Source organism: Proteiniphilum sp. UBA5384 (assembly GCF_002410825.1).
Classification (GTDB): Bacteria; Bacteroidota; Bacteroidia; order Bacteroidales; family Dysgonomonadaceae; genus Proteiniphilum.
The window spans coordinates 169827-334032 of record NZ_DHOS01000010.1 but is presented as its reverse complement, the minus strand read 5'-3'; the positions used below and the strand labels follow the sequence as shown (position 1 = coordinate 334032).

Sequence of the window (164206 nt, the reverse complement as noted above, 5' to 3'; positions counted from 1 at the left end):
ATGAAAAACACGATGCAAATATAAGCGTTTTTGTGTTATAAAACATACTATTGTGGCATAAAAATCATATATTTTTTATTATTTAACTAAGATCATCCATTTACAGATGGTTTTAAACAGATTTAAACGAGTTTCTCTCACCGTCAAATCACACATTACCGAATCATCACTAGTTGTCCCGATTCATCGGGATCATCATTTATTCCACTCTAAGTACCAACCCTTTCAGATATTCCCCTTCGGGATGATAAATATTGATAGGATGATCGGCCGGCTGTGTGAGCTGATGCAAAATACGCACTTTCCTGCCTGAGATGGCCGCAGCACTGAAAACCGCCAAACGGAACTGCTCTGCAGAAATGACCTGCGAACAGGAAAAAGTAAATAAGAAACCGTCGGGAGCGATTTTTTCCATTGCCTGGAGATTCAACTTTTTATAACCTTGCAATGCATTATTGACAGCTCCCCGGTGTTTTGCAAAAGCAGGCGGATCAAGAATAATCAAATCCTTTTCCCCATATTGGAGTTGTTTGAGGAATTTAAAAGCATCTTCAGGGAGAGAAGTATGCCGGGGATCTTCCCCAAAATTGAGCGCTACATTTTGATCAGTAATTGAAACCGCTTTTGCAGAACTATCCACAGACACAACCGACGCAGCCCCTCCGCGAAGGGCGTATACCGAAAACCCACCGGTATAACAGAACATATTCAACACATGGCGGTTTCGGGCATACCGTTCGAGCAGTGCACGATTTTCCCGCTGATCAACAAAAAATCCCGTCTTCTGTCCCTTCAGCCAGTCAATCCGAAAACGCAAACCATTCTCCAGAGCAATTGCATCCACACCGTCACCGCCAAACAGATAACTGTTTTCCGGAAAAATACCGGCCTTATAAGGCAATGTTCCTTCTGACTTATAAAAGATGTGCTTCACAGTATCCGCAGGAATGGCCCGCTTCAACGCCTCCGTCACCGGCCCCATGTCGTTATGAATTCCTATAGAATGAGCTTGTATCACTGCCGTATCACCGTATATATCGATAATTAAACCCGGCAGGTTATCACCTTCACCATGTACTAACCTGAATATGGTGTTGTCAGGACGTATCAACCCCAGTTCCTGCCGCATCCTATAAGCATTCAACAGACTTTTTTCGTAGAACGCAGTATCTATAAGCTCATCAAGAAACGACATGATACGCACTGCAATACTTCCAATCTGGAAATGGCCGACTCCCAGAAAAGAACCATCGGCAGCCAGTATACGAACCGTTTCTCCCTCTTCCAATTCTTCGGGCTTACGGGCAATAGCCCCTGAAAAGACCCATGGGTGAAAGCGCCGTAATGAGGCCTCTTTACCGGGCCGCAACACGATCTCTTTATAAGAACTCATACTATTTTATTTTTCAGCATTTGCAACACTTAACCACCTAACTTCTTATCCACTTATCCACCTTATCACTTCTTCCCTATCAAATGATTATAAATACGAAGGCAAGCCCAGGCATCGATCGCCGCGTAAACCTGCTGCGCGGGAGAGAGTGTGTCAGCCTCCCAATTCGATACACGCTGATTCTTGGATATTTTCCGACCAAAGAGGATTGCATAAATCTTTTGCAGACTGTTATCCTCAATCCCGAACTGATCCACAAACCCCTGGAGGTCAATAAAATTCTCCGGATTTCTCAGCGAACGTTTTCGTATTGCTGCAAAATCATCACGCAATGAAAGACCTATCTTTTTTATTGCCGGATCAACCATAATTGACTCCAATTCAATTGGATATCCAATTTTATTTAACCGAAACAGGTAGCATTTCTCTTCCGTGGATAGTTGTATAAGTGCCACTTTATGTACCTGTCCACGCTTGAATGCCGGTTTGGTCTCGGTATCGAAACCAAGTGCACTGTATGAAGAAAGACAGCGACAAGCATCCTGTACCTCTTCCGGATGATCAATGACGATGATATCACCTTCAAATGTCTCTATAGGCAATTCGGCCAATTGTTCTTTTGTAATCGTCAATCCCACTGTGCACCCTCCGACAAGTCCGTTTCTTCATTTCCACTCTCCAGATAACCACACATCATCGTGTGAAGCGGACGTAATACATTCACCAATTTTTGCCCCCAATAGAGACGGAAGTTCTCTTTACACTGATATAGAGCATCATTCATTTGCCCGGCAAGGCCAAACTGATATACCGATACAAAATTCCTTATATCCTGATAAATATCTGCTAAATTTTCCGATACAAATGTAGAAACGGGGGTATCGCTGTATTTCATATCCTCGATAAACACATCCAGATAAACATCCTCTTCTCCCATTATTTCAGATACCTTATTCGCTACATGCGAGTAATCCTCTTCTGTGACAAATGTTGCAGGGAATTCCTCCTCCGCAGGAACAGTCTCCGGCAACAAAAGAGCCTTTACATACAAAAGAGGAAGCATCTTCAACAGCCGGTCGACCCACTCCCCACGGGAAAGGGCGGCGTCCTTCTCAAGAAACACACAAACTTCCACCGCAATAGTAACAAAGTCTATTACGCTTTTATCATATACAATTTTATTGAGATCTGCTTTCTTCATAATTCTATTTCATTCAAGGCATACATCTTCGATCGATTCCTTGCATATATCTTATTTGCCGACAAAATTACACATTATTTTTGTAGAATATAGGATGCGGTTCGGCAATCTTCGTATGCAAGCATTCGAGATTGCCCTCACCTTTCACCATATTTCGATAATATTCATATACGGTAATACCAAACAGGAGCCCGGAAAACACAAAAAAAGTGGCAAACATTTTGTGAATCCGTTTGAAAATAATATCTTTGTACTCGTAAAAGAGAAGGGAAGCAGGACATACCGCTTCCTTTTTTATTCATCAGGCTCAACAACCGGAAATCTGGATACAAGATATTCAAATGCTATCTTGTACACAGATTTGTATCTTTGAAGAGTCTCTTAGGGATAGAGATAACTATGATCCAAAAGAAACAGATTATCGATTTTGTAGCACAACACCTGGAAGGTTCGCCCAACTATTTGACGGATGTTTCAGTAAGTGCGGATAATACAATCACCATAGAAATCGATAACGATTATGGCGTGGATATTGACGATTGCGTTGCATTAAGCCGTCATTTGGAGTCAAAACTCGACCGGGATACCGAAGATTTCGAATTAACCGTTACTTCTGCAGGACTCTCATCTCCCTTTAAAATATTGCGCCAGTACAAAAAATACGAAGGCAAGGAAGTGGAGGTGCTTAGCAAAAACGGACAAAAATTCACCGGCATACTCAGGTCGTCTGATGATAACGGATTTACCATTTCGATCATAAAAAAGGTAAAACCGGAAGGAGCCAAGCGCAAAATAGAAGTGGAGGAAGATATCCGTTTTGCGTTTGATGAAGTAAAATACACAAAATATCTTATACGATTTAAATAATATATGGGTAAGAAGAAAGAAACCATCAGTCTCATCGATACATTTTCCGAATTCAACGAGCTGAAGAATATCGATAAAGCAACCCTCATCAGCGTACTTGAAGAATCATTTCGCAACGTTATTTCAAAAAGCAACGGAACAGATGAGAACTATGACATCATTATCAATCCTGACAAAGGTGACTTGGAGATATGGCGCAACAGAGTGGTTGTGGGGGACGATGAACTGGAGGATCCCAACCTGGAAATTACCCTCTCTGAAGCTCAAAAAATCGACCAGGATTTTGAAGTAGGTGAAGAAGTGACTGACGAAGTATCACTCGATCACTTCGGCCGGCGTACGATCCTTAACCTAAGACAAACGCTCGCATCCAAGATATTGGAATTGGAAAAGGACAACCTCTATAATAAATACAAGGAAAAAGTAGGGGAAATCGTATCTGGAGAGGTATACCAGATATGGAAAAAAGAGTTGTTGCTGCTCGACGATGAACATAACGAACTAATCCTTCCCAAGACGGAACAAATTCCCAGCGACTTCTTTCGCAAAGGGGAACATGCACGTGCAGTGGTAGCACGTGTTGAGAACAAAAACAATAATCCAAGAATTATTCTTTCCCGCACCTCACCGGTATTTCTTGAACGTCTATTCGAACAGGAAATTCCCGAAATAGCAGATGGGTTAATTACGATCAAAGGAATTGCCCGGATCCCCGGCGAGCGTGCTAAAGTAGCAGTAGAGGCCTATGACGACCGTATTGATCCGGTTGGGGCTTGTGTAGGGATGAAAGGGTTCCGTATTCACGGCATCGTGCGTGAACTGAGGAATGAAAATATCGACGTGATCAATTATACCAACAATACCAACCTCTATATCCAGCGGGCATTGAGTCCGGCAAGGATTAACTCCATTACCGTGAGGGAGGAAGAGCATCGCGCCGAAGTGTTCCTGAATCCGGAAGAAGTATCCCTTGCCATCGGTAAGGGGGGGGCTAACATCAAGTTGGCTTCCATGCTCACAGGTTATAATATCGAAGTATTCCGCGACATAGACGAAGTGGATGAAGAGGATATATACCTCGATGAATTCCGCGATGAGATTGATGGTTGGATAATCGACCAGCTGAAAAGGATCGGATGTTCCACTGCCAAGAATGTATTGGCTATGGGTCGTGACAGAATAATCAGGGAAGCCGATCTCGAAGAGAATACTGTAGATGAAGTATTGGCTATCTTAAGCTATGAGTTCGAAGATGAAAATGCACCGGAGGTAATGGCAAATAATGAAGATATGGACGCAGAGAGTGATGTAACCGATACGGGGGCAGATGCAGAGACGGACGAGGGGGGTGAAAACTAGCCCTGTCCCTGCTTTTCACTGATAGAAGAATAATACATACTGTTCACAACATAAAAAGAGAGTAAAGGTTAGAATATATATATGCCTGTAAGACTAATAAAAGTATCAAAAAATTTGAATGTAGGAATCAATACGCTGGTTGAATTTCTGCACAAGAAAGGTATTGAAATAGAAGCAAATCCCAATGCAAAAATTGAGGATGAACAGTATGATATACTGATTGCCGAATTCGGTAAAGACAAGAATATTCGTAATGAGGCGACCATTACCCGCGAGAAATTACATCGCCGTGATGATAAACGGGAAACTATAGCTATAGAGGGTTATGAACTTCCGGAAGAGCAGGCCCCCAAAAAAAAGGTGGAAAAAGAAGCCATCGAAACAGAAATCCCGAATGAACTGAAGCCCCATGTCAATGTGGTAGGGACTATCGACCTCGATAGCCTGAATAAAAAGAAAAGCGAGTCCAAAAGCGAAGAAACGGAGAAGGAAGAAAAAGAAGAAACTATTATGCAGCCCCCTTCGCCGGAAGAGGAAAAAGGACAACCGGAACCGGAGATAGAAAAATCTGTTCCCGTTAAAGAGCCTCCCGTAAAGGAAGAAGTGATGCAACCTCAGGCGGAAGAAATAATAGTAGAAGAAAAAAACCAAGAAAAAGCGGAAGAAAAAGAAGAAGTAGAAGAAGAAAGAGCGGAAGAAAAAACAGAAGTAGAAGAAGAAAGAGCGGAAGAAAAAACAGAAGAAAGAGTAGAAGAGAAAAGAAAGGAAATCCAGGAAAAAACGGAAGAGGAAGAAATTAAATATTCCTCAGAGGAAAAGGGTCAACCCACAGAAATAAAAACAACATTTTTCGATCAGAAGGAAGCACAAGTTGCTCCTGAAGAAACCACTCCGGAGCCCACTGCAGAGGAAGTAGAAGAAAAGGCGCCGGGAACAGAAGAAAAAACAGAAGAGGCACAGCCAGATAAAGTATTTCGCTTACACGAAAATAAACTGGAATCCAATATAGTCGTCAAAGGTTCTATAGACCTTAATTCGATCAACGACCGTACTCGGCCACCCAGGAAATCGAGGGCACAACGCAAGAAGGAACGCCTTGAACGCGAACAGAAAGCGCTCGACACCAAAAAGCTGAAAGAAGAAAAGGTAAAACAGCTTAAAAAAGAAGCTATCGATGAAAAGAAAAAACAACCCGGCATTTCTGACAATGATAGTGAAAGCGGAAAGAAAAAGAGAAAACGCATTCGTTCAGGCCAGGTGAACATCGACAAACCGACAACTTTCAATCAGGGTTCAAAGAACAGCAACAAAAAGTTATCACTCAGAAAACCACTGAAAGCCGAAGTCAGTGAAGAAGATGTACAAAAACAAATAAAAGAAACACTGGCACGTCTCACTGAAAAGAGGGGAAAAAAGGCAGGTGCCAAATACCGTCGTGAGAAGAGGGAAGCCAGTGCCCAAAGACAACAAGAGGAACTGAAACAACAGGAAAGGGCAAGTCATGTATTGCAATTGACGGAGTTTGTGACCGCAAACGACCTGGCCAATATGATGAATGTGCCTGTCACCAATGTAATCTCCACCTGTATGAGTCTGGGAGTTATGGTGGCTATCAACCAACGTCTCGATGCCGAAACCATCAACATTGTTGCCGAAGAATATGGATTCAAGACGCAATATGTAAGTGCTGATGTAATTGAGGCGATTGCCGACCAGGAGGATGCACCCGAGGATCTGATATCCCGTCCCCCTATTGTGACAGTGATGGGACATGTGGACCACGGAAAAACCTCACTCCTCGACAGGATTCGCAGTACCAATGTAATTGCGGGTGAAGCAGGAGGCATCACACAGCATATCGGAGCTTACAATGTGCAATTGTCCGACGGGCGTAAGATCACCTTTCTTGATACACCGGGACACGAAGCCTTTACAGCCATGCGTGCACGTGGTGCCAAGGTGACCGACGTAGCAATTATTATTGTGGCGGCAGATGACAACGTGATGCCACAGACCGTGGAAGCGATTAATCACGCAGGTGCGGCTGGTGTTCCTATTGTATTTGCCATTAACAAAATCGATAAACCGGGAGCAAATCCTGAGAAAATAAAAGAGAGACTGGCCGAAATGAATTATCTTGTTGAAGACTGGGGAGGAAAATACCAGTCACAGGATATCTCGGCAAAGAGTGGAACGGGCGTTCGTGAATTGCTCGAGAAAGTATTACTTGAAGCTGATCTTCTGGAACTTAAAGCAAATCCCAACCGGAGGGCTACCGGATCCATTATCGAATCATCACTCGACAAAGGAAGAGGATATATGGCTACGGTACTGGTGCAAAATGGAACGCTCAAACAAGGGGATATCGTACTGGCAGGTTCCTACTTCGGACGTATAAAAGCAATGTTCAATGAGCGCAATCAACGTATTGAGGAAGCCGGTCCTTCCGAACCGGCACTGATCCTCGGATTAAACGGTGCACCCCAGGCCGGCGACACATTCAATGTGATGGAAACCGAACAGGAAGCACGCGCTATAGCCAACCGACGCGAGCAATTACAACGCGAACAGTCGTTGCGTACCCAGAAAATGCTTACCCTCGACGATATCGGCCGACGTATTGCTATCGGCAGCTTCCAGCAACTGAATATTATCGTGAAGGGCGACGTGGATGGATCGGTAGAAGCTCTCTCCGACTCATTGATACGACTCTCCACAGAAGAAATACAGGTGAATGTGATCCATAAGGCAGCAGGCCAGATATCGGAATCCGACGTAAGCCTTGCCGCCGTATCCGACGCCATCATTATCGGCTTTCAGGTGCGACCTTCACTCGGGGCACGTAAAGAAGCGGAAAAAGAGGGAGTGGATATCCGTCTGTATTCTATCATTTATGACGCCATCGAAGAGGTAAAAGCAGCTATGGAAGGTATGCTTTCGCCCGATATCAAGGAAGAAATCATCGGTAATGTGGAAGTACTGGAGGTATTCAAGATATCGAAAGTGGGAACCGTAGCCGGCTGTATGGTACGTGACGGCAAGATAAAACGCTCGAGTCGTATCCGGCTTATCCGTGACGGGATTGTGATCTTCACCGGTGAGTTGGAATCATTAAAACGATTCAAAGAAGATGTAAAAGAAGTTACTTCAGGTTATGAATGTGGTGTCACCATACACAACTTCAATGACGTGAAAGTGGGTGATATTGTGGAAGCCTACGAAGAAACTGAAGTAAAGAAGAAATTATAAACAATCCCCTATAATAAATTCCCATTAATATGGAAATCAGGGGCTTATTTATGATAACCAGTTGACATTGTAATTTTAATTCTTACCTTGAGAGCGGCCGCACCTGCTTTACGAGGAGCAAGTGCGGCCACAACACACAAGGGACAGGAAAAGAAATTACAATAGCAACAAGGGTTTATCTACAAAATATTCACTTTTTAAAATAGTTGACAATGACAAAGAAAGTTTTTTTCACGCTTATCCTGCTTATTTCATTGGTAAGTGGAACTGCTTTTTCACAGGTGTCACCACAAGTTACCATTGCGTATGTAAATACAGCCGAACTGTTGGATCAAATGCCTGAAAAAGCGCAGGCCACACAGCAACTGCTTACATTAAGTGAGAATTATGAAAAAGAACTCAAATTGATGGAGAGCGAATACAATAAAAAGTATTCCGATTATATCACTTACCAGGCCTCTCTTTCTGAGAATATCAAACTGCGCCGGATGCAGGAGCTTACCGAATTGGAGAATAAGATGGGGGAATTCATGGAGCTGGCGCAAAAAGATATCGAAACACAAGAAAAAGGATTATTGGAACCGTTGAAAAAGAAAATAAACGAAGCCATCCATGCCGTCGGAACAGAACGGGGATACACCGTTGTCTACGATCTGGCTAATCCCGGAATCGCATTCGTATCACCCAATGCGGTGAACGCCAATCCTCTTGTAAAATTAAAATTAAGCATTCGCTAACCGTCCCCGACTACCGTGGAGGAAAAAACTGATTACTTGAGTCGCGAAACGGGACCTATCGGTATATTCGATTCCGGATACGGCGGGCTTACAGTACTCTCAGAAATAAGAGCACTGATGCCGGAGTATGATTACATCTATCTGGGAGATAATGCCCGTGCACCCTATGGCAGCCGTTCTTATGAACGAGTCTATCAGTTTACCCTTGAAGCAGTAAAATGGTTTTTCAGACAAGGATGCCGGCTGGTAATCCTGGCTTGTAATACAGCCTCTGCAAAGGCATTAAGGACTATCCAGCAGATTGATTTACCGACACTCGATCCGGACAGGCGAGTATTAGGTGTTATTCGTCCTACGGCAGAATCGGTTTCAACCCTCTCGCAAAGTGGTCATATTGGCGTTTTGGGAACTGAGGGAACTATCTACTCGGGATCATACGAGTTGGAAATAAGAAAACTTTTCCCCCATATAACTATCACCGGTGAAGCATGCCCTATGTGGGCTCCATTGGTGGAAAACAGGGAATACGATAAACCGGGTGCGAATTATTTTATACAACAACACCTTCAAAAGCTATTCGAAAAAGATCCGCTCATTGATACAGTTATTCTCGCGTGTACACACTATCCCCTACTAATGGACAAGATAGCCTTATACCTGCCGAAAGATACAAAAGTAATCTCGCAAGGAAGATATGTGGCCGAAAGCCTCAGGGATTATCTGTGGAGACACCCGGAAATGGACAAGAAATGTTCAAAACAGGGAAGTATATATTATTTCACTACCGATTCGCCGGAAAGATTCGAACAAGAAGCATCTATCTTTCTGAATGAACAAATCAGCGCACGGCGAACTGATATCGAACAAAAAGCATGAACTGGTTTGATCTCACTGTAGGTATATTACTGCTTATCGCCTTTATCAACGGATACCGTAAAGGCTTGGTTATACAGCTTGTGGGACTGGCAACCATCATATTGGCAGCAGTATTCGGAAGTAGATTTGCCAAAATCATACTACCTGAATTAAACAGGCTTATCGATCTCTCTCCGGAAGTAGCAAGGGTATTATCATTTATCCTTGCTTTCGTGGCTATTGCCGTGGGACTTTCGCTGATCGGACGATTATTACAACGATTTATCGAAGCTGTTTTTCTCAGTTTTATCAATCGCCTGTTTGGTGCCATAATCGCGGCAGGAACGATGATGGTTTTTCTAAGTATCATCCTTAACCTGGTGTTGATACTCGACAGCGATAAGCAAGTAATTAACAGGAAAATCAGGGAAGAAGCATTCTTTTTCGAACGGGTGGAAGCTGTGGTTCCCGCTATAATCCCTTATCTCAATCCACAACTTCGGGATGATATTGTTCCTGAAAAATATAGTATCGACTCGACATACCAGCAACAACATTTTTCAATTTGATGAGACTATTACGAATACATAAGGAAGGAAAATCGGCAGTAATAAGAATCGGTATTGTACTTATTCTTATCAATGTTTTTTTTATGTACATACTGCCAAATACCATCTTTACGGCTATCTTACTGGGAGCCTCAATCCTGTTGTATGCCATGTCCCTCAATTTCTATAGACACCCCAATCGTACCTATAAAGGAGATCTATATGGACTGGTCAATGCGCCTACGGACGGTAAAGTGGTGGTAATTGAAAAAGTATTTGAGAAAGAGTTTTTTAATGATGAACGGATTCAGATTTCCATCTTCATGTCGTTCTTTAATGCCCACTCAAACTGGATACCCGTTACCGGCAAAATCACTCATTTCTCTCATATGGACGGGAACTTCCATGCCGCCTACTTACCTAAATCGAGTCATGAAAATGAACATACCAACATTCTCATTGAGACGCCTGAACACGGGACAGTACTGGTCAAACAGATTGCAGGTGCAATGGCACGGAGAATCGTCACTTATATAAAAGAGGGAGATGAAGTGCATATAGGATCACCACTCGGATTTATTAAATTAGGCTCCAGAATGGATATTTTTTTACCCACAGACAGTGAGTTGCTGGTTGAACTTGGTGAGGAAGTTCATGCCAACGTCACATTTTTAGCAAGACTCACCCAACGAATATGACAGATTATGCGAAAACAGATACCCAACACCCTTACCCTATCGAACCTCTTTTCAGGATGTATAGCCACCGCAATGGCCTTTCAGGGTAATTTTAAGGCAGTAGTAATATGGGTTGCGGTAGCGGCATTGTTTGATTTTCTGGACGGACTGGCAGCCCGGATACTAAAAGTATATTCTCCTATAGGAAAAGAACTCGACTCTCTGGCGGATGTAGTCAGCTTCGGTGTTGCTCCCGCATCTGCAGTTTTCATCTTACTGCGCGAAAACTCATTATTGCCGGGCTATTTGGAACCTATCCATCTACTACTTCCTTACCTGGCTTTCCTTATCCCTGTTTTTTCTGCCTATCGACTGGCAAAATTCAATATCGATGAGCGTCAGACAACCTCATTTATGGGATTTCCCACCCCGGCAAACGGCCTCTTCTGGATCAGCTATTGTTATGGTATGTCGGGAGCCGTTGCCGAAAACGAAAACCTCTTCTACCTCACTATCGGTTTGATTATCTTACTATCATTACTGATGATATCCGAAATCCCGATGTTCTCACTAAAAATCAAAAAAATAGCATTCAAAGGAAATGAGAAGCCAATAATCCTAGTCCTTCTGATGATTTTACTTGTAGCACTTTTTGGACTCACCGGTATAGCATGGGGTATAATTGCCTATATCCTGCTTTCCCTGGCATGGCCCGACAAAGTTAAATAATACAAAGAAATGGGTGGGCTTTGCATGAATCATTGTATCTTTATTTTTTTAATTATATTGGATATTTCTTGATAGGGCTAGCCTGAATCAATTTATCCTCATCATTTAGTTTAACGAAATAGTTAATCAAATTATTACTTTACTATATATGGGATTCCTTATTAAATTTTTTCTGGGTTTTATGGTAGTTTATTTTTTACTGAAGGCATTCACGGCTTTCCTGATAGGAAAACGTGGAAGACAAAGATCAAACTACCAACAGAAACGACCTCAACAGCCTAAACAACCTGAGAGCCAAGAGGAACGAATCATTGAATACCAGAAAAAAAACTTCGAATCAAGTGATATTGAAGACGCCGATTATGTGGAAATAAAGGAAAAAGAAAAATAGAACTGAGAAAATTATTACAATCATACATATTCAATAATCATGACAGATATTTTTGACCGGCTGAAAAATGCCGAAGGTCCGCTAGAGCAGTATCGTAAAAAAGCAGAAGGATATTTTATGTTTCCCGAATTGGAAGGGGAAATAGGTCCCCGGATGAGATTTCTGGGTAAAGAAGTAATCACCTGGAGCCTGAACAATTACCTGGGACTGGCCAACCATCCGGAAGTGCGTGAGGCAGATGCTAAAGCTGCAGCCGACTGGGGTATGGCATATCCTATGGGAGCGCGTATGATGTCGGGCCAAACAAAATACCACAGAGAACTGGAAGAAAAACTCGCTGCCTTCGAGAAAAAAGAAGCAGCATACTTGCTCAATTACGGTTACCAGGGAATGGTATCGATTATTGATTCGCTGGTCTCAAGAAACGACGTTATTGTCTACGACTCCGAAGCCCATGCCTGTATTATGGATGGAATTTTCCTGCATAAAGCCAAAGGAGGGAAAAGTTTCGTTTATCCCCATAACGACATGGATCGGTGCGATAAGATGCTTGGCTTCGCCACTAAGAAAGCAGAAGAAACCGGTGGGGGAATCCTAGTGATTACCGAAGGGGTATTCGGCATGTCGGGTGATCTGGGCAACCTTCCGGGTATTGTCAAACTGCGGAAAAAATATAAATTCCGTCTGATGATCGACGATGCTCACGGCTTCGGCACGATGGGAAAGACCGGTGCAGGAGCAAGCGAGCATTTCGGACTGGTAGATGAGGTAGATATCTATTTTGGGACCTTTGCCAAATCAATGGCAGGCATAGGGGCTTTTGTAGCTTCCGAGAAAACCATCGTCAACTCACTCAAATACAATATGCGGTCGCAGATATTTGCGAAATCACTCCCTATGCCCATGGTGATCGGCGCACTGAAACGCCTCGAAATAATACAAACTCAACCGCAACATAGGGAAAACCTCTGGAAAATTGCTCAATCACTACAACAGGGATTGGTGGCAGAAGGATTCAATATTGGTAATACCCAATCGCCGGTGACACCGGTTTATTTCAGTGGGTCTGTTCCTGAGGGAACCAACATCGTGATTGATCTGCGTGAAAACCATAACATCTTCTGTTCCATCGTGCTATATCCCGTAGTACCCAAAGGAGTGTTGATGCTCAGGCTGATCCCCACCGCTTCTCATACTCAGAAAGATGTGGAAGAGACCATAGAAGTATTCAAAAAGGTAAAAGCAAACCTCGAAGCGGGAAAATATATCTCCAACGAGATAAAATCGATGTCCACTACAATATAAGAAAATAACATGCTTCGTATAAAGATTCAACATAAATATCATTTAACCTGCACTCAATGCCGACATGTGACACCCAATTTCTGGACCTGGTTCGAACAGGAACAGCAATGCCCCGAATGCGGAAGTAAGCATTCTGAAGTATGGTACAACCGACGTTATCAACGATTACCACGACTTATCAACCGCAGCCCAACCAGTTTCTGGCACTATTTCCCTTTTCTGCCGCTACTGCGACGAAGGCATATCATCTCAAAGGGGGAAGGTGCCGTTCCGGTGGAGCGGTGGCCATTTCTCGAGGAGTTTGCCAAAAAGAAATACGGCCTCGATATCCACGTACATGTCTACAGGAATGATCTGAACGGTGGTACCGGCACTTTCAAAGATACTGCCGCTTCATTGGCTGCCAGCCTTTTTAACGAAATCGGCATTGACCAGTACTGTATTGCTTCCACAGGCAATTCAGCTACGGCATACGCCAAATATCTTTCGCTGGCAAAGGTGAACTGCTCTGTCTTCATGCCGGAAGATGCCATAAAAACGTCGGAAGCCACGATCAGTTCTTATGGACAACAGGTCTTCCGGGTGATGGGTGACTATGCGAAAGCCAAGGAGATTGCGGCGGGATATGCCAGATTGCATAACATACCCATGTCAACCGGCAATATTGATCCCATACGGATAGAAGCAAAAAAGACGATGGTATTCGAGTGGCTCCGCCAAATGGATAAGTTCCCCGATGTATATATTCAAGCGGTGAGTGGAGGCACAGGCCCTATCGCCATTGACAAGGGAATTAGGGAAATTAAGCAGGTCTATCCTAAACTGAAAAATCCCCGCTTCCTGCTGGTACAAAGCGACGGCTGTGATCCAATGGTACAGGCATGGGAAAATGCCGAGGCAGAGGGATTTCCCGAAGGGTTCGAGAAGAAATACCCTACTATCGATAACCCCAAGACAGAAGTGCCCACCCTCGCAACCGGTAATCCCGCCACCTATCCAATCGTGGCCAAACTGGTAAAAGCATCCGGAGGAAGTTTCCTGAGAGCACATGAAAAAAAATTAGTGCCTGTAGGTAAACTGGCTGCATACGAACAGAAAGTAATCCCGGGACCGGCTTCGGCCGTCTCCATCGCCGGATTCTTTGTCGCACTCAGAAAAAATCTTATCAAAAACGAAGAGACGGTCTTACTCAATATTGGTGAAGGTCCTAACCGTGCACCCTATTTCCTTGAACAGATGATTTACACCTCCCATAATGTACATAATGTAGATGAATGCGCTCCCCACTCTATTGGGGATTATCGTATGCAACTGTGGAATGAGGTGATGAGAGACTAGGTTGAGATGATGATTTGATGAAGTAATTGGTATTTAGAAATTGTCAATCAAAAGAAAGAACATATGGATTACGGGGGCTTCATCGGGTATCGGTGAAGCATGCGCTTATCGCTATGCACGACAGGGAACCAATCTGGTACTGACGGCGACAAGGGCCGACAAGTTGGTAGAAGTCCGGGAAGAATGTATCCGGTTGGGAGCCCAATGTACGATTTTACCCTACGACCTGACCGATTTGGAGCATATCGACGAGTTGACTGATAAAGCCGTTGCCGCTTTTGGAAAGATCGATATCGTATTCCTGAATGCAGGTATCAGCCAACGATCAAAAATATTGGAAACGGATGGCTTGGTAGATGAAAAGATTATGACTGTCAACTTCTTTGCACCGGTCAAAATCGCTAAACGGCTACTTCCGGACATGATTGAACAACAAGGAGGCACAATTGCTGTTACATCCAGTATTTCCGGAAAATTTGGCTTTCCCCTCCGGTCGGCATATGCCTCATCCAAATTTGCCCTTTACGGTTTCTTCGAGACCCTTCATGCAGAATACTACGACCGGAATATCCGGGTGGTGATGGTCTGCCCCGGACGGATAAAAACAAATATTTCTTATAATGCACTGGAAGCCGACGGAAGGAAGCACGCCCGGATGGATGAGGGACAGGACAACGGTATCTCCGCAGATAAAGCGGCAAAGAAAATTGTCAATGCGATCGAAAAAAGGAAACCGGAAGTGCTGGTCGGCGGGAAAGAGTTGCTGATGGTACATATCAAGCGGTTTTTTCCCGGGCTGGCAAGAAAAATGGTCAGAAAAATCAAAACTACATGAAAGAAAAATATATTATCGCAGGCATTCAACAGGTAGGTATCGGGGTAGAACACCTCTACGAAGCATGGAAAGAGTATATCGACCTGTTTAACATGGATATTCGTATCCTCGAAGATGATAAAGTAGCAGAACTGATGCTTCCCTATACGGGAGGGAAACCACAGCAACGCCATGCTTTAATAGCTATCAATATACAAGGTGGCGGAGGTTTCGAAGTATGGCAGTATTCAGGACGAAAACCGCAACCACTTGGATTTACCCTGAATATGGGCGATCTGGGAATATTAGCCTGCAAAGTAAAGAGTAGAGATGTAGCCCGTACCTTTGAAGAATTCTCTAAAAATCCAAAAGCCAATATCCTTGGCGGCCTTCAACAAAATATTGATGGCCACCAGACTTTTTATGTGAGAGACAGCTACGGTAATCTGTTCCAATTGGTCCAGGACGACTATATCTTCAAAGATGAAGGGCACTCCAATGGAGGGACAGTTGGCGTGACCATCGGCGTGACAGACATCGACAAGGCAATGACCGTATATCATGATATTCTTGGTTACGACAAGATTATCGCCGACGAGGCAGGGGTTTTTCCCGATTTTGAGGCATTGCCTTCGGGCACCCAGCAATTCCGCCGCCGCCTGATCACCCATTCACAACCGCGCAAAGGAAGTCTCAGCGAACTCTTCGGCACATCTTATATCGAGCTGGTGCAGGCGTTGGAACGTACCCCGAAAAAGCTCTACGAAGGACGTTTCTGGGGTGATCCCGGCTTTATCCAGGTCTGCTTCGATATCCGTAATATGGATGCACTCCGGACGAAATGTGCAGAATCAGGATATCCTTTTACGGTAGATACCACCCAAAATATCAAGGAAGGAAACTCATTTGATATGGGGGATGCTGCCGGGCAGTTCGCCTATATCGAAGATCCGGACGGCACACTGATTGAATTTGTGGAAACGCATAAAATACCGGTCGCAAAAAAACTGGGATTAAGCCTTAACCTGAAAAACAGGAATCCGGAAAAACCACTTCCCAAATGGATGCTTGGTATGCTTCGTTTTATGCGGGTGAGACCGGAAAAAATCTGATACTCAAAATGTAGTATTATACAATAGTTTTTCACATCACTATACACAATTTTTTCGCCGTTTTTCAGTTATATGTATAATGGAAAAACGGCGTTTCTATTGGATATTACTCTTGCATTTCTGTTGCCTCTTGCATTTGCAGGCACAGTGGGACGATCCTCCCGGTCAATATTGGACGGTAAAGAGTTATTTCAACCCCTCTTTTGCCGGTGAAGCAGAGGCTATCAACGTTTCCGCCCTCTATCGCTATACATGGCACGGAATAAAAAATGCACCCCAACCAATTATCCTTACTGCCGGTATGCCTTTTGAGTTTTGGGGAAATCGCCATGGCGTCGGGATGGTGGTACATAACGAAAGTGCCGGAGACCACCACAATTCATTACTGGCTGCACAATACAGTTTCAAAAAATATTTCAGAAGAGGATTTCTGAATATCGGAGTACAAGCGGGAGTATACGATCTCAATTTCGATGCGGGGAACCAGTTTATTCTCAGCGATTCCCTCCAACAGAGCCGGGGCATAATAAAAGTGAATCCTACAGACAAGCAAGTAATCGACCTTAACGCCGGCATTTCATGGATAGGAAAGTCTTTTTTTGCCGGCCTGGCCGCCATGCATATCAGCCAACCCCGGTTTTATGCCCGGAATGATTCCCTTTCGGCAGATATACAAGGCGACTCCGTCATATCGGTCATTCCCCGCTCTTATAATTTGATGGCAGGATACAATATTACACTTCTTTATCCGTTAGAAATACAACCGATGGTCTGGTTGCAGGCCAATCACAACAAAACATTGATAATGGCCACCCTTCGCATGGAATACAACAAAAAATTCTCAGGAGGCGTGTCATGGAGAAAAGATGATGGGTATGCCCTTTTTGCAGGAACGGTTATCCGCAATATAGAGGTGGGATATGCTTATGGAATACATACCTCGGGGCTTGGGAAAAATAGCAAAGGGAGTTATGAATTTTATCTCCGTTATAATTTTCCGCTTGATCATTTTAAACCGAAGCGGCAACCGTACAAGAGTATCCGGCTGTTGTAATTCTGATGTGGTGATTCGATAATTCAATGATTCGATGATGATTGTAAATTATAATCGGTAAATTATCAAATCAGTAAAGCTGCAAATCAATTTTTTAGTTCTAAATAAAAAAATATGAAAAAATATATCTTACTCGGGCTGGTACTGATTGTCATTGCTTCCTGCGGGAGACCGGGGATCGGGAGCAGTATCAGTGGAGAGCTGACCGGCGTACCTACAGGTAAGGTATGGGGAGAACCTACACCCTATAATATGGTATTGGTATCGCGCGGAGCCTATACCATGGGACCGGGAGAGATCGATTCTCTCTGGGGATTTTCGATTCCTACCCGGGGAGTGTCTGTGGATAACTTCTGGATGGATGAGACGGAGATTACCAATTCACAGTACAAACAATTTGTTTATTGGGTACGCGATTCCATTATCCGTGAACGAATGGCTGACCCGGCATATGTCGGTGACGACTTTTTCAAAATCACCGAAGATGAATACGGCGATCCCATTACTCCTCATCTGAACTGGAAAATACCTATTCCATGGTCAAGGAATACCGAAGAGGAGGAGACCACCATTAACAGTGTTTATATAACCCATCCCATTACCGGAGAAAAAATGCTGGACGCCCGGCAGATGAACTTCCGGTACGAATGGTTCGACGCTGCAGAAGCAGCCCGAAGACAATACCGCCTGAATCCCGCGGAAAGGATATTGGACAGCGATGTTACCATCATCAATTCCAATGAAGTAATCATGATATCGAAAGACACTGCATATATTACCCCTGACGGACGGATCGTCAACGAAACCATCACCCGCCCATTGAGCAGCCTCTATGATTTTGTACATACCCGGATCGTCAATATCTATCCCGATACTACTTGCTGGGTAAATGATTTTCCGGAAGCCGACAACGAACGCTATTTGCGCAACTACTTTTCCCATCCTGCCTATGCACACCATCCGGTAGTGGGAGTTTCATGGGAACAAGCCACCGCTTTCTGCGAATGGCGGACAATGTTTCTGCGCAAAGGTATCAATAAGCAAGGAGTGACAATAGAGAGATACCGCCTCCCTACCGAAGCGGAGTGGGAAATGGCTGCACGTAATGCCAATTCCGACAATAAATATCCGTGGGAATCAGATGCCACAACAAATGAAAGTGGCTGTTTCCAGGCCAACTTCAAACCGGGTGACGGAGCCTATGGTGCAGACAACCACCTTATTCCCGCCAAAGTGAGGAGCTTCAAACCCAATAACTCAGGATTGTATGATATGGCAGGAAATGTAGCGGAATGGACTTCCACCGCTTATACCGAATCGGGGAATAAACTGATGGGCGACCTGAATCCCGAATACAGCTATAATGCTGCTATCGAAGATCCCTATGCATTGAAACGAAAAGTAGTAAAAGGAGGCTCTTGGAAAGACATTTCCACCTTTATCCGATCGGATATACGCGATAGTGAATATCAAAACCGGGGGCGCTCCTATATCGGGTTCCGTTGCGTAAGGACACAAGTCAGCTCGGGGAAATAAATTATTTGAGATGTATACTTTTGACTTCTAAAAATCTGAACTTTTTAAAGACAAAAAATGAACGCTTACAAGAAATATAAGAACAGGGTTGAACGCTTCCTGCAAACCGAACGGGGAAAACGGACCATCAATTTCGTATACAGCTTCGGAGCCGCCATAGTGATACTTGGCGCAATGTTCAAGCTGCTTCATTTTCCTTTCGGCAATGAAATGCTCTTTATCGGTATGATCACTGAATGTATCGTATTCATTATTTCCGCTTTTGACACGCCCATACGCGATTATAATTGGGAAGAGGTATTTCCTGCGCTTTCCGGAAATGCCGGACACACTGCACAAAATATCATATCTGCCAATAAGGAGGTAACCGTAGCCTCCCATTCCCACCTATCAACCCCTCCCGGTGAACCGGAGAATGAAGTTTCTCGCACCTTATCTACCCACACCGAAGAATACGGCAAACAGATGGAAAACCTTAACCGTACGCTATCAGGACTCAATTCAATCTATGAGGTACAGTTAAAAAGCATCAGCAGTCAAATTGGCACTATTGAACAGATCAATCAAGGTTTAACACGTCTTAGAAACATGTATGGTGATGCTCTTCCCGATGGCTCGGTTATCAAGACGGAAACCGAGAAAATGGCAGAACAGCTCAGGGAATTGAATGAAGTCTATGCCCGTATGCTAAATGCCATGACGGTCAATAGATATGACAATGCCGGCAATACCAACTTATAATCCATTCACATGGCAGTCAACAGTCCCAATTCCCCTCGACAGAAGATGATCAACCTGATGTATCTGGTGTTTATCTCGATGCTGGCGCTCAACGTCTCGGTAGAAGTGCTCGACGGGTTTAAAATGGTGGATAACAGCCTGGAAGATTCATCCGGCACGATGCTGGAACGCAATAAATTGATTATGGATGAATTGACAGCATATCACATCCAGAATCCCGACAAAGCCGAAGAATGGTACAGGAAAGGAATGCAAGTACGATCCATGAGTGATTCTTTGACACGTTACATAGACGAACTGAAACTGCGAATGGTACGTGAAGCAGATGGGAAAAAAGCAGATATTAACAATATCAAAAATAAGGATAACCTGGAAGCCGCCTCGGTGGTCATGCTTTCTCCGGTGAATGGTGAAGGGAAGAATTTCAAGAACGCCATAGGTGCTTACCGTGATTCGGTCACACAGCTTGTCACGGATTCCGCCCGCAGGATAATCATCGAGAAAAATCTCAGCACACAATCCTCGGGAGATAAAAGCTGGGAAGCATCTCTTTTTGAGCAGATGCCACTGGCCGCTGCCATTACGATGCTGACAAAGATAGAAAATGATATCCGCTCTTCCGAAGGTGAAGCGTTGACCAATATCCTGCATAACGTGGATGTGGGCGATTTCCGGGTAAACCGGTTGAACGCCTATATCATTCCCGAATCCGATATTGTCATCCAGGGTAGTTCCTATAATGCCCGTATTATCCTCTCCGCGGAAGATTCGACCTGTCAACCCCATATTGTAGTCAACGGACAGCATCTCGATGCGAGAGAAAATGGCTATTTCTCTGTTCCGACCAATCATACCGGCACCTTTCCGGTGGATGGATACCTGGAGATGGCCGGAAGCGATGGAACCATCACGCGCCACCAGTTCACCGGCAATTATACTGTGGTAGAACCGGCAGCCACCATCGCTCCTACCCTCATGAATGTATTGTATGCCGGCATCGATAACGAAATCGGTATCTCGGTGCCGGGTATCTCCCTGCAGGATATAAGCGCCACCATGACCGGTGGCACCCTCACCCGCCGTGGAAATATGTGGATTGCCCGGCCTGCCACCGTAGGGAAAAATGTTACCATATCAGTCTCAGCCAGTACAACCGGTGGAAATATCCGACATGTAGCTACGAAGGAATTCAGGGTACGTGCTCTCCCTGATCCTACCCCCTACATTGAAGATCATGATGCTAACGGAAATCCGGGAATGTTCAAGGGAGGAGGATTTCAGAAAGCTGCCCTGATGAAAGCCGTAGAAGTCAAGGCAGCCATCGACGATGGTATACTCTCGATTCCATTTCGTGTAGTCAGCTTCCGTACTGTTTTCTTTGATTCGATGGGAAATGCTATCCCGGAAGTTTCCGATGGGAACCATTTCTCTGAAAGGCAGAAAGAACAAATCAGGCGTCTTCCACGGGGAAGCTATTTCTATATCTCAGGTGTACGGGCTGCCGGGCCGGATGGTACGGAACGGGAAATCGCAGTAATGGAAATCAGGGTAATGTGACGATTTCCTGATGTGATGATGTGAATAATACACCAGTATGAATAATGTGACTGATTAAAAGGAATTTGAAAAATTGAGAATTCATTGTTCATTTTCAATTTTCCATTAATAAAAAAATATGCAAACAAAACGATTATTGATATTTATTCTTTTGATGACAGTATCCACGATCCTTTTTGCCCAGGAAACAGCAAGGGAAAGAATAGAACGACGCCGACAAAATACAGCACAACAACAGGCTGCCGGTACAAATATCCGTATGGGACAACGGAACCACTCAGGGGACGAAAGCATAGAAGATGCCAAATGGTCTCGTATCATCTATCGTTATCTCGACCTCAATAAAGAAGCCAATGCACCGCTCTACTATCCGGTTACACCTATAGAAGGGAAAATGAGTTTGTTTACGCTGTTATTCAATCTATTACAGGAAGGGAGCATTCCTGCTTACGAATATTTAGATGGACGGGAAGAGTTTACGGATGAATATAAGATTGATTTTAAAGAACTTATGGATCGTTTCGGCATCTACTATGAAACCGTGGACGACAAGGTAATCATAAATGAGGTGGACATACCCGGCAATGAAGTAGAAGGCTATTTCGTAAAAGAGGCCTATTATTTTGATACAGCCAATTCCACCTTTACAGTGAAACCTCTCGCCATTTGTCCGGTGTTGCAACGCCGTGATGATTATGGCACCGCTACACGCTACCCACTCTTCTGGATCTCTTATGAAGATGTGGCACCTTATGCACGGCGAGTACCGGTAATGAGTTCTTCCCTCAATAATAATATGAGCGGCACCATTGATGATTATTTCCAGATGCGGAAATACGACGGAGAGATTTATAAAGCGCAGAATCCACGGAACCTTGCTATCTCACAATATGCCTCCACGCCTGAGGAGATGAAAGCAGAACAGCAAAGAATTGAACAGGAACTGGTCGATTTTGAAAAAAATCTCTGGAAACAAGAAAGCTACCCGGCTGTCCCTCAGCAACGAAAAGTGACCCACAAAGGAAAAAAACGGTCACAATCAAACTCATCCGGGACTACTTCCATCTCCATGCGGGACAGGAGATATTGATTGACACATTAATCCCTGAGTTGTTTCTTTAAGTTATTGATTGGATAAAGCACTGTCAGCAGGCTGATCATGCTCACCACTCCAAAAGCAATTATTATATCTGTCATTTTTACGATTACCGGATAGGCATCAATAATATAGGCACCCGGGGTATCACTCAACCGGAGCAGTCCGAAATGTTGTTGTAACAAGCATAAGGTCAGTCCGGTAACAATTCCAGAAATGATGCCGATAAAAGAAATCAGCCACCCTTCATATAAAAAAATATGCGATATCAACCGATCGGAAGCACCCATATTCCGCAGGCTTTTAATATCATCTCTTTTTTCAACAATCAGCATTGAAAGTGACCCTACCAGATTAAATACAGCAATCAACAAGATAAATACCATGATAAGGAATGTCACCCATTTCTCAATTTGCATCATCCGGTACGATTCCTTTTGCTGTTCATACCTGTCTTTCACAAGATACCTATCTCCCAGGATGTGCTCTATTTCACGTTTCACCCTATTCACCGAAACAAATGGTTCCAACTTGATATCCAAAGAAGTAACTTCATTCCGATAATCAAAAAGGTCTCTTGCCAATTGGATAGGTATGATCGCCATCTGTTCATCATACTCGGGAGAATTGAGGCTGAATACCCCTCCTATTTGCACGTAACTTTTAGTAAATGCGGCAGCAGGATTGGCGAGGTTCACCCTTACATCACGCTTGGGGGCATAGATTTCTACAGGATTGATAAATCCGGGTCGGGCACCAAGTTTTATAGCCAGCCCCACACCAAGAGTAGTATAATCCACCACATCTTCCCTTAACCTGAATGACCCGTCTACCACTAATTTATCCATATCGGTCATTAACTTGAATTCCTCAGAGACCCCTTTCATCAATACCGGTACCTGGCTTTCATCAAACATAAAAAGCGCGTTTTCCTCCAGTGATTCGGAAATGGTCTGAATGCCATTTATACGTAAAGCCTTATTGAATTCGGGCGTATCATAATCAAAAACCTTACCTTCTTTCACTGTGATTTTCAGATCGGGGTCGAATGCATTGAACATATCCTCCACAATACCTCCAAAACCATTGAAGATGGAGAGTACACAAACAATGGCTGCAGTGGCGACAGCAATACCGCATACCGAAATAACAGAGATCACATTCACTACATTATGTGATTTCTTTGAAAAGAGATACCTGCGCGCTATAAAAAAAGAAACATTCATGTTTGTTTACCAGCCGGATATTACTGGTCTTTCAGTAATCTATCGATATTTTCGATGTAATCCAGAGAGTCGTCCACATGAAACGTCAGTTCCGGAATTACCCTCAATTGGGTCCTTAATCGCTTACCCAAATCATAACGGACGGTCTTCACATTCTCATTGATATTTTTCACCAGTTCATTCGCCTTTTCCGAAGGAAAAATACTCAGGTAAGCATGTGCGATACCGAGGTCGGGCGATACCCGTACATTGGTCACCGAGATCAATACACCCGGCATCTTCTTGGCATCCAGCAGAAAGATTTCACTAAGTTCTTTCTGTATCAACCGGTTTACTTTTTGTTGTCTGTTCGTGTCCATTGTTATTTCTTCCTTATCAGAGTTAATCCGTCGCGAAGAGGTAAAATCACCTTCTCCACCCTGTCATCATCCGCCAGTTTACTATTAAATTCCATGATACTGAGAGTTGCACGGTCGTTACTTTTGACCTCCTCCATTACTTTTCCATACCAAAGGGTATTGTCTACCAGTATATATCCACCTTTCACAGTTTTATGAAGAGTGGCCTCAAAATAATCCCAATAGGACTCTTTACCCGCATCGATAAATGCCAGGTCAAAGCTTTCATCCGCAAACTGCGGCAGAATGTCCAAAGCATCCCCTATATAGAGTGTGATCTTGTTTCCATATTCCGACAGGGAAAAATTATGCCTGATCCGGTCCTCCAGTTCGTCATTAATCTCAACAGTATACAGTTCGGCATCCTCTTCAAGCCCTTCCGCAAAACAGAGAGCCGAATATCCAACAAAAGTACCTATTTCCAGTACTCGTTTCGGGCGGATCATTTGGGTAAGCATTTTAAGAAACCGTCCCTGCAAATGCCCGGAAGTCATGATTCCCTGCAACAGATTCACATGCGCATCACGATCGATCTTTCTCAACACTTCCGGCTCCGGATCCATATGAGACAGTATATACTCTTCTATTTTACTCAACAGCCATTCTTGTTAATTATTATCACTTAGCCATTCAACCACTTAAGTACTCAATCACCTAACCATTTAGGCACTTAATCACTTATCCTCCTAAATCACATCGTATAATCGGGTAAGTTATATTTCTCTTTGGCTTCAAGAATTCTCCATGCATCTATAATCTCCAGGTAAGTGGTCCCGCCGGTTTCACCAAAACTACCACCCAGATAAGCTACCCTGTCCTGGGATTCGATCATTTTTTTACTGATCAACCGTTTGATGGCTTCCGTGAAATAGGCTCTCCGGCTCTCCTTGGTATTGCCATCTCCTTTCCCCTCCTGATATTCCGCCCATATACCATATGACATGGCCAGTTCACGGGCCAATCTTTTGGTAGTGGTAATGGCATAGACGGGGCTTTTTCCGCGGAATGCCGCCAGCACCCGCGCCGTACGCCCCGTATGGCTGTCGGTGATGATGGCCTTTACATTCAATTGTGCACACGATTTCACTGCTTGTTTGGCCAGGAATTCGGTTACTTCACGATTATCGGCCGGATCATAAGGAACACGGATGTCATTCTCAGAAAGTTTTGTCAACTCTGCCTCATAAGCGGTCTTAGCCATGGTACGCACCGCTTCCACCGGATATTTACCATAAGCTGTTTCCCCACTCAACATAACTGCGTCGGTACGATAATAAATTGCATTGGCAATATCGGTAATCTCGGCACGTGTAGGACGCGGATTATTGATCATGGAGTGCAACATTTGGGTAGCCACTATAACCGGTTTCTTATGGCGAATAGCTTTTCGGATCAGTATGCGCTGTATACCGGGTATTTTTTCCTGCGCCACCTCTATCCCCAGATCGCCACGGGCAATCATCATGCCATAAGCCGCTTCCAGAATCTCATCAGCATTATCCACACCTTCCTGATTCTCTATCTTGGCAATAATCTTGATAGGACTGCCTAACTCATCGAGTATCTCCTGTACGGCTTCCACATCCTCCCTGTTTCTGACAAATGAATGGGCTATAAAATCCACATCATGCTTTGCGGCAAGACCGAGAAAATTCTTATCACGATCGGTAATTGCCGGCAAGTTGATCCGTACACCGGGAATATTCACACTCTTACGGCTACCGATCACTCCATCATTTTTAACGCTACACATCAAATGACCGTTCGCAACCTCAATCACTTCCAGGTCTACTTCACCGTCATCAATCAGGATATCATCACCTACATGCATCTCGTCAGTGATATTCCGATAAGTAATATACAAAGTCTCCCTCGAAGATATCCCTTCAGGATTTCCTATAATTTTTATTTTGTCGCCTATTTTCAATTCAATAGGATTCTCCAGCACAGTAGTGCGAATTTCCGGACCTTTCGTATCTACCAATATCGCTATTTGGTCCGATACGGCCCGTACATTATTGATAATCTTAAGAAAACCTTCTTCGTCGAGGTGGGCAGAATTCAGTCTTACCACATTCATTCCTGCCTCATAGAGTTGCTCTAAAAAAGGCACATCACAACGTTTATCGGAAATAGTGGCAATAATTTTCGTATGTTTATACATATATATGTTGATTTGTAAATTTAATGATGAGATAATTTGTTGATTAATTATTTTGTCGCGCGAAGCGCATCAAGAGCCAACCGGTAAGAATCAGTACCGAAACCGGCAATCACACCAAGGCAAACAGCCGAAAGCATTGAGTGGTGACGGAACTCTTCCCGCGCATGTACATTGGAAATATGCACTTCCACTACCGGAGCCGTCACCGACTTGATAGCATCACGAATGGCTACCGAGGTATGGGTATATCCTCCGGCATTGAGAATGATACCGTCACTTTCAAATCCGGATTCCTGTATCTTATTGATAATCTCACCTTCTACATTCGACTGGAAATAGCCAATCTCAACATCGGGATTCTCCGCCCGCAACCGGCCCAGATAATCTCCGAAAGTCTGACCGCCATATATTTCAGGTTCCCTGACACCCAGCAGGTTGAGATTTGGTCCATTGATAATTTGAATTTTCATAACCTTGGATTTTCTTTAGATTGCAAAGATACAACGTTTTCGTTAAGCAAGTGCAGAACAAGTTTACTTGTTTTGCCGAGCGCAGAAAACGACTAATGCAATTGAACGTTTTCGTTAAGCAAGTGCAGAACAAGTCAAACAACCAGGGGTATCACAATAAAGTAATACCCCCGGCAATATAACAGTTATGGATACTTCTTAGTTCGCTTCGTCGATCTTCGCAGCCGGTTCCTCTGCCACAGGATCAGCAAACGATGCTTGAGCCATACGTTTATAAGAACGGTATCGCCATTGTGCATTTTCTTTCGCTGCCGCAAAGAGTTGGTCTGCTTCACGTGGAAACGACTTCATCAACTGGGTGTAACGCACCTCTCCGAGCAGGAAGCCCTTAAACTTATCCCAATCAGGCTCTTTGCTGTCGAGTTGGAAAGGATTTTTACCTTCTTCCTCAAGACGTGGGTCGTAACGCCATAAGTGCCAGTACCCGCATTCAACGGCTGCTTTTTGTTCCGATTGGGCGTGTCCCATTCCTTTTCTCAATCCGTGACTGATACAGGGAGAATAAGCAATTACAATAGAAGGGCCATTATATGATTCCGCCTCCCTGATTGCCTTGAGGGTTTGTGCCTGATTGGCTCCCATGGCCACCTGAGCAACATATACGTATCCATAGGTGGTAGCGATCATACCCAGATCTTTTTTGCGGACCCGTTTTCCTGCTGCGGCAAATTTGGCGACTGCAGCAATTGGCGTGGATTTAGACGATTGTCCGCCGGTGTTGGAATATACTTCCGTATCAAGCACCAGAACATTGATGTTCTGCCCGCTTGCCAGAACATGATCGAGTCCTCCAAAACCAATATCGTAGGCCCAGCCATCCCCTCCAAATACCCAGATCGATTTCCTGGAAAGGTATTTTTTCAAAGAAAGGATTTCAGTAGCGATATAGCTATCCACCCCTGCGAGTGAAGCTTCGATTTTGGGAGCCAACTCTTTCGACAAATCAGCATCTTCTCCATTCTCGATCCATTCACGGAACAGCCCTTGCTGCTCTTCATTGAATTCTCCGGAATTAAGTGCTTTTTGCATCAAATCCCGAAGTCGGTTACGCATACTCATATGCGCAATGGCAAAACCATATCCGTATTCGGCATTATCTTCAAAGAGTGAGTTTGCCCATGCTGGACCTTTTCCCTCTTCGTTTTTGGTATAAGGTGTAGACGGTGCAGAAGCACCATAGATAGATGAACATCCCGTCGCGTTGGCAATCATCATCCGGTCTCCATATAACTGTGTAACCAGTTTCACATAAGGAGTCTCACCACAGCCTGAGCAAGCGCCGGAGAATTCAAACAGAGGTGTGGCAAACTGGGAATTCTTCACATTCAGCTTCACATCTACCAGATGTCCCTTACTGCTCACGTGATTCATCATATAATCCCAGTTTTTCTGGTTATCATATTGTGTACCGATTGGTACCATTTCGAGTGCCTTCTCTCCTTTCTTTCCGGGGCATACATCCACACAATTCTCACATCCCAGACAATCGAGCACATCCACTTCAATACGATATCCCATATCGGCAAACTGCTTACCCTGTGCCTTCAGTAATTCCACACCTTCGTCCAACCCTGTTTGTTCTTGCTCTGTAAGCAGAAATGGACGGATAGTAGCATGGGGACATATATAAGCACATTGATTACACTGGATGCATGCATCGGGGTTCCATACAGGTACCATGGCTGCCACCCCACGTTTCTCGTAAGTGGTGGTACCCATCTCCCATGTACCGTCTTCACGGCCCGAGAAAACAGATACAGGCAGGTCATAACCACGTTGTGCATTAACCGGACGTACCACCTTACGGATAAATTCAGGTGCATCATCTGAAGTTTCTGCTTCTGTCCGGATATTGATCCATTCCTTCGGTATCTCCACCTGTTCCACATCACCGCCACGATCGACTGCCGCATAGTTCATTTTCACCACCTCTTCTCCTTTCCGACCATAAGACTTCACGATAAATTTCTTCATCTGTTCTACCGCCAGATCATAAGGGATTACGTTGGATATTTTAAAGAACGCCGATTGCAGGATAGTATTGGTACGGTTGCCCAATCCAATCTCATTGGCAATTTTCGTAGCGTTGATAATATAAAACCGGATATTGTTTTCGGCAAAATATTTTTTGATATGGTCAGGCAAATGATCGCCAACTTCCTCTTTCGGCCATACAGAATTGAGGAGGAATGTACCATTCTTTTTCAATCCGCGGGTCACATCATAAAGATGCAGATAAGCCGGCACATGGCATGCCACAAAATTGGGTGTATTTACCAGATAAGTAGAACGAATGGGATTATCACCAAAACGAAGATGTGAACAGGTAAATCCTCCTGATTTTTTTGAGTCGTAAGAGAAATAAGCCTGTACATATTTATCGGTATTATCACCGATGATTTTGATAGAGTTTTTATTGGCTCCCACGGTGCCATCCGAGCCCAGTCCATAGAATTTAGCTTCATAAGTAGCCTCATCTATGGTGATTTCTTCTTTCAAAGGAAGAGATTTGAATGTTACATCATCGACAATACCCACAGTAAAATCGTTCTTCGGAACGTTCATCGACAGATTCTCAAATACTGACATCATCTGTGCGGGAGTGGTATCTTTGGAGGAAAGACCATAAATGCCGCCCACGATCTCGGGAGCGTTTTCTTTTCCATAGAAACTATCCTTTACATCGAGGTAAAGCGGTTGTCCTGCCGCTCCGGGTTCTTTGGTACGATCGAGCACCGCAATCCGTTTCGCTGTTTCCGGAATTGCCGATAAAAATACCTCGGCTTTAAAAGGACGATAGAGATGAACGGCTACCATCCCCACTTTCTCTCCTTTCTCATTGAGGTAATCAACCGTTTCGCGAAGGGTTTCTGTTACCGATCCCATGGCAATCACCACTCTTTCTGCTTCAGGATCTCCATAATAATCGAACAAACCATATTTGCGGCCGGTCACTGCTGCCAGCTTTTCGAGGTATTTCTCTACTATCCCGGGCACTGCCTCATAGAAGGGATTGGATGCTTCGCGCGCCTGGAAATATATATCGTCATTCTGTGCCGTTCCTCTTGTGACAGGACTGTCAGGATTCAATGCGTGTTCACGAAACGCCTTCAAAGCATCCTGATTAATAAGCGGTGCCAGATCGTCGTTCGATAGAGCTTCTATTTTCTGTATCTCGTGGGATGTACGAAACCCGTCGAAAAAATGAAGAAATGGAATACGACTCTCTATCGCAGCCAAATGTGCTACGGCCGCCAGATCCATCACTTCCTGCACCGACCCGGTGGCAAAAAGTGCGAAACCGGTAGGCCTTGCTGCCATTACATCCTGATGATCGCCGAAAATGGAAAGGGCGTGTGAAGCCAACGCGCGTGCCGACACGTGAAATACGCCGGGAAGCAATTCACCCGCTATTTTGTACATATTAGGGAGCATCAATAACAAGCCTTGTGAAGCAGTGAAAGTAGATGTAAGCGCCCCCGCCTGCAAAGAGCCGTGTACAGCGCCGGCCGCACCGGCTTCTGATTGCATCTCCTGTACCAGTACCGGCTGTCCGAAAATATTTTTTCTTCCCGATGCAGCCCATTCATCCACATATTCGGCCATCGTGGAGGAAGGGGTTATCGGATAGATCGCAGCTACCTCGCTAAACATGTAGGCGATGTGAGCGGCAGCCTGATTACCGTCGCAGGTTAAATAAATTTTTTGTTTTGCCATAATTATATGATGATGTTACTGTAAAATTACAACCTTTTGTCAAGTTTCCTTTATAAATTGTTGCCCATACCTCAAACTACAGGATGGATTATTACTCATTGTAATTTGAACGACGAAATTACTACAAAAATGTGGAAGCAACAAACCATCATATTATTTGTTCACCCCGGATTGATATAAAAACAGCTAAAAACATAAAAATATGTTAAATAATAATCTTTCCCCAAGATTATGACGTTATATCAATAATATCAATGTGCCACCACGTCAATTCCTCGAAGATCAGGATAACTTTTTCCGATCATGACTATCGCCTCTTGATGCTAAAGTATTGAAAAATATGAAGATAATTATAATTGCAAACAGATTGCCCGTCAAAATTAAAAGGGAAGAGGAAGGGTTTTGCATCGTCCGCAGTGAGGGTGGTCTTGCCACAGGCCTCGGATCATTAGAAACCGATTCCGAAATATTTTGGGTAGGTTGGCCCGGAATACATACTGAAGATGAAAATGAAAAACAGGAGATTACCGTAAAACTACATGAGATGAATTTTCATCCCATTTTTTTGTCTGCCAACCAGATAGAAAATTATTACGAAGGCTATAGCAATAGTATTATCTGGCCTTTGTGCCATTATTTTTTCTCCTATATGGAATACAGGGCAGAATATTGGGAAGCCTACCAGGAAGTGAACAGGCTTTTCTGTCGGGAGGCAATCTCATTTATCGAGAAAGAGGATACGGTATGGGTACAGGACTACCAGCTGATGCTGTTGCCCAACATGATTCGTATGGAAAAACCGGATACAAACATCGGCTATTTTCACCATATACCGTTCCCTTCCTACGAACTTTTCAGGGTACTCCCGGAAAGGGAAGCTGTACTGGAAGGATTGCTCGGCGCCGATCTCATCGGGTTTCATACACATGACTATATGCGCCATTTTATCAGTGCCATCTACCGTGTCCTCAACCTGAACTGCACCCTCGACGAGATCAATCTGCAAGACCGGATAGTGCATGTGGATGCATTCCCTATGGGCATTAATTATGAACAATATCATAATGCACCCTCGTTGCCTGAGGTGAAAGAAAAATCGAAACAGCTTCGAGAAGAGTTAGGCGATACCACTATACTTCTCTCCGTCGACCGGTTAGATTACAGCAAAGGGATTCTACATCGCCTGCAGGGTTTTTCGCAATTCCTTCAGCATCACCCTGAATACCACGAGAAGGTATCGCTGGCAATGATTGTGGTTCCATCACGCGATACCGTGGATATCTATGCCGACCTGAAAACAAAAATAGATCAGACTATCAGTGAGATCAATGGGCAGTATTCCCATTTGGGGTGGACGCCGATTTATTATTTCTATCGCAGTTTTTCGTTCGAGGAACTGACGGCTATGTATAATATTGCTGAAATCGCCCTGGTAACCCCCCTGCGTGATGGGATGAATTTGGTTGCCAAGGAGTATTTGGCCTGTAAAGGAGAAAATAGCGGCGTTCTTATCCTCAGCGAGATGGCTGGTGCCTCCATAGAATTGCAAGATGCCATCATCATCAATCCCAATGATGCGGTAGAAATTGAACAGGCTATTGTAGAGGCACTAACCCTACCCGAAACAGAAAAAAAAGAACGGTTACAGGAAATGCAGCAACGCATTTCTACCCAGGATGTAAAGAAATGGGCGAAAGATTTTGTGAAAGAGCTACAATCAATAAAGGCCCAAAATAAGGAGATTCTACAAAAGGTAGTAGGAAAAAGACAACTCAACCAGATCAAGAGTGCTTATGACGATGCTACATCCCGACTGCTCATGCTTGATTACGACGGGACGCTTACCGCCTTCGTCAAAAGGCCGGAAGATGCTATCCCTTCATCTCAGTTGCTTGATCTTTTACAAAAGATGACTTCCGATAAAAAGAATAAAGTGGTGATCAATAGCGGACGAAACCGCCAAATGCTTGACCAATGGTTCCGGGAACTCGACATTGATTTTGCCGCCGAACACGGCATCTTTTACAAAGAGAACGGTCAATGGCATGAAAATATGCCGGAGAAAGTGGAATGGGATGATGAAATCCTCGACATACTTCAGCATACCATAGACAAAACGCCTCGCTCCCATCTGGAAAGAAAGGATGCCTCTTTAGTATGGCACTATCGCAACGTGGATGTATGGCTTGCCGAATTACGCACGCAACAGTTGGTGAATGCCCTTATAGGGCCCTGTTCCCGATTAAATCTTCAGATTGTACCGGGAAATAAGATCGTGGAGATCAAATCACCCGATTTCAATAAGGGAAGCGAAGTATTGCGGCGGTTGGCACAAAAGGATTACGCATTTGTCTTGGCGATAGGCGACGATACTACCGACGAAGATATGTTCAGGGCGCTGCCACCGCGAGGTGTGAGCATTAAGGTAGGGAACTTCTCTCCTGCAGCTAAATACCGTATCCCCTTACAGTCATCCGTCATCACATTCTTATCGAATCTCATTGAATAGATAAACTTGCCTATGGATTTTATAGACCATCTTATCCCGAATAATTCATTTCGATATCCATTTTCCGTTACTGGCAAAACAAGCTCGGCATCGACCGGAAGGAGGCTGCCGCTACGGACGAATAAACTGCGAGAGCCTTTTTTCCTCAGAAAAGAGAACAGCAGTATTGATAAAAGCAAGATGTGAATAGGCCTGGGGGAAGTTACCCAACTGACGTTTGGTCTTAAAATCGAGATCTTCACTATAAAGCCCCAGATGATTGGAATAGGAGATCATTTTCTCAAATATCTCACGGGCCTCCTCTGTCTCGCCGATTTTGAAAAGTGCTTCGATCAACCAGAAAGTACAAATAGTAAATGAAGAGGTGGGCACTCCAAAATCATCCTCCGCCTTATATCTATACATAAGTCCTTCATGATAGAGATTCTCCTTGATTGCCCTCACGGTTTTCACATACCGTTCATTGTCGGGTTCAATAAAATCATAAAATTGCATAAGCAGTAATGACGAGTCGTAATCATTATTTTCATAGGCCTGCGTAAAACATTGCAGCTCTTCATTCCAACCTTTTTCATGCACTTCTGCTTTTATAATATCGGCTTCACGACGCCATGTTGCGGCATAATACTCTCTCTGCAAAAGCTCTGCGATTAGTGATGCCCGGTCGATGGCTACCCAACTCATCACTTTAGAGAAAACAAAATGCATCTTTTTGGTCCGGTACTCCCAGATGCTTCTGTCCGGTTTGCGCCAGGAAGCCAATACCGAGCGTACCAGGTTTTTGATGATTTCCCATATCTCCTCTATCTCATCCTGAGTGCCCGGAAAATAAAGATAATATTTATAGATGACATCCAGTAGATACCCGATAGAGTCATTCTGTTCCTGGTAATAGGCGGCATTCCCGATCCTCACGGGACGGGAAATCTCATAGCCGCTCAAATGAGGCAGCTCCTCCTCCGTCAGATCACGCTCACCCCGTATGCCGTACATGATCTGGATCGGCTCGTTGCGTGACGACTTCAGGATACGTTTCACAAATTTGATAAAGCGTTCTGCGGATGACCTCTGCTTCATGAACAACAATGTATCTATCGACATGGAAGCATCACGCAGCCAACAGAAGCGGTAATCCCAGTTCCTGTTCTCCCCGAGGCTTTCGGGAAGGCTGGTAGTTACCGCTGCAAGCATGGCACCCGATTGTTGGTAAGAAAGCAGTTTCAGCACGAGCAAACTGCGCTTGATCATATCATTATATTGATAGTAATCCCTGGAACGATTCACAAAATTAAGCCAGTACACCTTCGTCCGTTCATACTCCAGCAAGATACGGTTGATATCCACCGTCATCAGCTTCTGGTTATAGGACAAAAGAAAGAAATGGTGACCGGTCAGTTCAACCTCTTCACGATTGATCACCGGCTCCGGATCCAGACTGGTATACAGATACACTTTATCCTCCGAATTTTCTACTGAATAAGATCTGATATAACCATCGATTATTTCATGGTGCACCTCTCCCCGGGCGTAATTCATCTTTGGATCATATATTACCTTGACAAGGGGGCGGCCTTTGAAGACACGTATATAACGGTGTATCTCCGGAGGCATGTAATAAAGGGTATCCTCTGTGCGGTAGCGGGGCATGTAATCGAATACGATAAATCCGCTCTCAGGCGACTCAAACCTGGTCAGCAGCATATTGGTATGTCCGTGGTAATTCTGGGTGATGGTATATTCATCCGACACTTCAAAATGAAAACTACCTCCTTTTTCTTCATCCAGCAGTTTGGCAAAGATGGAAGGAGAGTCGAAATCAGGCAGACAAAACCAGTCGATACTCCCGGTCTTCGATACCAACGCTGCAGTGCGGCAATTCCCTATTATTCCGTAATCCAAATTCTTCATCCTAATCAATTTTACAGGTTCCTAAAACTTCTCTCTGAAAACAAATGTACTTGAAAACCGAGGTTTTTCCAAACTCACAGAATGAAAAACTGTTATTTATGGTTATCCTATTTCTTTTTGATGAGGATGTGACTGCAATTCATGGCGACACAACTAAAAAAATCACTTTCTTTGGAGATTGAGAGGTATACTGCTCCCATAAAAAAGGATTTAGTTTTATGCTTTAATCGAACTGCAACCATCATTAGCATTGAATTTTATTTCACATTTTATCGTATCAATTCCGTAATTTTATCTGCGGCAACTTTGTACCCTTCACTTGTCAGATAGATATAATCACCCCCGTACAGCCCCTCTTTGGTGGTCCCCTTTTCATCGACATACCAACCGGTAGGGTTCACATATTCCATGTGATGAAACGGGTAGGCTGCTAATATATCATGTACTTTATCGCATTTGACACGGAGTGCCGCCTGTTTCTCCTTTCCTGCCGGAAAAAGCCCCAAGAAAATAATTATGTGCATCGGGAAATTGTGTGCGGGCTTCATCCACAACGGCGATAGTCCCTTCCGCCGTATCTCCTCCTCCCAGGTTATTGATGCCAATGGCGATAACTACATTCTCAGGCTTACAAACATTGTAATTGCCATTCTGTAGACGCCATAACAGATGCTGGGTACGATCGGAGATAAACACCGGCGACCCTGTACCAATCCGCGCCTTCAATCCAGCTTTGGTAAGTGTTAAGAATAAATTTTTCATCTTACCCTCTCACTGTCAATTCTCCACGACGGGGAACAGGCATAAGACGGTTTACTTCTGCCGGTGTTTTTCCTTCACCGAAAAGAATCATCAACTTGGTAAGAGCAGCTTCGGTAGTAATATCATGTCCGCTAACAACTCCCAGTTTTTCCAGACGCTGCCCGTTCTCATAGCGATGCATTTCTACCCCTCCATAAAGACACTGGGTAACGTTGACAATTACTATTTCCCGTTCTATCGCATCCCGCAACATGTCTGTAAACCATGGATAAATAGGAGAGTTTCCCGTGCCATATGTTTCCAATACTACACCTTTTATGCCGGGAATTGCAAGATGCGCCTGCACCACCTCTTTTGTGATACCAGGAAACAACTTCAAGATCACCACGTGAGGATCCATCGCATAATTGAAGTATACGGGTTTCGTATAATCCGGCTTAAGGATAAACTGGCCACTATATCGAATATTAAGGCCTGCCTCACCCAGATAAGGATAATTGGGACTGGTGAATGCGCTGAAGTTGTTGGCATTGATCTTCGCTGTACGGTTTCCGCGCATCAGCAGGTTTTGCATATACACACACAACTCCGGAACGATTGGCCGGCCGGCAGCATCTTTATCGGCCGCAATTTCAAGCGCCGTGATAAGATTTTCTTTCCCGTCCGTCCGGAGTTTGCCGATAGGCAGCTGCGATCCGGTCAGTATCACAGGTTTGGTAAGATTATCCAACATCAAACTTAGCGCCGAAGCAGTATAAGCCATCGTATCAGTACCATGGAGAATAACAAAACCGTCAAATTCATTGTAAAGGTCTTCAATTACATGTACTATATGCTGCCAGATAGAAGGCGACATATCAGAAGAATCGATGGGAGGATCAAACAGGTAAGTTTCCACATTGAATTTCAAACGCTTTATCTCCGGCATATTAGCATATAAATGACTAAAATTAAACGGTTCCAAAGCTCCTGTCTCCGCATTTTCTACCATTCCAATGGTTCCTCCTGTGTATATCAGGAGCACCTTCGCATTTCTATCGATCATACCTGCATAAATTTTATGCAAATATAGCAGTTTGAAAGGCATTACTTATCTTTTTGATAGAATTTAACCTCCAAACGGAAATAGTTGCGCTCAAAAACTTTACTTTTTCTTAATCCGATCCATTCCTATCATTCCGATTCCGGGACAAAAGCAACAGCATCTATTTCAATCAAAAAATCCGGGTGAGCCAATGTAGATAGTCTTTCCACTCCCCTGTGTAGTCACAATTTGTGTAAATACAGGATTTTTTGAAAGTCCATCAGGATTAATGTATTCTACTTTGTTACTCATTTTTTTTACTTGTTTAGTTGTTAGAGATCGGTTTACCTCTCGATCAAAAGTCTATTCTATGGTAATCCGTATTTTATCTTTATCCTTTTTCATAACATATAAACAGGCACGATTGCTGTCGCTTGTGTTATCGAACTAAACCGGTATTGAATTGTTTAGTTTATTACATAATTATCAACTAAAGATATGGCAACACATTCTATTCAAACGGTTTGGAGGGGAAATAATATTTTCGATACTGACATCGACGGGCATAAGATTACGATTGATCTGGCAGTAGAAGCAGGAGGAGACGATGAAGGCCCCAGACCCAAGAAGTTACTTATGATTGCAGCCACAGGATGTACCGGGTTAGATGTGGTGGAGATTGTCCGCAAGATGAGAATCGATCTCAAGGGTTTTGACATCCGCATGGAAGCCGAAATGAGTGAAGAACATCCCAAGCAATATACGTCCCTGAAAGTAATCTACGAATTTGAAGGTGATAACCTCCCGGAAGAGAAGCTGGAACGGGCATGTAAGCTATCGTTCGACAACTATTGCGGTGTATTGGCCATGTACAAAAAAGCAGTGCCGGTGACCTATGAAATAGTCATAAAGAATGCCTGAATTTTTCTTCTGACTATTACGGAAAATTTTCCATATTTTTAGTAACTTTGCACCTTATTCGGCTCCGCCAATTCTATTGCTATTCGGCTGCGCCGTTATTCGCACTTCGTGCGTTATTCGCTTCGCGTTATTTCCCGCTTTGCGGGATAATGCTCAAATTACAACCGAACAACAATCGAATAACAACTGAATTACAATTGAATTACAATCGAACAACAAATTAATATATTCTGGATTATGCAAACAATGGACACTTTTAATTTTGCCGGTAAAAAGGCATTCGTGCGTGTGGACTTCAATGTACCTCTCGATGAAAATTTCAACATCACCGACGACACACGTATCCGCGCAGCTATCCCTACACTGAAAAAAATACTGAAAGATGGGGGCAGCGCCATTATAGGATCACATTTAGGCAGACCGAAAGGCCCGACCGATAAATTTTCACTCAAGCATATCCTCCCTCGCGTATCTGAATTGTTGGGAGTGGATGTGCAGTTCGCCAACGACTGCGTAGGTGGAGAAGCAGAAGCCAAAGCTGCCGCATTGCGTCCCGGCGAAGCATTACTACTCGAGAACCTCCGCTTTTACGCTGAAGAAGAAGGCAAACCCCGTCCGGCTGCAGACGCCACCGAGGAAGAGATTGCCAAAGCAAAGAAAGAGGTGAAAGAGTCACAGAAAGCATTCACCAAGAAATTGGCTTCGTATGCCGATGTATATGTAAATGACGCTTTCGGTACTGCCCATCGTGCCCACGCTTCCACAGCGCTGATTGCGGACCATTTCGATACCGACCACAAACTGTTTGGATACCTGTTGCAAAACGAGATTACCGCCGTGGAGAAAGTGATGAATGAAACGCAACGTCCTTTCACAGCAATTATGGGTGGTTCAAAGGTATCTACCAAAATAGAAATCATCCAAAACCTGTTAGACAAAGTAGATAATCTGATCCTTGCAGGAGGTATGACCTACACCTTTGCCAAAGCATTCGGGGGAAAAATCGGAGATTCTATTGTAGAAGATGATAAACTCGACCTGGCGAAAGAACTGGTGGAACTGGCAAAACAGAAAGGTGTGAACTTAGTGCTGGCCACCGATGCAAAAATTGCAGACAGTTTCAGCAATGATGCCAAGACCGACTTTGCCTCTGTAAATGAAATTCCTGACGGATGGGAAGGACTCGATATAGGTCCGGATTCGGAAAAAGCTTTTGCCGATGTAATTAAAAACTCAAAGACCATTCTGTGGAACGGACCGGTCGGCGTATTTGAATTCGACAACTTCGATAAAGGATCCCGTGCTGTATCCGATGCCATTGTAGCTGCTACCAAAAAAGGTGCTTTCTCACTGGTAGGTGGTGGAGATTCAGTTGCTTGTGTCAATAAATTTGGCCAGGCCGATGAAGTATCGTATGTTTCTACCGGTGGCGGTGCCCTGCTTGAAATGATCGAAGGCAAAGTGCTTCCGGGAATCAAAGCAATCCGCGGATACTAATAAACAGATAAAGCTAAAACATAGCTTTCAGGTAAAGTAACCAGTCTTGGTTCTAAAAAGTCAATCTAACTCAGGGGTGGAACTTATTGATATGAGTCTCCACCCCTTTTATGTGCCACGATCATCATGATTTCGGTGTTTGAGAAATCAGCCTGCAACGTGTAGTACACCGGGTCATCGGGTGAAGCGGCCATAAGTTTCTCTTCGGCGAGACGCAGTCGCTCCCGCGGGATAAAATCGGTAATAATCAACTCACCCGTCTCCACATATTTTGCCAGGTGCGTGCCGATGGTCGATACCGCCAACCCCCGCTCGTCGGCTATCTCTTCGACCGTCTTTCCCGAGCGGAACATCTCTAAACTCAAACGCCGGCTGTCTCCCTTCTGCCTCTTCTCTTTTTTCTCTTTCTGTTCTTTCTTTTTTCTCTTCGATGCACTCCTTTCCGGCATACAGGATTGCAATCCTCTTCTTTCACAATACGCCTGAATAATCGATAAGAAAGTTTCTCCGTATTTTTCCACTTTGGCAGGGCCGAATCCAGTAATTTGAAGCAACTCCTTTTTATTTTGGGGTAGGTATTCCGCCATTTCATAAAGTGTTTTACTGCCGGCAACCAAATAAATCGGCAAGTCACGGGGACCACAGATATTGTTTCGCTCCTCCATCAACAACCGGTATAATCCCGGATGCGACAGGTCGGATTTCGTGGAGGAATCCGTTGCATAAGTATTGACGCTGAAGGATGGAACCCTGAAGCTGTTTTTCGCTTTGAAATAGGCTTCGACGGTAGCGTCATTTTTTAATTCACCAAGCAAATATTTTTTCAGGGTCAAGTCAGAAAAGACATCCTGAATATCTTCGTTATACTCAGCGGCATGTGCGCGGCTATCGGTCGAAGCGGGTGATTGTCGTAGCTCGTCCACCAACCGGTCTATCTTTTCCACGAAAAAAGTGGTCGCAGCATCTAAACGACAACCTAAACGCTCTTCATCTACCGGATCGCGGCAAATGATAGAATTCAGCTGTACTTGAAATTTGACTGCCACCCGCTCCAGCTCCTCCAGCTGTTGTTGAATTTTTTTTAAATAGGAGACTGTTTCGTCATTGAAGGACTTACCCCATTCCGTAATTTTCAACGACAAACGCCTTATTTTCGACAAGATACCTCCAAAATCAAAAATCGACAACAAAAGATACGAACGATAAGCTTTACGTGACCTTTCCAACTGACTTTCCAATGCCTCGATTGCCAGTTTGTTTTTCTCATGCTCAATAATCTGACGATCATTACGAATGCTATCCGGATGGATTTTACTCTGTAGCACGATCCCTTCCAACGAGCGGCAACGGCTCAATGCCACGTATACCTGTCCCGGCGCAAAAGCTTGTCCGGCATCAATCACCACTTTATCAAAAGTAAGACCCTGACTTTTATGGATAGTGATAGCCCATGCCAGTCGCAATGGATACTGCGTAAAACGCCCCAGTATATTCTCTTCTATCTGTTTTGTATCGGGATTCGCCGAATAACCGACATTCTCCCATACCACACGTTCCACCTCAATATATTCATCCCCTTCGCAGCGTACAATAATGTGCTCTCCATCAATCTTATCAACCACTCCCGTTTTACCGTTATAATAACGAGCTGCTTCGGTATCATTTCGCAGGAACATCACCTTTGCATCCGGTTTCAATGCCAAAACAGACTCAGTAGGATAATTCCTCTCGGGATAGTCACCCTCTATTTTGGCGACAAATACCTCGGCTTTGCCTTTCAGACGCTCCAACTCCCGAGAATTGACCTGATCGGCCTTGTAATTATGCGTGGTAAGGAGGATGAAATCATCCTCATCTCCAGGTGTAAACAACGGATCATAGCGTTTTTCAAGCATCCGGAAGCTTTCAGGTGAAAGAGAATCGCTCCTGATCTCATTCAATACCCTGATAAAATCGTCGTTCGTCTGGCGGTAGATTTTCTCAAATTCAATATATACCGGTGCATCCTGCATCACTGCCCGGCTATGGAAAAAATAGGGACTTTGATAATATTCCGACAGTAAACGCCACTCCTCCTCCTTCGCGACCGGTGAAAGTTGGAACATGTCGCCGATAAAAACCACCTGCACCCCGCCGAAAAGTTGATCTCCCCGATAGCGGAAATAACGCAGACTGGCGTCGATTGCATCCAGCAAATCGGCCCGCACCATACTTATTTCATCGATTACCAGCAACTCCAGCTCCTGCAATACACGTCGCCGGTGCCCCCGCATCCTTGTCTGGCTGATAAGTTGCTTCCTTCCCTCCGGGGTGGGAACGAATGGAGAAAGGGGCAGTTGAAAAAAAGAATGGATGGTAGTCCCTCCCGCGTTGATCGCCGCCACACCCGTAGGCGCCACCACCGCCACCTGCTTTCCGGAAATCTCTTTCAGACGGCGCAGGAAAGTGGTCTTCCCTGTTCCTGCCTTTCCGGTAATAAACAGGTTCCGATTGGTATGCAGTGCAAATTCAAACGCTAATTGATTGTTGTCCATCTTATCACAATATATGACATCCTCAAGGGCCAATTATTTGAGTGTAAGGCAAAATTAAGTAAAACAACGGAGACTCGGAAATATAAAGGAGCTCAATTTTTCATGCGGATGTATAAAGTCTGCGATTCATCCAATTATTCAGTAGTATCGCTTCATTTTGTCGGCGGTATCTATATATTTTTACCCACTTACCAGGCTACTCCAACAACTGCTTCATTTCCTCTACGAGGAGTTGCGGCTTGCCGTTATATTCACCCGGCTCCAAATGATATTTTCTATCTGAAAAATCTATATATTTACTGTTCAAGGAATTATATTTCATAATTTGGAAAAACACAAAAAAGAGGAGTTGAGAATGTTCTTTGAAGGGTTTTGCGTCAAGCGGCTCGAACGAGCTTCTGATTTTGTGTAGCAATATTTTAGCACAACGACAGTATGACAAATGATTTTAGTCTATCTTTGTTGTAATTAAACCAAGCCCCAAAACGTTTGCGAAAATATAAAGTAGAAACATTAAAACAAGAAATATATGATAATAATAGTTGGTGCAGGCGGACAAATCGGTTCAAATGTTGTGAGAGAATTAGAGCAAAAACAGCTTCCCATACGAGTACGAGCAATAGTGCATAAATCAGCACCTGTTTTCAGTAAATCCGTTGAAGTCATGAAAACGGAATTATTGAACAAGGAAGAAGTAATAGAAGCATTTAAAGGCGGATCGACAATTTTCTTATTAACCCCCGAGCGACCTGATTCAAATGAGATATTAGAAGAAACAAAAATAATCATAGAAAATTATAAAACCGCGATAAAAAATGCGGGCGCAAAGAAGATTGTTTGTTTATCTTGCGGAGGTGCTCAAATTGAAAAAAACACAGGAAATATTTTGATGTCACGGATGTTAGAACAATCTTTTAGCGATATGGAAATTGAAAAAATATTTGTTCGACCGTCATACTATTACAGCAATTGGCTTGGATATTTGGATTTGATGAAAAATGCAGGAATTTTGCCTACTTTTTTCCCGGCCGATTTGAAAGTAGAAATGCATTCCCCTCTTGATGTTGCAAAATTCATTACGAAGTGTATTCTAAACGACAAACAAAGCAATGAAACAACCATTTATGAGTTAGGTGGAGAAAAATATAGCACAAATGATATTGCAAACAGCTTTTCGAAAAAATTGAATAAAGAAATAACAGTACAAGTTGTTCCCATAGAAGACAGAATACAAACTCTAATGTCAGTCGGTTTTACTCATAATACAGCTCAGAATATGTCGGATATGACACAAGCAGTTATTGACAATGTATCTCATTTTGAATTTGAAGATAAGGTAATTAAACTTCCGACGACCTTTGATGATTATTTAGAAAGCGTGTTGAAAATGCTTTAAAAGATATCTCAGGAATAGTGGAATATTCAAAAGAGTTTTACGAATAAAGGTCGAACCGGCCGACAGAGAGCACGCCCTCTTCTTCCACCACCTCCGCCACCTTTTTGTAGGGCCTGTCGATGGCAAAGCGATGCGACCCGTAATGAAACAGGAGTGCCGGCCTACCGGATAAGAGCCGCCAATTCACGCTGCATCTTCCCGATAAAGGGGCGGATACAGGTTGAAGCATATAGCCGAAATTCGGGTGATTGACAAGCGTTATTATGAGTGTGTCCGTCATAGGGGCAAAATTAGCTAAAACCGTGGAAAAGCCGAAATACACAAGTACTAAATTTTTGAACATTGGAAGAGTTATCGCTTTTTTTTGTAATTTTGAACCTTATTTGAAAATTTCAGATTTCAGGATACAAGGATTCAAGTATTTGACTACGTTCTCTCTGACAAATGCATGGTCAAAATGTCTTGTATCTTGATTCTTTTGTCTAAATATTAATCGTATGAACATTTCGTACAACTGGCTCAAAGAGTACCTTCAATTTGATCTGTCGCCGCAGGAGACGGCCGATGCGCTCACCTCCATCGGACTGGAAACGGGAAGCGTGGAAGAGATACAAACCATCAAAGGGGGATTGGAAGGCCTGGTAATCGGTGAAGTGCTGACCTGTGTTCCGCATCCCAATTCCGACCATCTGCATCTGACCACCGTGGATATCGGCACCGGCAATGAGCCGCTTAAAATAGTCTGCGGCGCCCCCAATGTGGCAGCGGGTCAAAAAGTGGTCGTGGCCACTATCGGCACGAAATTATATTCGGGCGATGAGGTGTTCACCATAAAACGTTCCAAGATCCGTGGTGAAGAATCGCACGGCATGATTTGCGCCGAAGACGAGATCGGCATAGGCTCCTCACACGAAGGCATCATCGTACTGCCGGCAGAGGCCAAAACAGGCACACCCGCCAAGAAATACTACAATGTACAGAGCGACTATGTACTGGAAATAGATATCACTCCCAACCGCATAGATGCAGCCTCCCACTTTGGCGTGGCACGTGATTTGGCTGCATGGCTGGAACAGGCAGGCAAGCCATACAAACTCACTAAGCCATCAGTGGAAGGGTTCGCAGTGGATACCCGTGAAGGAGGTATCGAGGTAATTGTGGAGAACAAAGAAGCCTGCCCTCGTTATTCGGGTCTGACCATTCGCAATGTAACCATAAAAGAGAGCCCCGACTGGTTAAAGAACAGATTGTCGGTTATCGGGCTTCGTCCCATCAACAACATCGTGGATATCACCAACTTCGTACTGCATGAAACGGGGCACCCGATGCATGCATTTGATGCGGCAAAAATCACCGGAGGTGAGGTAATCATCCGTACCATGCCCGAGAAGACCAAATTCATCACATTGGATGAACAAGAACGTGAGCTAAGCGAAAACGACCTGATAATCTGTAACTCGGAAGAGGGAATGTGTATCGCCGGTGTGTTCGGGGGATTGGAATCGGGTGTGACCGAAAAAACAACTGATATATTCCTCGAATCAGCCTGTTTCAATCCCACATGGGTGCGAAAAACTGCCCGCCGGCATGGGCTGAATACCGACTCTTCATTCCGCTTCGAACGGGGTGCCGATCCGTCCAATACCATTTATGTATTGAAAAGGGCTGCTATGCTGGTGAAAGAACTGGCAGGCGGGACGATAGAAGGTGAAATAAGAGATATATATCCGGTTCCTGTCGAGAAAGCGCAAGTCAAACTGACTTATAACAAGACCAACAAGCTGATAGGAAAAGAGATAGCAAAAGAAACAATCAAACATATTCTTTACAGCCTTGAGATTGAGGTTGAAAACGAAACGGATGATCAACTCACACTTCGTATCCCCACCTATCGGGTAGATGTAACCCGTGATGTGGATGTGATTGAAGAAATCCTACGGATCTATGGTTATAATAATGTGGAGATAAGCGACGCATTGAAGGCGAACCTCTCTTCTCAAATGCCGGCGGACCGCAAGCAGAAAATGCAGACACTCATATCCGAACAACTTACGGCGAACGGTTTCTATGAGATATTGAACAACTCACTTACTAAGAAGGCATACTACGAGGATTTTCAAAACTATCCACCCTCAAACTGCGTGCCACTGGTCAATCCACTGAGTAACGACCTGAATGTAATGCGGCAGACATTACTATTTGGAGGATTGGAAAGTATTGCTTATAATCGCAATCGTAAACATGGAGATCTTCGGTTCTATGAATTTGGGAACTGCTACTTTTTCGATGCAACCAAAAAGAGCGAAGAAAAAATCCTGGCGCCCTATTCCGAAGAGTTCCATATCGGACTATGGATATGCGGAAAGCGTACCCATAAGAACTGGTCTGCGGCAGAGGAACAAAGTTCCGTATTCGAATTGAAAGCACATGTGGAAAATATCCTGAAAAGGATGGGAATCAATGGAAATAAAGTTTTGTTTGAGACAGAACCGAACGAATTTTTCTCCGTCGGGATGAGCGTCAAAACACACCGGTGCACCCTCGGCTTCTTCGGAATCGTTTCACCGGCAATATGTAAAAAGTTCGATATCGACACAGAGGTATTTTTCGCAGAGTTGAATTGGGATCTGCTGATGAAAGAGGTCGAAAAACAATCAGTTCATTTTACTGAGATACCCAGATTCCCTGCGGTAAGTCGTGATTTGGCACTCTTGATAGACAAACAGGTCACCTTCCGACAAATACGTCAGGTTGCCCTCCAATCAGAAAAGAAAATACTAAAGCAAGTATCTCTGTTCGACGTATATGAAGGGAAAAACCTGCCCGAAGGAAAAAAATCATACGCCGTTAATTTCCTACTTCAGGATGAAGAAAAAACGTTGAACGACAAACAAATCGACAATGTAATGCAACGAATCCGGAAAAATCTGGAGAACGAACTGGGAACACAGTTGAGGTAAGGCCGGGGAGACCCCGGGAACGAGGAAACCGGGAAACGAGAGAATTGAGATTGATGAAATTGGAATCCAAATAATCTTGGTTCTCAAACAATTATTAATTCAAAATTATACACAAGTATGGGAAGAGCATTTGAATATAGAAAAGCAACGAAACTGAAACGATGGGGCAATATGGCCCGCGTATTCACAAAATTAGGAAAACAGATCACGATTGCCGTCCGTGAGGGTGGTCCTGAAGCAGATACCAATCCGCGTCTGCGCGTATTGATACAACAGGCGAAGAAGGAGAACATGCCGAAAGAGAACGTGGAACGCGCCATCAAAAAAGCGACCGACAAGGATCATTCCGACTACAAAGAAGTGGTTTATGAGGGATACGGCCCTTATGGCATCGCCATCGTGGTGGAAACGGCGACCGACAATCCCACCCGTACCGTGGCAAACGTGCGGAGCTATTTCAACAAACATGGCGGTTCATTAGGCACTACCGGCAGCCTGGAATTTTTATTCGACCACAAATGCGTGTTCAAGATCGCTCCCAAAGAAGGTATCTCAATGGAAGACCTGGAGCTGGAACTGATCGACTATGGAGTGGATGAGGTGGAGGCCGACGAGGAGGATATACTTCTCTATGGTGATTTCAAATCTTATTCCGATATCCAAAGTTATCTCGAGGGAAACGGTTTTGAAATCCACTCGGCCGAATTTGAGCGCATCCCCAACGACACCAAGGAACTCAACGAAGAACAACGTGTCCAAATAGAAAAATTATTGGAGAAATTTGAAGAGGACGAAGACGTACAGAATGTCTTCCACAACATGGAGGAAGGGGAATAAACCAAGAGGGAAGTAGCGCACAGCGGAATCGAACCGCTATTCATTGCCTGAGAAACAATTTTCCTAACCGTTAGAAGAGTGCGCCATAACGATTCGAAGGGCAAAATTACAAAAAAATGGTATAATTATTCCAATAGGATGATTTTTTTTATTCTAATAAAGTGATTTTTTATTTTCATTGTCCATGGAAAATCCATAGTGTAATGACCCCACTCCCCGGTCGGCACTGATCCTCTCAGCCACTTTTTTATTGATCCTTTACGCCAAAATAAAAATGCCCCTGCCAGGTATAAATACTTGACAGGGGATTTTATGTAATTTCGGATTCCGTCCCGTCCGACGGTATAATACAAAAAAAAATGACAAAATTAAGGAAATGAGATACTATACGCTTGTTTTGATATTATTACTTCTCGCTATATCAGTGAATGCCCAACAGGTATTGCGTCTCTCAGGAGTTGTGAAGACGACGGCAGGCGGGGCGCTGCCTTATGCCAATATTCGATTAGTCAATGAGAGCGATACCACAAAATTCTATGGAGTTTCTACGGACAATGAGGGTAAGTTTTCAATGACCGCTTCTCCGGGTATTTACTCGCTGGAAATCTCATATATCGGATATATGAAGCAGACAGCTTCGGTACAGTTGGACAAGGATGTCACTCTCCCGGAAATTATATTGGCTGAGGATAACCAGATGATGGATGAAGTAGTGGTCACAGCAAAGAATATCACCTATCATGCTACCGGTTATGTAGCCGAAATATCCGCCAACCCTTTTTATAGGAATTATGACTTGGACCAGATACTGATACTTACTCCGGGTACCAACGTGGTGCGCGATGAGATCAGCCTGTATGGCAAGAGGGTATCCAAAGTGTACGTGGACGGGCGGGAGGTGCGGATGCAGGGCACGGATCTGATGCAGTACCTGCGCAATTTCAACGGGCGCAACGTAAGGCGGATGGAGGTGTTTGCCACCGGCGGACATAGCTCCAACCACAACAGTGATATCCATTATAACACAACCAATATCAATACTCGTTGGCGAACCGGCAAGTGGTCCACCTATCTGATCGGATCATTTGGCAAAGGAAAATCTTCTTCATCGAACAATGTAGAGAATATTTTTCACAATTCCGGGAATAAGCTGTTAACCGAAGATTCTTCCACGGGGAAAACCCCGGGAAATATTTCATCTACAGTCGGATTGGGATACGATATAGACGATTGTAACCTAATTACCGTGGAAGGCATTTTCCGCTCAAGACGAAACAGCTCCCGCATCTTTACAGACACCAGACAGTGGGAATCCGATGCCACCGGTTTCGAGCAAACCACTTCAGGGTTTTCCAATAACAATAACAATGCGAAAATTTATAACCTTTCACTGAACTATACCTACCTGTTCAACGAGAAGAGTTCACTGGTTTTCACGGCAGACCGGGTGCAGAATGATGGGGAGAAGAATTAGGAAAACGACTATGCATATATCAGCGGGGAGAGTATGCAGTATAGGAACCGGGACAAAGAGGCAAATCAAGCACCTTTTCCGTTATGGCAAGAGTCAACTACACGCTAAATTGGGGGAATCGGTCGGCAAAAGTACGGCGTACTTCTACCGGAAATACATCAGAACAAGGACATCTCAGCAATGAGTAATTACTAATAACCAAAGTCGGGAAGCCGAAAACGATAACACAAATAGAGTAGGCATAATTAAAAAATCAAATTGTATGGAAAACGATGCAACAAAAAAATGAGACAATTTACACATCTATAGGCAGATAGAATGAAAAAAATGTATATGCTGGAGCAGTAATAGAGGCAAATAAAAAAATAAAATATTGTCCGATGTGTGGACATGCTTTAACGGATGATAATATAAATCCCGCAAAGCCTCAATATACATATGTTTGCCCCAATTATGGATCAATTGGAACACTCTATTTTTGATCACCCCTTGCAAGGGAGATTCCCTGATCCATATTACATCAGCCGAAGGATACTCTGTCCTATTTCATCCTGCAATTCTTTTGGGGTTTGCTTATCTTTCCGGATAGCCCCCAGCACTTCCACTATTTGCTCTTTCTTCACGCTCCAGCGGAACCAACCCAATGCTTCGGCAAGGACAACCCTCACCTCCGTATCATCACTATTGTCTTTCAGCACCTCCAATAACCCGGCAACCTGTAGGTGGTTATTATAATTTCTCAGGAGGCGGATAGCGGAAATCCGGTCCGGTTGTTCCGCGGTCTTGTCCTGTATCACCATCAAAGATTTGTCGTACCTCACTTTTTGTCCCGAGAAATAAGATACAGCCTGTGCCGCTGTCTCCGAAGGATGCAACAGATGGGAACCGGTAGCCTGACGGTTTATCTCACGGTTTACTTTCTCCCAATCGAACATCGCCAACGAATTCTGGACCGCATACTGTACCCGCTGGCTCTCATTCGAAAAGAGGAGCGTATGTACTAACGGCTCAATCAGTCTTTCATCACCCGAATAACCGGCAAAACGCGCGCCATTCCTCCGTATCAACTCATACGGATCGTTCAGGGCAAGGAGCAGCGCTTCCGTCAGGTGCTTGCCGGAAGATGAATAGAGAATCCGTTGCAGGGCTTGCATCCTCACGCTGTAAAAAGGACTCTCCTTCAGGTATCGCAGCAGCATATCATCATACCCTTTCGGTTTCTTCACGGAGAGTTGCTTCAATGCTATCGCCTGTAAATTGGGATTATCACTCTCCAGATAGGCAAGCCAGACCTTGTTGTCCTTCTTGTGCAACGCAAGGTTTTTGTTCAGCGTAGCCGCATCACGACTACGGTCGGCAGCCGCCGTTCCGGGTGTAAGCCGGAAAGTGGGATCACCGAGGAGATGAGACTCCAGGTACTGGAATTCCTTTTGCCAGAATCCGATCCTGGCTCCTTCCGCGATCATGCCGACCAGTTCCATCGACCATTTGTCCTGCAACACATTGACCGTATTACCCTGGGTCACCACCGTATTCCCATCCGAAAAGACATGATAACCGGCCACATAACCGGGTTGATGGAATGAACCATTATAGCAGGCATCAAAAATAGTGATCCGCGGCCGGGGGGTTATACTTCGTAGGTCGGCGAGCACAATATTGATATCGGCAGCAAAAATAGAATCATTGCTGCGGGTACTCTCCATCAACTCCCGGCTAAAAAAACCGGAAGAGAGGTTATATTCTTTCATCGTACTTTGCGCAAAGGATTCCCTGCGCTCACCGCTATATCTCCGGTATCTGTTCCGCAAGGATATGGAAAGGGCTTCCATAGGGCCGTATCCATCTTCCTTGTGCATGCCAATGATAGGGGGTGCCGGGTACTCCCCGTTGATATACTGGGTGTCGAAAGCACCATGTTCATGGAAAACAAAGAGGTCGGTACCGGACGCTTGCAACCTTTCAAAAAGGTTGTACTTCATAAACGGATCCTGCCGAAAGTTATAAAATGCATTTCCACGGGAGGAACGGAACGCTTCGGGGAACTGTTCTCTAATCACAAACTGTTGGTTTTGCCATACGGTCAGACAATCAGAGTTATAACCATGCCCATTAAAGAATTTGATATTATCGGCATAATTCACCTCTTTATGGGCTTCTACTGCTTTACGAAGGTATTTCCTGAGCAACTCATACATGTCACTTCCCATATCTGAGGGAGGCAACATCCTGGCAGAGTAAAAATCACTTTCTATCACTTGAGGAGAATCCTCCCTGAGTTTATAATAAAAATGACGGGGATTTTTTTCGTCCACGCTGATAAACTCGAACTGCAGGTCGAGGTCATCATAAAAACGGTCGCTGGTAACGGAAGATTCCTCTATCGGGAAAGCTTTTTCATTCATCTTGAAAGCGGTGGTGGCATGTTGGAAATTCCGGACACGTACCACCGGGATATCACCGATAAAGACAGCACCTTCCATCACCGGTTTTTTCCTGTATATCTTTATAATCTCATTTTTCAGGTCATCCGGAGAATTCCAGTCGCCTATCATGACCACCACGCCAAGTCCCTCTTCTTCCAGCACATTTTTATATGCCATCACCTCTTGCGAGGCCTGTGCAAAACTCCCGGAATCAATCACGACCAGAAACCGGGTATCGAACTTTCCGTTCTCGGGAATAATACGCACTGCTGCCGGCAGTAAAAAAATACCGCACGAAAGCATCAACAATAAAAGAGTAGCTATCCTTTTCATCTCATCCATCTTATCTCATATAAACCTCAATCCGGGCAATGCTTTTGCGTAATTCATCCTTCAACGCCGGCGGCGTTTGTGATCCGGAGGCCACTTCTTCAAAAGTATTCACAATAATAACTCTGTTTTGGGAGAGTGTGAACCATCCTAATGCTTCAGCAAGGGTTATCCTCAAAGACTCTTCTTCGGTATCGTCGGCAATCACGTCCAGGTATTCCCCCACCCGGTGGTGATATGCATAGTTCCGTAACATTCTCGCCGCAGAAAGTCTTGCCTTCAACGGCTTCCCCTTGTTGATCACATCATCCGCCATCGCGGCAATTCTCCTACGGGAATCGAGGCTGGCTTTGAATTCTTTCCAGACACGCTCCTTGTCGGGAAAGGAGTTGTTCTCCCCGAGTTGTTTTTTCACCTCTGCTTCCAGCTTGTCCATATCCATCAGGTCGAAAGTAAAGATGGCATTAAAATAAACCCTCTCATCCAGATAATCGTTAAGATATACCGATGCCAGGAAAGGGATAAACCGGTCGGACCCGATCCGCCCCATGGAGAAGACCGACTTGCGCCGAATGAACTCGTATGGATCGTAGATGGAACTCTCTATCAATTCGCCAAAAGCATCCCCTTTATAATGTTGCAGCAAATGGTATACCTGTAACCTGACAGCGTACCATGGGGAATGATGATAGGTAGAAACCAGCAACTCGGGCATTCCTTCATATTGCAAATAAAACAGTTTACGCAGCGCCAATCCTTTCAGGTCGGGATGCTCTTCCCTTTCAAGCACGGAGAGCCAGTAGTCAGGCCCATCAGCATGGAGATCGATTTGCGCGGCTTTTCCTCCGGAGAATCGGAAGGTGGGATCACCGATAATATGCGACTCCAGGATATTGATCTCCCGTGCCCACTCACCTACACGAAAGCCCAGTCCCAACATCCCCATCAGGTCTGATGAACTCTTGTCCTGCAATACATTGACACTGTTTCCAAAGGTAACCAGCGTTTTTCCTCCTCCAAAAACATACTCTCCCGCGATATAACGCTCTTCACGGAAGTCCCCGTTATAGCAGGCGTCGAAGATCACCATCCGGGCATTGGGAGCGATCCGTGGAACATCATCCAGCACGATGCCGGTACGGAGGTCCAACAGTGAATCTTCCTCCATTTTCTCTTTGGAAAAGGCATCTGCAAACCATGCCGGGGCAATCCGATAATGCTCTATCCACTTTTCCATGGCCTCTTCCCTCTCTTCGGGACTCTTTATTCTTTGCAGCGACCGGCGAAAAACGCGCTTGGCCGCATCGTGATATGCTTCCGCGCCCTCACTGTAAGGAATCGCGGTAAGGTATTGCCTGTCGGGGGTTCCATGCTCATGGAAAAACATCAGGTCCATCTCCTCACGCCTCAACTCTTCCTCCAGCAACTCCTTCATAAAGGGATACATGGCGAAGAAGAGGAATTTCGCGGAATCCTTGTCCTTGAATGCCTGGGGGAATTGTTCTTTCATCAGGAGCGCCTGGTCTCTCCAGGCGGTCATACTGTTCGAGAAAGAGCCTTCACCGGTGTAGGAGGTGATCACATCCAACGGATTCTCTTTTTTTCTCTCTGCCAGCAACTTTACAAAATAATCCCTGACCTGCCGGTATCCCTCCTCCCCTTTCCGGGTCGGTTTCAGTCGTCCGGTATAAATATCGCTTTTGATATATTGCGGGGATGCCGCACTGAGGGAATAATAAAAAAACAAGGAATCATCCTCTTTTTGCCCCAAGTATTCGAATGCCAAGTCGAAATCGTCATAAAACCTGTCGGACGGTACCGAAGACTCTCTAAAAGGAAAACGCTCCTGGTCCATTTTAAAGGCAGAAGTAAGATGTTGGGCATCCCGAATCATCGGGACCGGGATATCACCGATGAAAAAGGCTCCTTCGAGCGAATGGTCACGATACATGCCATGCAGGATATTCCTCACCTCCTCCGGGTTCTTCCAATCACGGGAGAAGATCCCGGGAGAGAATCCTTCACTTTCCAGCATCGATGTGTACTGGTCTATCTCAGACTTGCAGGCATTATAAGTTGCCCGGTCGACCATGATGGCAAACCCTTTCCCTGTTGCCGACAGGGAAAGGGTGAGAAAAAACAGTCCGGTTACGATAAACAATCTCTTTTTACTTATCCTCATTCCATCCAACTTAAAATGTAACTCCCGCGCCCAAGTTGGCTATCACCCTATCCCCTCCGCCTTTGGAAGGTTTATAGTAATCGGCAGCCAGCTTCACGAATATGCCCGATTTCTGATTACCGATACCGGTAAAATAGCTGACAGCACCTCCTAGCTTGTAAAAATCCTGCGCCAGGTATACAAAGTCAGGTGTCATAAACTGGGTGATAACGATGGATTCTGGGTCAACGCCACCATAATGGTACTCACCATCGAGATTACTCTTATAGCTGAAATCGGCACCCAGTGTCCAGCTACCCGAAGCACCCGCTTTCATATTCACTTTCCCGTTCACTCCCATATAAAGATTCTTGATATTTCTCTTTGACTCAGGCATGATATAGAGATCGTCGTTGGCACGATAATTGGTGAACAGGCCTACCTTCCATTGATATGCATGGTCGGTTCCCTTATAGAAATCATAGGAGAGACGGATATCATCCTGCCTGTAAGTAGAACGGATACTGCTATATACATCCACCCACTGCTGTACTTCAAAACTGTTATCCAATACCTGCACATATTCGATGGCACTCATCCGGTCACTACTTACAGAGAAGTCAACACGGTGCAGATTCATTCCTTCATACACCATTGCCAGATTGCCATAGAGGGTCTTCTCTTTGATGGAACCTTCTTTTCTCGGCTTGGTGATATCCCTGATCACATCCTCCACCCGGTAGGTATATCCCCCGTGCGCTAAAAGACGGAGCGCCTGAAAATGGTGGACATATTGCAGTTCACCACCCACTTTATTGGCATCGTACTTAAAACCGCCCAACGACTGCAACCCGCCAATCACCGACGTATAGTGGTTTCCCAATCCCTTCATGACAAATACATCCTGATTCACCTCGGAGTCGCTGTTGGTATGCCTGGTCTCCTGCACCATATTCTCATATTCAAAGTTCACGCCCAATTCTTGGTTTTGCAAAAGGGCGACGATTCCCGGCTTCACATTGATGGTGTAATAGTAAATTTCCGATCGGGGATCCACCTGCTTGGCACCGGTATGCGTAGTATATACCGCTTGCAATCCAAATAGATATCTATCAAAAAAGGGTCTCGACGATACTTTCATCTCCAGATTGTAGTCTTGTTTTTTCCAGTCGCTGATATTGGGATCAACCGGAAAAAAGGGTACCCCCCTGTAAGGATCCAGCATAGCCGTGTTGAATTTTGAATCACGGGTAGTATTCCTATTATAGGAAAATCGTCCCCAGAGGTATGTTTCTCCAAGTTTCCGTCCACCTTCGGTATCGACTACCAATGTGCTTTCTTTGTCTCCCTGCTGTACTCTTTTGAAATCTCCGCTCTTCATCCGGTAACCCGCTTCAATTGAACCGAAATTCCCTAAATTATCCAATACCAATCCGGCACTATTGCCGGTATCAAACCATACCGACCGGGCTTTATGCAATTCAATGGAAGCTGGGGAATGAAGCGTTTCCTGCTCCTGTGCCTGAACATATTGTATAAATTGAAAAGCCAAGACAATAGCCAAGCCTCCTTTTACATATTTACTGTTTCCTTTCTTCATAATCATAACCTGTTAAACGCTATTTCCATGTATTCCAGGATGGGACTTTCACATCGTATCTCCTGATAACCGGTGGATCCATCACTTCAAAATCGTCGGTACTATTATTGGTGTCTTGCAGGATAACCCTCCCGTCGGGCAAGGTCTCCTTCACTTTCCGGGCCACACTCTTACTCAAATAAGTGCCATTTACCGTGGCCGCACCCGCATCGAGCATGGCAGGCACTCGTTTAAGCTGCATCTGATTGGGATTACCTACATTCTCCAACGCATCTATCACCACTTCTATGGGTATCCGGTAACTTTTGGCGGTAGAGCCTTCCGGACTTACAGTCTCAGTAGGGCTGTTAGGATCTATGGGCCCGGGAGGATAGAAGATAACAAATGCACCCCCAAAGACGGTAGTCAACCATTGAGGTAATGGTGAAGGCCAGAAAGCCATACTCATATTAATAGCGGGGTTATCCTGTATCAGCGCTGTGGTCTTTACCAATCCTTCAAACTCAGCACTCAACAAATTCACCGGCGAGCTGGGGTTTAAATTGCTTTTTTTGTGATCATCCGCCATCTGCGCTATAATAATCGATTCTCCCGGATTTAACGGGAAATCAGCGGTATCGGGTATCTGCCAGATATTGGAAGCATAGACATATTTATCTGCATCGGGACCGGGCCATACCGGCAGATTGGCTGTTGCTGTATTCGGATTAAGATACCCGATGGCAAGTCCTCTTACATTTTGTTCGATCTCACTGTTATTGTAGATCTCATAAAACTGGTCCCGGAAATAAGAACCTCCTGAAGGTGTCTTTGATCCACAGTAGAAAACCTCTTTAAAGACAAGCGCGCCTGCCCGTGAGGCTCCCACTTTTACATCGATTTGCTTATCATTGGTCACAATATTCACATTCACGGCATTACCATTGTAATTATAGGTAAAACCATCCTCATTCTTCTCGGCACTGACCGTAACGGTATAGATACCGGGAATAATATTATCCACCTTGATATCTCCTTCGGGTGATACGGCAACCCCTAGTTCATATCTTTCCGTAAAATTGGTCAGCCTGACTTTTACTTCATCCGGCATAGGAGCTCCTTGGAGGTCAAACGAAATATTGATCTTTGCACTTAATGACTCCACTTCCTTGATGTTCGAAACATCCCGAAACTGCTCACAGGAGACAGTTATAAACAGAAAGAGAAGAAATATGGCGTATATATATTTTATATGTCTCATATTGTTAAAATTTTTACCAACATATTCCAAATGGGAGGAATGCTTATTTTAGTTTTACCATAAGTTCAAACCCGAAATACATGGGAATATTAAGCCTGATAAAAGAACCGGGTGAACGCTTCGTTTCGTATAACGGTCTGCGATTAAACATATTATTCACATAAAACGAAGCTTTCAGATTCTCCCCGATCTCTTTAGTGAGATGGAAGTTAAGCAGTAGTACGGGAAAATAAGATTCTACCACTTCCCTGGTGGAACTTCGGCTCTCAAACAAATAGGCAAACTCGGGATCCTCTTTCAGTGAATTGTCGAAAGGCTTTACTTTTCCGTCCAACCTCGAGATATAAGCCACAAAAGTGGTGTCATTGCCATAATTGTTCCAGTATTTGTTTAACCAGCTCACCTGCGCAGTAGCAGTCAGTACAAATCCTATGGAAGGAATATTATGAGTAGCTCTCAGTGTAGTAGTCAAACGCTCCCTCTGCAGTTTCTCCACTCCTTTTTCATAAATACCCACATTTCTTTCCAGCTCATTGCGATTCTTCTGATTACTGAAGCTATACCCTTCATTCCAGTCGGTGGAACGCATATAGGCTCCATTCAATACAAAGGAGGTACGTATGGCATTGATACGGCCGAAATCAAAATCGAACTCCACTCCCCGGTTATGCGATCTGGCATCATTCAAAGGAGTAGCAAAAGAGATAAAAATATTATGTTTATCCTTCTCTCGTAACGTTGGGATTGCGCCCGGATTATGGGTCGCCTCCTCATATTCGATATACTCCAGCCATCTGTAGGAATCTATGGTTCTCGCCAACCTGTAACCATCTCTTAGCTGTTCATCATAGGCTGTGACGGAAAACCGCATTTTATTAATTCTCAGATCGACTCCTACCTCTTTCTTATGATTTGTAGCAATCTTGAGATCCTTGTTCTCTGTATTGAATACTCTCGTAGATGCCAAAAAAAGTTGCTCATTCTCAGGTATAAAAGAAGAATTGAGTGTATTGAAATGGACAAAATCGTAATAAGCATCTTCCGGATAGAGATACAAAACGGTAGGGGCTTTTGCTGTCACCCCAAGACCTCCCCGCAGCCACAATTTACCGGGAAGGATGTCAAAAGAAAAATTAGAACGGGGAGAAAAAACACTTTTGGCATTTATATGGTCATAACGCATACCGGCCTGTATAGTTAACTCCCGATCGGCAATGCTCCATAAGAAATTTTCTTCGCCATACAGCGAGAACTGGTTCACAAAAGGTATGGATGAGTATTTCCGGGGTCTGGGGGATGAATTCTCCGAAGTGTTACTTCGCAGAGGGGGATTGTTCAGGTCATACACCTTCCCATCGCCAAGATTTCCATCGGTCTTAAAGTTCACTCCCACGAGGATTCTGTTCATCACATTGTCCACTTTTTTCGAGAAGGAAGCATTCACATTGGCAAACAGATTGATTTCCTTTCCGTAAATATCATAGCTGCTTTTATATTCGTTCGGGAGATAGGTGGCAATCAGGTTGGCCTCGTTCGAAGGGATATGGGTCAACTCTTTTCCATCGGCATCATATACCTTTTGACCGGGTCTGTTGCTCAATATAGCCCCATCGGTATTGGACATAGAATAGGCTGCAAAAGCATTCCCGAGAAGTTCCCTGCTATAAGAATGTTTATCCCGGTAACTTCCCGAAAGGGTATATTTCACGTTTTTCATCCAACCTTTATTGAGATTCCATGTTCCATTTGTATTGAACCGCAGCCCCACATCCCGGGCACCTGTTTCAAGTTGGCTCCGCAGGTCATCGGGATTCTTATCCCGGGTATCCTTTCCAAGGGAAAAATCAAACGAAGTATTGCTGAAAATACTTCCGAACCGGTTGGAGTACATTGCCCGGGCGGTAGCCCGTTGATAATAGGCGTATGCTTTTGTAGCATCCGTGACACCATACGCATAATCACCGCTAAGATTCAAATTTCCTTTTCCTTCACCCAAGCTCACACCTTTGCTTACCGAAGCCTGATAAACATTCGGATCTGTTTTAAGCCGTATTGTCAGCGGCTCACGTCCTGCTTTCGATCGTATAATAACCGCTCCCGAAGTAAGATCCCCATGTTCTACCGAAGGAATACCGCGGATCACCTCCACCGACTCGATATTATCCGTCGAGAGTGAACGCACATCAAGCCCTGTATTGGGTGATGATCCACCACCAATCGTCCCCCCGCTGCCACTGATAGAGGGTGATAGGGTTTGCAGATTGGCATTATTCGATAAAGGGGCTCCATCAATAATAATGGCAGTACCCATGCTATTCATATTGGCAGCATCGGTAGGTGTGGGGATATTTACATTCAAACGATCTGCACCAAGACTTCTGATAGTAAACGTCTTGGCGGTAGCAAGCCCGCTTTCAGGAGATACGATTCCTCCCGGTAAAAGTTGCATAATATCCCTCAGCGAAGAGGTTTGAAGGTGGTCCATAGCCTGTCTCGAGATAGTAGATGAAGTTGCTTTTCCCGCCTTACTTTCCTGGGCTACTATCGTGACTTCCAGCAACCTAAAGGTGCTTTGTTTCATTTTAAAAATCATATCAGTAACTCCCGGAACAATCGTGAGGGTAGTATCAATTGTTTCCATTCCCATAAAATCGATTTTCACATTGATACGCCCCGGATATAGCTGGTTGAACTGAAATTCACCCTTGCTGTTAGTAGCTGTCCCCACCCCCAGGGGTAAGATCTGCACAGTAGCAAATTCAATCGCTATATTTTCATTTTCAGATTCTACTACTTTTCCTTTCAATGTGGCGGAACCGGTTTGTCCATAACTCTGAACAGATCCCGATGTCAGCACTATTATCAAAACCAATACATGCGATAGTGATTTCCATTCCACATATCTCGGGTTCACATTTCCGTTTTTATCCATAATTTATTACCATTAAAATAGAGTTTATATCGAATAAGATTTTAGATGTCAGATTACCAATTATCTTATTCCTTAATCAATATAATATCTAATAGAATTAACTGAAACAATCAATCTGTCAATCTACTTACTGTCCGCAACAGTTCATTCTTCACAGCCTCATCACTCTCTACGGCAGCCTGTGCAGTACAAAACGCCACGATCTCATCCCTTTTCCATGAGTGGGTAAACCATCCGAATGCCTCTGCCAACAGCACTCTCAAGTCATGATCATCCGAGTCTTTCATAAAAATGAACAACTGGTCGAGATAAGCCACATTATTAGAATTCCTCAGCCCGGTGATTGTAAATCGTTTGTTACGGGGTTCAACCGCAGGATCAAGTAGCTTCTTAAAAGCAGTCTCAGTTCCGGTGAGCGAATTTTCCAGTCTTTTTCTCTCTTCGGCTTTCTGTTCATACCATATCCCTTCTTTTCCTTTCAGTTCCGCATCGTATGCCGCAAGGACTGCCTCTTTGGGATATACGTCGGTTGCACCTTTCAGCTGGAAGTCCACTCTTTTGGTTACCCCCGGCGACAAGCGGAGTTTAATGATATCCTCCAAGAGAAGGGGGGACTGATTGTCGGATGCGTCGCGGGCAGCGAACCGGCGTATCAGTTCATAGCTGTCGTACAATCCGGCCTTGATGGATGGAACCATCATCTCGTTGTATTTTTTATGAGTCAGGTAATAAGCCATAAGGCGTACAGTAGGTTTGAGATTTTCCGTCTGAATACGGTAGAGTTCTTCGGTCGAAATATTTCCGCTATTAAAAAGCATCTTTATGGCCAATGCTTCCACTTCCGGATTATGATCCTTCAACAGTCCTTTCCAATATCTGACATCGTCTCTCCTGTATGCTATGGCATCATTCAATCCGTTCAAATCACTCCGGTTACTCACATACCGGTAGGTAGGATCACCGATAAGATGCGACTCGAGAGTAAAGAGTTCTTTTGCCCAATTCCCCACGCTCACGCCAAGATCCAGCAATCCAATCAACTGATAAGACCATACATCCTGCAAGGAATTCACAGAACTAGCCTTCACCACTACGGTATGGCCCGGGTTAAAAATATAATGTCCGCTGATATAATCATCAAGATGGAAAGAGCCGGTAAAACAGGCGTCCAACAGTACAAAACGGGCGCCGGATTTATAATTCTCCAAGTCTTCAATATGCAAATCCAACAAAGCGTCCTGCAAACTATCCTGTATTACGATCTCCGGATTGAAGACATTTGCCAACCATGATTCCGGTATATTATAATTATCAATATAATATTGTTTCGATGCGACCGAGTCTTTGGCATTACGGACTTTTCCCCTGAAAAATTTCCGGGCCATTTCCAGCCATTCACCGGCCATACTTTTCACCGGAGCGCCATTGAGAAGCTGTGTATCATCCGCACCATGATGATGCAGTATGGCCACATCCAGATCTTCCCTCCCCACCTCAGCCATCAGGCGATGTTTCACATAATCATCATAACTATGGTCGATATAATTCAGCATTCCCTTCCCATTGGCCAGATTGACAAACTGGGAGGTGAGTGCTATCCTTTCATCGGCCCTTGCAACCATGCAATTGGAATTATAACCATGGCCGGTAAAATAGGTAATGTTGGATATTTTTCTTGTATTTTGCTTCTCCCGCACTACCTTTTCCAGATAACTATCAATCAACTCGAATCTCGTCTTACCCTCATACTGGGGAGGTTTAATCCTTGCGCTGTAAATTTCACTGTTTACCGATTGTGCCCCTTCAGGAGACAAATTATAATAATGATAGAGAGTATTGACGCTATCTTTCCGGATATAATCGAATTTCAAACCAAAATCATCATAAAATCTGTCGGACGGAACGGAAGATTGATCCCATGGTCTTCGCTGATCCATTTTGAATGCGGTGGTAAGATGCTGCCCATTACGAATCATCGGGACAGGTATATCTCCTACAAATACGGCACCTTCCAGATTATCTGTTTTATATAAAGCGTATAACACCCCCCTGATGGAATCCGGAATATTCCATTTATCTACAATAATATGCGTTCTGAGACCATCCGCTTCGACAGAAGCTGCATATTTATGGATGGAAGCACCACAATTTTCCATCACCTCTTTATCAACAACAATTGCAAAACACCCTGTTCTTTTCCCTGCAAACAGGGATGCACAGGAGACAGTGGATAGTAATAAAACAATGAGAGTAGAACGAATTTTCATTTTAAAGTAATTTAATAAGAAGGACAAACTTTCATAATAAAGCAGACAGAAATAAATAAACAAACAAGAAATAGATGATAATCATTGAGCTCTTATTTGCTATTTAATAAAAAACCGTAAAGGGATTCCGATACAATAATATATTGTAATTATGTGATTTTAATCAACTTTACAAAATTAACCTGCAAAAAAAATATCAAAGCAACGCTCCATTTATAACCAAAAACAAACAAACACCGCAAATGTAATTAAATATTTCTATTTTTACTCCATTCTTGCTATCAATTTGAAATCACCCTGCTTATTTTCCGGTTTACAAAATTAATAATACCAATTGAGGTATACAATCCCAATAACTAATAATTATTCACATATATTATCCCCATTTATAGGGATTTTTTCATTCAGCCCAAAGAGTAAAGGGCAAACTTGTTCGAAAACTAACCATCGAAACTTTTATAATATATTTTTATTTAAGGCTAAAAGAATTCAAAAAACGGTGCTCTCTCATTTATCAAAGTGTACTGATACTGTCTTCAAATCTCACCTTTTCTTCAAGTAAAAGAGGTCCAGCGCCTCCCTGGCGGCAATAAAGGAACTTTTACGGTTACAGAGGACATCATCTTCCAGTTTCTCCAATAACCCGGCAATCTCCGGATCCCGGTAAAAACTGTTGCGTAATTGCTCATTAATGGTTTCATACATCCAATATTTAGCCTGCTCATTCCGCTTGCGATTGAAATAGCCGTTTTCCTTCACAAAATCGATATATTCATGAATCATCTCCCAAACTTCAGGAATGCCAAGGCTATAATATCCCGAATAGGTTAGCACCTTGGGCAACCATCCCGACTCGGGAAGCGGAAAAAGATGCAACGCATTGCTGAAATGACGCTGCGCCATCTTCGCCTTTTCAATGTTATCTCCGTCGGCTTTATTGATCACGATACCGTCAGCCATCTCCATAATCCCCCGCTTGATGCCCTGCAACTCATCACCCGTGCCGGCGAGTTGGATCAACAAAAAGAAATCGACCATTGAATGGACAGCGGTCTCCGACTGCCCTACTCCCACGGTCTCCACAAACAGATAATCAAATCCGGCTGCTTCACAAAGGACAATGGTCTCCCGGGTCTTACGGGCTACCCCACCCAATGATCCTGCGGCAGGAGAAGGCCGAATAAAAGCATCCTGTTCCAAAGAGAGTTTTTCCATCCTTGTTTTATCACCGAGGATACTGCCCTTCGATCGTTCACTCGACGGGTCGATAGCCAGCACTGCCAGCTTATGACCCTTTCGCAGCAGATGCATCCCGAACGCGTCGATAGAGGTGCTCTTACCTGCTCCGGGGACACCGGTAATCCCTACACGGATAGAATTACCGGCATGAGGAAGGCACTGTTCGATAATGGCCTGTGCTTTTTCCTGATGATCAGGACGTGAACTCTCTACCAAGGTCACGGCCTGGCTAAGTACCACCCTGTTACCCGCCAGGATACCTTCAACATAGTCTGTCACAGAACGCTCTTGTTCCCTGCTCTTTTTCTGCAAGTACGGATTCACACTTGGTGGTCGGGAGACTCCTTTATTGACAATAAGCCCTTTATACCTCGGATCGTTTTCGGGATGTTCCATCATATCTTTATTCTTGAAGTTTCGTAAATTGTGTAATTGCATCTAAAGACCTTGGTTTTAGTTACATATATTTCAAATACACATACGAACCTTGCGTATTTAATTAAAAAACCGAATGAACTTCTACAAAGATAGTTCATCCGGCCTTTATTTCCTATCGAAACGATATTTATTGTTTGGGTGTTACATTTCCTTTAATAGTGAGCACATATACCGTATCCGGGACATTCGTGTATACCCGGATCGTCTTGTTAAATGTGCCGGGACGCCGCACGGTGGAATAAGTGGCGGAGATAGTCCCCGATTTGCCCGGCAATACCGGTTCTTTGGTATAACTGGGAGTAGTGCAACCGCAAGATGCCGATACTCGTTGGATGATAAGCGGACTTTTACCTGTATTGGTAAATTCAAACTGTGTAGAAACCGAACCCATCTCTTCTTTGATAATACCGAAATTATGCTCCGTTCTCTTAAAATCCATTTCCGGATTATTCTGCTTCTGAGAAAAAGCCATACTGCCCACAAAAACAGTCAATAATACTACTAAACTCAATTTTTTCATCTTTCCATTATTTATTTTTCATCATTACCCTCTCATGCATTGGTAACATCTCTTTGTTTATACAGATACAAAAGTAACAAATTCGTTTAAAGCTTGTTTATTCTTTAACAATAATTCTCATTCCGGCGGTATGTGATGTAAACTCAGGAGCATACATACTTTGGATGGTGGTAATCCCGTTGGAATAGATGCCCGGCCGATTCACATATACCGCATACTCGAACAGGTAGGTACCCCGCGGCAAATTATCGAAATAGAATCCGGTAGAGGCATCTTTCGACGTTTGATAATAAGGGATTCCGTTCTGCCACCCCATGGCAGAAATCTGATTGACCGGCTCGAATGCGGCAGCACGCATATCCTTCAGATGGACAAACTCCATATCACGATCGCTCCTCACGGTCAGCCGCACCACTACTTTGTCTCCCACTTCCAGCGGACTATCCTCGGTAATGCGTACCAATTGCGTTTCCGATGCAGTGGTCTTCTCCACAAAGAGTTGTTTCCCGATATCGAGCGATGCGTCGGTTTTTTCAATCTTGTCCATATCCTCGAAATACTGCCGGTAAAGTGCGCCCCAGGCGGGACCGCCTCCCCGGTGTTCCACCGTTACTTTACCCATTTCGGGCGTTATCTCCGTCCGGCTCCATGATTCCTTAAAATAACCGCTGCCCAACTCCTTATTCTCCGGTTCTACCCGCAATTTACCCAGTGAGATAGTAGTTTCCCCCTCTACGGCAAACCAGTCACTGCCACTGCTCAGCAACGCATATACAGCATCAGCCGTGGCATGGGTGGTTTCCCATAACTGTGTCTGCTTTTGCTTCAGGAGCCACCGCTTCATCTCATCCATCTCCTCCACCTTGGCCCCCCCCGCACGGAAAGCATCCATGATAAAAGTATGCACCGATACGGCCGATTGCGACATAAAAACGTGTGCGCGGTTATTCGCCCAATACATACCCTGCTCTTCCGAACGGGTGGCATGTTCTCGGAATGATTTCAATATATCATCCATCACAGTTGTTTTCCCTTGTCGGCTCATCAGGATGGCAATCAGCGAGCGTTCATATAATCCATACTGCGTCCAGTTCTTTTCCACCACGGAAAGGTAAAAATCGGTCATCTCTTTCGTCTCTTTGTCCAACTTATACCCGGTATAACCGGAACGGACATAGAGATACTCAAGATCGGTAATGGAAATGGTCTTGGTCTTTTTCCACTCCTTATTATATTTTTTGAGCGATTCAAAACGGCGCTGGGCCTCTACATCGATATAGGAAATTGCATTTCCCTGCATCGAAAGAATATCGCCAGAAAACTCTATAACATCCAACTCCTTCAAGCGGTGAAAACCATAAAGGATATATTGGGTGATACTTATACTCGGATTAAAGCCCTTGAACCAGCTCCAGCCCCCCTGATTGGTTTGCAAGTCCTGCAATTTGCCAACTGCCGAAGAGGTAAGGTTACGGCTCCGGTTCAGATCAAACAGCAATGCCAGTTGCCTTTTCTGTTCCGACTCATTTTGGGCTTCCATTACCCATGGCGTCTCTTCCAGCAACACGTTTTTCAATTCCTGGTTCTTCTCCAGGTTAGAGAGGAAAGTCTCCTTACTTCCTCCCTGTTTTTTCCATGCTTCTATCATCGCCTTCACTTTGGGAAAAGATTTTCCAATGTGTGCTCCCAACGAATTGGCATAATAGGAGGCAAACCATGATACTGCATTGTCGCTATCCGGTTCACCCAGCACCGGCAGTGCCTGTACCGCATACCATGCAGGATTGGTAGTGAATTCAAGCGTCAGCCGATAATCCTGAATAGTGTTGGACGACCGGTCAATCAGCCCATTCATGGTAAACCCTTTCGTCTGATTGGCATTCAAATCCATCCGCATGCTTTCGGTCACCATCATCCGATTGGGGAGCACCGCCAACGCATGCTGCTCACCATCGCTGAATTGCTCGCTCTGCGCTACAATCCGCACTCCAAGTATATCGATATTGACCGGCACGTCAAATGTCCATGATGCTTCCGAAGAGGTGCCTTGTGCCAAAGAAAACAACTGATCCCGGTTATTAACCGTTATATTATCGATAGCTTCTTCCGTAACAGGATTAAAAAATTCCAGCTTCACGCTGCCATTGACCGCCTCCTCCGAGAGATTCGATATTTTGGTAGATATCGCCGTGCGATCACCATGACGGAGGAACCGTGGCATATTGGGCGTCACCATCAACTCTTTCTGCGACACGGTAAACGCTTCCGCCGCTCCGGTATTCAACTGCTTATCATGTGCCAGCACACGGAAACGCCATCGCGTATTGCTTTCAGGCACAGTAAAGGCTATTTGAGTCTCGCCTTTATCATTGGTTCTTAGCTGCGGAAAGAAGAAAGCGGTCTCATTGAAATTCCGTCGTATTTGGAGCCCCCCGTTTTCATCTCCATCCGCCATGAATGCCGGGGAGGACTCTTCATTACCTTCCCTTACCCCCTTACCCTGCGTCATCATAGGTGCCGCTGCCACATCTGTAACAGAGAACACCTTATTCTCGCTAAGTTCCTCGATATCTATAGCTTGCGACTCCTGCACGAACTGTTGTGAACTGCCATACTTGTACTTCTGTAACTGTACTCCGCCTGCTCCCATACCCCTTAGCATCATCCTGCCGGCGTAAAACATGGAATAGCCGAACCAGTTAAACCGGTCGAACTCAAACGAAGAAACCTGCTCCCATTGCGGCGACATATAGCCATATGCCGATTCATTGAGGAATGACCGGTCGTTCTCCAATCTCATTGCCGGCCTATACCGGACAAAATGCGAAGGAGAAAGGGTCCAATTGCCGGACGGGTAGATATTGTCGAGTGAAAAGTCATACATCGACGCCAGCACCTCTACCTCCCCCACCACAGGTATACTATCCGGACCGGCCACGGTGATCCGCCATTCCTCTGCCGCTCCGGGACGAATCTTGTCACGGAACACATCCAATTTCACATTCAGCTCTTTTTGATCTCGTTCCGGGAGGAAATCCACCCTGCGACTATAAAATTTCTCACTCTTCGCATAAGTAAGCATGAGAGTGGCACCTTCCTTATATTGTTCCTTGTAGGGAATTGAGAAGAGCCGGTTTTCATTGTCCAACCCAATCCATTTCCGTTCCACCAAGGTATTTTCCTGCCATAACTCATACAAAACATGTACTTTCTCCGAGACACCCAGAATCACTTCTCCATTTTTGTCCGGTGAGAAATTTTTGTTTTTTTCGATAAACCAATCATTGGTTTTTATTGGAGGACGTTTATCCGCATAAGAAAAGAGAATGATATCTTTCTCCGTCCCGATAGGATTTCCCCGGTCGTCTTTCGATTCCAACTTGATCCTATATTTTCCTGACTCTAAACCAACCAGTTGTTTTTTCAATGCCGGTTGCGCCCCCGTCTTAAACATGCCCTCCACCACCCGTTGACGTATAGAATCATTTTCCTGTAATGAGAATACCTGATAAGTTCCTTCAGCATTCACATCATTACCATCCAGATTTTTGGCAGTGATCACGATTTTTTCGTCTTTCTCCTTTACCCACCGGTCGACCATCTCCAAAGACAAAATCATGGAAACATCCCCCACCGTGACGGTATAAGTGCCCGATTGTGTCTCTCCGTTAATATCGGTCACAGTCGCTTCCACCACAAAGGTGTATATTTCTTTGGAAGAGCGCAGTTCATCCGGCTTCTCCGGGGTAAACAAGATCTCAAAACGACCCTCCTTATCGGTAGCGACACTGCCCGCCGCATAATGATCGGTACTGTTTCCGCCCCAAACGCGCCACCACATCTGCCGGCGTGTAATCGAATATTCCACATTTGCCTCTTGCAACTTTATACCTGAGAAACTCTCCGCTCTACCTTTCAGACTGATTTCTTCTCCAAATTGATAGGTTTTTTCTATCTTGTCGAAAGTCACTTCAAAGGTAGGACGTTTGTATTCTTCCACCCGGAAACTCGCCCCTCCCTTTCCGGTCTCAATCATAAATGAACCCGGCAATACACCCTGGGGCACTACAAATTCACCGGCAACAGAACCAAATTCGTTGGTGGTGATGGTTTGTTTTGAGATCTCCCGGCGATTGGCATCCCGCAATACCAACTCAATGGCCTTACCCGGGATAACAGATTGCTCCATCGCACTGCTACGGTAGTAAATCGCTTTGAAGTAGACCGTCTGCCCCGGCCGGTAAATACTCCGGTCGGTGAAAAGAGTTACTTCTTCCCGCACCGCATCATTTTCGGTTGAATATGCATAAAAAGTCGATGGCAACCTGTTCAGCACAGAACCCCTGTCCTCTCCTGAAACAGCGTGATAAAAAACATCATTGTTCGGGATTTTCTTTTCATATACGGCCAATCCCGACTCATTGGTGATAATCGACTGTACCAGGGCAAGTCGTGAATTGTTCCAGTTACCCGGCAGCTTATAGATATCGATTTGGGCGTTGGGAACCGGTACTCCGGTCGTTCTGTCCACAGCGAAAAAGTCATACTTCTTCTCGGACGAGCCCCGTGTAAAAACAGCAAAATCGGAAACCGAGAAATAATACTCCGGGTGTATGGTATTGTCCGATTCAGGCGAAGAGACGAAGGTGAGCAAATAAGCGCCATAATCAGTTACATCCACAGTAAACAACGTATTCCCCTGCCAATATTCGGGCATATCGGGCAACGGTATGGCTATTTCTTTCACAAGCATCCGTTTGCCCGCTATCTGACTTTTGACTTTCGACCGCTCTTCCAATCCCTCTACGGGTGAGTTGAGGCGATAAAGTTTGGCGGTAAGTGACCGGATATTCCTAAAATTCACTTTCAACTCTTTCCTGCCCTCTTTAGGGAATGTACTTGCCCCCGTAACGGTAAAATTCGGTTCGGTAAGTTGTGACAATCTATTCCGGAGGATGGAAATACGCTCATATTTCGGGAAATCATCAATGGTTTTCCGTAATAATTCATACACCTCGGCGGTCTTCTCTTTTCGCACTATTGTATCTTCCGGATTGACTAAATTGATCTTCTGAAGATAAAAATTACACAGTTTGTCGATGACCTCCACGCTAAACGGGTCGCCCTCCCATTTCGTCAGCAATGTCTCCAGAGAGGATAGAGCATATGCCTGGTAAGCATTATACAACCGTGATAAATAATCCAGTTTTTCAAGTTCTGTCAGTAGTACAGATTGTCGCAACCCCCTACCGAGCAATGAAGTCAAATGCAGCCGATAGTATTCAAGCACCCACAATTCCTTTTCCTCCGATTGGGGATCAATCGAAAGCCCGACAAACTCCTCTGCCGAGGCAAACAACGATTGTTGAGAAATATTTTTCCTTGCCAGCATGCGGCTCAAGTCCTCTCCCCCTTCTATTTCGCCGGACAATTCTATGGCACGGCGCATCAAAAAATCATACATGGTGGGATAAAACCGCCTCGAATCCTTACCCAACTCCACCACGTCGGTATATGCAGCCACTTCTACTTTCAACAAATCCTTCTCCCGTGCTATCGAGGCATTCAGATGCTCCACGGCTTTGCCGTAAAAAATGTTAGACGTCCATTCTTTCATGTCCGTCGGCACAAAATCTCCCAAATCTGTACGTTGATCGATATTCCACCGGTCTTTTCGGTAATATTGCAGGTATAACTCCCCCAACATGGAATGCAATACCGACTGCTCCACCGGATGATTACTCTTCTGCAGCATCTCACTCAGATTGTGAAAGATAAGCGTATCGTTTTGCGCGTCCATCGTCAGGTCATATTTCCCCTGATGGATCAACGCCTTAATGACTTGTGGACTGTTTTTATCTTTTACGGCTTGTTGTAGAATGGCGTTTACGGCATTTGAAGCCGATTGTGGCAGTGATTCTTTCTCAAATTCAGCCACTTTGGCCCACTCATTGGCATATTGGGTTCTGTTCATTTGTCTGTTATTCTGGGAAAACACTCCTGATGCAATGATCAGAAGGAGGAGCATAAATGAAATTTTATTCATAGTGGTGTTGTTTGCAATAAGTAAACCATTTTGATGCGTGAAAATCGAATTAGTTTAATATAACCAGATCAATCCTTTTAACAACTTCAGATACTTTTTGTTTTGAAGGAACAAAAGGCTTAAACAAAAGCAGGAACCTGTATATTTCCTCAATTCCAAAAACCCATTCCACTTAATTAAATACATTTACATTTAATTAAGTTAACAAAAATACTATTTAGCTATGAAAATTTTACCTTTATCGCTGAAATTATCAGTTCTCATACTATCATGCCTGGCGTTACGCCACAACAAGGCACCCGTGGGGATTTACTCCTCACCTTCATATAAGAACCATAACCTGCAAAAGAAAGGCTACTAATGCGAAAATATCATATTTTACTAAAACTCTACTCAAATGAAAACTCAAAAAAAAGAAAAATTGTTACTAATGGCATTGACGATGCTCATGGCCGTTGTCTGTCTGTCCTCATGCAGGCCAAAAACTGCGACAAGTGCTTTTAGTGAAGATGCGGCGGTGAAAACGTATGTCGCACCGGGAAATTATGACGAATTTTATAATTTTGTGTCAGGAGGTTTCAGCGGCCAATTAGCCGTATATGGTATTCCTTCAGGCAGGCTGCTCAAGGTTCTCCCCGTATTTTCAGTGAACGCCGAAAACGGATGGGGATTCAGTGAAGAAACAAAACCTATGCTGAACACTTCCTTTGGTGAAGTACCCTGGGACGATTCACATCACCCCAACCTCTCGATGACCAATGGTGAATACGACGGTCGATGGGTATTCCTCAATGCCAATAACACTCCCCGTATAGCAAGGATCGACCTGAAGACCTTTAAAACGATGGAAATGCTGGAATTACCCAACAGCGCCGGGAACCATTCTTCGGCATTTGTAACTGAGAATACCGAGTATATCGTGGCAGGGACACGGTTCAGCGTTCCACCCGATTACGTTGACGGCGATGTTCCCATCAACAGTTACAAGGAGAATTTCAAGGGACATATCAGCTTTGTCAGTATCGATCCGGTGAGCGGAGAGATGAAGCTATCTTTTCAATTGGCATTACCCGGCTTTAATTACGATCTTGCACACCCGGGGAAAGGCAAATCACACGGATGGTTTTTCTTCACCTGCTATAACTCGGAACAATCACATACCCACCTTGAAGTTAATGCCTCACAAAACGACAAGGATTTCGTGCTCGCAGTCAACTGGAAAAAAGTGGAAGAACTGCTGAAAGCAGGCAAAGGGGAGACCGTCAAAAGCCCATACGCACATAACATATACGATGAAAAAAAACATATGACCTCTTCTAAGATCATAGAGGAAGCCGTTGTGTTGAAAGCCGAAGACCTGACCGGCTGTATTTACTACATCCCGTGCCCGAAATCACCACACGGAATAGATGTAGATCCTACGGGAGAGTACATCATAGCCAGCGGGAAACTGGCCACAACCATTCCGGTCTTCAGTTTCGACAAAATCCAAAAGGCCATCGAAGAGAAAGCATTTGAGGGTGAAGTAGAAGGAATCAATGTCATCAACTATGAAGCCGCCCTGTACGGAGAAGTACAAAATCCGGGACTGGGAACCTTGCATACCGAGTTCGACGACAAGGGAAATGCCTACAGCAGCTTCTTCGTCTCATCCGAGATAGTGAAGTGGAACGTCAAGGATTTACAGGTATTGGACAGGATACCGGCCACATACTCAGTGGGGCATCTCTCGGTAATGGGCGGAGACACCAGAAAACCTTACGGGAAATACCTGGTTGCCTATAACAAAATCACCAAGGACCGCTTCCTGCCCACCGGTCCGGAGCTTGCACAATGTGCGCAGCTGATCGACATCAGTGGGGATAAGATGAAACTCCTCCTTGATTTTCCCACCATCGGTGAACCGCATTATGCCGTGGCAATTCCGGCCGCGATGATCAAAGACAACCAAAAACAATACTATCCACTCGATGAAAACAACCATCCCTACGTGGCCAAGACCGAAAAAGAGGCAAGAGTAGTCAGGGAAGGAAATGTAGTGCATGTATATATGACTGCCATCCGTTCCCATATGGCACCCGACAACATCGAAGGGATAATGGTGGGAGATACCGTCTACTTCCACTTGACCAATATCGAACAGGAGTGGGATATTCCTCATGGCTTTGCCATAAAAGGGAATACAAACGCCGAACTACTGGTAATGCCGGGTGAGACCCAAACTTTAAAATGGGTACCGGGCAGGACAGGCATCTACCCCTTCTACTGTACCGATTTCTGCAGCGCGCTCCATCAGGAAATGCAAGGTTATGCACGTGTTTCAGCCCGGGGAAGCAACGTTCCTCTATCTTACACATTAGACGATAAGACCACAGGCAAATAAACCTACAGACAAATAAAATCCCGGAGGAGGAGGGGAAGGAAACCCTTTCTCTCCTCTTCAATAAACACAACTGATTATGAGTAAAAATAAAATATCCACCCTATCGAGAGTTTTATTCATTCTATGCGCGATTATACTCGTCACATCCATTTTCGTTCCTTTATGGAGAATCGAATTAACCGCCCCCCAATATCCTGAGGGATTATTATTACAGCTCTATCCCAATAAAATAGGAGGAGATGTGGAAGCCATTAACGGCCTTAACCACTACATAGGCATGCAGACATTACATACAGAGAATTTTATCGAATTTACCGTTTTACCTTATATTTTAGCGGCCTTCGCCCTATTGTTCCTGGTCACTGCCATTATGAGAAGCAGGAAAATGTCGCTGATAAGTTTCATTTCATTTATTATTTTCGGCATCATTTCACTGATTGATTTCTACCGATGGAATTACAATTACGGTCATAACCTCGATCCGTCGGCAGCTATAAAAGTGCCGGGCATGTCTTATTCACCACCGGTTTTGGGATACAAACAACTCCTCAATTTCGGAGCCTATTCCATACCCGACATAGGTGGTATTTTGATCCTCGTGGTAGCTTTACTACTGATATTTATCATTATCAAGGAATATCGGATTGATAAGATTTTCAGAAAGAAACATGCCGCGCCCATGCTCCTCTTGTTCCCTCTCCTATCCTTCTTCTCTTGCGTAAGTGACAATGCACAGCCCGTCCGGATGAATCAGGACCAGTGTGAAGCATGCAGGATGACCATTGTAGACTCTAAATTCGACACACAGATCATCACCGGCCAGGGACGCTGTCTTAAATTCGACGATCTCTCCTGTCTTATCCGTTACACAAAAGAAAATAAAGATCTAAAAATAAGAAAGATTTATGTATCCGATTATTTGAATGAAGATCAATTCATTGAGGCTAAAAACGCATTTTACATCAGAGGGGGTGAGATCAAAAGTCCAATGGGCGCCAACATAGCCGCATTCGAAACCCGCCGGGAAGCCGAAGCGGCAGCAAAACAACTCACTGCGGAGGTCGTTTCATGGGAAGAGATCAATTTTTAAACGCAAAGCGACTCCTTTCTCTTATCGCCTGCAGCCTGATTTTCCCGCTCACTGCCGGCAACATCCATGTGGGGAAAGGACTCTCCATCAATACCATTACGGATGCTTTGCAAACAGCCGGGGCGGGTGACAGTATCATCGTCCATCCGGGAACATACCGGGAAGTGGTCGTAATTTCCCTCCCTGTCGTTTTAATGGGAATCGGCGACCCCGTGATCGACGGCAATCAGCAAGGCGATGTGGTCTCTGTCTTTGCGGACAGTGTGTTTATGGAAGGATTCGTCATCGTCAATTCGGGGAGATCGTCGCTGACCGACTATGCCGGATTGAAAATAAACAAAGGATACAGGGGTATCGTTGTCAATAACAATCAATTCACGGACAACTCCATCGGGATATTCGTCCAAGACGCGGAGGATTGCCGGATAACCAACAACCGGATAAAAACATCCATCGGTGAAAGCTCATTGATGGGAAATGCCATCCATTGCTGGAAGTGCAAAAATTTGGAGATAGGAAAAAATCATATCCGTAGCCACAGGGATGGTATCTACCTCGAATTTGTCTCCAATTCCCTTGTCCGGGACAATGATGTGGCTAAATGCCTACGATATGGCCTGCACTTCATGTTCTCTAATGAAGACGAATATTTATATAACCGCTTCAGTGAAAACGGGGCCGGGGTGGCAGTGATGTTTTCTTCCCGGATCAATATGCTGCACAATACCTTCGACAATAATAAGGGAGGCGCTTCTTACGGGCTCCTTCTCAAGGATATATCACACGGAAATATTGCAAGTAATCAATTCACCGGCAATACGGTGGGCATACTGATGGATGGAGGGCTGTCGCTTTCGCTGCAAGAGAATATTTTCAGCGGGAATGGATGGGCTATACGCCTGATGTCAAGCAGTACAGAGAATACATTCACCATGAATAATTTTTTGGGGAACACCTTCGATATTACTACCAACGGCACTTCCGAAAAAAATTTTTTCAGTGAGAACTACTGGGATAAATACAGGGGATATGATCTCGACCGGGACGGCATTGGGGACGTCCCCTACCATCCACTGAGCCTGTTTGCCGTTATTTCGGAATATACTCCCGCGGCAATGCTGTTCTTTCGCAGCTTCCTGGTCGACCTGTTGGAACAAGCCGAAAGGATCATCCCCACAGTCACACCCCGGAATTTCGTGGACGACAAGCCCTCAATGAAGCCATATACTCTATGATTACGATTAAGAACATACATAAATATTACCGCAAGCTGCATGCGCTGAAAGGTATCGATCTGACATTTGAAGCCGGAGATAGATGCATCGCGTTAATAGGTCCCAATGCATGTGGAAAAACCACCCTTATCAAGTGTATACTCAATCTGGTCACACCTACGAAAGGTGAAGTGATGATCTCCGGACGCAATGCAAATCACGATCCCCGCACTCGGGAATTGATCGGATTCATGCCGCAGTCGGCCAACTTCCCAAAAAATTTATCGGTGGAGAATACTTTCCGATTGATACGCTCCGTAAGACCGGAGATCAACGATACGGACGACGAATTATACCACTCGTTCCACCTCGATCGGATATCTACCAAAACAATGGGAACGCTCTCCGGGGGAACCGTACAGAAGGTGAGCGCCGCACTTGCGTTCATGTTTCACCCGCAAATAGTTATCCTCGACGAGCCTTTTGCCGGCCTCGATCCCCTGGCATCGGGGATACTGAAGGAAAAAATCCTGAAAGAGAAGGAAAAAGGCAAACTCATCCTGATCACTTCACACGTGATCAGTGAATTGGACCACCTCGCTTCACATGTCATATTTATGGAAGAAGGCCGGATTCTGTTTTATAAGTCGGTCGGTTTACTACTGGAAGATACTGGTGAACATACGATTACCGGCGCCATTATGAAAATTCTCACACAAACGGAGTATGAATAATATTGCCCGCATCATATTTTTCGATATCCTGAAAAGCAAAATAACATTTGTCTATTTCATAGTCCTTGCCTTGGTTTCGTGGATATCTTTTCTGCTCGAAGAGAGCCTTTCCAAGGGATTGCTGACCGTGACCTATATTGTCCTCTTCAGTGTACCCCTTATGGCGTTGCTATACTCCACCATATACATCTATAACAGTAAGGAATTTATCACCCTTTTGCTCAGTCAGCCCATCAAAAGGGGAAAGTTATGGAGCAGCCTCTATGCAGGAGTTTCCACCAGTCTCTGCATGGCATTTCTGTTAGGTGCCGGCATTCCAATCCTCATCTACTCCTTTAATGGCACCGGCTTCCTGATCATTGCCATGGGAGTGGGCATCACGCTTATATCCGCCTCCATTGCCTTTTTGATAGCGGTAATGACCGACGATAAATCGGTGGGGATAGGTCTCTCCATCCTCTGTTGGCTGTTCTTCACATTGCTGTATGACGCCATCATGATGTTTCTCCTGTTTCAATTCAGCGATTATCCCATCGACATATTGACCGTATTGTTACTGATGCTCAATCCGGTGGATCTGGCACGTCTTCAAATCATGATGCAATTGGATGTATCCGCCATGCTGGGTTATTCGGGAGCTGTATTTACCCATTTCCTCGGGAGTACTTTCAGCACAATCCTGTCATTTATTTTTTTAATTGCCTGGATAGTTATTCCCTACAGAATTTCTTTGAAAATATTCGGTAAAAAAGATATTGCGTAGAAAGGCAAAAAACCGGTATCTTCTTTCAATACACGCATTGAAATAAGATACCGGTAAAGTGAAAATAAAATCTACTTCTTATTTTTACTCGGTTTCCACCTTCAAGGGAGCTACAACAAGTCCTTCTTTGGTATTCGCATTAAAGGAAATCCAGTAAGTGTCCGGCGTTCCTTCCTCTTCATCAGCCGGTTGGGCTTGCAGAAGGCTCCATGCAGCGACATCATAATCAACGGGATCTTTTCCTTTTTCCGTTACGGTCAATTTTCCTACGGGAGTGGCCGGGCCTGTGGATTTCACGCCGCCGATCTTATCTTGGGGATCTTCCAATGTCAAAACCCACGATTCATCTTCCTCTTCGTTTATCCATGAAAAAATGACATCTTTTTCTGTAGACTTAATGAGAGTATAAGTTCCAGCATCGGTGCCCGATACTTTCTTATTTTCACCCCATTTGATACGTACAGTGGCATCCGCTTTATCTTCCGCATAAGGATCTTCCTTTACCGTAACAGCGATGGAAGCTTCCAGACCATCCTTATCGGTAACTTTCACGGTAGTATTCCCTACTTTCAGGGCCTTGAGAGTTATATCTCTCCCGTCCACAGTTGTTTCAACCACCGCTTTATCAGCCGCATCCGCTTTAAAGGGAGCTACCCCGCCGCTTACTTTCGCAACGGCTTCTTCACCAATAATTACTTCGACACTAGTCTTGTCGAATGTCAGTTTATCATCATCGTCATCATCACATGCGACGAATAACACACCTGACATTATCAAACCCAATAAATAAACAGAAATTCTTTTCATAATAACCTTTCTTTTTTTTAGTTAAAAAAACAGTGTAATTTGTGTTTGAGATCTCGTTTACACATTAAGATAGACGTGCAAAAAGACAAAACGCTGCACCATTATACAAACTTTAACCGGTATTAACACTGAAACACTGTCTGAGAAAGGTTTTTACGCAGTGGAAACTACAATATAAAAAACTTATAATAAAACAAATAACAACATTTATAAGAATAAAAAATATTTTTCTGAAAATTAAAAAAAGCAAATCAGTTGGCTTCCTCTAAAAGAAAGAGAGCACTTTCATACATTTTTTCCAGCTTGGGGTTGAGCCCTTCGTTAATCAGATACTCTCCGCTAACGACTTTGTTATTCCCCCAATAATTGGATTTATCCACGTTCAGCTCTGTCACTTTATATTCTTTTGCAGGATCAAGGCCAAACAGTTTAACTGATTGAGAATTATGCGTACGCCCCTGATACTCGAAACAGTAATCGAATACCACCGCACGTTTTTTGTCCTTGCTGACATACATCAATGCATACAACCCTTTACCTTCATACGGCGAGATGATCCTGTACAAGTCTCCCTGCATGACGATATCCCGGATTCTCTTATAATTTTCAATCGCAGACTTCGCAAATAATTTTTCTTCCTCCGACAAATTCTTAGGTTGCAATTCCATCCCGAAACGGCCACTCATCGCCATATCAAATCGAAACTTTAGAGGAGTAATATTTTTTGACTGATGATTAGGCACTACTGACACATGAGAACCTATAACAAGTGCCGGATAGATCATATTTGTTCCATATTGAATAAAGATTCTGCTCCGAGCATCGGTATTATCACTCGTCCATACCTCCTGATGGTATTTCAATATACCATATTCCACCCGTCCACCGCCCGACGAACAAGCCTGTATCAGCACGTCCGGATATTTCATCCTAATTCTTTCATATACATTGTAGAGGCCTTGCGTATATTTAATCCAGAAATGTGATTGTCTATCAGCAGGGAGAAACGCCGATCCTACAGATTCAACATGTCGATTCGCGTCCCATTTAATATAGGAGATCTTGTCTGATTGTTTCATTACATCATCAAACACACCAAATACAAAATCCTGCACCTCAGGGTTCGTTAAATCCAGCAACCACTGGTCACGAATAGTCGGGATAGGACGTCCTTCCGTCTTGACAACCCAGTCAGGATGATTTTCCGCCAGTTCACTTTTAGGATTCACCATTTCCGGTTCTATCCAGATACCAAATTGCAGTCCCTTTTCCTCTGCATAATTTGCCAGATAATCAATACCACGAGGCAGTTTATCTTTAATCACTTGCCAATCCCCCAAACCCTGCTTATCATTGTTTCGAGGATATTTACTACCAAACCAACCATCATCCAGTACAAACATTTCAAGTCCTATATCCGCTGCATCATCAATCATATCTGTGATCGTCTTTTCGTCAAACCGGAAATAGGCACCTTCCCAACTGTTCAATAGTGTAGGTCGAGTGGCATCAGCATCATATACCTGATAACGGCGTGCCCAGTCATGCAAATTACGGCTCACACCTCCCGCTCCATTCAGACTGTATGTATATATCATCTCGGGAGTGTGAAATGTCTCCCCTGAGTCAAGAAAATATTCCGAAGCATAAGGATTCATTCCTGCCGTAATATTCAATATATCAAAGTCATCCACTTGGAAATTGATTTTATAGTTGCCCGACCATGCCAAAGCCCCCCCGATTACATCACCGGCATGCTCATTCAAAGGCATATCAAGCGACAATACGAAAGAGGGATTTTCGGTATGGGTCGTACGCACGCCCATTTGATTTTCGATGGACTTGACACCATGATTTAGTAGTGACTCCTCCATGAACATTTCTTGTGTCCATGCACCATAAAAAGAATTCAGATAGTATTTCTTTGCTCGTACCGGAAGATAGGAGGAATAGAAGTTATGAAGAACGACCTCTTTTTTCTGAAGGTTAGTAATGTTTACTTTCTGTGTGAATACATTCTCCTCCCGGTAAGCTGTCACTACCAACTCCACTTTCAAAGGCTGCTTCCGGTCCTGCATAGTAATGGTCGTCATCACCACATTGCCTCCTGAAAGTTCCTGCTGCTCATGTTGCACATAGATCAATTCAGTATTCAAGTCGCCGTCAGAATGAGTCACGCGCAGTGCCGAATTCCGATAGTTACGCCCCCCCGCCGCGAGGTAAGCATGTGGATCGGTTCCATAGTCCAATCGCCGGTAGCTTATCTTATCAAGATAAGGTGTGGCATCCTCTATTTTCCGTCCGAAATGATGGAAATAGAGAGTACTATCTTTACCCACCGTCATGATCATTGACAAGTCTTTGGTCTGCAAGTTAATCACTCTATCTTCATTACTCACCGTTTTCGCTTTCATTGCTAAAGAAGAAATAAGCAGAGGAAAGAGAAAAACTACAGCTAAACTGATTTTTCTTTCGTTCATAATTATTGATTACTATTATCCATTATATTGATAAATATGGGGACCTTCGAAGGCATACCCAAGGATGTTGTCCTTTTATTTCTGATTATTAACCTCAAGATGCATGAACATAGGCAAATGCTCGGATCCTATTTTTGTATATGAGACATTTAGGATCTCCCGAGGCCTTCTATCTTGAGAAGACAGATGAGCAGCAAAAAGATTCAGACTTTTATACACAATGGGGTAAATTATTATCACATTTATTATTTTTAACTAGCTATTTAATAAAGCTTTCCATTCTTCCATGTAAGTTTCTCTCCCCAAAATGGAAGAATTGTATTCTCACATTTCACCGTAGGTAGATGCTCCAACGTTTTGGTTATCGATGCTTGCCCATATGGATACGGCTTATGTCTTAATTCTATGAGATGCGATAGTATGGCATAGTGAGTCTCTACTTGCCCTTCTCCCGTTCCCAATATATTATTTTCTCTTGTAGCTCCCCATCTAAGGACCACTATACTTACCGGCCCCTGCACATTCTTGAAATGCGACGGATTAAAACCTGAATCACCACAGTGAAGCATGGAAAAATCACCTGAATCCTCCCCACAATCTATACGGAAAGTAGTAACAAAGTCCGGAAATTTCGGATCCGCCAAATGATCTGACAAATCTGTCCTGATTGTGAAGTTTCCTATTTTATAATTTGCAGGTATGGTAGAAAGATACCTCTGATCCTTCTCGTAGAAATTCGACAATATGGGTTTACCTTTTTTATGCATGGCTTCCAACAACTTGGGGTCATAATGATCTCTATGATTATGGGAAATAAAGAGAAAATCCAGATAAGGTTCCAACTGTTCAGCCAACCGATGGTCAATATCAATTCCAAAACAACCCGATGGTGTCTTCACCACAAAACCCATATTATAAACCAGCCAAATTAAAGTACTTCCTTGCTTCACTTTTGTATGCTTCACTTCATGAAGAACCTTGTCAAAACCCTTACGGTAAAAAGACACAATAGGTATTGTATCTTCCATGACAACTGCCTTATCTTCAGGACTATTCAAATACTCTTTGAAGACAGCATTATCCAGGCTATTGGAATATGTCTCAATCTTATTCCACAGAGCCAGCCTCTCCTCGTTCAATAAGAATGGCGATGTCTTGCTAAACTGCTCCATCGTTTGGGCAGCTTTCTGCATTGTTTCACTGTCGTTGTGCTTATTTGTCTTATAAAAACGTTGCTGACAAGAAGAAACTGATATAAGCACACATATCAATAAACCGATTTTTTTCATACAATTCTATTCTTTTCTGCTACTTTAATCGCAATTTTCCACAAAAACACAGTTTTATAGTATATTAGAATCTTGCAAGATCGATCTTTTCTATTCTCTTTCCTGATTCACTAATATAACTTTTACTCTTTAATGAAGTATTGTCTGTAACGACCACTTTTATTTTTTTCTCGCCGATTCGCTCAATATCTATATCGAATGAAGTATCAAAGGCATGTATTTTTCTCAATGCCATTCTATTCCAATCAGACGGAATTTGAGGTGTAAGCGAAAAACTTTTAAACCCGACAGGTCTAATACCAAATAATCCTTCTGTTATTATCCTACAATAAAGTCCACTCTCAGCCGAGAGATGTCGCTGGTTTCCTTCCGGCCATGCTTCAATGGGGTATGGTACATGCTCTCCAAGCAACCTTTGTGCTGAATAGTGTTTCAATAATCTTGTCGCCACATCTCTTTCTCCTGCTTCATAGATACCTCTTACACCATATAAAGTAGACCGGTCCCAATAAGTGGTGCTACCTTCTTCGGTAATCAAACCGTTTTCGCTCCACAACTTCGGACTGAGTAAAGCGTCAATAGTTCCTTTTGCCCTTTCGGTTATTCCCACCGTCAATGGAATACAAATCCAAGAACGCAACAAATCATTTCCTTCATAGTATTGATATGTTTGATACCCACCGACGTCCGCCCCAAAATAATTTTCTATAGACTCCCTGAGAGCCTTGGCTTCTTTTTGATAAGAATGAATCCGGGATCCGCCCACTTTTAATTCCTTCCCCAAGTATGATGCCGAAATCAACGCATCATAGTAGAGAGAGGAAGTGGTAAGATTTGCTTTTCCGGCAGGGAAACGGCCTTCTAATTCATCCGAGTCAGATGTTACTACACCGTCACTGTTTCTTTTCCGTTTGCAATATTCAAGGCACCATTCTATTAAAGGCCATAAATATTCTGCTTCTTGCCTATTTCCTCGTGCCAAAGCATAACGTGCAGCACCGTAAGCTATCATCGCAGCATCTCCCCGGTCACCGGCACCCTGCCAAACATCCGATCCCTCTGCAATTATTGAACTCGGGATAGGTTTAAACTCAGGATTCATAAAACGGGCAAAATGCCTGAATGAATTCAAGGCCGATTCATTCCCCTTGTCATATCCAAGAAAAGGAAAGAATGGGTTGATATATTCAGCCTGATCATTGGCCCATATAGCAGCATAATACGACTCTCCACCCGGTCCGTGCATTAATCCTCCTTTTGTGCGAAAAATACTCTCTGATCCTCTTATTTTTGCGAAACGGAATTCTCTATCAATAACATCGTCGGGGGTATCTAAAACCAACAATCCATCTATATCATTATGAATATAACTCATCCGGGAGGATAATTCTTTCTCCATATCGACATTTACCGGCTTCTCGTGCTCTTTATGAGCTTCAAACCGCACATAAAATGTGACTTCTGATTGAGGTTTCATCTTGAATGTTCCGGAACCATCAAAATCACATCCAATCATATAACTTCCATCTGTTCCCTTTTCGGGCAGTGTCTTCTTAGTTTGTGAAAATTTGGGAATATACACTACAACTTCCCTATTGCTGACATTTCTCAATACATATTTCTCACCTACAAGAGGTTTATCTGTTGATGGAAAAAAAATTCGACGCATCACAATGGTCTGTTGCGGCGAAATATTCCTTGCAGCTCCGATATTTGGTCTTCCAACAAAAAAAGAGCTTATGACTTCTATTACTCCATTTATCACAACCTTTTCCACCACTTCATTTTGAAGAGAAAGCCCGTCCACACTCAATAACGATGGAATATCAGTAGCAAACCGGTGCATAAGACTGGCATGAGTATTATTGGGGACGGTACGCAGCATCGGGAAAATCAAAGAACGCTCCGTATATAAACTACCATTTTCGTCGATCCCCCAACGCAATACATACGACACCTGTTCCCCGCTCATTTCAATATGATCGTAGTGAGGAATATCATCTTTAACCACCCACTCAATACCTCCATTGTCCAACATTTCCCACCTACTTTGCGCAGATAGGTTTACAGTAAAGAGAAGGAAAATAATGGAATAAACTACACGATTATAAAAACTCATCTTATTGGTATCTTATTTATCTTATTGGCATCTTATTTTTTTATAAACTATCAGAGATAAACATACGCTCTCTTATTGGCAACTCATGGTACAACAGGCAATTTACCCATGTTAAACAAAAACGAAAAAAAGATTCCCTTACGATAATAAGGGAATCTTTTTTACAACCCTAATTATTCCAAAGATATAATTCTGCGATTGACACCGCATTCGATCTGTTACTCTTTGTCATATATAAGTTTACATAACGAGCCGTTACCTCCGGGAAGAAATTATACATAGCCCGTTGATCTCTTGTTGTTCCGTAATCAACGGTAGTTACATATCTCCAAGCCTGGTTGTCATCAGAAACATAAATTTCAAAGCCCCTTAAGTCGCTAACATAGGTTGCGTGACTACGTCTCCAAAGCTCTATGGCTGAAAATGTCTGAGGCCCACTTAAATCAATAATGACATTAAACGGCAATGAAGATTTAGGTCCCACCGATCCGGCAGTATCATTATAACGGTTCTCCCAGATAGTATTGGTTTTGCCATCCAAAACATTTTTATTTGTACTTCCATGATAAGACTCGGGAGAGAAGGTCCACCCCGTGAGAGGAAGAGCGTTATATCCATATTTTTCCAGATATTTGCCCAAGTAGTTAGAATCACTGTTTACATCTGTAATCGAAATAATTCCAGCCGTACTTACTTGCATTACGTTTTGCAAATGAATAATTAGATAAGGAACGCCTTCCACTGCGGTTTCCTGTCCTAATACAGTAGCGCCATCCAACCAAAGCACAATAGAGGAACATCCATCCGGCACTTTTGAAGCATCAATATCAACGGTCATCACTATCGTGGAAGTACCAGGTTTAGCCATATCTTCAAACTCCACTGAATAGGCGTCTGAAGGCGTTGCCATCAAAGCAGAATAGGCTTCCAGGGTTCCCCTCGACAATAACGTACTATTCAGCTTATTGACAGCCTCATCTCCCGTCAAAATTCTAAAAGTGGTTTCCCATTGATTCTCTATCATTGTCTTCACCGGAAACTCGAAAGTAAGCGTACCCGATATTTCGGATTTAGTAACTGTCACTTCACCGGGAGAAACTGCCGAGACAGCCATTTTCTTCATACTTGGATTAAGAAAGAGCATATTCAGTTCATTACTGGCCTTAATGCCTCCATCTGTACTCAACAACAACGGCACCACATATTCTTTCAAATCACTGTAATCGCTTTTTTGGGACAGTGCCTGCAATTTTTCGCAGATAAACTGAATGGTAAATTGAGTGGCATCTTCTTTTTCTGTGATCATTCCTTTATTTTTTGTTATGGAATAACAATCCGAAGGAAGTTCTTTTAAATTGGTCTCATTGTCTTTATTATATTTATCAAGACCCGAAACATCTTTATCGACAGACACTTCGGTTGTTCCTCGAAAATATCCTGCATTAACTGCATAAAAGTTATAATCAAATGTCCCTTCTATATCATAAAACAATACTTCCTGCAATCCACCTCGAGAAAAATAAACCGTAGACTCAAGCAAATTGTCTTCCAAGTGCCGCCTTTCACACCCCAATATCAAGGTAAAAGCCAATAATAGCAGAGCGATATATTTATTAATTTTCATCATGCTTATTTTTATATTACCATCCATAATTTTGTGTAACATCTACCCGGTCCAATTCTCCTTGATGTATTGGCAACAGATATTTTTTCTTATCCCAAATACGCACACCAGGATACCCGCCTTCTGCAGCTACGACAGTTCGCTTCCAAAACTCGCCTCCCGGATTATGGTCGGTATGGGATATATTCATACCATAGACAGGTCCATTATCATCGGTCTCCGAAGTCATCCATGTACGTGTATCAAAATAGCGTATATTCTCAAAGCATAATTCTATTTGTCGCTCACGATGGATATACTCTCGTTGCAAATCCCGGTCACCCTCTATTTCCGGATACACATCCTCTATATTAGGCACTCCTGCCCGTTGGCGAATTAAATTCCAATAAGTCAATATATCGGAATTTGTCGGGTCATATTCGTTTAGCGCTTCCACATAGTTCAGAATAACTTCTGCATACCTAAACAAAGGGTAAGATATGTTACCCCACTCACCATTCACAGTATTCTTGGTTATATCTGCAAATTTCAATGCCAAGTATCCCGTAGACGAATAGTTATGGCTGGTTAATGGTCCTGCATTTCCTCCCGAGTAAAATTGGATATCTGCTTTCGAAAATGACCCTCCCATCCAGGTTTGTCCGCTCCAAAAAACATTGGCATAAAACCGGGGTTCCCTGTTCTGGTACATCTTATACGTATTCACTGTTTTATTAAAAAAAGGATTAGTGTAATTAGAAAAACCATCTTCACTATATCCTGCTTCGGAATCGATAATAGGAGCCTCCCCATCATCTGTATATCCTACAATTGGATATCGTCCATTCTCCATGGCAAATGCATCCACCAATTTTTGAGTAGGCCCCACCCCTCCATAACTTGTGCCGCCAATATTTGCAGGCGTAACGGAAACTCTTGTAGCGTAAGCGCCTCTTTCCGATGTATATATTAATTCCGGATTGTTCCTCACAATAAACACATTGTGGATATTGGTAAGTGGTGTAGCTGCAGGATCGTTCACCAAAGCATACCGACCAAGATCGATAATATCTTTTGAAGCTTTGGCTGCAAGTTCCCACTTGGAAATATCTTTACTTTGACTAAAGAGTGGCTCTCCATCTTTATTTATTATGCCATTATATAGCAGATTACCATTGAATAAGGGTCGAGCAGAATACAATAACAATCTGGCTTTTACAGCCATAGCAGCACCTTTGGTTGCTCTTCCCCACCACTGGGTACTGGTTTGTTCATCCATCAAGTCTAATGCTGCCGCATCTAATTCGCTGACTACCCAATTTACACATTCATCCCATGGACTTCTATCCTTTTCGGAAAGAGTACTTGATGTGAAATCGACTATCTCATCGCCTAAAAGAATAACGGGACCATAAAAACGCATAATCATAAAATAATAATAGGCTCTTAAAAAGCGTGCCTCGGCATACCAGATTTTCTTTTCTTCATCGTTCAATTCTGTAGATGGTACGTCATTGATATGTTGCATGAAGTAAGTCGCCTCACGTATTCCTTTATAATAATTATCATAGGTGTTAGCCCTATGGGTTCCATAAGTATCCGCAGAAATCATATTCCGGTTGTACATTCCGAAGTAACGACCGGTATAAGCGACAGAACATTCATCCGAACTTCCTGCGACATGCAGTACCTGTCCGGACAAGTCAGACTCATTTGGTGTCCATGAATAGACATTGACCAGATACTTTAAAGTAGTTTCATATTTCAAAAAGATATTCTCCGCAGTCATGGGATCATCCGGCTGTCGGTCCAGATAAGCATCGCAACTCGCTAAGAGACCAATAAAAATCGAAATTATCAACAATCTTATTTTTTTCATATCATATAGGATAAGTATGTGTTTTAATTAAAAATTTACGGATAAGCCGATATTATAAACCTGAGTCAAAGGATAAGTAGTGGCTCCGGTCTGCAAATCGGGATCCCAGAGTTTGAATTTACTAAATGTCAACAAATTGACTCCTGAAAGATAAACTCTTAAATTATTGATATATAAACGCTTTGTAATAGTAGGGGGCAATGTATATCCAAATTCGACGTTTTTAAGACGTAAATAAGAACCATTTACAAGCCAAAAGGTAGATGCAACATTATTATTTGCATTTGGTGCTGTAGTCAGCCGGGGATATTTTGCATTAGTCCGTTCAGGTGTCCAATAATTATTATACACGTCAGAAAACACATTAGACTGGTTCATGTTAGCACTAATAAACGCCTGGGTCATATTAGAACGTGTAGTGAATTGCACATTGGCATTTCCTTGAAAAAAGACAGCTAAATCAAAGTTTTTCCAATTGACTGACGCTCCAAAACCATATACCGTTTCGGGTACATTGGTAAAACCTATTGCTTTTTGATCATAACTATCAATTACCCCATCTCCATTCAGGTCTAAGTATTTTATATCTCCCGGCTGAGCTCCCCCGATAGTGGATTGATCTGCCCAAGAATCAATATCTTGTTGGTCTTTAAATAGTCCGGCAGCTACATATCCAAATGACTGATACCTGGCCTGCCCTGTCCTGTTTTGATATAGATAAGCCCAATCGGGTTGATCCTGGTCGAGAATAACATTACGGGCATGGGTAAGGTTTCCTCTGGCTATAATATCGAAATCTCCAAATTTTTGCCGATATTCCACGGAAGCATCCATTCCACTATTTCTCATTTTACCAATATTCACCCATGGAGTATTGGTTAATCCCACATAACTAGGGATCGCTTTCCTTTCCAGGAATATACCTTTCCTCGACTCTCTGAAATAGTCTCCCTGTACTTTTAGTTTTTGGAATAGAGACAACTCAATTCCTACGTCCAATTTGCGGGAAGTCTCCCAGCCAACATTCTCATTTGGCCAATCTCCAAGACGTATGCTTGAATAAGAAGTAGCAGATTCACCGAATGAATAGCTACCACCTGCCTCAATGGTGGGAAGATAAATAAATCGGCGATTTGCTCCGAGTTGGTCATTCCCTACTAGACCATAGGATGTTCTAAATTTCAACAAATCAACTACATCTGTCAATGGCTGAAAGAACTTCTCGTTGGAAGCTACCCAACCGACTGCCACAGAAGGAAATAGCCCAAATCTTTTTCCCCTGGAAAAATTTTCAGAGCCATTGTATCCAAAATTTCCCTCTATAAAATATCGTTGATCATAGTCATACGTCAAACGTCCTGCGATTCCTTGATTACGATAAGGCAAAGCATCTACAGAAGAGCTGACACCCACATTGTTCCGTTGAGATTGTTGATACAAAAATAAAGCAGAAACACTATGGATCCCAAAAGTACGTGCATAACTTAAAGACCCTTCTAAATATACTAATCGTCTACCGCTTTTTCCTTCTGAATAAGTCAAAGATTCAGCTCCTTTTACCAATTGATTATATTCCAGTTCTCCTTCAGCATTACGATTGGCAATCCACTCTTCTGCTGTTTTCGTCCTGCTTAGACTACTATAGTTCAATGCATCGAATGAGAATTTCACATTTGCCTTAAGCCCTTTAGTTAGATAATCACTAAAATCGTGTGTGATGCCAAAAAGTGATTGTGCATTATTCCAAAACTTCTCTACATAGCCTGTCTGAGTAAGCAGTGCATAAGGATTATAACCTTGTTGTGCTCCCGGACCGGGTAAATATCCATTAGAGTAAACCATAGGAAAAGCATTTGAGGGAGTTTGCAGAGCATATTGCCAAATAGTGTCGGAGCCTGTTCCCGGCTCATTCTTTTTCTCAAAAGATGTAGCCAGATTGACATTTACCGTCGTATGTTTCGCTAAGTCTATATCTATATTAGACCGGAACCTATACTGTCGATAATTAACAGCCGTATTATATTCTTTCATGTTATCAGCAATAAAAAGACCATTTTCCCCATAATAGCTTCCGGAAACATAATACCTTACAGTCTTAGCACCTCCGGAAATATTTACATTCAAACGGGAGTTGGATGAGTTTTTCTTATAGAGTTCCGACACCCAATTTACATTCGGATAAAGGTCCGGATCAGAACCTGTCTTATAGTGTTCTATTACTTCAGGAGTATAATAAGGATAACCCGCCGCATCATTATACATCTCTGCATACTGCACTGAATTTAGCATTTTAGGAACACGGGTTGGGGAAACTATTCCTTGTTCAAACTTAAAGGATATTTTCGGTTTGCCTTCCGCTCCCGATCGTGTGGTTACAAGAACAACGCCATTCGCTCCCCTTACACCGTAAATAGCCGTAGCTGCCGCATCTTTTAAAATAGACAATTCCTTAATATCTTCCGGATCAACAAGATCCAATCCCCGTTCAATACCATCAACAAGCACCAAAGGCGTTCCACTTCCACTGAAAGTACTGATACCTCGGATCCAAAACGTTGAACTACTTCCCGGTTCTCCAGAGCGCTGAACCGCCAAAACTCCAGATAATTGTCCCGCCAACTGAGAAGAGATTTTTGCCACCGGAGCTTTGACATTTTGGGGAGACAAACTTGATATCGCTCCAATAACACTGGCTTTCTTTTGAACACCATATCCTACGACCACCACATCCTCCAATGATTTTGTATCTTCCTCCAAAACGATATCAATCGACACCTTACCTGTGGTCGAAATTTCTTTTGTAAAATATCCGATAAAAGATATCTGGATAGAGGCATTATTGGCAACCAATAATGAAAACTTCCCATCAAGATCAGTTACTGTACCATTCGTGGTTCCTTTTTCAATCACATTGGCACCAATCACCGGCTCACCCTCCATATCAACGACGGTACCCAGAATGGCTTTCTTCTGTTCTTGCTCAGGATTACGAAAAGCAAACTGCTTTTCCGCTCCTTCTTTACTTACTATCGTAATGTGACGGTTATTTATGGAGTATGTAAGATTGGTATCACGCAAAGCTTGTGCAAGCACATCTCTTATATCCCCATTTTTCACATTCACACTCACACTTATCCCCGCTACATCTGTATCGAGATAGTTAAATAAATAACCCGACTCCTTTTCAATCAGATTGAAAACCTCGGTCAGCGGTTGCGCCTTCACGTCCAAAGACAGTTTTGCATTTTGATTATAAGCACTTTCGGCGTGTAACTGCAACACACCGACAAGCATAATAATAAATGTAATTTTCACAGAACATGGAAATTTTTTAAGATTCCCCAATAGGAAACCGTTTTTCTTGTCGCTACTTTTCATGTATTTATATATAAAATTGATAAAATGTGTGTTTTATGCACAATAACTATAATAAAAAATTAAATATTCTTCAATAAATTATCATATAATCTTCATTCTCCTTTCTCCATTCAAAATTTATATTATTCTTCATCATATCCAATATTTGACTAATGCTCTGACCGGCATCAATGGTTCCTGTCAATTTCGAAATTTTGAGTTCTTCTGATGGAAGTACTATATTTACCTCATAATGCTTTTGAAGCAGAGAAATAAGCTCTGAGAAAGAAACAGATTTATATTTTATCAGATTATCTTTCCAGGCCACCTCAATTTCCGGATCAAATTTTTCAACGGTTACTTCCTTAAGATGTGTATTGTATAAGATTTGTTTATGGGGAGTCAGTAAGATCGTTTGATCCGGTGTTTCAAATCTCACACTGCCTTCAATCAACGATGTTTTAAGAATGTCTTCTCCTTTCTTGCTCTTCACGCTGAATACTGTTCCAAAAACAGTTATTTTCGCATCTCCCGCATTTACTACAAATTGTTGTTTCATATCATGTACAACATCGAAATATGCCTCTCCGTCAAGGGATACTATCCTGTTATTCCTGCCAAACGATTCGTTATAGGTAAGTTTACTATCTTTATTCAATGCGACCTGCGTACCGTCGGGTAAAACAAAATCAGAGATGCTACTGCCTGTAATGTAAGTAAATACTTCATCGTTATCCATTTTCAGCATAAGATGAGATATAATTATCACAGCTATAATTGATACGGCTGCAACGAGTGCGGGTCGGAGCCATAATACATTCCTGTTTTTCTGTACTTCAGACTGTTCTATTTTGTATCTCAAATTTTCAAAATCCGGAATAAACTCGAGATTATGCATAGAGATCTCCGCATTCCAATATGACTGTATCTTACGGAATTCTGTTTTGTTATCTTCATCGGCAGACAGCCACTCCATGAGAGTCATCATTTCCTCTCCGGCAGCTTCTCCCGATAAGTATCTTGCGATAATATGCTCTATGTCTTTTTTCTCCATACTTCAGTTCCTTACTTATTAAGTCGCAAAAAAAAGAAAATCCCCCTATTGGAAAATAAAATTATTTCAGATTGGAACGAATTTTTTTTACTGCTAAGGCTAAATGGTTTTCTAATGTCTTGACAGATATACCCAAGACTTCTGCAGCATCCCGATATTTCATCTTATCTTCCCTCACAAGTTTGAACGCCTGCTTACATTTGGAGGGAAGCGCTTCAATAGCGTTGTTGATATGGTTGACAGTTTCTTCCGATATCAAATCATCTTCAGGAGTAGTACAGGTATTGGCAAATATTTCAATTGGAATATTCTCCAGATCAACATTCATTATTTTTTGGCTTCTTAGCCAATTTAGTGCTTTGTATTTTGATATCTTATAAATATAGGAATTGAAATTATTAATCGCCGGAAGCTCTTTACGGTTTTCCCACACGACAAGAAAAACATCAGAAACCAACTCTTGCACATCAGCTTCCGATTTCACATAGAAACTTATATACCTCATTATCGGGCGACAATAGGCCATATAAATAGATCTTAAGGCGGGTTGAGAATCATCCATAGCAATAAGATCTAACAATAATCGTATTTCCGGATTCTTCCTATTCAATATTTCACAAATTCGGTCATGTAGCAGCTTTCATCATATATTACTATAGTAACAAAAAAGCAAGAATCCCCCTATCTATGGATGTGAATATTTGCAATATCCGTAATCCACAGTTAACGGGAACACTTAGGAGAGCATCTACTCTACTCCTTGCTTGGTATGGGTTTCATTACCACTCCCATCCTTTTTTTACCATTTATCTTGATGATAACAGGTTGTTCGAAATGCACCTGCCGGATAAATTCGGTCTCGTATACTGCTGACTGCGCATTCAAAAATTCCTCATCAAAAAAACCATCGTTTTCCGCAAAAGGATTCACTGTAAAATATCCTACACCAAAGGAGGTGAGGTTCTGAAAAAAATGGGTTCCCTGACTGGGTTCTATCCGATAATTCTCCATTCCCGATTCCACAATGACCCGCGCCTGACTGATATGCGGCCATTTCACCGGGACACCCAACCAAGGGTCGGAAGAACCCCAGCGTCCCGGTCCGACTAGCACATAATTGGTACCATCTGCCGCAAACCGGCTGTTCAACGACTCGATCTCACGGGCTATCAGCGAGTTCTTCGAAGCATTAAAAGCCGTCGTCTTTACATACACCACATCATGCACATCGTTAGATATTCCATTGCCGAGGGCATTTTTCGAAAACAGGATGGTATTGGCTTGCGCCACCTCATCGAGGTTCTCATGTACCACTTCCTTATTGTCCACAATGGGACGGATTTGTAATACATAAAAAGAGGCAAACTGCTGTTCTGTAATATCCACTGCAAATTCAATTTCCACCGGCCGGCCCATCTCTTTTTGTCCTGCCCGCAGGATTTTATCCAATATCTCCGACATGGGGAACATCCCATGCTGAAGGATATTGGCGAAAGAGATGATCTTACGCCCTCCCTCATAATAACCATCACGGATAAGCTGGTCCTGAGGGTCGTAAGTGGACGCCACATACCGGAGCGGGCCTTCCTTTTCCGCTTCTTTGAGACGAAGTTTCAGGAGGTTAAAGCCGTCATCCACCATAAAGTCCTTTATCTCCGAGTGGAGATCGAGTGCGTAGAAGCGGGTCTGGGTATCGCTCAACGCCAGATCAAGCGAACTCAGTTGCAGGATATTGGAAGCATGGAGCGGAGAAAAACGGAGCCCCGTATTACCGTCCACAATATATTTTCCCAAGCCGAAGGCCATATTCACTATACCATCTTCAGGTTTTTCATTACCGATGGGATAATAGTTAAGCGAGCGGGCTACCCCCGAAATGGCGGGATAGAAAAGGTTGCCATATTGTGAACCGACCACCTCCTGCAACACGATCGCCATCTTCTCCTGGTCGATCAGGTTCTGCGTGGCAGCCATATAAGCCTTGCTATCCTTATAAAACACCGAAGCATACACAGCCTTGATAGCATTGCTGAGCAGGCGCACCATTTCATATTTATCATTCACATAAGGAATCATATAAGTGGAATAGATTCCTGCGAACGGCTGGTACTGCGAATCTTCGAGCAAGCTGGAGGACCGGATGGCAATAGGTGTTTCTATGGCTTCAAAAAACACGAGAAAATCACTTACCAACCGCTTCGGAAGTTTGGCGGCAAGGAAATGCTTCAGTATCATCTCGTCCTCCAATTCCGAAAGGGCAACCGGATAAAGGTTATTGGCTTCCATGAATTCATCGAAGATATCAGTACAAAGCACTACTGTCTTGGGCGTAGTGACAGGAAAATTATGATTGTTGTTCAATTCCAAGTGTGTTTTTACCATATAACCGATAAAAGCCAGGCCTCTCCCCTTCCCCCCGAGCGATCCCTCTCCGATACGGGCAAAGTTGGAATACTGGTCGAACCGGTCTTTCTCGAAGACAGCCACCACACCGGTGTTCTTCATACGCCGGTACTGTACGATAGTGGCATAAATAAGCTCACGGGCATCGTGCATATTGGCGTATTCCGAGACATCAATTTTCTTGAGCATCTCCGCCACGGGAAACATGGCACGGGAATAAAAAAACCTTGAGAAATGATTCCGCGAAAGATGATAATATAAAGCGTCATCAGGAATATTGCGAATGTTCATCTGCAGTTCCTTCAGGTTTTTGATACGGAAGATCTCCTGTTTGGTATTGGGATCAGTAATGATGAAATCACCGAAGCCAAGATTCTCTTTGATTGCCCTACGTAGATCCTGTGGAAACGTTTTGGAATTCTTATCGATAAATACCGCATCTACCGCAGCAGCATACTGTCGGTTGTCCGATTCGGAAGAAGTATAAATAATCGGGATAGAACGATCTTTTTTCCTGATCCATTCCCCCAACCGCTTCCCGGCCACCTTATCCTTCTCTCCATCCACATTGAAGCTCATGTCGCTGATCACACCCAACATATTGTCTCCATATTTTTTATAATAGGTGACCGCCTCCTCATAATCACGGGCAAGTAAAATCTTGGGCCGACCACGCATGCGGAGCATCCGCAAATGGTCGTTGAGCGCCTCCTTCGAAAACTCCTTCGACTCACTCAACACAAACTTATAAAGCAATGGCAATGCCGACGAGTAGAAACGGACAGAATCTTCCACCAGCATAACCGTCTGTACACCCACGGTTTTAACATCATGCTCCACATTCATCCGGTCTTCAATGATCTTGATGATGGCCAACAGCAAGTCGGTATCGCCCAGCCAACTGAATACATAATCTATTCCGCTCAGATCCGATTTACCCAATGATTGTGTAACTGCTTTGGAGAAAGGCGTAAGCAATACCACCGGAATATCGGGATAACGTGCCTTCATCTGTTTTGCCAGATCGAAGGTATCGCTGTTATCCATGTTGGGCATACAAATAATCAGTTCGTAATGGTTTTGTTTGAGTTCCGCCAAAGCCTCCTTACTATTGCCTACCTGTGTAAACCGGGGAGGATAACGGAGATTGAGCGAGGTATACTCATTGAATATCTGTTCATCCACCCGGCCGTCATCCTCGAGGATAAACATGTCATACCGCGAGGCTACCATCAGGATATTGTAAATCCGTTTGTTCATCAATTTCACAAAGGGAGTATCACGGAACCTGAACCGGTTTATATCATGGGCCTTAACGACAGACCCGGGAGTTTTTAGTTTCATATTTATTATTTTCAATAGCTTGTGGAGATTCTAATTTTGGCAGACTTGTATATTCTTAAAAACAAATAAAGCACCCATACAAAAATAATAAATATATTTCATTCTTACGGATGTTTCACGGTTTTAGGGTTTACACATAAAGGCTAAGAGTTTGATTTTTTATCGTTTGTGAATAAAATACCGACTTTTTATTTAAATTTGCAATAATTTGAGTTGTACAGAACGGTATTGGATTCCGTTCATGATACACTTATGCGCTGACCTGCCGCGAAAACTGGAAATTTGCAAGGCAAGGGGAAACAGCAATTTCATACTATACGTTTAATTACATTAAACGTTTTTGCACTCGGCAAAACGGGTAAACTCGTTATGCGCTTGCTTAACGTACGTATAGCGTGGACTTACTCCTGTTTCCTCTTGGGTATTCCAGTACCTCGCGGCGGATAGTTGTAGGATCCACGCTTTTTATGTGACCCGCAACTTAAAATGAGAATTGGTCGTCCTGCCTCCTTCGCCAGAGTGATTACTAAAATTGACCTGAAAAGTTTAAGGAACACCCTCTAACGAAAGGCCGGACAAGGTATTTCGAACAATAGAGTATCTAATGAGTATCTACTTTTACCCAGTAATTCCTCTTAATTACTTCTATTTGTAACTTTTGATATTTTATCGCAATCACTACAGGTGTAATTATCCGTCTTAATCAAATCATTCGAATAAATGAAAGGAATCTTGCTGCTCACAATGTCGTTATTGTTAATTGCCGGCTGTTCCATGTCCCAAAAGCCGTCACTTGCCGAAATAGAAGAAATAGACAGCCTCCTCGATCTCGCTTATGATTATAATTCATCGATTGACCCGAATAATAGCCTCAAGTATTCTTTAGAGGCACTGGCGGCAGCTCAATCCAGTGGTTATAGTAAGGGGATAGCAGAATCTTGTTTTTACATTTCCCTGACTTTACATGACACGGGAAACTACTTCAAATCAATGGAATACATTTCATATGGAGAAAAATATGTACACGGAGATCCCAAACTGAAGTCCGAATTCATGCGAATAAAAGCCCGCATATATTCATATCTGGGATTGCAGGAAAAGGCAAAAGAGGAATTCCTGAACGGCCTCGCCTATGTAAAAAAGATAAAACAACGGGAGCAGCAACAATTTTTAACGGCACTCGCCTATGAAAATCTGGCACACCTATATAGAATTATAGAACGTCCTGATTCGTCACTCTTTTATACCCAAAAAAAAATAGCGTTATTAAACGTCATGGAAGAATCCCGCATTTATACTATCCTTGTCAATGCCTACACGTCGATGGCAAGATTCAAGGCGGATGACGAGCAATATGATTCGGCAAGGATATATTTCGACAAAGCTCTCGCCGTGGCAGGTAAATATAATTATCCTTACCTTTCCAGAACCTATACCTATAAAGGTGACATATTCTTACAGACAAACAATGTTGACTCAGCATTGTACTATTACGACAAGGCGCTGGATAACCTCGGGGAAACCGGCCTGAAAGCTGAATATCCTTTACTCTATGAAAAAATATCCGACATTTATTTGTCCCTCAACGACACAATCACCGCCCGTCAATATGAAAAAAAGAACCTGATCGTGGAAAAAGAGTTAGACAATGAAAAGCTCAACACCGCCCAAAACATACTTAGTACATTGATATCCAAAGAAAAAGAAATCAAACAGGCACAAAGAAAAAAATCACTACTACTGGGGACTGTTATGATTTTATTATTGACGGCAATCATATTTATCTTGTTCTTCATGAGACAAAAAAAGATAAATTATTATCAGGAACAGGAAAAAGCAAAGGAGCAGGAACAAAAAATACAAACGCTTACAATAAAGGTGAATGAATCATTGGCAGAAATCGTGCAGCTTGCCAGGAAGAATGATCCGTCGTTTATGGTCCGGTTCCAGGAGATCTATCCCGAATTTGCACCCACCATCTCGACTTATCACCCTCAACTTCAATTAACTGAACTACAACTACTGGCCCTTATATACCTTCAATTTACCACCAAAGAAATCGCCGATTGTACCTGCCGTTCCGTACGTACTGTCCAGAATAGGAAATACAGACTCCGGAAAAAATTGGGTATCGCCACTGATATTGATATAAATATCTGGCTCAACGAAATTTTTCAATAGGTTCCCGCAGGATAAACTCAATAAACAGAACAATCAAACACACATTATCACACACTTACACAGATATTTACAAAAATGAGTATCCGGTGAGTATGTGATTTTTTTTTTAGATTTTCATTTTGTAATAGTTTTGTGGCGTTAATTCAACCCTTAATATAAGGTTGCTATCCATATTGGATACAGAAATTACCTATACAGTGCGCGGATTAGAGTGTTTAGAGTGATTAAACACCTTCATTTTATAATTGTGTGTGATAGTGATACATTGTAAAATGAGAGCCCACCGTATAGGTTGTAAATATATATAGAGGTACGATAGTCGGTCTTGTGCAATAAAAGAGACTGTTTTTCGTGCGATAAACAGCGATTTTTAAAAATTACAGCGGTACAGAAGTACAAAATAAATTCCATCAAACGAAAAGTAAAAAGAATGATCAGGCATCTTTCAATTCTATTCGTTGCATTCGTAGCAATGAGTATTCCGGCAATCAGTCAGGACCAACTGGCAGTGAAGACCAACCTGCTATATGGTATTCCGGCATTGACGCCCAACCTGGCAGTAGAGTATGGAGTGGGTCCGAAAACGTCACTCGAATTATTCGGCTCCTACAACGGCTGGAAGGTCAACGGTTCGGAAACAAGCAACAAGAAATTGGCGCATTGGCTTGTCGAGCCGGCGTTCCGTTACTGGTTCTGCGAGCGCTTCAACGGTCATTTCACGGGTATTCACACCATGTATGGAGAATACAACATAAGCGGCCACGACATCCCTCTGTTTTTCAATGGGAAGATACACAAGGAATACCGTTATCAGGGCAATACAATTGGGGTAGGCATATCCTATGGCTACAACCTGATCCTGAACAGGCGTTTCAACCTCGAGTTCGAGGTGGGAGCCGGATACAACCACCTAAAATATGACAAGTTCGAGTGCAGGAAATGCGGAGAGAAGATGTCGAGCGAAACGAAGAATTATTATGGACCGACCAAGGCGGCCATCACGTTGGTTTACCTGATAAAATAGATGATAAAGATGAAAAGAATAATCACAATCATGGTGTTGCTGTCGGCAATCGGTAGCAATGTCCTTTTTGCGAAAGAAAAGGGTGCGGTCATCACCAATGCCACCCTCAGGAAAGAGCAGGGAAACATACGGGTTTCATTCGACATGCAAATCGATAAGCTGCGCTCCGATTACATGCTGGTCGTCACTCCCCGGTTGGTAGCCGGTACCCGTTCTGTGATCATGGAGCCCCGTGTAGTCGCCGGCCGGAGAAAACAAATCATGGAAGAAAGGGCCGGAAACGATAAGGATTCCTATATCCGCGCCTCCAAACGCCATGGCAGTTATCATTATTCGGCGGTCATTCCTTATGAGGAATGGATGCATGACGTCACGCTCAACATACGCCAGGAAATGGAAGGATGTTGCGACAGGGAGGAACTGGCTTCCACGGATGTCCTTACCCGCATGCTGATGCCGCATGCCATCACACCCCACTATGAAAGGGAGCCGGCACAGGTACCGCCTGTAGAAAACAGGGCGAAAGAACTGGAACAATTTCTTTTCGTACACCCGAAAAGTACTTATGCAAGCCGTTACGACATGCTTCACATGGAGAACCGCTCCGCCAACAATACCACAATTTTTTTCAAACAGAGCGGTACCGGCATCGACCCTTCCTTCCGCGACAACTACGCCGTATTGCAGCGGGTAGTCAAAGCGTTGGAGATTATCGAAAAAAACCCGGACCTCACTTTGGATAAAATAATGATTGCCGGTTTTTCATCCCCCGAAGGGACGCTGGAAATTAACACAAGAATATCGGAATCCCGCATGAATACACTCAGGGACTACCTGGTGAAACGCAAGAATTATGGCAGTGATATTTTCGAGCTCCACAACGGTAAAGAAGACTGGGACGGGCTGCGGTACTTTGTGGAAAAATCGGACATGAAATACCGCGAGGAAGTGCTCCGCATCATCCGCGACGTGCCGGTGCTCAACGGGCGTGAGAAACAGCTTATGGATTTGGCGGGCGGCGAACCCTACCGGTATATGCTCACACACTTCTTCCCCGAACTGCGCAATGCAGGATACATACAGGTTTATTACGATGAGACCGCGACAGCGAATGCAGCCGTGACAGAGGAAAACGCAAAACTGGACATCCTGAACAAGGCTGTCGATAAGATCAACTGCAAAGAGTACTTTGCGGCAATATCTCTGCTCGACCGGGTGGACAACGACCCAAGGGCATTGAACCTCAAGGGTGTATGCCTGATGATGCAGCAAAAGTACGACGAAGCGGAAGCCCTGTTCAAAAAGGCAATGGCCACCGGAGATCATTTCGCGGCGGAAAATATGAGGGAATTGGAGAAAGCAAGGCAAGCCAATTAAAGATTAAGAGTACAAAATAAAAAGGCAAATACAAACAAGAAAATTCAAGGGTGCAGCAACAGCACGATTCTATATATTAAGTCAAGTATTTTTAGCTATTAAATTAATTAATTTATCAACTTTTTTAATTATTTATGATTATGAAAATCAAATTTTTATTCGCAACTCTCCTGGCGGCAATCACTTTTGCCTCCTGTAGCAATGATGATGGTACGAATGTCGTACCCGCCGGGCAACCCGCCAAAATGTCCGTCACCATCAAGCAGCCCACCCGCGTAAGGGCTACCGGTGCAGCGGCTACAACCGATCAGACAATCACCACCTTTACAGTGTGGATATTTAATGCAGATGGAAGTCTTGCGGCTACGGCAACGGCAAGCGACGGCTCTGACAAAATCGAAAATATCGAAGTCACCACAAGTGCTACAGATGCCTATGTGATCGCCAACTGCGACCAGTCGACAGTTACCGGTATCACTACCAAGCAGGCATTGCTCGATTATGTTGGAAACCTGGCCAATACTGCTAACCAGACGGCCGCACGGTGGGCTACCGGTAAGAATGCTACGGCGCTCACCTTTACCCCTGCCGACGGCACTTATGAAGGCAGTGCCACTATTGCCCTCGATTTTATCGCAGCACGCATTACGGTGAAAATCGTAAACGGCATGACCGGATATGATGCCACCGCTGGGGATGGGTCACTTGTATTGGAAAAAGTAGCCGTATTGAACGCAGGCGGGACTTCCAAATTGTTCGGCACAAGCCTTATCCCGGCTACCAAGACATGGATTTCGGGAATCGCCGATAACAGCTTTGAGTATTGGCCTGCAGCCAATGTTACTGTCGATGGCACGCTGCTTTCAAACGATATCCCTGCGGATGATTTCACTACCACATACCACTATTATGCATTTGAAAACGATGCGACATCCCCGGAGAATTCACCGACAATCGTAACACTCGTAGGAGAGTACGACGGAGCCAAGACCTATTTCCCGGTACACCTCGCACCTTATGAAACATTCAAAACAGGCGATGTGGCAGACGGTGTGAAACGCGGTCACAGCTATGACATCACCATCACCCTCAAAACCGATCCTACTATTGGAGGAGGTGAAGGCGGAGGCGGTGAAACCGACCCGACCAAACCGGCCGTGGCAAAAGCCAAATTCGACGTGGAAATCAGTATCAATGACTGGATTCCCGTAACACTTGAAAAAGAATTCTAAATCACGGACTTTTACAAGCACCGCTGCTCTCAGGTGTGGCGGCGGCGCTTCCGATTTCGCAACACAAAACACCTGTCTGGTATGCGCCGTTTGGTTATGGCGCATATCCCTAAGAACATAACAAGAAAAGAGGTATGCAACACAGCTATATGAAGTCTTTTTCTGTCGCCGCGCTCCTGTTGGTAATCCTGACCACGGGGTGCATCAAGGAAGACCTGGACGATTGCCCACCCAAGGGGGTGACTTTCACCGTAAAGGCTTATGACAACGATGGCAAGGAACTCACACGGGAAGAGGCAGGCGACGTGGTAATGTTTATATTCGACGGGGAGAAACGCTTCCTGGAAAAGGTCGACACCAAGATCGGGGAAAACATTACCGTCATCCCGCCCACGGAGGGGGGTATCCACGTCGTGGCATGGAGTAACCTGGCGGGGGGTCATCAAAAAGTGCCGCAGCCGCTGCCCGGCACACCCATGGACGAGTGCGGCATCACCCTGTTGCCCGCCCCACAGGGCGGCGACTACCGCCTTTCGCCCGACGACCTGTTCCGGGGCGACATCCACCTCCCCGCCGGGGAAACCACGGGCACGCATACCCTCCCCATATACAGGGAGACCGGTCAGATGGACATCACCATCCGCAACCTGAAAGAATTTGCAGGCTACAACGACGACAACTATACGGTGGTCGTACGTGAGACTTCCTCGGGCATCGATTTCCGGGGCAACCTCTATGGCGACAAGGTGGCGTATCGCCCCGAGGGCACTTTCGTCACTAACGGTAGTGCGGAAGAATTCACCATCCCCCCGTTCAACCTGTTCCCGTCGCAGCAAATAACCATAGAGATCTATCACGGCGACGAGTTGATAGTCGCCGTCTCCAAAGACGCATCACAAACACCGGTATCGGTGCAAAAAGGGCTTGCGACCCATGTGTTGATTGAATTGAAAACGCTCCTTTCCGTCAGTGTATCCATATCTCCGTGGGGAGAAGATGCCGTCTGGAAAGAATTTTAAAGAATAACCAAGACAAAGAAACGATAGAATTATGATCAGTACATTTCGTAATACATTCCGGAAGCTCCTTGCAGGGATACTCCCCGTGCTGATACTTGCTTCCTGTTCGTCGGACGACCTCTATCCCCCGGTCGGGGGAAAGACAAAAGGAGAATCCGCCGTCACCTTTTCCATCCAGGTGCCGGGTACAAGTACCCCCTCCCCCCTAAGGGCGATATCACAGAGTAATGAGAACGACGTAAACGAGGTAGACATCCTGGTTTTCGACCCCACCACCGGAGATTATGTCTACAGGACCGGGTGCAGCGGGTCGGCCATTACGGGCAGCGGTACCAACAACCGCCTGAAGACCTTCACCGTGAACATGCGGCAGGGCAGTTTCAACGTGGTCATACTGACCAACGTACGCGACAAGATAGCGGGACTCACCCTCGATGGTCTCGACAAGGATGCGATCCTTGCCCAACTGGAAGCCGCCATGCCGGCAGGCGGGAAGTGGCCCACCAACCCATATACCCCTTTCCCCATGTGGGGCGACGCCGGCACGGTCACCATCAACGACAACACCAATCTCACCGGCATCAAGCTTACCCGTATGGTGGCGCGGGTGGACGTGAAGATAGCCGATGCGGTCACCAATTTCAAGCTGACCGGCGTGGATGTCTATAACTACAATACCCGGGGAAGCGTCGTGCCGAATACGGCCGACTGGGACACAACCACCGACCCCAACGCGCCGAGGGCCACCAAACCCAATGTGCCGACATCGTCCACGCTGACCAAAGGACCCCTCACTTATGGTGACGACATCATCACTCCCGACGGCTTGCTATGCGAAAGGGAAATATATATTTTCGAAGCCGAGAACCACAGCGACGGAGCCCACACCGAAGCGAAAGGGCTGACCAACCGCACCTGCCTGGTAATTAAAGGAGTGTGGGATGCCAATGGCGACGGTGACTTTACCAACGACGGCCCCGCCACCTATTACCGGGTGGATTTCTCACAAGGCAACGGCGCCTCACAACAATACCTCGACGTGCTCCGCAACCACCGCTACATATTCAGCATCAATAAGGTGTCAGGTCCGGGTCATGAAGACTCCCAAACCGCTTTTGAGTCGGGTCCCGTAAATATCGAGACCGAAGTGCTGGAGTGGAACGAAGTCAATATGGGCAACATCGCCTTCGACGGGCAATTCGTCCTGAGCGTGAGCCGGGACGAGTTCACCTTTTTCCGGGATGAATGTACCGAAGAAGGAGACGACAACGTACTGTATGTGTTCACCGATTACGATACCGACACTCAGTCGGGATGGCATATCGACAAGATAGAGAGTGCCACGGATGGCGTGGACAAGGACTGGCTCACGCTTACCCCCCAGACGGGAGATGCGGACGAGAAAACGAAAATTGTCATGACCTATGACGTCAACGACACGGGCGCCGACCGCACCGTGGTCGTATGGTTCGCCGCAGGCCGGCTGCGCTATCCGGTAACCGTAACCCAAACCATCATACCGCACATAAGCCTCGATATCGTCGATCCCGTGACCAATGAACCACTGACCGAACTGGTGTTCGACGCCGGTGTAGGCCAGATTCCCGCAACACAGTCATTCAAGGTCGTCTGGACCCCGCTGTCTGCCGATGTGACGGTGTCAAACACTCCGTTAGCCGCCAATCCGTTCCCGTCGGGTTCAGGCGCGCCCGAAAGCGGGGTGCTTTCGGGAGGAACAGGCCCGATAACCTATGATGTACAACCGGCGGCGGTTGACCCCGTGGAGGCGGCAAACACCCCGTTCCTGGACAAGACCTCCAAGGTAGATTTCACAGTCTCCAACGGCATCACATACGCCAGCGTGAGCATCATGCTGCGCCAGATCGTTTACAGCTTCATCGCCACTCCCGAATCCAGTTACCTGCTCAACGGGAGCACCTATACCCTGCCGGTACGTTGCAATACCTCGTGGCAGATAAAGGAAATCAACGAATACCCATCCGAAACGGGGAAAACATTCTTCGCCCTCAAACCCGGCGACAACCTGAGGGTGGGCGGTTCCGGAGGATATAACGTCTCCGGTGAGCCGGTCACGTTCACCGTTGTGAACGACCGCACCTTTAGCGGCCATGTGGATGTGGTCTTCGAGAATACCGAAAACAAGTTTGAAGAGGTTACCGTCACGTTGATATTCCCTATCCCTAAGATGAAAATTGTGGGAATTGCCCCTTATGAAACGTTTGGCTATAACGTGGCACTAACCCATCCTCTAAACGGCGGTATTTCTGCGAACACCTTCCTGAGTTCACCGAATAACTTCGGGATTACGTCTGAAAGCACAGTACAATCGGCAGGATTTGAATTCAAAGATTTTAGATATAATACTGCTGTAACAGAAGCACAACTCAATGAACTCCGGTCATATATTAATACAGATAAACCGGAAATAATTGTCTTGGGATATGATTTGTATATCAGTCCGGTACTGGCAGACCTATTTTTGGAATATTTGGAAAAGGGTGGCGTATTACTTGCACTCAATGAAGGAAATGCCAATAGTGTCCAGTCCCTGATGCAAAAGGTTTTTGGTGACTCCAATATCGGACAAACCCGTATCAATGTACCAGGTGCCGTGTACAAATTACCGACACCGGATAGTAACAATGCAGACGACCTTGTCCTTAACGGGCCCTTTGGAGACTTGAGGGGCAAGCAGTGGGGGGATGATACTTCGCAAAGCTGCATGGTTACCAACTTCTCCAATCATCTGGATAAGGTAATTGTCTATTCCAACGGGCAAGATATCTCAAGTACACCCTATCCCACTGCTACTGAACCAGTTGCGCTCAGGCACAAAGAGCTGGGCTTGATATGGATTGGCGACGGAGGTTTTGTTTCATCCTATAAGCAAAACACAAGTTCCATTTCGTGTCCGTTCTTGATTGATGATGAAAAAAGGCCGATACTCAGATCCGGATTCGGTAGTGGTACTAAATACGACGTATACAACTCCCAGATGTTCGGCAACATGATTTATTGGGCAATGCTCTATTCGCTCGAGCATAACAGCCAGTAAAGGCTACAATTGACATGAGTTTTATCATAGGGAATGACTACAGAGGATGAAGGTCCTCCGTAGTCTATAATCCCTCTCCGGCAGTGGAGATCTATTATGGAAGTAAATCATCGCGTATAGGAAACCTTCATAGAAATATTTATATGAACGCAAAAAAAAACGAAATCGGTAAATATTTGCTGTCAGATGTGAAATCGTTCACAGTTACTTTCTCGGATGGGTTGAAAAGTAAAATAAACACATCACCCGATAATGAGATTGTCCTTGTGAAGTTAATCCCCCGGATTTCAAAATCAAAGCATTTCGAAGATAGCGTGTTAAGTAATTACTCCATTGCGAAAGATATGCAAGAACTGGCAGACCTGTGTGGTTTTCATAGTTTAAAGACATTCACCCGCCATTTCAAAAAGTGTTTCGGACAAACTCCCTATCAGTGGGTACTCGACCGCAAGATGGAAGAAATCCATTCGCTGGTAATCCGTTCAAACATCAGTATTACAGAAATTTCCAGAATATACGGCTTCAAAGGTGTCTCACATTTGGTGAATGCCTACAGGAAAAAGTATGGAGTTGCTCCATGTAAGGACAGGGTCGCACGTCATCTCTGAATTGGCTTTGTATCATTAATTTTGTATGGAAATCAGTTCATAAAGATTCGTATGATTTTCAAAAATTGAATCTATGTTTCTGTTTATTTATCAAATCACAGCTTTTCCCTGAAAGGGGAGGGGGATATTATTTCCCCATTTTTACCGTGAATAGTTCAGAATAATACAAAATCTCAATTTATTGAAAGAAAATTATGCAAAAATATTTATTGTTGCTGGCTCTCATTGTCCTTCCCTTAAGCATGCATGGCCAGAAATCTCAAAATGATCTATCAAAATTCGATCCTGCAAGGTTAATCTACGGTGCCAATATAGGGTTTGGTATTTCCAATAACTATTGGACGGTGGGGGGAGCACCTCAAATTGGATATAGGATTACCGATAAACTGCATGTGGGAGGCGGACTGGGATACCGTTACGGTAAATCAGACCGGCTATATTCTTTCGTCCCCGGCCCGCAGGAAGATGAACCGGGATGGATCCTTAGTCCCTATCGTTATAGGGAAAATAGCGTCAGTATTAATCTTTGGGGACATTATTACCCGTGGAAAAAACTCATATTCAGCATCAAGCCCGAATTAATGCACACCTGGCACAAGGCGATATATGAAGACCATACATATTCAGTCAACAAATTCACTCCCTCATTCGTTGTGGGTGGAGGTGTGCATTTAAAACCGGTAATTTTACAATTGAATTACGAACTTATCCAGAATAAATATTCTTCATATAGTGACAATGTCTTTTTCAGTATAGGCTTTTTATTTTAGTAAAGAATACATTCATCATGCGGGGAATGAGCCCCGGCAGCCCCTTACAGGGTACTCTAACCTGCCCTATGCAGATTAGAGTACCCAATAAGTATTACGTTGTATCCCAAAATTCACCTAAAATATTTTCATTTACCATATTTATACATATTTGCTAAATGAAAGGGATTACACTGCTTACAATACTATTATTATTAATAGACGGCTGTTCGCAGCGCAGGGGGTACTCATCGGCTACCGAAAGACAAAAAACAGACAGCCTGATCGCTCTCGCCAATAATGATAATTTTTTGATTGATACGGAACACAGCCTCCGGCATTCATTGGAAGCACTGGAACTGGCACAATCGTCCGGTTACCGCAAGGGAATCGCCGAGTCATGTTTTTATATATCCCTGGCTTTATACAATATTGGGAATTACGACAAATCGATAGAATACGTGGAACTCGGGGAGAAATATGTAGACGGCGATCCAAAATTAACATCCGAATTCATCCGAGTCAAAGCCCGTATCTACTCCTACCTGGGATTGCAGGAAAAAGCAAAAGCCGAATTCCTGAAGGGACTCTCCTGTATACAAAAGATTAAACAGCCTGAACAGCGGCAATTCCTCACGGCGCTTGCCTATGAAAATCTGGGGCATCTATACGCCATTACCGAAAAGTCCGACTCGGCATTTTATTACATCCAAAAGAAAATAGCGTTGCTGGACTCCATGGACGAGGCGCGTGTCTATACCATCCGCATCAACGCATATACCTCGATGGGGAAATTCCATACCTATGAAATGAATTACGACTCCGCCGCTGTCTACTTCGACCGGTCCATCGCCATGGCGGATAAGTACGACTACCGCTACCGGTCAAGGGCCTATATGTCAAAAGGCGACATGTACCTCAAAATTAACAATGCCGATTCGGCGATGTATTACTACCGCCTGACCCTGGACAATCTTGCCGAGACCGGATTGAAAGCGGAGTATAGCCTGCTATATGAGAAAATGGCGGATACTTACCTCCTACTCGGCGATACTACCGCTGCCCGCCAATATAAGAGTATGGAATTGGAAGTTGAAAAAGAACTCAACGATGAAAAACTCAAAACAGCAAAAATCATACTCGATACGCTGTCCAATAAGGAAAAGGAACTGAAACAAGCACACAGGAAAGAATTTTACTTCCTTGGCACGGTTATTCTCCTGCTATTGGCCCTCATTGTCTCCATTTACCTGTTCATCAGGCAGAAAATAACCAAATATAAAGAGAAGGAACAGGAAATACAAGAATTAAAGCTAAAGGTAAATGAATCGTTCACCGAAATCGTGGAACTGGGCAGGAACGATGACCCCACCTTTATGGTCAGGTTCCAGGAGGTTTATCCCGAATTTACACATGCGCTCGGCACAAAATACCCTCATTTACAATTAAGCGAGTTGCATCTGCTGGCACTTATATACCTTCAATTCACTACCAAGGAGATAGCGGATTGCACCTGCCGTTCCGTGAGGACTGTCCAGAACAGGAAATACCAACTCCGGAAGAAATTGGGTATCGCCACCAATATGGACATGAATGTTTGGTTGCACGAAACCATCCAACAACCTCCGGAAGAATAACACTTCCGACAAAAGATGTTATTATTTGAATAGTTCTGAATGTGTGCCAATCCTAAGAAGTTCTATCGTATCAGTGTCATCATCTATCCATATAAGAAGAAAGTCTCCTTCAATATAACATTCTATGCATCCTTTCAGTCTTCCTTTGAGCATGTGGGGCTTTAATTCCGGAGGTAAAGGTGACTCATTTTCAAGGATCCTCACAACTTCTAACAATTTAATAATTTTATGGGGTTGATGACGATATTTTTTGAAGTCCTTTTTATATTGCGTACTATAAATGATCGTTTTCATTCCTCGCAGGATTTTATAAAAGCATCCAAACTACCGGTATCAATCCTTCCGCCAAATTTTCCCGAACGTGCCTCTTCCACTGCTGCTAAAGTAGTCTCGTTGGGTTCATAATAAACACTCTCCGCCAGGACACACTCCACAAAATTGCTCAAACTCCTATTTTCCATTCTTGCTTCTTTTTTCAATCTATCAAGCAAATTTGCATTTAGCCTGAAAGTCGCCTGTTTTTTTTCTACTTTCGGTTCCATTGTTGTATGTTTAATTACTTTGTCTTACAAACATACTATATATAGATAGTATGTACAAATTATTTTTTCAGTTTCTTGTGCCAACCCACCTTTGGGCATCGCCACCAAAGTAAAGATATTTATGTGTGGGCTTGAAGAAATTCAGAAATGGAAAACTGCGACAAGACAACCACAATAATTATCTCATAATAAATTCTTTACAAAACCAAGTAGCTGATAAGTATTCGAATATTTTTTGAAAAACACCTTTTGCTTTAGCTTTGTCGCTTTAATTCAAAACCTCCAAACTCAACGATTGCTCTTAACGGACTTTCGTGATAAGACCTATTCATAGGGGATATAAGATAAGTAGGGGGAAGAAACGATAAATTACCTGTACAGTGCGCGGAATATAGTGTGTTCACACACTATATAATCTTATTATTGTGAATTTTTCACAATGGTATTGAAAGCAGCTCTCTGTACAGGCATTTTGCATGGGAAGTTCCGAGTATTTACAACCAAAATTCACTCATAAACCGGTTAAAATACACATCACCGGTCACTATTGATAAAATTTCAATCAGGATGAAAATAACTATTTTTTCAAATCCCAAAAAACGGCTTTTCTCAGCCCTCTTACTGGCATTTTTCACCTCCGCTGTGTTTGCCCAGACAGTAAAAATTAGCAAGACGGACGCATTCTGTGGGGGAGACGGGAAGGTGGGAATCACCGTAACGGGAGCGAAACCGGGCTCCTCTCTGAGCTTTGAGCTCTTCAAACAACCCGATAATAACACCGCTTTCCGGTCGAACTTCGAGGCTGATATCACAACCTCCACAGTGACATATACCGAGGACAACCTGCCCGAAGCCACATACAAGCTAAAGGTGGTGGAGACGGTCGAAGGAATCCACAACGACCTGGGTGTCATCACCTTTACCATCGGCAGGGATTTTACACCCATCAATGCGGAGAAAGATATAAAGATATCAACCGAGACTGTTTGTGATAATAAAGCGGAACTTACAGTAAACGTCACCGGCAAAGGCAGACCTGTACGCTATGCCCTGTTCGACCTCAACGGCGCGGAAATCTTTCCCTACCAGGACTCCAACAAATTCCCCCCGGTTGCTTCGGGCAACTACCGGGTGGGGGTGGAAGATGTTTGCGGCAATAGAGTAACCAAGGACTTATTAAATGTTACCGTTACCACTTCAGAAATACGCCCCAACCCCACATTTGGTAGTAACCCTTATTGCGGTTCCGGCCGTTTGATCTCCTGCAATACGATAGATTTTAAGGCATCAATAATTGGTTATAGAGGTAGTACAACTTCATCTCTTGCATTTATTGAAAAATTCCAGTATCCTGTTCGGTTAACTGTCACGATTGCGAGAGTCGATCAAAATGACAACCTGCTTGAAGTACTGTTTCAAGAAGAAAAAGAGATAAATAATATCAGCGAAGCACAGACGGGCATGCAGGTACATGCAGAGGGGTTCAATCTCGGAGACCGGCTGATGTTTAAAGCAACCACCGTGGACGCTTGCGGTATAGCCTATACAAGCACGGGGTATACAACCTATACGCCGGAGTTCAAAATAAGTAAACAAGTCGCTAAATGTGGCGCAAATTATTTGGAGTTATACGATATGTACTATTTTCCCCCGGCATCCGCGACAAAAATAACATTCGACAAATACCCCGTAGGGTTTAAACCGTGGGAGTATAATAGCGATTTTTCCGATGGGGAATACAGCCATATCTACAATACGAATATAAATTTAAGTAGATTTGGTTCTTTAGACAATCCCGTTCCGCCCGGAGAGTATACAATAATTATCACCAACGATTGCGGGGCTTCCGTCACACAATCCATTACAGTGCAAGAACCGACACTTACTGCGATTTTAAACCAGTCACTCCTCCCTGATTGTGAAGAGGGATGGAACCATATCAACTACTATTATTATGGTGGTCAAACAGAAATCAGCAAAGTAGTCTTCACTCAAGCTCCCCCGGAATTTCTTGATCATTACGGATGCACATTGCCTTTCAATGCAGAAGAGCATGTCCGAATCTCTTCTAACCAGTATAAAGAATTTAGGATGAGGGTGCCTGAGGGAGACTATACGTTCGAGATAACCAACGATTGCGGACAGACAAAAACAATAAATTTATCCGCCACAGAAAAGTACAACGTGGATAAAGGGAGCCTCGAAGTTAGCCGCTATTGCGGGGGATATTTTACCGTAAATTCCTCTGCCAGGCTTACCAAGAAGAACAACCAGTCTCTCTCTGCATCATATTATAGCAAATTCCTCCAGAAATGGTATCCTGAAGCAAATGCATGGGGAGATCCCACAACAGGCTACACAGGCGATGAGCTTGATCCGAAGGCAAGAACTTCTTTTGGTAGCAGCTCTCAGTTTTATGTGGACGGCAAATTCCGGGTAATCCTCATCCCCCGCCTATTTTATGATTATGAGACTAATGAATTTGGTCGTTATGTTTTCGACGAATGTCCCACCTTTTATGAAGTGGGTGAGTTCACCATCCCCAAAGGTTCCGTAGCACTGAACGACTATTATGTCATGGGCTGTGACAACGGGACCTACAGCCTGTTGATCGATGCCACAGGCGTAGGCGACGAACTCAAATACGAAATCACCCACAAAGACGGGCAGCCGTTCCCGGTAAACAACGGTAACAATCCTGTGTTCGGGAATCTCCCCCCGGGAGAATATAAGGTGATGATTACCGACCCGAAATGTGGAGACGCAAGCACTTACACCGTGAAGCTGCTCGACAACAAGTTTCCCGCCATCAAGGCGCAGGAACTGTGTGAAGGAGAGAACGGGCGCCTCTATGTCAACGGTGCGTCGTACCTCACGGTGGAGTGGTTCAAGAACGGCACTCCCCTCAACATCAGCGGCCACGCCCTCGAATTCAGCCCCTACGATCCCACCGGCGACGAAGGACTCTATGAAGCCAAACTGAGCTACGACAACAATCCCAACTGGTGCGTCAGCGAGGAGAACCGCACCATCTCCTTCTACCTGAGCCCCCAAATCATGAACAACGCGCATGCCGGGGAAGGCACGGAGGTGACCGTTGTCAGAAACGAGATGGTCGACGGGTTTGTAAACCTCTTCGATTACCTGAAAGAGGGCGTGCCCTACGACAAGCACGGAGAATGGACGGAGATAACCACCGAGACCGGATACCTGATGGGCAGCAAGTGGTTCATCACTCACGTGCCGGGGGGAACCTACCAATTCAGATATGCGGTGGACGGCACCTGTGAGTCTCACGACGAGACTACGGTCACCATCCATCTCATCGGCACCAACTTCTGGCACGGCACCGTCGACAGCGACTGGAGCAACCCCGAAAACTGGACCGCCGGTTTGGTACCGGGCGACGGCGAGGACATTGAATTCGCGACCGACGCCAACAACGGCGCATTGGGCAGCGGCAACGGCAAGGGTGCTGCCCGGAACGACCTGCATCTCGATACCGACCGCACTATCGGCAACCTGGTCAATGCTTCAGGAAAGGACTTGTGGGTCACCACCGGCAATGAACTGGTGGTGGACGGAAAGGTGGACAACTCCTCAACCGGCACCATCGTGGTGAAAGCCGACCCCGACAACCAGAAGACCAACGGAACACTCCGCTTTGCCGATCCTTCCGAAAACAACAACGTGCAGGCTACCGTGGAGTTTTACAACAAGGCGTACGAGTGCGACAACTGCGGCTTCTACCGCAAGCAGTGGCAGTATTTCGGCATCCCGGTGCTGCAGGCGGAATTTCCCGCCACCGGCAACGAAACGGTGAACCAATGGTCGGAACCGACCAACGGCAACAAGTGGGTCACACCCGCCTCACCCATGTCGGCATTCAAGGGCTACCAGATTACCGCCAACAGCACCACGCTCCCCTCCCATATCTACGGGTTCAAAGGGCTGCTCGCGGCAGGAGAGGAATTTACCGTTCCCCTCTCAAAATCGACGGGGGTGAACTTCCCGGGGGCAAACCTCATCGGGAATTCCTTTACCGCCGCCATCCCCATTGCCGACGGGCTCACTCTCCCGCCGGAGGTCTCCGAAAAAACGATCTACCTGTTCAATACCGGCACCCGCGACCAGTGGCGCAAACTCAACGGTGAAGCGATCCAGAACGTGGCGGCGGGACAGTACCTCGCAGTACCCGTCAACCTTGCGGGACAAAACGACCTGCCCGACATGATCCCCTCCACCCACGCCTTTATGGTATTCGCCGACCGGACGGCACAACTCACCATCGACTACCATAAACTGGTAAAGAACAAGACAGTGAAAGACGGGGCGGGAAACGAAATCGCCACCCGCTCCGCTACGGTACCGGCCCGGAGAATGGTTCCGACAAAAAAACATCCGCCGGGAGCAGACCCGCCATCCAACCGTTGCCATCCGTACGCATGGACGTGATCGGCAAGGCTTCCGCCGACCGGCTGTGGGTATTCCACAAGCCGGGGACTTCGCACGGTTTCGACAGCGGCTGGGACGGCAGGAAAATGGAGGAAAGCGGAATCGCACAACTCTACGTGGCGGCATCCGACAGCAGCAGGCTGCAGGTGGCCACCGTGCCCGACATGCACAACGTGCGGATTGGCTTCGTGCCGGACGATAACGGCAGATACACGCTGGAATTCTCGCTCTCCGAACAGCTCAGGAACGCGGAAATATACCTCTACGACGAAGCAAGAAACGTGAAGGAACGCATACACCACGGCGGCTCTTACACCTTCGAGGCGGGGAAAGGCGAAAAAACCGCCCGGTTCCGGCTGACATCCACGGCTGCCTTCTCGCAGCTCTCGACCGAGGAGGAACTGATTGACGTCACTGCCTCCGCCGACGGAAGGATTACCATCTCCAACCGGAGCAAAAACGACTGTTCGGCATTTATCTCGGGCAGGGAGGCTCCGCGGGAACGGATCGAAGTGAGGGCAGGCGGCGAAAGGACCATCGAGGGCCTTCCCAAGGGCACCTATGTGGTACGCCTCCAAAATGCGGAGGTGACCGACGCAAGAAAGGTAACCATACAATGAGAAAATTGAATCAGCCATATCCATAAACAACTATATTATGCACAAAATCAGTCACAAGTTTTTTCTGGTCATCCTCGCGCTGGCGGTATCACTGCCGGCCCTACAGGCGCAAAGGGTGGCAGTCAAGAACAATCTCCTCTACGACGCTACCGCCTCTCCCAACCTCGGCCTGGAGATGGCATTGAGCCGAAAGATGACCCTGGAGCTGGGCGCGGGTTTCAACCCTTTCACCTTCTCCGACAACAAGAAAGCCAAGCATTGGCTGGTGCAGCCTGAACTGCGCTGGTGGACCTGCGACGTGTTCAACGGCCACTTCTTCGGCCTGCATGCCCACGGGGCGCAATTCAACATCGGCGGATGGGATATCCCCGTAGGGCGTCTCGACAAGTTCAAGGACAACCGCTATGAGGGCTACCTCTACGGGGGTGGCATCAGCTACGGCTACCACTGGATGCTCAGCCCCCGCTGGAACCTGGAGACCGGCATCGGCGGAGGATACGCCCGCATCCATTACGACAAGTTCCCCTGCGCCAAGTGCGGCACCCGGGAAGACAAGGGAAAATACAACTACTGGGGCGTGACCAAAGCGGCGGTATCATTAATTTATATCATCAAATAAACAACCGGAAATGAAGACAAAGAACAATATCCTATATCTTATCATCGCATTCTTCACGGTCGTGCCGGGGACGTATGCCCAGGAGGCACACCCCTCGGATGTAGTCATTGAAAACCGGAAGGCCGTCAAGCAAAACGACCGGGTCACCCTCTCTTTCGATATATTGCTCGACGCATTGCAGGTGAAAAGCAACAACATACTGGTGCTCACCCCACTGCTGAAATCAAAGGAGAACGGTAATATAAGCCTCCCGCTCGATCCCGTGGTGGTTGCCGGGAAGAAACGGGCAAAAATATTGCGACGCAAACATGTGCTGGGCGAAAACCTGCCGGTGAGCGAGCCGGCTGAGGTAGTGACACGCAAGAACAACACCGCACAGTCGGTGCATTACCATATAACCATACCCTACCGGGAATGGATGCGGAACGCCTCGCTCTCGCTGGTACACGAGCAATCGGGATGCGCGGAGTGCGGCATGCTGATCGGAGAACAACCGCTTATGCCTGAATTCCTGCCCGCTCCCTACCGGCCGGTCTATAAACTGACTTATATCATGCCCGAGGCGGAAGAGAAGATAAGGAGCGACCGCCATACCGCCTCCTTCAACTTCGTGGTGGGACGCTGGGAGCTGCGACCCGACTACGGTGGCAACGCCGCCAAACTCGCGGAGGTGGACCGTGTGGTGAACGAGATACGCCACAACCCCGACCTCACCATCACCGAATTCACCATCGACGGTTACGCCTCGCCCGAAGGGAACCAGCAAAATAACAGGACACTGGCCGGAAAACGCGCCGATGCCTTTGCCGATTACCTAGTGTCGAAATTCAACGTACCACGGAACCGGTTCAAGGTCACCGGTCATGGAGAGGACTGGGCAAGACTGCGTGATGCGGTGAATGCCTCGTCGCTGGCCGACCGCCGGGCAGTGCTCGACATCATCGACCGGATAGCCAATCCCGACGCGCGTGACGCCGAACTGATGAAACTCTCCGGAGGAGAGACATACCGTCAGCTGCTCAATCACTTCTACCCACCCCTGCGCCGTACCGAATACGTGGTGGCATACAACGTGCGCGGGTTCGACGTGGAAGAGGCACGTGAGATCATCAGAACCAATCCCAAGCTATTAAGCCTGAACGAGATGTACCTCCTGGCACAGACCTATCCGGTGGAAAGCACCGAGTTTAGCGAAGTGTTCGACATCGCCGCACGCCTCTACCCCGACAGCGATATCGCCATCCTCAACTCGGCGGCAGCCGACATCGAGGGGGGGAATATGGACGGCGCCATCACAAGGATGAACAAGGTGGCCGACAACCCCAAAGTATGGAACAACCTCGGCGTGGCGCACGCCCGCAAAGGGGATTTCGACAAGGCGAAGGAATATTTCGGGAAAGCCGTTTCGAACGGAGACGATGATGCCCGTGTCAACCTCGAAGAATTAAACAAGACACTGGTAACAAACTGATTAAAAGGGAAACTATTAAAAAAAGGGAAACTACAATATCTCTATTATCAAATTTTTATTATTAATTAATTTTTTAAAAATGAAAAAATTCAGTAGATTTTTATTGATGGCTGTCGTAGCTCTCGGAGCAGGCTTCACAGCTTGTAACAATGACGACGTGCCACAAAATGGCACCGACGACGGAGCAAAAGCCAACACCCATGTGGCGGTGACATTCTCCGTGGGAAGCAACACTGCCACACCACGTGCATTACCCCAGGACTATAATCCTGTAGGTACTTGGGCGGGTAAGGACAAGATTGAAAAAATCAACATCTATCTGGTAGACAATAAGTCGGTGACTTCATGGCAAAGCGCCGCCGACCTGAGTGACGATTACACCCAAAACGGTAACGTGCTCACACCCAAAGCTACCGGAAATGCCGCCATCGCCACATCAGCCGGCCTCAAAAAAGTATTTGTGGTGATCAACGGTACCAATGACTTGATCTCCGATTTAAGCACCGCTGCCAGCACTTCTGCCGGTAAATTCGAAGAGGTCTTCAAGACAAAAGCCTACGAACTGGAGAATAAATTAACAGGAAGCACTCCTAACCAGACGCTGGACTATTCATCCGCCCAAAACTTTGTAAATCAGGATGACACAAACAATGTAGAAACCATTGTGATGACCAATAACAACGATGTTACCATTAATGTGCAGGAAAATGTAAAAAAAGAAGAAACATTGGCCTCAGCAAATCCGAAAAACCGTGTCAGCGTGAATGTGGAAAGAACCGTCGCACGGGTAATGGTGACAAGGGCTGAAGGTGACGGAGCCTCTACCGACGAGTTTAAAGTGAAACTGGGTGGCGAAGTCCTCGGTACCGTAAAAGATATCACCTGGGTGGTAGCACAGGGCGAAAACTCCCTCTACCTGCAAAGGAAAAACGATTATCAAACTCCGAAATTCAGTTTTAAACCCACGGGCTGGACTTCTACCGACTGGACTGAAGCAGCAGCCGGTTATGACTATTCCGGTTTGTTTGAAAACCGCACAAATAAGTTGGGCGGAACCGACGTACCCACACTGGCCCAGTACAGTGATGCGGTTGACAACGGTGAAATCAAGGAAAACTTCCTTAATGACGGGTTGCTGGACGGAAGGTTCATCCTGCCCACCATCCATCCCGAAGGTACCAGCGCTGCTGCCTGCGGTTACCTGAGAACCAATACGGCTTATGTGATGGTACGTGCCCGATTTGTACCCGAAACTTTTGCGGATGCAGCGCATGCGGCCTCCTCTTACACTGAAGGTGACGATTTTTATATGGGTGAAAACGGTCTGTTCTATATCGAACTGGACAATGTGGTCGACCCCGACAAAGGGGGTGTAGCCGGCCAGTCTGCATATACTTATGTAAAAGGTAAAACTCTTTACTATGCCTGGGTGAACCCCTCCACAACCAGTCCCGCTACATGGTGGAACTCTCCCGTAATCCGCAACAACGTATACCATATCCATATCACCGGATTCAAAGGTATCGGAAGCAACTGGAACCCGTACTATCCGGAAGATCCCGACGAGCAGGATCCTACCAATCCCGATCCGAAACCTATCGGCACACCCACACCTCCGCCTCCGGGACCGCTTCCAGACTTGGAAACATGGATGAGTGTAGAAGCAAATATCTTACCCTGGAATGTACACTCTTATGAAATTGAAATGTAATAAATCAATGTAAATTGTAATATAGAAACGTTAGAGCAATCAGACTGTTGCCCGGGGGGGGGAGGCTCCCCGGGGAGTTCTCCTCCCCCGGGTTTTCACAACAACCAAACAAACTGTCCGGCTTGGCAAGGATAAAAGGAATGGTAAGCATGCCACCACTACGCATCCGGGCAGGAAACAACAATATTTTTTATACAAACTTTCAAAACGCAACGAATGATGAATTTACGAAACAAGATATGGATAATGCTGTTCGCGTTGGGAACAATTTTCTGGGGTTGCGACTCTCTGATCTATGATGATTTGTCCGATTGTCCCCAAGGTGTATATGTGGAATTCTACTCGATGACACCTTGTCAGTCAAATCCAACATTCATCGGGAGCGTCCCTTCGCTTACCCTCTTCGCGTTTGATGAAAATGACAGGCTGGTCACTTCTGTCACAAAAGAAAACGTGACGCTCAGCCGCGACTATGAGATATTGGTGCCGGTGTCCAACGGCAGTTTCTCCTTCGTGGCATGGGCCGGCATAGATAATCATTTTATCCCGGCTACTTTCACCAATGGAAAAACCAGTAAAAAAGATGTGATGCTCACCCTGAAAACGGCTTCCGGCAGGGCGGAAAATCTCGGAGATACGCAGGTGTGGCAGGGCGAAAGCCCCGTTGTCTATCTTCCCAACCCGGAAGAGTATGGCAGCCTCTACAAGTATACCGCCGTCAACTTGCGGGAAATCACCAACCGAGTGGAGCTGATTGTGGAATTCGACAAGAAGACCATGAAGGAATATGACCTCGAGGAATTGCATGCCCAAGTATCATCGGGCAACGGGACATTGCATATCGACGGCTCCATGCCGCTCAAGCAGGAGGTGATCACCTACCCCGCTACCACCGGTCCGCTCTATGACGACAACACCGCCACCTGGCACTATGACATGCTTGATTTGTGGACGGGATACGACAACAGATTGTATATCTCCTACACAGGCAACCAAGAAGAGGGCGAGACCGTATTCGACGGCGACCTTATCGCCATAATCCTGCTCGCCGCACAAAACGGACAGGCAAACCTCAGTTGCGACAATGATTTCACCATTAAGGTGACCATCAAGGATTACTGTGCAGAGTGCGACACCCACTTCAGTTGTGCCATCTATGTAAACGGATGGCAAGTACACAGCTTTGAAACTGAAATGTGAATCGCTCCCTTCGATATTGTAAAACCTCAGGAATAATAATGATGCAATTTAAAATGAAATACATACTAATTGCCGTACTGCTCCTCGCCTTCACGGCGTGCGACAACGTTATCCACAACGAGCCTCCGCAAGACGAAGGACCGACTGCATACCTCAATATCAGCACCCGGATGGCACATGCCGACGGTAAGGCGTCCGTAAATACCGACAAGACCGATTTTGAAGACCGCATGTACAATCTCGCCCTGTTGGTGTTCGACAGCAGTACCGGCAGCAGGATGGAGACTCCTTACTTCAAGGATAACCTCGGAAGCGGGGAGTCGGCCTATGCCTTTACTGCGAAGCTGAAAACGGGAAGCACCTGCGATTTCTATTTCGTAGGTAATCTGCCGGCAGGCACACAAAACAACTTGAAAAATATTGCTGACCGGACCGCGATGGATGCTTTCATGGGCGAACTCCGCAACCTGGATGAAGCCCTCTACCGGGGTGCGGCCGACGACAACGGATTTCCCGTGTCGCGTGTGTACCGCAACCAGCCCATCCCCGCGGGAGGAACGCTCTACCAGCCCGCTCCGTTCAAACCGAAATATACAGAGGGGGGTACGGTAGCCGTCCTAACGGAAAATGGCACCGTTACCGAAGAACCCTGTGTGATGCTCACACGTGCTGTAGCCAAACTGGAAGTGACCTTCACCGGAGCAGATTTAGGTATCGCCGAAGTGAAATTCCATAATGCTTTCCGACAATACAGTCCGGTAGAACAGGAGCCGCCTGTGGCTTCACCCTCGTATCAAACCGATGCCACGCTGACACCTATAACCGGAACCAACACCTACGTTTACTATATGCCGGAAGCATTGTTTCCCGTTTCCACCACATGGACGGCAGAGAGCCCCCATAAACCGGTGAATTATTTTTCGGTGAAGACCACGGACGGCACAACGTATGAAGTTCCGATCATTTCTTACGGGATTCCCGGTACGGACCCGAACGTGACACCGGTAAAACCTTACGCCAATTATCTGGATTTCGCTACAGGTAAACTGATGAACAAACCTGATTATAACATTTACCGGAACCACCACTACAAGTTCACCATCAAGAATCTGGAGACGATTGAAATCCTCTACGAGATAGACCCGTGGGAAAAAGAAAACAAGTCGCTCTATATGGGGTACGGCTACAACGTGGAGGTGGACGGGAAGACGGTTACCGTCAGCAACACCTTTGACGCCTGCACTCCACACAATATAGTGTTGAAAACTGTTTCGCCATATACTTTTACCGACGGTAGCGGCACAAAAACATTCATGAACGGGAATGAAACAGAGGCGTTGAAACTCACCGCCTCGGAGACATACACGCTAAACACCGAACCCACCACAGGAGCTGAATACCTGGAAGTGTGGTACAATGGCATAAAGGCATACATTTTTAAATTGTAATGAATCACAAAACATCGCCAGACGGATGCTTTAGTTATAATCATTAAACCATACGAAACTTGAATGAACATTAAAATTATACGTGATAAGTGATGAAGTATAAACTATACATATTCCTGGGAATTACCTTGTGGATGGGACTCTCTTTCGCCTCCTGTTCCGGCGAAGACGAAGTAGTAACCGGCAGCGACAAAGGGGTGGAAATTGCCTTTATATCAGACGGTTTTACAAAAATAACCGTCACTCCAAAAAGTGCGACCTCGACCATCTCACCCTTCACAACCACCTTTTCCAACCCACCCCCCACAACCCGTGCGACAGACACCGGAAGCATCGAAGAAAATCAAATCGACGACCTTTACCTCTTCCTCTTCAAGAGCGACGGTACCGACCCGGTAAAATATTACATCGGCACACCGGGCACTTTTACCCATAACGGCAAAAGTGGCAACTGGGACAAAACCAACGGCAGGATCACACTCAATATGACGCAGGCTGAAGCCGGCACACGACAGGTTTTTATCGTGGCTAACTGTGTCAACTTAAAAACTGCCCTGGACAATGTGACGACCATCACCGGCAACGGAATGACGGCACTCGAAAACGTACTATGCACAACCGCCACTCCCTGGACGCCCACGCTGTCCACCCCTATACTAATGTCGGGAAACGTTACCCACAATTTCATCGACAACCGGATATTGGGTACCGGCGGCTCAAATCCCAAGATAAAACTAGTGCGCGCCCTCGCCAAGGTAGAACTGAATATCAGGCTTACACAAGAGCACCAAAGCATACCGGTGGTGAAAGAAGGAGATATCAACGATCCCAATGCCACTTTGACCGAAAGACCACAGTACCATTATGCCTTCCTGAATTTCGATAAGAACTCTTATGCAGTAAGACCCGCCCCCACCAAACAATCAGATCTTACCGCTCCCAATGCGACGGTAGACCTCCGCTCGCTGGGAGAATCGGACTGGACGGTATGGCCTATTCCGGAAACGAGTGGTAACTCTATTGTTACAGACCTGCAACTGGTCACCTATATTAACGAAAGAGACAAAGAAGCAGACCGGCCGCTGTCATCGATAGGGATAAGCGTGCCGTACACCGGTCCTACTCCGCCACCCGAATTCGGGCCGGATATCTCTCAAATCTTTCTTCCGGAGAAAATAGAGCGAAATCATTGGTATGTGTATGATGTTGAATTATAAGTAAGAAAATGAAAATAAAGAAAATATTTACAGCAATAAGTTTACTTGCCCTAATTGTGTTTGGCTGTAGAGAAGACGATTTGGGGCTGCCCGGGGAAATTCTGCCTCCCGGAAAAGCAGGCAGTATGATTTCATTGACCACGGAACGTGCCGACGCCATGGTGAGCCTTGCCGTGGACGCTCTCCCGGCCGACCGGGCCGGTGTATGGATCGACCTTGACGGCGACGGGATCCGTGCCGAAGACGGATCGGAAGACATCTCCCTGTTCAATGCTTATCAGGACTACCCTCTGTCCGGCAGCAAGCATACGGTAGCGGTGCATGGGAACCTCACTTACTTCGCCGCCGCCGGCAATGAACTGACCGCCCTCAACATCGCCAAGTGCCCTTCGCTGGAAACACTGAATGTGAGGCTTAACCGGCTTACCTCGCTCGACCTGTCGAAAAACAACGCACTCGTCCGGCTGGACTGCTCGTCCAATGGTCTTTCTTCGCTCGACGTGTCGAAAAACGAATTGCTGGTCTCGCTTTGGGCATGCGACAATCAACTCACGGAATTGGACGTGTCCACCAATATCGCCCTTGCCTATCTGGACTGTTCCGCCAACAAACTCTCTACACTCGACGTGACCCAAAACGGTGAGCTGGCACGCCTTTTATGCCATAACAACCGAATCCCTTCTCTGGATTTATCGCAGAACGAGAAGATTAATCGCCTCTGGGCGTTCAACAACCCTTTTTCCCCCGAAGAGGAAGAAAGCCTCGCCACCTCGCTGCGGCAAGTGTCACAAGACGATTTGTGGATATCCGTCGCACCGGCCATTGCAAATGAACACGACCAATGACCGCAATAGAGTCATGCTATAACTATTATAATGATACTTTGTTTTTCAAACTGAACAGCAAGGGATATGTGACCGAAATAGTATCGAAAGGTCGCCCCACTGGATATTAACAGCTTTATCAACGAGATGTACGACGAGCCCGGAATGTTGCTTGCCCTGGCAGGCAAGACCTCCAAAAATCTTATCGCCACGGCAGGATTCACGGGACAGGCAAATCCACACAAGATACTCTATGATTTTGACGAGGATGGATATGTCACCAAGATATATGATGGCTCCAAAGACCGGCTATGGATTGAGGTGGAATACCTCGCCTCTCGAACTCCTTTCCAGTGAAACAGGAAATTGCTCCGTATCTTATAAATTTTCGAGTTACAAAAAAAACAATTATCTTTGCATAGTCCAAAAAAATTATTAAAGGAGACTAATCTCCAAAGGTGTAGTATCCGACCGGGTAACGTCAGGGAAAAGAATGAAGAAATATACGGTATTCATCTTATTATCAATAATTATAACAGGTGGGACGGTACTATTCATTATCCTCACCTCCGGAAATAATATTGAAAAAGCCGAAACGGAAAGACCTTTGGTGCTTTCCATGACTGCTTCGGTAGCCGTTCCGGAAAAGATGGAATTTGCCGGTGAGCAAATCACTTTCGACCGTTACGACAAACGGGAGCGGATGGACCGGGAACTGAACAGTTTCACTTATTTCCATTCTACCACCCTATTACTTTTTAAACGGGCCAACCGCTTTTTCCCGATCATCGAACCAGTTCTAAGACAACAGGGCGTTCCTGACGACTTGAAATATCTGGCGGTAATAGAAAGCAACCTCGATCCCAGGGCAGTGTCGCCCGCCCGTGCAGCCGGACTTTGGCAGTTCCTGCAAAGTACGGCCAAACAGTACGGATTAGAAACTACCTCCAGTGTGGATGAGCGTTATCACGTGGAAAAATCGACTGAAGCAGCCTGCCGATATTTGAAAGAAGCTTACCGGAAATACGGCTCATGGAGTGCTGCGACTTTATCGTACAATGGGGGACAGGCACGTATTACCAACGGTCTAAAAAACCAGGGGGTAGACGATTCACTCGATCTCTGGCTGGCAGAAGAAACCTCACGCTACTACTACCGGATGCTCGCCATCAAGGAAATTTTTGAAAATCCACAACAATATGGATTCATTATCAAACCGGAGCATCTCTATAAGCCAATGCAATTCAAAGAGGTGGAAGTATCTTTTTCCATACCCGATTTAGCGGAGTTTGCCAAACAACATAATATCACTTATGCCCAATTAAAGGATTTCAATTCATGGTTACGGGATACCGGCCTGAGTAATCCCTCCGGTAAAACATATACCTTGCTTATTCCTACGCAAGGTGATCTTTATTATAAAAAGGGGGAGAAACCAAAGATACATAATCCGGCATGGGTAGTGAAGTAAAAAGGGATATGGCTTCAGAAACAGAGCAAATTCAGGTGTATGGCGCACGCGTACACAACCTAAGAAATATCGACGTAACCATACCGCGCGATTCTCTCACGGTAATCACCGGATTGAGCGGCAGCGGTAAATCGTCACTTGCCTTCGACACTATTTTTGCCGAAGGTCAACGCCGTTATATAGAGACATTCTCCGCATATGCAAGGGGATTTCTTGGAAAGATGGAACGTCCTGATGTTGACAAGATCACAGGATTAAGTCCGGTCATCTCGATTGAACAGAAAACTACCAATAGAAACCCCCGTTCTACGGTCGGTACCACTACGGAAATATACGACTTCTTACGCCTCCTTTATGCCCGCGCGGGTGAAGCATATTCCTATATCACCGGTGAAAAAATGGTCAAGTACACCGACAGCCAGATACTGGAATTGATATTGGAAAAGTATGTCGGTAAAAAGATCTATATCCTTGCACCGATAGTAAGAAACCGGAAAGGACACTATAAGGAGTTATTCGAACAAATCCGGAAAAAAGGATATCTCAATGTAAGGGTAGATGGCGAAATCAGGGAGATCATCCCCGGTATGAGGGTAGACAGGTACAAAAACCACAACATCGAAATCCTGATTGACAAGTTGGTTGTATCCAATAAGTTTGCTGATAAACTACAAAGCAGTGTACGCACTGCCATGAAGCAGGGCTCCGGCTTAATCCTCATCCATGACGTGGATGCCAACGAAGTGCGCCACTACAGCCGCAGTCTTATGTGTCCTACCACCGGCTTGTCATACAATGAACCGGCACCCCATAATTTTTCTTTCAACTCGCCGCAAGGAGCTTGTCCGCGTTGCAAAGGCATCGGGTCGGTAGATCAGATAGATATAGAGAAAATTATTCCTGATCCCAATATAAGTATCGCTGCGGGCGGTATCACCCCGTTAGGAAAAGAACGTAGTAACCTGCTTTTCTGGCAAATTGCGGCCATCTGTGAAAAGTATGGTGTAACGCTAAAAACACCTATCAAAAATATCCCGCAGGAAGCGATTGATGAGATCATGTACGGCACCGATGAAAGGCTAAAAATCAAGAACGAGTCGTTGGGAAATTCCAATTATATGGTTTCCTACGAAGGGGTAGCCAAGTACATTGAGATGCAGCAGGAAGATGAGGCATCGGCTTCTGCACAAAAATGGGCCGGGCAGTTCATCACCACCTCCGTCTGCCCCGAATGTCACGGGCAAAGACTGAACAAGGAAGCACTCCATTTCAGAATCAACGGAAAAAATATCGCTGAACTGTCGGAAATGGACATACAATCCCTGTACGACTGGATTATTTCGTCTGAAGCTGCCGTGACGGAGAAACAAAGATTGATTGCAGGAGAAATCAGGAAAGAGATTCTTTCGCGCCTTCAATTTCTGCTGGACGTGGGATTGGGCTACCTTTCACTCTCACGGTCCTCTGCATCCCTCTCGGGCGGGGAAAGCCAACGTATACGCCTGGCCACCCAAATCGGATCGCAACTGGTAAATGTACTTTATATACTTGACGAACCCAGTATTGGTCTTCACCAACGTGACAACCACCGTTTGATCGACTCGCTGAAGAAATTACGTGATTCGGGGAATTCGGTGGTTGTGGTAGAACATGATAAGGACATGATGCTTGCATCCGATTATATCGTGGATATGGGACCGTTTGCCGGACAGAAAGGCGGTGATGTGGTATTTGAAGGCATTCCTTTGGAGATGCTGAAGAAAAACACACTCACTTCCAACTACCTGAACGGTAAGTTAGAGATTGCCCCCCCAAAAAAGAGACGGAAGGGGAACGGTAAGAGCCTCACTATTGAAGGAGCATCCGGCAACAACCTGAAAAATGTGACGGCCACCTTTCCCTTAGGGACACTTATCTGCGTGACAGGCGTTTCAGGCAGTGGAAAATCGACATTGATCAACGAGACGCTGCAACCTATCCTGAGCCAGAAATTTTACCGGTCGCTAAAAGATCCTCTCCCCTATCAATCTGCCAAAGGCATCGAGCACCTTGATAAAGTAGTGAGCGTAGACCAGTCCCCCATAGGACGCACACCCCGCTCCAACCCGGCGACTTATACCAATGTTTTCTCCGATATACGTATGCTGTTTGCAGGAATGCCGGAAGCAAAAATACGGGGTTATAAACCGGGCAGGTTTTCCTTTAACGTGAAGGGAGGGCGCTGTGAACAATGCGGTGGCAATGGCTACAAAACTGTAGAGATGAATTTCCTGCCCGACGTGATGGTCCCCTGCGAAGTGTGCCACGGAAAACGATACAACAGGGAAACCCTTGAAGTGCGGTTCAAAGGAAAATCGATCGCCGACGTATTGGATATGACGATCAATGAGGCGGTAGACTTTTTTGAGAATGTACCCAACATCTCACATAAGATAAAAGTGTTACAGGAGGTAGGACTCGGATATATCAAGCTGGGACAATCCTCCACTACCCTGTCGGGTGGAGAAAGCCAACGGGTAAAACTGGCTACAGAATTGGCCCGCATCGACACGGGAAACACACTCTATGTACTGGATGAGCCTACTACCGGTTTACATTTCGAAGATATCCGCGTACTGCTGGGGGTGCTCAACAAGTTAGTGGATAAAGGCAATACCGTCATTGTCATCGAGCACAATCTCGATATGATTAAGTGTGCCGATTATATCATCGACCTGGGTCCCGAGGGTGGAGAGAGGGGCGGTCAGATCCTGGCGACGGGAACACCTGAAGAAATTGTCAGCAAGAGTAAAAGTTACACGGCAGTTTATCTGAAGGAGGAACTCATTTAAAGTTAAAAATATAGTAATCATGAACATTTAAATCAACTCTTTGTTTAGTGATTACAGAAAAGGGACATTGGCAGTAAGCACAAAAGACCAAAGAATAGATTTGTGAGAGAATTAAATAAAAAGGATTAAAATCAATTTTAAATTAGAATATTATAATGGCAAGTATCACATTTAAAGGCAATCCCGTTCATACAATTGGAGAGGTACCCGTAAAAGGTGCGGTAGCCCCCGATTTTACTTTGGTAAAGAGCGATCTTTCCGAAGCCGGTTTATCGGACTTCAAGGGGAAATTTGTTGTACTTAACATTTTCCCGAGTATCGATACGGGTGTATGTGCAGCTTCTGTACGTCGCTTCAATAAGGAAGCCGCTTCGTTGAAGGATACGGTGGTACTTTGCATTTCTGCCGACTTACCTTTCGCAGCGGGAAGATTCTGCTCAGCGGAAGGTATTGAAAATGTTGTCACTCTTTCCTGTTTCCGACATAAGTCATTCGGTGAAGACTATGGTCTGCTGATGACAGACGGTCCGCTCAAAGGTCTTTTGGCCCGGGCTGTGGTAATAATAAACCCGGAAGGGAAAGTGATACATACGGAACTGGTTCCTGAGATTGCACAGGAGCCGGATTATCATTCTGCAATCAACTCGATAGTGTAGTTTGTTTCATGAAGATTGTGTTAACAAGGGAGGTTTGCGAAGTGATTCGCGGACCTTCCGCTTTTTAGACCGACAAAAGACACATACCCCTACCTCCTTTTAAACAGAAAAGACCCCAATTGATCGGAGAATAAAAAAACAGCCTTTCTAATTCAAGATTTAATATCTGCGAAATTTTTGTTACTTTTGCATTAAAGTTTTGTAAGTGTTTATGTTGTTCATCGCAACTATTACAAAAGTCAAGGAAACATATCCTCTATGGCCAAGAGAAAGAAAAGAAGACAAAAACCAAAACAGGGACAAGGACAGAAGAAAAGGATACTCTCCTTTTTGAAGAATGAACGTGTGCATTTCATTTCGGGGGTGATTGTCGCCTTCATCGGCATCTTCATGCTGCTGGCCATTATTTCATTTTTCTTTACCGGTGCTGCCGACCAGAGTAAAGTCCTGAACAAATCTTTCATGGAAGTGGTGCGTTCCAAATCACCCGAAGTGGACAACTGGACGGGTGCGGGTGGCGCTTATATCGCAGAGAGACTTGTCAATGACGGGTTTGGCCTGTTTTCCGCACTTATTCCCTTTTTCCTGATTTTCCTGGGGCTGCGTATAATGAAAGTTTCCGATTTCTCATTTATGAAGGCTCTCTTCATTGTTGCATTCGGACTTATTGGCGGCTCTGTTGCCAGTGCCTTTATCCTCGACCGGATAATTCCGGAGACGCATGTAAAGTGGGGCGGAGCTCACGGCATCCAGATTGAAGGGATACTGGAAAGCAGTGTGGGATGGCCCGGTATCATGTTACTGATCATATTATTCATCACAATTATTGTGGTAGTCTTCAGAAAGAGTTCGATGTACAAAATACAAAAGACACTGATCAATAGTACCGCTTCATTTGCGTCACAGGAGGAAGAGCCCACTACAGATGATTATTACCACGGAAGCGAAGAGGAGGACGAGAGAAAACCGGGTCTTATCAAGCGGTTCTTTGCATGGCTGAAGACATTGAGACCGGTAAAGGAAGAAAAGTATGACGAGGATGAGGAGATAAAAGCACCTTCGGAAGAAACAATGCAGACCAATGCTGGACAAAAACCGGCAGAACCGTTCACAACCGTTTCCAAACCAACCCTCACGAAACAACAAACACCTATTGGAGACGAATTTGAGGTGTTCGTTCCAAAAGATGATGAACCATCCCATACTCCCCTACAGGAGGCAGAGAGGAATCGTGATGAAAATAAAAGCCGCGAAGAAGAAACAATGCTTCCGGATACTTTCCCGGAAGAAGATTATGATCCGCGGAAAGACCTCTCCTCGTTCAGGTTCCCCACGATGAACCTGTTGAAAGTGTACAATACCGGCGAGCGGGCTGTGGATATGAACGAGCAGAATGAGAACAAGGAAAGGATTATCCACACCCTGCGAAATTATGGCATTGAAATCACTTCAATCAAAGCCACCGTAGGCCCCACCATCACCCTTTACGAAATCGTACCGCAGGCAGGTGTGCGTATCTCCAAAATCCGGAACCTCGAAGATGATATCGCACTCAGCCTCTCGGCATTGGGTATCCGAATTATCGCTCCAATGCCCGGCAAAGGGACTATCGGAATTGAGGTACCCAATAAAGATCCGCAGATTGTTTCAATGCAATCGGTGATCAGCTCGCGAAAATTCCAGGAATGTGACTACGAACTACCTGTGGCATTGGGAAAGACCATTACCAACGAGGTATTCATGTTCGACCTCACCAAGATGCCCCACTTATTGGTGGCGGGAGCTACCGGACAAGGAAAATCGGTTGGGTTGAATGCCATCATCACATCACTGCTCTATAAAAAGCATCCGTCGGAAATGAAGATGGTATTGGTCGACCCCAAAATGGTGGAATTCAATATTTATTCCGCGATAGAGAAACATTACTTGGCTAAATTGCCCGATGAAGAGAAGGCGATCATTACCGATATCACCAAAGTGACCCAGACACTGAATTCACTTACCAAGGAGATGGACGATCGTTATGAATTGCTGATGAGGGCACACGTACGTACCATCAAGGAATACAACGAAAAGTTCATCAAACGCAGGCTGAATCCCGAAAAAGGACACAGGTACATGCCTTATATCGTGGTAGTAATCGACGAGTTTGGGGACCTGATCATGACTGCCGGGAAAGAGATTGAAATGCCTATCGCCCGTATTGCGCAGAAAGCACGTGCCGTGGGTATCCATATGGTGATTGCCACGCAACGCCCCACCACCAATATCATCACCGGTACCATCAAAGCCAACTTCCCCGCCCGGATGGCTTTCAGGGTCACGTCGCAGATCGACTCCCGCACCATCCTCGATATGAGTGGCGCCAACCAGCTTATCGGGAGGGGAGACATGCTTTTCTCACAGGGCAGCACCCTTATCCGTATACAGTGTGCATTTGTGGATACACCTGAAGTGGAAGATATCTCCCAGTATATCGGGAAACAGCAGGGATATGACTTTGCCTTCCCGCTGCCCGAGGTGGTCTCCGATAGTGAACCGGGGAGCAGTGCGACCGACCTGGGCGACAAGGATCCGCTTTTTGAAGAAGCCGCCCGTCTTATCGTGGTACACCAACAGGGCTCTACATCGCTTATCCAGCGTAAGTTTTCCATTGGTTATAACCGCGCCGGGAGGTTGATGGATCAACTCGAGGCCGCAGGGATAGTAGGTGCCGTGCAGGGAAGTAAACCGCGGGAAGTATTCATCTCAGATGAATATTCATTGGAGAAATTACTGGATTCATTGAGGTAATTGGTATGGATGCAACTACAGACAAACGATTTAGTTGCAATCGCCACACTTACAAATATTGCATAGAGTAAACCAATCCCGGTTTTTATCGTCCAAACCACTCAAACAAAACCAAGCATTGCAAAAATGAGAACAATCACCTCCATATTACTGATTCTTTTCTTTTCCGGGTACACATCCGCTCAAAATTCAACCGACGCCCGGGCACTTCTGGACAAAGCGTATGCCAATTACGAAGTATCCAACGGCATCAAGCTGTCGTTCAAATCAACCATGACCGACAAGGACGGGGCAGACTACGCACCCCAGTCGGGGGGCGCCTATATAAAAGGCGATAAGTTCAAACTGGAAATGGAAGCGATGGACATCTGGTTCGACGGTAAAACCCAATGGGTATGGATGAAAGATGTGGACGAAGTGAATATCAGCGCGCCTACGGCAAGTGAGATCGCAACCATAAGCCCGTTGGCTCTCCTGGGAATATACAAGAACGGCTTTATACTAAAAGCGCCCGCATCAAAAACAATCAACGGAAGGGGCACATACCTGATCGACATGGTGCCCGTCAGCCAGAGTAAAGATTTCAAATCCATCACTGCAGCGCTGGACAAGGAAAGTGGTAATATCGTCCAGGTAATCCTCATGATGGCCGACGGGACGAAAAATAGAATTGATATCTCCGGTTATAATACCAATCATCAATTCAACGATGCCACTTTCAGATTCGAAGAGAAAGATCATCCCGGTGTGGAGATAGTGGATCTCAGATAATGTGAATATCCAATGGCGTATATGAAAGAAAAGTTGTAACTTTGACCGAGAAGGTTTTAATATTCAAAGAAAATATGAGAACAAAAACACGTTGCCTGATCATCGGGTCAGGACCGGCCGGTTATACGGCTGCTATTTATGCGTCGCGGGCAAACCTCGAACCAGTCCTTTATGAAGGGATGGAGCCGGGAGGCCAATTGACCAGCACCACTGAGGTAGAGAACTTTCCCGGATATCCCGAAGGGATCACCGGTCCGGAAATGATGGAAGACCTGAAGAAACAGGCGCAACGGTTCGGGACAGACATCCGTTCCGGAAGGGCTACCGCCGTCGACTTCTCAGTACGCCCCCTCAGAGTGACTATCGACAATGAACAGGAGATTGAAGCAGACACCGTCATTATTTCCACCGGGGCATCTGCAAAATACCTCGGCTTGCCGGATGAGACCAAGTATGCCGGTCAAGGTGTGTCGGCATGCGCTACCTGCGACGGGTTCTTTTACCGTAAAAAAGTGGTGGCTGTAGTAGGAGGTGGTGACACTGCCTGTGAAGAGGCTACTTATCTGGCGGGACTGGCAAACAAAGTATATATGATTGTGCGCAAGGACTACCTGCGTGCATCGAAGATCATGCAGGAGCGCGTGATGGACAATCCCAAGATTGAGGTGCTTTTCGAACACAACGCGGTAGGGTTATACGGTGAGAACGGCGTGGAAGGCGTTCATCTGGTAAAACGTTTAGGTGAACAGGATGAAGAGCGGTACGATCTTCCTGTCGACGGATTTTTCCTTGCCATCGGCCATACGCCCAACACAGGAATATTCAAGGATTTCATCCATATGGACAAGGTAGGGTATATCATTACCGAACAGCCTACGGCAAAAACCAATGTGGAAGGTGTTTTCGCCTGTGGCGACGCGGCCGATCCTATCTACCGACAAGCTATCACTGCTGCCGGCACCGGGTGCAGGGCAGCTATCGATGCAGAACGATACCTAGCGGAAAAAGGGTTGTAAAATTATTGAATTGATTCCCCCATTTTTTCACTACGAATATTAATCGTATTTTTGTTGTTCAAAGATACATGAAACGAACATGAAAAAAATTCTATTACTCGCAATCATACTCCTGTCGGGAATACCACTCTTTGCCCAGATGGAAGGAACTTATAAAAACGGGGCTGATTCCATTGCTTTCACGGGCGAAAACGTAATCTTCCGGATAACCGGCTTCGGAGGACTTTCCTCCGCGCATGTAGGGGAAGGGAAATACGAGATATCCGGTGAGTACCTTATTATCCACACATCCGATTATAGTGGGGATAAAACGACTTTCGAGGTATTGGACGGTACGAAAAAGGATACTTGCGTGATACATACCGTCAATTCTCAACATTATGCCGTCCAGGGTATCTTGGTGGAATCACGCACTAAATCAGGAAAATTAGTCAGCAACAAGGTGACAGGGAACGACGGCAAGGTGTTTTTCACCCCCTGCAGCAAAATAGCTTCCATATCAGCCAATTCGTTGGGATATAACGCTACCTCATTCGATTACACACCGGGAAAAGATTACCGTATTCAATTGGCACAAAATGATATAATAGAGAACAGTACCGTAGCCTTCAAGATCAATTTCATTGATCAGGAAACACTCTCCCTGCTGATGCTGACGGATAACCTGAACAACAACAAGGACAAAGACAAAGAACTGCAAAAATTAGAGAAAACAGTGCAGAAAAGCAATAAACTGGATAAACGCCTGAAAAAGGTATATGTACCTTATAACAGGAAAAATTAAATGGAGTTTTCAAAAAGAGAGGAGTCGCTTTACGGTTTCTGATATATCTTTTCCCTCTGCTTTACCGGCCAACTCCTTGGAGGCAACCCCCATCACCTTACCCATCTCTTTCATGGAAGTGGCGCCGGTTTCCTTAATAATACGTCCTACTGCAGCTTCCAGTTCTATCGGGGAAAGTTGTGCAGGAAGGAACTCACGGATTACTTCCATCTGTGCCAGTTCGGGTTCTGCCAAATCATCTCTTTTTTGCGCTGTATAGATATCGGCACTATCCCTGCGCTGCTTCACCATCTTTTGCAAGATGGCAGTCGTTGCCGCTTCAGTCAGTTCTTCTCCGGCACCTTTAGCGGTCTTGGCTTCCAGCAACTCTTTCTTGATGGCCCTCAATGCTTCCAAACGCACCTTGTCCTTGGCCAGCATAGCTTTCTTAATTTCGTCTGTAATTGTATCAATGAATGACATAAGTTTGATTTATTAATTTACTGATCTCCATGAATCGGGACAACTTGTTCCGACCTTCGGGAAGTAGTGGTGATTATAATTAAAATCAATCGAAAAGAGAGGATGATTGTTGTTGCTGCGTATCCGCAGCGAATATGCGGGGATTGAAATTAGATTCCCGCTTGAAGACGGGTGTTTTTTCCAATGCCTCCAGCACCTTATCATCATCCAGCTCATCGATAGTAAGCACGAAGGGCTCTAACCGATAGTTGACAGTAGTCAAAGTCTGCAAGCCGGTTTTCCCGTAATATTTCTCGATCAGGTCCTTGTCTTTCTTCTCCTGCTCCAGTTTTGCATCCCTCTCGATCTGCAATTGTATTTGCTCGGCCCTCGATTTTTCCTGTTCATGCTCTTCAATTCCGGGAACGCTGGAAATGGAGAAACCCGTAGCGAGTAATGTGACTTTGACCTCTTCGTCCAGCGAATTTTCCACTGCAGCACCCCAGATAACCTCTATCTCCCGGCTGAATTTCGACATAAAGTCGTGAAGGGCATTCATCTCCTCCATCATCAGAGGGAACTCCTCGCCAAAGGAGAGATTAATAAGTATCTTTTTGGCACTGAATACATCGTTATTATTGAGCAATGGTGAATGCAGCGCATTTTTTATCGCTTCATTGATCCTGTCTTCGCCTTTACCCAGTCCGCTACTCATAATGGCCACTCCCCCATCTTTCAATGTAGTGTTTACATCTGCAAAATCGAGGTTCACATGTCCATGGAGGGTAATGATTTCGGCAATGCTCCGGGCTGCTGTAGCCAAAGTATCATCTGCTTTGGCAAAAGCATTTAACATAGTGAGATCACTATAGATGTCGCGCAAGCGTTCGTTGTTGATTACCAACAGTGCATCCACATTCTTCGCCATCTCCTCCACACCTTTCAACGCCTGGACTATTTTCCTTGGTCCTTCAAACATAAAAGGGATAGTCACAATACCTACGGTAAGGATGCCCGCCTCCTTAGCCACCCGAGCGACCACGGGAGCGGCACCTGTCCCGGTTCCCCCGCCCATGCCGGCAGTAATAAAGACCATCCGGGTACCGTCATTCAGGAGATTTTCAATCAATTCTACACTCTCTTCAGCTGCGCGTTGCGCTATTTCAGGTTTGTTACCCGCTCCTAATCCACCGGTAGTACGCCCCCCAAGTTGCACTTTTACCGGTACCGGCGATTCCATCAGAGCCTGGTTATCTGTATTACACAATGCAAAAGAGACATCATGAATGCCCTCCTGAAACATATGGTTGACAGCATTTCCGCCACCACCACCTACCCCGATCACTTTAATAATAGCATCGGTACGGCTCTCTATCTGAAAATCCAATAATTCGTCCTCCATCTCTTGCAAATATTAATCTTCGTCATCTTCCTCCGCAAAAAGTCCCCCAAACATACCTTCTACTTTTGAAAAGAATCCACCACCTTCTTCTTTGTCTTGTTTCGGTTTTTTCCCTTCTTTATGTGGTTTATTTTTTTTCATGGGTTTCATATTTCGTCCGGAGAACCAACCGGAAGAACCGGATGATTTATCGGTTCTGCCATCATCATCCTCATGCGTCTCCGGTTTTATCATCTCACAATCGTCTTTTCCGAAAAGGAGCATCCCCAGCACTTGTGTAAATGCAGGATCATGGATCAGTTCCGGAGAATTATTGATAAAGGTCTTTTTAGCTGATGCCTTTCTCACCGGCATCTTCAGTTTTTGCGTAAGATAAAGGTCCAGATTTTTCAATTGTGAAGCACCGCCTGTGATAATCAAACCCGCACCTAACTGGTCTTCGTAACCCGACAGTACAATCTGCTCCCTGATATTGGCTGTGATCTCATCCAACCGCATACCGATCACTTTATTCAATTCAGTAAGATCGACATCCGGTTTTGAGGAAAAAGGAGATAAGAACATAGGTCCATCCTGACTTTCAAAGGCTTTTCCGAATTTTATCTTGAGTTGCTCGGCGTCATTCTCGGTAAAGTTCAACGCACAGATATCTTTTGTAAGATTTTTCCCTCCGAAGGGTATGACCACCATCCGACGAAGTATGCCTCCCTTGTAAACCGACAGCGTGGTAGTACCCGCACCGAAATCCAGAAAAGCACATCCTAATTCCTTCTCTTCATCGTTCAATGCAATTGCGGCAGATCCTATCGGCCCTACTATATAATCCGCAATCTGCAGATCTGTTTTGGCCGTAATACTTTTTTCTATATTCACCAGGAGATTAGGGCGTCCAACGATCAGATTGAAACCCGCTTCTATCTCCGAGCCTGTCACTCCTACCGGGTTGGGTTCCGGTTTGTCGTCAATATAATATTCCACATCAGCTATACTGTAATTTCGCTTCAGTTCGGGTTGGAATCTCTCGGCCGACTTGCGTAGCCGTCCTATCTCCCCTTCGGTAACCATTCCCGATGAGATATGCAACATCTGGTTAAACTCCAGCGTATGCAATGATTGTCCCGACAAGGAAACATATACTTTACAGATTCTCCGCTCCAGACTATTCTCAAGCATCATGATCAGTTTGTGTATATTCGCACCGGCTTGTTCGATATTATACACCATCCCCCGGCGGATGGAATTTCCGGAATCAATGGAATTACTTGCTAAAATGGAAAAAACCCCATTTTCATTCTTACGCCCCACGACTCCTTTTATTTTAGAAGTACCAATATCAATTACAGCTATAAATCCAGATTGAGTCATATTATTCAGTCAAAAGATGATATTCAATAATGTTTGGTTATATTGCTTTTTAACAAACATCGTGACGATACCTTTTGTTTGCTATTTAACATCATTTTTTTGTGCAAACCACCTGATTATCGTACTTTAAATTGATAACCGAGTATCGGTTCCATCCCACCACATTAAGTCCTTTATCCACAAATCGGGCAAACTTGGCCAGTTTAGCCTGATAATCATTGAGATCGCCCATAACAATCCTGAAATCTCCGGCCCGGGGAATCAGTATCACTTCATGGTTGTTTTGTACTACGATCTGTTCTATCCAGACATTCCAATCGGAATGGTTATTAAGGAAAAGCGCGAAATCATACAATTCGTTCCGAGCAAACTCCTCATCAATTATGCCGGTAGCTACCGGTACATAGACAGTGAAGTTGCCCGATACGGGCATAATACGCCGCTCATTATCCACATAGAAATTACCCTTTGTATCTGAAATAACCCTTAATACCGGTTTCCGCTGATAAATCGTCGCCACTACCGAGCCCCCGGGAGTAATGAATACCTCTGCCGACTCCACCAGCCTGTTGGTGAGAATAGTATCACGGATGGACAGGGTGTTGATCTCACTGAACTTCCTTCCGACAGGATCAAGATCATACCGTTTCACCAAGCCCATAATATCCTGCCGGGATACAAACTTATACTGGTTACTATCTGCAATGACAACGCCAAAACTCTCACATACCTTGTTCCTCGACATATTCCTGAAATAGGATGCCGAAAAGATCAGGTAGCCTATAACCACCGCCGCAACCAGTATGATGAGCATTTTTTTCACCGGCCTTACCACATTTATCACCTGCAAAGGTACATCAAGTTATTCATTAATGTCAATACTTCAAAGCGATTTATCCTCCGACAGGTATTTATTCCTCAATAATTCTTCTATCGCCGGAAGCAACCTATCTATATCTCCGGCACCGAAAGTAACCAGCACTTCCACCTCTTTCTGCCGGAGCAAGCCGGGTAATTCCTGCTTCGTGCAGAGCACCTTCTCCGCCGATGTTATCTTATCAAAAATGATGTGAGACGATACTCCCTCGATGGGTTCTTCCCTGGCCGGATAAATATCCAGCAATATGACATCGTCCAACAGCGACAAACTTTCGGCAAACGCCGATGCGAAATCACGGGTACGTGAATATAGATGCGGTTGGAAAATGGCCGTCACCTTCTTATCGGGATAAATCGCCCTGATCGATTGAATGGCGGCCGACAATTCACCCGGATGGTGAGCATAATCATCAATAAAAACAATCCGGTCGGTTTTGATATGGAAATCAAATCGCCGGCTCGCCCCCTGAAAAGTATGTATGCCCTCTCGTATCTCTTCGGGTGCCGCACCGCATAACAAAGCTGCCGCGGCGGCGGCCACACTGTTTTCAATATTGATTTTCACGGGAATACCCGGTGAAATATCCTTGATAACTTCCGAAGGAGTCACCAGGTCGAACAACACTTCTCCATTGCCTATACGGATATTCTCCGCATGGAAATCACCTTCCGATTCACCATAATTCCATATTTTCACCGTTTCACTGCTATGCGGAGTTATCGGTATCCCTTTCCTGATAACCAGGTACCCATCGGGCCGGACGAGCGAGGTAAACTTTTCGAAACTCTCCCTGTAGGCCGCCTCTGTACCATAAATGTCGAGGTGATCCGGATCGGCTGAAGTGATGACGGCGATCCAAGGTTTTAACCAGTGAAAAGAACGGTCATACTCATCCGCCTCAACTACTGTGATATTGCTTTTGTCAGAAAGCAGCAGGTTTGTACGGTAGTTCTTCAGTATTCCGCCGAGGAATGCGTTACAATCCACCTTAGACTGCCGCAACAGATGGGCAATCATGCTCGAGACGGTGGTTTTACCATGCGTTCCCGCCACGCATACCGCATCGCTTGCGGCAGTTATCTCACCAAGCAATTGCGCTCTCTTTATTACACGGTAGCCATGCTTCCTGAAAAAGAGAAGTTCGGCATGTGAAGCAGGTACGGCAGGAGTATACACCACCAATGTTTTTTCATTATCGAAAAACAGCGCCGGAATAGAATGAACATCATCGGCGTAATGAATAAATGCTCCCTCTTCCTGCAACAGCCGGGTAAGTGCCGATTCAGTACGGTCATACCCTCCCACCCTCTTTCCTTTGGAGAGGAAATAACGGGCCAGGTTGCTCATACCGATACCACCTATGCCTATAAAATATATCGAATCATAATTCATTTGTTCAATGTGACAAACAACGTTCAACGGAACGAAATGTAGTTAAATATGACAATGAGAATAATGTGACAATCCCGATGAATGGAACAGGTTGTACCTATTTATTCAATAATCTTCCGGATTTCGTCGACGATCCGTTTTGCGGAATCATGCTGCGCCAGTTTCGTAATATTTTCACTTAGACTTCGCAATTCCACATCGTTTCTCACTACCGCGATAGCCTTATCAAAGAGAATATCGGGTGCTTCGGCATCGGAAATCATCAGTGCGGCACCTTTATCGACCAATGCCCGCGCGTTACTGGTCTGATGGTCTTCCGCCACATTGGGCGAAGGGACCAATACAACCGGTTTTCCCAGTAAACTGAACTCCGAGATAGACCCGGCACCCGCACGGGAAATAATCAAATCAGCCACGGAATAAGCATAATCCATTCGCGATATAAAATCAAAAAGATGTACGTTGGGCGGAATCTCGCCATCTGCCTGTAATTGCTGCATCTCCTTATAATAATACTTTCCACATTGCCAGATTACTTGCAGGTCATCAGCTTCGGACAACTTCGGGAAAGCGCCTGTAATACTATAATTAAGTGTGCGGGCGCCAAGGCTGCCGCCCAACATCAATATTGTCTTCTTGTCCGGATCCAATCCGAAATGGACGTATCCTTCCTGCCGGTTTTTTTCCGAAACCACCAGATCCTGCCGACAGGGATTACCGGTCAGCACAATTTTCCCTTCCGGGAAAAATTTCTCCATCCCTTCATAAGCTACACAGATAGTGGCGGCTTTCTTCGCCAGCATCTTATTGGTCACACCGGCATAAGAATTCTGTTCCTGGAGTAACGTCGGCACTTTCTTTGCCGCTGCCGCCTTCAACGTAGGGCCACTGGCATACCCCCCTACACCCACAGCTACATCCGGTTTGAAGTCGGATATGATTTTTTTTGCTTTCCGCATACTTTTAAGCAGCTTCATCAGCACCGAAAAATTTTTCAGGAGATGTTGACGGTCGAAACCGGCCACCGGCAAACCGATAATGTTGTATCCTGCCGCCGGCACACGTTCCATCTCCATCCGGTCTTCTGCTCCCACGAAAAGGATATCGCTGTCGGGCCACCGCTCTTTCACGGCATTGGCAATACTGATAGCCGGGAAAATATGCCCTCCCGTACCACCACCGCTAATAATGATTCGCTTCATACCTGAATAATTTCGAATTCAACCTTATCTTCTAACTTGTCCACTGTCTTTATTTCTTTCAGCAGATTGCGGGAATTATTGTCGTTGTCATTTCCTTCATCTCCACCGGTCTCTGTTTCATCGTTTTCCTTTACTTTCTTTTTCCCGATGCCGAAGCGATCGGCGCTCAGAATTAATCCGAAATAAGCGCAGGTGATCAGGGTAGAAGTACCTCCCCGGCTTATCAGAGGAAGGGGTTGACCGGTTACAGGAATCAGGTTAACGGCCACTGCCATATTAACAAAAGCCTGTATGGACAACATCAATGCCGATCCCAGGACGAGGTACTTTGGAAACAGCTTCTCGGTTTTACGTGCAATCATCCCCGCCCGGATCAGGATAATCACATAGAGGAGCAGCACGAAAAGTCCTCCCAGAATCCCCATCTCCTCAATAATAATCGCATAGATGAAATCGGAATAAGCCTGCGGTAAAAAGTCGCGTTCGGTGCTGTTTCCCGGGAATACCCCCACCACACTGCCATTGGCAATCGCTATCTTGGCATGCGCCACCTGATAATTATCATCCGTAATAGTAAAATACTCTTCTTCTGACAATTCTTTATGGGTTGTGAAATTGGAAAGACGATTCTGCCAGGTACTCAAACGGTTCAACGGACCGCTGTCTGTCCAGTTCGCCGGAATCACATTCAGCATCAATACGAACAATAGTATGGCGGCGACCCCTATTCCCGCAACTTTCAACAACCGTAAAAACTTCACGTTACCTATAAACATCAGCAAAAAACAGATTCCGAACAGCATCATTGCCGTAGACAGGTTATCCAACGCGATAATTCCACATACTATAGCCATCAGTCCAATCATCCAGCGAAACATCAGCGCTTCATTTTCCTCGTTCTGTTTACTTAACAGGAAGGCGACAGTCCCCATCAATGATATTTTAGCTATTTCAGATGGCTGAATGGTGATACCCATAAATGATATCCACCGGTCTGCTCCATTGACACTCGTACCTATAAGCGGCGTAAGAACTAATAATATGACAGCAATAAACAATACAAATATCAATGACGAAAAGTAACGGTACGGGATATTATGGATAAGTAAAATCACACCTACACCCCCTATCAGGAATACGGCATGCCGCAGGATGGGACTCCACATATTCTGTTGCCGGTAAACAATGGTACTGGTAGCACTGAAGATCTCCACCAGTGAAATAACACATAGAGCGATAAAGACCGCCCAGATCACTTTATCTCCCTTGAATATCTTACGCCCGAAATCACCTAACGACGATTCGGTTTCGCCTCCCTCTTCATATAATTGGTCTGGATCGTCCATTTGATTATTATCGTTAAACATACCTCTTTTATTTCCTGATCGCGATGAATCGGGACAACTTGTCACGACCTTCGGCAAGTAGTGATGATTAAAGTCGTCTCACACATTCTCTGAACTGGTCACCGCGATCCTCGTAGTTTTTGAACAGGTCGAAGCTCGCGCAGCAGGGCGATAACAAAACAGTATCTCCCCTTTGGGTTAGTTGGTATGCGATATCTACAGCTTTCTTCATAGAATCGGCCTCCCGGATCACATCCACTTTCCCATCAAAGAATGCATGTAATTTACTGTTATCCTTCCCGAGGAAGATCAATGTACTTACTTTTTTCCGTACCAATTCCTCAATTTCGGTATAATCATTTCCTTTATCCGTTCCACCGAGAATCAATACTGTTCTTGTACGCATACTCTGTAAGGCATACCAGCAAGAATTCACATTTGTCGCTTTTGAATCGTTGATATATTGTACTCCACGTACGGAAGCTACCTTTTCGAGCCGGTGCGGAACCCCTTTAAAATCAGATAAAGATGCACGCAGTTGCTCATCACTGACATCCATCAGCTTAGCTACAATACCCGAAGCCATTGAGTTATAGACATTATGTATCCCTTCCAAAGCAAGTAACTCCAATTCCATATCGAATATATTTCCTTTTGTTTGAATATACAATTTTCCGTTTTCGGTATATGCAGCTGCATGATCTTTTTTCTTCTCTCCGAAAGGATAAGAAGTGGCTGCCGGCTTTAACTTTTCTATCTCTTTTGTGACCAGAGGGTCATCTATCCAATAGATAAATGCATCCTCCGTTTCCTGATTCCGGATAATCCGCATTTTGGCATCCACATAATATTGCAGGTTATGATCGTACCGATCCAGATGGTCGGGTGTAATATTCAGCAATACCGCTATATCTGCCTTAAAATCATAGACACCTTCCAATTGAAAACTACTCAGTTCCAACACATAGTAATCATAGGATTCTTCCGCAACCTGCCGTGCGAAACTTTTACCGATATTTCCACCTAGTCCCACATTCAATCCGGCCGATTGCAGGATATGATAGATCAGGCTGGCAGTAGTAGTTTTACCGTTGCTACCCGTAATACAAATCATCTTCGCATCGGTATACCTCCCGGCAAATTCAATTTCGGATATCACCGGAACACCTTTTGCCGATATCTTCTGCAAGATGGGCATACTGTCAGGAATCCCAGGACTTTTTATGATTTCGTCAGCCCGTAATATCCGAAGTTCGGTATGTCCGTTCTCTTCAAAATCGATCCGGTAACTTTGAAGCGTTTGCCGGTGCTCATCCGCCAGTGTACCATTGTCGGAAAGAAATACCTCAAAGCCCTTCTTTTGTGCGAGTATGGCAGCCCCCACACCGCTTTCGCCACCTCCCAGAATCACTATCAATTTCCCATCCATCATTCCATTCATTTAATTGACCAGCCTAATCATCATTCAAAACTCTCTTTCTCCATTACCTCATTTTGAGAGTCGCAAGGGCCAGCACCACCAGAATCATCCCTACCAACCAGAAGCGGCTTACAATCTTCGGTTCGGCCAATGGCGCGATAGGCTTTTGAATAAGCGCTTCGATACTTCCATCCCCCGGCTTCTGGTAATGATGATGCAGGGGTGTCATCTTGAAGATGCGTTTACCCGCTCCATATTTTTTCTTTGTAAATTTAAAATAAAACACTTGTGCGATTACCGATAATGCCTCGACAAAAAATACACCGCACAAAATCGGCAACAATAATTCTTTATGTATCAATACGGCAAAAACACCGATGATACCTCCCATTGTCAAACTACCGGTATCCCCCATGAATACCTGTGCCGGATAGGCATTGTACCAGAGAAAACCCACACAGGCTCCCACGAAGGCAGAAGCAAACACCATCAATTCATCTCCACCCGGGATATACATGATATTCAGGTAGGAAGCAAAGTCGACACGTCCGGAAACATAAGCCAGTACCCCTAAGGCCACCCCGATAATAGCCGAGGATCCGGATGCCAGGCCATCCAGCCCGTCCGTAAGGTTGGCACTATTGGAAACTGCGGTCACTATAAGAATCACTACCAATACAAAAACAATCCAAACCGCTATATCGGCAAAATCGCCCATCCAATTGACCAACCACCTATAGTCGAAATTATTGTTCTTTACAAAAGGGATAGTGGTACTGGTGGTTTTTACATCCTCATTCTGATAAGTAACCTCTTCTATCACATTATTTACACGGATTTCAGTATTCTCCCGGACTACAATTTCGGGACTGAAATAAATGGTCAATCCGACAATTAACCCCAATCCCACTTGCGCCACCACCTTGAATTTCCCTTTCAATCCTTCCTTGTCTTTTTTGAACACTTTGATATAATCATCGGCAAAACCCAGTATTCCCAACCAGACAGTGCTGACGAGCATCAGTATAATATAGATATTCTCCAATTTTCCAAAGAGCAGTGTAGATACCAGAATTGAGAGGATTACAATAACACCTCCCATTGTAGGGGTACCCCGTTTACTGTACTGTCCCTCCAAGTCGAGATTCCGGATAGTCTCCCCTATCTGCCGACGCTGCAATGCCCGGATAATTTTTTTACCTGCAAAGATACCGATCAGCAGTGAAAAGACAGCTGCCATGGCGGAACGGAACATTACGAATTGAAACATGCCCGCTCCGGGAAAATCAAGTTTGTCTAAATATTCGAATAGATAATATAACATTGTTTGATGTGATAATTTACTAATGTGATGATGTGATCCTCTCTACTTCTTCTTTATCATCAAAATGGTGCTTCACCCCTTTTATTTCCTGATAATCCTCATGTCCTTTTCCCGCAATGAGAATCACATCTCCTGCCTGCGCCAGCGCGCAGGCAGTCTTGATTGCTTCACGACGATCCACAATAGTCAGTGCGCTGCCTTTCTGCTCGTCGGTAAGTCCCTCCAGCATATCCCTGAGGATTTCATCCGGTTCCTCAAAACGGGGATTATCAGATGTAAACACTACTCTATCACTCAGTTGCACAGCCTCACGCGCCATAACCGGTCGTTTGGTTTTATCCCGGTTACCCCCACAACCTACTACAGTAATGATCTGACCTTTCTTGTTCAATACACCATCAATAGCTGTCAGTACATTTGAAAGAGCATCCGGTGTATGTGCATAGTCGACAATTACGGTGTATCCTTTCGGTGAGTGCAGCGTTTGAAATCTTCCGGCTACCGGTTTTAACAGAGAGAGTGTCCGCAGCAACTCCTCTCCTCCAAGTCCGAGCAATATGCCCGTTCCATACACAGCCAAAAGATTATATACGTTAAATGTACCCACGAATTGCACAGTAAGTTCTTTCCCATTGATCTCTATATCGGTACCATCGAAATGCTTTTCGAAAATACGGGCTTTGAAATCGGCCATTCCCCTTACTGAATAGGTATATTGTGATGCTTTCGTATTCTGTAGCATCAGCGAACCGTTTTTATCGTCGATATTGGTCAGGGCGAATGCTTCAGCCGGAAGGTCGTCAAAGAAGGACTTTTTGACGTTGCGGTATTCCAGCATATTCTTATGGTAATCGAGATGGTCCTGGGTAAGATTAGTAAAAATGCCACCTGCGAACCGAAGGCCATACACCCGCTTCTGGTGAATCGCATGTGAACTGACCTCCATAAAGGCGTATTCACAGCCGGCATCCACCATCTTACGCAGATAATCATTCAGTGTGATCGGATCAAGCGTGGTATGTGTAGTGGGGTACCTTTTTCCATCGACATAATTGGCTACAGTGGATAATAATCCGGAAGGATAACCCAAATGGCGGAACGTATCATATAATAATGTAGCGATAGTGGTCTTGCCATTCGTACCGGTCACACCTACGAGTTTCAACAATGACGACGGGTTTCCATACCATGCAGAAGCTATCTGCGCCAGAGCTAACGCGCTCTGTTTTACCTGCACATAAGTAACGCGGGAAAAATATTCTTCGATCATCGGTTTATCATACACCACCACAATCGCTCCCTGCTCTATCGCTTTACTGATATAGGCATGTCCATCGGTAAAAATTCCTTCTACCGCAATAAAAAGAGAACCCGGCGTCACCATACGCGAATCGGACGTGATGGATGTCACCTCCGCTTCGTCGTTGCCACGCACGACAACTACATCACAAGTTTCAATCAATTTATTTAAATTCATTTCTTCCAGGCTTTTTATCCTTTATTCCCATTGTCTCATTATTCTTATTGACACATTATACCGAATCATCTCTACTTCCGGAAGGCCGGGAGAAGTTGTCCCGATTCATCGGGATCAGTAAATCAGCCCTATCTCATCGTAATGGTGACGGTAGTTCCTTTCACCAATCTCTGACCGGGCGAAAGCGACTGCGACACCACCTTTCCGGCTCCGATCAGGTTAACCCGAAGTCCTGATTTTTCCAGCAAATAAACCGCATCGCGAGCACCCATCCCCCGCACATCGGGAATAAGGCCACTATGTAGCACAAGTGGATCAGACTGATAAGCAGTGCTGTCGTACTTCATCTTCACCCAATCGGCTGCTTCTGCCGGACCTTCAGCAGGAAAGTTCAACGAACGTAACAGCGAGCGGTTATGTTCCCAATTCCCATTTTTAAAGGTAGGGTATTTATGCTGTGTAGAATCTATTCTACACGCATCCACATTCAGCCGCACTTCTTTAAGATAGGTCTGTTCTGCTATGTTTTTAAAAACCATACCGGCCATTCCTCCTCCGGAAGGAACCCCCTTGGGTTTTCTCAGTCCGACGAAGATGGTGTACATAGGCTCCTCTGCCGGGAAATATCCACAAAAAGAGACGTAATAACTGGAATAACTACCTCCCGAAGCAATTTGTGCCGTACCGGTCTTTCCGGCAATCGTAAAATAGTCGGAAGCCACTACTTTGGCTGTCCCATCCTCTATTACTTTCAGCAGCATCTTTTGTATTTGTTCTAACGTGGAAGGCTTACACATTTTCGGGTTCACCACTTCTGCGTCCACTCTCTTTACCACCTTACCCTTATCAATAAACTGCTTGGCAATAAAGGGTTTTATCATTTTCCCACCGTTCGCAATTCCATTATAAAACATCAACATATAGATGGGTGGTACTTTTGTTTCATATCCGAACGACATCCAGGGGAGTGTTGTCTTCGACCAGTAATTGGTCTTATCATCCGGGAACCGGATGGAAGAAGTACCCTCTATCCCATTGAGTGGCACATCCCAAGTAAGAGGTTTTCTCAACCCGATACGGTCTATTCCCGCCACAAATTGTTTAGGATTACCTTCATATCCTTTCAGTACGACCTTACTCATTACCACGTTCGAAGAAATAGCGATCCCTTCCTCTACCGTCAGGTAACCCCTATCCTGTCCTCTGCGCCAGTAATGATCCCTTACCCACCTTTTATTATATTGGAAAAGACCGTTTCCCACATAAAACGAGTCGGTGGGCGTAATCACACCATCGTCGAGCGCTACCATCGCTGTCACAGTCTTAAAGGTAGAACCCGGTTCATTCATATAGGAAAATGCATTGGGATTACCCTCGGCATAATTCCCGTTACTCATGCGGTCAAGATTCACAATACCCTTTATCTCACCAGTTTTCACCTCCATGATAATGGCTGTACCCGACTCAGCCTCCGTTTCTATCAACTTCTCCCGAAGGGCACGTTCGGTAATATCCTGTATTCCTGCATCGATAGTAGTGACAATATCCCATCCCTCTTCAGCCGGTTTTTCCACTACATCCATCCATCGTCCCTGTATTTTCTGACGAAATTTCACACCGGGCACCCCCCTGAGGAGCGAATCATATTTTAACTCCAAACCGCTGGCACCTCCCTTGTCCAGATCCTTATATACGCTACCCACCGTGCGGTTGGCCAGATTCCCGAAAGGTTTTTTGCGTGCGTTCCGCTCTTCGGCAATCAACCCGCTACGATTGGAACGTTGATTCCAGAAAGGATAAGTGCGGATTTCCTTTAAATCGACATAAGAGATATCATTCCGTAATATCCTCACATAACGGGAACGCATCGGAACTTTTTTATCGATTCCTTTTGCCTGGTTCTCCCGCATCCGGCGTTCTTCATCTTCTCGCATTGACCAACCATTCATGATTACATTCTTGTATTGGGCAGCCGTTCTGTCGGGGAATTTTTTGGCTAAGGCAGCCGACAAATCACCCACATATTTTGTGAGCGTATCTTTTTGTATTCCACCCGCCCAGAAATCCATGTATATACTATATAAAGGCTCGGTTGTAGCCAACAACTTACCGTCATAGGTATAAATATTTCCTCTCTTGGGTAAAATCACACGGTCCTTGATAACGGTCTCCTTTTCGCCTACTTCACGCCATTTTTTTCCTTCGGAAGTAAACACAATCTTACCGGCAGAAAAAATGATCATCACGGCAAACAACATCAGCAGGGCAACGATAAATCCATATTTGCCCAAAATAGCCCGTTTGTTATTGCGACTTTGTTTTTTCATTTTATGTAAGACTTTTCAATAAATTGAGTCGTTTTCCCATTATGGCAAAGTTCACAAATTTGCCTTCTATTCATTTATTTATATAATAAACCGGTCCGTTTGTCACTTTAAGTTCCAAACCGGCTTCCTCAATACGCCGTTCTATCTCCCCCTGCCTACTCGCTTCGGTAAGGCTCGAAGAGATGGTCAGTGATTCATATTTTGCATCCCGGAGTTCCTGCTCCAGTTTCTCTATCTCCGCCATTTTTTGAATCACACTATAACGATGGCTGATAAAGAGAAATATAACCAACACAATAACAATAATAAATCTCATGTTTTTGAGGAAGAAGTCCTCGGTGAGGACACTCCCCCCAAAAACACGGACAAACGATTTGCGTATGTTATCGAACTTTAGTTTCATTTTATTTCTACAACCCTCAACTTGGCGCTTCTTGAACGGGGATTGCGCTGTTGCTCCTCATCGGTTGGCACAATCACCTTTCGGTTTATAAGCGTGAAGGGTGTCTCCACATTTCCATAGAAATCTTTGACCACCTCTCCTTCAAAATTGCCTGCCCTGAAAAAATTCTTCACCAACCGGTCTTCCAGAGAATGATAAGAAATCACAGACAAACGCCCCCCCGGCTTTAACACCTGTAAGGACTGAAGGAGCATTTCCTTCAGCGCCCCGATTTCACCGTTCACTTCAATACGAAGTGCCTGAAAAGCTTGGGCTAGGAGTTTTTTCTCCTTTTCCCTGGGGGTGAAAGGTTCCAAAATTGCCAGCAGGTCCCCGGTTTCCCGGATTTTTTTTGTCTCCCTGTATCGTACTACAGCCGAAGCGATCTGTCGTGCATTTTTTAATTCACCATATTGGAAGAAAATGTCAGACAATCTTTCTGCTTCATATTCGTTAAGAATATCGGCAGCACTCCTGTAGATATGCCGGTTCATCCGCATATCCAATTCCCCTTCAAAACGAAATGAAAATCCACGACCGGAAGCATCGAAATGGTGTGACGACACACCCAGATCGGCAAGAATACCATCTACCGCCTCCACACCGTGATAACGGAGAAAATTCTTCAGGAAGCGAAAATTACCATGTACAAAAGTGAAGCGGTGATCGGAGGGAATATTTTCGATTGCGTCTTCATCCTGATCGAAAGCGATAAGCCGCCCTTCGTTCCCTAACCTATGCAGTATTTCCCGAGAGTGCCCTCCTCCTCCAAAAGTAAGATCGACATATACCCCCCCGGGACAGATATTCAGCCCGCCAACGCTTTCTTCAAGCAACGCCGGCGTATGGTACACCATTTCGTCCTGCCCACCCTGTGAAATCATTTTTTCACGCCATTAATTGCTGTAATTTAGAGGAAAATTCGTCGGGATCCACCAACGGTTTTTCCAGTTTTTCTTTTGCCCAAATCTCAATGGTATCATCCACCCCAAGAAAACGGACATCTCCTTCAATGGAAACCATGCGAAGATAACGCTTCGGAATAAGCACCCGTCCATTGGCATCCATTTCAAGCCTTTCGGCATCCAGCACAAACTGACGGAAAACCTGCTGCTCTTCCCTGTTCCATTTATTCAATCTGCTGCGAAGCATCTCGACCTCCTTCTCCCATACACTGCCGGGATAAAGCACGAGACATTCCTGAAATACATCCTTCCGAAGCACAAGAAACTCCTCCCCTTCGCTCTGCAAACACTTGCGAAAGATAGCCGGCACAAAAATACGCCCTTTCGTGTCAGCCTTGGCTTCCATATTTCCCAGAAACTGTATCATTTAATGCAGTAAAAGTACAAAATAATCCACTTTTCCCCACAATTCCACACAAAAAATTATAAAAAAGTTATCAACAACTGGTTATTTAATTATAATAAGCTCATAATCAACATATTTATAATAAATAAAAAATGGGGAATTTTTACTACTGATTTATAAAAAAATATTTTCCACATGATTTCGGTTATGATTTCGATCTTTTATCCACTATTTTTGTACATTTGCCAGAAATTAGGGGAGAAAGAAAGCAATGGATCACGATGCATTTAGAATTGATATTGAGCGTATTCTAAGAGACAAATTGCCCGGACATTACAATAAAATTCCAAAATTCCTGATCAATTGGCTCAAACGGACCGTCCATCAAGATGATATCAACGGCATTTTGGAGCGGAATCAGGGATTGGAGGGGGTAGCTTTTATGCATGCCCTTGTGGATAAAGAATTCGCCCTCACCCTTGAAATTAAAGGAGAGGAGAATATACCTGATGAAGGAAAATTTATTTTTGCATCGAATCATCCGTTAGGCGGGCTCGACGGTATTTGTCTTTCGTCATTCTTAGGAGAAAAGTATCATGGAAAGATTCAATATCTTGTGAATGATGTACTTTATTATATTGATCCGTTAAAGCCTATTTTTGTGCCAATCAACAAATACGGGTCGCAAGCCAGGGGCTCGGCGAGGGCCATCAATGAAGCCTATGCATCCGATAACCAGATAATTACATTTCCCGCCGGATTATGTTCCAGAAAACAGAACGGGAAAATCAGAGATCCGGAATGGCTGAAAAGCTTCATAATTAAAGCTGTTGAAAATAAAAGAGATATTCTTCCCGTGCATTTTACAGGAAGAAACTCCAATTTCTTTTATAATTTTGCCAATATCCGCAAGGCATTGGGCTTTAAATTCAACATCGAATTGATTTATTTACCGGATGAGATGTTCAAGAATAGCGGCCATACATTCACCATCACTTTTGGCAAACCTATTCCCTGGCAAATATTCGACAAGTCTAAAACGCCGGACGAATGGGCACAATATGTAAAGGAGGAGGTCTATTCACTGGCATAGTGACGATCGCTTAAAATATAAAAGAGAAAACAGTATGGAGAAGATTATAGATCCCATCGATAAGGATCTGATAAAAAATGAACTGACCGTACAAAAGAGGGTCAGGGCGACGAATAAGGCCAACAACGAGATTTATGTGTTTACCGCACACGACTCGCCTAACCTGATGAAGGAGGTGGGGCGGTTGCGTGAGATTGCCTTCCGCTATTATGGAGGTGGGACGGGGCTAGAAGCCGATATCGATCAATATGACACGATGGAAGTTCCCTATCGTCAGTTGATTGTTTGGGATCCCGAAAATGAAGAAATATTGGGTGGCTATCGCTTTATCTATGGTTCGGATGTGGAGTTCAACGCGCAAAACAAACCCATGCTTGCCACAGCCCATCTTTACAATTTTTCGGACCAATTCATATCACACTACCTCCCATACACGGTAGAATTGGGGCGCTCGTTTGTCTCGCTCGAGTACCAATCGACGTTGCTCGGAAGAAAAGGAATTTTTGCGCTTGATAATCTTTGGGACGGATTGGGGGCACTCACCGTGATTGATCCGGAGATCAGGTATTTTTTTGGAAAAGTGACCATGTATGGCACCTACAATAAGCATGCAAGAAATATGATCCTTTACTTCCTGCATAAACATTTCCCTGACAGTGAAAATTTAGTGACCCCGATCGATCCGCTTAAAACAGGGGCAGACATCAACCAGATGAAGGAACTCTTCACCGGGAAAAAATTCAGTGAAGACTACAGGATACTTAACAAGGAGGTGCGCGCCCTCGGTTATAATATCCCCCCCTTGATCAATGCCTATATGAGCCTGTCGCCCACAATGCGTTTTTTCGGTACCGCCATCAATGATGAATTTGGTGATGTGGAAGAGTCGGGTATCCTTATTGAAATAGAGCAAATCCTCGAAGAAAAACGGGCCCGTCATATTGAATCATATTTAAAGAGCAATCCCAGTAAACGGTTTCTCATGATGCTCAGGAAAAGAATAGCCGGCAGCTCGGGCAAAAAAAGGTGAAACTTTCCGCGCTACAGCCCCATTGTCCGTAAGCTGTCCAGTTCAATCATCACCCTCTCCCGCACAACCATAAAGCTATCTACCAACTCGGGCTTCACAGGCAAACAGGGAGGCGACTCCATGGTGAGAGGATTGACAGGCTGGTTATTCTTGTGTACCCGGAAATCGAGATGAGGACCGGTAGACAAACCGGTAGAACCCACATAAGCAATCACTTCTCCCTGCTTCACTCGCTTCCCTTTCTCAATTCCTTTGGCAAAACGGCTCAGATGCATGTAAGAGGTAGTGTAGGTAGCATTATGTTTCACCTTGAGGAAATTTCCCGCTCCACCCCGCTGGAATCCTTTCTCAATCACCACCCCATCGCCTATTGTTTTTACGGGCGTACCCGCTGGTGCGGCATAATCTACGCCATGATGCGGCCGGTGCCGTTTCAGGATGGGATGAAAACGTGAATTGGAAAACTTCGACGTGATACGGAAGAAATCAAGCGGCGCCTTCAAAAACGCCCTCCGCAAACTATTTCCCTCCCTATCAAAAAACTCCTTGATGGAATCTTGCTGAAACGGGATGGCGTGGAACGGCTTGCCCAGATGGGTAAAAACAGCCCCTTCGATGGAGGAGATCCCCACCATGGTGCTGTCATCGATATAAGCCACGTCGTACATCAATTGGAACGAATCACCCTCCTTGACATCAAAGAAATCGATCTGCCAGGCATAGACGTCCGAGAGTTCAAGAGCAAGCATGGCGGGCGCTCCTGTCCCGATAATCGCATTCCACAGAGAGGAGGTAATAATCCCTTCGGCATATTCCCGCTTCAGTATAACCGGTTTTGTATAGTCATACACCCTGATTGTGTCATCGCATAAATCAACGATAGCGTAATCGGTCATTGACTTTTCAAAAACGACATATTTCACGGCCGAAGTGGAGTCGGTGATTGCCGTATAGGAATTTCCGACCTGCAGCCTCGAAGGAGGATAAATAGAAGAGACCGCCGCTATGATTTTTTCTCGCTCGTTGGGTTCAAAACCCAAATCAGACAGGATGGTCGCAAGATATTGCCCCTTCCCGATCTCGTAACGGGTCACATCGAGGGAATCCACGCATATTCCATATTCATACATGCAAGTCGGCTCTTCCTGTTCAATCTGCTGTTCTTCTTTTTTCAATCCACATGAAACAACAGCGACGATCAGCAAAAAATAGATCATCGACCGGATTGTTTTTCTTCTGTTTACTATATGCATAACTGGTTACTTCTGATGCAAAGATGCATAAAAATCCCGTACAGACAAAACAAACAACGGTTTTCCGTCACCTCGACCGCACCTCTTTCCGCATAAATGAGATATAGGCCAACATAAAAAAGAGGAGCGTGATGGAAATCAATCCCGTGAGTTGCGGCCATACCACCAGTATGCTTTGCCCCAACGACAGGGGACTGGGAATAGCACCATCCATCTGCTCAAAAGTCAGTGGGCCAAGGCTCCTCACCGAAGGCATCAGCATGGTCATCGTGATTTCCTGAAACAATTCCCCGGGTGAAAACCGCAGCAAATTCAACATAAACTTCTGATAATGGACAATCTGGTCGGGCATCGCCATGGGGGAAGGCCTCAACGCCTTACCCACCACATTCATGAGGATATTATAGAAGACGCTGAAAAAGAGCCATACCGATATTCCCGCCAATGCCGATGTGGCAGGCTGCTTACTTCTGATAGAAAAGAAGAGTGCCAAGTTGAGCCAAAATGCAATATAAACCATCGAAAGGAGCAGGAAGACCACAATACGGCAGAACTCCTCGGCGGTCGGTGGTATTCCGATGAATACCAACCCGAAACCCATCACCAGAAAGCCGAGGGCAAACAACATGATACCAATCACAAAAAGTGCCGCAATCCATTTCGCGTTCAGGATATAGTCCCGGTATATTGGTTGCGAAAGCAAGCGGCTTAAAGTCCCTTTATTCTGTTCGGTATTGATGGCGTCAAACCCCAGTGCGATCCCCAGTAGGGGACCCAGGAAACCGATGAAAACAGCAAACGAAGGTAAAGCACCATCGGATGCGGTGAACAATTTCAGAAACAGGAAATTATCATCGGCAGCTCCCTGTTTCACAGTTTCTCCAATGTTGCTCAGGGCTGTATAGAGCGAGCCCATACAGGTCAATGCAATAAGAATGATCAAAATAACCGCCTTGCGGCTTCTCATGTAATCGGATATCTCTTTCCGTACTATCACCCGGAAAGAGTTAAATATATTATTCATGTGCATTCCCTCCTAAATAACGGTTATACACCTCTTCCAATTCTCCCGGTTTATGCTGCAACTCATTGATATCGATCAGGGCCAGTAAACGCCCATTCCCGAATAACCCCACCCGGTCACACAGTTGCTGCACCTGATGCAGGTGATGCGAGGAAAAGAGTACAGTCAAGCCGTTTTCATGACTTAAATGGCGTATCAGATGGATAAAATCCTGCACGCCGGCCGGATCTATACCAGAAGTGGGTTCATCGAGAATGATAATTTCGGGATTTTTGATCAGCACATCAGCCAATCCGAGTCTTTGGCGCATCCCCTTTGAATATTTTCCGGTCCGTTTCTCCGTCTCGTCACCCAATCCCACACGATGCAGTAGGGACATGGCTCTTTCACGTGCCTCTTGGCTATGAATTCCGTTCAATTCCGCCGTATAAACGAGGTTCTCCAAACCGGTCATATCTTCATAAAACCCAACATCTTCAGGAAGATAACCAACCTTTCTTTTTACTTCCACCGGTGAGGTAATGGGATTGATTCCACAAACGGATACACTCCCGGCGGTAGGTTCCGTCAAGCCCAAGATCATCAGAATAGCAGTCGATTTCCCGGCACCATTGGGTCCGAGGAGGCCGAAAATCTCCCCCCTTCGTATGCACAGGTCGAGATTGTCCACGGCCGTGAAATTGCCGTACCGTTTTGTCAGGCCGGTCAACTCAATTACATGCTGATCCATCTTTACCTCCTTCCGTATTTCCGGAACAGATAAAAAATTGTTCCTGCCACCGCCAGAATAATGGACACTCCTATCCATCCCCATAGCAGAGGCGTTTTCACGGTCATCCTGAAACTCGCGCTTTTATTCACCTCGGGGGTATTGGCACTGATATTCAAGACATAATCACCGGGAATCGCTTTTTTAGAAGCCCTGACAACCGCTTGGATATTGGCGGTCTCACCGGCCTTTAACGTCTCCACAGAAGCCGGTTCAAAGCTCACTTCCCAATCGACGGGTTTGTTCGACGACAGTTTTATATCCTTCAACTCTGCCGATCCGGCATTGTTTACTACCAAATCAATACGTTTTGTATCTCCGGCCGTGATGTCCGAACTTAACAACCCCCTGGGAGTAGTAAGCTCCATATCGTAAGACCCGGTCACCACCACTTCGAGTTCCAATTCGTCGGAAGTGCTTCCGGTGGTCGCCTGCACAGGGATTTTATAGGTTCCCGCCTCCACGTTTCCCGGCGGTGTGATCTCAATACTGATATTCTCCGTGGTGTTCGGCTCCACCTGTGCCGACGTGGCCTGTTTTCCTCCTGCGCGGAAAACAACATTCCACCCCCGTGGCGCGGTCGCCATCAAGGCATAAAGCTGCGTTTCCGCAGTCTTGTTGTTCAGATTGGCATTGAAGTTGAAATTCGACTTGGCATTGCCCTGCATATTGGGTTGACCAGTGGTGAACTCGGTTTTAAAAGTCCCTTGCGAGGATACCGTCACCGAGAGAGGCAGTTCAGCTTCTCCCGCACGCACCATAAAACGATAGGTTCCCTTGTTCACCTGCAGGGGGACTGTCACCTGAAGGTTAAACGATTTTTTATCATTGGGCATGACGGCAAGCTGTGTGACGATATAACTGCCCGATTTCACTTCCCATTCCCATCCGCGGGGTATGCCGCTGACGGAAATATCGGGATTTTTGAGACGCTCCGTCTCATTCACAATGTCGATACTGTAATTGATGGTTTCTCCCGGCGGAACAGAAATCCTGGTGTAAGGTGTGTAGAGTAGCATCTGCTTTTCAATCTCTTCCGCATGCATGAGGGCCGTGAAGCCCATAAAAAGAATCATCCAAAATTTCAATCTACATTTCATCATAGCTCATTCACAATTACGATATATTATAATAGAATTTTATTGCCTATACCGCAAAAATATTAATGCAACGCCCCCAAGGGCATGCATCAAAAAATACTGATCAAAGAGAACCAGTCAAAAAATAAAACTGTTATTCAGAATGAAAGCTGCGAAAACAGCGATACAAAATTAAGAAGAAGAAAAAAGCGAAGCTGTTATTTTTTACAAAAAAGGTCCGTGATGACATTTAAATATTTCTAAAAAACAGAAAGATAAGGAGGGGAAGCGTCATGCCGCCTATCATGACAGGAGGGAATCGGATATATGGGTTTTGGCTGTTTTAAAACTTATATTAACTTTGCGTGATTAACTGGATAAAATCACATAAAAATATTCTCTTATGAAGTCTATCGCGATTATTTACGGTTCGAGCACCGAACACACCAAGAATGCGGCGGAAAAGATGGCCGAACTGTTGGCTGATTACTCTCCCACCCTTGTAGATATCTATGAAGGCGATGAAACGCCGTTCCTTACCCATGACGTATTGATCCTGGGTGTGTCCACCTGGGGCGTACAGGACTTACAGGACGATTGGAATGATTTCTATCCCAAGTTTGAAAAGCTGGATTTGTCAGAAAAGACCATCGCCATTTTTGGACTAGGTGACGCATCTATTTATCCCAGTTCATATGTGGATGCGATAGGCATATTGTATGAAATCGTCGTTCAGAAAGGGGCTACCGTCATAGGTGAGGTATCTCCCGAAGGATATGATTTTGAATACTCCAGAGCATTAAAAGACGGGAAATTTGTAGGACTGCCGTTGGATGATGATTATGAGCCTGAGTTGACCGAAGAGCGTATCGTCAACTGGCTGGAAACTCTGAAACCCTATTTCGAGTAGGAACCGTATTCCTATGGATTAATTGATTTTTATTATGTCCAAAGAAAAGAAGTGCACATTACAAATCCAGTCCGAGACGGGAAAACTGGAAGCCGTACTGGTTCATTATCCCGGCGCCGAGGTGGAAAACATGACCCCCCGGCATGCGCAAAGGGCTCTATATAGTGACATATTGAACCTTTCCATTGCCAGAAGAGAATATGACCAACTCCTGGCCGTACTGAAAAAAACATCCGATGTATACGAAGTCGCGGATTTGCTGATAAAGGTATTGGAACACGAAGACTTGAAGGATGATCTGGTGCGGAAGATCTGCACTTTGGAACAGGCAACAGGCTATATTGATTCTCTGATGGAACTATCGGCTTCGGCCCTTACCAAAGTGCTGATCGAGGGTCTTCCATTACAAGTCAATACCCTGGCCGATTTCCTGCGTGAAGAGTATTACGCCCTAAAACCTCTCTACAACTATTATTTTACACGGGATCCCTCGGCTGTCATCGGAAACAACGCCTTGGTATGTAAAATGGCCAATAGCGTTAGGGTACGGGAATCACTTATCATGGATGCCATCTTCAGAAGCGGTCTCTTTTTTAATGGAAATGTGGTGAACGGTTACGACTTGTCGCAAGACAACCCGCTCGTAATGATGGAGGGTGGTGACATACTTGTAGTGCGGGATGACATCTTATTGATCGGCAATGGCGTAAGGACCAGCGCACAAGGCATTGACTTGCTGGTGCAGGAGTTCTGCAAGACCGGCTCGGGTAAGAAACATGTGATCGTGCAGCAACTGCCCGGATCACCCGAATCATTCATCCATCTCGATATGGTCTTTACCTTGCTCGACCACGACAAGGCAATGATTTACAAACCGCTGATCATGAACAACACTCCCTACCAGACAGTGCATATGCAAATCGATAATGGCAAGGTTACCAAAATATCTTCGGTAAGCGGCATCCTAGGCATTTTGCGAAAACTGGGAGTCGACCTCACGCCGATCGTATGTGGCGGTAAGTCCGACGATTGGGACCAGGAGAGGGAACAGTGGCATAGTGGTGCCAACTTTTTGGCGCTTGCACCGGGCAAGGTAATTTCGTACGCAAGGAATATCCACACATTGGAAGAATTGCACAAAAACGGGTTTGAAGTGGTGAAAGCGGCCGATATAATCAACGGTCAACGGGATATTGCTTCGTCCGGAAATTGCGTGATCACCCTCGAAGGGTCTGAACTCCCCCGTGGAGGTGGAGGCCCAAGGTGTATGACCATGCCTTTGCGGCGGACTACTACAGAATTTCCTTGATCTCTCCCAGCGTTTGCACAGTATAAGTTGGTGCAAAACCTTCCGGCGCAATCTCTTCCGGGTTATACCATATCTGCGTAATACGGCTTTTCCATGCCCCCACGATATCAGCATCCCAACTATCACCGATCATTACCGTCTGGTCGCGCCGGGAGTTGGTGTTCTTTAATGCATAAGTAAACATATCAGGATGCGGCTTATTGATTCCCGCATCCTCCGATAGGATTATCTTATCGAAATAAGGCGCAAGGCCGGAGTTTTCTATCTTCTTGAATTGTACCTCCCTGAACCCGTTAGAGAGAATATGCATCCTGTATTTGGGTTTGAGATAATCCAGCAGGTCCATTGTCCCGTCAATCAACCTGGTCTTACGGGTAGTTCTCTCCAGAAAATCATCACTCAGCCGTTTTGCATATCCGGGATCATCAATTCCGAACTCCCTTACAGGGACCAGAAAACGCTCTATGATAAGTTTATCTTTTGTAATGTCTCCCTGCCTGTAGAGAGCCCATAAATGATGATTCGAAGGCATATATACATTATAATAGGCTTCGAAATCAGGATAGAACCTGTCATATCCATAGTCCCGGTAAATCTCCTCCAGGCATTCTTTCCCGTTTAAGTGGATATCCCAAAGGGTATCATCCAAATCAATAAAAAGATTTTTGTATTGCATCAATAAAAAAAGCCCCTATCAATTCACTTCAATAATCAGATATTTAGTGAGGCTCCAGAAACGTTGCGTGTCGGTGATCTGGAAAGTCAGCTTCCCGTCGCTGCCTTTTACAAACTCATATGTACCTTCAGGGTGCGTAGACCAGAGTTTGCCTCTTGAAGCATATAACGGTATCTCGGTTACTTCCCGGATATCTATTTTCAGGAAATAATCCTTATTGAAAGTGTCTTGCAGTACCCTTGTCTGCTGTAGAAATCCTCCCGAAAGTATTTTTTGGTCTTTCAGTTCATTGGCCGTACCAAAGACATAGTAAGCCGTATGCAATGACCTGTCTTGTTCCTGGATAGTAGCAGATTGGGTTTCGGATTCCCGCGCAAGTGAAGCGATATCCTGTGAGAGTTGCATGATCTGTTCATCTTTCTGTGCCAGTTGTTCCTGCAATTCCACAAGGCGGGCAGAACTTTCTTTCATCTCGTTATTCAACCGGTTAATAGTATTTTTTAACGAAGCAACTTCCTTGTTACTACTGCTGGATTTACGATTCAACTCATCCAACTGCTTCTTGTTACGTTGCAGTATTTCGTTGATCATCTCGAAATTATCCTTTACCTTATCACGGGTAGCCTGATTCATTTCTCCACTCTGTGCCGATTGTGTGGAGATATATTTTTCTGCCTCCCTTATTTTGGCAAAATTCTCCTCCACTTCACTGATTACAGCCATCATTTCCGCAGCCTCAGCTTCACTGCCGGCAGACTGCTGTAACAGAGAGTCACGTTGAGCCTGAAGCTCCTTATACTCTTTCGATTCTCTTACATTTGTACATGAGACAATAAGCCCCACAACAAAAAACAGTATTCCAATCTTTTTCATACGATTCAAATTTTTCTTCTTTAATTAACGATTAACTCTATAAAATAGTTTGTTCAATAGATTATTACTTCCCTGATACGACGATCACAAATTCTCCCCTTGGTTCGTTCCCGGTAAAGTGAATCACCAACTCCCCCAGCGTACCTCTCACGGTTTCTGCATATACCTTCGATATCTCCCTTGAGACTGAAGCAGCACGATCATTACCCATATTTTCTGCCAGTTGCGAAAGCGTCTTTACCACGCGGTAGGGTGATTCATAAAAAATCATGGTGCGTTCCTCTTCTGCCAATTGTTGCAATTTGGTCTGCCGTCCTTTCTTCTGTGGAAGAAACCCTTCGAAACAAAAACGATCAGCCGGCAATCCCGATTCCACCAGGGCCGGCACAAAAGCAGTTGCTCCCGGAAGACACTCCACTTCCACTCCATCCTGCACACATGATCGTATAAGTAAAAATCCGGGATCTGAAATAGCCGGAGTGCCGGCATCCGATATCAATGCGATTTTTTTACCGCCTTTTAGCTGCTCTACCAGAGGCGCTACCGTCCGGTGTTCATTAAATTTATGATGGGACTGTGCGCGTGTTTGTATTCCGAAATGTTTCAACAGCACACCACTTGTACGTGTATCTTCTGCAAGGATCAAATCACATTCCTTAAGAATCCTGATGGCCCGCAGTGTCATATCCTCCAGATTTCCTACCGGTGTAGGTACCACAAACAGTTTACCCATGCCTCTTTGCTTTTCGTGTTAATGAAAGCCTTTTTTGATGACAAAGAGAAAATCCTTTACCGTTTGGTCTTCGAAATTCCAGTCATGCTTGCTCCTCAGATAATTCTCTACTTCCTCGAAATTACCAAAAGTATTTAATTTATCTATTACCCGGTTCATCTCCTCCCGGTTATTATTGAATAATTCTCTCTGGAACAGGAAACGATCGTTAAGACTGATTCCTCTCTTCAAGTCTACCAATGCAGGGGTTGCCTGGATAATATCGTTCAGGGATCGGGGCTTTACAGAATTTTCGTCCCCGTTTCTTTCGGGTATTGCCTGCTCTGTGACTACCCGGGAAGAGGGAGTCGGCTCAGTTATTCGCGGATTGCGATACTCAGGAAAGATCACCTTTTCAGCGATATGGGTCTCTTGTTCCACTATAACTTCTTTCCGTTCTACCGAATCATTTTCTATCGGGGGGCTACTTTCTACCGGGTTATTTTCTACCGGCTCATTTGCCTGTTTTTCAAAAGCATTTTTTCTTTTTGAAAGAATGTCCTCCGTTTCCCGGGAAGAATTTTCAGACAGAAACAGGATTAACCGTTCCATTTGCTCTTTCATCTCTCCGATCTGCATCAGTTCCAATTCGTGGAGCGACCGTGATATCTTTTCTATCCGGTCGAAAGAGGCACTGAAGAAAGAGAAGGGCAAGGCATCATTTTCCTTGACAGAAAGGAGACGTTCTTCCAATAGCTTCAGTTCACCCAAAAGCTGGTCAATATATTCTTTTCTTTTTTCCGACATTCAACATCCTTTTACCGGAAACATTCCGGCATCTTACAAATTACAAAAGTAATCATTATTTGGGATGTGCCACAAAATCATCAGGTAAATTCACAAGAAATAACTTCCGAGAACTGCGGGTGATAGAGGTATAAAGCCAACGGTAAAAGTTCTCTCCCATATATGATTGCTGGATATATCCCAAATCGAGGAACACATTCTGCCATTCCCCTCCCTGTGCTTTATGGCAGGTAACCGCATATCCGTACTTGACTTGCAAAGCGTTGAACCATGGATTTAACTTCACCTGCTTATACCTCTCCCGCTTGCGGGAAATATCAGCATAATCCTCCATCACGTTAAAAAACAGTTGATCATTCTGTTCACGGGTCAATCCGGGTACCTCGGTATGCAACGCATCTAAGATAATTTTGGCTTCGAATTCAACTTCATAATCCCGATGATACAGTAACACATTGCAAAACCTGAATCCATACATCTCCTCTTCACCCCTTATCCGACGGACTTCCACAAATTCCCCGTTGGCCAGGAAATCAAGTTCTTCAAAATTCTCCACCCAGAAATAATTATTCCTGGTAATCATCAGTATATCTCCCGAAGAGATCTCTTCTTCACGGTATAGGACCCTATTTCTTATCCCATTATTATAGGCGTTCACCCGTTTATTGGATCGTGAAATAACGATAGTTTCGTCCATTCCGTCCTTTTGGTAGGCATTGGCTATCTCATCGATAAGATCCATTCCGGTAATACGTATCACATCTACAAAGCCCTTCACATGCAGCTTTGGATAGTCATTCGTATTTTGAAACCTCAATGCATTCCTGAGTGCAGTAGCATTATACAAGACACCCGATTCTTCTTCCTGACGCACGATTTGGGTTAGCATTGCATCGGCGACCTGCAACGAATAAGAACGCAGGATGTCCTTGTCGAGTGCAGGACTGTTCTTCTGTTTCACCGGAGGCAACTGCGCACTATCTCCTATAAGAAGCATCCTGCATCCCCGGGCAGAATAGACATACTCCACCAAATCATCCAGCAATCTACCCGTCCCAAAAACAGAAAAATCAGATGATTCATTACTAATCATCGATGCTTCATCCACAATAAAAAGTGTATGTGTGTGTAAGTTTTCAGAGAGGGAAAAGTGAGGTGATCCTTCACCAAATTTCTGCTGACGGTATATTTTTTTATGGATGGTCAGTGCCTGCTGGTCTGCATAACCCGAAAAAACTTTGGCTGCTCTTCCGGTGGGAGCCAACAAAATTGCCTTTTGCCTAAATTCAATCATTGTTCTGACAAGACTTCCGATAAGAGATGACTTTCCGGTACCGGCATACCCTGTAAGCAAAAATATCTGATCATCGATCCCTGAAAAAAGAAAACCGGCGATCTTTTCCAAGGCATTCATCTGGTCATTTGTAAAGTTGAATGGGAAATTCGCACTGATTCTCTCAATAAAAAACCGATTTACCATTTTTTTTGGTATTTTTTCCCGTAAAAGTAGCACAATTATCATTCTTTTTCTAAATTTGTAGTCTAAAATCAGAAAATCAAAATTTAAACAGTATAAATATTTAAAAAGGAAAAGTCCATGAAAGTTGTAATGAGAGTGCTTTTAGCAGTAGCCATTATTCTTTTGGCTTACATTTGCTGGAGAAGTATCCAAGGACCGATTGATTTTAATGCTGAAGTAGCAAAACGTGATAAGGCCGTTATCCAACGTTTGGTGGATATCCGTACGGCTCAAGCCGCTTTGCGGGCTCAGGGCGGTTCTTACACAGCTAGTTTCGACACGCTGATCCACTTTGTAAAGGATGGAAGAATTGCTACGGTAGTAAAAGCAGGAGATCTCACTGAAGCGCAATTGGAAGCCGGCATGACCGAAGCAAAAGCCATGCAGATTATCAGGTCGGGAAATGAAAAAGCCATCAAGGATGCAGGTCTCTGGGACGAAACGAAAAATGGCCCCCAGTTAGTGAGAGACTCCATATATTCTCCTGCTGTTGAGGTATTATATCCGAATCGTCGTAATTTCAGCCCCGATTCCCTGGCGTTTGTACCTTATGGGAATGGAGTAAAATTTGAAATGGGAGTCGATTCACTGATCACTGCCTCCGGATATCCGGTACAGGTATTCGAGGCAAAGACGCCCTTTACCAGCTATTTAAGTGATTTAAACGACAAACTGTTGGACCAGAAAATCCAGGAGGTACTTGACCGCCCGGGCAAGAGGTATCCCGGAATGCAGGTAGGTTCACTTGAAGTAGCTAACAATAACGCCGGTAACTGGGAATAATAGCTTCCCTTATTTATTGTATGTTTTTACCTGAAAATATCGACCTGGCTTATTCGGAAAGATACAATTTATCCATTCGGCTATCGCCGAATGGATTTTCTTTTTATATTTATTGTCCGGGAGATCCTACGATTTTTCATTTTCAGGAAACCGAACTAAGCGGCAAGCTCTCCTACATAGATAATATCAAAAAACTGATTTTCGATTTAGGTTTTCTCAGCCAGGCTTTCAACCGGGTAAAAGTAACCGTGGTCTCCCCTTTTTACACGCTTGTTCCCAAAATATATTTTGATAAGAAACGGATTGAAGAAATATTCCGGTTTAATTTCCATAATACGGAGGGTATTGTTCTCACTGATAGAGTTGCCGATAATGAACTGCAAATTATTTTCAATCTGGATGAAGAAGTCCATGCATTTCTTGCCCGGAGTTTATGCAACCCCACATTCCATCATCACAACTCCCTCCTTACTGCATTATTCAGATCCTATATAGGTGAAGAAAGCGGAAAATATTGCTTCACTGATTTTCATGACAGATATGTGACCATCGTTTGTTATGCCGGTCACAAATTAATTTCGACAAATACATTTCCGGCTACCGACCCACATGATGCCACTTATTTCATCGCCAGCATATGGGAGAAATCAGGATTTGACCAGTCAACCGACAAGCTCTATCTATCCGGTGATATCGATTCCCAACAAACCTCCGTCGAGTTATTACGAAAACTGATCCGGCATATAGGGCAACCGGAATTGAATCCGAAGGTGATGCTGACAGATGAGCAAAAGAAATCACTCCCCACTGATATATTGGCAGGCTTATGCGTATAATCGGAGGAAAATACAAATCCAGGAGAATTCAGGTTCCCTCGAATCTGAAAGCACGTCCTACTACCGATTTTGCGAAAGAGGGGCTTTTTAATGTGCTCAACAACCTCCTTGACTGGGAAGAAACAACGGCCTTGGATCTCTTTTCCGGCACAGGCAGTATCGCTTTTGAATTGATTTCGAGGGGATGTCCTTATGTGATGAGCGTGGAACAGAACCAAAATCACTTTAACTTTATCTGCATGGCTCAGGAAAAACTCGGGGCAAAGGAATTGTTTCCGGTAAAAGCGGATGTTTTGAAATTCCTGCAATCTCTAAAACAATCATTCGACTTTATTTTTGCTGACCCTCCTTATGATCTACCCGCCGCGGGAAAGATTCCCGAAATTATCATCAATAAACAATTGGTCAAAGAGGGGGGATTTTTTGTCATGGAACATTCCAAGAAATTCAATTTTTCACATCTGCCACATTTCAAAGAAGAACGCAAATATGGAAATGTACATTTTTCCTTCTTTGAGTTTTAAATCCTGCCCAGCCTTCTTTTTCTCTTCACTCTTTGTCGGTTTTTCCAAAAAAATAGCGTATATTTGTCACCCTTTAATAACAAATTGTCAAATGGACGAAGATTCCCGAAAATATAATCAATGTAAAATCTTTGACCTGTAAATGGATACCCTCCTTTCAGGCAAAGTAGAAAGGAGAGTGCGATGACAGATACCCAATTCAATTTTCAGAAACTCATAAAAGAGAGGGCATGGGCTACCCTGAAAACGGAACTCATTAAATTGGATGTTCCCGATATTACCTCCCTCATTGAGCATAGCAATCCATTTCAATCCATTATCTTTTTCCGCCTTCTTCCCGGGAAAGAGGCTACGGAAGTCTTCAGCGAACTCCATTCCGACAAACAGGTTGAAATCATTGACGGGTTGGCGCACCATGCATCACGCCTTACCGACCTGATGAATGACATGAATCCGGATGACCGTACCGCACTGTTTGAGGAGTTACCCGGCAAAGTGGCCCAGCAATTGATGCAGTTGCTGAGCACCGAAAACCTGAAAAAAACCACGCAGCTCCTTGGTTATCCCGAAGAGAGTATCGGGCGATTGATGACACCCCAGTATGTAGCGGTAAAATCCCACTTTACCGTCGCTGAGACATTGCAACATATCCGCCGCTTCGGGAAAGAGGCCGAGACCCTGGAGGTGGTTTATGTGGTAAACCAGCACTGGAGATTGATTGCCGACCTCCCTATCCGCGATATATTGCTCGCCGGCCAGGATGAAAAGATAGAGGACCTGATCGATCATAAAGTCGTGGTACTAAACGCTTTTGATGATCAGGAAACAGCCATACAGGTCTTTAAGGATTACAATCGTGTGGCTTTACCCGTTGTGGACACTACCAATACACTACTCGGTATTGTTACGATTGATGATATTTTTGATGTGGCAGAAGAAGAAGATACGGAAGACTTCCATAAGTTCAGCGCCATGCAGGATGCGGTGATCAATCCCTTGTTGGCAAGTGCTTCTTTTCTCTACAAGAAACGGATAGGTTGGCTAATGGTATTGGTGTTCGTGAATGTTTTCTCGGGATATGCCATGTCGAGATTTGAGAATGTGATTGAATCGGTCGTTGCTCTGGTATTTTTTCTACCGTTATTGATAAACAGTGGAGGGAATGCAGGCTCACAATCCGCCACACTGATGATTCGTACCCTGGCCCTGGGTGA

Annotated in this window: 125 protein-coding genes; 64 read left to right on the top strand and 61 right to left on the bottom strand. The window is 44.8% G+C overall.

Features of this window, described 5'->3' with window-relative positions; all coding sequences use genetic code 11:
- Positions 1 to 199 precede the first annotated feature (199 nt).
- The 3 genes from B4G81_RS04205 to B4G81_RS04195 all read right to left on the bottom strand — a co-directional run bounded on the left by B4G81_RS04205 (position 200) and on the right by B4G81_RS04195 (position 2594).
- Positions 200 to 1393 (bottom strand): class I SAM-dependent rRNA methyltransferase, encoded by a 1194-nt coding sequence (locus tag B4G81_RS04205; protein ID WP_294080411.1) that lies wholly within the window; start codon positions 1391 to 1393, stop codon positions 200 to 202.
- A gap of 65 nt (positions 1394 to 1458) precedes the next feature.
- A complete protein-coding gene (locus B4G81_RS04200) occupies positions 1459 to 2031 on the bottom strand; it encodes a 3'-5' exonuclease (protein ID WP_294080409.1) in 573 nt (190 codons plus the stop codon).
- Positions 2022 to 2594, bottom strand: a complete 573-nt coding sequence (locus B4G81_RS04195; RefSeq protein WP_294080407.1) for a DUF5063 domain-containing protein — start codon at positions 2592 to 2594, stop codon at positions 2022 to 2024. Before B4G81_RS04195 ends, B4G81_RS04200 begins: the two co-directional genes overlap by 10 nt.
- Before the next feature lie 399 nt (positions 2595 to 2993).
- On the opposite strand from B4G81_RS04195, the gene rimP reads away from it, so the two are divergent.
- The 18 genes from rimP to gldN all read left to right on the top strand — a co-directional run bounded on the left by rimP (position 2994) and on the right by gldN (position 22553).
- Positions 2994 to 3461, top strand: a complete 468-nt coding sequence (rimP, locus tag B4G81_RS04190) for a ribosome assembly cofactor RimP (RefSeq protein WP_294080405.1) — start codon at positions 2994 to 2996, stop codon at positions 3459 to 3461.
- 3 nt (positions 3462 to 3464) lie between these two features.
- Positions 3465 to 4820, top strand: coding sequence for a transcription termination factor NusA (gene nusA / locus B4G81_RS04185; RefSeq protein ID WP_294080403.1), 1356 nt, complete (start codon positions 3465 to 3467; stop codon positions 4818 to 4820).
- Between the two features lie 81 nt (positions 4821 to 4901).
- The gene (infB, locus tag B4G81_RS04180; RefSeq protein ID WP_294080401.1) at positions 4902 to 8069 is read left to right on the top strand and encodes a translation initiation factor IF-2; all 3168 of its coding nucleotides are present in this window, start codon (positions 4902 to 4904) and stop codon (positions 8067 to 8069) included.
- A 212-nt stretch (positions 8070 to 8281) separates the two neighbouring features.
- A complete protein-coding gene (locus tag B4G81_RS04175; RefSeq protein WP_294080399.1) occupies positions 8282 to 8806 on the top strand; it encodes an OmpH family outer membrane protein in 525 nt (174 codons plus the stop codon).
- 36 nt (positions 8807 to 8842) lie between these two features.
- A complete protein-coding gene (gene murI, locus B4G81_RS04170) occupies positions 8843 to 9682 on the top strand; it encodes a glutamate racemase (protein ID WP_294080397.1) in 840 nt (279 codons plus the stop codon).
- Positions 9679 to 10230, top strand: a complete 552-nt coding sequence (locus B4G81_RS04165) for a CvpA family protein (RefSeq protein WP_294080395.1) — start codon at positions 9679 to 9681, stop codon at positions 10228 to 10230. The genes murI and B4G81_RS04165 overlap by 4 nt, the downstream gene beginning before the upstream one ends.
- The gene (locus B4G81_RS04160) at positions 10230 to 10907 is read left to right on the top strand and encodes a phosphatidylserine decarboxylase family protein (RefSeq protein ID WP_294080393.1); all 678 of its coding nucleotides are present in this window, start codon (positions 10230 to 10232) and stop codon (positions 10905 to 10907) included. The genes B4G81_RS04165 and B4G81_RS04160 overlap by 1 nt, the downstream gene beginning before the upstream one ends.
- 6 nt (positions 10908 to 10913) lie before the next feature.
- Entirely contained in the window at positions 10914 to 11615 is a 702-nt protein-coding gene (locus B4G81_RS04155) for a CDP-alcohol phosphatidyltransferase family protein (RefSeq protein WP_294080391.1), read from the top strand.
- A gap of 181 nt (positions 11616 to 11796) precedes the next feature.
- Entirely contained in the window at positions 11797 to 12006 is a 210-nt protein-coding gene (locus tag B4G81_RS04150) for a hypothetical protein (RefSeq protein ID WP_294080389.1), read from the top strand.
- 39 nt (positions 12007 to 12045) lie between these two features.
- Positions 12046 to 13311, top strand: a complete 1266-nt coding sequence (locus B4G81_RS04145) for an aminotransferase class I/II-fold pyridoxal phosphate-dependent enzyme (protein ID WP_294080387.1) — start codon at positions 12046 to 12048, stop codon at positions 13309 to 13311.
- A gap of 9 nt (positions 13312 to 13320) precedes the next feature.
- Positions 13321 to 14649: a threonine synthase gene (locus tag B4G81_RS04140; RefSeq protein WP_294080385.1), complete on the top strand. Its 1329-nt coding sequence runs from the start codon at positions 13321 to 13323 to the stop codon at positions 14647 to 14649.
- A 40-nt stretch (positions 14650 to 14689) separates the two neighbouring features.
- On the top strand, positions 14690 to 15484 hold the full coding sequence (locus tag B4G81_RS04135; RefSeq protein ID WP_294080383.1) for an SDR family oxidoreductase: 795 nt from the start codon (positions 14690 to 14692) through the stop codon (positions 15482 to 15484).
- Positions 15481 to 16575, top strand: a complete 1095-nt coding sequence (locus tag B4G81_RS04130) for a VOC family protein (RefSeq protein ID WP_294080381.1) — start codon at positions 15481 to 15483, stop codon at positions 16573 to 16575. Before B4G81_RS04135 ends, B4G81_RS04130 begins: the two co-directional genes overlap by 4 nt.
- A 79-nt stretch (positions 16576 to 16654) precedes the next feature.
- Positions 16655 to 17629 carry a PorP/SprF family type IX secretion system membrane protein gene (locus tag B4G81_RS04125; protein WP_294080379.1) on the top strand — a complete coding sequence of 325 codons (975 nt, stop codon included), beginning with the start codon at positions 16655 to 16657 and terminating at the stop codon, positions 17627 to 17629.
- A 114-nt stretch (positions 17630 to 17743) separates the two neighbouring features.
- Positions 17744 to 19165, top strand: coding sequence for an SUMF1/EgtB/PvdO family nonheme iron enzyme (locus B4G81_RS04120; RefSeq protein ID WP_294080377.1), 1422 nt, complete (start codon positions 17744 to 17746; stop codon positions 19163 to 19165).
- Between the two features lie 57 nt (positions 19166 to 19222).
- On the top strand, positions 19223 to 19906 hold the full coding sequence (gene gldL / locus B4G81_RS04115) for a gliding motility protein GldL (protein ID WP_294080374.1): 684 nt from the start codon (positions 19223 to 19225) through the stop codon (positions 19904 to 19906).
- A 9-nt stretch (positions 19907 to 19915) separates the two neighbouring features.
- Complete coding sequence (gene gldM, locus B4G81_RS04110; protein ID WP_294080372.1) at positions 19916 to 21463, top strand: gliding motility protein GldM; 1548 nt, start codon at positions 19916 to 19918, stop codon at positions 21461 to 21463.
- A gap of 118 nt (positions 21464 to 21581) precedes the next feature.
- The gene (gene gldN / locus B4G81_RS04105) at positions 21582 to 22553 is read left to right on the top strand and encodes a gliding motility protein GldN (RefSeq protein ID WP_294080369.1); all 972 of its coding nucleotides are present in this window, start codon (positions 21582 to 21584) and stop codon (positions 22551 to 22553) included.
- Positions 22554 to 22561: 8 nt separating this feature from the next.
- Here the strand turns inward: gldN and B4G81_RS04100 are convergent, their stop codons facing one another.
- The 6 genes from B4G81_RS04100 to nifJ all read right to left on the bottom strand — a co-directional run bounded on the left by B4G81_RS04100 (position 22562) and on the right by nifJ (position 30594).
- A complete protein-coding gene (locus B4G81_RS04100; RefSeq protein ID WP_294080367.1) occupies positions 22562 to 23785 on the bottom strand; it encodes an FtsX-like permease family protein in 1224 nt (407 codons plus the stop codon).
- 20 nt (positions 23786 to 23805) lie between these two features.
- Positions 23806 to 24144, bottom strand: a complete 339-nt coding sequence (rbfA, locus tag B4G81_RS04095) for a 30S ribosome-binding factor RbfA (protein ID WP_294080366.1) — start codon at positions 24142 to 24144, stop codon at positions 23806 to 23808.
- Between the two features lie 2 nt (positions 24145 to 24146).
- Complete coding sequence (locus B4G81_RS04090) at positions 24147 to 24746, bottom strand: O-methyltransferase (protein WP_294080437.1); 600 nt, start codon at positions 24744 to 24746, stop codon at positions 24147 to 24149.
- A gap of 128 nt (positions 24747 to 24874) precedes the next feature.
- Positions 24875 to 26347, bottom strand: coding sequence for a pyruvate kinase (pyk, locus tag B4G81_RS04085; RefSeq protein WP_294080364.1), 1473 nt, complete (start codon positions 26345 to 26347; stop codon positions 24875 to 24877).
- Positions 26348 to 26394: 47 nt separating this feature from the next.
- Positions 26395 to 26817: a type II 3-dehydroquinate dehydratase gene (gene aroQ, locus B4G81_RS04080; RefSeq protein WP_294080363.1), complete on the bottom strand. Its 423-nt coding sequence runs from the start codon at positions 26815 to 26817 to the stop codon at positions 26395 to 26397.
- A gap of 198 nt (positions 26818 to 27015) precedes the next feature.
- Complete coding sequence (gene nifJ / locus B4G81_RS04075) at positions 27016 to 30594, bottom strand: pyruvate:ferredoxin (flavodoxin) oxidoreductase (protein ID WP_294080362.1); 3579 nt, start codon at positions 30592 to 30594, stop codon at positions 27016 to 27018.
- Between the two features lie 340 nt (positions 30595 to 30934).
- Here nifJ and B4G81_RS04070 point away from each other — a divergent pair, with 340 nt between their 5' ends.
- Positions 30935 to 33103 carry a bifunctional alpha,alpha-trehalose-phosphate synthase (UDP-forming)/trehalose-phosphatase gene (locus B4G81_RS04070; protein WP_294080360.1) on the top strand — a complete coding sequence of 723 codons (2169 nt, stop codon included), beginning with the start codon at positions 30935 to 30937 and terminating at the stop codon, positions 33101 to 33103.
- 111 nt (positions 33104 to 33214) lie between these two features.
- Here the strand turns inward: B4G81_RS04070 and B4G81_RS04065 are convergent, their stop codons facing one another.
- The 5 genes from B4G81_RS04065 to B4G81_RS04045 form a co-directional block, all read right to left on the bottom strand.
- A complete protein-coding gene (locus B4G81_RS04065; protein ID WP_294080358.1) occupies positions 33215 to 35011 on the bottom strand; it encodes a glycoside hydrolase family 15 protein in 1797 nt (598 codons plus the stop codon).
- A 269-nt stretch (positions 35012 to 35280) separates the two neighbouring features.
- A complete protein-coding gene (locus B4G81_RS04060) occupies positions 35281 to 35421 on the bottom strand; it encodes a hypothetical protein (protein ID WP_294080356.1) in 141 nt (46 codons plus the stop codon).
- 37 nt (positions 35422 to 35458) lie between these two features.
- Entirely contained in the window at positions 35459 to 35773 is a 315-nt protein-coding gene (locus B4G81_RS04055; protein WP_294080354.1) for a hypothetical protein, read from the bottom strand.
- A gap of 1 nt (position 35774) precedes the next feature.
- Complete coding sequence (locus tag B4G81_RS04050) at positions 35775 to 36818, bottom strand: asparaginase (RefSeq protein WP_294080352.1); 1044 nt, start codon at positions 36816 to 36818, stop codon at positions 35775 to 35777.
- Positions 36819 to 36983: 165 nt separating this feature from the next.
- A complete protein-coding gene (locus B4G81_RS04045; RefSeq protein WP_294080350.1) occupies positions 36984 to 37109 on the bottom strand; it encodes a hypothetical protein in 126 nt (41 codons plus the stop codon).
- 186 nt (positions 37110 to 37295) lie between these two features.
- Here B4G81_RS04045 and B4G81_RS04040 point away from each other — a divergent pair, with 186 nt between their 5' ends.
- Both B4G81_RS04040 and B4G81_RS04035 read left to right on the top strand, forming a co-directional pair.
- Positions 37296 to 37718: an OsmC family protein gene (locus B4G81_RS04040; RefSeq protein ID WP_294080348.1), complete on the top strand. Its 423-nt coding sequence runs from the start codon at positions 37296 to 37298 to the stop codon at positions 37716 to 37718.
- A 237-nt stretch (positions 37719 to 37955) separates the two neighbouring features.
- Positions 37956 to 39215 (top strand): phosphoglycerate kinase, encoded by a 1260-nt coding sequence (locus B4G81_RS04035; RefSeq protein WP_294080346.1) that lies wholly within the window; start codon positions 37956 to 37958, stop codon positions 39213 to 39215.
- Between the two features lie 83 nt (positions 39216 to 39298).
- Here B4G81_RS04035 and B4G81_RS04030 read toward each other — a convergent pair whose 3' ends face one another.
- On the bottom strand, positions 39299 to 41749 hold the full coding sequence (locus B4G81_RS04030; protein ID WP_294080343.1) for an HRDC domain-containing protein: 2451 nt from the start codon (positions 41747 to 41749) through the stop codon (positions 39299 to 39301).
- 196 nt (positions 41750 to 41945) lie between these two features.
- Positions 41946 to 42071, bottom strand: coding sequence for a hypothetical protein (locus B4G81_RS04025; protein ID WP_294080341.1), 126 nt, complete (start codon positions 42069 to 42071; stop codon positions 41946 to 41948).
- A 207-nt stretch (positions 42072 to 42278) separates the two neighbouring features.
- Between B4G81_RS04025 and B4G81_RS04020 the strand changes: the two genes are divergently transcribed.
- Positions 42279 to 43145: an NmrA family NAD(P)-binding protein gene (locus tag B4G81_RS04020; RefSeq protein ID WP_294080339.1), complete on the top strand. Its 867-nt coding sequence runs from the start codon at positions 42279 to 42281 to the stop codon at positions 43143 to 43145.
- 37 nt (positions 43146 to 43182) lie between these two features.
- On the opposite strand, the gene B4G81_RS04015 is transcribed toward B4G81_RS04020, so the two are convergent.
- Positions 43183 to 43488: a hypothetical protein gene (locus tag B4G81_RS04015; protein ID WP_294080337.1), complete on the bottom strand. Its 306-nt coding sequence runs from the start codon at positions 43486 to 43488 to the stop codon at positions 43183 to 43185.
- 154 nt (positions 43489 to 43642) lie between these two features.
- On the opposite strand from B4G81_RS04015, the gene pheT reads away from it, so the two are divergent.
- The 3 genes from pheT (at position 43643) to B4G81_RS04000 (ending at position 48416) form a co-directional block, all read left to right on the top strand.
- Entirely contained in the window at positions 43643 to 46105 is a 2463-nt protein-coding gene (gene pheT / locus B4G81_RS04010; RefSeq protein ID WP_294080336.1) for a phenylalanine--tRNA ligase subunit beta, read from the top strand.
- Between the two features lie 117 nt (positions 46106 to 46222).
- Complete coding sequence (locus tag B4G81_RS04005) at positions 46223 to 46942, top strand: YebC/PmpR family DNA-binding transcriptional regulator (protein ID WP_294080334.1); 720 nt, start codon at positions 46223 to 46225, stop codon at positions 46940 to 46942.
- A gap of 376 nt (positions 46943 to 47318) precedes the next feature.
- Positions 47319 to 48416 carry a carboxypeptidase-like regulatory domain-containing protein gene (locus tag B4G81_RS04000; protein WP_294080333.1) on the top strand — a complete coding sequence of 366 codons (1098 nt, stop codon included), beginning with the start codon at positions 47319 to 47321 and terminating at the stop codon, positions 48414 to 48416.
- Between the two features lie 515 nt (positions 48417 to 48931).
- On the opposite strand, the gene B4G81_RS03995 is transcribed toward B4G81_RS04000, so the two are convergent.
- The 9 genes from B4G81_RS03995 to B4G81_RS03955 all read right to left on the bottom strand — a co-directional run bounded on the left by B4G81_RS03995 (position 48932) and on the right by B4G81_RS03955 (position 69615).
- Positions 48932 to 51175 (bottom strand): HEAT repeat domain-containing protein, encoded by a 2244-nt coding sequence (locus B4G81_RS03995; RefSeq protein WP_294080331.1) that lies wholly within the window; start codon positions 51173 to 51175, stop codon positions 48932 to 48934.
- A gap of 10 nt (positions 51176 to 51185) precedes the next feature.
- Entirely contained in the window at positions 51186 to 53354 is a 2169-nt protein-coding gene (locus tag B4G81_RS03990) for a hypothetical protein (RefSeq protein ID WP_294080329.1), read from the bottom strand.
- Positions 53355 to 53364: 10 nt separating this feature from the next.
- Positions 53365 to 54933, bottom strand: a complete 1569-nt coding sequence (locus tag B4G81_RS03985; protein ID WP_294080328.1) for a DUF6850 family outer membrane beta-barrel protein — start codon at positions 54931 to 54933, stop codon at positions 53365 to 53367.
- Between the two features lie 19 nt (positions 54934 to 54952).
- Entirely contained in the window at positions 54953 to 56173 is a 1221-nt protein-coding gene (locus B4G81_RS03980; RefSeq protein ID WP_294080326.1) for a DUF4876 domain-containing protein, read from the bottom strand.
- A gap of 43 nt (positions 56174 to 56216) precedes the next feature.
- On the bottom strand, positions 56217 to 59105 hold the full coding sequence (locus B4G81_RS03975) for a TonB-dependent receptor (RefSeq protein ID WP_294080324.1): 2889 nt from the start codon (positions 59103 to 59105) through the stop codon (positions 56217 to 56219).
- 110 nt (positions 59106 to 59215) lie between these two features.
- A complete protein-coding gene (locus tag B4G81_RS03970; protein ID WP_294080322.1) occupies positions 59216 to 61372 on the bottom strand; it encodes a hypothetical protein in 2157 nt (718 codons plus the stop codon).
- Positions 61373 to 61915: 543 nt separating this feature from the next.
- The gene (gene meaB / locus B4G81_RS03965) at positions 61916 to 63007 is read right to left on the bottom strand and encodes a methylmalonyl Co-A mutase-associated GTPase MeaB (RefSeq protein WP_294080436.1); all 1092 of its coding nucleotides are present in this window, start codon (positions 63005 to 63007) and stop codon (positions 61916 to 61918) included.
- Positions 63008 to 63176: 169 nt separating this feature from the next.
- On the bottom strand, positions 63177 to 63569 hold the full coding sequence (locus B4G81_RS03960; RefSeq protein ID WP_294080321.1) for a DUF1573 domain-containing protein: 393 nt from the start codon (positions 63567 to 63569) through the stop codon (positions 63177 to 63179).
- A 97-nt stretch (positions 63570 to 63666) separates the two neighbouring features.
- Positions 63667 to 69615: an alpha-2-macroglobulin family protein gene (locus B4G81_RS03955; RefSeq protein WP_294080320.1), complete on the bottom strand. Its 5949-nt coding sequence runs from the start codon at positions 69613 to 69615 to the stop codon at positions 63667 to 63669.
- Positions 69616 to 70012: 397 nt separating this feature from the next.
- Between B4G81_RS03955 and nosZ the strand changes: the two genes are divergently transcribed.
- The 5 genes from nosZ to B4G81_RS03930 all read left to right on the top strand — a co-directional run bounded on the left by nosZ (position 70013) and on the right by B4G81_RS03930 (position 75799).
- Positions 70013 to 71998, top strand: a complete 1986-nt coding sequence (gene nosZ, locus B4G81_RS03950) for a Sec-dependent nitrous-oxide reductase (protein WP_294080318.1) — start codon at positions 70013 to 70015, stop codon at positions 71996 to 71998.
- A 76-nt stretch (positions 71999 to 72074) separates the two neighbouring features.
- The gene (locus tag B4G81_RS03945; protein WP_294080316.1) at positions 72075 to 73088 is read left to right on the top strand and encodes a nitrous oxide reductase accessory protein NosL; all 1014 of its coding nucleotides are present in this window, start codon (positions 72075 to 72077) and stop codon (positions 73086 to 73088) included.
- The gene (nosD, locus tag B4G81_RS03940) at positions 73067 to 74323 is read left to right on the top strand and encodes a nitrous oxide reductase family maturation protein NosD (protein ID WP_294080314.1); all 1257 of its coding nucleotides are present in this window, start codon (positions 73067 to 73069) and stop codon (positions 74321 to 74323) included. The genes B4G81_RS03945 and nosD overlap by 22 nt, the downstream gene beginning before the upstream one ends.
- On the top strand, positions 74320 to 75036 hold the full coding sequence (locus tag B4G81_RS03935) for an ABC transporter ATP-binding protein (protein WP_294080312.1): 717 nt from the start codon (positions 74320 to 74322) through the stop codon (positions 75034 to 75036). Before nosD ends, B4G81_RS03935 begins: the two co-directional genes overlap by 4 nt.
- Positions 75029 to 75799: an ABC transporter permease subunit gene (locus B4G81_RS03930; protein WP_294080310.1), complete on the top strand. Its 771-nt coding sequence runs from the start codon at positions 75029 to 75031 to the stop codon at positions 75797 to 75799. The genes B4G81_RS03935 and B4G81_RS03930 overlap by 8 nt, the downstream gene beginning before the upstream one ends.
- Positions 75800 to 75883: 84 nt before the next feature.
- On the opposite strand, the gene B4G81_RS03925 is transcribed toward B4G81_RS03930, so the two are convergent.
- The 10 genes from B4G81_RS03925 to B4G81_RS03880 all read right to left on the bottom strand — a co-directional run bounded on the left by B4G81_RS03925 (position 75884) and on the right by B4G81_RS03880 (position 94134).
- Positions 75884 to 76606 carry a hypothetical protein gene (locus B4G81_RS03925; RefSeq protein WP_294080308.1) on the bottom strand — a complete coding sequence of 241 codons (723 nt, stop codon included), beginning with the start codon at positions 76604 to 76606 and terminating at the stop codon, positions 75884 to 75886.
- A gap of 251 nt (positions 76607 to 76857) precedes the next feature.
- Positions 76858 to 79086, bottom strand: a complete 2229-nt coding sequence (locus tag B4G81_RS03920) for an alpha-galactosidase (protein WP_349678729.1) — start codon at positions 79084 to 79086, stop codon at positions 76858 to 76860.
- A 263-nt stretch (positions 79087 to 79349) separates the two neighbouring features.
- Positions 79350 to 80375: an MBL fold metallo-hydrolase gene (locus tag B4G81_RS03915; protein ID WP_294080306.1), complete on the bottom strand. Its 1026-nt coding sequence runs from the start codon at positions 80373 to 80375 to the stop codon at positions 79350 to 79352.
- Positions 80376 to 80439: 64 nt separating this feature from the next.
- On the bottom strand, positions 80440 to 82494 hold the full coding sequence (locus tag B4G81_RS03910) for a hypothetical protein (protein ID WP_294080303.1): 2055 nt from the start codon (positions 82492 to 82494) through the stop codon (positions 80440 to 80442).
- A gap of 169 nt (positions 82495 to 82663) precedes the next feature.
- Complete coding sequence (locus B4G81_RS03905) at positions 82664 to 84121, bottom strand: discoidin domain-containing protein (RefSeq protein ID WP_294080301.1); 1458 nt, start codon at positions 84119 to 84121, stop codon at positions 82664 to 82666.
- Positions 84122 to 84134: 13 nt separating this feature from the next.
- On the bottom strand, positions 84135 to 85976 hold the full coding sequence (locus B4G81_RS03900) for a RagB/SusD family nutrient uptake outer membrane protein (RefSeq protein WP_294080299.1): 1842 nt from the start codon (positions 85974 to 85976) through the stop codon (positions 84135 to 84137).
- A gap of 27 nt (positions 85977 to 86003) precedes the next feature.
- Positions 86004 to 89291: a TonB-dependent receptor gene (locus B4G81_RS03895; RefSeq protein ID WP_294080297.1), complete on the bottom strand. Its 3288-nt coding sequence runs from the start codon at positions 89289 to 89291 to the stop codon at positions 86004 to 86006.
- A gap of 133 nt (positions 89292 to 89424) precedes the next feature.
- Entirely contained in the window at positions 89425 to 90387 is a 963-nt protein-coding gene (locus B4G81_RS03890) for a FecR family protein (protein WP_294080295.1), read from the bottom strand.
- Between the two features lie 61 nt (positions 90388 to 90448).
- The gene (locus B4G81_RS03885) at positions 90449 to 90949 is read right to left on the bottom strand and encodes an RNA polymerase sigma-70 factor (protein ID WP_294080433.1); all 501 of its coding nucleotides are present in this window, start codon (positions 90947 to 90949) and stop codon (positions 90449 to 90451) included.
- A gap of 191 nt (positions 90950 to 91140) precedes the next feature.
- Positions 91141 to 94134, bottom strand: coding sequence for a PEP/pyruvate-binding domain-containing protein (locus B4G81_RS03880; protein WP_294080293.1), 2994 nt, complete (start codon positions 94132 to 94134; stop codon positions 91141 to 91143).
- 720 nt (positions 94135 to 94854) lie between these two features.
- Between B4G81_RS03880 and B4G81_RS03875 the strand changes: the two genes are divergently transcribed.
- From B4G81_RS03875 to B4G81_RS03835, 9 genes are all read left to right on the top strand, one after another.
- Positions 94855 to 96315, top strand: a complete 1461-nt coding sequence (locus B4G81_RS03875; RefSeq protein WP_294080291.1) for a tetratricopeptide repeat protein — start codon at positions 94855 to 94857, stop codon at positions 96313 to 96315.
- Positions 96316 to 96745: 430 nt separating this feature from the next.
- A complete protein-coding gene (locus B4G81_RS03870) occupies positions 96746 to 97339 on the top strand; it encodes a DUF3575 domain-containing protein (RefSeq protein WP_294080289.1) in 594 nt (197 codons plus the stop codon).
- Positions 97340 to 97348: 9 nt separating this feature from the next.
- Entirely contained in the window at positions 97349 to 98716 is a 1368-nt protein-coding gene (locus tag B4G81_RS03865) for a hypothetical protein (protein WP_294080287.1), read from the top strand.
- Positions 98717 to 98856: 140 nt separating this feature from the next.
- Positions 98857 to 99948, top strand: coding sequence for a fimbrial protein (locus B4G81_RS03860; RefSeq protein ID WP_294080285.1), 1092 nt, complete (start codon positions 98857 to 98859; stop codon positions 99946 to 99948).
- Positions 99949 to 100082: 134 nt separating this feature from the next.
- The gene (locus B4G81_RS03855; protein ID WP_349678728.1) at positions 100083 to 100967 is read left to right on the top strand and encodes a FimB/Mfa2 family fimbrial subunit; all 885 of its coding nucleotides are present in this window, start codon (positions 100083 to 100085) and stop codon (positions 100965 to 100967) included.
- 31 nt (positions 100968 to 100998) lie between these two features.
- Entirely contained in the window at positions 100999 to 104043 is a 3045-nt protein-coding gene (locus B4G81_RS03850) for a BACON domain-containing protein (protein ID WP_294080283.1), read from the top strand.
- 143 nt (positions 104044 to 104186) lie between these two features.
- Positions 104187 to 104651, top strand: coding sequence for a helix-turn-helix domain-containing protein (locus B4G81_RS03845; RefSeq protein WP_294080282.1), 465 nt, complete (start codon positions 104187 to 104189; stop codon positions 104649 to 104651).
- 194 nt (positions 104652 to 104845) lie between these two features.
- Positions 104846 to 105421 (top strand): hypothetical protein, encoded by a 576-nt coding sequence (locus B4G81_RS03840; RefSeq protein ID WP_294080280.1) that lies wholly within the window; start codon positions 104846 to 104848, stop codon positions 105419 to 105421.
- A gap of 158 nt (positions 105422 to 105579) precedes the next feature.
- Complete coding sequence (locus B4G81_RS03835; protein ID WP_294080278.1) at positions 105580 to 107037, top strand: tetratricopeptide repeat protein; 1458 nt, start codon at positions 105580 to 105582, stop codon at positions 107035 to 107037.
- A gap of 21 nt (positions 107038 to 107058) precedes the next feature.
- On the opposite strand, the gene B4G81_RS03830 is transcribed toward B4G81_RS03835, so the two are convergent.
- Both B4G81_RS03830 and B4G81_RS03825 read right to left on the bottom strand, forming a co-directional pair.
- Complete coding sequence (locus B4G81_RS03830; protein ID WP_294080276.1) at positions 107059 to 107331, bottom strand: type II toxin-antitoxin system YafQ family toxin; 273 nt, start codon at positions 107329 to 107331, stop codon at positions 107059 to 107061.
- Positions 107328 to 107579: a ribbon-helix-helix protein, CopG family gene (locus B4G81_RS03825; protein ID WP_294080274.1), complete on the bottom strand. Its 252-nt coding sequence runs from the start codon at positions 107577 to 107579 to the stop codon at positions 107328 to 107330. The genes B4G81_RS03830 and B4G81_RS03825 overlap by 4 nt, the downstream gene beginning before the upstream one ends.
- A gap of 567 nt (positions 107580 to 108146) precedes the next feature.
- Here B4G81_RS03825 and B4G81_RS03820 point away from each other — a divergent pair.
- From B4G81_RS03820 to B4G81_RS03740, 17 genes are all read left to right on the top strand, one after another.
- Positions 108147 to 112034, top strand: coding sequence for a hypothetical protein (locus B4G81_RS03820; protein ID WP_294080272.1), 3888 nt, complete (start codon positions 108147 to 108149; stop codon positions 112032 to 112034).
- Positions 112025 to 112654 carry a hypothetical protein gene (locus B4G81_RS03815; protein ID WP_294080269.1) on the top strand — a complete coding sequence of 210 codons (630 nt, stop codon included), beginning with the start codon at positions 112025 to 112027 and terminating at the stop codon, positions 112652 to 112654. The genes B4G81_RS03820 and B4G81_RS03815 overlap by 10 nt, the downstream gene beginning before the upstream one ends.
- A gap of 37 nt (positions 112655 to 112691) precedes the next feature.
- Positions 112692 to 113273: a DUF3575 domain-containing protein gene (locus B4G81_RS03810; RefSeq protein WP_294080267.1), complete on the top strand. Its 582-nt coding sequence runs from the start codon at positions 112692 to 112694 to the stop codon at positions 113271 to 113273.
- Between the two features lie 10 nt (positions 113274 to 113283).
- Positions 113284 to 114744 (top strand): OmpA family protein, encoded by a 1461-nt coding sequence (locus B4G81_RS03805; RefSeq protein WP_294080265.1) that lies wholly within the window; start codon positions 113284 to 113286, stop codon positions 114742 to 114744.
- 79 nt (positions 114745 to 114823) lie between these two features.
- The gene (locus B4G81_RS03800) at positions 114824 to 116455 is read left to right on the top strand and encodes an Mfa1 family fimbria major subunit (protein WP_294080260.1); all 1632 of its coding nucleotides are present in this window, start codon (positions 114824 to 114826) and stop codon (positions 116453 to 116455) included.
- Between the two features lie 216 nt (positions 116456 to 116671).
- Positions 116672 to 117655 carry a FimB/Mfa2 family fimbrial subunit gene (locus tag B4G81_RS03795; protein ID WP_294080259.1) on the top strand — a complete coding sequence of 328 codons (984 nt, stop codon included), beginning with the start codon at positions 116672 to 116674 and terminating at the stop codon, positions 117653 to 117655.
- Positions 117656 to 117708: 53 nt separating this feature from the next.
- Complete coding sequence (locus B4G81_RS03790) at positions 117709 to 119103, top strand: hypothetical protein (protein ID WP_294080257.1); 1395 nt, start codon at positions 117709 to 117711, stop codon at positions 119101 to 119103.
- Positions 119104 to 119195: 92 nt separating this feature from the next.
- Positions 119196 to 120320 (top strand): fimbrial protein, encoded by a 1125-nt coding sequence (locus B4G81_RS03785; protein WP_294080255.1) that lies wholly within the window; start codon positions 119196 to 119198, stop codon positions 120318 to 120320.
- 8 nt (positions 120321 to 120328) lie between these two features.
- Positions 120329 to 121165: a leucine-rich repeat domain-containing protein gene (locus tag B4G81_RS03780; protein WP_294080253.1), complete on the top strand. Its 837-nt coding sequence runs from the start codon at positions 120329 to 120331 to the stop codon at positions 121163 to 121165.
- 126 nt (positions 121166 to 121291) lie between these two features.
- Positions 121292 to 121501: a hypothetical protein gene (locus B4G81_RS03775; protein ID WP_294080252.1), complete on the top strand. Its 210-nt coding sequence runs from the start codon at positions 121292 to 121294 to the stop codon at positions 121499 to 121501.
- 136 nt (positions 121502 to 121637) lie between these two features.
- Positions 121638 to 122615, top strand: a complete 978-nt coding sequence (locus B4G81_RS03770; RefSeq protein ID WP_294080250.1) for a lytic transglycosylase domain-containing protein — start codon at positions 121638 to 121640, stop codon at positions 122613 to 122615.
- Positions 122616 to 122623: 8 nt separating this feature from the next.
- Entirely contained in the window at positions 122624 to 125446 is a 2823-nt protein-coding gene (uvrA, locus tag B4G81_RS03765; RefSeq protein ID WP_294080248.1) for an excinuclease ABC subunit UvrA, read from the top strand.
- A 155-nt stretch (positions 125447 to 125601) separates the two neighbouring features.
- Positions 125602 to 126102, top strand: coding sequence for a thiol peroxidase (gene tpx, locus B4G81_RS03760; RefSeq protein WP_294080246.1), 501 nt, complete (start codon positions 125602 to 125604; stop codon positions 126100 to 126102).
- Between the two features lie 258 nt (positions 126103 to 126360).
- Positions 126361 to 128895 carry an FtsK/SpoIIIE family DNA translocase gene (locus B4G81_RS03755; RefSeq protein WP_294080244.1) on the top strand — a complete coding sequence of 845 codons (2535 nt, stop codon included), beginning with the start codon at positions 126361 to 126363 and terminating at the stop codon, positions 128893 to 128895.
- Between the two features lie 126 nt (positions 128896 to 129021).
- Positions 129022 to 129666: a LolA family protein gene (locus B4G81_RS03750; protein WP_294080242.1), complete on the top strand. Its 645-nt coding sequence runs from the start codon at positions 129022 to 129024 to the stop codon at positions 129664 to 129666.
- Between the two features lie 74 nt (positions 129667 to 129740).
- A complete protein-coding gene (gene trxB / locus B4G81_RS03745; protein WP_294080240.1) occupies positions 129741 to 130682 on the top strand; it encodes a thioredoxin-disulfide reductase in 942 nt (313 codons plus the stop codon).
- Positions 130683 to 130761: 79 nt separating this feature from the next.
- Complete coding sequence (locus tag B4G81_RS03740) at positions 130762 to 131466, top strand: hypothetical protein (protein ID WP_294080238.1); 705 nt, start codon at positions 130762 to 130764, stop codon at positions 131464 to 131466.
- A 9-nt stretch (positions 131467 to 131475) separates the two neighbouring features.
- On the opposite strand, the gene B4G81_RS03735 is transcribed toward B4G81_RS03740, so the two are convergent.
- The 14 genes from B4G81_RS03735 to B4G81_RS03670 all read right to left on the bottom strand — a co-directional run bounded on the left by B4G81_RS03735 (position 131476) and on the right by B4G81_RS03670 (position 147816).
- Positions 131476 to 131928, bottom strand: a complete 453-nt coding sequence (locus B4G81_RS03735) for a GatB/YqeY domain-containing protein (protein ID WP_294080236.1) — start codon at positions 131926 to 131928, stop codon at positions 131476 to 131478.
- A gap of 85 nt (positions 131929 to 132013) precedes the next feature.
- A complete protein-coding gene (gene ftsZ, locus B4G81_RS03730; RefSeq protein ID WP_294080235.1) occupies positions 132014 to 133309 on the bottom strand; it encodes a cell division protein FtsZ in 1296 nt (431 codons plus the stop codon).
- Between the two features lie 12 nt (positions 133310 to 133321).
- Positions 133322 to 134674 carry a cell division protein FtsA gene (ftsA, locus tag B4G81_RS03725; protein ID WP_294080231.1) on the bottom strand — a complete coding sequence of 451 codons (1353 nt, stop codon included), beginning with the start codon at positions 134672 to 134674 and terminating at the stop codon, positions 133322 to 133324.
- 91 nt (positions 134675 to 134765) lie between these two features.
- Positions 134766 to 135488, bottom strand: coding sequence for a cell division protein FtsQ/DivIB (locus B4G81_RS03720; RefSeq protein ID WP_294080228.1), 723 nt, complete (start codon positions 135486 to 135488; stop codon positions 134766 to 134768).
- A gap of 69 nt (positions 135489 to 135557) precedes the next feature.
- A complete protein-coding gene (gene murC / locus B4G81_RS03715; protein ID WP_294080226.1) occupies positions 135558 to 136946 on the bottom strand; it encodes a UDP-N-acetylmuramate--L-alanine ligase in 1389 nt (462 codons plus the stop codon).
- 101 nt (positions 136947 to 137047) lie between these two features.
- On the bottom strand, positions 137048 to 138148 hold the full coding sequence (murG, locus tag B4G81_RS03710; RefSeq protein WP_294080224.1) for an undecaprenyldiphospho-muramoylpentapeptide beta-N-acetylglucosaminyltransferase: 1101 nt from the start codon (positions 138146 to 138148) through the stop codon (positions 137048 to 137050).
- Positions 138145 to 139494: an FtsW/RodA/SpoVE family cell cycle protein gene (locus tag B4G81_RS03705; protein ID WP_294080222.1), complete on the bottom strand. Its 1350-nt coding sequence runs from the start codon at positions 139492 to 139494 to the stop codon at positions 138145 to 138147. Before B4G81_RS03705 ends, murG begins: the two co-directional genes overlap by 4 nt.
- 88 nt (positions 139495 to 139582) lie before the next feature.
- On the bottom strand, positions 139583 to 140923 hold the full coding sequence (gene murD / locus B4G81_RS03700; protein WP_414703164.1) for a UDP-N-acetylmuramoyl-L-alanine--D-glutamate ligase: 1341 nt from the start codon (positions 140921 to 140923) through the stop codon (positions 139583 to 139585).
- Positions 140924 to 140978: 55 nt separating this feature from the next.
- Positions 140979 to 142238: a phospho-N-acetylmuramoyl-pentapeptide-transferase gene (gene mraY / locus B4G81_RS03695; protein WP_294080218.1), complete on the bottom strand. Its 1260-nt coding sequence runs from the start codon at positions 142236 to 142238 to the stop codon at positions 140979 to 140981.
- Between the two features lie 19 nt (positions 142239 to 142257).
- Positions 142258 to 143715, bottom strand: a complete 1458-nt coding sequence (locus tag B4G81_RS03690) for a UDP-N-acetylmuramoyl-L-alanyl-D-glutamate--2,6-diaminopimelate ligase (protein ID WP_294080217.1) — start codon at positions 143713 to 143715, stop codon at positions 142258 to 142260.
- A gap of 128 nt (positions 143716 to 143843) precedes the next feature.
- Positions 143844 to 146042 carry a penicillin-binding protein gene (locus B4G81_RS03685; protein WP_294080216.1) on the bottom strand — a complete coding sequence of 733 codons (2199 nt, stop codon included), beginning with the start codon at positions 146040 to 146042 and terminating at the stop codon, positions 143844 to 143846.
- A gap of 70 nt (positions 146043 to 146112) precedes the next feature.
- Positions 146113 to 146445: an FtsL-like putative cell division protein gene (locus B4G81_RS03680; protein ID WP_294080215.1), complete on the bottom strand. Its 333-nt coding sequence runs from the start codon at positions 146443 to 146445 to the stop codon at positions 146113 to 146115.
- On the bottom strand, positions 146442 to 147368 hold the full coding sequence (gene rsmH / locus B4G81_RS03675) for a 16S rRNA (cytosine(1402)-N(4))-methyltransferase RsmH (RefSeq protein ID WP_294080214.1): 927 nt from the start codon (positions 147366 to 147368) through the stop codon (positions 146442 to 146444). The genes B4G81_RS03680 and rsmH overlap by 4 nt, the downstream gene beginning before the upstream one ends.
- A gap of 4 nt (positions 147369 to 147372) precedes the next feature.
- Entirely contained in the window at positions 147373 to 147816 is a 444-nt protein-coding gene (locus B4G81_RS03670; protein ID WP_294080213.1) for a division/cell wall cluster transcriptional repressor MraZ, read from the bottom strand.
- A 250-nt stretch (positions 147817 to 148066) separates the two neighbouring features.
- Between B4G81_RS03670 and B4G81_RS03665 the strand changes: the two genes are divergently transcribed.
- Together B4G81_RS03665 and B4G81_RS03660 are read left to right on the top strand one after the other, a co-directional pair.
- Entirely contained in the window at positions 148067 to 148888 is an 822-nt protein-coding gene (locus B4G81_RS03665; protein WP_294080212.1) for a 1-acyl-sn-glycerol-3-phosphate acyltransferase, read from the top strand.
- 34 nt (positions 148889 to 148922) lie between these two features.
- Entirely contained in the window at positions 148923 to 149918 is a 996-nt protein-coding gene (locus B4G81_RS03660; protein ID WP_294080211.1) for a GNAT family N-acetyltransferase, read from the top strand.
- An 11-nt stretch (positions 149919 to 149929) separates the two neighbouring features.
- On the opposite strand, the gene B4G81_RS03655 is transcribed toward B4G81_RS03660, so the two are convergent.
- The 4 genes from B4G81_RS03655 to B4G81_RS03640 all read right to left on the bottom strand — a co-directional run bounded on the left by B4G81_RS03655 (position 149930) and on the right by B4G81_RS03640 (position 154040).
- A complete protein-coding gene (locus B4G81_RS03655) occupies positions 149930 to 151135 on the bottom strand; it encodes a peptidoglycan DD-metalloendopeptidase family protein (RefSeq protein WP_294080210.1) in 1206 nt (401 codons plus the stop codon).
- Between the two features lie 103 nt (positions 151136 to 151238).
- Complete coding sequence (locus B4G81_RS03650) at positions 151239 to 152195, bottom strand: ABC transporter permease (RefSeq protein WP_294080209.1); 957 nt, start codon at positions 152193 to 152195, stop codon at positions 151239 to 151241.
- The gene (locus B4G81_RS03645) at positions 152188 to 152925 is read right to left on the bottom strand and encodes an ABC transporter ATP-binding protein (protein WP_294080208.1); all 738 of its coding nucleotides are present in this window, start codon (positions 152923 to 152925) and stop codon (positions 152188 to 152190) included. The genes B4G81_RS03650 and B4G81_RS03645 overlap by 8 nt, the downstream gene beginning before the upstream one ends.
- A 2-nt stretch (positions 152926 to 152927) precedes the next feature.
- Positions 152928 to 154040, bottom strand: coding sequence for an NEW3 domain-containing protein (locus tag B4G81_RS03640; protein WP_414703163.1), 1113 nt, complete (start codon positions 154038 to 154040; stop codon positions 152928 to 152930).
- 406 nt (positions 154041 to 154446) lie between these two features.
- Between B4G81_RS03640 and B4G81_RS03635 the strand changes: the two genes are divergently transcribed.
- Positions 154447 to 154953 (top strand): flavodoxin, encoded by a 507-nt coding sequence (locus tag B4G81_RS03635; RefSeq protein ID WP_294080206.1) that lies wholly within the window; start codon positions 154447 to 154449, stop codon positions 154951 to 154953.
- Positions 154954 to 154987: 34 nt separating this feature from the next.
- The gene (locus B4G81_RS03630) at positions 154988 to 156262 is read left to right on the top strand and encodes an arginine deiminase family protein (RefSeq protein ID WP_294080205.1); all 1275 of its coding nucleotides are present in this window, start codon (positions 154988 to 154990) and stop codon (positions 156260 to 156262) included.
- Here B4G81_RS03630 and B4G81_RS03625 read toward each other — a convergent pair.
- From B4G81_RS03625 to B4G81_RS03605, 5 genes are all read right to left on the bottom strand, one after another.
- The gene (locus B4G81_RS03625) at positions 156246 to 156938 is read right to left on the bottom strand and encodes a YjjG family noncanonical pyrimidine nucleotidase (RefSeq protein ID WP_294080204.1); all 693 of its coding nucleotides are present in this window, start codon (positions 156936 to 156938) and stop codon (positions 156246 to 156248) included. The genes B4G81_RS03630 and B4G81_RS03625 overlap by 17 nt on opposite strands.
- A gap of 18 nt (positions 156939 to 156956) precedes the next feature.
- Entirely contained in the window at positions 156957 to 157811 is an 855-nt protein-coding gene (locus B4G81_RS03620) for a hypothetical protein (RefSeq protein ID WP_294080203.1), read from the bottom strand.
- A gap of 64 nt (positions 157812 to 157875) precedes the next feature.
- On the bottom strand, positions 157876 to 158544 hold the full coding sequence (rsmI, locus tag B4G81_RS03615; RefSeq protein WP_294080202.1) for a 16S rRNA (cytidine(1402)-2'-O)-methyltransferase: 669 nt from the start codon (positions 158542 to 158544) through the stop codon (positions 157876 to 157878).
- Positions 158545 to 158562: 18 nt separating this feature from the next.
- On the bottom strand, positions 158563 to 159330 hold the full coding sequence (locus tag B4G81_RS03610; RefSeq protein ID WP_294080201.1) for a hypothetical protein: 768 nt from the start codon (positions 159328 to 159330) through the stop codon (positions 158563 to 158565).
- A 55-nt stretch (positions 159331 to 159385) separates the two neighbouring features.
- Positions 159386 to 160810 carry an ATP-dependent DNA helicase gene (locus B4G81_RS03605; RefSeq protein WP_294080200.1) on the bottom strand — a complete coding sequence of 475 codons (1425 nt, stop codon included), beginning with the start codon at positions 160808 to 160810 and terminating at the stop codon, positions 159386 to 159388.
- Positions 160811 to 160927: 117 nt separating this feature from the next.
- Between B4G81_RS03605 and B4G81_RS03600 the strand changes: the two genes are divergently transcribed.
- The 4 genes from B4G81_RS03600 to mgtE form a co-directional block, all read left to right on the top strand.
- Positions 160928 to 161632, top strand: a complete 705-nt coding sequence (locus tag B4G81_RS03600; RefSeq protein WP_294080199.1) for a hypothetical protein — start codon at positions 160928 to 160930, stop codon at positions 161630 to 161632.
- Positions 161633 to 161652: 20 nt separating this feature from the next.
- A complete protein-coding gene (locus B4G81_RS03595; protein ID WP_294080198.1) occupies positions 161653 to 162468 on the top strand; it encodes a DUF3822 family protein in 816 nt (271 codons plus the stop codon).
- On the top strand, positions 162459 to 162992 hold the full coding sequence (locus tag B4G81_RS03590) for an RsmD family RNA methyltransferase (RefSeq protein WP_294080197.1): 534 nt from the start codon (positions 162459 to 162461) through the stop codon (positions 162990 to 162992). The genes B4G81_RS03595 and B4G81_RS03590 overlap by 10 nt, the downstream gene beginning before the upstream one ends.
- Before the next feature lie 183 nt (positions 162993 to 163175).
- The coding region (gene mgtE / locus B4G81_RS03585) for a magnesium transporter (RefSeq protein WP_294080196.1) at positions 163176 to 164206 on the top strand (1031 nt) is incomplete at its 3' end.

Coding starts and splice junctions, on each gene's coding strand:
- B4G81_RS03670 (WP_294080213.1), bottom strand. CDS start 147,816: ATGATACAGTTTCTGGGAAATATGGAAGCCAAGGCTGACACGAAAGGG.
- B4G81_RS03920 (WP_349678729.1), bottom strand. CDS start 79,086: ATGAACGAAAGAAAAATCAGTTTAGCTGTAGTTTTTCTCTTTCCTCTG.
- B4G81_RS03705 (WP_294080222.1), bottom strand. CDS start 139,494: ATGGACGATCCAGACCAATTATATGAAGAGGGAGGCGAAACCGAATCG.
- B4G81_RS03680 (WP_294080215.1), bottom strand. CDS start 146,445: ATGAAACTAAAGTTCGATAACATACGCAAATCGTTTGTCCGTGTTTTT.
- B4G81_RS04020 (WP_294080339.1), top strand. CDS start 42,279: ATGATAATAATAGTTGGTGCAGGCGGACAAATCGGTTCAAATGTTGTG.
- gldN (WP_294080369.1), top strand. CDS start 21,582: ATGCAAACAAAACGATTATTGATATTTATTCTTTTGATGACAGTATCC.
- B4G81_RS04025 (WP_294080341.1), bottom strand. CDS start 42,071: ATGAAATATAATTCCTTGAACAGTAAATATATAGATTTTTCAGATAGA.
- B4G81_RS03645 (WP_294080208.1), bottom strand. CDS start 152,925: ATGGATCAGCATGTAATTGAGTTGACCGGCCTGACAAAACGGTACGGC.
- B4G81_RS03650 (WP_294080209.1), bottom strand. CDS start 152,195: ATGAATAATATATTTAACTCTTTCCGGGTGATAGTACGGAAAGAGATA.
- B4G81_RS03905 (WP_294080301.1), bottom strand. CDS start 84,121: ATGATGAAAATTAATAAATATATCGCTCTGCTATTATTGGCTTTTACC.
- B4G81_RS04150 (WP_294080389.1), top strand. CDS start 11,797: ATGGTAGTTTATTTTTTACTGAAGGCATTCACGGCTTTCCTGATAGGA.
- B4G81_RS04070 (WP_294080360.1), top strand. CDS start 30,935: ATGAAGATAATTATAATTGCAAACAGATTGCCCGTCAAAATTAAAAGG.
- infB (WP_294080401.1), top strand. CDS start 4,902: ATGCCTGTAAGACTAATAAAAGTATCAAAAAATTTGAATGTAGGAATC.
- B4G81_RS03945 (WP_294080316.1), top strand. CDS start 72,075: ATGAGTAAAAATAAAATATCCACCCTATCGAGAGTTTTATTCATTCTA.
- ftsZ (WP_294080235.1), bottom strand. CDS start 133,309: ATGGAGGACGAATTATTGGATTTTCAGATAGAGAGCCGTACCGATGCT.
- pheT (WP_294080336.1), top strand. CDS start 43,643: ATGAACATTTCGTACAACTGGCTCAAAGAGTACCTTCAATTTGATCTG.
- murC (WP_294080226.1), bottom strand. CDS start 136,946: ATGAATTATGATTCGATATATTTTATAGGCATAGGTGGTATCGGTATG.
- B4G81_RS03835 (WP_294080278.1), top strand. CDS start 105,580: ATGAAAGGGATTACACTGCTTACAATACTATTATTATTAATAGACGGC.
- B4G81_RS03985 (WP_294080328.1), bottom strand. CDS start 54,933: ATGAAGAAAGGAAACAGTAAATATGTAAAAGGAGGCTTGGCTATTGTC.
- B4G81_RS04040 (WP_294080348.1), top strand. CDS start 37,296: ATGGCAACACATTCTATTCAAACGGTTTGGAGGGGAAATAATATTTTC.
- B4G81_RS03845 (WP_294080282.1), top strand. CDS start 104,187: ATGAACGCAAAAAAAAACGAAATCGGTAAATATTTGCTGTCAGATGTG.
- B4G81_RS03805 (WP_294080265.1), top strand. CDS start 113,284: ATGAAGACAAAGAACAATATCCTATATCTTATCATCGCATTCTTCACG.
- B4G81_RS03825 (WP_294080274.1), bottom strand. CDS start 107,579: ATGGAACCGAAAGTAGAAAAAAAACAGGCGACTTTCAGGCTAAATGCA.
- B4G81_RS03915 (WP_294080306.1), bottom strand. CDS start 80,375: ATGAAAAAAATCGGTTTATTGATATGTGTGCTTATATCAGTTTCTTCT.
- nusA (WP_294080403.1), top strand. CDS start 3,465: ATGGGTAAGAAGAAAGAAACCATCAGTCTCATCGATACATTTTCCGAA.
- tpx (WP_294080246.1), top strand. CDS start 125,602: ATGGCAAGTATCACATTTAAAGGCAATCCCGTTCATACAATTGGAGAG.
- B4G81_RS03890 (WP_294080295.1), bottom strand. CDS start 90,387: ATGGAGAAAAAAGACATAGAGCATATTATCGCAAGATACTTATCGGGA.
- B4G81_RS03630 (WP_294080205.1), top strand. CDS start 154,988: ATGTCCAAAGAAAAGAAGTGCACATTACAAATCCAGTCCGAGACGGGA.
- B4G81_RS03685 (WP_294080216.1), bottom strand. CDS start 146,042: ATGAAAAAACAAAGTCGCAATAACAAACGGGCTATTTTGGGCAAATAT.
- murG (WP_294080224.1), bottom strand. CDS start 138,148: ATGAAGCGAATCATTATTAGCGGTGGTGGTACGGGAGGGCATATTTTC.
- B4G81_RS03590 (WP_294080197.1), top strand. CDS start 162,459: ATGCGTATAATCGGAGGAAAATACAAATCCAGGAGAATTCAGGTTCCC.
- B4G81_RS03830 (WP_294080276.1), bottom strand. CDS start 107,331: ATGAAAACGATCATTTATAGTACGCAATATAAAAAGGACTTCAAAAAA.
- ftsA (WP_294080231.1), bottom strand. CDS start 134,674: ATGACTCAATCTGGATTTATAGCTGTAATTGATATTGGTACTTCTAAA.
- B4G81_RS03955 (WP_294080320.1), bottom strand. CDS start 69,615: ATGAATAAAATTTCATTTATGCTCCTCCTTCTGATCATTGCATCAGGA.
- B4G81_RS03925 (WP_294080308.1), bottom strand. CDS start 76,606: ATGAAAAGAATTTCTGTTTATTTATTGGGTTTGATAATGTCAGGTGTG.
- B4G81_RS04065 (WP_294080358.1), bottom strand. CDS start 35,011: ATGAAGAATTTGGATTACGGAATAATAGGGAATTGCCGCACTGCAGCG.
- B4G81_RS03960 (WP_294080321.1), bottom strand. CDS start 63,569: ATGAAAAAATTGAGTTTAGTAGTATTATTGACTGTTTTTGTGGGCAGT.
- B4G81_RS03855 (WP_349678728.1), top strand. CDS start 100,083: ATGCAACACAGCTATATGAAGTCTTTTTCTGTCGCCGCGCTCCTGTTG.
- nosD (WP_294080314.1), top strand. CDS start 73,067: ATGGGAAGAGATCAATTTTTAAACGCAAAGCGACTCCTTTCTCTTATC.
- B4G81_RS03995 (WP_294080331.1), bottom strand. CDS start 51,175: ATGAAAAGGATAGCTACTCTTTTATTGTTGATGCTTTCGTGCGGTATT.
- B4G81_RS04090 (WP_294080437.1), bottom strand. CDS start 24,746: ATGGATCCGGAGCCGGAAGTGTTGAGAAAGATCGATCGTGATGCGCAT.
- B4G81_RS03930 (WP_294080310.1), top strand. CDS start 75,029: ATGAATAATATTGCCCGCATCATATTTTTCGATATCCTGAAAAGCAAA.
- B4G81_RS04120 (WP_294080377.1), top strand. CDS start 17,744: ATGAAAAAATATATCTTACTCGGGCTGGTACTGATTGTCATTGCTTCC.
- B4G81_RS04140 (WP_294080385.1), top strand. CDS start 13,321: ATGCTTCGTATAAAGATTCAACATAAATATCATTTAACCTGCACTCAA.
- B4G81_RS03810 (WP_294080267.1), top strand. CDS start 112,692: ATGCACAAAATCAGTCACAAGTTTTTTCTGGTCATCCTCGCGCTGGCG.
- B4G81_RS03595 (WP_294080198.1), top strand. CDS start 161,653: ATGTTTTTACCTGAAAATATCGACCTGGCTTATTCGGAAAGATACAAT.
- B4G81_RS03935 (WP_294080312.1), top strand. CDS start 74,320: ATGATTACGATTAAGAACATACATAAATATTACCGCAAGCTGCATGCG.
- meaB (WP_294080436.1), bottom strand. CDS start 63,007: ATGGAACATCCCGAAAACGATCCGAGGTATAAAGGGCTTATTGTCAAT.
- B4G81_RS03750 (WP_294080242.1), top strand. CDS start 129,022: ATGAGAACAATCACCTCCATATTACTGATTCTTTTCTTTTCCGGGTAC.
- B4G81_RS03640 (WP_414703163.1), bottom strand. CDS start 154,040: ATGATTCTTTTTATGGGCTTCACGGCCCTCATGCATGCGGAAGAGATT.
- B4G81_RS03885 (WP_294080433.1), bottom strand. CDS start 90,949: ATGGATGATTCTCAACCCGCCTTAAGATCTATTTATATGGCCTATTGT.
- B4G81_RS03900 (WP_294080299.1), bottom strand. CDS start 85,976: ATGAAAAAAATAAGATTGTTGATAATTTCGATTTTTATTGGTCTCTTA.
- B4G81_RS04130 (WP_294080381.1), top strand. CDS start 15,481: ATGAAAGAAAAATATATTATCGCAGGCATTCAACAGGTAGGTATCGGG.
- B4G81_RS03740 (WP_294080238.1), top strand. CDS start 130,762: ATGAAAAAAATTCTATTACTCGCAATCATACTCCTGTCGGGAATACCA.
- B4G81_RS03860 (WP_294080285.1), top strand. CDS start 98,857: ATGAAAATCAAATTTTTATTCGCAACTCTCCTGGCGGCAATCACTTTT.
- rbfA (WP_294080366.1), bottom strand. CDS start 24,144: ATGGACACGAACAGACAACAAAAAGTAAACCGGTTGATACAGAAAGAA.
- B4G81_RS04145 (WP_294080387.1), top strand. CDS start 12,046: ATGACAGATATTTTTGACCGGCTGAAAAATGCCGAAGGTCCGCTAGAG.
- B4G81_RS03775 (WP_294080252.1), top strand. CDS start 121,292: ATGTACGACGAGCCCGGAATGTTGCTTGCCCTGGCAGGCAAGACCTCC.
- B4G81_RS03865 (WP_294080287.1), top strand. CDS start 97,349: ATGAAAAGAATAATCACAATCATGGTGTTGCTGTCGGCAATCGGTAGC.
- B4G81_RS04045 (WP_294080350.1), bottom strand. CDS start 37,109: ATGAGTAACAAAGTAGAATACATTAATCCTGATGGACTTTCAAAAAAT.
- B4G81_RS03790 (WP_294080257.1), top strand. CDS start 117,709: ATGAAATACATACTAATTGCCGTACTGCTCCTCGCCTTCACGGCGTGC.
- B4G81_RS04030 (WP_294080343.1), bottom strand. CDS start 41,749: ATGGACAACAATCAATTAGCGTTTGAATTTGCACTGCATACCAATCGG.
- B4G81_RS04005 (WP_294080334.1), top strand. CDS start 46,223: ATGGGAAGAGCATTTGAATATAGAAAAGCAACGAAACTGAAACGATGG.
- B4G81_RS03610 (WP_294080201.1), bottom strand. CDS start 159,330: ATGTCGGAAAAAAGAAAAGAATATATTGACCAGCTTTTGGGTGAACTG.
- B4G81_RS03815 (WP_294080269.1), top strand. CDS start 112,025: ATGGACGTGATCGGCAAGGCTTCCGCCGACCGGCTGTGGGTATTCCAC.
- rsmH (WP_294080214.1), bottom strand. CDS start 147,368: ATGATTTCACAGGGTGGGCAGGACGAAATGGTGTACCATACGCCGGCG.
- B4G81_RS03850 (WP_294080283.1), top strand. CDS start 100,999: ATGATCAGTACATTTCGTAATACATTCCGGAAGCTCCTTGCAGGGATA.
- B4G81_RS04015 (WP_294080337.1), bottom strand. CDS start 43,488: ATGTTCAAAAATTTAGTACTTGTGTATTTCGGCTTTTCCACGGTTTTA.
- B4G81_RS04055 (WP_294080354.1), bottom strand. CDS start 35,773: ATGAAAAATTTATTCTTAACACTTACCAAAGCTGGATTGAAGGCGCGG.
- gldM (WP_294080372.1), top strand. CDS start 19,916: ATGGCAGTCAACAGTCCCAATTCCCCTCGACAGAAGATGATCAACCTG.
- B4G81_RS03600 (WP_294080199.1), top strand. CDS start 160,928: ATGAAAGTTGTAATGAGAGTGCTTTTAGCAGTAGCCATTATTCTTTTG.
- B4G81_RS03785 (WP_294080255.1), top strand. CDS start 119,196: ATGAAGTATAAACTATACATATTCCTGGGAATTACCTTGTGGATGGGA.
- B4G81_RS03870 (WP_294080289.1), top strand. CDS start 96,746: ATGATCAGGCATCTTTCAATTCTATTCGTTGCATTCGTAGCAATGAGT.
- gldL (WP_294080374.1), top strand. CDS start 19,223: ATGAACGCTTACAAGAAATATAAGAACAGGGTTGAACGCTTCCTGCAA.
- B4G81_RS04205 (WP_294080411.1), bottom strand. CDS start 1,393: ATGAGTTCTTATAAAGAGATCGTGTTGCGGCCCGGTAAAGAGGCCTCA.
- B4G81_RS03990 (WP_294080329.1), bottom strand. CDS start 53,354: ATGAGGATAAGTAAAAAGAGATTGTTTATCGTAACCGGACTGTTTTTT.
- B4G81_RS04050 (WP_294080352.1), bottom strand. CDS start 36,818: ATGATCGATAGAAATGCGAAGGTGCTCCTGATATACACAGGAGGAACC.
- B4G81_RS03780 (WP_294080253.1), top strand. CDS start 120,329: ATGAAAATAAAGAAAATATTTACAGCAATAAGTTTACTTGCCCTAATT.
- B4G81_RS03910 (WP_294080303.1), bottom strand. CDS start 82,494: ATGAGTTTTTATAATCGTGTAGTTTATTCCATTATTTTCCTTCTCTTT.
- B4G81_RS03665 (WP_294080212.1), top strand. CDS start 148,067: ATGGATCACGATGCATTTAGAATTGATATTGAGCGTATTCTAAGAGAC.
- nosZ (WP_294080318.1), top strand. CDS start 70,013: ATGAAAACTCAAAAAAAAGAAAAATTGTTACTAATGGCATTGACGATG.
- B4G81_RS04000 (WP_294080333.1), top strand. CDS start 47,319: ATGAGATACTATACGCTTGTTTTGATATTATTACTTCTCGCTATATCA.
- B4G81_RS03795 (WP_294080259.1), top strand. CDS start 116,672: ATGATGAATTTACGAAACAAGATATGGATAATGCTGTTCGCGTTGGGA.
- B4G81_RS04175 (WP_294080399.1), top strand. CDS start 8,282: ATGACAAAGAAAGTTTTTTTCACGCTTATCCTGCTTATTTCATTGGTA.
- B4G81_RS03735 (WP_294080236.1), bottom strand. CDS start 131,928: ATGTCATTCATTGATACAATTACAGACGAAATTAAGAAAGCTATGCTG.
- B4G81_RS04125 (WP_294080379.1), top strand. CDS start 16,655: ATGGAAAAACGGCGTTTCTATTGGATATTACTCTTGCATTTCTGTTGC.
- B4G81_RS04160 (WP_294080393.1), top strand. CDS start 10,230: ATGAGACTATTACGAATACATAAGGAAGGAAAATCGGCAGTAATAAGA.
- B4G81_RS04100 (WP_294080367.1), bottom strand. CDS start 23,785: ATGAATGTTTCTTTTTTTATAGCGCGCAGGTATCTCTTTTCAAAGAAA.
- B4G81_RS03980 (WP_294080326.1), bottom strand. CDS start 56,173: ATGAGACATATAAAATATATATACGCCATATTTCTTCTCTTTCTGTTT.
- B4G81_RS03605 (WP_294080200.1), bottom strand. CDS start 160,810: ATGGTAAATCGGTTTTTTATTGAGAGAATCAGTGCGAATTTCCCATTC.
- uvrA (WP_294080248.1), top strand. CDS start 122,624: ATGGCTTCAGAAACAGAGCAAATTCAGGTGTATGGCGCACGCGTACAC.
- rimP (WP_294080405.1), top strand. CDS start 2,994: ATGATCCAAAAGAAACAGATTATCGATTTTGTAGCACAACACCTGGAA.
- aroQ (WP_294080363.1), bottom strand. CDS start 26,817: ATGAAAATTCAAATTATCAATGGACCAAATCTCAACCTGCTGGGTGTC.
- B4G81_RS04165 (WP_294080395.1), top strand. CDS start 9,679: ATGAACTGGTTTGATCTCACTGTAGGTATATTACTGCTTATCGCCTTT.
- trxB (WP_294080240.1), top strand. CDS start 129,741: ATGAGAACAAAAACACGTTGCCTGATCATCGGGTCAGGACCGGCCGGT.
- B4G81_RS03660 (WP_294080211.1), top strand. CDS start 148,923: ATGGAGAAGATTATAGATCCCATCGATAAGGATCTGATAAAAAATGAA.
- B4G81_RS03635 (WP_294080206.1), top strand. CDS start 154,447: ATGAAGTCTATCGCGATTATTTACGGTTCGAGCACCGAACACACCAAG.
- B4G81_RS04195 (WP_294080407.1), bottom strand. CDS start 2,594: ATGAAGAAAGCAGATCTCAATAAAATTGTATATGATAAAAGCGTAATA.
- B4G81_RS03655 (WP_294080210.1), bottom strand. CDS start 151,135: ATGATCTATTTTTTGCTGATCGTCGCTGTTGTTTCATGTGGATTGAAA.
- B4G81_RS03840 (WP_294080280.1), top strand. CDS start 104,846: ATGCAAAAATATTTATTGTTGCTGGCTCTCATTGTCCTTCCCTTAAGC.
- B4G81_RS03620 (WP_294080203.1), bottom strand. CDS start 157,811: ATGAAAAAGATTGGAATACTGTTTTTTGTTGTGGGGCTTATTGTCTCA.
- B4G81_RS03770 (WP_294080250.1), top strand. CDS start 121,638: ATGAAGAAATATACGGTATTCATCTTATTATCAATAATTATAACAGGT.
- B4G81_RS03690 (WP_294080217.1), bottom strand. CDS start 143,715: ATGAATTTAAATAAATTGATTGAAACTTGTGATGTAGTTGTCGTGCGT.
- B4G81_RS03820 (WP_294080272.1), top strand. CDS start 108,147: ATGAAAATAACTATTTTTTCAAATCCCAAAAAACGGCTTTTCTCAGCC.
- B4G81_RS03755 (WP_294080244.1), top strand. CDS start 126,361: ATGGCCAAGAGAAAGAAAAGAAGACAAAAACCAAAACAGGGACAAGGA.
- B4G81_RS03800 (WP_294080260.1), top strand. CDS start 114,824: ATGAAAAAATTCAGTAGATTTTTATTGATGGCTGTCGTAGCTCTCGGA.
- B4G81_RS03625 (WP_294080204.1), bottom strand. CDS start 156,938: ATGCAATACAAAAATCTTTTTATTGATTTGGATGATACCCTTTGGGAT.
- pyk (WP_294080364.1), bottom strand. CDS start 26,347: ATGTATAAACATACGAAAATTATTGCCACTATTTCCGATAAACGTTGT.
- B4G81_RS03975 (WP_294080324.1), bottom strand. CDS start 59,105: ATGGATAAAAACGGAAATGTGAACCCGAGATATGTGGAATGGAAATCA.
- B4G81_RS03880 (WP_294080293.1), bottom strand. CDS start 94,134: ATGAAACTAAAAACTCCCGGGTCTGTCGTTAAGGCCCATGATATAAAC.
- mraY (WP_294080218.1), bottom strand. CDS start 142,238: ATGTTATATTATCTATTCGAATATTTAGACAAACTTGATTTTCCCGGA.
- rsmI (WP_294080202.1), bottom strand. CDS start 158,544: ATGGGTAAACTGTTTGTGGTACCTACACCGGTAGGAAATCTGGAGGAT.
- B4G81_RS04155 (WP_294080391.1), top strand. CDS start 10,914: ATGCGAAAACAGATACCCAACACCCTTACCCTATCGAACCTCTTTTCA.
- B4G81_RS03970 (WP_294080322.1), bottom strand. CDS start 61,372: ATGAAAATTCGTTCTACTCTCATTGTTTTATTACTATCCACTGTCTCC.
- B4G81_RS04060 (WP_294080356.1), bottom strand. CDS start 35,421: ATGGAATATGTGAACCCTACCGGTTGGTATGTCGATGAAAAGGGGACC.
- B4G81_RS03875 (WP_294080291.1), top strand. CDS start 94,855: ATGAAAGGAATCTTGCTGCTCACAATGTCGTTATTGTTAATTGCCGGC.
- B4G81_RS04035 (WP_294080346.1), top strand. CDS start 37,956: ATGCAAACAATGGACACTTTTAATTTTGCCGGTAAAAAGGCATTCGTG.
- murD (WP_414703164.1), bottom strand. CDS start 140,923: ATGGATGGGAAATTGATAGTGATTCTGGGAGGTGGCGAAAGCGGTGTG.
- B4G81_RS03720 (WP_294080228.1), bottom strand. CDS start 135,488: ATGCTCATCATACTGGTTGCGGCGGTGGTTATAGGCTACCTGATCTTT.
- nifJ (WP_294080362.1), bottom strand. CDS start 30,594: ATGGCAAAACAAAAAATTTATTTAACCTGCGACGGTAATCAGGCTGCC.